Annotated in this window: 228 protein-coding genes, 1 tRNA gene, 1 other RNA gene, 1 riboswitch and 7 other annotated features (1 of these 238 only partly in view); of the genes, 204 read left to right on the forward strand and 26 right to left on the reverse strand. The window is 38.9% G+C overall.

The genetic code is table 11. The features are described 5' to 3' along the window. Nucleotides 1–7 precede the first annotated feature (7 nt). The 7 genes from ACNHOZ_RS00660 to ACNHOZ_RS00690 all read left to right on the forward strand — a co-directional run bounded on the left by ACNHOZ_RS00660 (nucleotide 8) and on the right by ACNHOZ_RS00690 (nucleotide 6,863). Nucleotides 8–1,216 (forward strand): argininosuccinate synthase, encoded by a 1,209-nt coding sequence (locus ACNHOZ_RS00660; RefSeq protein ID WP_033579611.1) that lies wholly within the window; start codon nucleotides 8–10, stop codon nucleotides 1,214–1,216. Continuing rightward, complete coding sequence (gene argH, locus ACNHOZ_RS00665) at nucleotides 1,213–2,601, forward strand: argininosuccinate lyase (RefSeq protein WP_014458026.1); 1,389 nt, start codon at nucleotides 1,213–1,215, stop codon at nucleotides 2,599–2,601. The genes ACNHOZ_RS00660 and argH overlap by 4 nt, the downstream gene beginning before the upstream one ends. Before the next feature lie 164 nt (nucleotides 2,602–2,765). Next, a complete protein-coding gene (locus tag ACNHOZ_RS00670; protein WP_013059463.1) occupies nucleotides 2,766–2,933 on the forward strand; it encodes a hypothetical protein in 168 nt (55 codons plus the stop codon). 150 nt (nucleotides 2,934–3,083) lie between these two features. Continuing rightward, nucleotides 3,084–4,205 carry an alanine dehydrogenase gene (ald, locus tag ACNHOZ_RS00675; protein WP_048019689.1) on the forward strand — a complete coding sequence of 374 codons (1,122 nt, stop codon included), beginning with the start codon at nucleotides 3,084–3,086 and terminating at the stop codon, nucleotides 4,203–4,205. A 113-nt stretch (nucleotides 4,206–4,318) separates the two neighbouring features. After that, nucleotides 4,319–4,996: a metal-dependent hydrolase gene (locus ACNHOZ_RS00680; RefSeq protein ID WP_033579823.1), complete on the forward strand. Its 678-nt coding sequence runs from the start codon at nucleotides 4,319–4,321 to the stop codon at nucleotides 4,994–4,996. Between the two features lie 232 nt (nucleotides 4,997–5,228). Further along, nucleotides 5,229–5,465, forward strand: coding sequence for a hypothetical protein (locus tag ACNHOZ_RS00685; RefSeq protein ID WP_033579613.1), 237 nt, complete (start codon nucleotides 5,229–5,231; stop codon nucleotides 5,463–5,465). An 81-nt stretch (nucleotides 5,466–5,546) separates the two neighbouring features. Then, entirely contained in the window at nucleotides 5,547–6,863 is a 1,317-nt protein-coding gene (locus ACNHOZ_RS00690; RefSeq protein WP_028411790.1) for a CBS domain-containing protein, read from the forward strand. Nucleotides 6,864–7,133: 270 nt separating this feature from the next. Here ACNHOZ_RS00690 and ACNHOZ_RS00695 read toward each other — a convergent pair whose 3' ends face one another. After that, the gene (locus tag ACNHOZ_RS00695; protein WP_028411789.1) at nucleotides 7,134–7,430 is read right to left on the reverse strand and encodes a YtpI family protein; all 297 of its coding nucleotides are present in this window, start codon (nucleotides 7,428–7,430) and stop codon (nucleotides 7,134–7,136) included. Between the two features lie 251 nt (nucleotides 7,431–7,681). Here ACNHOZ_RS00695 and ACNHOZ_RS00700 point away from each other — a divergent pair, with 251 nt between their 5' ends. Further along, nucleotides 7,682–8,620: a DHH family phosphoesterase gene (locus ACNHOZ_RS00700; RefSeq protein ID WP_048019690.1), complete on the forward strand. Its 939-nt coding sequence runs from the start codon at nucleotides 7,682–7,684 to the stop codon at nucleotides 8,618–8,620. Nucleotides 8,621–8,658: 38 nt separating this feature from the next. Here the strand turns inward: ACNHOZ_RS00700 and ytrI are convergent, their stop codons facing one another. After that, nucleotides 8,659–9,177 carry a sporulation membrane protein YtrI gene (gene ytrI / locus ACNHOZ_RS00705; RefSeq protein WP_014458035.1) on the reverse strand — a complete coding sequence of 173 codons (519 nt, stop codon included), beginning with the start codon at nucleotides 9,175–9,177 and terminating at the stop codon, nucleotides 8,659–8,661. Further along, complete coding sequence (locus tag ACNHOZ_RS00710; protein ID WP_013059455.1) at nucleotides 9,174–9,509, reverse strand: YtrH family sporulation protein; 336 nt, start codon at nucleotides 9,507–9,509, stop codon at nucleotides 9,174–9,176. Before ACNHOZ_RS00710 ends, ytrI begins: the two co-directional genes overlap by 4 nt. A 141-nt stretch (nucleotides 9,510–9,650) precedes the next feature. Here ACNHOZ_RS00710 and dnaE point away from each other — a divergent pair, with 141 nt between their 5' ends. The 7 genes from dnaE to ACNHOZ_RS00745 all read left to right on the forward strand — a co-directional run bounded on the left by dnaE (nucleotide 9,651) and on the right by ACNHOZ_RS00745 (nucleotide 19,908). Further along, a complete protein-coding gene (dnaE, locus tag ACNHOZ_RS00715; RefSeq protein ID WP_048019691.1) occupies nucleotides 9,651–13,001 on the forward strand; it encodes a DNA polymerase III subunit alpha in 3,351 nt (1,116 codons plus the stop codon). Nucleotides 13,002–13,202: 201 nt separating this feature from the next. Continuing rightward, the gene (locus ACNHOZ_RS00720; protein WP_028411786.1) at nucleotides 13,203–14,432 is read left to right on the forward strand and encodes an NAD(P)-dependent malic enzyme; all 1,230 of its coding nucleotides are present in this window, start codon (nucleotides 13,203–13,205) and stop codon (nucleotides 14,430–14,432) included. Between the two features lie 79 nt (nucleotides 14,433–14,511). Beyond that, nucleotides 14,512–15,114, forward strand: coding sequence for a FadR/GntR family transcriptional regulator (locus ACNHOZ_RS00725; RefSeq protein WP_047749768.1), 603 nt, complete (start codon nucleotides 14,512–14,514; stop codon nucleotides 15,112–15,114). 226 nt (nucleotides 15,115–15,340) lie between these two features. Beyond that, nucleotides 15,341–16,222 (forward strand): acetyl-CoA carboxylase, carboxyltransferase subunit beta, encoded by an 882-nt coding sequence (accD, locus tag ACNHOZ_RS00730; protein ID WP_028411784.1) that lies wholly within the window; start codon nucleotides 15,341–15,343, stop codon nucleotides 16,220–16,222. Then, a complete protein-coding gene (accA, locus tag ACNHOZ_RS00735; protein ID WP_047749772.1) occupies nucleotides 16,216–17,193 on the forward strand; it encodes an acetyl-CoA carboxylase carboxyl transferase subunit alpha in 978 nt (325 codons plus the stop codon). The genes accD and accA overlap by 7 nt, the downstream gene beginning before the upstream one ends. 479 nt (nucleotides 17,194–17,672) lie before the next feature. Then, nucleotides 17,673–19,433 (forward strand): pyruvate kinase, encoded by a 1,761-nt coding sequence (pyk, locus tag ACNHOZ_RS00740; protein WP_045291184.1) that lies wholly within the window; start codon nucleotides 17,673–17,675, stop codon nucleotides 19,431–19,433. Nucleotides 19,434–19,515: 82 nt separating this feature from the next. Further along, entirely contained in the window at nucleotides 19,516–19,908 is a 393-nt protein-coding gene (locus tag ACNHOZ_RS00745; protein WP_033579618.1) for an FxsA family protein, read from the forward strand. 39 nt (nucleotides 19,909–19,947) lie between these two features. On the opposite strand, the gene ytvI is transcribed toward ACNHOZ_RS00745, so the two are convergent. Then, on the reverse strand, nucleotides 19,948–21,057 hold the full coding sequence (ytvI, locus tag ACNHOZ_RS00750; protein WP_048019692.1) for a sporulation integral membrane protein YtvI: 1,110 nt from the start codon (nucleotides 21,055–21,057) through the stop codon (nucleotides 19,948–19,950). Between the two features lie 113 nt (nucleotides 21,058–21,170). Here ytvI and ACNHOZ_RS00755 point away from each other — a divergent pair, with 113 nt between their 5' ends. From ACNHOZ_RS00755 to ACNHOZ_RS00865, 23 genes are all read left to right on the forward strand, one after another. Further along, a complete protein-coding gene (locus ACNHOZ_RS00755; RefSeq protein WP_033579620.1) occupies nucleotides 21,171–21,632 on the forward strand; it encodes a DUF441 domain-containing protein in 462 nt (153 codons plus the stop codon). A 360-nt stretch (nucleotides 21,633–21,992) separates the two neighbouring features. Then, on the forward strand, nucleotides 21,993–23,111 hold the full coding sequence (gene citZ, locus ACNHOZ_RS00760; protein ID WP_033579621.1) for a citrate synthase: 1,119 nt from the start codon (nucleotides 21,993–21,995) through the stop codon (nucleotides 23,109–23,111). A gap of 74 nt (nucleotides 23,112–23,185) precedes the next feature. Next, nucleotides 23,186–24,478: an NADP-dependent isocitrate dehydrogenase gene (gene icd / locus ACNHOZ_RS00765; protein WP_255906663.1), complete on the forward strand. Its 1,293-nt coding sequence runs from the start codon at nucleotides 23,186–23,188 to the stop codon at nucleotides 24,476–24,478. Between the two features lie 28 nt (nucleotides 24,479–24,506). Continuing rightward, the gene (mdh, locus tag ACNHOZ_RS00770) at nucleotides 24,507–25,445 is read left to right on the forward strand and encodes a malate dehydrogenase (protein WP_013059443.1); all 939 of its coding nucleotides are present in this window, start codon (nucleotides 24,507–24,509) and stop codon (nucleotides 25,443–25,445) included. A gap of 133 nt (nucleotides 25,446–25,578) precedes the next feature. Then, nucleotides 25,579–26,055: a MaoC family dehydratase gene (locus ACNHOZ_RS00775; RefSeq protein WP_048019694.1), complete on the forward strand. Its 477-nt coding sequence runs from the start codon at nucleotides 25,579–25,581 to the stop codon at nucleotides 26,053–26,055. Between the two features lie 178 nt (nucleotides 26,056–26,233). Further along, complete coding sequence (locus ACNHOZ_RS00780) at nucleotides 26,234–26,950, forward strand: response regulator transcription factor (protein WP_013085192.1); 717 nt, start codon at nucleotides 26,234–26,236, stop codon at nucleotides 26,948–26,950. Then, nucleotides 26,943–28,715, forward strand: a complete 1,773-nt coding sequence (gene pnpS, locus ACNHOZ_RS00785; RefSeq protein WP_028411777.1) for a two-component system histidine kinase PnpS — start codon at nucleotides 26,943–26,945, stop codon at nucleotides 28,713–28,715. The genes ACNHOZ_RS00780 and pnpS overlap by 8 nt, the downstream gene beginning before the upstream one ends. A 329-nt stretch (nucleotides 28,716–29,044) precedes the next feature. After that, entirely contained in the window at nucleotides 29,045–31,672 is a 2,628-nt protein-coding gene (gene polA, locus ACNHOZ_RS00790; RefSeq protein ID WP_034265607.1) for a DNA polymerase I, read from the forward strand. A gap of 21 nt (nucleotides 31,673–31,693) precedes the next feature. Continuing rightward, nucleotides 31,694–32,527 carry a DNA-formamidopyrimidine glycosylase gene (gene mutM / locus ACNHOZ_RS00795; protein WP_028411775.1) on the forward strand — a complete coding sequence of 278 codons (834 nt, stop codon included), beginning with the start codon at nucleotides 31,694–31,696 and terminating at the stop codon, nucleotides 32,525–32,527. Nucleotides 32,528–32,587: 60 nt separating this feature from the next. Next, nucleotides 32,588–33,217: a sporulation membrane protein YtaF gene (ytaF, locus tag ACNHOZ_RS00800; RefSeq protein ID WP_033579623.1), complete on the forward strand. Its 630-nt coding sequence runs from the start codon at nucleotides 32,588–32,590 to the stop codon at nucleotides 33,215–33,217. A gap of 23 nt (nucleotides 33,218–33,240) precedes the next feature. Beyond that, nucleotides 33,241–33,837 carry a dephospho-CoA kinase gene (gene coaE, locus ACNHOZ_RS00805; RefSeq protein ID WP_033579624.1) on the forward strand — a complete coding sequence of 199 codons (597 nt, stop codon included), beginning with the start codon at nucleotides 33,241–33,243 and terminating at the stop codon, nucleotides 33,835–33,837. 275 nt (nucleotides 33,838–34,112) lie between these two features. After that, complete coding sequence (locus ACNHOZ_RS00810; RefSeq protein ID WP_013059435.1) at nucleotides 34,113–35,144, forward strand: glyceraldehyde-3-phosphate dehydrogenase; 1,032 nt, start codon at nucleotides 34,113–34,115, stop codon at nucleotides 35,142–35,144. Between the two features lie 424 nt (nucleotides 35,145–35,568). Continuing rightward, complete coding sequence (gene speD, locus ACNHOZ_RS00815) at nucleotides 35,569–35,949, forward strand: adenosylmethionine decarboxylase (protein ID WP_013059434.1); 381 nt, start codon at nucleotides 35,569–35,571, stop codon at nucleotides 35,947–35,949. Between the two features lie 93 nt (nucleotides 35,950–36,042). Continuing rightward, complete coding sequence (locus ACNHOZ_RS00820; protein WP_048019695.1) at nucleotides 36,043–36,429, forward strand: hypothetical protein; 387 nt, start codon at nucleotides 36,043–36,045, stop codon at nucleotides 36,427–36,429. A gap of 243 nt (nucleotides 36,430–36,672) precedes the next feature. After that, nucleotides 36,673–37,134 (forward strand): transcriptional regulator NrdR, encoded by a 462-nt coding sequence (nrdR, locus tag ACNHOZ_RS00825; protein ID WP_013059432.1) that lies wholly within the window; start codon nucleotides 36,673–36,675, stop codon nucleotides 37,132–37,134. A gap of 72 nt (nucleotides 37,135–37,206) precedes the next feature. Further along, the gene (locus ACNHOZ_RS00830) at nucleotides 37,207–38,634 is read left to right on the forward strand and encodes a replication initiation and membrane attachment family protein (RefSeq protein ID WP_048019696.1); all 1,428 of its coding nucleotides are present in this window, start codon (nucleotides 37,207–37,209) and stop codon (nucleotides 38,632–38,634) included. Between the two features lie 32 nt (nucleotides 38,635–38,666). Then, nucleotides 38,667–39,599, forward strand: a complete 933-nt coding sequence (gene dnaI, locus ACNHOZ_RS00835; protein ID WP_013059430.1) for a primosomal protein DnaI — start codon at nucleotides 38,667–38,669, stop codon at nucleotides 39,597–39,599. A gap of 96 nt (nucleotides 39,600–39,695) precedes the next feature. Next, on the forward strand, nucleotides 39,696–40,556 hold the full coding sequence (gene ytxC / locus ACNHOZ_RS00840) for a sporulation protein YtxC (RefSeq protein WP_048019697.1): 861 nt from the start codon (nucleotides 39,696–39,698) through the stop codon (nucleotides 40,554–40,556). Between the two features lie 60 nt (nucleotides 40,557–40,616). Next, nucleotides 40,617–40,865, forward strand: a binding site (T-box leader). Between the two features lie 43 nt (nucleotides 40,866–40,908). Next, the gene (gene thrS, locus ACNHOZ_RS00845) at nucleotides 40,909–42,867 is read left to right on the forward strand and encodes a threonine--tRNA ligase (protein WP_260508405.1); all 1,959 of its coding nucleotides are present in this window, start codon (nucleotides 40,909–40,911) and stop codon (nucleotides 42,865–42,867) included. A gap of 171 nt (nucleotides 42,868–43,038) precedes the next feature. Then, nucleotides 43,039–43,161, forward strand: a sequence feature (ribosomal protein L20 leader region). Nucleotides 43,162–43,230: 69 nt separating this feature from the next. After that, complete coding sequence (gene infC / locus ACNHOZ_RS00850) at nucleotides 43,231–43,734, forward strand: translation initiation factor IF-3 (RefSeq protein ID WP_013059427.1); 504 nt, start codon at nucleotides 43,231–43,233, stop codon at nucleotides 43,732–43,734. Nucleotides 43,735–43,755: 21 nt separating this feature from the next. Beyond that, entirely contained in the window at nucleotides 43,756–43,956 is a 201-nt protein-coding gene (gene rpmI / locus ACNHOZ_RS00855; protein WP_013059426.1) for a 50S ribosomal protein L35, read from the forward strand. 39 nt (nucleotides 43,957–43,995) lie between these two features. Continuing rightward, on the forward strand, nucleotides 43,996–44,355 hold the full coding sequence (gene rplT / locus ACNHOZ_RS00860; RefSeq protein ID WP_013059425.1) for a 50S ribosomal protein L20: 360 nt from the start codon (nucleotides 43,996–43,998) through the stop codon (nucleotides 44,353–44,355). Nucleotides 44,356–44,415: 60 nt separating this feature from the next. Further along, nucleotides 44,416–44,676: a DUF1294 domain-containing protein gene (locus ACNHOZ_RS00865; RefSeq protein WP_028411770.1), complete on the forward strand. Its 261-nt coding sequence runs from the start codon at nucleotides 44,416–44,418 to the stop codon at nucleotides 44,674–44,676. 18 nt (nucleotides 44,677–44,694) lie between these two features. On the opposite strand, the gene ACNHOZ_RS00870 is transcribed toward ACNHOZ_RS00865, so the two are convergent. After that, nucleotides 44,695–45,072, reverse strand: coding sequence for a hypothetical protein (locus ACNHOZ_RS00870; RefSeq protein ID WP_028411769.1), 378 nt, complete (start codon nucleotides 45,070–45,072; stop codon nucleotides 44,695–44,697). Nucleotides 45,073–45,204: 132 nt separating this feature from the next. Here ACNHOZ_RS00870 and ACNHOZ_RS00875 point away from each other — a divergent pair, with 132 nt between their 5' ends. After that, nucleotides 45,205–45,693, forward strand: a complete 489-nt coding sequence (locus ACNHOZ_RS00875) for a dUTP diphosphatase (protein WP_048019699.1) — start codon at nucleotides 45,205–45,207, stop codon at nucleotides 45,691–45,693. A 77-nt stretch (nucleotides 45,694–45,770) separates the two neighbouring features. Then, entirely contained in the window at nucleotides 45,771–46,856 is a 1,086-nt protein-coding gene (locus ACNHOZ_RS00880; RefSeq protein ID WP_028411767.1) for a M42 family metallopeptidase, read from the forward strand. A 56-nt stretch (nucleotides 46,857–46,912) separates the two neighbouring features. Here ACNHOZ_RS00880 and sspI read toward each other — a convergent pair whose 3' ends face one another. Then, nucleotides 46,913–47,119 carry a small acid-soluble spore protein SspI gene (gene sspI / locus ACNHOZ_RS00885; protein WP_013059420.1) on the reverse strand — a complete coding sequence of 69 codons (207 nt, stop codon included), beginning with the start codon at nucleotides 47,117–47,119 and terminating at the stop codon, nucleotides 46,913–46,915. Between the two features lie 140 nt (nucleotides 47,120–47,259). On the opposite strand from sspI, the gene ACNHOZ_RS00890 reads away from it, so the two are divergent. From ACNHOZ_RS00890 to pheT, 3 genes are all read left to right on the forward strand, one after another. Then, a complete protein-coding gene (locus ACNHOZ_RS00890; RefSeq protein ID WP_176343388.1) occupies nucleotides 47,260–48,024 on the forward strand; it encodes a TrmH family RNA methyltransferase in 765 nt (254 codons plus the stop codon). A gap of 48 nt (nucleotides 48,025–48,072) precedes the next feature. After that, nucleotides 48,073–48,308: a binding site (T-box leader), on the forward strand. A 54-nt stretch (nucleotides 48,309–48,362) separates the two neighbouring features. Next, nucleotides 48,363–49,397 (forward strand): phenylalanine--tRNA ligase subunit alpha, encoded by a 1,035-nt coding sequence (gene pheS, locus ACNHOZ_RS00895; protein ID WP_014458064.1) that lies wholly within the window; start codon nucleotides 48,363–48,365, stop codon nucleotides 49,395–49,397. A 13-nt stretch (nucleotides 49,398–49,410) separates the two neighbouring features. Continuing rightward, on the forward strand, nucleotides 49,411–51,825 hold the full coding sequence (pheT, locus tag ACNHOZ_RS00900) for a phenylalanine--tRNA ligase subunit beta (protein ID WP_028411765.1): 2,415 nt from the start codon (nucleotides 49,411–49,413) through the stop codon (nucleotides 51,823–51,825). Between the two features lie 33 nt (nucleotides 51,826–51,858). Here the strand turns inward: pheT and rnhC are convergent, their stop codons facing one another. Continuing rightward, entirely contained in the window at nucleotides 51,859–52,773 is a 915-nt protein-coding gene (gene rnhC / locus ACNHOZ_RS00905) for a ribonuclease HIII (RefSeq protein WP_033579627.1), read from the reverse strand. 143 nt (nucleotides 52,774–52,916) lie between these two features. Between rnhC and zapA the strand changes: the two genes are divergently transcribed. From zapA to ACNHOZ_RS00930, 5 genes are all read left to right on the forward strand, one after another. After that, nucleotides 52,917–53,177, forward strand: coding sequence for a cell division protein ZapA (gene zapA / locus ACNHOZ_RS00910; protein ID WP_013059415.1), 261 nt, complete (start codon nucleotides 52,917–52,919; stop codon nucleotides 53,175–53,177). Continuing rightward, on the forward strand, nucleotides 53,174–53,731 hold the full coding sequence (locus ACNHOZ_RS00915) for a CvpA family protein (protein WP_014458067.1): 558 nt from the start codon (nucleotides 53,174–53,176) through the stop codon (nucleotides 53,729–53,731). The genes zapA and ACNHOZ_RS00915 overlap by 4 nt, the downstream gene beginning before the upstream one ends. 197 nt (nucleotides 53,732–53,928) lie before the next feature. After that, nucleotides 53,929–55,641 carry a DNA polymerase/3'-5' exonuclease PolX gene (polX, locus tag ACNHOZ_RS00920; protein ID WP_028411763.1) on the forward strand — a complete coding sequence of 571 codons (1,713 nt, stop codon included), beginning with the start codon at nucleotides 53,929–53,931 and terminating at the stop codon, nucleotides 55,639–55,641. Between the two features lie 19 nt (nucleotides 55,642–55,660). Continuing rightward, nucleotides 55,661–58,024, forward strand: a complete 2,364-nt coding sequence (locus tag ACNHOZ_RS00925) for an endonuclease MutS2 (RefSeq protein WP_033579629.1) — start codon at nucleotides 55,661–55,663, stop codon at nucleotides 58,022–58,024. A gap of 181 nt (nucleotides 58,025–58,205) precedes the next feature. Continuing rightward, the gene (locus ACNHOZ_RS00930) at nucleotides 58,206–58,613 is read left to right on the forward strand and encodes a DUF350 domain-containing protein (protein ID WP_013059411.1); all 408 of its coding nucleotides are present in this window, start codon (nucleotides 58,206–58,208) and stop codon (nucleotides 58,611–58,613) included. Nucleotides 58,614–58,769: 156 nt separating this feature from the next. Here the strand turns inward: ACNHOZ_RS00930 and ACNHOZ_RS00935 are convergent, their stop codons facing one another. Then, on the reverse strand, nucleotides 58,770–59,876 hold the full coding sequence (locus ACNHOZ_RS00935; protein WP_028411761.1) for a 5-methyltetrahydropteroyltriglutamate--homocysteine S-methyltransferase: 1,107 nt from the start codon (nucleotides 59,874–59,876) through the stop codon (nucleotides 58,770–58,772). A gap of 218 nt (nucleotides 59,877–60,094) precedes the next feature. On the opposite strand from ACNHOZ_RS00935, the gene ACNHOZ_RS00940 reads away from it, so the two are divergent. The 8 genes from ACNHOZ_RS00940 to ACNHOZ_RS00975 all read left to right on the forward strand — a co-directional run bounded on the left by ACNHOZ_RS00940 (nucleotide 60,095) and on the right by ACNHOZ_RS00975 (nucleotide 69,472). Then, entirely contained in the window at nucleotides 60,095–61,786 is a 1,692-nt protein-coding gene (locus ACNHOZ_RS00940; RefSeq protein WP_048019700.1) for an AMP-binding protein, read from the forward strand. A gap of 112 nt (nucleotides 61,787–61,898) precedes the next feature. Continuing rightward, nucleotides 61,899–62,483, forward strand: a complete 585-nt coding sequence (locus tag ACNHOZ_RS00945; RefSeq protein ID WP_013059408.1) for a TetR/AcrR family transcriptional regulator — start codon at nucleotides 61,899–61,901, stop codon at nucleotides 62,481–62,483. Nucleotides 62,484–62,562: 79 nt separating this feature from the next. Then, nucleotides 62,563–63,336: an enoyl-CoA hydratase gene (locus tag ACNHOZ_RS00950; RefSeq protein ID WP_028411759.1), complete on the forward strand. Its 774-nt coding sequence runs from the start codon at nucleotides 62,563–62,565 to the stop codon at nucleotides 63,334–63,336. An 18-nt stretch (nucleotides 63,337–63,354) separates the two neighbouring features. After that, entirely contained in the window at nucleotides 63,355–64,128 is a 774-nt protein-coding gene (locus tag ACNHOZ_RS00955; protein ID WP_016765685.1) for an electron transfer flavoprotein subunit beta/FixA family protein, read from the forward strand. Between the two features lie 33 nt (nucleotides 64,129–64,161). Then, on the forward strand, nucleotides 64,162–65,142 hold the full coding sequence (locus ACNHOZ_RS00960; RefSeq protein WP_033579632.1) for an electron transfer flavoprotein subunit alpha/FixB family protein: 981 nt from the start codon (nucleotides 64,162–64,164) through the stop codon (nucleotides 65,140–65,142). Nucleotides 65,143–65,550: 408 nt separating this feature from the next. Beyond that, the gene (trxA, locus tag ACNHOZ_RS00965; RefSeq protein WP_013059404.1) at nucleotides 65,551–65,865 is read left to right on the forward strand and encodes a thioredoxin; all 315 of its coding nucleotides are present in this window, start codon (nucleotides 65,551–65,553) and stop codon (nucleotides 65,863–65,865) included. 223 nt (nucleotides 65,866–66,088) lie between these two features. Further along, nucleotides 66,089–67,855: an excinuclease ABC subunit UvrC gene (gene uvrC / locus ACNHOZ_RS00970; RefSeq protein WP_048019701.1), complete on the forward strand. Its 1,767-nt coding sequence runs from the start codon at nucleotides 66,089–66,091 to the stop codon at nucleotides 67,853–67,855. A gap of 65 nt (nucleotides 67,856–67,920) precedes the next feature. Then, a riboswitch (Lysine riboswitch) is annotated at nucleotides 67,921–68,098 on the forward strand. A 141-nt stretch (nucleotides 68,099–68,239) separates the two neighbouring features. After that, on the forward strand, nucleotides 68,240–69,472 hold the full coding sequence (locus tag ACNHOZ_RS00975; RefSeq protein WP_048019702.1) for an aspartate kinase: 1,233 nt from the start codon (nucleotides 68,240–68,242) through the stop codon (nucleotides 69,470–69,472). A gap of 51 nt (nucleotides 69,473–69,523) precedes the next feature. On the opposite strand, the gene ACNHOZ_RS00980 is transcribed toward ACNHOZ_RS00975, so the two are convergent. Further along, a complete protein-coding gene (locus tag ACNHOZ_RS00980) occupies nucleotides 69,524–70,051 on the reverse strand; it encodes a YslB family protein (RefSeq protein WP_028411755.1) in 528 nt (175 codons plus the stop codon). A gap of 489 nt (nucleotides 70,052–70,540) precedes the next feature. Here ACNHOZ_RS00980 and ACNHOZ_RS00985 point away from each other — a divergent pair, with 489 nt between their 5' ends. From ACNHOZ_RS00985 to ssuD, 13 genes are all read left to right on the forward strand, one after another. After that, nucleotides 70,541–71,149, forward strand: a complete 609-nt coding sequence (locus ACNHOZ_RS00985; protein ID WP_028411754.1) for a succinate dehydrogenase cytochrome b558 subunit — start codon at nucleotides 70,541–70,543, stop codon at nucleotides 71,147–71,149. Between the two features lie 29 nt (nucleotides 71,150–71,178). Beyond that, entirely contained in the window at nucleotides 71,179–72,966 is a 1,788-nt protein-coding gene (sdhA, locus tag ACNHOZ_RS00990) for a succinate dehydrogenase flavoprotein subunit (RefSeq protein WP_013059399.1), read from the forward strand. 3 nt (nucleotides 72,967–72,969) lie between these two features. Then, nucleotides 72,970–73,743, forward strand: a complete 774-nt coding sequence (sdhB, locus tag ACNHOZ_RS00995) for a succinate dehydrogenase iron-sulfur subunit (RefSeq protein ID WP_048019703.1) — start codon at nucleotides 72,970–72,972, stop codon at nucleotides 73,741–73,743. Nucleotides 73,744–73,806: 63 nt separating this feature from the next. Then, nucleotides 73,807–74,256: an acyl-CoA thioesterase gene (locus ACNHOZ_RS01000; protein WP_028411753.1), complete on the forward strand. Its 450-nt coding sequence runs from the start codon at nucleotides 73,807–73,809 to the stop codon at nucleotides 74,254–74,256. Between the two features lie 174 nt (nucleotides 74,257–74,430). Further along, complete coding sequence (gene gerE, locus ACNHOZ_RS01005; RefSeq protein ID WP_013059396.1) at nucleotides 74,431–74,655, forward strand: spore germination transcription factor GerE; 225 nt, start codon at nucleotides 74,431–74,433, stop codon at nucleotides 74,653–74,655. 203 nt (nucleotides 74,656–74,858) lie between these two features. Continuing rightward, nucleotides 74,859–75,185, forward strand: coding sequence for a hypothetical protein (locus ACNHOZ_RS01010; RefSeq protein ID WP_028411752.1), 327 nt, complete (start codon nucleotides 74,859–74,861; stop codon nucleotides 75,183–75,185). A gap of 148 nt (nucleotides 75,186–75,333) precedes the next feature. Next, the gene (locus ACNHOZ_RS01015; protein ID WP_013085158.1) at nucleotides 75,334–75,834 is read left to right on the forward strand and encodes a cation:proton antiporter regulatory subunit; all 501 of its coding nucleotides are present in this window, start codon (nucleotides 75,334–75,336) and stop codon (nucleotides 75,832–75,834) included. Continuing rightward, nucleotides 75,835–77,049, forward strand: a complete 1,215-nt coding sequence (locus ACNHOZ_RS01020; RefSeq protein ID WP_028411751.1) for a cation:proton antiporter — start codon at nucleotides 75,835–75,837, stop codon at nucleotides 77,047–77,049. A 133-nt stretch (nucleotides 77,050–77,182) separates the two neighbouring features. Continuing rightward, nucleotides 77,183–77,980: an ABC transporter ATP-binding protein gene (locus ACNHOZ_RS01025; RefSeq protein ID WP_080754460.1), complete on the forward strand. Its 798-nt coding sequence runs from the start codon at nucleotides 77,183–77,185 to the stop codon at nucleotides 77,978–77,980. A gap of 33 nt (nucleotides 77,981–78,013) precedes the next feature. Next, nucleotides 78,014–79,000: an aliphatic sulfonate ABC transporter substrate-binding protein gene (locus ACNHOZ_RS01030; protein WP_028411749.1), complete on the forward strand. Its 987-nt coding sequence runs from the start codon at nucleotides 78,014–78,016 to the stop codon at nucleotides 78,998–79,000. Nucleotides 79,001–79,010: 10 nt separating this feature from the next. Further along, nucleotides 79,011–79,865: an ABC transporter permease gene (locus tag ACNHOZ_RS01035; protein ID WP_033579636.1), complete on the forward strand. Its 855-nt coding sequence runs from the start codon at nucleotides 79,011–79,013 to the stop codon at nucleotides 79,863–79,865. Nucleotides 79,866–79,934: 69 nt separating this feature from the next. Beyond that, nucleotides 79,935–80,489, forward strand: a complete 555-nt coding sequence (ssuE, locus tag ACNHOZ_RS01040; protein ID WP_447697037.1) for an NADPH-dependent FMN reductase — start codon at nucleotides 79,935–79,937, stop codon at nucleotides 80,487–80,489. Further along, nucleotides 80,486–81,610, forward strand: a complete 1,125-nt coding sequence (ssuD, locus tag ACNHOZ_RS01045) for an FMNH2-dependent alkanesulfonate monooxygenase (RefSeq protein ID WP_033579638.1) — start codon at nucleotides 80,486–80,488, stop codon at nucleotides 81,608–81,610. The genes ssuE and ssuD overlap by 4 nt, the downstream gene beginning before the upstream one ends. A 66-nt stretch (nucleotides 81,611–81,676) precedes the next feature. On the opposite strand, the gene ACNHOZ_RS01050 is transcribed toward ssuD, so the two are convergent. Next, on the reverse strand, nucleotides 81,677–81,883 hold the full coding sequence (locus tag ACNHOZ_RS01050) for a hypothetical protein (protein WP_013059387.1): 207 nt from the start codon (nucleotides 81,881–81,883) through the stop codon (nucleotides 81,677–81,679). A 238-nt stretch (nucleotides 81,884–82,121) separates the two neighbouring features. Here ACNHOZ_RS01050 and ACNHOZ_RS01055 point away from each other — a divergent pair, with 238 nt between their 5' ends. The 24 genes from ACNHOZ_RS01055 to yihA all read left to right on the forward strand — a co-directional run bounded on the left by ACNHOZ_RS01055 (nucleotide 82,122) and on the right by yihA (nucleotide 109,759). Beyond that, complete coding sequence (locus tag ACNHOZ_RS01055; protein WP_255905715.1) at nucleotides 82,122–84,140, forward strand: penicillin-binding transpeptidase domain-containing protein; 2,019 nt, start codon at nucleotides 82,122–82,124, stop codon at nucleotides 84,138–84,140. Between the two features lie 442 nt (nucleotides 84,141–84,582). Further along, nucleotides 84,583–85,215, forward strand: a complete 633-nt coding sequence (locus ACNHOZ_RS01060; protein WP_029711160.1) for a DUF47 domain-containing protein — start codon at nucleotides 84,583–84,585, stop codon at nucleotides 85,213–85,215. A 15-nt stretch (nucleotides 85,216–85,230) separates the two neighbouring features. Then, complete coding sequence (locus ACNHOZ_RS01065) at nucleotides 85,231–86,229, forward strand: inorganic phosphate transporter (protein ID WP_028411744.1); 999 nt, start codon at nucleotides 85,231–85,233, stop codon at nucleotides 86,227–86,229. Nucleotides 86,230–86,342: 113 nt separating this feature from the next. Further along, nucleotides 86,343–86,957 carry a PH domain-containing protein gene (locus ACNHOZ_RS01070; RefSeq protein ID WP_255905714.1) on the forward strand — a complete coding sequence of 205 codons (615 nt, stop codon included), beginning with the start codon at nucleotides 86,343–86,345 and terminating at the stop codon, nucleotides 86,955–86,957. Between the two features lie 186 nt (nucleotides 86,958–87,143). Next, nucleotides 87,144–87,587, forward strand: a complete 444-nt coding sequence (locus ACNHOZ_RS01075) for a MarR family winged helix-turn-helix transcriptional regulator (RefSeq protein ID WP_013059382.1) — start codon at nucleotides 87,144–87,146, stop codon at nucleotides 87,585–87,587. A gap of 10 nt (nucleotides 87,588–87,597) precedes the next feature. Beyond that, complete coding sequence (gene racE / locus ACNHOZ_RS01080; protein WP_028411743.1) at nucleotides 87,598–88,392, forward strand: glutamate racemase; 795 nt, start codon at nucleotides 87,598–87,600, stop codon at nucleotides 88,390–88,392. A 112-nt stretch (nucleotides 88,393–88,504) separates the two neighbouring features. Next, nucleotides 88,505–89,590 carry a GerMN domain-containing protein gene (locus ACNHOZ_RS01085; protein WP_048019705.1) on the forward strand — a complete coding sequence of 362 codons (1,086 nt, stop codon included), beginning with the start codon at nucleotides 88,505–88,507 and terminating at the stop codon, nucleotides 89,588–89,590. Between the two features lie 134 nt (nucleotides 89,591–89,724). Then, nucleotides 89,725–90,471 (forward strand): ribonuclease PH, encoded by a 747-nt coding sequence (gene rph / locus ACNHOZ_RS01090; RefSeq protein ID WP_033579641.1) that lies wholly within the window; start codon nucleotides 89,725–89,727, stop codon nucleotides 90,469–90,471. 9 nt (nucleotides 90,472–90,480) lie between these two features. Beyond that, the gene (locus ACNHOZ_RS01095) at nucleotides 90,481–91,074 is read left to right on the forward strand and encodes an XTP/dITP diphosphatase (protein WP_048019706.1); all 594 of its coding nucleotides are present in this window, start codon (nucleotides 90,481–90,483) and stop codon (nucleotides 91,072–91,074) included. 15 nt (nucleotides 91,075–91,089) lie between these two features. Then, nucleotides 91,090–91,602: a metallophosphoesterase gene (locus tag ACNHOZ_RS01100; RefSeq protein WP_028411739.1), complete on the forward strand. Its 513-nt coding sequence runs from the start codon at nucleotides 91,090–91,092 to the stop codon at nucleotides 91,600–91,602. Between the two features lie 125 nt (nucleotides 91,603–91,727). After that, nucleotides 91,728–91,801 (forward strand) — tRNA-Arg (locus ACNHOZ_RS01105). A 329-nt stretch (nucleotides 91,802–92,130) separates the two neighbouring features. Beyond that, nucleotides 92,131–92,384, forward strand: a binding site (T-box leader). 68 nt (nucleotides 92,385–92,452) lie between these two features. Next, nucleotides 92,453–94,180 (forward strand): acetolactate synthase large subunit, encoded by a 1,728-nt coding sequence (gene ilvB / locus ACNHOZ_RS01110; protein WP_230683453.1) that lies wholly within the window; start codon nucleotides 92,453–92,455, stop codon nucleotides 94,178–94,180. Then, entirely contained in the window at nucleotides 94,177–94,689 is a 513-nt protein-coding gene (gene ilvN, locus ACNHOZ_RS01115; RefSeq protein WP_013059375.1) for an acetolactate synthase small subunit, read from the forward strand. The genes ilvB and ilvN overlap by 4 nt, the downstream gene beginning before the upstream one ends. Nucleotides 94,690–94,753: 64 nt before the next feature. Beyond that, on the forward strand, nucleotides 94,754–95,779 hold the full coding sequence (gene ilvC, locus ACNHOZ_RS01120) for a ketol-acid reductoisomerase (RefSeq protein ID WP_255905713.1): 1,026 nt from the start codon (nucleotides 94,754–94,756) through the stop codon (nucleotides 95,777–95,779). Continuing rightward, nucleotides 95,766–97,301, forward strand: coding sequence for a 2-isopropylmalate synthase (locus tag ACNHOZ_RS01125; protein ID WP_025750618.1), 1,536 nt, complete (start codon nucleotides 95,766–95,768; stop codon nucleotides 97,299–97,301). The genes ilvC and ACNHOZ_RS01125 overlap by 14 nt, the downstream gene beginning before the upstream one ends. 19 nt (nucleotides 97,302–97,320) lie before the next feature. Then, nucleotides 97,321–98,430: a 3-isopropylmalate dehydrogenase gene (leuB, locus tag ACNHOZ_RS01130; RefSeq protein ID WP_028411736.1), complete on the forward strand. Its 1,110-nt coding sequence runs from the start codon at nucleotides 97,321–97,323 to the stop codon at nucleotides 98,428–98,430. A gap of 58 nt (nucleotides 98,431–98,488) precedes the next feature. Continuing rightward, entirely contained in the window at nucleotides 98,489–99,904 is a 1,416-nt protein-coding gene (gene leuC, locus ACNHOZ_RS01135) for a 3-isopropylmalate dehydratase large subunit (RefSeq protein WP_255905712.1), read from the forward strand. Nucleotides 99,905–99,918: 14 nt separating this feature from the next. Continuing rightward, nucleotides 99,919–100,509 carry a 3-isopropylmalate dehydratase small subunit gene (leuD, locus tag ACNHOZ_RS01140; protein WP_048019708.1) on the forward strand — a complete coding sequence of 197 codons (591 nt, stop codon included), beginning with the start codon at nucleotides 99,919–99,921 and terminating at the stop codon, nucleotides 100,507–100,509. Between the two features lie 101 nt (nucleotides 100,510–100,610). Then, nucleotides 100,611–101,612 carry a tetratricopeptide repeat protein gene (locus tag ACNHOZ_RS01145; RefSeq protein WP_033579642.1) on the forward strand — a complete coding sequence of 334 codons (1,002 nt, stop codon included), beginning with the start codon at nucleotides 100,611–100,613 and terminating at the stop codon, nucleotides 101,610–101,612. Between the two features lie 221 nt (nucleotides 101,613–101,833). Further along, a complete protein-coding gene (gene tig / locus ACNHOZ_RS01150) occupies nucleotides 101,834–103,120 on the forward strand; it encodes a trigger factor (RefSeq protein ID WP_028411732.1) in 1,287 nt (428 codons plus the stop codon). 384 nt (nucleotides 103,121–103,504) lie between these two features. Further along, on the forward strand, nucleotides 103,505–104,770 hold the full coding sequence (gene clpX / locus ACNHOZ_RS01155; RefSeq protein WP_013059367.1) for an ATP-dependent protease ATP-binding subunit ClpX: 1,266 nt from the start codon (nucleotides 103,505–103,507) through the stop codon (nucleotides 104,768–104,770). Between the two features lie 152 nt (nucleotides 104,771–104,922). Continuing rightward, nucleotides 104,923–106,590, forward strand: coding sequence for an ATP-dependent protease LonB (lonB, locus tag ACNHOZ_RS01160; protein ID WP_028411731.1), 1,668 nt, complete (start codon nucleotides 104,923–104,925; stop codon nucleotides 106,588–106,590). A 260-nt stretch (nucleotides 106,591–106,850) separates the two neighbouring features. Beyond that, nucleotides 106,851–109,175 (forward strand): endopeptidase La, encoded by a 2,325-nt coding sequence (lon, locus tag ACNHOZ_RS01165; RefSeq protein WP_255905711.1) that lies wholly within the window; start codon nucleotides 106,851–106,853, stop codon nucleotides 109,173–109,175. Further along, nucleotides 109,172–109,759 (forward strand): ribosome biogenesis GTP-binding protein YihA/YsxC, encoded by a 588-nt coding sequence (yihA, locus tag ACNHOZ_RS01170; RefSeq protein ID WP_013059364.1) that lies wholly within the window; start codon nucleotides 109,172–109,174, stop codon nucleotides 109,757–109,759. The genes lon and yihA overlap by 4 nt, the downstream gene beginning before the upstream one ends. A gap of 93 nt (nucleotides 109,760–109,852) precedes the next feature. Here the strand turns inward: yihA and ACNHOZ_RS01175 are convergent, their stop codons facing one another. Then, a complete protein-coding gene (locus ACNHOZ_RS01175; RefSeq protein ID WP_013059363.1) occupies nucleotides 109,853–110,338 on the reverse strand; it encodes a LiaF transmembrane domain-containing protein in 486 nt (161 codons plus the stop codon). 329 nt (nucleotides 110,339–110,667) lie between these two features. Between ACNHOZ_RS01175 and hemA the strand changes: the two genes are divergently transcribed. The 8 genes from hemA to ysxE all read left to right on the forward strand — a co-directional run bounded on the left by hemA (nucleotide 110,668) and on the right by ysxE (nucleotide 119,293). Continuing rightward, nucleotides 110,668–112,008 (forward strand): glutamyl-tRNA reductase, encoded by a 1,341-nt coding sequence (hemA, locus tag ACNHOZ_RS01180; RefSeq protein ID WP_048019710.1) that lies wholly within the window; start codon nucleotides 110,668–110,670, stop codon nucleotides 112,006–112,008. Nucleotides 112,009–112,022: 14 nt separating this feature from the next. Further along, a complete protein-coding gene (locus ACNHOZ_RS01185) occupies nucleotides 112,023–112,856 on the forward strand; it encodes a cytochrome C assembly family protein (RefSeq protein WP_045291104.1) in 834 nt (277 codons plus the stop codon). Between the two features lie 13 nt (nucleotides 112,857–112,869). Further along, on the forward strand, nucleotides 112,870–113,802 hold the full coding sequence (gene hemC / locus ACNHOZ_RS01190; protein ID WP_063248652.1) for a hydroxymethylbilane synthase: 933 nt from the start codon (nucleotides 112,870–112,872) through the stop codon (nucleotides 113,800–113,802). Next, complete coding sequence (locus ACNHOZ_RS01195) at nucleotides 113,802–114,575, forward strand: uroporphyrinogen-III synthase (RefSeq protein ID WP_255905710.1); 774 nt, start codon at nucleotides 113,802–113,804, stop codon at nucleotides 114,573–114,575. Before hemC ends, ACNHOZ_RS01195 begins: the two co-directional genes overlap by 1 nt. Before the next feature lie 17 nt (nucleotides 114,576–114,592). Then, on the forward strand, nucleotides 114,593–115,573 hold the full coding sequence (gene hemB / locus ACNHOZ_RS01200) for a porphobilinogen synthase (RefSeq protein ID WP_045291099.1): 981 nt from the start codon (nucleotides 114,593–114,595) through the stop codon (nucleotides 115,571–115,573). A gap of 16 nt (nucleotides 115,574–115,589) precedes the next feature. Next, a complete protein-coding gene (hemL, locus tag ACNHOZ_RS01205; RefSeq protein ID WP_013059357.1) occupies nucleotides 115,590–116,879 on the forward strand; it encodes a glutamate-1-semialdehyde 2,1-aminomutase in 1,290 nt (429 codons plus the stop codon). A 147-nt stretch (nucleotides 116,880–117,026) separates the two neighbouring features. Continuing rightward, nucleotides 117,027–118,166 carry a stage VI sporulation protein D gene (gene spoVID / locus ACNHOZ_RS01210; RefSeq protein WP_255905709.1) on the forward strand — a complete coding sequence of 380 codons (1,140 nt, stop codon included), beginning with the start codon at nucleotides 117,027–117,029 and terminating at the stop codon, nucleotides 118,164–118,166. A 77-nt stretch (nucleotides 118,167–118,243) separates the two neighbouring features. Continuing rightward, nucleotides 118,244–119,293, forward strand: a complete 1,050-nt coding sequence (gene ysxE / locus ACNHOZ_RS01215) for a spore coat protein YsxE (protein ID WP_013085128.1) — start codon at nucleotides 118,244–118,246, stop codon at nucleotides 119,291–119,293. A gap of 11 nt (nucleotides 119,294–119,304) precedes the next feature. Here the strand turns inward: ysxE and ACNHOZ_RS01220 are convergent, their stop codons facing one another. Beyond that, a complete protein-coding gene (locus ACNHOZ_RS01220; protein ID WP_013059354.1) occupies nucleotides 119,305–119,502 on the reverse strand; it encodes a hypothetical protein in 198 nt (65 codons plus the stop codon). A 230-nt stretch (nucleotides 119,503–119,732) separates the two neighbouring features. Further along, nucleotides 119,733–119,977, forward strand: a binding site (T-box leader). An 82-nt stretch (nucleotides 119,978–120,059) separates the two neighbouring features. On the opposite strand from ACNHOZ_RS01220, the gene ACNHOZ_RS01225 reads away from it, so the two are divergent. The 23 genes from ACNHOZ_RS01225 (at nucleotide 120,060) to pheA (ending at nucleotide 140,674) form a co-directional block, all read left to right on the forward strand. Further along, on the forward strand, nucleotides 120,060–122,702 hold the full coding sequence (locus ACNHOZ_RS01225) for a valine--tRNA ligase (protein WP_255905708.1): 2,643 nt from the start codon (nucleotides 120,060–120,062) through the stop codon (nucleotides 122,700–122,702). Between the two features lie 96 nt (nucleotides 122,703–122,798). Then, the gene (locus ACNHOZ_RS01230; protein WP_048019714.1) at nucleotides 122,799–124,097 is read left to right on the forward strand and encodes a bifunctional folylpolyglutamate synthase/dihydrofolate synthase; all 1,299 of its coding nucleotides are present in this window, start codon (nucleotides 122,799–122,801) and stop codon (nucleotides 124,095–124,097) included. A gap of 156 nt (nucleotides 124,098–124,253) precedes the next feature. Then, complete coding sequence (locus tag ACNHOZ_RS01235) at nucleotides 124,254–124,811, forward strand: DUF420 domain-containing protein (RefSeq protein WP_028411723.1); 558 nt, start codon at nucleotides 124,254–124,256, stop codon at nucleotides 124,809–124,811. Between the two features lie 185 nt (nucleotides 124,812–124,996). After that, nucleotides 124,997–125,191 carry a hypothetical protein gene (locus ACNHOZ_RS01240; RefSeq protein WP_048019715.1) on the forward strand — a complete coding sequence of 65 codons (195 nt, stop codon included), beginning with the start codon at nucleotides 124,997–124,999 and terminating at the stop codon, nucleotides 125,189–125,191. Beyond that, on the forward strand, nucleotides 125,188–125,943 hold the full coding sequence (locus ACNHOZ_RS01245) for a prepilin peptidase (protein ID WP_048019716.1): 756 nt from the start codon (nucleotides 125,188–125,190) through the stop codon (nucleotides 125,941–125,943). Before ACNHOZ_RS01240 ends, ACNHOZ_RS01245 begins: the two co-directional genes overlap by 4 nt. A 118-nt stretch (nucleotides 125,944–126,061) precedes the next feature. Continuing rightward, nucleotides 126,062–127,144 (forward strand): SPOR domain-containing protein, encoded by a 1,083-nt coding sequence (locus ACNHOZ_RS01250; protein WP_048019717.1) that lies wholly within the window; start codon nucleotides 126,062–126,064, stop codon nucleotides 127,142–127,144. A gap of 111 nt (nucleotides 127,145–127,255) precedes the next feature. Next, nucleotides 127,256–127,825: a Maf family protein gene (locus ACNHOZ_RS01255; RefSeq protein ID WP_033579650.1), complete on the forward strand. Its 570-nt coding sequence runs from the start codon at nucleotides 127,256–127,258 to the stop codon at nucleotides 127,823–127,825. 15 nt (nucleotides 127,826–127,840) lie between these two features. Further along, complete coding sequence (gene radC / locus ACNHOZ_RS01260) at nucleotides 127,841–128,527, forward strand: RadC family protein (RefSeq protein WP_028411718.1); 687 nt, start codon at nucleotides 127,841–127,843, stop codon at nucleotides 128,525–128,527. Between the two features lie 229 nt (nucleotides 128,528–128,756). After that, entirely contained in the window at nucleotides 128,757–129,782 is a 1,026-nt protein-coding gene (locus ACNHOZ_RS01265; RefSeq protein ID WP_013059345.1) for a rod shape-determining protein, read from the forward strand. Between the two features lie 19 nt (nucleotides 129,783–129,801). Then, the gene (mreC, locus tag ACNHOZ_RS01270; RefSeq protein ID WP_013059344.1) at nucleotides 129,802–130,683 is read left to right on the forward strand and encodes a rod shape-determining protein MreC; all 882 of its coding nucleotides are present in this window, start codon (nucleotides 129,802–129,804) and stop codon (nucleotides 130,681–130,683) included. Beyond that, the gene (mreD, locus tag ACNHOZ_RS01275; protein WP_048019718.1) at nucleotides 130,683–131,201 is read left to right on the forward strand and encodes a rod shape-determining protein MreD; all 519 of its coding nucleotides are present in this window, start codon (nucleotides 130,683–130,685) and stop codon (nucleotides 131,199–131,201) included. Before mreC ends, mreD begins: the two co-directional genes overlap by 1 nt. Nucleotides 131,202–131,317: 116 nt before the next feature. Next, the gene (minC, locus tag ACNHOZ_RS01280; protein ID WP_028411717.1) at nucleotides 131,318–132,001 is read left to right on the forward strand and encodes a septum site-determining protein MinC; all 684 of its coding nucleotides are present in this window, start codon (nucleotides 131,318–131,320) and stop codon (nucleotides 131,999–132,001) included. Nucleotides 132,002–132,003: 2 nt separating this feature from the next. Further along, complete coding sequence (minD, locus tag ACNHOZ_RS01285) at nucleotides 132,004–132,804, forward strand: septum site-determining protein MinD (RefSeq protein ID WP_013059341.1); 801 nt, start codon at nucleotides 132,004–132,006, stop codon at nucleotides 132,802–132,804. Between the two features lie 120 nt (nucleotides 132,805–132,924). After that, nucleotides 132,925–133,707 (forward strand): M23 family metallopeptidase, encoded by a 783-nt coding sequence (locus ACNHOZ_RS01290; protein WP_028411716.1) that lies wholly within the window; start codon nucleotides 132,925–132,927, stop codon nucleotides 133,705–133,707. Further along, a complete protein-coding gene (locus ACNHOZ_RS01295; protein ID WP_033579652.1) occupies nucleotides 133,700–134,566 on the forward strand; it encodes a M50 family metallopeptidase in 867 nt (288 codons plus the stop codon). The genes ACNHOZ_RS01290 and ACNHOZ_RS01295 overlap by 8 nt, the downstream gene beginning before the upstream one ends. A gap of 83 nt (nucleotides 134,567–134,649) precedes the next feature. Beyond that, nucleotides 134,650–136,119, forward strand: a complete 1,470-nt coding sequence (locus ACNHOZ_RS01300; RefSeq protein WP_048019719.1) for an Rne/Rng family ribonuclease — start codon at nucleotides 134,650–134,652, stop codon at nucleotides 136,117–136,119. A 78-nt stretch (nucleotides 136,120–136,197) separates the two neighbouring features. Further along, nucleotides 136,198–136,269 (forward strand) — a sequence feature (ribosomal protein L21 leader region). 14 nt (nucleotides 136,270–136,283) lie between these two features. Further along, entirely contained in the window at nucleotides 136,284–136,592 is a 309-nt protein-coding gene (rplU, locus tag ACNHOZ_RS01305) for a 50S ribosomal protein L21 (protein ID WP_013059337.1), read from the forward strand. 9 nt (nucleotides 136,593–136,601) lie between these two features. Then, nucleotides 136,602–136,934: a ribosomal-processing cysteine protease Prp gene (locus tag ACNHOZ_RS01310; protein ID WP_013059336.1), complete on the forward strand. Its 333-nt coding sequence runs from the start codon at nucleotides 136,602–136,604 to the stop codon at nucleotides 136,932–136,934. A 16-nt stretch (nucleotides 136,935–136,950) separates the two neighbouring features. After that, nucleotides 136,951–137,244 carry a 50S ribosomal protein L27 gene (gene rpmA / locus ACNHOZ_RS01315; protein WP_013059335.1) on the forward strand — a complete coding sequence of 98 codons (294 nt, stop codon included), beginning with the start codon at nucleotides 136,951–136,953 and terminating at the stop codon, nucleotides 137,242–137,244. A gap of 171 nt (nucleotides 137,245–137,415) precedes the next feature. Further along, nucleotides 137,416–137,952: a Spo0B C-terminal domain-containing protein gene (locus tag ACNHOZ_RS01320; RefSeq protein WP_048019720.1), complete on the forward strand. Its 537-nt coding sequence runs from the start codon at nucleotides 137,416–137,418 to the stop codon at nucleotides 137,950–137,952. Nucleotides 137,953–138,003: 51 nt separating this feature from the next. Continuing rightward, nucleotides 138,004–139,290 carry a GTPase ObgE gene (gene obgE, locus ACNHOZ_RS01325; protein WP_028411712.1) on the forward strand — a complete coding sequence of 429 codons (1,287 nt, stop codon included), beginning with the start codon at nucleotides 138,004–138,006 and terminating at the stop codon, nucleotides 139,288–139,290. Nucleotides 139,291–139,323: 33 nt separating this feature from the next. Continuing rightward, nucleotides 139,324–139,773, forward strand: a complete 450-nt coding sequence (locus ACNHOZ_RS01330) for an ACT domain-containing protein (protein WP_028411711.1) — start codon at nucleotides 139,324–139,326, stop codon at nucleotides 139,771–139,773. Between the two features lie 28 nt (nucleotides 139,774–139,801). Beyond that, nucleotides 139,802–140,674 (forward strand): prephenate dehydratase, encoded by an 873-nt coding sequence (pheA, locus tag ACNHOZ_RS01335; RefSeq protein ID WP_028411710.1) that lies wholly within the window; start codon nucleotides 139,802–139,804, stop codon nucleotides 140,672–140,674. A 29-nt stretch (nucleotides 140,675–140,703) separates the two neighbouring features. Here pheA and ACNHOZ_RS01340 read toward each other — a convergent pair whose 3' ends face one another. Together ACNHOZ_RS01340 and ACNHOZ_RS01345 are read right to left on the reverse strand one after the other, a co-directional pair. Next, nucleotides 140,704–141,249, reverse strand: a complete 546-nt coding sequence (locus ACNHOZ_RS01340; RefSeq protein ID WP_048019721.1) for a transcription repressor NadR — start codon at nucleotides 141,247–141,249, stop codon at nucleotides 140,704–140,706. A 15-nt stretch (nucleotides 141,250–141,264) separates the two neighbouring features. After that, nucleotides 141,265–142,401, reverse strand: coding sequence for an IscS subfamily cysteine desulfurase (locus ACNHOZ_RS01345; protein ID WP_028411708.1), 1,137 nt, complete (start codon nucleotides 142,399–142,401; stop codon nucleotides 141,265–141,267). A gap of 89 nt (nucleotides 142,402–142,490) precedes the next feature. On the opposite strand from ACNHOZ_RS01345, the gene nadB reads away from it, so the two are divergent. The 6 genes from nadB (at nucleotide 142,491) to ACNHOZ_RS01375 (ending at nucleotide 149,225) form a co-directional block, all read left to right on the forward strand. Then, the gene (gene nadB, locus ACNHOZ_RS01350; protein ID WP_028411707.1) at nucleotides 142,491–144,035 is read left to right on the forward strand and encodes an L-aspartate oxidase; all 1,545 of its coding nucleotides are present in this window, start codon (nucleotides 142,491–142,493) and stop codon (nucleotides 144,033–144,035) included. A gap of 35 nt (nucleotides 144,036–144,070) precedes the next feature. After that, complete coding sequence (nadC, locus tag ACNHOZ_RS01355; protein ID WP_255905704.1) at nucleotides 144,071–144,964, forward strand: carboxylating nicotinate-nucleotide diphosphorylase; 894 nt, start codon at nucleotides 144,071–144,073, stop codon at nucleotides 144,962–144,964. Continuing rightward, nucleotides 144,921–146,021, forward strand: coding sequence for a quinolinate synthase NadA (gene nadA / locus ACNHOZ_RS01360; RefSeq protein WP_048019978.1), 1,101 nt, complete (start codon nucleotides 144,921–144,923; stop codon nucleotides 146,019–146,021). Before nadC ends, nadA begins: the two co-directional genes overlap by 44 nt. A 214-nt stretch (nucleotides 146,022–146,235) precedes the next feature. After that, entirely contained in the window at nucleotides 146,236–147,516 is a 1,281-nt protein-coding gene (gene safA, locus ACNHOZ_RS01365) for a SafA/ExsA family spore coat assembly protein (RefSeq protein ID WP_033579657.1), read from the forward strand. Between the two features lie 82 nt (nucleotides 147,517–147,598). Further along, a complete protein-coding gene (locus ACNHOZ_RS01370; protein ID WP_048019979.1) occupies nucleotides 147,599–148,471 on the forward strand; it encodes a phosphotransferase in 873 nt (290 codons plus the stop codon). Nucleotides 148,472–148,565: 94 nt separating this feature from the next. Next, nucleotides 148,566–149,225, forward strand: a complete 660-nt coding sequence (locus ACNHOZ_RS01375) for a YhcN/YlaJ family sporulation lipoprotein (RefSeq protein ID WP_033579658.1) — start codon at nucleotides 148,566–148,568, stop codon at nucleotides 149,223–149,225. A gap of 103 nt (nucleotides 149,226–149,328) precedes the next feature. On the opposite strand, the gene ACNHOZ_RS01380 is transcribed toward ACNHOZ_RS01375, so the two are convergent. Then, nucleotides 149,329–150,408 carry a YsnF/AvaK domain-containing protein gene (locus ACNHOZ_RS01380; protein ID WP_028411701.1) on the reverse strand — a complete coding sequence of 360 codons (1,080 nt, stop codon included), beginning with the start codon at nucleotides 150,406–150,408 and terminating at the stop codon, nucleotides 149,329–149,331. A gap of 291 nt (nucleotides 150,409–150,699) precedes the next feature. Here ACNHOZ_RS01380 and ACNHOZ_RS01385 point away from each other — a divergent pair, with 291 nt between their 5' ends. The 7 genes from ACNHOZ_RS01385 to yajC all read left to right on the forward strand — a co-directional run bounded on the left by ACNHOZ_RS01385 (nucleotide 150,700) and on the right by yajC (nucleotide 155,910). After that, entirely contained in the window at nucleotides 150,700–151,236 is a 537-nt protein-coding gene (locus ACNHOZ_RS01385) for a BofC C-terminal domain-containing protein (protein ID WP_053074053.1), read from the forward strand. A 296-nt stretch (nucleotides 151,237–151,532) separates the two neighbouring features. Then, entirely contained in the window at nucleotides 151,533–152,144 is a 612-nt protein-coding gene (gene ruvA / locus ACNHOZ_RS01390) for a Holliday junction branch migration protein RuvA (protein ID WP_028411699.1), read from the forward strand. A 16-nt stretch (nucleotides 152,145–152,160) separates the two neighbouring features. Beyond that, nucleotides 152,161–153,162, forward strand: a complete 1,002-nt coding sequence (gene ruvB, locus ACNHOZ_RS01395) for a Holliday junction branch migration DNA helicase RuvB (RefSeq protein ID WP_028411698.1) — start codon at nucleotides 152,161–152,163, stop codon at nucleotides 153,160–153,162. Next, on the forward strand, nucleotides 153,159–153,359 hold the full coding sequence (locus tag ACNHOZ_RS01400; protein WP_028411697.1) for a DUF2905 domain-containing protein: 201 nt from the start codon (nucleotides 153,159–153,161) through the stop codon (nucleotides 153,357–153,359). The genes ruvB and ACNHOZ_RS01400 overlap by 4 nt, the downstream gene beginning before the upstream one ends. A gap of 23 nt (nucleotides 153,360–153,382) precedes the next feature. Next, entirely contained in the window at nucleotides 153,383–154,411 is a 1,029-nt protein-coding gene (queA, locus tag ACNHOZ_RS01405) for a tRNA preQ1(34) S-adenosylmethionine ribosyltransferase-isomerase QueA (RefSeq protein ID WP_048019724.1), read from the forward strand. A 23-nt stretch (nucleotides 154,412–154,434) separates the two neighbouring features. Further along, on the forward strand, nucleotides 154,435–155,574 hold the full coding sequence (tgt, locus tag ACNHOZ_RS01410; RefSeq protein ID WP_013059317.1) for a tRNA guanosine(34) transglycosylase Tgt: 1,140 nt from the start codon (nucleotides 154,435–154,437) through the stop codon (nucleotides 155,572–155,574). Nucleotides 155,575–155,646: 72 nt separating this feature from the next. Next, nucleotides 155,647–155,910 (forward strand): preprotein translocase subunit YajC, encoded by a 264-nt coding sequence (gene yajC, locus ACNHOZ_RS01415; protein ID WP_028411695.1) that lies wholly within the window; start codon nucleotides 155,647–155,649, stop codon nucleotides 155,908–155,910. A 35-nt stretch (nucleotides 155,911–155,945) separates the two neighbouring features. Here the strand turns inward: yajC and ACNHOZ_RS01420 are convergent, their stop codons facing one another. Continuing rightward, nucleotides 155,946–156,329 (reverse strand): TIGR04086 family membrane protein, encoded by a 384-nt coding sequence (locus ACNHOZ_RS01420; protein WP_034265495.1) that lies wholly within the window; start codon nucleotides 156,327–156,329, stop codon nucleotides 155,946–155,948. Between the two features lie 146 nt (nucleotides 156,330–156,475). Here ACNHOZ_RS01420 and ACNHOZ_RS01425 point away from each other — a divergent pair, with 146 nt between their 5' ends. Continuing rightward, the gene (locus ACNHOZ_RS01425; RefSeq protein ID WP_028411694.1) at nucleotides 156,476–157,129 is read left to right on the forward strand and encodes a DUF421 domain-containing protein; all 654 of its coding nucleotides are present in this window, start codon (nucleotides 156,476–156,478) and stop codon (nucleotides 157,127–157,129) included. A 20-nt stretch (nucleotides 157,130–157,149) separates the two neighbouring features. On the opposite strand, the gene spoVB is transcribed toward ACNHOZ_RS01425, so the two are convergent. Beyond that, nucleotides 157,150–158,760, reverse strand: coding sequence for a stage V sporulation protein B (spoVB, locus tag ACNHOZ_RS01430; RefSeq protein WP_028411693.1), 1,611 nt, complete (start codon nucleotides 158,758–158,760; stop codon nucleotides 157,150–157,152). Nucleotides 158,761–158,824: 64 nt separating this feature from the next. Between spoVB and ACNHOZ_RS01435 the strand changes: the two genes are divergently transcribed. From ACNHOZ_RS01435 to dtd, 6 genes are all read left to right on the forward strand, one after another. Next, a complete protein-coding gene (locus ACNHOZ_RS01435) occupies nucleotides 158,825–159,118 on the forward strand; it encodes a post-transcriptional regulator (RefSeq protein WP_028411692.1) in 294 nt (97 codons plus the stop codon). A gap of 137 nt (nucleotides 159,119–159,255) precedes the next feature. Then, nucleotides 159,256–161,493: a protein translocase subunit SecDF gene (gene secDF, locus ACNHOZ_RS01440; RefSeq protein ID WP_047749810.1), complete on the forward strand. Its 2,238-nt coding sequence runs from the start codon at nucleotides 159,256–159,258 to the stop codon at nucleotides 161,491–161,493. A gap of 140 nt (nucleotides 161,494–161,633) precedes the next feature. Continuing rightward, nucleotides 161,634–163,976 carry a single-stranded-DNA-specific exonuclease RecJ gene (recJ, locus tag ACNHOZ_RS01445; RefSeq protein ID WP_255905702.1) on the forward strand — a complete coding sequence of 781 codons (2,343 nt, stop codon included), beginning with the start codon at nucleotides 161,634–161,636 and terminating at the stop codon, nucleotides 163,974–163,976. 15 nt (nucleotides 163,977–163,991) lie between these two features. Then, complete coding sequence (locus ACNHOZ_RS01450; protein WP_013059309.1) at nucleotides 163,992–164,504, forward strand: adenine phosphoribosyltransferase; 513 nt, start codon at nucleotides 163,992–163,994, stop codon at nucleotides 164,502–164,504. Between the two features lie 185 nt (nucleotides 164,505–164,689). Beyond that, the gene (locus tag ACNHOZ_RS01455; RefSeq protein ID WP_013059308.1) at nucleotides 164,690–166,888 is read left to right on the forward strand and encodes a RelA/SpoT family protein; all 2,199 of its coding nucleotides are present in this window, start codon (nucleotides 164,690–164,692) and stop codon (nucleotides 166,886–166,888) included. A gap of 15 nt (nucleotides 166,889–166,903) precedes the next feature. Continuing rightward, the gene (dtd, locus tag ACNHOZ_RS01460; RefSeq protein WP_028411689.1) at nucleotides 166,904–167,365 is read left to right on the forward strand and encodes a D-aminoacyl-tRNA deacylase; all 462 of its coding nucleotides are present in this window, start codon (nucleotides 166,904–166,906) and stop codon (nucleotides 167,363–167,365) included. On the opposite strand, the gene ACNHOZ_RS01465 is transcribed toward dtd, so the two are convergent. Beyond that, nucleotides 167,356–168,246 carry an N-acetylmuramoyl-L-alanine amidase gene (locus tag ACNHOZ_RS01465; protein WP_255905701.1) on the reverse strand — a complete coding sequence of 297 codons (891 nt, stop codon included), beginning with the start codon at nucleotides 168,244–168,246 and terminating at the stop codon, nucleotides 167,356–167,358. The two genes, dtd and ACNHOZ_RS01465, sit on opposite strands and share 10 nt — an antisense overlap. Nucleotides 168,247–168,412: 166 nt before the next feature. Between ACNHOZ_RS01465 and ACNHOZ_RS01470 the strand changes: the two genes are divergently transcribed. The 8 genes from ACNHOZ_RS01470 to pstA all read left to right on the forward strand — a co-directional run bounded on the left by ACNHOZ_RS01470 (nucleotide 168,413) and on the right by pstA (nucleotide 176,510). Beyond that, entirely contained in the window at nucleotides 168,413–168,589 is a 177-nt protein-coding gene (locus tag ACNHOZ_RS01470; RefSeq protein ID WP_013059305.1) for a hypothetical protein, read from the forward strand. An 87-nt stretch (nucleotides 168,590–168,676) separates the two neighbouring features. Further along, nucleotides 168,677–168,909 (forward strand) — a binding site (T-box leader). A gap of 68 nt (nucleotides 168,910–168,977) precedes the next feature. Then, a complete protein-coding gene (gene hisS / locus ACNHOZ_RS01475) occupies nucleotides 168,978–170,246 on the forward strand; it encodes a histidine--tRNA ligase (RefSeq protein ID WP_028410586.1) in 1,269 nt (422 codons plus the stop codon). Nucleotides 170,247–170,258: 12 nt separating this feature from the next. Next, nucleotides 170,259–172,037 carry an aspartate--tRNA ligase gene (gene aspS / locus ACNHOZ_RS01480; protein WP_013059303.1) on the forward strand — a complete coding sequence of 593 codons (1,779 nt, stop codon included), beginning with the start codon at nucleotides 170,259–170,261 and terminating at the stop codon, nucleotides 172,035–172,037. A 119-nt stretch (nucleotides 172,038–172,156) separates the two neighbouring features. Next, a non-coding RNA gene (ssrS, locus tag ACNHOZ_RS01485) (6S RNA) lies at nucleotides 172,157–172,338 on the forward strand. Nucleotides 172,339–172,500: 162 nt separating this feature from the next. Then, a complete protein-coding gene (locus ACNHOZ_RS01490) occupies nucleotides 172,501–173,265 on the forward strand; it encodes a tRNA threonylcarbamoyladenosine dehydratase (protein WP_447697038.1) in 765 nt (254 codons plus the stop codon). 422 nt (nucleotides 173,266–173,687) lie between these two features. Then, a complete protein-coding gene (locus ACNHOZ_RS01495) occupies nucleotides 173,688–174,572 on the forward strand; it encodes a phosphate ABC transporter substrate-binding protein PstS family protein (RefSeq protein WP_033579664.1) in 885 nt (294 codons plus the stop codon). Nucleotides 174,573–174,696: 124 nt separating this feature from the next. Beyond that, nucleotides 174,697–175,584, forward strand: a complete 888-nt coding sequence (pstC, locus tag ACNHOZ_RS01500) for a phosphate ABC transporter permease subunit PstC (RefSeq protein ID WP_013059300.1) — start codon at nucleotides 174,697–174,699, stop codon at nucleotides 175,582–175,584. Beyond that, on the forward strand, nucleotides 175,581–176,510 hold the full coding sequence (pstA, locus tag ACNHOZ_RS01505; protein WP_025750576.1) for a phosphate ABC transporter permease PstA: 930 nt from the start codon (nucleotides 175,581–175,583) through the stop codon (nucleotides 176,508–176,510). Before pstC ends, pstA begins: the two co-directional genes overlap by 4 nt. Nucleotides 176,511–176,556: 46 nt before the next feature. Here the strand turns inward: pstA and ACNHOZ_RS01510 are convergent, their stop codons facing one another. Beyond that, nucleotides 176,557–177,834, reverse strand: coding sequence for a replication-associated recombination protein A (locus tag ACNHOZ_RS01510; protein ID WP_048019726.1), 1,278 nt, complete (start codon nucleotides 177,832–177,834; stop codon nucleotides 176,557–176,559). 226 nt (nucleotides 177,835–178,060) lie between these two features. Here ACNHOZ_RS01510 and cymR point away from each other — a divergent pair, with 226 nt between their 5' ends. From cymR to ACNHOZ_RS01620, 22 genes are all read left to right on the forward strand, one after another. Then, nucleotides 178,061–178,477 carry a cysteine metabolism transcriptional regulator CymR gene (gene cymR / locus ACNHOZ_RS01515; RefSeq protein WP_013059297.1) on the forward strand — a complete coding sequence of 139 codons (417 nt, stop codon included), beginning with the start codon at nucleotides 178,061–178,063 and terminating at the stop codon, nucleotides 178,475–178,477. 23 nt (nucleotides 178,478–178,500) lie between these two features. Next, complete coding sequence (locus ACNHOZ_RS01520; protein ID WP_255905699.1) at nucleotides 178,501–179,643, forward strand: cysteine desulfurase family protein; 1,143 nt, start codon at nucleotides 178,501–178,503, stop codon at nucleotides 179,641–179,643. A gap of 106 nt (nucleotides 179,644–179,749) precedes the next feature. Then, on the forward strand, nucleotides 179,750–180,862 hold the full coding sequence (gene mnmA / locus ACNHOZ_RS01525; protein WP_028411683.1) for a tRNA 2-thiouridine(34) synthase MnmA: 1,113 nt from the start codon (nucleotides 179,750–179,752) through the stop codon (nucleotides 180,860–180,862). Between the two features lie 157 nt (nucleotides 180,863–181,019). Continuing rightward, the gene (locus ACNHOZ_RS01530; RefSeq protein WP_447697039.1) at nucleotides 181,020–181,679 is read left to right on the forward strand and encodes a tetratricopeptide repeat protein; all 660 of its coding nucleotides are present in this window, start codon (nucleotides 181,020–181,022) and stop codon (nucleotides 181,677–181,679) included. Between the two features lie 24 nt (nucleotides 181,680–181,703). Beyond that, nucleotides 181,704–184,061, forward strand: coding sequence for an SF1B family DNA helicase RecD2 (recD2, locus tag ACNHOZ_RS01535; RefSeq protein WP_048019727.1), 2,358 nt, complete (start codon nucleotides 181,704–181,706; stop codon nucleotides 184,059–184,061). A 141-nt stretch (nucleotides 184,062–184,202) separates the two neighbouring features. Beyond that, nucleotides 184,203–184,394 (forward strand): hypothetical protein, encoded by a 192-nt coding sequence (locus tag ACNHOZ_RS01540; RefSeq protein WP_013059292.1) that lies wholly within the window; start codon nucleotides 184,203–184,205, stop codon nucleotides 184,392–184,394. A gap of 25 nt (nucleotides 184,395–184,419) precedes the next feature. Beyond that, nucleotides 184,420–184,554, forward strand: coding sequence for a YrzQ family protein (locus tag ACNHOZ_RS01545; protein WP_013059291.1), 135 nt, complete (start codon nucleotides 184,420–184,422; stop codon nucleotides 184,552–184,554). Nucleotides 184,555–184,667: 113 nt separating this feature from the next. Continuing rightward, a complete protein-coding gene (locus tag ACNHOZ_RS01550) occupies nucleotides 184,668–185,729 on the forward strand; it encodes an AI-2E family transporter (protein WP_048019728.1) in 1,062 nt (353 codons plus the stop codon). A 63-nt stretch (nucleotides 185,730–185,792) separates the two neighbouring features. Continuing rightward, nucleotides 185,793–185,927, forward strand: coding sequence for a hypothetical protein (locus ACNHOZ_RS01555; RefSeq protein WP_255219740.1), 135 nt, complete (start codon nucleotides 185,793–185,795; stop codon nucleotides 185,925–185,927). 190 nt (nucleotides 185,928–186,117) lie between these two features. After that, entirely contained in the window at nucleotides 186,118–188,751 is a 2,634-nt protein-coding gene (alaS, locus tag ACNHOZ_RS01560) for an alanine--tRNA ligase (RefSeq protein ID WP_048019729.1), read from the forward strand. Nucleotides 188,752–188,835: 84 nt separating this feature from the next. Further along, nucleotides 188,836–189,105, forward strand: a complete 270-nt coding sequence (locus ACNHOZ_RS01565) for an IreB family regulatory phosphoprotein (RefSeq protein ID WP_013059287.1) — start codon at nucleotides 188,836–188,838, stop codon at nucleotides 189,103–189,105. After that, nucleotides 189,106–189,522, forward strand: coding sequence for a Holliday junction resolvase RuvX (ruvX, locus tag ACNHOZ_RS01570; protein WP_013059286.1), 417 nt, complete (start codon nucleotides 189,106–189,108; stop codon nucleotides 189,520–189,522). Nucleotides 189,523–189,676: 154 nt separating this feature from the next. Further along, nucleotides 189,677–189,961 (forward strand): DUF1292 domain-containing protein, encoded by a 285-nt coding sequence (locus ACNHOZ_RS01575; RefSeq protein WP_013059285.1) that lies wholly within the window; start codon nucleotides 189,677–189,679, stop codon nucleotides 189,959–189,961. Between the two features lie 412 nt (nucleotides 189,962–190,373). Further along, complete coding sequence (gene mltG, locus ACNHOZ_RS01580; RefSeq protein ID WP_028411679.1) at nucleotides 190,374–191,477, forward strand: endolytic transglycosylase MltG; 1,104 nt, start codon at nucleotides 190,374–190,376, stop codon at nucleotides 191,475–191,477. A gap of 181 nt (nucleotides 191,478–191,658) precedes the next feature. Beyond that, the gene (locus ACNHOZ_RS01585; RefSeq protein WP_048019730.1) at nucleotides 191,659–192,315 is read left to right on the forward strand and encodes an O-methyltransferase; all 657 of its coding nucleotides are present in this window, start codon (nucleotides 191,659–191,661) and stop codon (nucleotides 192,313–192,315) included. Then, the gene (locus ACNHOZ_RS01590; protein WP_028411677.1) at nucleotides 192,312–193,241 is read left to right on the forward strand and encodes a peptidase U32 family protein; all 930 of its coding nucleotides are present in this window, start codon (nucleotides 192,312–192,314) and stop codon (nucleotides 193,239–193,241) included. Before ACNHOZ_RS01585 ends, ACNHOZ_RS01590 begins: the two co-directional genes overlap by 4 nt. A 39-nt stretch (nucleotides 193,242–193,280) precedes the next feature. Next, nucleotides 193,281–194,543: a peptidase U32 family protein gene (locus ACNHOZ_RS01595; protein ID WP_028411676.1), complete on the forward strand. Its 1,263-nt coding sequence runs from the start codon at nucleotides 193,281–193,283 to the stop codon at nucleotides 194,541–194,543. A gap of 7 nt (nucleotides 194,544–194,550) precedes the next feature. After that, complete coding sequence (udk, locus tag ACNHOZ_RS01600; RefSeq protein ID WP_028411675.1) at nucleotides 194,551–195,186, forward strand: uridine kinase; 636 nt, start codon at nucleotides 194,551–194,553, stop codon at nucleotides 195,184–195,186. 218 nt (nucleotides 195,187–195,404) lie between these two features. After that, on the forward strand, nucleotides 195,405–195,881 hold the full coding sequence (gene greA / locus ACNHOZ_RS01605) for a transcription elongation factor GreA (protein ID WP_013059279.1): 477 nt from the start codon (nucleotides 195,405–195,407) through the stop codon (nucleotides 195,879–195,881). Nucleotides 195,882–196,000: 119 nt separating this feature from the next. Further along, nucleotides 196,001–196,561: an isochorismatase family protein gene (locus ACNHOZ_RS01610; protein WP_372497466.1), complete on the forward strand. Its 561-nt coding sequence runs from the start codon at nucleotides 196,001–196,003 to the stop codon at nucleotides 196,559–196,561. Between the two features lie 119 nt (nucleotides 196,562–196,680). Continuing rightward, entirely contained in the window at nucleotides 196,681–198,447 is a 1,767-nt protein-coding gene (locus ACNHOZ_RS01615; RefSeq protein WP_028411673.1) for a peptidoglycan D,D-transpeptidase FtsI family protein, read from the forward strand. A 117-nt stretch (nucleotides 198,448–198,564) separates the two neighbouring features. Beyond that, nucleotides 198,565–199,230, forward strand: a complete 666-nt coding sequence (locus ACNHOZ_RS01620) for a YrrS family protein (RefSeq protein WP_048019732.1) — start codon at nucleotides 198,565–198,567, stop codon at nucleotides 199,228–199,230. A gap of 13 nt (nucleotides 199,231–199,243) precedes the next feature. Here the strand turns inward: ACNHOZ_RS01620 and ACNHOZ_RS01625 are convergent, their stop codons facing one another. Next, the gene (locus tag ACNHOZ_RS01625; RefSeq protein ID WP_013085082.1) at nucleotides 199,244–199,459 is read right to left on the reverse strand and encodes a DUF2536 family protein; all 216 of its coding nucleotides are present in this window, start codon (nucleotides 199,457–199,459) and stop codon (nucleotides 199,244–199,246) included. A 138-nt stretch (nucleotides 199,460–199,597) separates the two neighbouring features. Between ACNHOZ_RS01625 and ACNHOZ_RS01630 the strand changes: the two genes are divergently transcribed. From ACNHOZ_RS01630 to ACNHOZ_RS01655, 6 genes are all read left to right on the forward strand, one after another. Beyond that, on the forward strand, nucleotides 199,598–200,239 hold the full coding sequence (locus tag ACNHOZ_RS01630) for a class I SAM-dependent methyltransferase (protein ID WP_028411672.1): 642 nt from the start codon (nucleotides 199,598–199,600) through the stop codon (nucleotides 200,237–200,239). A 17-nt stretch (nucleotides 200,240–200,256) separates the two neighbouring features. Continuing rightward, on the forward strand, nucleotides 200,257–200,952 hold the full coding sequence (gene mtnN, locus ACNHOZ_RS01635) for a 5'-methylthioadenosine/S-adenosylhomocysteine nucleosidase (protein WP_028411671.1): 696 nt from the start codon (nucleotides 200,257–200,259) through the stop codon (nucleotides 200,950–200,952). 143 nt (nucleotides 200,953–201,095) lie between these two features. Next, nucleotides 201,096–202,019, forward strand: a complete 924-nt coding sequence (locus ACNHOZ_RS01640; protein WP_028411670.1) for a PLP-dependent cysteine synthase family protein — start codon at nucleotides 201,096–201,098, stop codon at nucleotides 202,017–202,019. A 1-nt stretch (nucleotide 202,020) separates the two neighbouring features. Continuing rightward, nucleotides 202,021–203,154, forward strand: coding sequence for a bifunctional cystathionine gamma-lyase/homocysteine desulfhydrase (locus tag ACNHOZ_RS01645; protein WP_028411669.1), 1,134 nt, complete (start codon nucleotides 202,021–202,023; stop codon nucleotides 203,152–203,154). An 81-nt stretch (nucleotides 203,155–203,235) separates the two neighbouring features. Next, nucleotides 203,236–203,466, forward strand: coding sequence for a YrhC family protein (locus ACNHOZ_RS01650; RefSeq protein WP_028411668.1), 231 nt, complete (start codon nucleotides 203,236–203,238; stop codon nucleotides 203,464–203,466). Nucleotides 203,467–203,855: 389 nt separating this feature from the next. Further along, on the forward strand, nucleotides 203,856–203,996 hold the full coding sequence (locus tag ACNHOZ_RS01655) for a YrzI family small protein (RefSeq protein WP_014458165.1): 141 nt from the start codon (nucleotides 203,856–203,858) through the stop codon (nucleotides 203,994–203,996). Nucleotides 203,997–204,166: 170 nt separating this feature from the next. Here the strand turns inward: ACNHOZ_RS01655 and sigK are convergent, their stop codons facing one another. Then, nucleotides 204,167–204,895 carry an RNA polymerase sporulation sigma factor SigK gene (sigK, locus tag ACNHOZ_RS01660; protein ID WP_013059268.1) on the reverse strand — a complete coding sequence of 243 codons (729 nt, stop codon included), beginning with the start codon at nucleotides 204,893–204,895 and terminating at the stop codon, nucleotides 204,167–204,169. 216 nt (nucleotides 204,896–205,111) lie between these two features. Between sigK and ACNHOZ_RS01665 the strand changes: the two genes are divergently transcribed. Continuing rightward, a complete protein-coding gene (locus ACNHOZ_RS01665) occupies nucleotides 205,112–205,261 on the forward strand; it encodes a hypothetical protein (RefSeq protein ID WP_014458166.1) in 150 nt (49 codons plus the stop codon). 175 nt (nucleotides 205,262–205,436) lie between these two features. Here the strand turns inward: ACNHOZ_RS01665 and pssA are convergent, their stop codons facing one another. Beyond that, nucleotides 205,437–205,976, reverse strand: coding sequence for a CDP-diacylglycerol--serine O-phosphatidyltransferase (gene pssA / locus ACNHOZ_RS01670; protein WP_013059266.1), 540 nt, complete (start codon nucleotides 205,974–205,976; stop codon nucleotides 205,437–205,439). Nucleotides 205,977–206,090: 114 nt separating this feature from the next. Here pssA and ACNHOZ_RS01675 point away from each other — a divergent pair, with 114 nt between their 5' ends. After that, complete coding sequence (locus tag ACNHOZ_RS01675) at nucleotides 206,091–206,873, forward strand: phosphatidylserine decarboxylase (RefSeq protein ID WP_028411667.1); 783 nt, start codon at nucleotides 206,091–206,093, stop codon at nucleotides 206,871–206,873. A gap of 73 nt (nucleotides 206,874–206,946) precedes the next feature. On the opposite strand, the gene ACNHOZ_RS01680 is transcribed toward ACNHOZ_RS01675, so the two are convergent. Then, nucleotides 206,947–207,087, reverse strand: a complete 141-nt coding sequence (locus ACNHOZ_RS01680) for a sporulation histidine kinase inhibitor Sda (RefSeq protein WP_013059264.1) — start codon at nucleotides 207,085–207,087, stop codon at nucleotides 206,947–206,949. A 549-nt stretch (nucleotides 207,088–207,636) separates the two neighbouring features. On the opposite strand from ACNHOZ_RS01680, the gene ACNHOZ_RS01685 reads away from it, so the two are divergent. The 8 genes from ACNHOZ_RS01685 to ACNHOZ_RS01720 are packed head-to-tail and all read left to right on the forward strand — an operon-like array spanning nucleotide 207,637 to nucleotide 212,729. Next, a complete protein-coding gene (locus ACNHOZ_RS01685) occupies nucleotides 207,637–208,149 on the forward strand; it encodes a YqeG family HAD IIIA-type phosphatase (RefSeq protein ID WP_013059263.1) in 513 nt (170 codons plus the stop codon). 3 nt (nucleotides 208,150–208,152) lie between these two features. Beyond that, nucleotides 208,153–209,259, forward strand: coding sequence for a ribosome biogenesis GTPase YqeH (gene yqeH / locus ACNHOZ_RS01690; RefSeq protein ID WP_028411666.1), 1,107 nt, complete (start codon nucleotides 208,153–208,155; stop codon nucleotides 209,257–209,259). A 19-nt stretch (nucleotides 209,260–209,278) separates the two neighbouring features. Then, the gene (gene aroE, locus ACNHOZ_RS01695; protein ID WP_080968622.1) at nucleotides 209,279–210,118 is read left to right on the forward strand and encodes a shikimate dehydrogenase; all 840 of its coding nucleotides are present in this window, start codon (nucleotides 209,279–209,281) and stop codon (nucleotides 210,116–210,118) included. 18 nt (nucleotides 210,119–210,136) lie between these two features. Continuing rightward, entirely contained in the window at nucleotides 210,137–210,436 is a 300-nt protein-coding gene (gene yhbY / locus ACNHOZ_RS01700; protein WP_013059260.1) for a ribosome assembly RNA-binding protein YhbY, read from the forward strand. Between the two features lie 60 nt (nucleotides 210,437–210,496). Then, the gene (locus ACNHOZ_RS01705) at nucleotides 210,497–211,069 is read left to right on the forward strand and encodes a nicotinate-nucleotide adenylyltransferase (RefSeq protein WP_025750563.1); all 573 of its coding nucleotides are present in this window, start codon (nucleotides 210,497–210,499) and stop codon (nucleotides 211,067–211,069) included. Then, nucleotides 211,056–211,628, forward strand: coding sequence for a bis(5'-nucleosyl)-tetraphosphatase (symmetrical) YqeK (gene yqeK, locus ACNHOZ_RS01710; RefSeq protein ID WP_028411664.1), 573 nt, complete (start codon nucleotides 211,056–211,058; stop codon nucleotides 211,626–211,628). Before ACNHOZ_RS01705 ends, yqeK begins: the two co-directional genes overlap by 14 nt. After that, nucleotides 211,621–211,974, forward strand: a complete 354-nt coding sequence (gene rsfS, locus ACNHOZ_RS01715; protein ID WP_013085071.1) for a ribosome silencing factor — start codon at nucleotides 211,621–211,623, stop codon at nucleotides 211,972–211,974. Before yqeK ends, rsfS begins: the two co-directional genes overlap by 8 nt. After that, nucleotides 211,971–212,729, forward strand: coding sequence for a class I SAM-dependent DNA methyltransferase (locus tag ACNHOZ_RS01720; protein ID WP_028411663.1), 759 nt, complete (start codon nucleotides 211,971–211,973; stop codon nucleotides 212,727–212,729). The genes rsfS and ACNHOZ_RS01720 overlap by 4 nt, the downstream gene beginning before the upstream one ends. Nucleotides 212,730–212,769: 40 nt before the next feature. Here the strand turns inward: ACNHOZ_RS01720 and comER are convergent, their stop codons facing one another. Next, nucleotides 212,770–213,600 carry a late competence protein ComER gene (comER, locus tag ACNHOZ_RS01725; RefSeq protein ID WP_025750559.1) on the reverse strand — a complete coding sequence of 277 codons (831 nt, stop codon included), beginning with the start codon at nucleotides 213,598–213,600 and terminating at the stop codon, nucleotides 212,770–212,772. Between the two features lie 96 nt (nucleotides 213,601–213,696). Between comER and ACNHOZ_RS01730 the strand changes: the two genes are divergently transcribed. The 3 genes from ACNHOZ_RS01730 (at nucleotide 213,697) to ACNHOZ_RS01740 (ending at nucleotide 217,350) form a co-directional block, all read left to right on the forward strand. Further along, nucleotides 213,697–214,332, forward strand: a complete 636-nt coding sequence (locus tag ACNHOZ_RS01730) for a helix-hairpin-helix domain-containing protein (protein WP_028411662.1) — start codon at nucleotides 213,697–213,699, stop codon at nucleotides 214,330–214,332. Nucleotides 214,333–214,422: 90 nt separating this feature from the next. Beyond that, nucleotides 214,423–214,989 carry a ComE operon protein 2 gene (locus ACNHOZ_RS01735; protein WP_028411661.1) on the forward strand — a complete coding sequence of 189 codons (567 nt, stop codon included), beginning with the start codon at nucleotides 214,423–214,425 and terminating at the stop codon, nucleotides 214,987–214,989. A 69-nt stretch (nucleotides 214,990–215,058) separates the two neighbouring features. Beyond that, the gene (locus ACNHOZ_RS01740; RefSeq protein ID WP_048019733.1) at nucleotides 215,059–217,350 is read left to right on the forward strand and encodes a DNA internalization-related competence protein ComEC/Rec2; all 2,292 of its coding nucleotides are present in this window, start codon (nucleotides 215,059–215,061) and stop codon (nucleotides 217,348–217,350) included. A gap of 57 nt (nucleotides 217,351–217,407) precedes the next feature. Here the strand turns inward: ACNHOZ_RS01740 and ACNHOZ_RS01745 are convergent, their stop codons facing one another. Then, nucleotides 217,408–217,542 (reverse strand): YqzM family protein, encoded by a 135-nt coding sequence (locus tag ACNHOZ_RS01745; RefSeq protein WP_013059251.1) that lies wholly within the window; start codon nucleotides 217,540–217,542, stop codon nucleotides 217,408–217,410. Between the two features lie 327 nt (nucleotides 217,543–217,869). On the opposite strand from ACNHOZ_RS01745, the gene holA reads away from it, so the two are divergent. Beyond that, nucleotides 217,870–218,886, forward strand: a complete 1,017-nt coding sequence (holA, locus tag ACNHOZ_RS01750; protein ID WP_048019734.1) for a DNA polymerase III subunit delta — start codon at nucleotides 217,870–217,872, stop codon at nucleotides 218,884–218,886. 34 nt (nucleotides 218,887–218,920) lie between these two features. Here the strand turns inward: holA and rpsT are convergent, their stop codons facing one another. Beyond that, nucleotides 218,921–219,187: a 30S ribosomal protein S20 gene (gene rpsT / locus ACNHOZ_RS01755; protein WP_013085065.1), complete on the reverse strand. Its 267-nt coding sequence runs from the start codon at nucleotides 219,185–219,187 to the stop codon at nucleotides 218,921–218,923. 256 nt (nucleotides 219,188–219,443) lie between these two features. Here rpsT and gpr point away from each other — a divergent pair, with 256 nt between their 5' ends. The 10 genes from gpr to ACNHOZ_RS01805 all read left to right on the forward strand — a co-directional run. Next, nucleotides 219,444–220,556, forward strand: a complete 1,113-nt coding sequence (gpr, locus tag ACNHOZ_RS01760) for a GPR endopeptidase (RefSeq protein ID WP_028411658.1) — start codon at nucleotides 219,444–219,446, stop codon at nucleotides 220,554–220,556. 84 nt (nucleotides 220,557–220,640) lie between these two features. After that, nucleotides 220,641–220,976, forward strand: coding sequence for a YqxA family protein (locus ACNHOZ_RS01765; RefSeq protein WP_028411657.1), 336 nt, complete (start codon nucleotides 220,641–220,643; stop codon nucleotides 220,974–220,976). 128 nt (nucleotides 220,977–221,104) lie between these two features. Continuing rightward, on the forward strand, nucleotides 221,105–222,928 hold the full coding sequence (gene lepA / locus ACNHOZ_RS01770; RefSeq protein ID WP_013059246.1) for a translation elongation factor 4: 1,824 nt from the start codon (nucleotides 221,105–221,107) through the stop codon (nucleotides 222,926–222,928). Nucleotides 222,929–223,103: 175 nt separating this feature from the next. Then, on the forward strand, nucleotides 223,104–224,243 hold the full coding sequence (gene hemW / locus ACNHOZ_RS01775) for a radical SAM family heme chaperone HemW (protein ID WP_047749825.1): 1,140 nt from the start codon (nucleotides 223,104–223,106) through the stop codon (nucleotides 224,241–224,243). A 91-nt stretch (nucleotides 224,244–224,334) separates the two neighbouring features. Next, nucleotides 224,335–225,363, forward strand: a complete 1,029-nt coding sequence (gene hrcA / locus ACNHOZ_RS01780) for a heat-inducible transcriptional repressor HrcA (RefSeq protein WP_013059244.1) — start codon at nucleotides 224,335–224,337, stop codon at nucleotides 225,361–225,363. A gap of 105 nt (nucleotides 225,364–225,468) precedes the next feature. Next, the gene (grpE, locus tag ACNHOZ_RS01785) at nucleotides 225,469–226,029 is read left to right on the forward strand and encodes a nucleotide exchange factor GrpE (protein WP_048019735.1); all 561 of its coding nucleotides are present in this window, start codon (nucleotides 225,469–225,471) and stop codon (nucleotides 226,027–226,029) included. A 30-nt stretch (nucleotides 226,030–226,059) separates the two neighbouring features. Next, a complete protein-coding gene (gene dnaK / locus ACNHOZ_RS01790; protein WP_014458181.1) occupies nucleotides 226,060–227,877 on the forward strand; it encodes a molecular chaperone DnaK in 1,818 nt (605 codons plus the stop codon). Between the two features lie 235 nt (nucleotides 227,878–228,112). Next, the gene (gene dnaJ / locus ACNHOZ_RS01795; protein WP_013059241.1) at nucleotides 228,113–229,243 is read left to right on the forward strand and encodes a molecular chaperone DnaJ; all 1,131 of its coding nucleotides are present in this window, start codon (nucleotides 228,113–228,115) and stop codon (nucleotides 229,241–229,243) included. Between the two features lie 117 nt (nucleotides 229,244–229,360). Further along, nucleotides 229,361–230,302 carry a 50S ribosomal protein L11 methyltransferase gene (prmA, locus tag ACNHOZ_RS01800; protein ID WP_028411654.1) on the forward strand — a complete coding sequence of 314 codons (942 nt, stop codon included), beginning with the start codon at nucleotides 229,361–229,363 and terminating at the stop codon, nucleotides 230,300–230,302. A 19-nt stretch (nucleotides 230,303–230,321) separates the two neighbouring features. Next, on the forward strand, nucleotides 230,322–230,686 hold the start of the coding sequence (locus tag ACNHOZ_RS01805; RefSeq protein WP_048019736.1) for a 16S rRNA (uracil(1498)-N(3))-methyltransferase. 388 nt of this gene lie beyond the right edge of the window; the window shows 365 of its 753 coding nt (coding positions 1–365); it begins with the start codon at nucleotides 230,322–230,324; the stop codon falls past the right edge of the window.

A 230,686-nucleotide genomic window follows, 5' to 3' on the forward strand; every position in this document is an offset into this window, starting at 1 on the left:
ATAGATGATGAGTAATCCAAAAGTTGTTTTAGCATATTCCGGAGGTTTAGATACATCAGTTGCAATTAAATGGTTACAAGAAAAAGGGTACGATGTGGTGGCTTGCTGTTTAGACGTAGGCGAAGGAAAAGATTTAAAATTCGTTAAAGAAAAAGCCTTAACAGTTGGAGCGGTATCGTCATATGTGATTGATGCAAAAGAAGAATATGCTAATACATTTGCATTAGCAGCACTTCAAGCACACACGTTATATGAAGGAAAATATCCATTAGTATCTGCACTATCTAGACCGCTAATCGCTAAAAAGCTTGTAGAAGTAGCAGAACAAGAAAATGCAGTAGCTGTCGCACATGGATGTACGGGAAAAGGAAATGACCAAGTGCGTTTCGAAGTATCAATTAAAGCATTAAATCCACACTTAGAAGTTTTAGCTCCTGTTCGTGACTGGAAATGGTCTCGTGAAGAAGAAATCGAGTATGCAAAAGAAAAGAATATTCCAATTCCAATTAACTTAGACAGCCCATTTTCAATTGACCAAAACTTATGGGGAAGAAGTAACGAGTGCGGCGTTCTTGAAGATCCTTGGGCAGCTCCACCTGAAGAAGCATATGACCTAACGGCTTCTCTTGAAAATACTCCGGACACAGCCGATGTAGTAGAAATTGAATTCGTTGAAGGTGTTCCAGTAGCATTAAATGGTCAATCTTATACGCTAGCTCAGTTAATTCTAGAATTGAATGAAATTGCAGGTAAGCACGGAGTGGGACGTATTGATCATGTAGAAAACCGTCTTGTGGGAATCAAATCACGTGAAGTATATGAGTGTCCAGCTGCTATGACATTAATCAAAGCACACAAAGAGCTTGAAGATTTAACATTAGTGAAAGAAGTCGCGCACTTCAAACCAGTGATTGAGAAAAAATTAACAGAAGTTATCTATGAGGGTTTATGGTTCTCTCCATTAACAAATTCCCTGCTTGCATTCTTAAAAGACACGCAGCAATATGTGAACGGAACAGTGAGAGTAAAATTATTTAAAGGGCATGCTATCGTAGAGGGACGTAAATCTCCTAATTCTTTATACAATGAAAAACTTGCAACATATACAAAAGAAGATGAATTTGATCACAATGCAGCAGTTGGTTTTATCTCATTATGGGGTCTTCCAACACAAGTGAGCAGCATGGTAAATCAAAAGAAGGTGACAACGGTATGACCAAACTTTGGGGAGGGCGTTTTACGAAACGCCCTGAACAATGGATTGACGAGTTCGGTGCGTCCATTTCATTTGATCAGCATCTTGTAGAAGAAGATATTGAAGGCAGTTTAGCACATGTAACAATGCTTGAGAAATGCAGCATTCTTTCTGGAGATGAAGCGTCACAAATTAAAAAAGGCCTTCAAACACTGCTTGAAAAAGCTAAGAAGAAAGAATTAACATTTTCTGCTCAATATGAAGATATTCATTTGAATTTAGAAAAGCTATTAATTGATGAAATTGGTCCGGTTGGAGGTAAGCTTCATACGGGTCGAAGCCGTAATGATCAAGTTGCTACAGATATGCACTTATATTTAAAAAAGCATGTTCAGCAAATTGTAGGACTGATCGAAAATCTAGAAGATGTGCTGCTTACAAAAGCAGATCAGCATGTCGAAACTATTTTTCCAGGCTACACACATTTACAGCGCGCGCAGCCGGTTTCTTTTGCTCATCATCTAATGGCTTATGTTTCAATGTTTAAGCGTGATGCTGAGCGTTATGCGGAATCACTAAAGCGTATTGATTTATCTCCTTTAGGAGCAGGAGCTTTAGCTGGTACGACATTTCCAATTGATCGTCATTACAGCGCGGAGCTTCTAGGCTTTAATGGAATTTATCAAAACAGTATGGATGCTGTCAGCGACCGTGACTTTATTTTAGAGTTTTTAAGCAACAGTTCTATTTTAATGATGCATTTATCTCGTTTTTGTGAAGAGTTAATTTTATGGTCTAGTCAAGAGTTTCAATTTATTGAAATGGATGATACGTATGCAACTGGCAGCAGTATTATGCCTCAAAAGAAAAATCCTGATATGGCAGAGTTAATTCGTGGTAAAACAGGACGAGTATATGGTCATTTATTTAGCTTGTTGACTGTGTTAAAAGGCACGCCTTTAACATACAACAAAGACTTGCAAGAAGATAAAGAAGGCATGTTCGATACGGTTACAACGATTGAAGGCTGCTTAACAATCTTTGCTGGCATGATTGAAACAATGACAGTAAAAACAAATGTTATGGAAAAAGCTACGAAACAAGATTTTTCAAATGCAACGGAGTTAGCTGACTATCTTGCTGCAAAAGGTATGCCGTTTCGTGAAGCACATGAAGTGGTTGGGAAACTAGTTCTCGTTTGTATTCAGAAAAATATCTACCTAATGGATTTGCCGCTCGAGCAATATAAAGAAGCGTCAGATTTATTTGAGGAAGACATCTACCATGTATTAAGTCCAAAAACAGCTGTTAATCGCCGCAATAGCGCGGGAGGAACAGGGTTTGAACAAGTGAAAAAAGCAATTCAGCTAGCTAAAGATGAATTGCATGAAAAAGCTTCAATATAAAACAGTTTTCAAAACGTCCGCAGAAAATTCTGCGGGCGTTTTTTGATGTGAGATAAATGGTATAACTAGAGCAATTAAGAAGAAAATAGAAAAGATCATGTAAGGGATTATGAAATAAAGTTCACATTTGTAAAGAAAATAGAGTGAAAAAGGAGAAGTGACATATGAAAGACAAAAAACATCCGCAGCATGTATATGAATATGATTTTGAAGGAGAAAAAGAGACATCAAGACAGCTAATGGATTCTTATTCAAGCGGCGTTATTGGCGATGCTATGGCTTCTGTAGTTGAAAATCCAGAAGCACAGAGTGATAACGAACTATATGAATAACTACATGCATATACTGTATATAGACTAAGAAAAGCAGGATTATGCTGAGCTCTATCGAAAGGTAACGTCATAGTAAATCCGGTTTTCTAAAGGATTTGGTGTGGCGTTCTTTTTTCAGTTAATCACTGATATAAGAAAAGAGGGATAAAGGTGAAAATTGGAGTGCCGAAAGAAGTAAAAAATAATGAAAATCGCGTGGCTATTACTCCAGCTGGTGTTACAGCTTTAGTTAACGGTGGGCATGATGTATATATTGAAACACAGGCAGGAGAAGGCTCTGGATTCCATGATGAAGATTACACAAATGCAGGAGCTTCTATTGTAAATACTGCAAAAGAAGCATGGGATGCTAAAATGGTTATGAAAGTAAAAGAACCGATTTCAGAAGAATACGGATATTTTCGTGAAGGACTTATTTTGTTTACGTATTTACATTTGGCAGCTGAAGAAGCGTTAACGAAAGCATTGATTGATAAAAAGGTAGTGGGTATCGCTTATGAAACGGTACAGCTTCCAAATAAAAGCTTGCCTCTGTTAACGCCGATGAGCGAAGTTGCAGGAAGAATGTCTTCTCAAATTGGAGCTCAATTTTTAGAAAAAACCAAAGGTGGCAAAGGGATTTTGTTAAGTGGAGTGCCAGGCGTGCAAAGAGGAAAAGTAACAATTATTGGAGGAGGAGTAGCGGGAACCAACGCTGCTAAAATTGCGGTCGGATTAGGGGCTGATGTCACAATAATTGATTTAAACGCTGATCGCCTTCGCCAGCTGGATGATTTGTTTGGTAAAGAAGTGACAACATTAATGTCAAATCACTACAATATCGCACAATCTGTAAAAGAGTCAGATTTAGTGATAGGAGCGGTTCTCATACCGGGAGCTAAAGCGCCAAAGCTTGTAACCGAGGAAATGGTTCAAACGATGTCAAAAGGGTCAGTTGTGGTTGATATTGCCATTGACCAAGGCGGAATTTTTGAAACAACTGATCGTATTACTACTCACGATAACCCGACTTACTCGAAGCATGAGGTCTTGCATTATGCTGTTGCTAATATGCCAGGGGCTGTTCCCCGCACGTCGACCTTAGCGCTGACCAACGTAACGGTTCCTTATGCTTTGCAAATAGCAAATCAGGGATATAAAAAAGCGTGCTTAAAAAACCCTTCCCTTCTTCAAGGCATCAACACCCTAAATGGGTTTGTCACTTACGCGGCTGTTGCAGATGCACACGGTCTAACTTACGCTGATGCAACAACTTTATTAGAGCAAGCATAATAAGGCATGTTTTTGCGCAGTTTGTGATATGATAGCCGCGTATTCACTTGTTTTGTAACCAAAACAGACGGGTAGAATATAGAAAAGGTTAGTGTAAAAGGAGAGAATATATGATGCACGTTTCTTATCATGGACATTCTGTTGTTAAAATTGAAACAAAAGGAAAAACAATTTTAATTGACCCGTTTATCACTGGAAATGAATTAACAGATTTACATGCTGAAGATGTAAAAGCAGATGTGATTTTACTGACTCATGGCCATAATGATCATGTAGGCGACACGGTGGAAATTGCTAAGCGCAGCGGTGCACTTGTTGTGGCAGTAGCAGAATTAGCTACATATCTTAGCTGGCAAGGCTTAAACGTACATCCAATGAGCATAGGCGGAGCCTATACATTTGATTTTGGTACGGTAAAATTGACACAAGCTTTCCACGGTTCAAGTTATACAGAAAATAATGAGAAAATTATTTATACAGGAATGCCGGCTGGTTTGCTTTTAACGATTGAAGGAAAGACAATTTATCATGCTGGAGATACGGCTTTATTTTCTGATTTAAAGTTAATTGGTCGCCATGAGCCTGACGTAGCATTTCTTCCAATTGGAGATAACTTTACAATGGGACCTGAAGATGCGGCTATCGCAGCGGAATGGGTGCAGGCAAAGCTTGTTGTGCCAATTCACTACAATACATTTCCTGTAATTAAGCAAGATCCTCATCAATTTGTTGAGTCTTTATCTGGTATTGAAGGAAAAGTATTGAAAGTTGGAGAAGGATTGGATCTTTAATCATAAATAAAGGCTGGGACAAAACGATTTCAGTTAAAGTTAAAAAAGAACGAGTGATTGATAATATCGATCACTCGTTCTTTTTTTATTGTTAAGGTGAACGTAGGTTTCACATTTGTTCATCTTTAGATTGAATCGATGCAGTTATGTCTTAATCTCTTTTTATTTGCAAAGAAACGTTCTGCTTTTTTTACTTTCCCGCATACGATAGTAATAATAAGGAGGGAGAGTTATGGAAAAAAATCGAGTTATTTTATCGCTTTTACTATGCGGAGTGATGCTTTACTATGCAATGCCGCACTTAGTGTTAACAACTGCGAGTTTGCAAGGGATTTTTAGTATAAGCTGGCTTACCTTTGCTCTTTTTGTAGCCGGAGGCAATTTGTCATCACTACTTTATGCACCGCGCCGTAAAAAGACAGGTATTCAAAAAAATAGTGCGAGAAAGCCTTTGCGTCAAAGAGGTTAGATTGAATCCATTTCACTTCCCCCGTATAATAAAAGAAAAGACATATGAAACGTAAAAACGTTTTAGAAGGGTGAAGTACACGTGGCGACAAAACATGAGCAAATTTTACAGTATATCGATTCGCTTCCAATTGGTGAAAAAATTTCAGTGCGCCAAATTGCCAAAGAACTGACTGTCAGTGAAGGCACGGCGTACCGAGCAATAAAAGATGCGGAAAATAAAGGATATGTTTCAACGATTGAACGAGTAGGGACTATTCGAATTGAACGAAAGAAGAAAGAAAACATTGAAAAGCTCACGTTTGCCGAAGTAGTAAACATTGTAGATGGACAAGTGCTGGGCGGACGTGAAGGTTTGCATAAAACGTTAAATAAGTTTGTTATTGGAGCGATGAAGCTTGATGCTATGATGAGGTATACCGAGGCCGGAAACCTTCTTATCGTAGGGAATCGAGTAAACGCTCATGAATTAGCCCTTGAAGCAGGCGCAGCCGTTTTAATTACGGGCGGCTTTGATACGGAAGAATGGGTTAAGAAGCTTGCGGATGATCTTAAGCTTCCTATTATTTCAACGAGCTATGATACATTTACAGTTGCAACGATGATTAATCGGGCTATCTATGATCAGTTGATAAAAAAAGAAATTGTGCTTGTCGAGGATATTTTAACACCCGTCTCTGAAGCGGTTAGCTTGCAGTTAACCGATACGATTGAAAAATGGCACGAATGTAACGATCAAACGCACCACAGTCGTTTTCCTGTAGTAGATCAGCATATGAAAGTTCATGGAATGGTTACCTCAAAAGATGTTATTGGATATGATCTTTCCACTTCGATTGAAAAAGTGATGACGAAAAATCCGATGACCGTTCACGGGAAAACATCGGTCGCTTCTTCCGCTCATATGATGGTATGGGAAGGGATTGAAGTGCTGCCTGTAGTGGACGATTACCACCGACTAGAAGGCATTATCAGCCGTCAAGATGTCTTAAAAGCGCTGCAAATGATTCAGCGTCAACCACAGGTAGGAGAAACCATTGATGACATTGTAACGAATCAATTTATGGACGTACAAGAGACAAAGGAAGCACCTGTCTATCGCTGTGAAGTAACGCCACAAATGACAAATTATATGGGAACTATTTCATACGGAGTTTTTACTACTATTGTGACGGAAGCTGCCAATCGTGTTCTGCGCTTATATAAAAAAGGTGATTTGGTTATTGAAAACATTACCGTTTATTTTATTAAACCGGTTCAAATTGAAAGTGTAATTGAAATTCGCCCTAAGCTATTAGAACTTGGTCGGAAGTTTGCTAAATTAGATGTAGAAGTCTACAACGCCGGAGTTGTAGTAGGAAAAGCGATGATGATGGCTCAGTTATTGGACAGAGTATAAAAAAAGAAGCTGGGACAAAAGTATGTTAGACGAAGTGAAAAACGAACCATTTATCAACCATGTTGATGAGTGGTTCGTTTTTTTTGTTAGGGTAAACGTAGGTTTCACCTGTTGAGATTCTTCTAGCCATTGATTGGAGGGCAAGACGAAGACTCCCGCGGAAAGCGAAGTCTTGCACGGAAATCAACGGCGGTGTCTCAAGCGGTTCAGCTCATGTCTCCCATTTGTTCGTCTTTAGATTGGATTCCTCTCGTTATGCCTCAGCCTTTTTTACATTTGATCTGCTTCTTTTATTGCATAAGGCTGATAGTACTTATAAGCTTTGACACCTGCTATTATGCTACCTGAACCGAATAATACAAATAATATGCCGATGATAAGCGAAAGGTTTGTTTCGTAAATAAACCATTGATTGATCCCAAAAAATAATACAAAAGAGCCAAGACAAATACTCGACTTAGCGGAAATCCACTTTCGTTCCATTGGGCGTTTTGAACGTACGTATTTTACTTTTAAATACATGTAGAAAACAAAGGACACAACGATTAAAATCATAAAAAATGGCACAGACGCCCCTCCAGTCCGGTGTATTTCTATCCGTAATGTTCCTAGATGCTAGTAATGCGTAGTGTTGAAAGTGTTTACAATAGTATCTATTATTTTACAGGTCAATAACAGAAAATTCTACTATTGATTGATTCTTCTTTTAAAAAGGAGAAGAGATATGATTTAATAAAGATTATGGATACAGCGCTGTGGAAATATAAGTGCATGTGGTACGTACATAAAACAAGAACAGTATTGACAGGAGAGAGAAAATGAAAGCACAAATATTAGAAGCTATTAAGCAGTTTGACACCATCATTATTCACAGGCACATTCGTCCAGATCCAGATGCATACGGATCTCAGTGCGGATTAGCGGAATTGTTAAAAACATCTTTTCCGGAGAAGAAGGTATACGTAACGGGAGAAGAAGCGGAGTCGTTAAAATTTTTATACCGTATGGATGATATCGCCGATGACACCTATGAAGATGCGCTTGTCATCGTTTGTGATACGGCGAATGAAGCGCGTGTATCAGATCAGCGCTACGCAAGTGGAAAAATGATCATTAAAATCGATCACCATCCGAATCAAACTCCTTACGGTGATTTACTTTGGATTGAGACGTCTGCTTCTTCAACAAGTGAAATGATTTATGAATTTTACTTGGAAGGAAAAGAAAAGGGGTTAGCTCTTAATGATGAAGGAGCAAAGTTAATTTTCACTGGTATTGTCGGTGATACGGGCCGATTTTTATTTCCAAATACAAAGCCGAAAACGTTTTGCTATGCAAGTGAATTGATTCAATATGGCTTCAATTTTAAGGATGTATATGATCAGCTATACAAAACAAAAGAAAACGTCGCTCACTTACATGGATATGTGCTGCAAAACTTCACGATGTCTCCAGCGGGAGTTGCTCACATGAAAATTCCGAATGAAATTCTTCGCAAATATGATGTGACACCTGCTGATGCCTCTCAGCTAGTCGGCTCGTTAGGACAAATTGATGGAGTGAAAACGTGGGTATTTTTTGTAGAAGAAGAAAATCAGATTCGGGTCCGCCTGCGTTCAAAAGAGCTTGTGATTAATACAATTGCTAGAAAATACAACGGAGGAGGCCATCCTCTTGCGTCCGGCGCTTCCATTGACTCATGGGAAGAAGTAGAGCCTTTACTACTTGATTTAGAAGAGCTCTGCAGTCAGGAGTAATCTGTAAAATAAGCCGTTGATTTTAAATCAGCGGCTTTTTATAGTACTTTTTCCATCTTTTTAATTCGAACTTCAATCGAAAGCGTTGTATAAAAATAAATTTGATGAACTTCAACTTCATAAATCGTTTTATCGAATTCGTATTTTTTGTTTTCAATTGCTTTTTTTAAGATATCCCTGCTTCGATACGCACTTTCAATATCTTGGGCAATTAAGTGCTGCGCTTCTTCGTCGACGCTTTTTTGAATATTGTATTCCACCACAGAGTTTACTTTATAACGATGGCCGTTCACTAATTTTACTTTCACATTTTGAATAATCAAATGCTGCTTCATTTCCTTGTTTAATGCTTTTACATCTTCTTGCCATGCGCTAATTTGCAAATTTGCTTTTTTTAGCTTATCATTAGCAATTCGAATCTCCTCTAGCTCTCTATCTCTTGAAACGCCGTAAATTGTTAAAAACACTCCCCAGCTGACAATTGCTCCAATGACAATACCGGCAAAAAAACGCTGCCAGTCGGAGCGCTTGAACATTCGCTCGCTGGGTACTCTCATACAAAGTGCTCCTGCGTTAACCACTTGATGATCAGAGCCCCGGTCTGAGCTCCTCCCATAGCGGATAGAATTAAAAGAATTTGTTTGAATACATCTTTTGTTGCTCCTTCAAAGAGTCCTCGCTCAAAGCTGTAAAACGTATCAAATGTTCCTCCGATGGCTCCGACAATTGCCCAGATTTTTAAGCTATTGCTGAGGGTATGCATAACGTACAGGGGAGATTTTCCAATTAAGAACCCCGCAAATGCTCCGATTAATGAACCGCCTAAAATAATACCTAATGAAGTAAAGTAACTCCAAATGAAAAGAGACATAAAAGGCTCTTTTGTCATGACGCGTCCTCCTTTACTATTTTATTGATAACTCATGCTTCCTACATATATATGGACAAACGTTCAGAGTTATGTAATTTGTCTACGCCCTCAACAAAATTTATAATGAGAATAAAGAATTAAAGAAAGGTGGGAAGTCCTGTGCCTTTTGTTCACTTACAGCTTCAAAGTTCTTATAGCTTACTAAGCAGTTCCGTTCGTATTCATGAACTTGTAGAAACAGCTAAAAAAATGAACTATGAAGCGATTGCTTTGACCGATGAAAATGTAATGTACGGAGTCATTCCTTTTTATAAAGCCTGCGTGAAAGCGGGGATTAAGCCGATTATTGGGCTTACACTATCAATTTTGGAACATGAAGAAAGCGAGCAAGCGTATCCTTTAGTTTTGCTAGCAGAAAATGATAAAGGCTATGAAAATCTATTAAAACTAAGCAGTTTAGTTCAAACAAAGGAAAAACACGGTGTAAAGAAAAAATGGCTCCAGCATTATAGCAGCGGGCTGATTGCTATTACACCTGGCGTAAGGGGAGAAGTAGAAACTCTGCTAGCAGAAAACAAACTTCAAGATGCAAAGCGAGTGCTTCAATTCTTTAAAAAAGTATATTCTCAGTCTTTGTATATATCTATACAGCGCCACGGACAGGATGAAGCTTTGATAAATCAGCAGTTAACGGAGCTTGCTGCTGAAGAAAATGTCCCGCTCGTAGCAACGAATCAAGTGAAATATTTAAAAAAAGAAGATCGGGACGCATATGATTGCTTAGCGGCTATTCGAGACGGAGAGAAATTACATAGCGGTGAACAGGTGCAAGAAGAAAGCAGCGAGTACTATTTCAAATCACCTCATGAAATGGAAGTTCTCTTTCATGATCAGCATTTTTTAATAGAAGAAAGTATAAAAATCGCAAGACGATGCGAGCTTAAAATTTCTCTAGGCGTCATGTCTATTCCAAAATACCCTGTTCCTCCGTCCGTTACATCATCAACCTACTTACGCACTCTTTGCGAGAAAGGACTGCAAGAAAGAGTTCAAGTGATCACGGAACAATACCAGAAACGCTTAGATTATGAGCTGAACATTATTGAAAGTATGCGCTTTAGCGATTACTTCCTTATCGTGTGGGATTTTATGAATTATGCTCATGAACATGGTATTTTAACAGGTCCAGGTCGTGGCTCAGCGGCGGGCTCACTAGTTTCATACGCCTTACGAATTACAAATGTTGATCCAATTCAGCATCAGCTTCTCTTTGAGCGCTTTTTAAATCCTGAACGTATTTCGATGCCTGATATTGATATCGATTTTCCTGATAATAAACGGGATCAAGTCATTCAGTATGTGGCTCAAAAATATGGAGCGCTGCATGTAGCTCAAATTATTACATTTGGAACATTAGCGGCTAAAGCAGCCGTACGTGATGTAGGAAGAGTGATGGGATTTGATCAAGAGGCGTTAAATAAAATGTCTAAAGCGATTCCAACTAAACCAGGTACAACGTTAAAAAGCGCTCTTCGTGATTCAAGAGTTCTTCAAACTTATTTAGCAGAAAATGAAGCCAGAAAGCAATGGTATAACATTGCCATGAAGATAGAAGGACTGCCAAGGCATACTTCCACACACGCAGCAGGCGTTGTGATCAGTGAGAAGCCGCTGACGCAATCTATAGCTGTACAAGAAGGACATGATGATGTATATCTGACTCAATATCCAATGGAAGCTCTGCAAGACGTTGGGCTTTTGAAAATGGACTTCTTAGGTTTGCGTAACTTAACCATTTTAGATCACATTTTAAAGAAAATTGAGCGGGACATGAACCAAAAGCTGTCACTGTCTCGTATTCCATTTAACGATCAGAAAACTTTTGAACTGCTGAGCAAAGGAGATACGACAGGGATTTTTCAGCTAGAGTCAGATGGAATGAGAAGGGTTCTTCAGCAATTAAAACCTACAGAGCTAGAAGATATTGTAGCAGTTAACGCGCTGTATAGACCCGGTCCGATGGAAAATATTCCAACTTATATTAAGCGCAAGCACGGAGTGGAGAGCGTCATATATGACCATCCCACGCTTCAAGGCATTTTACAATCCACCCATGGCGTTATCGTGTATCAGGAGCAAATTATGCAGATTGCTTCAAAGATGGCCGGTTTTTCTCTTGGAGAAGCAGATTTATTGAGAAGAGCAGTTAGTAAAAAAGAACGATCCGTGCTTGATCGTGAACGAGCACATTTTGTTCAAGGAAGCGAGAAGAAAGGATATAACCTATCCGTTGCTAATCGGGTCTATGACCTTATTGTGCGCTTTGCTGATTATGGCTTCAACCGGAGCCATGCCGTTGCTTACAGTATGGTGGCCTATCAGTTAGCTTATTTAAAAACACATTATCCGCTACAGTTCTTTTCAGCGTTGTTAACGAGCGTTATTGGAAACGAAGGGAAAATTGCTCAATATATTAATGAACTCAAAAGAAAAAAAATACAAGTTCTCCCACCTTCTATTAACAAGAGCATGTATTCGTTTAATGTAGAAGGTGAAAGAATAAGATATAGCCTTGCAGCGATTAAACATATTGGTGCGGCAGCTATGCAGGAAATAACAGAAGAGAGAAAGAAAAAAAGATTTGAAGACTTATTTGATTTTTGTGCACGTGTTTCACCAAAAGCCGTGAATAAAAAAGCGCTTGAAGCTTTGATTTTGTCCGGAGGCTTTGATGAATTTGGAGAAAATCGAGCAACTTTATTAGCAACCATTGATGTAGCATTTGAACATGCAAGCTTGGTGCTCCCTGATGATGACTTTGGATTTGGAGCTGAATTTTCGTTAAAGCCTAAATATATGGAAAAAGAGGAACTGAAAATAGAAGATCGGCTTCAGTATGAAAAAGATATGCTAGGTTTTTATTTATCAAGCCACCCTGCTTCTCAGTATGAAGCACTGAATTCCTTTTATTCTGTTGTTTCTCTTCACGATATGAAAGAACACGCTTCAGGAAAAGCGGTCTCTCTTTTAGTATTTGTGTTGGAAATTCGCGTCATTCGCACGAAAAAAGGAGAGCAAATGGCCTTTTTGCGCATTACGGATGAAAGTGGAGAAGGAGAAGTTGTTGCGTTTCCCCGCGTATTTGAGCAGAATCGTCTGCTGTTTGAACAAGGTAAGGTTTTACTGATACATGGAAAGATAGATGAAAGAAATGGGCAGCAGCAAATTGTTTGTCAACGTGCTGAAGCTGCTAGCGAAGCGGTTCAAAAATTACCGTCAGAAGAATTGTACTTACGTATAGAAACAAAGCAAGGTACGGAAAAGCTGCTTCATACTATTTATCAGCATTTTCAGTCTCATAGAGGGAAAATCCCCGTGAAAATTTATTATGAGGCAGAACGTCAATTGGTCAAGCTTCCTGTTCACTATTCTGTTGAACGAAGCGATGAGTTGATCAAAACGTTAAAAGCAATGCTTGGAGAGAAGCACGTTGTGTTCAAGAAGATATAGTCTTTACAGATTTCATGTGATGTTATATGGTAAAATAGTTAAAAAAGTGGTCTGACCACCGTTTTTTTATAAAATATACGAATTAGATGCGTTTTTCTTGAAATGAAATGCAATTGGATTTATAACATCATATGAGTGTGGGAAAGAACATGGTTCAGGCGCAGTATTTGTTATCATTTTGTTTATTGGGAGTGAAATTCATTGTCTTTACGTGAAGAAGCATTGCATATGCACCGCATTAACAAAGGTAAACTAGAATCAAAGTCCAAAATTCCTGTTCGAAACGCAGAGGATTTAAGCCTTGCTTATTCCCCTGGTGTAGCAGAACCTTGCAAAGAAATATATGATGATGTAAACAATGTATATGAATATACGATGAAAGGAAATATGGTAGCTGTTGTATCTGATGGCACTGCCGTATTGGGCTTGGGCAATATAGGCCCTGAAGCTGCTCTGCCAGTAATGGAAGGGAAAGCTGTCCTTTTTAAAAGTTTTGCCGGCGTAGATGCATTCCCAATTTGTTTAAACACGACAGATGTGGACAAAATTATAGAAACTGTTAAATTGCTAGAACCAACTTTTGGAGGCGTTAATTTAGAAGATATTGCGGCTCCTAACTGTTTTGAAATTGAAGAGCGGTTGAAAAAGGAAACAAATATCCCGGTTTTTCATGATGATCAGCATGGGACGGCTATTGTTACGGTAGCGGGTCTTCTTAATGCCCTGAAGCTGACAGGAAGAAAAATGTCACAAATCAAAGTAGTAGCGAATGGAGCAGGAGCTGCTGGCATTGCTATTATTAAATTATTATACAGCTATGGAGTGCGCGATATTATTATGTGTGATTCCAAAGGAACGATTTATGACAAGCGTCCTCACGGCATGAACCGTATAAAAGATGAAGTTGCAGCCTATACAAATCGAAGCAAAGTAGAAGGTACGTTAGCCGATGCGTTAGAAGAAGCTGATGTATTTATTGGAGTTTCGGTTGAAGGAGCACTCACATCGGAAATGATTGGAAAGATGAATCCAGACCCAATCATTTTTGCAATGGCAAATCCAGTGCCTGAAATTATGCCAGAAGAAGCTAAAAAAGCTGGCGCGAAAGTAATCGGCACCGGACGTTCAGATTTTCCTAATCAAGTGAACAATGTCTTAGCGTTTCCGGGGATATTCCGAGGTGCACTGGATGTGCGTGCTACTCATATTAATGAAAAAATGAAAATGGCTGCAGTTGAGGCCATTGCTAATTTAATTACGGAAGAGGACTTGAATACAGACTATGTGATTCCAGGGCCATTTGATGCACGAGTGGCTCCGGCAGTAGCCGCAGCTGTTGCAAAAGCAGCTATGGAAACAGGCGTTGCCCGAATAAAAGTAAAGCCAGAAGCCGTAGCTGAAAATACACGCCGTTTAGCGATTATTGAATAAGGTTACATCAACTGTTCTTTGACAGGCATGATGCTTCAAGCATGCCTGTTAAAGTAATGTAAAGTGAGTGGTAATAAACTTGAAGAATGAACGTTCAAAAGTATATGTAGAAATTCTAAAACAAATTCGCCAGCTAATGGAAGATGATCGTTTAACTACGGGTGATAAAATCCCGTCAGAACGAGAGCTTTCTGAACGGTTAGGCGCAGGACGTTCTTCCGTTCGAGAAGCGCTCAGAGCGTTAGAGCTAATTGGATTGATTGAAACTAGAAGAGGTGAAGGTACGTTTATTAAAGAAGTGGGAGATCATCAATTTATTGATTTATTAGCTACTTTTTTAATACAAGACGGCAAAACAAAGTCAGACTTAATTCAGACGAGATATATTCTGGAAAAAAGCTGTTTGTTTTCTGTTTTAGCGGAACAGAACAAAATCAATGTTTCAAAAGTAATTCAAAAGCAGAATGACGATCGCTTAAAGAACTTGTTTGACTATTTGTTTTCTTTGCAGGCTAATCGGCTATTGCACCGAATTTGGCTGATTATTTGCCGTTTTTCTCAAACCTTTCAACAAAACTCAGCGCCAAGCGACACTCTTATAAATGAATTAGTAGAGGCGCTCGTTAAAAAAGATGAAGCAGCTGTATTAAATCTTCACCATCAGTGCTACAAACAAGTGTGAAAGAAGGAATTTGTCGAAAGAGACATGCCATCTTTCTACACAAAATCAAACCGTCATCTAGTAAAGTAAATAGCAACTAATAAAGTGAAGCGAATAATTCATCCAATTTTTTCTTATATGTCGCTTGTTTTTGCGTTTGAGACGGGCTTTCATAACGTGTAAAGTAGAAGAAGAGGAAGAAGAAAGGTTCTTATGTTAAAGAAAAGAACCAAAAGGAGGTTACACCTTGTTACGAGATTTATTTACAAAAAACACAAAAACTCCAAAAAAACGAAAATATGCTACGATTCCTTCTGAGCATATGAGACAAGATGTACCTGAAGGGATTATGACCAAGTGTAAAAAGTGTAAGAAAATCATGTATACAAAAGAGTTAAATAAAAACTTAAAAGTATGCTTAAACTGTGGATATCACCATCAAATGACAGCACCAGAGCGTATTGAAAGCTTGATTGACAGCGGTACGTTTGTTGAATACGACAAAGATATGACGTCAGAAAATCCTCTTGGATTCCCGGACTATCTTGAAAAGCTCGAAAAAGATCGTGAGAAAACTAATTTAAGTGAAGCGATTGTTACGGGTGAAGGAGATATTGAAGGAATTAAAGTAGTGGTTGCTGTTATGGATTCACACTTCCGTATGGGAAGCATGGGTTCTGTAGTAGGTGAGAAAATTACTCGCGCCATTGAAAAAGCAAAGGAAATGCATGTCCCATTCCTTATTTTTACAGCTTCAGGCGGTGCACGTATGCAAGAAGGTGTTCTGAGCTTGATGCAAATGGCTAAAACTAGCGCAGCCCTTAAAATGTTCAGTGACGAAGGCGGCTTAATCATTTCGATCATGACACATCCTACTACAGGAGGAGTGTCAGCAAGCTTTGCTTCGCTAGGCGATTATAATTTAGCCGAGCCGGGCGCGTTAATTGGCTTTGCTGGAAGACGTATTATTGAACAAACAATTAGAGAAGAGCTTCCAGAAGATTTTCAGACGTCTGAATTTCTGTTGAAGCATGGTCAATTAGATGGAGTTATTGACCGTCACGATTTAAAAGACACGTTAACAACTATTTTAGATATACACGTAGCAGGAGGTGACATCGAGTGGTAAGTGAATTAGAGTTTGAACGTCCAATTGTTGAGTTACGCGACAAGATTGCAGAACTGAAAGAGTTTGCTAAAAATACAGAAGTGGATTTATCTAGCGAAATTGATAAGTTGGAAAAGCGCTTAGAAAAAGTAGAAAACGATATTTACAATCATCTAAGCCCGTGGAACCGTGTTCAAATTGCGCGTCATCCTGAGCGTCCTACAACACTCGATTATATTACTCGCTTGTTTACAAACTTTTTAGAGTGTCATGGAGATCGCTTTTATGGAGATGATGAAGCAATCGTAGGAGGAATTGCCAAGTTTAATGGCGTGCCTGTTACCGTGATTGGACATCAGAGAGGTAAAGATACGAAAGAAAATATTCGTCGTAATTTTGGTATGCCTCATCCTGAAGGCTACCGTAAAGCACTGCGTCTAATGAAGCAAGCGGAGAAATTTAACCGCCCAATTATTTGCTTTATTGATACAAAAGGAGCTTATCCAGGAAAAGCGGCAGAAGAACGCGGACAAAGCGAAGCTATTGCGAAAAATCTTTTCGAAATGGCTGGCTTAACTGTACCTGTTATTTGTATTGTCATTGGAGAAGGAGGAAGCGGAGGAGCCTTGGCATTAGGTTTAGGAAATCACCTTCATATGCTTGAGAACTCGACGTATTCAGTTATTTCTCCAGAAGGAGCGGCTGCCATTCTTTGGAAAGATTCTTCTCTTGCGAAAAAAGCTGCTGAAACGATGAAGATTACAGCACCAGATTTGAAAGAACTGGGTATTGTAGATGAAATGGTTTCAGAGGTAAAAGGCGGAGCTCATCGAGATATCGATGCACAAGCTGGATACATGGAAAGCATTATTAAGAAGTCATTAAAAGAACTGATGAATTTATCAAAAGAAGAGCTAGTGGAAGAGCGTTATTTAAAATACAAAAAAATCGGACAATTTGCAGCTGAAAACGATGCCATTACTATAAAATAAAGAAACGTGCACTCTTGAAAAATAAGGGTGCGCGTTTTTGTGCGGTTTGTATAGCCCTTCTCTATTGTGTTTACAAGTTCTTCGTGGTATTTTATAGACAGCAAAAACCTTTAAATAAAAGTAGAAAAAGAGTGTTTTTAAAAAAATTCCTATGGTTATTAGCAGCTGTGCGAGCGTTTGTCTTTTCTCTAAAACGTGAGATATATAAGACAAATCAGGCAGCAAGTATTGCTGTATGAATTGCAGGGAATAGTAAAACAAGAAGCAAACGATGAAGAAATTCATCGTTAAAGTGCTGTGTATTTGTTTGCTATTTGATTCAGCGCTATGTAGGTATTTCATAAGTTACACGTAAAGCAAGGTGAACAGGTTAAGGCAACAAAATATTTGTTCACAGCCTGCTTGTAAAAGGTTAGTAAAGGAAATAGCTGTTTGCTCTACCTAAAGAGTAAATAGTAAATATATAGGAGGAAATTTGAATGCGTAAAACTAAAATTGTATGTACTATTGGACCAGCGAGTGAAAGTGTAGAAAAATTAGTTGAACTAATTAACTCAGGCTTAAACGTTTGTCGCCTAAACTTCTCTCACGGTGACTTTGAAGAGCATGGTGCACGTATCGTTAACATTCGTGAAGCTGCGAAACAAACAGGTAAAACAGTAGGTATCTTACTTGATACAAAAGGACCTGAAATTCGTACAAACACAATGGAAAATGGTGCAATTGAGTTAGAAGAAGGCGCTGAAATCATTGTTTCTATGACAGAAGTAGTGGGAACAACTGAAAAATTCTCAATTACATATCCAGGTCTAATTGATGACGTACACGTAGGATCAAAAATCCTTTTAGATGACGGTTTAATCGGTCTTGAAGTACTAGATGTCAATAAAACTGATGGTGAAATCAAAACGAAAGTACTTAACCCTGGTACATTAAAAAATAAAAAAGGTGTAAACGTGCCAAACGTAAGTGTAAACCTTCCTGGTATCACTGAAAAAGATGCAAACGATATTGTATTTGGTATCGAACAAGGCATTGATTTTATCGCTGCTTCTTTTGTGCGTCGTGCATCTGATGTATTAGAAATTCGTGAACTACTAGAAAAACACAATGCAGCTCACATTCAAATCATCTCAAAAATCGAAAACCAAGAAGGCGTAGATAACATCAAAGAAATCCTTGAAGTTTCAGACGGCTTAATGGTTGCTCGTGGTGACTTAGGAGTAGAAATTCCTGCTGAAGAAGTACCATTAGTACAAAAAGATCTAATCAAACAATGTAATGCACTTGGCAAACCAGTTATTACAGCTACACAAATGCTTGATTCAATGCAACGCAACCCGCGCCCGACTCGTGCGGAAGCAAGTGACGTTGCCAATGCTATTTTTGATGGTACAGATGCAATTATGTTATCTGGTGAAACAGCTGCGGGTTCTTACCCAGTTGAAGCTGTACAAACAATGCATTCAATCGCTTCTCGTGCTGAGCAAGCTCTAAACTACTCTGAGATTTTACAACAGCGCAGCAAACAAGTTGGCCCATCTATTACAGATGCAATCGGACAATCTGTTGTACACACAGCGCTTAACTTAAACGCTAGTGCAATCGTAGCGCCAACAGAAAGTGGTTATACAGCGAAAATCGTTTCTAAATATCGTCCGCAATCTCCAATCGTAGCTGTTGCAGCAAACGATTCTGTTGCACGTCGTCTTTCTCTAGTATGGGGTGTTACACCAGTTGTTGGTGAGCGCGTAAGTACAATTGACGATATGTTAGATCACGCTGTAAATGACGCAGTAAAAACAGGCGTTGTAGCACACGGTGATTTAGTTGTTATTACTGCTGGTGTTCCAGTTGGAGAATCAGGTGCAACGAACTTAATGAAAGTTCAAGTTGTAGGTGACGTTCTGGCTAAAGGACAAGGAATTGGTCGTAAAGCAGCAGTTGGTAAAGTAGTTATTGCTAAAACTGCTGAAGAAGCAAATGCAAAAATGACTGAAGGTGCTATCCTTGTTACAAACAGCACAGATCGCGATATGATCAGTGCAATCGAAAAAGCAGGGGCTCTTATTACGGAAGAAGGCGGTCTAACAAGCCATGCAGCTGTAGTAGGATTAAACTTAAGCATTCCTGTCATTGTAGGTGTAGAAAACGCAACAAGCGTATTCTCAGAAGATCAAGATATTACAGTTGATGCTTCACGTGGTGTTGTATACAACGGACACGCAAGCGTACTGTAAGAAACACGTAGATGATTGAAAAAAAGAGAAGGGGAAATCCTTCTCTTTTTGTTTAGGCAATTCAATAAGCGAAGAGGTGATGATGGTGAGGAAGCTTCTTCCGCTCCTTCTTATTGTACCTGCTGTTGAGGTAATGATTTTGATTTATTCAAGTCATCTCATTGGTGTAATGTCAACATTTTTACTGATTATTGCTACCAGTTTTATTGGTGCGTTTCTAGCGAAAAAACAAGGAACATCTCTTTTTCAAAAAGCACAGCGTCAGATGAGCCAAGGACATGTTCCAAGCGGTGAAATCCTTGATGGTATGTGTGTACTATTTGGCGGTTTGTTTCTACTGTTTCCAGGCTTCTTGACAGATGTTGTAGGCTTTATCTTTTTGCTGCCGTTTACACGCAAAATCGTCAAGCCTTTTCTTTTAACGTGGCTAAGAAGATTTTTTCAAGGGCGTAATCGAATGACGATTATACGTTAACTAGAAAGTGTGTGAAAGAAGCTTCTTTCACACACTTTTTCATTTTCCTATAATAAACTGCCACGTTTCTTTAAAAACTCCCGTTGTATGAAGTGTTTTTAGAATAACAAGAATAACAGGGCCAACTATTAATCCAAAAAATCCAATCAATTGATATCCTACAAATAAAGCAATTAATGTAGCAAGAGGGTCAAGACCAATGCTCGATGACAGAATCTTGGGCTCCATAATTTGTCGCTGCACAAGTACTACAGCATATAGTACCGAAAGTCCTACAGCAAATGACACATTATCTGTTGCAAACGCATAAATCATCCAGGGAACAAAAACCAGTCCTGTTCCGAGGTAAGGAAGAATATCTACTAAGCCGATTAATAAAGCGACTGTAATAGCATAATCAACCTTAAGAACAAGTAAACCAAAAAGAACGATGATGGTGGTAATCGAAATAAGCGTAAGCTGAGCTTTAATAAAACCAAACAGTGCATTTTTAAGCTCCATAACAACTGTCTGTCCATTTTCTCTTACTTTTTTAGGAATAAACACGCTGCCTTTAGCCATCAGCTTGTACCAATCTTTACTAATAAAAAAAGTAGCCAGCAATGAAAAAATAATCACAGTAGCTGCATTAGGCAATACGGATAAAAATACTGGGATGCTTTGCAATACATTTTGCAGAAAATCGCCCACCGTTTGAGCGATATGGTTGCCTACCCCTTTAATGTTCGATAAAATAGTTGCTTGCTGACCGGTATTTAAGTTATTAAACATAGAAGTAATGCGTTCATAAAACGGAAGTATTTGTTCTGTAGCAATATTTTCAATAAATATGACCACTTCTTTGAAATTTGTGGGAACAACTTTCGCTAAATACGTACTTCCTGCAATAATTTCTGTGATAAGTAACGTAATAAGTCCAGCCAAAAGAGAGAAGATAAGAACCATTGACAGTAAAACAGCTAAGTAGCGTGGTAAGCGCAGCTTTAATTCAAATAGATTAACCATAGGATTTATAAAAAAAGCGATGCAGCAGGCGATAATAAATGGATAGAGGAGAGAAGAGACATAATAACTAAGAAATACAGCTGCTGCAATAATTACCAACACACAAGCTAAGCGAAATAGGCGATGTAAATGAAGCTTGTACACAATAAATAGAGGCCTCCTTGTAAACGATAGTCAACAAAAGAAAAAGCTACTCATAAAATAGTTACGTAATACGCTTTAGAATTATCACAATAAAAAAAGAAAGGATGAGTAAAATGTTTTCACAACCGATGCTTTTTTTAGCTGTTTTACTCGTAATTGGATTAGTGGCTAAAAATCAATCATTAATCATTGCAGTTGCATTTTTACTTATTTTAAAATTAATCGGGTTAGACAGTAAGGTTTTTCCTTTTCTACAATCAAAAGGAATTAATATTGGGGTAACGGTGATTACAATTGCCGTTCTTGTGCCAATTGCAACAGGAGACATAGGGTTTAAACAATTAGGAGAAGCTGTGAAATCTTCTTATGCCTGGATTGCTCTAGGAGCCGGCATTGCTGTAGCAATTATTGCCAAATATGGGCTTACGCTCTTGGAAGATGATCCGCATATTACGACCGCTTTAGTTTTTGGCACAATTCTTGCTGTGGCGCTGTTTCAAGGGGTAGCAGTAGGTCCGTTAATCGGTGCTGGAATTGCTTATTTATTTATGAAATTAACTGAACTTTTTTCGTAGAAATTTTTGTATAATAATAATTTTTTTAAAATTTCTTCTCTCTTTTGATTCACAAAAGTCAGATAATTGTTTATAATATATTTTGAGGCCGCATCTTTTTACATACAATTGTATGTTTTACCTATAGGGCTGTAACAAAGCAATGACACATGCAGATGTTTTAATTTTGTGTGTTATTGAAACAAATGGAAATGTAAGCATTTTCTTTACGTGGGGTGAAGGAATGTTCTTCCAAGATATATATTCAAAAGAGGCGCTTCGTATATCATTTAATGTCTAGTTGAGCAGAAGCTCAATTTTGTTTTTCACGTTTTACACAGAAAGGTATGGGGAATTTTTTCTGTAAAGGAGTGGAGATTTATGACAGCAACTCGAGGTCTAGAAGGGGTAGTCGCTACAACGTCAGCAGTAAGTTCAATTATTGATGACACTTTAACATATCAAGGCTACAATATTGATGATTTAGCGAATTATGCAACATTTGAAGAAGTGGTGTATTTACTATGGCACGGAAAATTACCTAATAAAGAAGAATTATCTGTGTTTTCTAGATTACTAGCAGAAAACGCTAAATTACCCCAAGAAGTCTTAAATCATTTCAAAACTTATCCAATTCAAGATGTTCATCCAATGGCAGCTTTAAGAACAGTCGTATCACTATTGGGGTTGTACGATCCTGAAGCTGATTTAATGGATGAAGAAGCAAATTATCGCAAAGCTGTTCGTTTGCAAGCACAATTACCAACAGTGGTGACGGCTTTTTCAAGAGTTCGCAACGGATTAGAGCCAATTGAGCCAAACGAAAATTATAGCATTGCCGCTAACTTTTTATATATGTTAACCGGCGAAGAGCCAACTGATATCCAAGTAGAAGCGTTTGATAAAGCACTTGTCTTACACGCTGACCATGAGCTAAATGCTTCAACTTTTACAGCGCGTGTCTGTGTGGCAACGTTATCCGATATTTATTCAGGGATTACAGCCGCTATTGGGGCGTTAAAGGGTCCTCTTCACGGGGGAGCGAATGAAGCTGTTATGAAAATGTTGTCTGACATTCAAACAGTTGAAAACGCAGAACCTTACATTCGCGAAAAGCTCGCGAAAAAAGAAAAGATTATGGGATTTGGACATCGTGTGTATCAGCAGGGTGATCCTCGTGCCAAGCACTTGAAAGAAATGTCTGAAAAACTTACAAAACAAGCAGGAGATACAACGCTATACGATATGTCAGTGAAAATTGAGGAAATCGTAACAGGCGAGAAAAAGCTTCCGCCAAACGTTGATTTCTATTCAGCTTCTGTATACCACAGCTTAGGTATTGATCACGATTTATTTACTCCGATTTTTGCCGTAAGCCGCGTATCAGGATGGATTGCTCACATTTTAGAGCAGTATTCAAACAATCGTTTGATTCGTCCAAGAGCTGATTATATCGGTCCTGGAAAACAAACGTACATTCCGCTTGAAGAGCGCAGCTAAACAATGTGACGAAGGTGCTCACGTTCGTTGAGCACTTTTCCATAAGTGAAAGTAGACAATTTTTTAAGGAGGTCATTCTCATGACAAAAGGTGAACAAATTTCTGTAGCAAACGGCGTTTTAAACGTACCAAATAACCCAATTATTCCATTTATCGAAGGTGACGGAATTGGTCCGGATATCTGGGCAGCAGCTTCCCGCGTATTAGAAGCAGCAGTTGCAAAAGCATACAGTGGTGAAAAAGAAATCGTTTGGAAAGAAGTATTAGCAGGTGAAAAAGCATTTAATCAAACTGGCGAATGGTTACCGGAAGAAACGTTAGATGCAATTCGCGAATACATAATTGCAATCAAAGGACCATTAACGACACCAGTAGGCGGTGGAATTCGTTCTCTAAACGTGGCATTGCGTCAAGAATTAGACTTATTCACATGCTTACGTCCTGTTCGCTACTTTGACGGCGTACCTTCTCCAATTAAGCGCCCAGAAGATACAGATATGGTTATCTTCCGTGAAAATACTGAAGATATTTATGCTGGTATTGAATATGCGAAGGGTTCTGAAGAAGTACAAAAACTTGTTTCATTCCTACAAACGGAATTAGGCGTAAATAAAATCCGTTTCCCTGAAACTTCTGGATTAGGTATTAAGCCTATTTCTTCTGAAGGAACAGAGCGTCTTGTGCGTGCAGCAATCAACTATGCGATTGAACAGGGCCGCAAGTCTGTTACGCTTGTACACAAAGGTAACATTATGAAATATACAGAAGGCGCATTTAAAAATTGGGGCTATGAGCTAGCTGAAAAAGAATTCGGCGATAAAGTATTTACTTGGGCTCAATATGACCGCATCGTTGAAAAAGAAGGTGCACAAGCTGCAAACAAAGCACAAGCAGAAGCGGAAGCAGCAGGAAAAATTATTGTAAAAGATTCTATTGCAGATATCTTCTTACAACAAATTTTAACTCGTCCACGTGAATTCGATGTAGTAGCAACAATGAACTTAAATGGAGATTACATTTCAGATGCATTAGCAGCACAAGTTGGCGGTATCGGAATTGCTCCAGGAGCAAACATCAACTATGAAACTGGACATGCTATCTTTGAAGCAACTCACGGTACAGCACCTAAATATGCTGGTTTAGATAAAGTAAACCCATCTTCTGTATTATTATCAGGTGTGTTAATGCTTGAACACCTTGGCTGGAATGAAGCAGCGGATTTAATCATGAAATCAATGGAAAAAACAATTGCTTCAAAAGTAGTAACATATGATTTCGCACGTTTAATGGACGGCGCAACAGAAGTGAAGTGTTCAGAGTTTGCTGATGAATTAATTAGCAATCTAGGAAAACAAGTAACAGTTTAATAGCTATTCATTTAGGGGAGGAATTATAATGGCAAATATGCGTAAAAAAGTATCTGTTATCGGAGCGGGCTTTACGGGAGCTACAACTGCTTTTTTAATTGGTCAAAAAGAATTAGCTGATGTTGTATTAGTTGATATTCCGCAATTAGAAAATCCAGCTAAAGGTAAAGCGCTGGATATGTTAGAAGCAAGTCCTGTACAAGGCTTTGACGCTAACATTACAGGAACAGCCAACTACGAAGACACAGCTGATTCTGACATTGTCATTATTACAGCTGGTATCGCGCGTAAGCCAGGTATGAGTCGCGATGATTTAGTCACAACGAACCAAAAAATTATGAAGTCTGTTACTCAAGAAGTTGTTAAATACTCGCCAAACTGTCACATTATCGTGTTAACAAACCCGGTAGATGCTATGACGTACACAGTATTTAAAGAATCTGGTTTTCCTAAAAACCGCGTAATCGGTCAATCAGGCGTATTAGATTCTGCACGTTTCCGTACGTTCGTAGCGCAGGAGTTAAACATTTCAGTGAAAGATATCACAGGTTTTGTACTTGGTGGACATGGCGACGATATGGTACCTCTTGTACGCTACTCATATGCTGGCGGTATTCCTCTTGAAACGCTTATTCCAAAAGCGCGTCTTGAAGCAATTGTTGAAAGAACACGCAAAGGCGGCGGCGAGATCGTTAACTTATTAGGCAACGGAAGTGCGTACTACGCTCCTGCTGCTTCTTTAGTGGAAATGACAGAAGCGATCTTAAAAGATCAGCGTCGTATTTTACCAGCGATTGCTTACCTAGAGGGTGAATATGGTTATAACGGCATCTACTTAGGTGTTCCGACCGTATTAGGAGCTGCAGGAATTGAGCAAGTAATTGAATTAGAACTTACTGATTCTGAAAAAGCTGCGTTAGATCAATCAGCAAAATCAGTCAAAACTGTCATGGGTGTATTAGCTTAATACAATAAAGTAGGTTTGAGTATAGGTTTTTATAGATATTCAAACAATAGTCACAAGGAAAATTCGAGGGAAACCTCGAATTTTTCTTGTATATAAAGAAAAACTATTACTTTATACAAAAGGTGGAATGATGATGGTATTAGGTAAAAAACAAAAAATAGGTCGAAGTATTGAAGATATAAAAGTTGGAGAAAAATTAACGCTAACTGAACGAATTGAAGATAAAGATATCTTATTGTACTTAGGGCTGACAAATGATTCTAACCCTTTATACATTCAGCATGATTATGCATCTCAGACACCTTTTAAGAAACCTATTGTGCCAAGCATTATGATTACCGGTATTATGACAGCAGCCATTTCAAAGTACTTGCCCGGACCTGGAAGCCATGTTGCAGAACATACGGTTGCCTTTCCCAAAAAAATTCATCATTATAGTACGATTGAATTTTTATTTGAAGTCACAGAGGTAGATGTTTCTTCTAAAACTGTTACGATTGAAGTAGAAGCGGTCAATGAACAAAAAGAGAGTGTAGTAACGGCTCGGTTTCTTGTGTATCCGCCGCTTAGACTTCCATCAGTAGAGACACATGACTTTGAAAATTTTTAAAACGCCCTAAATATTGATAAATATAGAAGAAGCTCTTTAGCCATATTTTCTGAAAATGTTGAAATGTATTGGAGAACGAGGCTAAAACATTGTATGATAAGAGAAGATAAATAGAAAATAATATCATTTGGGTGAAGCTGCGGTTTAATTTAACTAGATGGAGGCTTATATCGTTAATATGAGTAAGAAATTATTAGTCGTAGATGATGAACAATCAATTTCAACATTATTACAATATAATTTACAACAAGCTGGCTTTACAGTAGAAACAGCTGAAGACGGGGAAGAAGGATACAACAAGGCATTAGAAGGAAAACCTGATTTAATTGTGTTAGACTTGATGCTTCCTAAAATGGATGGAATTGAAGTTTGTAAAAAGCTTCGTCAGCAAAAAGTGATGACGCCTATTTTAATGTTAACTGCAAAAGACGATGAGTTTGACAAGGTATTAGGGCTAGAACTTGGCGCAGATGACTACATGACGAAACCATTTAGTCCTCGAGAAGTAGTAGCCCGTGTAAAAGCCATTTTACGCAGAACACAAATTATTGCTCAGGAAAATGAACAGGAGGAAGATGGCGAACGCATCATGATTGGTGATTTAAAAATTCTTCCAGATCATTATGAGGCCTACTTTAATCAAGAGCAGCTTGAGCTTACTCCGAAAGAATTCGAGTTATTATTATATTTGGCAAAATACAAAGGACGGGTATTAACTCGTGATCAGCTGCTGAGTGCAGTGTGGAATTATGATTTTGCCGGAGATACGCGAATTGTAGATGTGCACATCAGCCATCTGCGTGAGAAAATTGAACATAATACGCGAAAACCGGTTTATATAAAAACGATTAGAGGATTAGGATATAAGCTGGAGGAACCAAAGGTAGATGAATAAATTTCGTTCAAGGCTACTTTTGGCTCTATTAGTACTTATTATTATTGTATTAGTAGGTCTTGGCCTGCTGCTGGGGCAGTTGTTTAAAAACTTTTATTTTCAAACGTTTCAAGAGCGAATGGAAAAAGAAGCAAAGCTTGTGGAAATGTACATTAGTGAAGAAGGCATCACAAGTCCTGCTTTAAAATCTAAAGTTGATCAAATCAGTCATTCGCTAAGTGTACGAACGACTGTCGTTCAAAAAGATGGAAAAATATTAGTTGACTCAAATCCAGGTAGCAAGCAGCAAAGAATCGAAAAAAGTATTGTAATCCAACAAGTATTAAAAAAGCAGTTAAACAGCAAAAAAAGCTTTGATCAAATTAAAGAAGATTACGACTTATATTACTATGGTATCCCGCTTATTATAGAAGGTAAGCAAGAGGGATTTGTTGTTTTGAGTACATCGTTTGATTCATTAAAACAAGTAAATCAGCAAATCTGGGGGCTTCTTATTGGAAGCTTAGGTCTAGCTTTGATTGTGATTTTACTCTTAGGTGTAAAGATTATGGGGCGCTATACCCGTCCTATTGAATCGGCAACCAAGGTGGCTATGGAACTTGCAAAAGGGAATTATAAAGCTCGTACATATGAAGATTATGTAGATGAAACAGGGATGCTGAGTCAGTCTATTAACGCACTTGCTCGTAATCTGCAAGAGTCTATCACTAATCAAGAAATGCAGCAGGACAGGCTGCGCACCCTAATTGAAAATATGGGAAGCGGTATGCTTCTTATCGATAGTCGAGGCTATATAAACTTAGTGAACCGAGCTTATAAAGAGCAGTTTCATATACATCCGGACGACTTCCTTTATCACTTGTATTATGAGGTATTTGAGCACAAAGAAATCATTAAACTTGTGGAAAAAATATTTATGACCGAAGTAAAGGTTCGAAAACAAGTCGTTTTGCCTTTAAATATTGAACGAAGATATTTTGATGTTTATGGAGCGCCGATTATTGGCTTAAACGATGAATGGAAAGGCATTGTGCTTGTTTTCCATGATATTACCGAGCTGAAAAAACTAGAACAAGTGCGCCGTGACTTTGTAGCGAATGTGTCTCATGAACTAAAAACGCCTATTACGTCCATTAAAGGGTTTAGTGAGACATTGTTAGACGGTGCCATGGAAGATCCAAAGCTGCGAGAGCAGTTTCTATCTATTATTCTAACGGAAAGCCAGCGCATGGAGAGCTTGATTCAAGATCTTTTGGATTTATCTAAAGTTGAACAGCAAGGTTTTAAACTAAGCATTCATTCAGTAGATTTGAATACCCTTCTCTATGAGGTCATAACAGTGCTATCGAACCGAGCGAATGAAAAAGAAATCACTCTAACGTTAGATACGCTTCCTGAAGAAGCGTGGATTGATGGTGACAGTCAGCGCCTTATGCAAGTGTTCGTTAACTTAATTGGCAATGCACTCATGTATACAATGCCTGGAGGAACCGTTCACGTTTCGCTTGAAGAGGAAGAAGAAACGATTACGGTTCATGTTCAAGATACAGGTATCGGTATTGATTCTGATGAAATTTCACGTATTTTTGAGCGTTTTTACAGAGTAGATAAAGCAAGAAGCCGCAATTCCGGAGGAACAGGTCTTGGATTAGCAATTGTTAAACATCTTGTTGAAGCTCATAAAGGGGAAATTGAAGTGAAAAGTGAAGTCAATAAAGGGACAACTTTTTCGGTGAAGCTGCACAAGTATTTGCCGCAGATGTAAAATGTTTACGTTCCTTTTACAATTTATTTAATGTAGCTTAATAATTAATTGATACAATTTTTCATGGAAACCCCTTCATCCAAGGAGCCAATATGTAAGGCGAAAATAGCTTTAACCGTGCTATTTTCGCCGATTCTTTTTGACAATTTCTATCCATTCACATGCTACACCGCCTAAAATAACCAGGCGGTGTTTTTTATTTTATGATGTATAGATCTTATCACCATATGAAAATAAAACGTTGAATTCAAGAGTACTTTTTGTCCTTAAAGCTTATTGTTTGCTAAAATAAAGGTAAGATAAGAAGAGAGCGAAATGGAGGAACATGAATGACACAAAAACTAGTATTAATTGACGGGAATAGTATTGCCTACCGTGCATTTTTTGCTTTGCCGCTTTTAAACAATGATAAAGGAATACATACAAATGCCATATACGGCTTTACTACAATGCTGACACGTATTTTAGAGGAAGAGAAGCCAACGCATTTACTGGTGGCTTTTGATGCAGGGAAAACAACGTTTCGTCACAAAACATTTACAGAGTATAAAGGAGGCAGACAAAAGACGCCTCCTGAACTTTCAGAGCAGTTTCCCTTTATTCGTGAGTTATTAGATGCATATGGAATTAAGCGCTATGAACTGCCTGAGTACGAAGCAGATGATATTATCGGTACACTTTCAAAACAAGCAGAACAAAAAGGAATGGCCGTGAAAGTCATTTCCGGTGATAAAGATTTACTTCAGCTTGTGTCAGAGCATGTAACCGTAGATATTACGAGAAAAGGAATTACGGATGTGGATTCCTATACGCCTGCAGCCATTGATGAAAAATATGGAATCACGGCTGCGCAAATCATTGATATGAAGGGTCTTATGGGAGACAGCTCAGATAATATCCCAGGTGTGCCTGGAGTTGGAGAAAAAACAGCCTTAAAGCTATTAAAAGAGTTTGAAACCGTTGAAAATGTATTGCAATCTATCGATCAAGTCAGCGGTAAAAAATTAAAAGAAAAGCTGGAAGATAATCGTGAATCAGCCATCATGAGTAAAAAGCTTGCAACTATTTATTGCGAAGCGCCTCTTGAAGTATCTGTAGAAGATGCGAAATATGACGGGTTTGAATCTTCAAAGGTCATCTCTTTATTTAAAGAGCTTGGGTTTAATTCTCTGCTTGCTAAATTTGGTGAATCAGCAGAAGAGGAAGCAGATTTTGAAGAACTGACGTTTGAAATAGTGCAGGAAGTTCACGATGATATGTTAACAAGCGAAGCAGCTCTGATCGTAGAAGGTTATGAAGAAAACTATCATCACAATCAGCTGCTCGGTTTTGGAATCAGCAACAAAAACGGCCACTATTTTATTGATAAAGACACAGCTCTTTCATCTTCCAAGTTTACAGCATGGCTAGAAGATGAAGATGTAAAAAAGACGGTATTTAATGGAAAACGTACGATTGTATCGTTAAAATGGGCGGGGCATGAAATTAAAGGAATTGAACATGATGTAATGATTGCTTCTTACATCTTAAATCCCGCTGAAGCAAATGATGACCTAGCGACAATTGCAAAATTAAAAGGATATCATCAAGTGCAATCAGATGAAGCTGTGTATGGAAAAGGAGCTAAGCGAAGCATTGCGGAAGCTGCTCAGCTAGCTGAGCATGTTATAAGAAAAGCCGCCGCCGTAGCTTATTTAAAAGAAGTGTTGGAAAAAGAATTGGTTGAAAATGAACAGTTTGAGCTGTTTGAAAAGCTTGAAATGCCTCTTGCCATTGTCCTTGCCGATATGGAATATCAAGGGGTGAAAATTGATCGGGCGCGTTTGGATGAAATGGGCGAAGATCTTCGAGAACAGCTTGAAAAAATTGAAGCGAAAATCTACGAATACGCTGGACAAGAATTCAATATTAATTCACCAAAGCAGCTAGGAGTTGTTCTTTTTGAAAAAATGCAGCTTCCAGTCATAAAGAAAACAAAAACAGGCTATTCCACATCAGCTGATGTATTAGAGCAATTAGCTAGCGCCCATGATATTATCCCAGAGATTTTACAATACCGTCAGCTAGGAAAATTACAGTCTACGTATATCGAAGGGTTAAAAAAGGTTATTCATGAAAGCGATGGAAAAGTTCATACCCGCTTTAATCAAACGTTAACTCAAACGGGAAGGTTAAGCTCAGTAGATCCTAACTTGCAAAACATCCCGATTCGTCTTGAAGAAGGTAAAAAAATAAGAGGTGCGTTCGTGCCTTCACAGCCTGATTGGTTAATATTTGCGGCGGATTATTCACAAATTGAGCTGCGCGTACTGGCTCATATTGCAAATGATGAAAAGCTAATTGATGCGTTTAAGCATGACTTAGATATTCATACGAAAACAGCGATGGATGTGTTCCACGTCGAAAGAGAAGAAGTAACGTCGAATATGCGCCGTCAGGCTAAAGCAGTTAATTTTGGAATCGTCTATGGCATCAGTGATTACGGTTTATCGCAAAGTTTAGGAATTACAAGAAAAGCAGCGGCTACTTTTATTGAACGCTATTTAAAAAGCTTCCCGGGTGTACAGGAGTATATGGATACGATTGTGCGCGATGCAAAAGAAAAGGGATACGTAACAACGCTCTTGCACCGCCGCCGTTACTTGCCTGAAATCACGAGCCGAAACTTTAACCTCCGCAGCTTCGCTGAGCGTACAGCTATGAATACGCCTATTCAAGGGACAGCAGCTGACATTATTAAAAAAGCAATGATTGAAATGGATAAGCGCTTAAAAGATGAAAATCTTCAGGCTAAGCTGCTGCTTCAAGTACACGATGAGCTGATTTTTGAAGCCCCAGAAGAAGAAATTAAAATTTTAGAGAAAATCGTACCAGAAGTAATGGAGCATGCTTTAGAGCTAGAAGTTCCGTTGAAAGTAGATTATTCTTACGGAAAGACTTGGTACGAAGCAAAGTAGTGGAAAAAGGATGTGACAAACGTGCCAGAATTACCAGAAGTTGAGACCGTCAGACGTACGTTGATTGAATTAGCCAGTGGTAAGACCATTGAGCGTGTAACCGTTAAATGGCCTAATATTATCAAACGTCCTGAGCAAGTTGAGCAGTTTTGTGACGCGCTTGTTGGACAAACCATTCGAGATGTTGAACGCAGAGGTAAGTTTTTGAAAATTGTACTCGATGATTATACGATGGTTTCTCATCTGCGTATGGAAGGAAAATATGCTCTCCATGAAAATGCAGACGAACCAGATAAGCATGTACACGTCTTTTTTCACTTCACCGACGGAACAGAATTACGATACCGGGATGTAAGGAAATTTGGTACCATGCACTTATTTAAAAAGGGAGAGGAAGATCTGTTTCCTCCTCTTATTGGCCTTGGACCTGAACCGTTTGACGAAACATTTAATCCAAGTCAGTTAAAAATGCGAATCGGCAAAACCTCTCGAAAAATCAAGCCGGTTTTACTCGATCAAAATGTCGTGGTTGGGCTAGGGAATATTTATGTAGATGAAGCACTATTTCGCGCAGGGATTCACCCTGAACGAGTGGCCAGCCAATTAACAGACGAAGAGTATGAAAAATTGTACGAAGAAATTGTAGCGACCCTTCAAGAAGCGGTGAAACAAGGGGGAAGCACAATTCGCACGTATGTAAACACACAGGGGCAAATAGGCATGTTTCAGCAGCAGCTTTACGTGTACGGAAGAAAAGGCGAATCCTGTAAAATTTGCGGTACCCCAATTGAAAAATTTGTTGTAGGCGGTAGAGGAACACATATCTGCCCAAATTGTCAGCCGGCTAAAAAATAACAATGGATGGGCTCCTTTCATATACTACGTATAGACAGAAAGGAAAGGAGTCCTCTCATCATGATAACATTTTCTTTACTTATTCTTGCTTTTGCCGTAAGTCTTGACAGCTTTAGCGTTGGCCTGACATACGGACTTCGAAAGGTGAAAATCCCGCTGAAATCCATTTTTATTATTTCATGTTGCTCAGCATTTTCTTTAATGTTTTCTATGTTTTTAGGAAAGGTACTTACGCATCTATTTTCAGTGGATGTACTAAATAAAGTAGGCGGAGGTATTCTTGTTCTACTTGGAATGTGGATTTTATACCAGTTTTTTTGTCCGGCAGATTCATCTCGAGTGAAAGAAGAAAAAACATTAGTGAAAATTGAAATTAAGTCAATTGGCTTAGTCATTAACGTATTGAAAAAACCAACGGCAGCAGATTTAGATAATTCAGGTTCCATCACTGGGATTGAAGCATTTATACTTGGAATTGCATTATCTCTTGATGCATTTGGAGCAGGGTTTGGAGCAGCTTTATTAGGTTATTCGCCGTATGCTTTAGCAATTGCTGTAGCTCTTATGAGTTCACTTTTTTTAAGTGCGGGCATACAGTTTGGCAAAGTTTTTTCACGTTTATCATGGATGAAAATGTTTTCCTTTTTACCGGGAGTTCTGCTTATTATTTTAGGTATTTTTAGATTTTAAATAAAGCGATAAAGGAGAGGCCAATGTCAATTGTAATTGGATTAACGGGCGGAATTGCTAGTGGAAAAAGTACGGTAACCGGAATGCTGAGAGATATTAATATTCCAGTAATCGATGCTGACCACATTGCAAAAGAAGTCGTCGAACCAGGAAAAGAAGCATATAACCAAATCGTAGAGACGTTCGGTCGTGCCATTCTTCACGAAAATGCGGAGATCAATCGAGCTGCTTTAGGGGGAATTGTGTTTTCTCAAGAGGAAGAACGTAAAAAGTTGAATGCAATTGTACACCCTGCGGTAAGAAAAGAAATGCTTTCTCAAAAGGAAAGGTATATCGAGGAAGGATACGATGCTGTGGTATTAGATATTCCGCTGCTGTTTGAAAGTGATTTGACGCATTTAGTCGATAAAGTAGTGGTTGTATATGTCGATGAGCCTGTGCAGCTAGAAAGGTTAAAATCTCGTAATGATCTCTCGACGAAAGATGCCTATGCACGTATCCACGCACAGCTGCCTTTGATTCAAAAAGTAGCCTTAGCCGATGCGGTGATCAATAACAACGGACCTGTAGAGGAAACAAAACAACAGCTTTTAAGTATATTAGCCCTATGGCTAGATTAAAGAGGCTGAGATAAACGTATGTTAGCTGAAGGGAAATCCGAACGAGCTTGATTCTTGAGGTAGAATCAAGCTCGTTCGGATTTTTTTATTGAGAATATTTACGAGCTTCTAAAAAAGAATGTGTTAAATATCTGTTCTCGCTATATACATATAGTAAAACTTAATTAAAATAATTTATTAAAAAAAATTAATATTATTCACTTTTTAAATATTTATGTTATACTATTAAATATAAAAAGTTAAATAGTATAACACATATAGAGAGGGGTATAGCCATGAAAGCACGTATTGCCATTAATGGTTTTGGGAGAATAGGAAGAATGGTTTTTCGCACAGCGATTATAGAGGAGAATTTAGATATTATTGCTATAAATGCATCTTATCCAGCAGAAACATTAGCACATTTAATCAAATATGACTCTATACACGGACCATTTAATGGAGATGTTAAATGTGATGATGATGCGCTAATTGTTAACGGTAAAAGAATCCAGCTATTAAATTCACGCGATCCGCTGAATTTGCCTTGGAAAGAGCTTGGGATTGATTTAGTTGTTGAAGCAACAGGGAAATTTAATTCAAGAGAAAAAGCGCAGTTACATATTGAAGCAGGTGCTAAAAAAGTTGTCTTAACGGCACCGGGTAAACAAGAAGATATTACTATTGTGATGGGCGTAAACGAACGAGAGTTTGATGTGAATCAGCATAACATTATCTCTAATGCCTCTTGTACGACAAATTGTCTAGCTCCAGTTGTCAAGGTGTTAGACGAAGCGTTCACAATTGAAAACGGTTTAATGACGACCGTTCACGCATATACAAATGATCAAAAGAATATTGATAACCCGCATAAAGACTTGCGAAGAGCCCGTGCGTGTGCTCAATCAATTATTCCTACAACAACTGGAGCAGCCAAGGCGCTTTCATTAGTTCTTCCTCATTTAAAAGGAAAGCTTCATGGAATGGCGCTGCGCGTTCCTACGCCGAACGTATCGCTTGTCGATTTAGTTGTGGATGTAAGGAAACCTGTGACGATGGAAGATGTTAATCTAGCGTTCATTAAAGCTGCTGAAGGACCATTAAAGAATATTTTAAATTTAACAATGGAACCACTCGTATCAATTGACTTTAATACAAATCCTCATTCAGCGATTGTAGATGGACTATCGACTATCGTAATGGAAGATCATAAAATTAAAGTGTTAGCTTGGTACGATAACGAGTGGGGCTACTCTCAGCGCGTAGTCGATTTGGTAAGATATATTGCTGCAGAAATGCGTAATGGATCAAAGATAAGAGTAAGCTAAGAAAGCTATAGATTGCTTTTTAAAAAAACAGGGAGCTATCGCCCTGTTTTTTTTGTTTTTATTCAAAAGAATAGGGAAAAGCAATAAGATAATCATGCAAAGGAGTGTTTCTTTTCCTCAATTTTAATAAAAAAATGAATAGTCGTTTAGCAGCTTTTACACACTGTCTCACGAGAATACAGGGGTAATTTGTATAGGTCTATCTGCGGGAACAATCTTTAATAAAATCAAAACACGTATTGCAAAATAAATGTAAACAAAGTATACTATGTTTCGTGAACTTCTTGTGTACCTTTCGGTGATGTGGCTACTTAAAGGGTTAGGACCTCTTTGGACTAACTTTCCCCCGTGGTAGTTAACATGCTATATGGCGAAAGAACTTCATGTTTAACGATTAAAAATTGTTAAAGGGGGAAATATCATTATGGAAACAATGGGTCGTCATGTCATCTCAGAATTATGGGGATGCGATTTCGATAAGTTAAATGATATTGATTATATTGAAAAAACGTTTGTTGATGCAGCTTTAAAATCTGGTGCGGAAGTTCGCGAAGTAGCGTTCCATAAATTTGCACCTCAAGGTGTAAGTGGCGTTGTTATTATTTCAGAATCACATTTAACGATTCACAGCTTCCCAGAGCATGGTTATGCAAGTATCGATGTTTATACTTGTGGTCATTTAGATCCTACAATCGCAGCAGATTATATTGCAGATGCTCTAAGTGCACAGACACGTGAAACAATTGAATTACCACGTGGAATGGGTCCTGTTCAGGTAAAACAAACTAAAGCGAATGCACTTTAATAGTGTCGATTGATTACGTAAGTTAAGAGGTGTATTACACACCTCTTTTTAGTATATAAATTTTTAATATGCAAAAACAAAGGGGATAACAACATGGGGGTAGTACAAGTAGTTAAATCTTTATTTTCTAATCATGTAGAAACAAGCGATCGTCATTCAGATCCGACTCTAAAAACGCATTATTACAAAACAACGGCTGGGAATGCATTTAGGCAAGTTCATGAAATGTTGAAGCATATGCAAGGGATAGAGATACTTGCTGCGTATGAAGAGCGAGGAGAAATTAGCTTAAACGTTGTAAAAGGAAGAAAAGCTTTTGTTGTGATTACCATTATTAGCGTACGTCCTCTTGAAACCGCTATCGATTTTTCTGCTACAACAGAGTCAAAAGTGGTGCCAGTTGATTTTGGTTTTAGCAAAGAACTTGTACGTACGCTTTATAAGAGCTTTGATCAAAAACTTATTCCTCTTTCTTCGTAAGTTCCTTATCATTTTTGAATTTCAGGAAATAAAATGGGGAAATTCCTTTTCCTTTACTTGTATTCAAGCCTTGTTTTCTATAAGATGGAATAAAGTAAATCCTTTAATATAGCATCGTGTTTGATAAAGGAAATGATGATGACAATCATAATAAATGGCGAATAGCCGGCTAACATAGATGAAAATTAACTTATATGAGAGAAAATAAAAAGAAAAACAAGGTTTATTATTGGAGCTGAGAATATGAAGTGCCCATCCTGTCATTACAATGGAACGAGAGTGCTGGACTCGCGCCCTGTAGAAGAAGGCCGCTCTATTCGTAGAAGACGTGAATGCGAAGAGTGTCACTATCGTTTTACAACTTTTGAGAAAGTAGAAGAACTTCCGTTAATTGTTGTAAAAAAAGATGGAGCGAGAGAAGAGTTCAGCAAAGACAAAATCCTTCGAGGGTTAATTAAGGCGTGTGAAAAACGCCAAGTAAGCTTAAAACAACTGGAAGATACCGTACACGATATTGAAACAGAGCTGCGCAGTCAGGGTACATCAGAGGTGCAGTCAGATGTGGTAGGAGAAATGGTGATGGAGCGATTAGCTGCTATCGATGAAGTCTCTTATGTTCGATTTGCTTCGGTATACCGACAATTTAAAGACATCAATGTATTTATTGATGAATTAAAAGATTTAATTAAGAAGGAACGACTGTAAAAGAGCTATTGAAGTATTCTTTAGGCTCTTTTTTTGTCATTTCTATTACTTTAAAAGTAGGTAGGGAACGACATGAAAGAACAACATTGGAAAGAAATGATACCGGTCGATCGTTATGTTGTTCGTTCGAGCGGCATACTGCAGGAATACGACCGAAAGATTTTAACAATGCTCTATCAGCCGTTGGTGGGTACGACGTGTTTTGGTTTGTATATGACGCTATGGAGCGAGCTGGAACAAGATCGTTTATGGGGAAAAGAGTCTACGCATCATCACCTAATGTCAATGATGCAAATTAATTTGAAAGCTATTTACCATGAGCGGTTAAAATTAGAAGGTATTGGTTTGTTAAAAACATATATTAAGGAAGAAGATGATGTTCGTGTGTTCATTTATGAGCTCATTCCTCCTCTTACGCCCCATCAGTTCTTTAACGATGGCGTGTTAAATGTATATTTATATAACCGACTAGGAAAATCCATCTTTCAAAAAATAAAAAATTATTTTTCGGATTCACTCGTGGATGATCAATCGTTCAAAGATGTGACGCATTCATTTAACGATGTATTTAAATCAGTTAAAGCAACGGAGCTGGCTCCAAGTTTTCAGTCTGAAAGCAAGGATGTATTTTCTCCTGATGCTCAAACGGACTTTATAGATTCTTCAAACCGTGCTTCTATTGAGATGAGCCCGGATTCCTTCGATTTTGATTTATTTTTAGCAGGCCTAACAGATTCAATGATTTCGAAAAGGTCAATTACATCTAAAGTAAAACAAGCGATTGAAAAGTTAGCTTTTTTATACGGCATTGATCCTCTTCAAATGAAAAATGTAGTGCTCGATTCGCTAAATGAGAATGATCAAGTTGATATTGAATTGCTTAGAAAAGCAGCACAGTCCTTTTACCAATTTGAAAATGGAGAAGCACTTCCCAATCTAAGCGAACAAATTCAGCCTCCTATGCTTCGTACCATGCAGGAAAAGCAGCCTCAGACTAAGGAAGAGCAGCTCATTCAACAGCTAGAAGTCACCTCTCCTCGACAGCTATTGATCGAGTTTTCAGGGGGGGCAGAGCCATCAAAAGCAGATTTGCAAATGATTGAAGAAGTGATGTTTAATCAAAAGCTTTCACCAGGGGTAGTAAATGTTCTGATTTACTATGTTATGCTAAGATCCGATATGAAATTATCTAAGAGCTATGTAGAGAAAATTGCTGGACACTGGGCGCGCAAAAAGGTACAAACTGTTCAAGATGCCATGAATTTAGCTAAAAATGAACAGAAAGAATATCAGAACTGGACTGAGGCAAAGCAAAATAAAAAAACGGCCGGACGAAAAATTGTGCGTAAAGAAATGGTGCCAGAGTGGTTGAGCGATGAAGAAAAAGAAGAGAAAAAGCAGCCTTCAAAAGAAGCGGATGAATTTGAAGAAGAAAAACGAAAGCTACAAGAAGAGCTCAAGCAGTTAGATCAAGAGCTAAAACAAAAGCATAAAGAATAAAAAGCAGGTATGATAGAGATGAGGTGAAAAAGATGAAGCCTATCAATGATTCACTAAATCAGTTAGTGAACAAAAAGGATTTTAAAGCACGTTTAGAAGCATTAAGAAACAGTATTCTGTCTAATCCCGAAGTTAAAACGTTTCTGCAAGAGCATCGCCATGAGTTAGATGAGCAAATGGTCGACCGAGGCTTGATGAAGATGCATGAATTCATCGACCAGAGCAAATGCTGTGACAAATGCCCTTCTCTGCAAAGCTGTGTCAATATGGTGAAGGGGTATCACCCTCAGCTGGTTGTAAAAGGCCGTAATATTGATTTACAGTATGAACGCTGTCCTAGAAAAGTACAAGAAGATGAGCGAAAAGAACAAGAATCTTTTATTCAGTGTATGTACGTGCCCAAAGAAATTTTACAGGCAACGATGTCTGATATTGAAATTGAGCAGGGAAGATTTGAAGCCATTAAATTAGTAAGAGATTTTGTGCGAGAATATGAGCCAAATAAGAAAATGAAAGCTTTATATTTACACGGTTCGTTTGGTGTGGGGAAGACGTATTTTCTTGGAGCAATTGCCAATGCGTTAGCCGAAAAGAAAGTGAAATCTACGATTCTGTATGTCCCGGAGTTTTTGCGTGAGTTAAAAGGTTCGTTTCAAGATCAAAGCTTCAATGAGAAAATAGAGTATGTCAAAAAAGTACCGGTTCTTATGCTTGATGATCTCGGAGCAGAATCTGTAACGAGCTGGATGCGAGACGATGTGCTCGGAACCATTTTACAATTCCGCATGCTAGAAAATTTGCCGACATTTTTCAGCTCGAATTTAAATTTTAAAGAGCTTCAACATCATTTGACTTATACCCAACGAGGCGAGCAGGAAGAGCTCAAAGCCGCTCGTGTCATGGAACGAATTAAGTCTCTAGCCATTCCCGTTGAAATGAATGGAGAGAATAAACGAAATAGATGAGCAGGTCGTTTTACATTTCTTGTAACGACTTGCTCATTTTTTTGCATGTTGCCCCATATACATTAATAAAGCGTGTCCAAAGGGGGGCTATGAGGAATGAAAATATTCTTTAAATATGTAGAAGACGCAGTCATTGTATATGAGTCTTTATGCGCGAAGCGAAGCGCTTTATCATATGGTTCACAGTGCTTGAAGTTGGTGAATAATCAGCTTTTAGTTATTGATGAGACATACAATCGAGAGGCCATTTTACAAGACATGGTGATACCGGTATTAACGCACGTGATTTTAAAAAAGAAAGAAAAAAAGATGATGGTAAACATATTAAAAGAACAATTTTTCTATTCAGAAGAGGAAGAACAAGATTTGCTGCTTCAAATTATGAGGGGGATTATGGAAGGAGAGAGAGGCGAAATTCCGCAAAAAACATTTTCCCTTCCAAGAGAATTACTTATCCGCCAGGCTCTTCAAGACTTCTTCATTCATAATGTAACGTTCACCTTTGAGTCTTTTCTCCAATTCCGTTTAAAAGAATATCAAGAGCGGCTGCGCTATTATGCTGAGCTGGCGATTGATGAATATAAGCTTGAACAAGACTATCAAATTCTTATTCATCAGCTGCGTCAAGCAGCTAATGAAAGACAGTCATCTACAGGCGATGTGTATGTAATGCATTTGAATAAAAACAAGTTTGTATTGTACGACCAAAGCAGTAGATATGTTCCGGAGCGTGAATGTGCAGCCCTAGCAGAGGCCTTTCTATCTGAACAAGAATCAGTATACATAGACTCAACTATCATCGCGCCTTTGCTGAGTTTATCTCCAGCTGCTATTCATCTGTATAGCGACCAGCATGATCATGATTTTGTTTATACCATTCAAAATATTTTTCAAGAAAAAGTGATGTTATACGAAAAAAATGAATTTCCGTTTGATCAAAAGCAAAATATAACGTGAAAGGTTGATTTCTATTTTGAAAATGAATATAATAAATGCATATTGAAAAACAGCTATATGTCACAAGTTATGATGAGGACATGAGTGTATATTTACGGTTTATAGAGAGGGAGATCTAGGCTGAAAATCTCCTAACACGGAATATATTCTTACCACCTCTAAACTTCAGTAGTAAACGAGCAGCGTCTCTAGTAATTACTGACGGAATTTCCGTTATAAAACCTCGAGCCGCTTCGGGTTATTTGGGTTATCCAAGATACGAAGAGGAAACAAGGGTGGTACCGCGTGTATACACAACTCGTCCCTTTTTATAAGGGACGAGTTTTTTGTTTTTACAAAAAGTTTATTAGTTATGTTAAAGGAGTGGAAAGTTGTGTCAGAAGTAATCAAAATGACATTTCCTGATGGAGCTGTTAAAGAGTATCCAAAAGGATCATCAACAGAAGATATTGCGGCTTCTATTAGCCCGGGATTAAAGAAAAAAGCATTAGCAGGTAAAGTAAACGGCGAGCTGCTGGATTTACGTACGCTAATCGAACAAGATGGCAGTCTTGAAATCATTACGCAAGATGCTCCTGAAGCGCTTGAAATTATGCGCCATAGTACAGCGCATTTAATGGCTCAAGCAATCAAACGTTTATACAAAGATGTAAAAGTACAGCTAGGTGTAGGCCCGGTTATCGAAAATGGGTTTTACTATGACATCGATATGGAAGAATCAATTACTCCTGAAGATTTAGGTAGAATTGAAAAAGAAATGAAAAAAATCGTTAATTCAAATATTGAAATTGAACGAAAAGAAGTTTCTCGTGAAGAAGCCATTCAACTTTTTAAAGAAGTTGGCGATGAACTAAAGCTTGAATTGATTGATGCGATTCCAGCAGGTGAAAAGGTGACGATTTACCAACAAGGCGAATTCTTTGATCTTTGCCGAGGTGTGCACGTGCCGTCAACAGGCAAAATTAAAGAGTTTAAACTATTAAGCGTAGCAGGTGCTTATTGGCGCGGAGACAGCGACAATCAAATGCTGCAGCGTATTTACGGTACAGCATTCTTTACAAAAGCAGATTTAGACGAGCATCTTCGTCTTCTTGAAGAAGCAAAAGAACGTGACCACCGTAAACTTGGTAAAGAGTTAAACTTATTTACAAATTCTCAAAAAGTAGGACAAGGTCTTCCTTTATGGCTTCCAAAAGGTGCGACGATCCGCCGTATTATCGAGCGTTATATCGTAGATAAAGAAGTAAGCCTTGGTTATCAGCACGTTTACACGCCGGTGCTTGGAAGTGTAGAACTTTACAAAACGTCTGGTCACTGGGAGCACTATCAAGATGACATGTTCCCTGCAATGGAAATGGATAACGAAGACCTGGTTCTTCGTCCAATGAACTGTCCTCATCACATGATGGTGTACAAACAAGGTATTCACAGCTATCGTGAGCTTCCAATCCGTATTGCTGAACTTGGAACAATGCACCGCTACGAAATGTCAGGAGCATTATCAGGACTTCAGCGCGTTCGAGGCATGACGTTAAATGATGCACATATCTTTGTACGTCCGGATCAAATCAAAGAAGAATTTATTCGTGTGGTTCGCTTAGTTGAAGCGGTTTATAAAGATTTTGGATTTGAAAATTATTCATTCCGTCTATCTTATCGTGATCCTGAAGATACAGAAAAATACTTCGATGATGATGCAATGTGGGAAAAAGCACAAAGCATGTTAAAAGATGCAATGGATGAGCTTGACCTCGATTATTATGAAGCTGAAGGCGAAGCGGCATTCTACGGTCCAAAACTAGATGTTCAAGTTAAAACAGCTCTTGGTAAAGAAGAGACGCTATCTACGGTTCAATTGGATTTCTTACTTCCTGAACGCTTTGATTTAACGTATGTAGGGGAAGACGGAAAACAGCATCGACCTGTTGTTATTCACCGCGGCGTGGTGTCAACAATGGAACGTTTTGTAGCTTTCTTAATCGAAGAATACAAAGGAGCTTTCCCAACGTGGTTAGCACCTGTACAAGTTCAAGTGATTCCGGTATCACCTACGGTTCACCTTGAGTATGCAAAAGAAGTGCAAGAACAGCTTCAGCTTGCGGGTATTCGTGTGGAACTTGATTCTCGCGATGAGAAAATTGGCTATAAAATCCGTGAGGCTCAAATGCAAAAAATTCCTTACATGCTTGTTGTAGGGGATAAAGAAGTAGAAGATAAAGCAGTAAACGTACGTAAATATGGTGAGCAGAATTCAGAAACAGTGGATTTCCAAGCCTTTTTACAAAATGTAAAAGCAGAAGCATCTCGTTAATGAAAAAAGCAGAGAATTGAAATTCTCTGCTTTTTTATCTAACATTTATAAAAAACTGTTGCATAAATGGTTTTCCTTTGATACAATAACTTTTGTTGTGAAAAAAGAACGAAATCATTGACTTTTGTCTTTGTTGATACTATAATAGCTTAAGTAATTGAATACTTGTTTATACAGAAGAAGAAGCACCCGCTTCTCACCTGAGTGACGCATAAAGCAGTTAGCAGGTACATCGTATCTTAATTAAAACGATAGAAGTGTGGGTGCAGTATGTACTCACACTTTTTTGTGTGAGTTAATAATCGGTCTAAGCAAGCGTATTCGCTCATTAAACCTTGGAGGTGGCTACTTATTAGCAAGGACATGATGGTAAACGAGGGCATTCGAGCTCGCGAAGTTCGTCTAATTGATCAAAATGGTGAACAATTAGGAATTAAATCAAAAAATGAAGCATTAGAAATTGCTTCACGAGTAAATCTTGACTTAGTAATGGTTGCTGCAAATGCGAAACCGCCGGTATGTCGTATTATGGACTACGGTAAATTCCGCTATGAGCAACAACGTAAAGAAAGAGAAGCTCGTAAAAACCAAAAAGTTGTAAACTTAAAAGAAGTTCGTTTAAGTCCAACAATTGATGAACATGATTTTAACACTAAACTTCGTAACGCACGCAAGTTCCTTGAAAAAGGTGACAAAGTGAAAGCGTCTATTCGCTTTAAAGGTCGTGCCATTACTCATAAAGGGATTGGCCAAAAAGTACTTGAACGTTTTTCACAAGCTTGCGAAGATGTAAGTTCAGTTGAATCGGCTCCTAAAATGGAAGGCCGCAGCATGTTCTTAGTCTTGGCACCTAAAAACGAAAAGTAATAGAACGAGGAGGAACACCCCATGCCAAAAATGAAAACACATCGTGGCGCTGCAAAGCGTTTCAAAAAGACTGGAAGCGGTAAATTAAAACGTGCTCGTGCTTACACAAGCCATTTATTCGCTAACAAATCTACAAAACAAAAGCGTAAATTACGTAAAGGTTCTTTAGTAAGCAAAGGTGACTTCAAACGTATCCGTCACTTATTAGATAACATTAAGTAATTTGGGTTGAGATAGAAACAATACAGGAGGTAAACAATTATGCCACGCGTAAAAGGCGGTACAGTAACACGCAAACGTCGTAAAAAAGTTTTAAAATTAGCTAAAGGTTTCTTCGGTTCGAAGCATAGATTATATAAAGTTGCTAATCAGCAAGTTATGAAATCTCACATGTATGCTTATCGTGACCGTCGTCAGAAAAAACGTGACTTCCGTAAATTATGGATCACACGTATTAATGCAGCTGCTCGTATGAACGGTCTTTCTTACAGCCGTTTAATGCACGGTTTAAAATTAGCAGGTATTGAAGTTAACCGCAAAATGCTTGCTGACTTAGCTGTAGCTGATGAAAAAGCATTTGCTGAATTAGCAACTGCTGCTAAAAAAGGCTTAGATAAGTAATGAATATAAAGTCTCGTCATCTTTAGATGATGAGGCTTTTTTGCTATCGGAGGACATATCATGAATGAACTGCTGCTTACCTATTTTATTGTTATTAATATAATAGGGATAGGAATGATGTATAGAGATAAACAAAAAGCGAAAAGACATGAGTGGAGAATTGCCGAAAGCACACTGTGGACGGTAGCTGCTATCGGAGGAGCCATTGGAGGACTGATTGGTATGTATTGCTATCGTCATAAAACGAAGCACACATCGTTTACAGTAGGTTTTCCTATTCTTGCCGCTCTTGATTTACTTTTCTTTTTTGTTATCAGCTGAGCACAAATGATTTTGTGCTCAGTGTAAAAATTCTCGAACGGGGCTTTTCCAGCGAATAGGAGCATTTGGATACATGTTGTGTACGTGATTTTCCAGCAGCTTGAAATCTTGTTTTTGCAGTTCATGCAATCGAGATGGATCTGTTAACACCATTGTAATCGACAAAGACTCTGGTTCATTGGGATTGCTGTATTTTTCTCCTTCAAATAAAATACCTTTATACGTTAGTAGAAAATTTTTGCGGATATTCGTTTTTTCGTCAACGACAAAAAATTGCTGATGTTCCTGAGCTGCTACAAGCTTCCGCTTTGGACTGCGAAAATGCTGAACCAGCTTTAATAGTGTGTAAGCAACAAGCGCGAAAATGAACACGCGAACGATAACAATAACAAACATAACGCTCCCTCCTTTACAAGGCACAGTTTTCTTACTTTACGTTTCAGTCTCTAAAAAGTTTCACGATTTTTGATATAATTTCTTTATTGGTTTAAAAAGAAGAAGATATACATAATTACAGGAGTGATTACATTGAATTTACAACAGCTATTTACCATGCAGCGTCAGCTGGATCAGCATATAGAGGACAAGCATCAGCTTCATAAGGAAGACTTGGTTCCAAGAAAACTTTTAGCTCTGCTTGTTGAAATGGGAGAGCTGGCAAACGAAACGCGCTGCTTCAAATTTTGGAGCGTTAAACCTCCGGCTGAAGATGCTGTTATTTTAGAAGAATTTGTGGACGGCGTACATTTCATTCTTTCTTTAGGTATTGAAAAAGGATACGATGATTTAACTGAGCTGCCAAAATTAAAAGCAGCTGATTCAAAAACAACACAATTTTTACAGGTATTTGCACAAGTTTCTGCTTTCGAGCAGGACCTGTCAAAAGAAAACTATGTGAACATGTTTGCATCTTACATGAAGCTTGGCGATATGTTTGGTTTTTCTGCTGAACATATTGAAGAGGCGTACATGTCAAAAAATGAAGTGAATTTTAAACGCCAAGAACAAGGATACTAGAAATAAAGGGATGGGAAATTTTACTTCAACCTCTTTTTAGCTATAATAGAGGTATACATATGAAAGGGGTAATCCATATGACAAAGTTAGATGAAACATTGACGATGCTTAAAGCACTAACAGATGCAAAAGGAATTCCTGGAAATGAGCGTGAACCGCGTGAGGTTATGAAGAAATATATTGCACCTTATGCAGATGAAGTAACGACGGATGGGCTAGGCAGTTTGATTGCAAAAAAAGTAGGCAACGAACAAGGGCCTAAAATTATGGTAGCCGGTCACTTGGATGAAGTTGGTTTTATGGTGACTCAAATTGATGAACGCGGCTTTATTCGTTTTCAAACGGTAGGCGGATGGTGGTCTCAAGTTATGCTTGCTCAACGCGTAACCATCGTGACATCTAAAGGAGAGGTAACGGGGATTATTGGCTCAAAGCCACCTCATATCTTGCCTCCAGAAGTTCGCAAAAAGCCAGTTGACATTAAAGATATGTTCATCGATATTGGTGCTTCTAGCAGAGAAGAAGTAGCGGAGTGGGGAGTAAAACCTGGTGATCAGGTTGTACCTTATTTCGAATTTACGGTTATGAACAATGAAAAGATGCTGCTAGCGAAAGCCTGGGATAACCGTATTGGTTGTGCAATCGCTATCGATGTATTAAAAGCTTTAAAAAATGAAAAACATGAAAATGTTGTGTATGGTGTAGGAACGGTGCAAGAAGAAGTTGGACTCCGAGGTGCAAAAACATCTGCTAACTTTATTGAACCGGATATTGCATTTGCTGTTGATGTCGGTATCGCTGGAGATACACCTGGTGTTTCTGATAAAGAAGCCTCTTCTAAAATGGGGCAGGGTCCGCAAATCATTTTATATGATGCTTCCATGGTCTCTCATAAAGGACTTCGAGATACAGTGGTAGATGTGGCAGATGAATTAAATATTCCGTATCAATTTGATGCAATTGCTGGAGGCGGTACGGACTCGGGTTCTATCCATATTTCAGCTAACGGGGTGCCAGCACTTTCGATTACAATTGCAACTCGTTATATCCATTCTCATGCAGCAATGCTTCATCGTGATGATTATGAAAACGCAGTTAAATTAATTGCGGAAGTCATTAAGCGCTTAGACCGAGATACGGTTAACGCCATTACGTATAATTGAAAAAAGCTCATTCTCCTAGGAGAATGAGCTTTTTGTTGTACATAGGAAAAGGTTATTTATTTTAAACCGTTTTCAAGCGTTGTCAGAATTTCTTCTTTTTCTGATTCCGGAGACTTTTCCCAAAGCACTTCAAATAAAACACCAAGTCCAGGGAGCATTTTTTCTTCACCGCTTTGAATAGCGTCAGAAATTGTAGCCTCAAGCTCTTCTTTTGAGTTTCCTGAAACGTTTGCAATAACAGCATTTCGTAAATTAAGATCCATCATTTTCACCTCAGCTATCGTAAAGTTACCAATAGTTTTTGTTTTCTTTGCGATTTCTATGTACAATAAAGTGAAACTTATCTAATGATTATTGAACAAAATGTAATCGAACTATTTATTTTTGTATAGATAAAGGAGTTATGTTTGTGAAACAAATTGATTCAGTTAAAAATCCGCAGGTAAAAGCGTGGAAAAAACTGCATAATAAAAAAGACCGTGATAAGCAGGGCCTTTTTATGGTAGAAGGCTTTCATTTAGTCGAAGAGGCTATCAAAAATAAGGATTGCGTAAAGGAACTAATTATACGCGAATCGACCGAAGTGCCTGCACAGTGGGATATAGACGGTATCGAAATAATCGTTGTAAACGAAGCAATTAGTAAGTTATTATCTGACACAGAAACACCTCAAGGAATTATTGCCGTGTGTTTTCAAACAAAGCATGCGGAAATTATTCATACAGCACAGAAAGTATTGCTTTTAGATGCCGTGCAAGATCCAGGTAACCTAGGTACCATTATCCGAACCGCTGATGCTGCGGGAGTGGAGGCTATTATCATTGGAGAGGGCAGCGTGGATGTGTACAACCCAAAAGTCGTTCGTTCAACGCAAGGAGCTATTTTTCACCTTCCAATTGTAAAAGGCGATTTACTCGAAATAATTTCATTGTTAAAAGAAAGAGGAATAGCAGTTTACGGCACGTCGTTACAAAATGGAAAGGTCTACACACACGTAAAACCTTCAAACGAATTTGCGCTGATTGTGGGAAATGAAGGAAATGGCGTAAGCGAGAAAGTGTTGGAACAAACGGATCAGAATCTGTACATTCCCATCTATGGAAAGAGCGAGTCGTTAAATGTTGCCATCGCTTCTGGAATCTTACTTTATTATTTACGCGGAATGTAGTTGCATCGAGAACGTGTTTTCACTATAATAATACAATAGTTACATATGTAAAAAACGATGAAAGAGAGCAGTAGCTTATGTCCGTTTATGCAGGGAGAAAATGCCATGACTGAAAGCATTTTTATAAATGTAATAAGTGAATTCACCTCTTGAGTTGACACTTAGACCATCTTACATAGATGTAAAGGTGTTCCGGAGATTCCGTTAACTTGAATGAAGTGAACTGTATACGTCTGTGTATATAGTTAACAAGGGTGGTAACGCGACTAATCCTCGTCCCTTTTTTGGGAGGAGGTTTTTTTATTTGTCATTTTTTACGTTAAAAGGAGGAATAAGTGATGAAAGAACGTTTACAAGAACTTCAACAAGAAGCAATTGCAAAAGTCGAAGCAGCAAGTGCTTTAAAAGAATTAAACGACGTACGCGTAGCTTATTTAGGAAAGAAAGGCCCTATCACAGAAGTACTTCGCGGTATGGGAAAACTTTCAGCTGAAGAGCGTCCTGTAATGGGAGCACTTGCAAATGAAGTACGTGAAGCGATTGCATCTAAAATTGAAGAAAAACAAACGGCGTTAGAAGCAGCCGAGGTAGAGCGTAAACTTGCTTCAGAAACAATTGACGTAACGCTGCCGGGACGCCCGGTTAAAGCAGGTACGCATCACCCGCTCACAAGCGTGGTTGAAGAAGTAGAAGATTTATTCTTAGGAATGGGCTATGAAGTAGCAGAAGGACCAGAAGTAGAGCAGGACTACTATAATTTCGAAGCGCTGAACTTGCCAAAAGGTCACCCAGCACGTGATATGCAAGATACGTTCTATATTACGGAAGAAACGCTTCTTCGTACGCATACATCAACTGTTCAAGCTCGTGTTATGAACAAGAATGAAGGCAAAGGACCTGTTAAAATTATTTGCCCAGGTAAAGTGTACCGCCGCGATGACGATGATGCTACGCATTCACATCAATTTATGCAAATTGAAGGTCTTGTAGTAGACGAAAACATTCGTATGAGCGATTTAAAAGGCACGCTTGAAGTATTTGTGAAAAAGATGTTCGGTGCAGACCGTGAAATTCGTCTTCGTCCAAGTTTCTTCCCATTCACTGAGCCGTCTGTAGAAGTAGACGTATCGTGTGCAAAATGTGGAGGTAAAGGCTGTAATGTATGTAAACAAACAGGCTGGATTGAAATTTTAGGAGCCGGTATGGTTCATCCAAATGTTCTTGAAATGGCTGGATACGATTCAACTAAATATCGTGGTTTTGCTTTTGGAATCGGTGTAGAGCGTATTGCTATGTTAAAACACGGCGTGGATGATATTCGTCATTTCTATACAAATGATGTTCGTTTCTTAGATCAATTTAAACAAGTATAAAGGAGGGACTACGATGTTTGTATCTTATCGTTGGTTACAAGAGTATGTTGACTTATCAGGCGTAACGGCAGAAGAGTTAGCTGATAAAATCACAAAAAGTGGAATTGAAGTTGAAGGTGTAGAAAACTTAAATAAAGGCATCAGCGGAGTGGTAATTGGTCACGTTGTAGAACGTGAACAGCATCCAAATGCGGATAAATTAAGCCGCTGTCAAGTAGATCTTGGCGGAGGAGAAATCGTTCAAATCGTGTGCGGAGCACCTAACGTGGCACAAGGTCAAAAAGTAGCGGTTGCAAAAGTGGGAGCTGTACTTCCAGGTAACTTTAAAATCAAGCGTGCTAAGCTTCGCGGTGAAGAATCGAACGGTATGATTTGTTCTCTTCAAGAGCTTGGCATTGAAAGCAAGCTTGTGGCAAAAGATTATCAAGAAGGCATCTTCGTCTTCCCAAGTGATGCTGAAGTAGGAGCGGATGCCCTAGATGCATTAAACTTAAACGATGAAGTATTAGAACTAGGGCTAACACCAAATCGTTCAGACTGCTTAAGTATGTTAGGTGTAGCACATGAGGTGGCTGCTATTTTACGTCGTGAAGTGAAGTATCCGTCAGTAAACGTGCAAACGTCTGATGAGCAAGCAGCTGATTATATTTCCGTTAAAGTAGAGGCAAAAGAAGACAATCCCCTTTACGTAGCGCGCGTTGTGAAAAACGTAAAAATTGCTCCGTCACCATTATGGATGCAAACGCGTTTAATGGCAGCTGGTATTCGACCTCATAACAACGTTGTTGATATTACCAACTATATTTTGCTTGAATACGGCCAGCCGCTGCATGCTTTTGACTATGATCGTCTTGGTTCAAAAGAAATTGTTGTACGTCACGCGTCAGAAGGCGAGAAGTTTGTAACGCTTGACGATCAAGAGCGCGTATTAAAAGGCAATCAGCTTGTTATTACAAACGGCAGTGAACCGGTAGCCCTTGCAGGTGTAATGGGGGGAGCAAACTCTGAAGTAAAAGACGATACGGTAAACGTTCTTATTGAATCAGCTTACTTCAAAGGTTTAACAGTTCGTCAAGCTTCCAAAGACCACGGTCTTCGCAGTGAGGCAAGTGCTCGTTTTGAAAAAGGAATTGATCCTAACCGTACGCGTGTAGCTGCTGACCGCGCAGCAGAATTAATGGCTGAATACGCTTCAGGTGAAGTGGTAAGCGGTACTGTAGAAGTAGATACACTAACTGTGGAACCTGCTGTTGTAGCTGTGTCACTTGGACGTATTAACAATGTGCTTGGTACAGAACTATCGATGGAAGAAGTACAAGATATTATGAACCGTCTTCAATTTGAAAGCAAAGTCGAAGATGAAACAATCGTTGTAACGGTACCGACTCGTCGAGGCGATATTACAATTGAAGAAGATATCGTGGAGGAAGTAGCGCGCATGTATGGCTATGACAACCTTCCTACAACGCTTCCTGTAACAGTGGCAACTCCAGGAAAATTAACAGAGTATCAGCTTGGACGCCGTAAAGTTCGCCGTTTTTTAGAGGGAGCAGGGCTAGCGCAAACAACAACCTATTCGTTAACGAGCGCTGAAAAAGCTACTCAGTTTGCACTCAATGCAACAAGTACGATTGGTTTAGCAATGCCGATGAGTGAAGATCGCAGCATCCTTCGTCAAAGCTTAGTACCTCATTTACTTGAAGCAGTGAAGCACAATAATGCTCGTCAATCGGATTCTATTGCTCTATACGAAACAGGCTCAGTGTTCTTATCTAAAGGTGAAGGGGAATTACCGGATGAGCAGGAGCGCGTAGCTGGTGCAATCACGGGTCTATGGCATGCTCACGGCTGGCAAGGTGAAAAGAAAGTCGTTGATTTCTATGTGATTAAAGGTGTACTAGAAGGGTTATTTGCACAGCTTGGTTTAGAGAAACGAATCTCATATGCTCCCGTTAAAAAAGACGGTATGCACCCTGGACGTACAGCGGCTGTATGGTTAGATGAAAAAGAAATTGGATACGTGGGTCAAGTTCATCCTGTTGCTCAGAAACAGTATGGCCTTCGTGAAACATACGTGTTTGAATTACACCTTCAAGAGCTATTAGCTGCAGATGTCGAAGAAGTTCGTTATTCAGCTATTCCAAGATTCCCATCTATTACACGTGATATTGCACTTGTTGTAGATAAAAACGTTCTTGCAGGAGAAGTTCAGCGCGTCATCTATACGACGGGCGGAGAACTTTTAAAAGACGTGACAGTATTTGATCTATATGAAGGCGAGCGTATGGAAGAAGGCAAGAAATCTGTAGCTTTCTCTTTACGTTACTTAGATCCTGAACGTACATTAACAGATGAAGAAGTAGCAAAAGCACATGGTGCAGTGTTAGAAGCTGTTGAAAAAGAATTTGGTGCAACGCTTCGTTCATAAGAATAAAAAAAGAGATGTGGATTTCCACATCTCTTATTTTTTAGCTAATTTTAAAGCTTTTTCTGTATTAGCAAAATGGATTTTAGCTAAAGAGTTCAGCGCATTGACGCCATGTTTTTTAATAATTTTAGCAGCGGCGATATCAACTTGTGCTCCAGCTCCGCGAGGAATGACCATCCCCGTCTTTTCCGTTAGTAAATCCATTTGTTTTAAAAATGCGTATCTGGCAATAATGGAAGCAGCGGCTACAGATAAATGAACGCTTTCTCCTTTTGTACTGAAAAAGACATTTTCTTTGATAATCTCTTTTTCCTTTACGATGTGTTTATAATAGGTGTTTTTTTCAACAAACTGGTCAATTAAAATCGCATCAGGTTTTTCAGGATCCAATTTTTTTAACACGTTGGATAAAGCTTTGTTGTGCAACAGAGCTTTCATTTTACCTTGTGACATGCCTTTTTCTTGAAATGCATTATACTTTTCGTTATGTAAGACAAGCAAACTGTAAGGAATAAACGAAACAAGCTGCTTGGCAATTTCAATGATTTTAGCATCCGTTAACTCTTTTGAATCTCGTACTCCTAATTCTTTTAACAAAGGAAGCTGCTCTTTTTGAACATAGGCAGCAACTACGGTCATGGGACCAAAATAATCTCCCGTTCCTACTTCATCAGAACCAATGACCGATAGTGAACTGAAGTTTGATGGGAGGTGTGAGACAGGAGCCTTTTTAGCAGCATCTAAAGGACCTCCCCACTTAGCTGCTTCTGTTTCAGCTTCTTTTCCTTGAAAAAGTACTTTTCCAGAGCGGTATGCAGTGATAGAACAGCCGGGAGTTTTAGCCGAAAAAATACTTCCCTGCGGCAATTTAGGCTGCAAATAGGATGTGTAATGAAGCTTCATTTTAGCTATCTGATCAGCTGATACCTTAATAACAGCATGTGACATAATGCTTCACTCCTTTCGGGGTATTTTAGTTTACTTTATAAGCACTATCCCTTATGATAGCTTAAATATAGATATGTTTCCATTGAAGTCTTCTTCGTGGTATGATAGGGATTAGGATTTTTCGTGGAACGGAGGATTTTCTCGTGTCAAGACAAGATAAAACACGTGCGACAGTTGACATCTTTGGTCAGCAGTACAGCATCGTCGGTAGCGAAAGTACAAGCCATATTCGACTTGTCGCCTCTATAGTGGATGAAAAAATGCGTGAAATCAGTACTAAAAACCCTTCTTTAGATATCAATAAATTAGCAGTATTAACAGCTGTGAATGCTGTACACGAATATATAAAACTGAAAGAAGACTATGAGAGACTTGAACAAAAACTTTATGGAAAAGAGGAATGACTGAGTCAATGCTTAATATCATTTTAATTATATTGCTTCTTTTAGGCTTTGTAACAGGTCTTAAAAGAGGATTTATTTTGCAACTCATTCATATTGTCAGTTTTGCGGTTTCGTTTATCGTCGCTTATATGTTTAGTGGAGATTTGGCAAGCCGACTTCGCTTGTTGATTCCGTTTCCAGACAATATTCAGCAGCAAAGTGTCGCATCGTTTGTATTTGATTCTGGAACGATAGAAGACGCTTTTTATCGAATGATTGCATTTGCGATTTTATTTTTTGCTACTCACATTGTACTTCGCCTTGCAGGCTCTGTTTTAACGGCTTTAACCGAACTGCCAATTCTGCGCCAGTTAAATAAATGGGGCGGAGGTGCACTTGGATTCGTTGAAGTGTATATCATCGTTTTTATTTTGTTATACATTGGAGCCGTGATTCCTGTAAGTGAAATTCAAACGCCAATTCAACAGTCTTCAATTGCAATCAATATCGTACAAAATACTCCATACTTATCGTCTGCCATTCAAGATTTGTGGACTCAGTATGGTGTAATGTAATGAAATTACAATAGCTTGTTGAGAGGGTGTGTCGAAAGTGTCATAATACTTTTGAGATACCCTCTTTTTTTATCGCAGTCTGTTCTGCGGTTTTCACGGAGATAAAAGTATGTCTAGATAAAAATTTGAGAGAGTACATATGTCACTCATCATGTTTTGAAAGTTTCGTTATTATGATAATAGGCTGGTGAAAAGAGATGAATAAAAAGGATATTATTAAATTGTTAGAAACAATTGCTACATATATGGAATTAAAAGGAGATAACCCTTTTAAAATTTCTGCTTTTCGAAAAGCAGCTGCAGCGCTAGAAACGGACGAGAGAACGCTGACAGAGATTGAGGATTTTACCAAGCTCCAAGGGATTGGTAAAGGAACGGCTGCAGTTATTACAGAGTATATGGAAACAAATGAGTCAAGCGTACTAGAAGAACTAAAGCAAGAAGTTCCTGAAGGACTTATTCCTCTGCTTAAGCTGCCGGGGCTTGGAGGTAAAAAAATCGCTAAATTATATAAAGAGCTAGATATTAAAGACATGGAATCACTGCATCAGGCCTGTATGGAAAATCGAGTGCAGGGACTAAGCGGTTTTGGTAAAAAGACGGAAGAGAAAATTATCGCTGCTATTGAAGAGTTTGGGAAACGTCCTGATCGTTTGCCCCTTGCTTTTATGCTTCCAATAGCGGAAGAAATTTTAGAAGCCCTTAAACATATGCATAGCATTGAGCGTTTTTCTCAAGCAGGGAGCATTCGCCGCATGAGAGAAACTGTAAAAGATCTTGATTTTATTATTTCAACAGCTGAGCCTCATGCTGTCCGTGAACAGCTAGTATCGCTGCCAAATGTGAAGGATGTCATTGCAAATGGAGATACAAAAGTATCGGTAACGTTAGCCTATGAGTACGATGTGTCCGTGGATTTTCGTCTTGTAGAAGATAAAGCGTTTGCCACGACGCTTCATCATTTTACAGGATCAAAAGATCATAATGTGCGCATGCGTCAATTAGCAAAAGAACGCGGTGAAAAAATTAGCGAGTATGGCGTTGAAAATGCGGAGACAGGCGAAGTTATGACATTTGAGTCTGAACAAGCATTCTATGAACATTTTGGACTGTCTTTTATTCCGCCGGAACTTCGTGAAGATGGAACGGAAGTAGATGCATTTATAAAACCTCAAACGCTTGTGACCTACGGTGCGGTAAAAGGTGATTTGCATATGCACTCCACGTGGAGCGACGGAGCGTATTCAATTGAAGAAATGGCGGAAGCATGTCGCGCGCGAGGCTATGAATACATGGCGATTACAGACCACTCTCAGTATTTAAAAGTAGCTAACGGTCTAACGCCTGAACGCATTCGCAAACAGCGTGAAGAAATTAATCGTTTAAACGCACAGTTCGATGATTTTACAATACTAGCAGGAATTGAAATGGATATTTTGCCCGATGCAACACTTGATTATGATGATGAAATGCTAGCTGAGCTAGATTTTGTTATTGCGTCCATTCACTCTAGTTTTTCACAATCACGCGAAGAAATTATGAATCGTTTAAAGCAAGCGTTAAATAATGTTCATGTAGATTTAATCGCTCATCCGACCGGTCGTTTGATTGGTCGCCGCAACGGATATGATGTAGATATTGATATGCTAATTGAATTAGCTAAGGAAACAAAAACGGCTCTTGAACTAAACGCGAATCCAAACCGTTTAGATTTAGCCGCTGAGCACATAAAAAAAGCACAAGAGGCAGGAGTTAAAATTGCAATTAATACAGATGCTCACAATCTAGACATGCTAGAGCATATGGAAATTGGAATATCTACGGGAATTAAAGGCTGGCTTAAACCAGAAACGGTATTAAATACGTATAGCCTCAAAGAATTAACCGCCTTTTTAAATCGACATAAATAAGCAACAGGAGGAATCAGTTTTGCAATCACGTATTTTCCATGTACTAGAGTTTAATAAAGTTAAGGAACAGCTTCAGAAAAAAGTAGCTTCTTCTTTAGGCCGAGAAAAAGTAGCGAATTTGATTCCCTCGACTCAGTATGAAGAAGTAGTCAAATGGCAGGAAGCAACAGATGAAGCTACAACCGTGCTGCGATTGCGTGGCAACGTACCGCTAGGAGGCATCTTTGACGTTCGACCTAGCGTAAAGCGCGCTGAAATTGGAGGAACGCTAAGCTCTAATGAACTTCTTGATGTAGCAAGTACTATTTATGCTGCAAGACAAGTCAAGCAATTTATCGAGCAAGTAGTAGAAGACGAAGATTTACAGCTTCCAATTATAATTGAACATATCGAAAAACTAATGCCTCTTCCTGAGGTAGAACAAACAATTAAAATGAGCATTGATGAGAATGGCACAGTACTAGACGGTGCAAGCGACCAGCTAAGAGGCATTCGTCAAAAACTTCGCTCGACGGAGTCTCGTATTCGCGAAAAGCTAGAAAGTCTTATTCGCTCCTCGTCTGCTCAGAAAATGTTGTCAGATGCGATTGTTACCATTCGAAACGAACGTTTCGTTATTCCTGTTAAGCAAGAATATCGCAGTGCGTATGGAGGCATTGTGCACGATCAGTCTTCATCTGGAGCAACGTTATTTATTGAGCCACAGGCGATTGTGACGTTAAATAATGAGCTTCAAGAAGCAAAAGTAAAAGAAAAACAAGAAATTGAGCGTATTCTTATTGCTCTAACCGTTCAGGTAGCGGAAGTGGCAAATGAACTCCGTCAAAACGTTTATTTGTTAGGTGAGCTGGACTTCATGTTTGCTAAAGGGCGCTATAGCCATGAGCTAAAAGCTTCAAAACCTAAAATGAACGATCGAGGCTATATTAAGTTAGTGAAGGCAAAACATCCTCTTATTGCACAGGAAGATGTCGTTGCAAATGATATTGAGCTAGGTGATCAATATACGTCTATCGTTATTACAGGACCAAATACCGGCGGTAAAACCGTAACCTTAAAAACACTTGGGTTATTCACATTGATGGCTCAAGCAGGTTTGCAGATTCCTGCGCTGGATGGATCGGAAATGGCTGTGTTTAAACACGTATTTGCTGATATTGGAGATGAGCAGTCCATTGAACAAAGTCTGAGTACCTTTTCATCTCATATGGTCAACATTGTAGATATTTTACAAAAAGTAGATCATGAAAGTCTGGTCTTGTTCGATGAATTGGGAGCCGGAACAGATCCCCAAGAAGGTGCAGCGCTTGCGATTTCGATTTTAGATCAAGTATATGAAAGAGGCGCTCGCGTAGTTGCGACTACTCACTATCCTGAATTAAAAGCGTACGGCTATAACCGTGAAGGAGTGGTCAATGCTAGCGTAGAGTTCGATATTGAAACATTGAGCCCTACTTACAAGCTGCTGATTGGTGTACCGGGTCGAAGCAATGCTTTTGAAATTTCAAAACGTTTAGGTTTAAGTGCAGAAGTAATTGAACGTGCCAAAGGCTATATTGGCTCAGAAACAAATAAAGTAGAAAATATGATCGCTTCTCTTGAAGATAGCCGCCGTCAATCAGAACATGAGCTAGAAGAAGCTGAACAGCTAAGAAAAGAGGCTCAGAAGCTTCATAAAGAATTACAGAGTCAGATTATTGAGTTTAATGAAAAACGAGATAAGCTGTACGAAAAAGCTGAAGAAAAAGCTCAAGCCACAGTTCAAGCAGCATCTGAAGAAGCAGAGAAAATCATTAGCGATTTGCGTAAAATGAGTCAAAAAAATCATGCGCTTGTAAAAGAGCATGAATTGATTGAAGCACGTAAGCGTCTAGAAGATGCAGTTCCAACTCTTGAAAAAAGTAAAAAGAAACCGGCTGTGCCGAAAAAACAAGAGCGCACTCTTCAAGCTGGAGATGAAGTGAAAGTCTTAAGCTGGGGACAAAAAGGAACGCTTGTGGAACGAGTAAGTAATAATGAATGGCAAGTGCAAATGGGAATCATGAAAATGAAGGTGAAAGAAAAAGATCTCGAATATATTAGTTCCCCAAAACCTGTAGAAACAAAGCCGCTTGCTACGGTAAAAGGAAAAGATTATCATGTAAATCTAGAACTGGATTTAAGAGGAGAGCGCTATGAAAATGCGCTGATTCGAGTTGAAAAATATATTGATGATGCTTTGTTAGCCAACTATCCGCGCGTTTCGATTATCCACGGTAAAGGAACCGGAGCTCTTCGTAAAGGTGTACAGGAATATTTGAAAAATCATCGTTCTGTTAAAAATATTCGTTTCGGAGAAGCTTCTGAAGGAGGTTCTGGCGTTACGGTTGTGGAATTTAAGTAAAAGAATGCTGAGATAAAGGTGTCAGTCGATGCGCTGAACAAGCATATATGAAGATGGAAAATCCGACATGGCTCATGAACTATGTTGGGTTTTCTATCTCTTTTAAGAACGATGCAAGTAAAGGAAAGAGACCTGTCAGTTCATTACGTGGAGTGTAATATAAATTAGGAGTGATGCAAAAATGAGGGATTTTTGGAAAGACCCGTATATTGAATCCGCCGCTTATTACAGCGTGGTTGTCTTGAGCATTGTCGTCTTTCTTGTTGTGTTTGAGCTCGTTACTAAATATAAGAATTGGGAAGAGATTCAAAAAGGAAATATGGCTGTTGCGATGGCAACAGGTGGGAAAATATTTGGATTAGCTAATATTTTTCGCTATTCGATTGAGCACAACGACAATTTGTTAAGAATGCTTGGATGGGGAATATATGGGTTTGTTCTTTTACTAGTCAGCTATTTTATTTTCGAATTTTTGACGCCGAAATTTCGAATCGATGATGAAATTGAACAAGATAACAGAGCCGTTGGGTTTATTTCACTTGTTATTTCAATCGGTATGTCCTATGTAATAGGAGCAGGGATAGGATAGGATAGGAGAGAGTCATGGAGAAGTTAGCGAAAATTTTACTCATTTTATGCGGAGTGTTTATGCTTATTGGTCTTATCTATTTATCTATATAGCTTTTCCTAACATTGTGATGACAGCAAAAAAGCTGGCCTTAAAGCAGGTCAGCTTTTTTAATGATTACTTCCATACATCTTCAGCAATTGAAATCACGTGCTTTACTTTATCCCACTGCTGTTCTTCAGTTAGTAAATTTCCTTCTTCTGTAGAAGCAAATCCGCACTGGGGACTCAAACAAATTTGATCAAGAGAAACAAATTCTGCCGCTTCAGCAATTCGTTTTTTCACTGCTTCAGGATCTTCTAAATCTCCAAATTTTGATGTGATAAGACCAAGGACAATCTGAAGGTCATTTCGCTTTACATGTCGAAGAGGTTCAAATCCTCCTGAGCGTTCATCATCAAATTCTAAAAATAGTCCATCTACGTTTAACTGACTGAAAATAGCTTTTGACGCATTTTCATATCCGCCGCTTGCTGTATAAGTAGACTGGAAATTCCCTCTGCAAATATGCATTGTAATAACCATATCATCTGGCTTATGCGCAATGGATTCATTGATCGCATCCGTAAAACGTTTCAGTAATTCTTGGGGCGTAAATCCTTTTGACGCGATTTGTTCTTGTCCTTTTTCTGAGAAAAAGACCGCCCACGCAGTATCATCTAACTGTAAATAGCGGCATCCAGCATCATAAAATGCTTGAATGGCTTTTTGATATGTTTTAACTAAATCAGCAAAAAATACATCCGTATCCGAGTAAGCAGACTCTTCAATATGACCTCTGAAAAACAGCATATTGGGACTTGGAATGGTGAACTTAGCCACGTGTTCTTTTCCGGCCGCTTGATGAAGAAATTTATAATCTTCAATCATAGGGTGGTGATTAAAATCTAGTTTTCCAGTAACTTTTATACCGTGAGCTTTTGTTTGGACCCCGTGAAACTGAATTCCCGACTCTGCTTCGTAAAGTTCTACGCCCACAAGTTCTGATAGAAAATCAAAGTGCCACCACGCACGGCGAAACTCACCGTCTGTTATGGCTTTTAATCCAATTTGTTTTTGCTTTTCTACGAGCTTACTAATTTCTTCATCTTCAATTGCTCGAAGCTGTTTCTTTGTCATTTCCCCGTTTTCTACCTGTAATCGTGCTTGCTTGATACGCTCAGGACGCAAAAAGCTTCCAACGTGATCTGCTTTGAACGGTCCTTTAGTCAATGTTGTTATCAATTCATACAGCTCCTTAAAAAAAATCTAATTTTTATTATATACAAAAAATTCGGATAATGTATAGGGGTAAATCCAATTTTTATTTATTACGCTGCAGGATGAAAGAGTGATTAGACAGGAAAGAGAACATTCAATAACGATTGCATCTAAAAAAAGAATGAACTATAATTTTAATTAGAAAATTCTAATTTTTTATTTTTTTGAGGGAGAGGATACGTGTGGAATCCACCGAAAAGATATGGCTTTCTCAATACCCAGAGGAAATATCTGCTACGCTTCATTATGAGCAAAAAAATTTAGCACAGCTTTTTGAAGAAGCAGTTCAAAAAGCCCCTAAAAAAAACGCAATCTATTTTCTAGGGAAAAAAATGACGTTTTCCCAACTGCATCAAGATTCTTTGAAACTGTCATCTTACCTTATTGAACTGGGATTAAAAAAAGGGGATAGAGTAGCCATTATGCTTCCAAATTGCCCTCAAGCTGTCATTTCCTTTTATGCTGTTCTTCTTGCCGGAGGAGTAGTCGTTCAAACAAACCCTTTGTATACGGAAAGGGAGTTAGAGTATCAGCTGAATGATTCAGAAGCGACCATGATTATTGCACTCGATTTGCTATATCCGCGTGTAGTAAAAATGAAAGCGTTAACAAGTATAAAACACGTAGTCATCACCTCTATTCAAGACTATCTCCCATTTCCCAAAAACATAATCTATCCATTTATTCAGCGCAAACAGCAGAAGATAAGCGTGGATGTGAGTCATACGGAGACTACTCATTTATTTAAACGCATTATAAGTGAATCCTCTCCAGCAGTATGTAATGCTGAGGGAATTTCAGACGAAGATATCGCGATTTTACAATACACCGGGGGAACAACAGGTTTTCCAAAAGGAGTCATGCTTACTCATAAAAACTTGGTAGCCAATGCAAAGATGTGTTCACATTGGTTATACCGCTGCAAGCATGGAGAAGAAAAAGTGCTTGGAATTATCCCGTTTTTTCATGTGTATGGTTTAACAACGGTTCTTGTTCTATCGGTTTTGCAAAACTACGAGATGGTGCTTCTGCCTAAATTTGATGCAAAAACGACGCTCAAAACCATTCATAAGCAGCAGCCTACTTTATTTCCAGGTGCTCCGACAATTTACATCGCATTATTAAACCACCCTGATTTAGCAAAATACAACCTATCTTCTATTGATTCATGTATGAGCGGTTCGGCTCCTCTTCCTGTGGAAGTGCAGGAGCAGTTTGAAAAGCTCACTGGAGGTAAACTAGTGGAAGGATATGGATTGACGGAAACCTCTCCTGTTACTCATGCTAATTTTCTTTGGAAAGAGAGAATACCAGGAAGCATTGGAGTGCCTTGGCCAGACACAGATGCCAAAATTCTCTCGTTTGAAACAGGTAAAGAAGCTGCTGTAAGCGAAGTAGGAGAAATTGCGGTTAAAGGTCCTCAGGTCATGAAAGGATATTGGAAGCAGCCTGAAGAAACGGAGGCTGTTATGCGAGACGGGTGGTTGCTAACAGGTGATGTTGGCTATATGGATGATAAAGGTTATTTTTATGTAGTAGATCGAAAGAAAGATATTATTATTGCCGGGGGATATAATATCTATCCTCGAGAAGTTGAAGAAGTATTATATGAGCATGAAAAAATTCAAGAAGCTGTAGTGGTAGGTGTTCCTGACCCATATAGAGGAGAAACAGTGAAGGCTTACATTGTATTAAAAAATGGTGTAAGATGTACTGAAGAAGAGTTAAATGAGTTTTCTAGAAAGTATTTAGCTGCTTATAAAGTTCCGCGCCTTTATGAATTTCGAAATGAGCTTCCAAAAACAGCGGTCGGGAAGATTCTGCGACGAGCGCTGATTGAAGAAGAAAATGAAAAGCATAAAAAGGCGACGTAATCGATCGTCGCCTTTGATTTTTTTGCTGAAACATAATTGACAGATACTTGCGGTTTCTTTATTATAAAGATATGAATGAATAATCATTCATATTTTAAAGGAGCGTATAAGATTGAGAAGAAATAAGCCAAAGTATAAGCAGATTATCGATGCAGCTGTAGTAGTAATAGCAGAAAACGGATACCACAATGCTCAGGTTTCTAAAATTGCTAAGCAGGCTGGAGTTGCAGACGGTACGATATATTTATATTTTAAAAACAAAGAAGATGTCTTGATTTCCTTATTTCAAGAGAAGATGGGACAGTTTGTAGAAAAAATTTATGAAGAACTGGCGGGAATTGAAACTGCGGCAGAAAAACTTCACGTATTAATTGACAAGCATTTTTCGTTTCTAGCGGAGGATCATCATTTAGCTACAGTGACACAGCTTGAACTGCGTCAATCGAACAAAGATTTAAGATTGAAAATTAACGATGTATTAAAAGATTATCTGACTCTCATTGATTCTATTTTACAGACAGGAATCGAAACGGGTGAGTTTTCTGAAAATATAGATATTCGTCTTGCGCGACAGATGATTTTTGGAACGATTGATGAAACTGTCACAACATGGGTAATGAACGATCATCGATATGGTCTAATAGAATCGGTAGATAAAGTCCATTCCCTGCTGTTAAACGGCTGCAGCGGCTCATAATCGTAAGTGAGCCTGCTGCTCCCTTGCGAGGGGAGAAGCGCAAGGTAATGAAAATAGAAAGAAAGGGTGGGGGAAACAAATGGAGATTATCCAGGTTGAAACTGTTGATGCAATAAGCTTCATTACGTTGAATAGACAACCTGCTAACGCTTTGTCTCAAGATTTATTAAAAGATCTTTCAAGTGTTTTAAAACATTTAGAAGATAGCAAAGAGACAAGGGTTATCGTCATTAAAGGCGAAGGGAAATTCTTTTGTGCTGGAGCTGATATAAAAGAGTTTACATCACTGCAGCAGGAAAAAGATTACGAGAAACTTGCTGTTAACGGCCAAGAGCTCTTTGAGTATATTGAAAATTACCCAAAACCAGTTATTGCAGCTATTCATGGAGCTGCTTTAGGCGGAGGATTAGAGCTTGCTATGAGCTGCCATATCCGTTTGGTAACAGAAAATGCTAAGCTGGGCTTGCCTGAACTTCAGTTAGGAATTATACCAGGGTTTGGAGGAACTCAGCGATTGCCTCGTTATGTAGGGGTTCATAAGGCTTGTGAGATGATGCTGACAAGTGATCCAATATCGGGCAGCGAGGCAGTGGAGTTAGGATTGGCAAACGCAGCTTTTGAAGAAAGTCAGCTTATCAATGAAACATTTTTACTTGCTAGAAAAATTGCCAAAAAAAGCCCAATCTCTGTTAAAGCTACCTTGCAGCTGCTTCAACATGTAAAAACAGATGCTTATTACAGCGGCATCAAAAAAGAAGCACAGTTTTTTGGAAGCGTATTCAAAAGCCGTGATGCTCAAGAAGGCGTAGCCGCTTTTATTGAAAAGCGCCAGCCTAAATTTTTAGGAAAATAAGCTTAGGAGGGGAATTGAATGAATATTTATGTGTTAGTAAAAAGAACGTTCGATACAGAGGAGAAACTTTCACTAAAAAATGGTCAAATTGTTGAAGATGGAGCTGAATTTATTATTAACCCTTACGATGAGTATGCAGTTGAAGAGGCTATTCAGCTAAAGGAAAAGCATGGCGGAGAGATTACGGTCGTGAGTGTAGGAGGGGAAGAATCAGAAAAAGAACTCCGAACAGCTTTGGCTATGGGAGCAGATAAAGCGGTTTTAATCAATACGGAAGATGACATAGAAGATGGCGATCAGTACACGACTTCTAGGCTGCTGGCACAGTACTTAAAAGAGCAATCTCCTGATTTAATCTTAGCAGGAAACGTAGCGATTGACGGAGGTTCAGGCCAGGTGGGACCGCGCGTAGCAGAACAGTTAGAAATCCCATATATTACAACGATTACAAAGCTGGATATTGAAGGTGAAAAAGTGACGGTTGTACGCGATGTGGAAGGAGATTCGGAAGTTATTGAAACGTCGCTTCCTCTTTTAGTAACAGCTCAGCAGGGACTTAATGAGCCTCGCTATCCATCTCTTCCAGGGATTATGAAAGCGAAGAAGAAACCGTTGGTTGAAGTGGAATTAGACGATTTAGATTTAGATGAAGATGATGTAGAAGCAAAAACAAAGACAATTGAAATTTATTTACCTCCGAAAAAAGACGCGGGGCGCGTATTACAAGGAGATATAAAAGATCAAGTAACAGAGCTGGTCAATTTACTGCATAAGGAAGCAAAAGTCATTTAATAAGTCAAAAGTCAAAACAATGGGGGTATTGTAATGGGACGCAAAGTGTTAGTTCTTGGAGAAGCACGTGATGGGGGATTACGAAACGTATCGTTTGAAGCGATTTCCGCAGCGTCTACTGTAGCTGACGGGGGAGAAATTATTGCAGCGTTAGTAGGAAAGGACGTAAAATCTTTAAGTGAAGAACTTATTGCATACGGAGCAGATAAAGTTGTTGTGACGGAGCATGAAGATTTAGCTGCTTACACATCGGATGGTTACGCTCAGGCATTATTAGCCATCATTGAAAGTGAACAGCCTGAAGCTATCGTATTTGGGCATACGGCTCTTGGCAAAGATCTAGCGCCAAAACTGGCAGCTCGCTTAGATAAAGGACTTATCTCGGATGTGACGGATGTAGAAGTGGGAGGGGATCAAGTAGTCTTCACTCGCCCAATTTATTCTGGTAAAGCATTTGAGAAGAAAATCATGACCGATGCTTTTACGTTTGTCACGATTCGTCCAAATAATATTTCACCGCTTGCAAAAGATGAGGGGCGTACAGGTGATGTAGAGGATTTAAATGTTGAAATCAAAAACCTGCGTACTGTTGTAAAAGAAGTCGTACGCAAAGCAACGCAAGGGGTTGATTTGTCCGAAGCAAAAGTCGTGATTGCAGGTGGTCGAGGTGTAAAAAGCACGGAAGGTTTTGGACCTCTCCAAGAACTAGCGGACGTGTTAAATGGAGCTGTTGGAGCGTCTCGCGGAGCGTGCGATGCAGATTACTGCGACTATTCTCTTCAAATCGGTCAGACGGGCAAAGTAGTCACACCAGATTTATACATTGCCTGCGGAATTTCAGGTGCTATTCAGCATTTGGCAGGTATGTCAAATTCAAAAATTATTGTTGCAATCAATAAAGATCCTGAAGCGAATATTTTTAAAGTAGCTGACTACGGAATCGTTGGAGATTTATTTGAAGTAGTGCCTCTGCTAACGGAAGAATTTAAAAAGCTGAAAGTACAGTCTGCGTAAGATTCTCGGACAAAAGTATTTGAGACGAAGTGAAGAACGAACCGTTGATCAAGATTTTTGATTAGTGGTTCGTTTTTTTGTTAGGGTAAAAGCAGGGTAGGTCTTTCTAGCAGGTGATTGGAGGGCAAGGTGAAGACTCCTGCTAGAAAAGCGAAGTCTTGCATGGAAATCAACTGCGGTGTCGCAAGCGGTTCAACCCATGTATACTATTTGTTCGTCTTTGGATTCATTTAGTCAGGTCTCAGCCTCATGGGAAACGAAATTTTCTACGCATATTTTTAGGCAAATTGTACAAACTAGAGCGGAGAATAAACAGTATAAATGTAAGCAAAAAGTTAGCAAACCTTATTTGAAGGTGATATACTGTGAGTAGAATTTGGATATTGCATATATTTAGGAGGAATTAAAATGGCTATTGCACATGCTACAGATAAAAACTTTACAGATGAAATTAAATCAGGCCTAGTGCTTGTTGACTTTTGGGCACCATGGTGTGGCCCTTGTAAAATGATTGCTCCAGTTCTTGAAGAAATTGATGGCGAACTTAACGATAAAGTTAAAATCGTAAAAGTAGACGTTGATGAAAATCAAGAAACAGCTGGAAAATTTGGTGTTATGAGTATCCCAACTTTAGTATTATTCAAAGATGGAGAGAAAGTTGATCAAGTAGTTGGTTTCCAACCAAAAGAAGCATTAACAGAATTAATTAATAAACACGCGTAAGTCAAAACCTAGCTCAGGCTAGGTTTTTTTCTTTTTCTCCACTTTTTCTCTTTTGGGAATACTTTTATTTAGCGAATATGCGTTCGTTTGTTTTATACTAGATGTAAGGAACATCGCCATAAATCCAGCTTATGTACATGTATTAAGACAGGAAAGAATGTAGGTTACGCTTCATAAGCGATTGTATAGATGGACAGAGTAAGAGAAGAGGAAGGAGAAAAGTATGAACGATTACTTAAAAGAAAAGCTGGCTATTTTACCGGATCAGCCCGGCTGTTACTTGATGAAAGATAAATATGGAACGGTCATTTACGTAGGAAAAGCAAAAGTATTAAAAAATCGAGTACGTTCCTACTTTACCGGATCTCATGACGGAAAGACGCTTCGACTTGTAAACGACATTGTTGACTTTGAATATATCGTCACATCTTCTAATTTAGAAGCGCTTATTTTAGAAATGAATTTAATTAAAAAGCATGACCCAAAATACAATATTATGCTTAAAGATGATAAGGGCTATCCGTTTATTAAGATTACAGCTGAAAAACAGCCCCGACTTGTTATTACAAGAAAAATAAAAAAAGATAAAGGGAAATACTTCGGTCCTTATCCTAATGTTCAAGCAGCAAATGAAACAAAGCGGCTTCTTGATCGCATTTATCCGTTAAGAAAGTGCTCCACTATGCCAGATAGGCCTTGTTTGTATTACCATATCGGGCAATGTCTAGCTCCTTGCGTAAAAGAGGTAAAAGAAGAGCAAAACAAACAAATTATTGAAAATATCACGCGGTTTTTAAATGGTGGATATGAGCATGTCAAAACAGAGTTAACTGAAAAAATGTTAAAAGCTTCAGAACAACTTGACTTTGAACGGGCTAAAGAATACCGAGATCAAATTGCTCATATCGAAGCGACAATGGAAAAGCAAAAAGTAACGTTTAATGATTTTGTTAATCGAGATGTGTTTGGCTATTCTTACGATAAAGGCTGGATGTGTGTTCAAGTTTTCTTTATTCGCCAAGGGAAATTAATTGAGCGAGAAGTTTCTATGTTTCCTTTTTATAAAGAGCCAGAAGAAGATTTCTTAACTTTTATCGGTCAGTTTTATGCCAAAAATATTAAGCCAAAAGAAGTGATGGTTCCAGCAACGATTGATGCAGAGTTAGCTGAGAAGTTAGTAGAAGTAGAGGTTCAGCATCCAAAGCGAGGCAAAAAGAAAGAATTAGTAGAACTTGCGTGTAAAAATGCAAAGATTGCGCTCGGTGAAAAATTCTATTTAATTGAACGAGATGAAGAGCGTACAGTTGGCGCAGTTGAACGGTTAGGAGAGGAGCTTGGAATTGCCGCTCCTTATCGGATTGAAGCATTTGATAACTCAAATATTCAAGGAACAGACCCAGTTTCTGCGATGATTGTTTTTGTTGATGGGAAACCGGAAAAGAAAGAATATCGCAAATATAAAATTAAGACGGTAAAGGGACCAGATGATTACAGTTCCATGAGGGAAGTCGTTCGCAGACGGTATTCCAGAGCGTTAAAAGAAGGTCTTCCGCTTCCGGATTTAATTGTTGTAGATGGAGGCAAAGGACATTTAGCTGCAGTACAGGACGTTCTCGAAAATGAATTGGGACTTTTAGTGCCTACAGCAGGTCTTGTCAAAGATGATAAGCACAGAACCTCCAATCTGATGATTGGTGAGCCTCCTCAAATCATACCGCTTGAACGCAATAGTCAAGAATTTTATTTGCTTCAGCGAATTCAAGATGAAGTTCACCGCTTTGCGATTACCTTCCACCGTCAAGTGCGCTCTAAGTCCGCTTTTCAGTCAGTTCTGGACGACATTCCGGGAGTGGGAGAAAAGCGTAAAAAAGCTTTGTTAAAGCATTTTGGTTCGGTGAAAAAATTGAAAGAAGCAACGATTGAAGATATTCGAAATTCAGGTGTTCCTCAGAACATTGCTGAAAAAATTTATGAAACATTACAAAAATAGTCTTGAAATAATAGAAAATATTTGATAAGCTATTAACTAATTTCATACGACACTTCATCAAATGAAGTGAAGATAGAGGTGCAAATTTAATCAGTACGCATCAGGAAGGGTATGAGCCCTTATGAACGATGCGGAAAGGGAAATTTGCCGAAGTGAACATTACCTCATAGTAATGATTGCTGGTTCTGCGTTGAATAAACGTAGGATTGTCAAGATGTAGATTCTTGGAGAGCTATCTCACGGCAGTGGACGGTTATGTTTTATAATTTTCGTTCGTTAAGCAATGAGAGCTCATCTCATTGCTTTTTTTATTGTCTGAGTAAAAAAATTTAGCTTCTCATCATCCTGCATATGCAAATTTATTGAAAAGGAATGAACAAAATTATGGCATTAATCGTTCAAAAATTTGGTGGAACATCTGTTGGTTCTGTTGAACGTATTCAACATGTAGCAAACCGTGTTATTCAAGAAGCAGAGCGCGGTAACCAAGTAGTAGTTGTTGTATCGGCAATGGGCAAAACCACAGATGCACTGGTGAAATTAGCAAGTGATATTACGGACAGTCCAAGTAAACGCGAAATGGATATGCTTCTTACAACTGGAGAACAAGTAACGATTTCCCTGTTAACAATGGCTCTTCAATTCAAAGGTCATGAAGCCACTTCGCTAACAGGTTGGCAAGCTGGTATCCAGACGGAAGCAGTTCACAGCAATGCACGAATCCAGCACATTGACACGACTCGTATTCAAAGCCAATTAGATAGAGGTCGAATCGTAGTAGTAGCTGGATTCCAAGGCTGTTCAGAAGATGGAAGCATTACAACATTAGGTCGAGGCGGCTCTGACACGACGGCAGTAGCTCTTGCCGCGGCACTAAAAGCTGCAAAATGTGATATTTATACAGACGTAACAGGAGTGTTTACGACGGATCCGCGCTACGTAGAAGATGCTCGTAAACTTCATTCTATTTCATATGACGAAATGTTAGAATTAGCCAATTTAGGAGCAGGGGTGCTGCATCCGCGCGCTGTTGAGTTTGCAAAAAATTATCAGGTACCGCTAGAAGTGCGTTCAAGCTTAGAAAACGAGAATGGAACGATTGTTGAGGAGGAAGTTTCAATGGAACAAAACTTAGTCGTAAGAGGAATTGCGTTTGAAGATAATATTTCACGGGTGACAATTGAAGGGTTAAACAACGAGTTACAAACTCTTTCTACTATTTTTACAGCATTAGCAAAAGAACAGTTAAATGTGGATATTATTATTCAAAACGTAACGGCTAATAATCGCCTCTCTATCTCATTTTCTATTAAAACTGTAGATGTAGAAGCTGCTCTTGCCGTCTTAAAAGAGTATAAATCTACCTTGGGGTATACGCGTATTGAACATGAAAGCAGTCTGGCTAAAGTATCGATTGTGGGATCTGGCATGATATCTAATCCAGGTGTTGCAGCCGAAATGTTTGAAGTGCTGGCAGGAGAGAAAATTGAAGTGAAGATGGTCAGCACGTCTGAAATTAAAGTATCTACAGTTGTACCGCATGCTGATATGGTAAAAGCTGTTGAGACGCTTCACGTAGCATTTGAATTAGAAGAGCAGCAGGCAGTGCAAGTATAAAGAAAAGAAAAAAGACGTGGTATCTCCACGTCTTTTATATATACGTATTTCTTACTTTTTATAACGCTCCGCACGGGTTTCGGTAGGTAAGATATCTTTTCGGTCCCACTGCACGGAAATCAGCACTTTTCCGTTCTTTTCTTTAGGTGTTAAGTAGGCTTCTGTTAGGCAGTTGTTTTGACGCTGAATCTGTTCAGCCACAAACCCTGACTCAAGATGAAATGAACAAGTTTCCTGCTGAAATCTTTTGCTGACCACATCACCTGATAACTCAAGCTCTAGTGAATATTTATCTTTTTTGGCAAGCGTCAGTGTTCCCCAGGAAGCTGCTTTAAAAAATGCGACGATTTCATCCATTGTATTTAATGGATATTTACGCGCAAGGTGTTTTCCTGCCCAGTATGAGATGGTATTCGTTTCGTCTCCAAGAAGCTCTGGAATTAACACGTCACGCAAAAGGCTGTATCCGAAATATGGAACGTGATCAAGAGCTCTCTCTGTTTCAGCTGCGGCATTAGGTTCTAATGTTTCCATCGTCTCTTCAAGTTCTTGCTGTGATTCTGTTTGTAAATTGCTCATGCTTTCCCCTCTTTCTTTACTACTATTATATACAAATCTAAAAAACCTCTCACGCATTTTTTTAATAAAATGTAAGAGGATCTTTATTATGGTAAAAAGAGTTAGATGTAAAGATGAAAAATCCATAAAATTACTTTTAAAAGGGTACTTTTACCTGTGTAAATGTTTTGTGAACTTGTTTACAATAAAAGTATAAAGTAAACGCTTACTTAACTGTGGCAAGCGATATTATAATAGAAAGAAAAAATCTTTAACACCAATGCAGTAAGCGTTAACAAATATAAAATTTTATAAATTTATATTTTATAGAAGATTTAAACATCTTGCCTTGACGCTCTTAATCGATGGGAGTAAAATTAACCTGTCACATACTTTATTAGGAAATGCAAAGGTTTTCATTTCCTGTATTCACGATTAATCTATTTGTCTAGTGGGAGTAAGAAAGTTCTTCACAAACTATGTTCATTTAACTAAGGGGGGTCTACGCAGATGGCGGCAAACAGAGAGTTTCAATATCGGAGAATCCATTCACTACTTGGAGTAATACCAATCGGGATTTTCTTAACACAGCATTTAGTTGTGAATCATTTCGCGACAAAGGGAGAAGAATCATTTAATCAAGCAGCTCACTTCATGGAGAGCTTACCTTTCCGCTATGCTCTAGAAATTTTCATTATTTTCTTACCAATCGTTTTTCACGCAATATACGGTCTTTACATCGCATTTACTGCTAAAACAAACGTTAACAACTATGGATTTTTTCGTAACTGGATGTTTATCCTTCAGCGTGTTTCAGGTGTAATCACACTTATCTTCATCACATGGCACGTATGGGAAACCAGAATACAAGCTGCGCTTGGAAAAGAAGTAGATTTTCAAATGATGGAACGAATTTTAAGCAACCCAGCAATGTTTGCATTCTACATAGTTGGTGTTGTATCTACGATCTTCCACTTTGCAAACGGTCTATGGTCATTTGGAGTTAGCTGGGGGTTAACTGTAACACCACGTTCTCAAAGAATTTCAACTTATGTGACATTAGCAATCTTCTTAGCACTTACATTTGTAGGTGTTCGTACATTATTCGCATTTGCATAAAATTAAGGTTTTGAAGGAGTGGGGTTCCGATGAGTAACGGAAAAATCATCGTAGTCGGTGGCGGTTTAGCTGGCTTGATGGCAACAATAAAAATTGCTGAGTCTGGCAAGCAAGTAGATTTATTTTCACTAGTTCCGGTAAAAAGATCTCACTCAGTTTGCGCGCAAGGTGGAATCAACGGAGCCGTAAATACGAAAGGTGAAGGAGATTCACCATGGGAACACTTTGATGACACAGTGTATGGCGGAGACTTTTTAGCCAACCAGCCACCTGTAAAAGCAATGTGTGAAGCAGCTCCTGGTATTATTCACTTACTTGACCGTATGGGTGTTATGTTTAACCGTACTCCTGAGGGTTTGTTAGACTTCAGACGATTTGGCGGAACGCAGCATCACCGTACGGCTTTTGCTGGAGCAACAACGGGTCAACAGTTATTGTACGCATTAGATGAGCAGGTTCGTCGCTATGAAGTTGCCGGACTTGTGACAAAGTACGAAGGATGGGAATTCTTAGGTGCTGTTCTTGATGATGAGCGCAGCTGTCGCGGAATTTCTGCACAGAATTTAAAATCAATGGAAATTAAAACGTTCCCAGCTGATGCGGTTATTATGGCTACAGGTGGACCTGGTATTGTCTTTGGAAAATCGACGAACTCAGTTATTAATACAGGTTCAGCGGCATCTATCGTGTATCAGCAAGGTGCATACTATTCAAACGGAGAGTTTATTCAAATTCATCCAACTGCTATCCCGGGAGATGATAAGCTTCGTCTTATGAGTGAATCTGCTCGTGGAGAAGGCGGGCGCGTTTGGACATATAAAGACGGTAAACCTTGGTATTTCTTAGAGGAAAAATATCCGGCATACGGTAACTTAGTACCTCGTGATATTGCAACTCGTGAAATTTTTGACGTCTGCGTAGCGCAGAAGTTAGGAATTAACGGAGAGAACATGGTTTATCTGGACCTTTCACATAAAGATCCAAAAGAGCTAGACATTAAACTTGGAGGTATCATCGAAATCTATGAAAAATTCATGGGCGATGATCCGCGCAAAGTACCAATGAAGATTTTCCCAGCCGTACACTATTCAATGGGCGGTTTATGGGTGGATTACGATCAAATGACAAATATCCCTGGCTTGTTCGCAGCTGGTGAGTGTGATTATTCGCAGCACGGAGCGAACCGTTTAGGAGCAAACTCATTATTGTCAGCTATTTATGGCGGTATGGTTGCTGGTCCTAAAGCCGTTGAATACATCAATGGTTTAGAAAAGAGCGCAGATGCTATTTCTTCAAGCGTATATGATCGTCATGTGAAAGAAGAAGAAGAGAAATGGAACAATATCATGAATCTTCAAGGTACAGAAAATGCATACGTTCTTCATAAAGAGCTAGGGGAATGGATGACTGACAACGTGACAGTCGTACGATACAATGACAAACTGTTAAAAACAGATGAAAAGATTCAAGAATTAATTGAACGCTATGATCGTATTAACATTAATGACACGGCTAAATGGAGTAATCAAGCGGCAACATTTACTCGTCAGCTTCAAAACATGCTCCAGCTTTCACGTGTTGTAACGCTTGGAGCTTACAACCGTAACGAAAGTCGCGGTGCTCATTATAAGCCGGATTTCCCAGATCGTAACGATGAAGAATTCTTAAAAACAACAATGGCATCTTTCGTTGATAAGAAAACGGCTCCTTCTTTCCATTATGAAGAGGTAGACGTATCGTTAATCAAACCGCGTAAGCGCGACTACACAAAGAAAAAAGATGAAAAACCAAAAAAACAACAAGAGGGGGTTCGTTAATCAATGAGTGAACAACAAACAGTCCAAAAGACAGTGCGCTTCATTATTACACGTCAAGATTCAGCTGAATCTGCTCCTTACAATCAGGAGTTTGAAATTCCGTATCGTCCGAATATGAACGTTATTTCAGCACTGATGGAAATCAGACGTAACCCTGTTGATGCTTTAGGTAAAGAGGTTGCTCCGATAAACTGGGAAATGAACTGTTTAGAGGAAGTATGCGGAGCCTGTTCAATGGTTATCAACGGTAAACCTCGTCAGTCATGTACAGCTCTTGTTGATAAACTAGAACAGCCGATTCGCTTGCAGCCAATGAAAACATTCCCTGTTGTTCGTGACTTGCAGGTAGACCGCAGCCGTATGTTTGATTCACTGAAAAAAGTAAAAGCCTGGGTTCCGATCGATGGCACATACGATTTAGGACCAGGACCGCGTATGCCTGAAAAGAAACGTCAGTGGGCGTATGAGTTATCCAAGTGTATGACATGCGGCGTTTGCTTAGAAGCTTGTCCAAACGTAAACGACAAGTCAAACTTCATCGGTCCAGCACCGCTTTCTCAAGTTCGCTTGTTTAATGCCCATCCAACCGGTGCGTTAAATAAAGGAGAACGTTTAGAGACGATTATGGGTGATGGAGGGCTAGCGAACTGCGGGAACTCTCAAAACTGCGTTCAATCATGTCCAAAAGGAATTCCATTGACTACTTCAATCGCAGCTTTGAACCGCGACACAACAATTCAAGCATTCAGAAGTTTCTTTGGTAGCGATCAAGTATAACCACTCAAAACCTCTCCACGTGGAGAGGTTTTATTTTGTCTATGACGAATGGAGGAAATACAGATGAATAATATTTCGTATATTGAAGACATGGATCACTGGAAAGAGTCATTTTCGTTTAAGCAGAAAATCAAGGTAAGATTTTCGGAAACAGATATGTTTGGGCACTTAAATAATACGGTTCCTTTTGTTTATTTTGAACAAATACGTACGGAATTCTTTCACCATATTGGCTTTATGCAAAAGTGGACGAGTGAGTATGAGGGAACGATACCGGTGGTGGCTGATTTGCAGTGCGACTATGTCAAACAAGTGTATTTTGGCAACGTGCTAGCTGTTTTTGTAAAGGCCCATAAAATCGGACGTTCTTCGGTTGATTTACACTATATGATTCAAAATGAGCAAGGAGAGGTTGTACTCACGGGGAGAGGAACAATGGTGCAAATTTCTAAAGAAACAGGAAAAAGCGTGCCTTGGAATGAAGAGATGAAAAGGTGTTTATCGACTATATAAAAATGGCTTGAAGGCTCTTTCTTCAGGCTTTTTTTCTTTTTCAAAGGTAAAAAAGAGTTTTTTGCATATTTTTTCTAAAACTAGTAACCGCGTAGGCATACCGCACATAAGATATGTTGACTAAATTTACACCCATCCGATAGTTCAACTCAGGATCAGGCAAGGAGGGTTACATTGAAAGAAAAAGAGTTTCAACCTAAACCGCTACTTACAAAGCGTGAACGAGAAGTATTCGAGCTTTTAGTACAGGACAAAACAACAAAAGAAATCGCGAGTGAACTATTCATTAGCGAAAAAACAGTTCGAAATCATATTTCTAATGCGATGCAAAAGCTTGGAGTCAAGGGGCGTTCTCAAGCAGTCGTAGAACTCCTTCGAATGGGAGAACTTGAACTATAACATGAGCTGGCTTTCTTTTTAGAAAGCCAGCTTTTTGTATATTTTTTTAAGTATCGCATATGTATCTAAAAAGAATATCATTAAGAAAATATTATAAAAAAGGTAAATCTTTATAAAAGAAACTTATTGCTTGAAATTGAATTTCAGAGTACGTATACTTTTAAGTAAGGAGATACTACTTCAAAAGAAAGAGAGGTGAGATGATGAAAAATGTATGGTTAGGGGTATTATTATGCATGATATTCTGCTTGCCTTTTGCGAGTTTGCCAGATAAATTTATTGATAATGACTTTGAAAAAGTAAAGGTCACAAAAAGTTCGGTACAGCATTACACGGATATCGTGCACATGTCTCCAGGAGCTAAGCACAGCGTCAAACAAATAGGATCTCTAATACAAAGTGTGATAGTAACTTTTGCTTTAGTATGGGTGAGTACCAAGCTCATCATTCCGACGCATCAAATTGCGTATTTTTTCCTCAAGAAAACACTTTTTTATCCAAAAATCTTTCAATCAAGTTACCTCAATTAAATAAAAAAGGTTGAAATTTCAGCAGCCTTTTCTTCAAACCTAAAATTACCTACTATTCTTAGGCTTATTTGTCATGGGGATTTTCTATACAAATAATGCAATGAAAATTTAATATTCTTCTTAAAAACTTTATAGGAGTGATCATTCAATGATGATTAAAGAAACGGAATTACCAGGAATCGGCCGTAAATTTGAAATTGAGACAAGCGGAGGAAACCGTGTGGTCGTTATTATTCATGATGATGGACGACGTGAAATCTACCACTTCGATCAAAAAGATTTAGAAGAAAGCATTTTTGACATTACGTTAACAGATACGGAATCAAGACAGCTAGCTGCAATTTTAGGCGGCATGATTTACAAGCCAAAAGCAATGGAAACCATTGAAGTGGCATTCAATGACTTAGTGATTGAATGGTACAAAGTTGAAAAACAGGCGAAAGCTCACAGTAAAACAATTGGCGAAATTGACGTTCGCAGCAACTATGATGTCACAATCATCGCTGTCATTAAAAACACGCAAAAAAAATTATCCACCCCAGGACCAGATACGTTAATTGAAGAAGGAGATACGCTTGTCATCTCTGGTGAAAGAGGAAATTTAAAAACGCTCATTAAAGAATTGCTTTCACAAGGAGGTAGTTCATAATTGGATCATTTAGTATTTGAAGTTGGGACAGCTTTGTTACTAGTCGCTTTAGCGGCTATACTAGCACATAAATTTAAATTTACGATTATTCCATTCCTCATTCTGCTGGGCATGGCGGTTGGTCCCCATGCTCCTGAGTTTGGCTCATTCAGTTTAAAGTTTATTGAAAGCCAAGAGATTATTGAATTTATGGGGAGAATTGGAGTTCTCTTTTTACTCTTTTATTTAGGGTTAGAATTTTCAGTTGGAAAGTTAATTAAATCAGGTAAGTCCATCGCGGTGGGAGGGTCTATTTATATTTTAATTAACTTTACCTTAGGATTATTGTATGGATACCTGACAGGAAATCCTCTTCTTGAAGTGCTGATTATCGCTGGAATTATTACGATTTCGTCCAGCGCAATTGTCGCAAAAGTATTGGTTGATTTAAAACGAACGGCAAATCCAGAAACGGAATTGATATTAGGGATCATCATGTTTGAAGATATTTTCTTAGCGGTTTATCTTTCTGTCGTTTCAGGGTTGGTGCTTGGAGACCACGGATCGCTTGCTGGATCTTTAACATCTATTTTAATTGCGTTTGGCTATATGATGCTGTTCTTTATCATTGCTCGAAAAGCTACGCCTCTACTAAATAAACTTTTAAATATTTCATCGAATGAAATCTTTATAATCGTCGTTTTTGCGGTATTGTTTTTTGTGGCAGGCTTCTCAGAAACAATTCACGTGGCAGAAGCAATTGGAGCATTATTGCTTGGGCTTGTATTTTCTGAAACAGAACATCGCGATCGGATTGAACATCTTGTCGTACCGTTTCGTGATTTCTTTGGAGCCATCTTTTTCTTCAGCTTCGGATTAAGTATTGATCCTCTCACGCTCTGGGATGCAGGCTGGCTTGCCCTTGGAGCAGTTGCGCTTACGATTATTGGTAACTTTACAGCCGGTATGATTTCAGGAAGAAAAAGCGGGCTGTCACACAAGGCTTCGACCAATATTGGATTAACAATCATGTCACGAGGTGAGTTTTCAATCATTATGGCTAACATCGGAATTGAAGGAGGATTATCGGCCATCCTTCAGCCATTCGCTGCGCTTTATGTATTGATTTTAGCTATTATTGGTCCTTTGTTAACGAAGGAGTCTAAGCATATATACGGATTTTTAAACTCAATATTTAAATGGAAAAAACCAAATCCTCAAGAATCTAATGGATAAAATATATAAAACACAGTTGACAAATCGGATTAATATGATAAAATTCAAAATAATCCAATAACAAATCAGTTAACTATAGCAACGGGCTGATCGGTCAACCGAAAGCTCCTACCTTTTTTAGGTAGGAGCTTTTATGTTTTTAGGTGAAATAGCTTTTGATTTAAAAATTCAAGGAGGAGGAATTGCTGTGAGTGTCGTGATTCAATCGGTTAACCGCTCATTTCAAAAAGGAGAACAAGTAACTCAAGCATTGCGAAATGTAAATCTTACGATTAATAAAGGTGAATTTATTACCATTATTGGTCCGAGCGGATGCGGAAAAAGTACGCTGCTTAAAATGATCGCTGGACTTGATATAGATTATGAAGGGCGCATTGAAATCAACGGGAAGCACATAGCCGGACCTAGCATTAAACAAGGAATGATCTTTCAAGAACACCGCTTGTTCCCGTGGCTTAATGTGGAGCAAAATATAGCGGCTGACTTATCGCTGAAAGATTCGAACGTTCGGCGCCGCGTAGATGAGCTAATTGATATTGTCAGGCTGAAAGGATTTGAAAAAGCTTATCCTCGAGAACTATCCGGGGGGATGTCTCAACGAGTTGCGATTGCGCGTGCTCTTTTAAGAAATCCCGAGGTTTTATTGTTAGATGAACCGTTTGGTGCGTTGGATGCTTTTACTCGCACTCATCTGCAAGATGTGCTGTTAGACATATGGAAAAAAGAAAAAACAACCATGATTTTTGTTACCCACGATTTAGATGAATCCATTTACTTAGGAACTAAAATTGTGATTATGAGTGCCAGACCAGGAGAAATTAGTCGGGTTGTTCCAGTAGAAATTAGTCATCCGCGAAAAAAGACAGAACTACCTTTTCAGCAGCTAAGGCAGCAAGTGCTGAAAGAATTTGAAGAAGCAGGAGAACATTAAAGATTCAATCAGACAGAGAAGGAGACAGAACAGATGAAAAAGCTACTTTTAACTGCAGCTATTGTACTTGTTCTCGCATTGGCTGGGTGCGGGACGAAAGAAAAAGCGAGCGGCGAAGATTCGAAAAACGTTACGATCAATATTGGCATTCAACAAAGCCTAGGACCTTTAATGCTGGCACAAAACCAAAAATGGTTTGAAAAAGAATTTAAAAAAATAGGTGTAAACGTTAAATGGACAGAGTTTCAAAGCGGTCCTCCGCAATTTGAAGGGTTAGCATCTGGACACTTGGATTTCGGCCAAGTTGGAAACTCACCGGTTATTTCTGGTCAAGGGGCAGATATTCCATTTTTAGAAATTGCTAATTCGAGCGACGGATTAAAAGGAAATGCTATTTTAGTAGGAAAAAACAGCAAGATTAAAAGCGTAAAAGATTTAAAAGGTAAAAAGATTGCGGTTGCCAAAGGCAGCAGCGGTTTTAACTTATTGTACAGAGCTCTTGATCAAAATGGGTTAAAGCCAAGTGACGTAAAGATTATTCAGCTTCAGCCAGACGAAGCTCAGCCAGCATTTGAAAATGGGTCAGTGGATGCATGGTCAATTTGGGAACCGTTTATCTCCCTGCAAAACTTAAAAAATGAAGCTCGTATTTTAGCAGACGGCGATTCGTTAAAGGTTGCTTCACCAGGCTTTACTATTGTAAGAGAAGGCTTTGCAAAAGATCATCCAGAGTTAGTCGTTAAGTTTTTACAAGTTTATCAAAAAGCACTTGAATGGCAAAACGAACATTTTGAAGAATCTGTGGATATTCTAGCAAAACAAAAAAATCTAGATAAAGATGTAGTAAGACAAGTGTTAAAAAATAATCCTGCCTATAATCGCCCAACCTCTAAAGAAATTATTGCAGAACAACAGCGAACAGCTGATTTTCAACAATCTTTAGGCGTTATTAAAAAGAAAATTGATACGGGAGATGTCGTTGATAATTCATTTATTGAAAAAGCATTAAAAGAAAAATGAGGTGATGAAAATGAGTAAAACATCCGTGGTTTCAGGACATGTCCAGTCTTCAGCAGCTCACTTGCAACAAGTGAAAAAAAGAAAGGAAGAAGCGAAAAATAAGCAGGGAATTTTCCTTCGTTCTCTCGTCGTGCCAATTTTGCTTATCGTCGTGTGGCAAATCATTGGTTCTGCAGGCTATGTATCTAAAACCGTTCTTCCTACACCTGTTGATATTGTACTTTCTTTCAAACAGCTCATCGTATCGGGAGAACTCGGAGCTAATCTTCAAATCAGTATTTTACGTGCTGCCATAGGTTTTGCCGTTGGAGCTGGTCTAGGTTTACTATTTGGTATTATTGTCGGTTTCTCAAAGAAAACGGAGCACTATATGGATCCATCCATTCAAATGCTTAGAACTGTTCCTCACCTTGCCTTGGCTCCTTTATTTATCTTATGGTTTGGCTTTGGGGAAATTTCAAAGATATTGCTAATTGCAAACGGTGCGTTTTTCCCAATCTATGTTAATACGTATTTAGGCATTCGCGGCGTTGATTCGAAATTATTTGATGTTGCGCGTGTTCTGCAATTTAGTAAATGGAAACAAATCACGAAACTCATTTTACCAGCCGCTCTTCCTAATATTTTACTTGGTGTCCGATTGTCTTTAGGTATTGCATGGCTCGGACTGGTAGTAGCTGAATTGATGGGAGCAAGTGAAGGTGTAGGATATATGATTATGGATGCTAGGCAGTTTTCTCAAACAGATGTAGTTTTTGTCGGAATTATCATTTTTGCTGTTGTAGGCAAATTAACTGATTCATTTGTCCGAGTATTAGAAAAGCGTCTTCTTAAATGGAGAGACAGCTACGCAGGTGAAAAATAAAAGAAGGATTTATATATTTATTAATCCTTGTAAATCTATCAGTTTTATAAGTTAAAAGGAGAGATGATAATGAGTCAGTTTACAATTATTACGGGAAGCCCTTCAAAACAATCAAGGTCAGCTGCTTTAAGTGAGTATATTGCAGCATATCTGCAAAATGAAAAACATGAAGTAAAAACCGTGCATGTCCGCGATCTACCAGCTGAAGACTTACTATATGCTAACTTTTCTAGCCCTGCGATTCAAGAAGCTCAAAAGAAAGTGGCAGATGCTGATGCCGTTATTATTGTCAGCCCAATCTATAAAGCTAGCTACACAGGAATCTTAAAAACATTTTTAGATTTAATACCTGAAAAAGGTTTGCACAATAAAACCGTGCTGCCGATAGCTACAGGGGGAACCATTGCTCATCTACTGGCTCTTGTTTATGTATTTAAGCCGACATTATCCGTTTTAGGAGCTACTGCTCTTATTCATGGAGTTTATATTGTTGATTCTGAGGTGGCCTATACGAAAGAAAATGAAATTGAGTTTATTGCGGAAGAAGCAGAAGCGAGAATTAAACGTTCATTAAAAGAGCTTGAATATCATCTAGAACAAACGAAAAGGAGTGTTGAATCATGAAAATGTTATGGTTTATTCCTTCCCATGGAGATGGAAGATATCTAGGGACAAATCGAGGAGGTCGTTCAGCAGACTATTCATATTTTCGGCAAGTTGCTCAAGCAGCTGACCGGTTAGGATTTGAAGGAGTTCTGATTCCAACGGGGAAATCATGCGAAGACCCGTGGCTATTGGCTGCTTCACTTATACCTGAAACAGAGCGTTTGAAATTTTTAGTAGCTGTACGTCCGGGCATTATGGCTCCTTCCGTGGCAGCGCGCATGACTTCGACTCTTGATCGAATTTCAAACGGTCGTTTACTAGTTAACGTAGTAGCAGGAGGAGATCCAGCAGAATTAGCCGGAGACGGCCTTTTCTTATCACATGATGAACGTTATGAAGCTGCGGATGAATTTTTAGATGTGTGGAAAGGGTTATTGGCTGGAGATACGGTTAATTATGAAGGAAAACATATTCATGTAGAGAACAGTGAGCTGTTGTATCCACCTGTTCAAAAACCTTCTCCACCTATTTATTTTGGCGGATCTTCACCCGCAGGACAAAAAGTTGCAGCAAAACATTCTGACGTGTATTTAACGTGGGGAGAGCCTCCTGAACAAGTAAGAGAAAAAATAACGGCTGTGAGAAAGCAAGCAGAAGCAGAAGGCAGAACCGTTAAGTTTGGGATTCGTTTGCATATTATTGTACGGGAAACGGAAGAAGAAGCTTGGGAAGCAGCCGATCGATTAATTCAGCATTTGGACGACGACACAATTCAAGCTGCACAGCGTACTTTTGCAAGGTATGACTCAGTTGGGCAGCAGCGAATGGCGAGCCTTCATAGAGGAACCCGAGAGGAACTTACGATTAGCCCTAACTTATGGGCAGGTGTGGGGCTCGTCCGGGGAGGTGCAGGAACTGCCCTGGTAGGCAGTGCTGAAAATATAGCGAAACGAATAAAAGAATATGAAGCTTTAGGAATTGAATCTTTTATTTTATCAGGCTATCCGCATTTAGAAGAAGCTTATCACGTAGGAGAGTTATTGTTCCCGCTTTTAAATATTGATGAGGGTGAAGGAAAGAGTGAAAGCATCGGTGAGATTATTGCAAACGATAGGTTTCCAAAAGCTTCAACCTCGTAAAAGAAGAACCGGTGAAAAATTCACCGGTTCTTCTTTTACATTCATCTCAGCCGAGAGACGAGTCCGTTAAATTGTTGGTTTTGGTTTTTCAGGTGCAGCTTGTTTATCTTTTCGACTTTCTTGAATATATACTTTAAAGAGAAAAATATTTAAACAGCCCAGTGTGAGGAATAACGGTGCAAAATAATATTCTTGAGACATAAGTAGGACGAAAACGCTTCCAAAACAGAACAGAGAACTAAACATAAAGTAAAACTGTAAGAATCTTCTCATTTTAGTCGCCTCCTATTCTTTTTCTTCTTACACTTATTATATCAAATACTTTCCAAAAAAGACACAAAATATTCACAAAATGTTCAATTTTTTTCTTATTTACCTATTGATTTTTTTGTCGATATGTAAATTAAGTGGGTTGTAATACCAATTAATTCCTGGATGTAACTTTCTGATGGAAAGTTTATGTAAAATTTTATATGATAGAAATGGTATTGAAAAAAGGGGGAAAATCATCATGAGACGAATTGGGTGGCTATTTTTTACTATGGCAATTCTCTTACTCATAACTGCCGGTTGCTCAAATGATCAACAGAAAGCACAGGATCGATTTGATAAATATGTAGCCATGTGGAATAAAGAAGATTTTGAAGGTATGTATGGATACTTGTCTAAAGATGCTAAAAAGACGATTTCAGAAAAAGACTTTGTAAATCGATATAAAAATATCTATGATGCAATTGAAGCGGACAAGCTTAAAGTGAAGGCAAGTAAAATAGAAGACTTAGAAATAAAAGACCATAAAGCTGTTTTACCTTTTGAAGTAAACATGAACTCTGTAGCCGGTGAAATCTCATTTAAAGAAAATGCTGCTGTGGTTCAAGAAAAACAAGGGGATACAGAGAATTGGTATATTAATTGGAAGCCTAATATGATTTTTAAAGGACTTGAGCAAGGAGAGCAAGTAAGAGTAGCTACTCAGTCAGCTGTGCGTGGAGAAATTATGGATCGTTCAGGGAAATATTTAGCTCAAAACGGAGAAGCGATTCAAGTTGGAGTTGTTCCCCAGCAGTTTTCTAAAGGCGGCGAGCAAGCGATACGACAATTAAGCAAGACTCTTGCTCTTTCAGAAAAAAGTATTAATCAAGCACTGAGCGCTTCTTGGGTGAAAGAGAATCAATTTGTTCCTATTAAAACAGTTAGTCAAAAAGACGCCTCTAATTTAGAGAATTCTTTGAAAAAAGTAGAAGGCATTCAACAAAAAAAGGTGAATGCGCGCGTATATCCTTGTGAAGAAGCGTGTGCTCATTTAGTTGGATACGTTGCGCCTGTCACAGCTGAATATTTAAAAGAGCATAAAGATGAAGGTTATAATGCTCAGTCTAAAGCTGGAATGATTGGCTTAGAATCTTTGTATGAAGATAAGCTTCGTGCTCGAGACGGCGTCACGATTTATACTGTAGATAAAGATGGTAATAAAAAGAATGAAATTGCAAAAGTGAATCCAAAAGACGGGGAAAGCATTCAGGTTACGGTAGACACGAATGTTCAAAAATCCCTTTATGAACAGTTAAAAGATGAAAAAGGAGTAGCTACTGCTCTTCAACCTAAAACGGGAGAAATATTAGGTCTTGTAAGCACGCCAGCTTTTGATCCAAATTCTTTTTCTTTTGGAATCGATGCTAATACGTATCAATCCCTTTCAACGAATCCTAATAAGCCGTTAATGAATCGTTTTACCAAAACGTATTCTCCGGGATCTACATTTAAGTTAGTCACCGGAGCTTTAGCGGTTGATGAAGACGTGCTAAATCCAAATGAAAGTATATCAATCAGCGGGAAGAAATGGCAGAAAGATAAAAGCTGGGGAAATTTCTACGTAACACGAGTGGGCAGCAAACCGAATGTTAATTTACGTGATGCTTATGTTACATCTGATAATATTTATTTTGCGCAGACTGCTTTGAAGCTAGGTTTAGACAAATTTAACAGTGGTTTAAAACAGTTTGGGTTTAATCAAAAATTGTCTGTTAATTATCCTTTTGAAACGTCTAAAATTGCAGGTGATCAAGATATTAAAGATGAGGGAGTATTAGCAAACTCTGGCTATGGCCAGGGGAAACTGCAAGTGAATCCTCTCCACTTGGCATTGATGTATACATCGATTGTAAACGATGGAAACATAGTAAAGCCTATTCTTATGAACGGTGATGAGAGTGGAATATGGAAAAAACAAGTAATGTCTAAAGAAACGGCGCAATTAATTCAAAATGATTTAGTTGATGTCATTGAAGATAAAAACGGTACGGGTCATGCAGCAAAGATAGATGGGTTAACCCTGGCTGGAAAAACGGGAACAGCAGAGCTAAAGAAAACTCAAGGTGAAAAAGGGCAGGAAAACGGATGGTTTGTAGCTGTGGACACAAAACAGAAAAACTTACTCGTTTCAATGATGGTTGAAGGGGTAGAGGATAAAGGCGGAAGTCATTACGTCGTGCCGAAAGTAAAAAATGTATTTCAGCAATATAATAAGTAAATAATAAAAGCCAGTTCTAAAAGAGCTGGCTTTTATTATTTACACAAGGGGAGTAATGTTAAGTTTTTGTAAATCCCAATTTTATACAAACTCTGAAAACCCTTATTTTAAAAGGAATCAACGTATTATTGTTAATGTATTGTAAAGAAGCCTAAAAAAATGTGTTTGAAAAGTTATTGACAATTAACAATAATAGGAGTAATTTTTGACTTGGCGTAAAAAAATGAATCGCATAACCTATAGGTGAAAGAACCACATTTTGGGACTTTTGCTCTGGTAAACGTTTGTTTTTTTAGAATTTTTTGATACACAAGAGAGGTGGTTTCTCTCGTTATAGTAATGAACAGCTAGGTTTTATCCATTACTTTAAATGAAAAAAGAAACTAGAACACATATAAAAAGATAGAGAGAAAAAACGAGTGGTAAAGTTTCGATAAATTGGATGGAGGATTGCAACGTGATCAAAAGAAAAAAAGACAAGTTTTCTGAAATGTTAATGGACATTGCCCAAAATATTAAGGACTCAGCGGAGTTTTTAGGCAGCTTTGAACTTCAAAATGTATCTGACCTAAAGGAATTTGCCAACGTTTTAAAAGCGTATGAATCAAAAGGTGATAAATACGTGCATACAGTGATTACTGAGTTGAACAAAGCATTTATTACTCCAATTGAGCGTGAAGATATTTTACAGCTAGCGATGAGCATGGATGATGTACTTGATGGCATCGACAGCTTTGCTGCTTTAATGGAAATTCATTCAATTACGACATTTGATGAATATGTAGCTGAATTTGTTAAAAATATTCAAGGCTGTGCTGAAGAAATTTTAATTACTATTAATTTGTTGTCTGAGAAAAAGCTTCTTCAAATTAGTGAGCATGCAATTAAAATTAAAGAGTATGAGTCACATTGTGATACATTATATCGTCGTGCACTAAAACAATTATTTGCAACATGTAAAGATCCAATTAAAGTTATTCAATATAAAGAAATTTATGAAACGCTAGAAGAAATCGCGGATTATTGTCAAACGGTTGCGAACAACTTAGAATCAGTTATTATGAAGAATGCGTAACGGGGCTATAGTATAATGGATTCAATGCTAATATTAACCATTCTAATTGTAGTTGGTGCACTTGGTTTTGACTTTATCAACGGATTTCACGATACAGCTAATGCCATTGCGACTTCTGTTTCAACCAAAGCTTTAAAACCGCGACATGCAATTCTTTTAGCCGCAACCATGAACTTTGTCGGGGCTATGACGTTTACGGGCGTAGCCAAAACGATTACAAAGGATATCGTTGATCCTTATACGCTTCAAAATGGTTCTGTCGTTATTTTAGCAGCATTAATTTCTGCTATCGCGTGGAACCTAATCACATGGTATTTCGGTATCCCGAGTAGTTCTTCTCATGCAATTATTGGATCGATTGCAGGAGCAGCTATTGCAGCTGCTGGATTTGGTGCTTTAAATTACAAAGGTTTCATCAAAATCATTGAAGCCCTTCTAATTTCACCAGTTCTAGCCTTTGTAGTAGGTTATATTGTCTATACGATTATCAAGCTAACGTTTAAAAACCATAACTTGACGAAAACGAATAAGCGTTTTCGCCGCGTTCAAATCCTGACTGCAGCTCTACAATCTTACACACACGGTACGAATGATGCGCAAAAAGCAATGGGTATCATTACGCTAGCGCTTATTGCTAACAATATGCAAAGCGGTACTGAGATTCAGTGGTGGGTACAGCTGGCTTGTGCAGTCGCAATGGGGCTTGGAACGTCAATTGGTGGATGGAAAATCATTAAAACCGTTGGCGGTAAAATTATGAAAATTCGTCCTGTTAATGGAGTAGCTGCGGACTTAACGGGTGCTGCCATTATCTTTGGAGCAACATTTATTCATCTACCTGTCAGTACTACTCATGTTATTTCATCTTCTATCTTAGGTGTAGGTTCTGCTCACCGAGTGAAAGGTGTAAAATGGGGAACTGCACAGCGCATGGTGATTACATGGGTTATCACATTGCCAATTTCAGCTTCATTAGCTGCACTTATCTATATGATTTTAAATTTGTTCTTTTAATAAATGGGGAGCTTCTTTTAAAGAAGCTCCTTTTTTTATTTACATCCCCTCATTTGCACAGTACACTTAAAACATGAAAATAACACAATCGTTTTTAAAAGGGAGATGGGGAAATGTTTGGAAAAGTAGCTGCTGATGTATTGGGGCTAAGTGATATTTGTTCTGTTATTAAGCCAGTTGATTATGACAAGGTAGATGCAGACGATTACGTTATGCATGAAGAACAAGAAAAAATTTATTTTCTAATCAAATCAAAGTCAGATGAATATTGCTTTACCAATAAAGCGCTCATTCACCTTGATGGAACAAGTGCTACAAGTAAAAAGCGAATGCTTCGCCGCTATAACTACAGCACAAATCACATTTCAAACGTAATGCTAGAAACGGCTGGAACTGTCGATTTAGATGTGGAAATTAAATTTAAAATTGGCTCGGAAACTTTTTCTATCGATGTACACAAAAAGCATATAGAAGAGGTAAAAGATTTATATAAAGCGCTGTTTAAAATGTCTGAAATAACGCGTGAAAATGAAATTGCGCTCGATTTTGCTAAACAAAGCATTCAGCTAGCTTCTTCTACGCTAAGCAGTACAAGAAATACAAGTGGAAGTGTTGCTGGTGAATTTAAAGAAATTAACGAAGCCGCGTTTTCTTGGTTATTAGATAAAAAAACAGCCTACACAACAAAAGATTTCAGCTCAGTTTTCGAGCTGTATATCAATAATTAATAGAAACAGCTGCTCCTTTTATGGAGCAGCTGTTTTTTAATGCTGAACGTTGTAGAATCCTCATGTTAACCTTGAAAAATCACCGAAAAAAGAGCACAATATAAAATAGAAAAGAGAAACAATAGAGACGGGTTTAACTGAAAGAAATAATAGAAAATAAGACTTATAGGTGGAAAGGATTACGGTATGACAGCAAAAAATAATGAGGATACAGTGGCAGAATTAGAAAAGTCACTTCGACATATTGCAGCTATTGTGAAGCAAAAAGGAAGAGAAATTTTAGAAGACTATACGATTACGCCACCTCAGTTTATTGCTTTGCAGTGGCTGTTTGAACGTGGAGATATGACGATTGGCGATTTATCAAATCGGATTTTTCTCGCTTGTAGTACAACGACAGATTTAGTAGATCGTATGGAAAAAAATAAGTTGGTGGTTCGGGTCAAAGATCCGAAAGACCGCCGCGTAGTGCGTATTCATTTGCTTCCTGAAGGAGCACGTGTTATCGAAGAAGTAATTGAAAAGCGACAAACGTATTTAAATGGCGTACTGGCAAACTTCTCTCCTAGTGAAACAGAAGTTTTACGAGTAACGTTACGAAAATTACATGATGAAATGAAAGAAAAATGAGGCGATTGTTTTGAGTAGACCAATTGGTGTTATAGATTCAGGTGTGGGCGGATTAACGGTAGCAAAGGAAATTATGAGACAGCTTCCGAAAGAACAAATTATGTACATTGGAGATACAGCACGCTGCCCATACGGTCCTCGTCCCAGTGAAGAAGTACGAGCTTTCACATGGGAGATGACTAATTATTTAGTAGATAAAGATATTAAAATGCTTGTTATTGCGTGCAACACGGCTACGGCAGTTGTACTAGATGAAATTCAAGAACAGCTCGATATTCCGGTTATAGGCGTCATTGAACCAGGATCACGAGCTGCGCTTAAAGTAACTAAAAATCATAAAATAGGCGTAATCGGCACAAACGGAACCGTTAAAAGCCAAGCCTATACACATGCACTCCGCGCTCTTCATACGAGAGTGGAAGTGGAAAATTTAGCATGCCCTTTGTTTGTACCTCTTGTAGAGAGCGGTAATTATGAAGGACCGGAAGCGCAGCGAATTGTAAAAGAAACATTAAAACCTTTTTATCATACAGATATGGATACCCTTATTTTAGGATGTACGCATTATCCGTTATTAAAGCCAGTTATTCAAGAAGCAATTGGGCCTCGAGTTCAGTTAATCAGTTCTGGTGAAGAAACGGCAATAGAGGTAAGTGCCATTCTTTCTTATAGCAATTTACTAGCTCCTAGAAGCATGGAGCCCGAACACTACTTCTATACAACAGGCTCAACAGAACTGTTTCAATCTATTGCATCTAAATGGTTTGAGCACCCTGTATATAATGTTGAGCATATCAAGCTTTAAAACCGAGCATATTAAGCTCGGTTTTTTTGTGGCCAAAAACTTGTTTGAGCTGGTCTAAAATGCAAATAAGCTCGTATACATAGTAGTACAAACAGTCTGAGGAGGGAAAGGAATGTCCAAAAAGACCAAATTTGTTCTCATATCCGCCGTGGTGACCACATCTGTGTTGTTATCCGGCTGTGGACTTTTCGGAGGGGATAACGCAGCAAAGGAAATTGATCCGCCAAAGGATGTCACCTATGTGAAAGATGAAAAATCATTAGCGACTGAAGCGAAAGTAACGGAAGCTAATAAAAAACAAAGTAAAGCAGCAGAAACATCTGCGCCTACCAAAAGAGAAATTTACTTAATTGATAAAAACGGGTACGTTGTTCCCCAGACGCTTGAAATTCCTAAATCAAAAGGTGTCGCTAAACAGTCTCTTGAATATTTAGTAGAGGGTGGACCAGTCACAAACTTATTGCCAAATAATTTCCGAGCGGTTCTTCCTGCTGATACAAGAGTTTTAGGGACAAAGCTGGAAAGTGACGGCACGATGGTAGCAGATTTTTCACCTGAATTTGCTGAATATAAAAAAGAAGATGAACTCCGTATCCTACAGGCCGTAACGTGGACGCTGACGCAGTTTGAAGGCGTAAATAAAGTTAAAATTCGCATTAACGGCTATGATAAAGATGAGATGCCTGTAAATCATACACCAATCAGTAAAGGGTTGAGCAGAGCAGATGGCATTAACTTTGATAATACTGGAGTAGTTGACGTAACCCAAACGAAGCCAGTTACGATCTATTACTTAGCTCAAGAGGGCAAACAAACTTACTATGTTCCTGTTACAAAACGAATTGCTTCTGATGACAAAGATATGTACACTGCAATTGTGAACGAGCTTGTAGAAGGACCTGCGCCTGCATCAGGTTTAGTGACAGATTTTAATCCTGATGCAAAGCTCGTAGCAGCTCCAAAGTATGCGGACGGTCAGTTAACGCTGAACTTTAATAAAAACATCTTTGGAAATTTAAAAGGAACGGAAATTTCTCAGTATGTTCTCGACTCCTTGGTGTTATCGCTGACGGAACAAAAAGCCGTAGACAGCGTTGCCATTAAGGTGAATGGCAAAAAAACGCTAAAAGATGAAAAAGGGAACAAGCTAACGGAGCCAGTTTCAAGACCTAAAAATGTGAACACAGGTAGTTTTTAAAAACAAATTTTTGTTATACTAGTAAAGGACTAAGTAGAAAGAGGTCTGCTGAAATAGCGACCTCTTTCCGCTGTTTTATAGTTAAAATGGAAGAAGCTATTACATATAAATGAATTAATAGGAGGACATGCTTAATGCGTTTGGACGGTAGGGAATTTAATGAATTGAGACCTGTATCTCTTCATACTTCATACTTAAAGCATCCAGAAGGATCTGTATTAATCTCGGTGGGAGACACAAAGGTTATTTGTACAGCAAGCATAGACGACAGAGTGCCTCCTTTTATGCGTGGACAAGGAAAAGGATGGATTACAGCTGAATATTCTATGCTGCCTCGAGCTACGGCACAAAGAAATATACGCGAATCAACAAAAGGTAAAGTCACAGGACGAACAATGGAAATTCAGCGTCTGATCGGACGAGCTCTTCGTTCTGTAGTCGACCTGGAAAAGGTCGGAGAAAAGACCATTTGGATTGATTGTGATGTTATTCAAGCAGATGGAGGAACAAGAACAGCATCCATTACAGGTGCCTTTGTGGCTATGGTTTTAGCGTTTGGAAAGCTGGTTGAAGAGAACAAGCTGACAGAAATTCCTATTCGTGACTATTTAGCTGCGACTTCAGTAGGTATCCATGGAGAAAATTCGATTTTAGATTTAAATTATGAAGAAGATTCGACAGCGGAAGTTGACATGAATATTGTGATGACAGGAAGCGGACAGTTTGTAGAATTACAGGGAACGGGAGAGGAATCGACGTTCTCGAGAGAACAGTTAAACCATCTTCTGGATTTAGGGGAAAAGGGTGTTTATCAATTGATTGAACAGCAAAAGGAAGTTCTTGATCATCTGGCTGCTTACATTCCGGTTAAAGAAAGGTAAGGGATTAACGTGCATGAAATCATTATTGCAACTAAAAATGCAGGCAAAGTAAAGGATTTTGAAACACTATTCTCACCGAAGGGATTTAAAGTAACATCGCTTCTTGATTTTCCTGAAATTGAGGACGTGGAAGAAACGGGCGTTACATTTGCAGAGAACGCCACGCTAAAGGCAGAAACCATTTCATCAGCATTAAATAAGCCGGTTATTGCCGACGATTCTGGGCTTGCTATTGATGCCTTAAACGGAGAGCCAGGCGTTTATTCCGCGCGTTATGCTGGTGAAAATAAAGATGATAATGCTAATATAGAGAAGGTACTTCAAAAATTACATGACGTGCCGTTTGAAAAACGCACGGCACGTTTTCATTGTACGCTTGCTATTGCAGTGCCTGGAAAGAGAACAGAGCTTGTAGAAGGCACGTGTGAAGGGCGCATCTTGGAAGAAAAAAGAGGCGAGAACGGCTTTGGATACGATCCTATTTTCTTTGTAGAAAAATGGAACTGCTCCATGGCAGAATTGTCTAAAGAACAAAAAAATCAAATTAGTCACCGAGCAAATGCGTTAGAAAAACTAGCACCGCTAATTGATGCGCAATTTTAGAAGGAGTGATGACGTGTGAAACTATTAATTGTAAGCGATAGCCACGGGTTACAAGAAGAACTGCTCACTATCAGAGAAAGACATGCTGATGTAGATAAGATGATTCATTGTGGTGACTCTGAGCTGCCACAAGACAGCAAAGAAATGTCTTCGTTTTTAGGCGTTCGAGGAAATTGTGATTATGATGCATCTTACGTCAATGATCGAGTAGAGTCACTTGGAGAAGCCACGTGTCTGGTTACACACGGTCACTTATATAATGTTAAAATGTCTATGATGAATCTGCATTACAAAGCGAGAGAAGTGGGGGCAAACGTTGTTTGTTTTGGGCATTCTCACATAGCGGGAGCTGAGCTCATGGACGGAGTTTTATTTATCAATCCAGGAAGTATGTTACTTCCTCGTATGAGAAAAGAACGTACGTATGCTATACTAGTAATGGATGGTACAGAAGCTACCGTGCAGTTTTACGATATAAGCGGTAAACATATTCCTAGCATGCAGTTAACCTGTACACTTTCAGCATAATATAGCCAAATATAGGGAGAAGAGAAGGTTTTTTACCTCTCTTCTCATAAAATTTCAAAAAAACGTTGACTTTTAAATTATATTTGAATATAATAAGTATTGTCTTTGATACAGTTTAACATTATGTCCCAGTAGCTCAGCAGGATAGAGCAACGGCCTTCTAAGCCGTCGGTCGGGAGTTCGAATCTCTCCTGGGACGTCTAGAAAAAAATCCCGGCTTTTACTTTTTAGTAAAAGCCGGGATTTTTTTATTTATCTTAAAAGTGAATGTTTGTTCATTCAGTGTGTACAAATGAACGTTTCAGAAAAACTTTTTGAGTGGCTATAAACCCTTATTGCATCAATAATGAAAACGCATTCAAATATTCTGTTTAGTCTAAATTGTCTAAAAAAATCTTGAAAAGTGGTTGACTATGCATAGAAATGGGCGTAAGATAGTCCTCAAATATAAGTTTTCTAAAAATTTTAATTAATTGTAATTAAATTAAAATATGATGTGTAAAGCATTGTTCAAAAAGCATATAGCGTTTTAAAACGTTGAAGAGGATAAGTAGTTTTGATGTTTAGGTATCAACAGAGAGTCGGGTTGCTGGAAGCCGGCGTTACCAACTCAAAATGAACTCACCTCAGAGTGTCACCCTGAAATTCAGTAAGGGCGACCGAGTGTACTTCCAAAGCACTCGTTATCAAAAAGAATGTACAGTATACATTCATAAGGTAATCATTTCGATTACAAACGAGGGTGGTACCGCGTAAAGTACAAAAGACTTTTCGCCCCTTGACCTATATCATTTGATAGGGTCTATTTAGGGGTGAGAAGTCTTTTTTCTTTTATCTAGAAAACGAAAGGATGAGAAAAGTGGGAGCCAATATGCAAACGAAAGAACCTGTAAGCACTGGGGCACAAATGAATGGAGCTGACATGTTGATTGAATCTCTAAGAAGAGAAAACGTTGACGTCATCTTCGGTTACCCAGGGGGAGCCGTTTTACCGATTTACGATAAGCTATACGGTTCAGGAATGTTTCACGTACTTGCTCGTCACGAACAAGGTGGAATTCACGCAGCAGAAGGGTACGCAAGAATTTCAGGTAAACCCGGTGTAGTTATCGCAACAAGTGGTCCTGGTGCAACAAATATCGTAACAGGTTTGGCAGATGCGATGATTGACTCACTTCCTTTAGTTGTTTTTACTGGTCAAGTAGCTTCAAGTGTAATTGGTTCTGACGCGTTCCAAGAAGCAGATGTATTAGGAATCACAATGCCAATTACAAAACATAGCTATCAAGTACGCAATATCAGCGACATGCCGAGAATCATCAAAGAGGCATTTCATATTGCGACAACAGGAAGACCTGGTCCAGTCTTAATCGACATTCCAAAAGATATGGCACAGGGTGATGGAACATTTAATTACGAAGGAGAAATTGATTTACCTGGCTATCAGCCAACTTATTTTCCAAATCAGCTGCAGGTTAAAAAGTTAACAGACACAGTAGCAGCTGCAAAGAAACCTGTTATTCTAGCAGGTGCGGGAGTATTATTGAGTAAAGGTTCAGAAGAATTAAAAAATTATGCTGAGCGTCAAAATATTCCGGTTATTAATACGCTTTTAGGGTTAGGCTGTTTTCCTGCAGATCATCCGCTTCATTTAGGAATGGCTGGCATGCACGGAACGTACACAGCAAACATGGCAATTTATGAGAGTGATCTTCTCATTAGTATCGGGGCGCGCTTTGATGACCGAGTAACAGGTAACTTAAAGCATTTTGCACCAAATGCAAAAATTGCTCACATTGACATCGACCCAGCGGAAATTGGAAAGAATGTTCCAACCAAGATTCCAATTGTTGGAGATGCAAAAGAAGTATTAAAGCAATTGCTTCTGCAAGAAGGAGAAGTTGGAGATTATACGAAATGGCATGAGAAATTAGCGGCGTGGAAACAAGAATATCCATTATGGTATCAGAACTCAGCGGACGTGTTGAAACCACAAAAAGTAGTTGAGTTGCTTCACAAATATACAAATGGAGATGCCGTTGTTACAACGGACGTTGGGCAACATCAGATGTGGGTAGCTCAATACTACACATTTAATAATCCAGATCGATGGGTAACTTCAGGTGGCCTTGGCACCATGGGCTTTGGATTACCTTCTGCAATCGGCGCTCAGCTGGCAAATAAAGATAAAACAGTTGTAGCAGTCGTTGGTGACGGTGGATTTCAAATGACGCTTCAAGAATTAGGGGTTATTAGAGAATTAAACTTACCTGTTAAAGTGGTTGTGCTTAACAATCAGTCGCTTGGAATGGTTCGTCAGTGGCAGGAAATCTTCTATGAAGAACGCTACTCGCACTCTTTAATTCCGAATCAGCCTAATTTAATGAAGCTTGCAGAAGCCTATGATATCAAAGGTTTACAAGCTTCTACTGAAGAAGAAGCGCATGCGGCTCTGAAAGAAGCAATGGAAACAGATGGACCTGTTTTACTAAACTTCTTTGTCGCACCTAAAGAAAACGTATATCCAATGGTTGCACCTGGAAAAGGATTACATGAAATGGTAGGGGTGAAACCATGAAGCGAATCATTACAGCAACTGTATTAAACCGTGCGGGCGTTTTAAATCGCGTAACGGGGTTATTTACAAAAAGAAATTTCAATATTGAGAGTATTTCGGTAGGACACACTGAATCTGAAGATGTATCACGCATGACGTTTGTCGTAAACGTAGAGCATGACAATGCTGCTGAACAAGTGATTAAGCAGTTAAACAAGCAGATTGACGTGTTGAAAGTTCAAGATATTACGGATCAAGCCGTGGTGTCAAGAGAGCTTGCTTTAATGAAAGTAGCATCTACACCTGCGAGCCGTAACGAACTTTATGCAGTAATTGAGCCTTTCCGTGCAACCATCATTGATGTAAGCCGCGACAGCTTAATTATTCAAGTAACAGGTGAATCCAGCAAGATTGAAGCGATGATTGATTTACTTCAGCCTTATGGATTAAAAGAAGTAACGCGCACAGGGACAGTTGCTGTTCCGCGCGGTACGCAAAAAGCAGCAGCCAAACTTTCATCAATCATTTAATTCTAGCTAGTTACTAAAAAAGTAAACTATATAAAACTATATAAACTAAGAGGAGAGATTTATTATGACAAAGGTATATTACAACGGAGATGCAAAGGATCAATTATTACAAGGTAAAACAGTAGCAATCGTAGGTTATGGTTCACAAGGTCACGCTCACGCACAAAACTTACGCGACAGCGGAGTAAACGTGGTAGTAGGATTACGTAAAGGTAAATCATGGGATCAAGCAGAACAAGACGACTTCACTGTATTATCTGTAAAAGAAGCAGTTCAACAAGCAGAAGTAGTAATGGTATTACTTCCAGATGAGCATCAGCCAAAAGTTTATAACGAAGAAATTCTTCCAGGATTAAAACCAGGGAAATCTTTAGTATTTGCTCACGGTTTTAACATTCACTTTAATCAAATCGTAGCACCTGAATTCGTTGACGTATTCTTAGTAGCTCCAAAAGGTCCTGGTCACCTTGTAAGAAGAACGTATGAAGAAGGAGCTGGCGTACCGGCGTTATTCGCAGTATTCCAAGACGTAACTGGCGAAGCAAAAGACGTAGCATTAGCTTATGCTAAAGCAATTGGCTCAGCTCGTGCGGGTGTATTAGAAACAACGTTTAAAGAAGAAACAGAAACAGATCTTTTCGGTGAGCAAGCAGTACTTTGCGGCGGTTTAACTTCATTAGTTAAAGCTGGTTTTGAAACGCTTGTAGAAGCTGGCTACCAACCGGAAGTTGCATATTTTGAGTGTTTACACGAATTAAAATTAATTGTTGACCTTATGTATGAAGGCGGAATGGAAGGCATGCGTTATTCAATCTCTGATACAGCTCAATGGGGTGACTTCGTTTCAGGACCACGCGTTGTAGATGAGCGTTCAAAAGAACAAATGAAAAAAGTGCTTGAAGATATCCAAACAGGTAAATTTGCAAAAGGCTGGATCCTAGAAAACCAAGCAAATCGTCCAGAATTTACAGCTATCAATAACCGTGAAAACGAACATTTAATTGAAAAAGTTGGCGCTCAATTACGTGAAATGATGCCATTTGTTAAAAAACAAAAGAAAGAAGCGGTGATCGCTAGTGCAAAAAATTAAACTATTTGACACGACGCTACGCGATGGTGAACAGTCACCTGGAGTCAATTTGAACCTACAAGAAAAGCTTGAAATTGCTAAGCAGTTAGAGCGATTAGGTATCGACATTATTGAAGCCGGATTTCCAGCTTCTTCAAAAGGTGATTTTCAATCCGTAAAAGAAATTGCGTCTATTGTCAAAAATTCTTCTGTAACAGGCCTTGCAAGGTCTGTTACAAAAGATATTGACATTGCATGGGAAGCGTTAAAAGAAAGTGCAGAACCAAGACTGCATGTTTTTATCGCTACTTCCGAAATTCATATGCAGCATAAATTGAAAAAAACACCTGATGAAGTACTTGAAACAGCAGTGGAAATGGTGAAATACGCAAGTAAAAAATTCCCGGTTGTTCAATGGTCTGCTGAAGATGCATGTCGCACAGATTTACCGTTTTTAGCTAGAATTGTAGAAGCTGTTATTGATGCTGGTGCAAAAGTCGTTAATATTCCAGATACGGTAGGATTTATCACGCCTGGTGACTATCAATCCGTATTTAATTACTTAAAAGAACATGTATCAAATATTCATAAGGTCGATTTGTCAGCTCACTGCCACGATGACTTAGGGCTAGCTGTTGCTAATTCAATGGCTGCTATTGAAGCAGGAGCTACTCAAATTGAAGGAACGATTAACGGAATCGGAGAACGTGCCGGTAACGCTGCTCTTGAAGAAGTAGCACTTGCGCTTCATGTCCGTCAAGACTTCTATCAAGCGAGCACAGGTTTGATCTTGCCCGAAATCAAGCGTACGAGTGACATTATCAGTAAGCTTACCGGAATGAATATTGCGCCAAATAAAGCAATTGTCGGAAAAAATGCTTTTGCTCATGAATCAGGTATTCACCAAGATGGCGTCTTAAAAAATCCGTTAACATATGAGATTATTTCCCCAGAACTTGTGGGTGTTAAACAAAATCCGATTGTGCTTGGCAAGCATTCTGGTCGTCATGCGTTCCGTACACGCTTAGTAGAGCTTGGGTTCACATTGGAAGATACAGAAGCAAACGTGCTTTTTGAGAAGTTTAAAGACTTAGCAGATAAGAAAAAAGACATTACCGACGATGATTTATTGGCATTAGTCATTCAAAAGCAAGTTAGCAAAGACAGTGAATATAAGCTTGAAAGTCTGCAAGTTCAGTATGGTACGAACAATATTCCTACGGCTACGATTACGCTTCGCAAAGAAAACGGCGAAGAGATTCAAGAAGCAGCTACGGGATCTGGAAGCGTGGAAGCTATCTATAATACGCTGCAGCGCTGTGTTGAGCAAGATGTCAAACTATTAGACTATCGTATTCAGTCTATTAACGGCGGTCCGGATGCACTGGCTGAAGTATTTGTGAAGGTTGAAAGCGAAGGAACTGAAGCAAGCGGACGCGGAGTAGCATTTGACGTATTAGAATCGTCAGCGAAAGCCTATTTAAATGCCATTAATCGATTAATCGCTATTCAGCAGCATCGTACAAAGCAAGAAGTAATGTGAACTGAAGGGAGAGACCACCATGACAAAAAAAGTCGCTGTATTACCAGGTGACGGCGTAGGAACAGAAGTAACCAAAGGCGCTGTTGCCGTTTTAAAAGCAATTGGAGAGCGCTTTGATCATCAATTCGAGTTTACGTATGGATTAATTGGCGGAGCTGCAATTGATGAGGCTGGCACACCTCTTCCAGAAAGTACAATTGAGATTTGTAAGCAGGCGGATGCCGTCTTACTTGGATCCGTTGGAGGGCCAAAATGGGATCGTAACCCTTCACATTTGCGACCAGAAAAAGGTTTGCTAGCTATTCGAAAAGAATTGGATTTATATGCTAACCTTCGTCCAGTGACGTTTTATGATAGCTTAGCAGATGCCTCTCCTTTGAAAAAAGAATACATTGAAGGTGTTGACTTCATTATCGTTCGTGAGCTAACAGGGGGCTTATATTTTGGTCAGCCTAGCGAGCGTCGAACAGAAGGAAATGAAGAGACGGTTGTCGACACGTTATTTTATAAGCGTACAGAAATAGAAAGGATTATTCGCCAAGCGTTTGAAACGGCTGTAAATCGACGTAAAAAGGTAACGTCGGTTGATAAAGCGAATGTGCTTGAGTCTAGTCGAGTGTGGCGTGAAGTAGCTGAAGAAGTAGCAAAAGACTACCCGGATGTAGAGCTTGAGCATATGCTTGTAGATTCAGCTGCTATGCAGTTAATTCGTAATCCGAAATATTTTGATGTAGTGGTAACTGAAAATATGTTTGGTGATATTTTGAGTGATGAGGCTTCTATGCTGACAGGATCGTTAGGGATGCTTCCATCTGCGAGTTTAACGGTTGATGGTCCATCTTTATACGAACCGGTTCACGGTTCTGCACCAGACATTGCTGGACAAAACAAAGCTAATCCGATTGCTGCTATTTTATCTGCAGCAATGTTGCTTAGACATTCATTTGGATTAGAAACAGAAGCAGCGGTGATTGAACAAGCGGTTGAAAGTGTATTACATGCAGGTCATCGAACAGCTGACTTAGCAGACGGTAATCATTATTTAGGTACCGATAAAATGGTGGATGCAATAACTGCGGTTATTGCCAACGATTCTGCCATTTCAAGCATTATGACAGCTTACAGTTAATCATGCGTTTCTCACGTTTTGTGAGAAACGTTTTTCATAATCAGAAAGGAGGAGCAGTATGAAACCAAAAACAATTATTGATAAGCTTTGGGAACAACATGTTGTACGTCGAGAAGAGGGGAAGCCGGACTTATTATATATCGATCTTCATCTTATTCATGAAGTAACGTCTCCTCAAGCATTCGAAGGTCTTCGCGTGGCAAATCGTCAAGTGAAGCGTCCGGACTTAACGTTTGCTACAATGGATCACAATATTCCAACGGTTGACCGTTTTAATATTAAAGATCCGATTGCAAAGAAACAAGTAGACAAACTATCTGAAAACTGTCATGAGTTTGGTGTGAAGCTTTTAGATTTAACAAGCGAAGAGCAAGGAATTGTGCATATCATTGGACCGGAATTAGGATTGACGCAGCCTGGAAAAACCATTGTGTGCGGAGATAGCCATACATCTACTCACGGTGCATTTGGAGCGCTTGCTTTTGGTATAGGAACGAGTGAGGTAGAACATGTTTTAGCAACGCAAACGCTATGGCAAGCGAAACCAAAAACGCTACAAGTGAGAGTAAATGGCAAAAAACAGCCTGGTGTTTATGCTAAGGACATTGTGTTAGCAATTATTCAAAAATTCGGCGTGAATTTTGGAACGGGTTCAATCGTAGAATTTACGGGCGAATGTATTCGCGACCTTTCAATGGAAGAGCGCATGACTATTTGTAATATGTCTATTGAAGCCGGTGCAAAAGCTGGTTTAATCAGTCCAGATGATGTTACTTTCTCTTATATTAAAGGGCGTCAGTATGCTCCTAAAGGAGAACAGTTTGAAAAAGCAGTGGAAGCTTGGGCAGCTTTAGCAACAGATGAAGGTGCAACATACGATGAAACGCTAGAAATTGATGCAGATACAATTGAGCCTGTTGTAACATGGGGAACAAACCCGGCGATGAGTTCTTATGTTAGCAAGCAAGTTCCTACATTAGAAGAGTGTACAACAGAAGCTGAGAAAAAGTCTTTGTCACGAGCACTTGAGTATATGGGCTTACAGCCCGGCATGGCAATAGAAGAGATCCCAGTTCAGCATGTATTTATCGGTTCATGTACAAATGCTCGTTTGTCTGATCTTCGTGACGTGGCAGCCTTTATTAAAGGAAAGAAAGTGTCACCAGATGTGCGAGCGATGATTGTACCAGGTTCTCAAAAAGTAAAGCGAGTGGCTGAAGAAGAAGGGTTATCTGCTATTTTTATTGAAGCAGGCTTTGAATGGAGAGACTCGGGCTGCAGCATGTGTCTAGGCATGAACTCTGACTTAGTTCCACAAGGCGAACACTGTGCGTCCACTTCTAATCGAAACTTTGAAGGACGTCAAGGAAAAGGTGCCAGAACGCATTTAGTAAGCCCGGTAATGGCAGCAGCGGCAGCGGTATATGGACATTTTGTTGATGTACGCAAACTACAAGAACAAGCGGTGCGATAAGGAGGAGAACACAGATGAATGCTTTTACAATCCATACAGGAAAAGTAGCAGGTCTCGACCGAGCAAACGTAGATACTGATCAAATTATCCCAAAGCAATTTTTGAAAAGAATTGAGCGTACTGGCTTTGGCCAATTTCTCTTTTTTGATTGGCGATATAATGAAGATGAAACGTTAAATGAAACGTTTGAACTAAATCAGCCTCAAAATCAAGGAGCAACAATTCTTGTAGCTGACGAGAACTTCGGGTGTGGTTCGTCACGTGAACACGCTCCATGGGCGCTTTTAGACTATGGGTTCCGTGCCATTATCGCACCGTCATTTGCGGATATTTTTAAACAAAACTGTCTAAAAAATGGTATTTTACCTATTATTTTACCAAAAGAAGATGTTTCCTATTTAATGAAAGAGTCTCAAAGTGCTTCTTACGCCTGTACAATCGATCTTCATCAGCAAAAAATTACCGATGAAGCAGGTTTTGAACGTACGTTTGAGATTAATGGCCATTGGAAATATATGCTTGTTAACGGATATGATGAAATTGGCTATACGCTTTCTTTTGAAGACGACATTTCTGCTTATGAAGCAAAAACGGTAAGATATTAACCAAAAATCGAGCAAAATGATGATTTTGCTCGATTTTTTTGCGTTCCGTTAATTCAATTGCTAAACTGTAAAGCAAATGGACCGCGAAGTGGGGAGAAAACATGTCGAATGAACAACAAAACAAAATTGTAGCTTTTCCTCTATTAAAAGAACGGTTGGTTGAAAAAGCTACAGAACATATGCAGCACAAGCAATTTCAAGAAGCACTTCCTTTATTTGAGCAGGCCTACGAACTTGATAATAAGCATCATGAAATTTTGCTTGGCCTTGTTATTTGTCACGTGGAGCTCGGTGATGCAGGCATAGCTAAGGAATTATGTGAGCAAATGCTGAAAGAAGATATTGGCGATTATTATCATAATTTGCAAATGTACCTCATGGTGTTAATTCAGCTTGGTCATTATCATGAAGGATATGTCACTCTACAAGCAGTTATTCAAGAACACAAACTCCCTTCTGAACATGCTGAACAGCTTTATCAGCTATTGGAGTTCTGCAAAAATAGAATGAATCAAGAACAAGTCATAGAAGAACAAACAGAAGAAGAACAGATAGAGCAGTTTAAATCATTCACAGCTCTAGACAATATTCAAGATCAGCTTGAATGGGTTCATTCATTAAAAACAAAGAGAATTGAAAAGCAGCGCTTCTTTCTGGAACAGCTATTTTCATCTGAAGCTATTCACCCTATCGTAAAAACAGTCGCTTTAAAAACAGTCATGGAAGAAGAAGTAGACATTGATTTTATGATTAGTAAGTTTGGAGAGACGAAAAAAGTAAATGCGCTTCAGCTTCAACGAACAACACCGTATTTGTTTGCCGAGCAAGTAGAAGCGCAGCTGACGGAAAAGCTGGAGCATGAAAATCCTACATTGCTGCAGGTTGCCGTTGAAATATGGCAGCGTCATTTATTTATAACATTTCCGTTTTTACCGGGTGATAATGTAAAACTTTGGACAGAAGCGGTGTATGCTGTTAGTCTGATGATGCAAGGAGAAGAGTCAGATGCAGCTGTAGCAGAGGAAGACGGAAGTTTCTCTGCAGCTGAATTACGAAAGGCAATTAAAGAGCTAAAAGAAATTGAAGAAATTTCTTTTATATAAAATGTGGTGTTTAGTTGAAACGTCATTGTTGTATGTTATAATATAATGGTTGTAAAATGCACTTAAATACGTATAGTAGAATTTCATCTTTACATTACATTCCTACTTACTTTAAAGTAGTAGGGAGTTAAATAGATAATGATTGAGGTTTGAACTGATAGGCTATCTGCATTATCTAATTTAGAAATCACTACTTAAAATGATTTTGGAGGGAAACATTCATGTCTGCAAAATGGGAAAAACAAGAAGGAAATCAAGGCGTTTTAACAGTAGAAGTTGAAGCTGCTGAGTTTGATAAAGCCTTAGATAAAGCATTCACAAAAGTTGTAAAACAAGTAAACGTACCAGGGTTCCGTAAAGGTAAAATGCCTCGTCCACTTTTCGAAAAACGTTTTGGCGTAGAGTCTTTATACCAAGATGCACTAGACATCTTATTACCTGAAGCTTACAGCAATGCAATTGTTGAAGCTGGTATCGAGCCGGTTGATCGTCCAGAAATCGATGTTGAAACAATTGAAAAAGGACAACCTCTAGTTTTCACTGCTAAAGTAACTGTTAAGCCTGAAGTTAAATTAGGCGAATACAAAAACTTAGAAGTAGAAAAAGTAGATACAACTGTAACAGACGAAGACGTTGAAGCTGAATTAAAAACACTTCAAGAGCGTCACGCTGAACTAGTTGTTAAAGAAGAAGGAACAGTAGCTGAAGGCGATACAGCTGTAATCGACTTTGAAGGTTTCGTTGATGGCGAAGCATTTGAAGGCGGAAAAGGCGAAAACTATTCTTTAGAAATCGGTTCTAACACATTCATCCCTGGCTTTGAAGAGCAACTAGTTGGTCTTGAAGTAGGCGCTGAAAAAGAAGTGGAAGTAACATTCCCTGAAGAGTATCACGCTGAAGAGCTAGCTGGTAAAGCTGCTAAATTCCAAGTGAAATTACATGAAATCAAATCTAAAGAGCTTCCAGCTTTAGACGATGAGTTTGCAAAAGACGTAGATGAAGAAGTAGAAACTTTAGAAGCGTTAAAAGCAAAAACAAAAGAAAAATTACAAAGCGATAAAGAAAACCAAGCAGAATCAGCTCTTCGCGACACTTTAGTAGAAAAAGCTGCTGAAAATGCTGAAGTAGAAATTCCAGAAGCAATGTTCAACACTGAAATGGATCGTATGATGCAAGAGTTTGAACAACGTTTACAAATGCAAGGTCTTAACCTTGAACTTTACTTCCAATTCTCAGGTCAAGATGAAAAAGCTCTTCGCGACCAAATGCGTCCGGATGCTGAAAAGCGTGTGAAAATCAACTTAACGCTAGAAGCTATTTCAAAAGCTGAAAATCTTGAAGTAAGCGAAGAAGAAGTAGAAAAAGAATTAGAAAACATGGCAGGAATGTACAACATGCCTGTCGAAGAAATTAAGAAAGTGCTTGGCAGTCTTGATAGCATTAAAGAAGACATGAAAGTACGTAAAGCAGTTGAATTTCTTGTAGAAAACAGCAAAGCTGTTGCATAATAGTAAGTAAGAAACAAGGCGCGACTTGATCGTGCCTTGTTTTATAAACTTCAATAGTTTTTTTATATCATAACCAACACCGTAGAAGCAGCTTTAACCCATTGTTTGAAATCCGTGGTTATGAAATAGGCCCAATAAGAGGACACTATATAATAGCAGATCTTCATTCTGTTATGCTCATCAACAACATATACATAAAACGTTTTAGTATCTATTCAAGAAAATGTATGGTAAAATGCAATACAAATCTTTTCATAGCGCTTTTACTATGTGATAAAGAGGGGCATTTACCTACAAATAGATGAGTTGTTCATGTTGTTGGGCTATAGCGCGGATAGAAATCAGCTTCGAGCACTTTAGTAAATACTACAAGGGGTGAAAATTATGTTTAAATTTAACGATGAAAAAGGGCAGTTAAAATGCTCATTTTGTGGTAAAACACAAGAACAAGTACGCAAGTTAGTTGCGGGTCCAGGTGTTTACATATGCGATGAATGTATTGAACTTTGCACGGAAATCGTAGAAGAAGAGTTAGGTACAGAAGAAGAAGTAGAATTTAAAGATGTACCAAAACCAAAAGAAATTCGTGACATTTTAGATGAGTATGTAATTGGTCAAGAGGATGCGAAAAAATCGTTATCTGTTGCAGTATACAACCATTACAAACGAATCAATTCAAACAGTAAAATTGATGACGTTGAGTTATCAAAAAGTAATATTGCATTAATTGGACCTACAGGAAGCGGTAAAACTTTACTAGCTCAAACATTGGCTCGTATTTTAAACGTACCGTTTGCGATTGCAGATGCAACATCTCTAACAGAAGCGGGTTATGTAGGAGAAGATGTTGAAAACATCTTATTAAAATTAATTCAATCAGCTGATTACGATGTGGAGAAAGCTGAAAAAGGTATCATCTACATCGATGAAATTGATAAAGTAGCGCGTAAGTCTGAAAACCCATCTATTACACGTGATGTATCAGGTGAAGGTGTGCAGCAGGCTCTTCTTAAAATCTTAGAAGGTACTGTAGCAAGTGTTCCTCCTCAAGGTGGACGCAAACACCCTCATCAAGAATTTATTCAAATTGATACAACAAATATCTTATTTATTTGCGGTGGTGCGTTTGACGGAATCGAACCTATTATTAAGCGCCGTCTAGGTAAAAAAGTAATTGGTTTCGGTTCAGAAACAAAACAACAAGACTTTACAGAAAAAGAGTTACTAGCAAAAGTATTACCGGAAGATTTATTAAAATTTGGTTTAATTCCAGAGTTTATTGGTCGTTTACCGGTTACTGCTAGCTTAGTGCCTCTTGATGAAGAAGCGCTAGTTGAGATTTTAACAAAACCGAAAAATGCACTAGTGAAACAATATCAAAAAATGCTTGAACTTGATGACGTTGAACTTGAGTTCGAAGACGAGGCTTTAGTAGAAATTTCTAAAAAAGCAATCGAGCGTAAAACAGGTGCTCGTGGTCTACGTTCAATCATTGAAGGTATTATGTTAGATGTAATGTTTGATCTTCCTTCACGTGATGATATTACAAAATGTATTATCACAGGTGAAACAGTTCGTGATCAAGCGGCTCCTAAGTTCGTATTAGAAGACGGATCTACTATTCAAGAAGGCAGCAAAACATCAGCATAAAAAAAGCCGGGTACTCAATTTGAGTACCCGGCTTTTTTCTGTTGATGAAGGACAACTAAATTTTACTTTTTACTAGAATCTTGTTTATTCCTACTGCTGCAGGGAGATAATAACTGATAATTATCTTACTAAACTGCGCAGGAGGTTTATCCATGAACTGGACGAATATTGCCTTAATGGTCCAACTCTTTTTTGGTATCATCATTGGCTTATATTTTTGGAATTTATTACGCAATCAGCGTACGCAAAAAGTCTCAATTGACCGGGATTCAAAGAAAGAAATGGAGCAACTGCAGAAGATGAGAGCCATCTCTTTAACTGAGCCGCTTGCCGAACGTGTGAGGCCGTCTAGCTTCTCCGATATTGTCGGACAAGAAGATGGAATTCGGTCACTAAAGGCTGCCCTTTGCGGTCCTAATCCACAGCACGTTATTGTATACGGGCCGCCTGGAGTAGGAAAAACAGCAGCAGCACGTTTAGTGTTAGAAGAAGCAAAGAAAAATAAAAAATCACCTTTTAAACAAGCAGCTGTATTTGTAGAGTTAGATGCAACTACGGCGCGTTTTGATGAGCGAGGCATTGCAGATCCTTTAATTGGATCAGTGCATGACCCCATTTACCAAGGCGCAGGCGCTATGGGCCAAGCTGGAATTCCGCAGCCAAAACAAGGAGCAGTTACAGATGCACACGGGGGAATTTTATTTATTGATGAAATTGGAGAACTCCATCCTATTCAGATGAATAAGCTGTTAAAGGTTCTAGAAGATCGAAAAGTGTTTATGGAAAGCGCCTATTACAGCGAAGAAAATACACAAATTCCAACACATATTCACGATATTTTTCAAAATGGTTTACCAGCCGACTTTCGCTTGATTGGTGCGACGACTAGAACGCCTAATGAAATTCCGCCTGCCATTCGTTCCAGATGCGTAGAGGTATTTTTCCGTGAGCTTGATCGCGACGAAATTATTACAGTTGCAAAAAAAGCAGCAAATAAAGTCAGAATGGATATATCAGAAGAAGGTTTATCTCTGTTTTCTACATATGCACGCAATGGACGTGAAACGGTTAATATGATGCAAATTGCGGCTGGACTAGCGATATCAGAGGAACGAACGGACATTAAAAATGAAGATATTGAATGGATTGTTCATTCTAGTCAACTATCTCCAAGACACGATCCGAAAATTGCAGATGAGGAAAAAGTGGGGCTTATTAATGGATTAGCCGTGTACGGGCCCAACTCTGGAGCACTTTTAGAAATTGAGGTCAAAGCGATTCCTGCAAAAGAGAAAGGGAACATTATTATTACGGGTATCGTTGAAGAGGAAAGTATAGGGACTCAAGGGAAGTCTATTCGTCGTAAAAGTATGGCTAAAAGCTCAATTGAAAATGTCATAACGGTTCTTCGCTCAATGGATGTGCCAGCCGATGAGTATGATATCCACGTGAATTTTCCGGGAGGTGTGCCAATCGATGGACCTTCTGCTGGTATTGCTATGGCAACAGGGATCTACTCAGCAATTTATGAAGTCCCAATCAAACACACGGTAGCAATGACAGGAGAAATTGGTCTGCACGGCAACGTAAAGCCAATTGGCGGCGTAATTCCAAAAATCAAGGCAGCAAAACAAGCAGGCGTTCAGACGGTGATTGTGCCAAAAGAAAATATGAATGCAATGGTAGAAAAGGTAAAAGGTATCGATATTATTCCTGTCCATCATTTAACAGAGGTGTTTGAACAAGCACTATTGTCTGTACATGAGCATGTTGCACATTTGTCGGTAGATCCAGCTATTCCAAATAGAGAATCTAGCTAATTCTATCATGATAATTAAAAATTAATGGTCAGATGAATATTCATCGCCTTTTTCGCGTATAAAACCTTTATACACAGCCAACGAAAAAGGCGTTTTTTTATGAAAAGAGCTTAAAAAGATATATTTTGCCTTTTAATTCTTTCTCATGATACAATTAGTAATTACTATTGTTAGACAATGTGTATACAAATGAGATAAAATTGTTAAAAGAATTCACACTTTACATACTTTAATTGACGAGCATTGGAGGTGTTCATTGCATGGCAGAAAAAGAAAAATTGACAATGCCGCTACTGCCTTTACGAGGTTTGATCGTCTATCCGACAATGGTGCTTCATTTAGATGTTGGGCGAGACAAATCTGTGCAAGCATTAGAAAAAGCAATGATGGATGATCACTTAGTTTGTTTAGTATCACAAAAAGATATGGGTATCGATGAACCAACAAAAGAGGATTTATATAGAACCGGTACGTTGGCAAAAATTAAACAAATGCTAAAGCTGCCGAATGGAACGATGCGCGTCTTAGTAGAAGGACTAAATCGCGTAACCGTTACAGAATTTGAAGACAGCGAAGAATATTTTGTTGTACACGTGGAAAAGCAAAATGAAGAACATCAGGTTGATGTAGAAGATAAAGCGCTGATGCGCACGCTTTTAGACTATTTCGAACAATACATAAAACTTTCCAAAAAGGTGTCCGTTGAAACTCTTTCAACCGTAAGTGACATTGAAGAACCAGGAAGATTAGCAGATATTGTAGCCTCTCATTTACCAATAAAAATTCAGCTTAAACAAGAAATTTTAGAAACAACTGATGTGAAAGAAAGATTAAATACGATCATTTCTCATATTCAAGACGAGCAAGAAGTTTTGCAGCTGGAGAAAAAAATTGGACAGCGTGTAAAGAAATCAATGGAACGCACTCAGAAAGAGTATTATCTTCGTGAGCAAATGAAGGCGATTCAAAAAGAGCTTGGAGACAAAGAAGGAAAGACAGGAGAAGTAGCAACGCTTCGCGAAAAAATTGAAGCAAGTGGGATGACGGACCATGTCAAACAAGTGGCGTTTAAAGAATTGGATCGCTATGAAAAAATTCCTGCTACCTCCGCTGAAAGCTCAGTCATTCGAAATTATATCGAGTGGTTGATTGCGCTACCTTGGACAAACGAAACGGAAGACACGCTCAATATTCATAATGCTGAACAAGTGCTGAACGATGAGCACTATGGCCTTGAAAAAGTGAAGGAACGCGTATTAGAATATCTAGCCGTGCAGCAGTTGACAAAATCTCTTAAAGGCCCTATTTTATGTTTAGCAGGACCTCCTGGCGTAGGGAAAACATCCCTAGCCCGCTCAATTGCTACGTCTCTAGATCGTCATTTTGTACGAGTATCTCTAGGCGGTGTGAGAGATGAGTCAGAAATCCGCGGTCATCGTCGCACGTACGTGGGAGCTATGCCTGGACGCATTATTCAAGGAATGAAAAAAGCAGGAACGATTAACCCTGTATTTCTGCTTGATGAAATCGATAAAATGTCAAATGATTTCCGAGGAGACCCGTCTTCTGCTTTGTTAGAAGTATTGGATCCTGAACAAAATCATAATTTCAGCGATCACTATATAGAAGAAACGTATGATTTATCAAAAGTGATGTTCGTGGCTACAGCTAATAACTTAGCTACGATTCCGGGGCCGCTGCGCGATCGAATGGAAATTATTCAAATTGCTGGTTACACGGAGCTGGAAAAGCTTGAAATCGCGAAGCGTCACCTATTGCTGCGCCAGCTAGAAAATCACGGATTGCAAAAGGGCAATTTGCAGATTCGCGATGACGCCTTAACAGCAATCATACGTTTATATACGAGAGAAGCTGGTGTTCGTAACCTTGAACGCGAAATTGCTTCCATTTGTCGAAAAGCAGCTCGTATCGTAGTCTCTGGTGAGAAAAAGCGCGTGGTGGTGACGGCCAAAACGCTTGAAGAATTCCTTGGTAAGCCTAGGTTCCGCTACGGACAGGCTGAGACGGAAGATCAAGTTGGCGTTGCTACAGGTCTTGCTTACACAACTGTAGGAGGAGACACGCTGGCCATTGAAGTAAGCTTATCCCCTGGTAAAGGAAGACTAGTGCTAACCGGAAAGCTTGGAGACGTGATGAAAGAATCAGCTCAGGCGGCATTTAGCTACGTGCGTTCAAATGCAGAGAAACTAGGAATTGATGAGAAGTTTTATGAAAAAAATGATATTCATATCCATGTTCCAGAAGGAGCTGTACCAAAGGATGGACCTTCTGCAGGAATTACCATTGCCACTGCTCTAGTATCAGCACTAACGGGTAAACCAGTGCGTAGAGAAGTAGGAATGACAGGAGAAATTACACTAAGAGGTCGCGTATTACCAATAGGTGGTTTAAAAGAAAAGTCACTTAGTGCACACCGTGCCGGATTAACTAAAATATTAATCCCTCACGATAATGAACGTGATATTGAAGATATCCCTGACAGTGTACAAGAGGAATTAGACATCGTTCTTGTGTCACATGTGGACCAAGTATTGGAACATGCGCTAATAGGAGAGGTAAAATGAAAGTAACTCAAGCCGATATTGTTATCAGTGCCGTACGCCCTGAACAATATCCTAAAGAAAACCTGCCAGAATTTGCGTTAGCAGGCCGTTCAAATGTAGGAAAATCATCTTTTATTAATAAGATGCTCAATCGCAAAAGCTTAGCGCGTACGTCGTCTAAGCCTGGAAAAACTCAAACGCTTAACTTCTTTTTAATTAATGAAATCCTTCACTTTGTAGACGTACCTGGCTACGGATTTGCAAAAGTGTCTAAAAAAGAGCGTGAAGCATGGGGGAAAATGATTGAAACGTATTTAACAAATCGTGAGCAGCTTAAAGCTGTGTTAATGATTGTTGATCTACGCCATGCTCCTTCAAAGGATGACGTTATGATGTATGAGTTTTTGAAGCACCATGACCTTCCCGTTATGGTTATTGCGACGAAAGCCGATAAAATTCCTAAAGGAAAATGGCAGAAGCACTTAAAAGTAGTGAGAGAAACGCTGGATTTAGATCCAAATGATGAATTAATTCATTTCTCATCTGAAACAGGTGAAGGAAAAGATAAAGCGTGGAAATCTTTGCAGTATCGCATGACTCACTAAACAAAGGAATAGAAGCTAAAACAATGGAACGTTTATCATCACTCTACCAGGAAGTGAGTCAAACGTTCCATTTTTTTAACTTGTTTACATAGATTACTTTCGTTTGAAAAATAATAAATATAGCCCAACTAGTAACAATAAAATAGGCCAGAAGGTTGTTAAATAATTTACGCCGTCTTCAACTTTTGGCAAAAATAGTTTAAGACGGTCTGAAAACATCATTAAAATGGCAATAATTAAAAGGGTGCCGCCTTGGAAAAAGCCCGATTTGGCTTTTCTAGCACTGAGTAAAAAGCTAATGGCCACCATAAAAACGACCATGCTAATATTCGTAGGCCAAAAGGGAATTTGTTCACTTACATAGAAATGAATACCTAAAGTGATTAATATGTAACTTGCAAGCAAGTTTGAATGATCTTGAGATAAAGCAGACTCAGTTAACAGTGCCGCTCCTATTAAAATTAACAGTACAGGCCACGTGTATACCTTTGCTGCAATGCTCATATGTAGTTCATTCAGTAAGAAAAAGATTCCAAATCCAACTAGTAAGACACCAAAAAACATTGATTGCTTTTTCATAGTAACCTCCAGGTGTTTCAAAACAGAAAACGTGATAAAACGCTGCTTTTTTGATACAATTTATTACGGAATAACAGTTAATATCTTAACACATGTTTTCAAAGACTGTTCACATTTTTTTTTCGAATGACTTATAGAACATGTTATAATAGTTAGAGATAAGGCGAAGATTACATCTGTGTAATGTCCGCCGGTTTTTACGAATAGTAGAATGAAGAACGCCGGATTTTACGGGCAGTTATCTCACTGTAGCTCTTTGGAAATTTAGGGGTTACTGCCCGTCAAATTCGGATAAATAAGCACATTTCAATTATAGGGGGTATGTACAAATGCATATTATAGCAGTCGGCTTAAACTTTCGAACAGCCCCTGTTGAAATAAGAGAAAAGCTTAGTTTTAATGAGCAAGAACTAGCATCTGCCATGAAAACGTTAAGCGGCCAAAAAAGCATTTTGGAGAACATCATTGTTTCAACATGCAATCGTACGGAAATTTATGCTGTTGTTGATCAATTACACACGGGCCGTTATTATGTAAAAGCATTTTTAGCTGAATGGTTCGGAATAGATAAAGAAGAGTTTTCGCCTTATTTAACGATCTATGAAAATGATGGAGCCATCGAACACTTATACCGAGTAGCATGTGGATTAGATTCAATGGTGATTGGCGAAACACAAATTCTTGGACAAGTGCGTTCAAGCTTTTTGCTTGCTCAAGAAGAAGAAACAATTGGAACGGTTTTTAATCAGCTGTTTAAACAAGCAGTGACATTAGCTAAAAAAGCTCATCATGAAACAGAAATTGGTGCGAATGCAGTTTCTGTCAGCTATGCAGCCGTAGAGCTTGCTAAAAAGATTTTTGGAGACTTATCATCCAAACATGTGTTGATTCTTGGTGCGGGAAAAATGGGTCAGCTTGCCGTACAGAATTTATATGGCAGCGGGGCTAAAAAAGTAACGGTAGTGAATCGAACATTTGAAAAGGCACAGGAGCTAGCAAACCGTTTTGCTGGAGAAGCCAAACCATTTGCTGATCTTCAACATGCTTTAAGCGAAGCAGATATCTTAATTAGTTCAACAGGAGCTAATGACTATGTAGTAACGAAACAAATGATGAGTGAAGCCGAGCGTACGCGTAAAGGCCGCCCATTGTTTATGGTAGACATCGCCGTTCCGCGTGACTTAGATCCAGAACTAGATGAGCTAGAGACGGTCTTTTTATACGATATCGACGATTTAAACGGGATTGTAGAATCCAATTTGCAAGAGCGTCAAAAAGCTGCGGATGAAATTGAAATTATGCTTGAAGCTGAAATTGTTGCTTTCAAGTCTTGGCTTGGTACATTAGGCGTTGTGCCTGTTATTTCTGCACTTCGTCAAAAAGCACTTACCATTCAAGCTGAAACGATGAAAAGCATTGATCGTAAGCTCCCAGATTTATCTGAGCGTGAGCGCAAAGTGTTAAATAAACATACAAAAAGTATAATTAATCAACTTCTTCGCGATCCAATTTTACACGCGAAAGAATTGGCTGGAGAGAAACATGCTGAAGAGTCTTTAGAGCTGTTCATGAAGATTTTTAATATTGAACAGGAAGTTGCTTTGCAAAAAGAAAAAGAAGAGCAGCTTCATACATCGATTATGTCTCATTCAGTAGCTTATCAGTCTTAAGTGAGGATTGAATAATGGTTGATATGGAATTAACCAGAATCTATGAATTGATTGTGATTTTATACGCGGTGAGCGTTTTATTATATTTTATTGATTTTGTACAAAATAACCGGAAGGCAAACTCGATAGCCTTCTGGTTACTTTCTATTGTGTGGGTTTTGCAAACAGCCTTTTTAATTTTACGAATGTTTGATACGGGGAGATTTCCAATTCTCACCGTTTCTGAAGGGCTGTATTTTTACGCGTGGGTGTTAATTACTCTTTCACTTGTGATTAATCGTTTATTCCGCGTTGATTTTATGGTATTTTTTACAAATGTGATTGGTTTCTTAATTATGGCTATTCATACGTTTGCTCCACTTGAAACATATACGGCTGTCCAGTCGGAGCGCCTTGTGTCAGAATTATTAATCATCCATATTACCATGGCTATTTTATCTTACGGCGCTTTTTCAGTCTCGTTTGTTTTTTCTGCTCTGTATCTCGTTCAGTATAATTTATTGAAAAAGAAGAAATGGGGCAAGCGCTTGCTAAGAATTGAAGATTTAACAAAGCTAGACTACATGTCCTATGTATTAATTTTAATTGGTGTACCGCTGTTATTGCTTTCGTTAATCTTAGGAATCATATGGGCTTATATTAAATACGTAGATTTTCATTGGTACGATACAAAAGTGTTAGGTTCATTTTTAATGTTTGTTGCATACAGCGCTTACTTGTATGCTAGACTGCGCAGAGGTATTCAAGGTAAGGCAATCGCGATGTGGAATATTGGGTTGTTCTTAGTCTTACTTATTAATTTCTTTTTATTTGGCAGTTTATCGAATTTTCACTTTTGGGGTTCGTAATTAGGAGGACAACATGCGAAAAATTATTGTCGGCTCTCGTCGAAGCAAACTTGCGTTAACACAGACCAAGTGGGTCATTGAACAGTTAAAAAAACAAGGTCTTCCTTTTGAGTTTGAAATTAAAGAAATGGTTACAAAAGGGGATCAAATTTTAAATGTAACGCTGTCCAAAGTAGGCGGTAAAGGTCTTTTTGTAAAAGAAATTGAACAGGCCATGTTAGATGAAGAAATTGATATGGCCGTTCATAGTATGAAAGATATGCCGGCTGTTTTGCCAGAAGGATTAACGATTGGATGTATTCCTTTACGAGAAGATCATCGTGATGCGCTTATTTCAAAAAATGGTGAGCGATTTGAGGACTTACCAAGCGGTGCTGTGATTGGGACAAGCAGCTTGCGTCGAGGGGCACAGCTTCTATCTATGCGTTCAGATATCGAAATTAAATGGATTCGAGGAAATATCGACACACGCCTAGAGAAATTAAAAAATGAAGATTACGATGCGATTATCTTGGCAGCTGCAGGACTATCTCGTATGGGCTGGTCAAAAGATACGGTCACTCAGTACCTAGAGCCGGAAATAAGCGTTCCCGCTGTAGGACAAGGAGCTTTAGCTATTGAATGCCGAGAAAATGACGGTGAATTATTATCGCTTCTTCAAGCTCTAAATCATGATGAAACGGCTCGTGCTGTTAGCGCTGAACGAGTATTTTTAAAAGAGATGGAAGGCGGATGTCAAGTGCCGATTGCGGGATACGGACGTATAGTAGACGGTGGAAACATTGAGCTAACGTCGCTAGTTGCGTCTCCTGATGGCAAAACGATTTATAAAGAGCACATTACGGGAAAAGACCCCGTTGCTATCGGTTCAGAGGCTGCTGAGCGTTTAACCTCTCAAGGAGCTAAGCTTTTAATTGATCGTGTAAAAGAGGAGCTGGACAAGTAATGAGTCATGAGGCTCCTCTTTTTTTGAAAAAAGTTTTGATTACAAGAGAAGCGAAGCAGGCTCATTCATTTGCAGCACAGATTAAAAAGCTTGGAGGCACACCTTTAAGTTTACCAGTCCTTACGTTCGCACGTTCGAACAATGAACAAGAAGTGGAAGACGTCCTGCTGTCGATTAATTCATTTGACTGGGTTGTTTTTACAAGTCAAAACGGCATTTCTTTTTTCTTTGAATGGCTAAAAGAGTTAAATATCAGTCGGAGTGCTTTAAAAAGATTAAAAGTGGCTGCGGTTGGAGAAAAAACCGCAAAATTGCTGGAAAAATACGATGTTAACGTGCAACTTGTTCCAAAAGAATACGTTGCCGAATCACTTCTTGAGTCGTTAAAAGCAAATGTGTTACATCACGAGCGAGTTCTCCTTGTACGAGGACAATTAGCCCGCTCTGTTTTAAAAGATGGGTTAAAAGAGTGTGAGGTAACGGATTTAGTTGTATATCAGACCATTCGAAATCAAGGCTCTGAACGCTTGGTTAAGCAACATTTAGAAACAGGAATTGATGCCATTACTTTTACAAGTTCTTCTACAGTGAGATTTTTTGTCGAGTCAGTTAAAGATATTCCGAATTGGCTTGAGCTTATAAATGAAACCAAAGTTGTTTGCATCGGTCCTATTACGAGTCAGACAGCGAGCGAATATGGAATTAAGCATCTTGTTCCTAACACATACACAATAAATGGTATGATAGATATGTTGGTTAGTTGTTTTGAATAATAAAGGAGGATTTTAACATGAAAGATTTACAATTTACACGTCATCGTCGTCTTCGTAATTCTGTAAATATGCGTGCGCTTGTACGTGAAACACATTTACACCCTGAAGACTTTATATATCCTATTTTTATTGTAGAAGGTGAACAAAAAAGAAATGCTGTAAAATCAATGCCAGGTGTGGATCAAATTTCTTTAGACTACTTGAATGGTGAAATCCAAGAGCTAGTCGATTTAGGAATTAAGTCAGCTATGGTATTTGGTGTTCCCGCTGAAAAAGATGCTGTTGGCTCACAGGCATACCATGACCACGGAATTGTCCAAAAAGGTATTCGTCAAATTAAAGAAAATTTTCCGGATTTTGTTGTTATCGCAGATACATGCTTGTGTCAATACACAGATCATGGCCACTGTGGTGTAATTGAAGACGGAAAAATCTTAAACGATCCTAGCCTTGACTTATTAGCGCGTACAGCGGTTAGTCAAGCTAAAGCAGGAGCGGATATTATTGCGCCTTCAAACATGATGGACGGTTTCGTGGCAGCTATTCGCCACGGTCTAGACGAAGCTGGATTTGAAGATGTGCCGGTGATGTCTTATGCTGTTAAATATGCATCTGCTTTTTACGGACCATTCCGTGATGCAGCGCATTCTTCTCCTCAATTTGGAGACCGTAAAACATATCAAATGGACCCAGCTAATCGCTTAGAGGCACTTCGAGAAGCGGAATCTGATGTCGAAGAAGGAGCAGATTTCTTAATTGTAAAACCAGCTCTATCATATTTAGATATTATGCGCGATGTGAAAAATACGTTTAATTTACCTGTAGTGGCTTATAATGTGAGCGGTGAATATTCAATGATTAAAGCGGCAGCTCAAAACGGCTGGGTAAATGAAAAAGAGATTGTTCTTGAAAAATTAATTAGCATGAAGCGTGCAGGAGCGGATTTAATTGTAACGTATCATGCTAAAGACGCAGCACGCTGGTTATCTGACAAGTAATTAAGGAGGCTTACACATGAGAAGTTATGAAAAGTCAAAAGCAGCTTTTTTAGAAGCGCAGCAACTAATGCCGGGTGGAGTAAACAGTCCTGTTCGTGCATTTAAATCAGTAGATATGGATCCTATTTTTATGGAACGAGGAAAAGGCGCTACGATTTACGATATTGACGGCAACAAATATATTGACTACGTCTTATCATGGGGACCTTTAATTCACGGACATTCCAACGATCAAGTAGTTGAAGCAGTAAAAAAAGTAACGGAATCTGGTACAAGCTTTGGTGCACCAACATTAATTGAAAATGAGCTCGCTAAAGTTGTGATTGAGCGCGTTCCTTCAATCGAAATCGTCCGTATGGTGAGTTCAGGTACGGAAGCAACGATGAGCGCACTGCGTTTAGCGCGTGGCTATACGGGCCGCAACAAAATTTTAAAATTTGAAGGCTGTTACCATGGACACGGTGACTCTCTTCTCATTAAAGCTGGCTCAGGCGTTGCAACGTTAGGCCTACCAGATAGCCCGGGAGTGCCTGAAGGAATCGCTAAAAACACGATTACAGTGCCGTACAATGATTTAGAAAGCGTACAATATGCTTTTAAAGAATTCGGAGATGACATTGCCGGAGTAATCGTTGAACCGGTAGCAGGAAATATGGGTGTGGTACCGCCTCAGCCCGGTTTCTTACAAGGGCTTCGTGATATCACATCAGAATATGGCTCACTGCTCATTTTTGATGAAGTAATGACAGGGTTCCGCGTAGCGTACAACTGTGCACAGGGCTACTACAACATTACGCCTGACTTAACTTGCTTAGGAAAAGTAATCGGTGGTGGTTTACCAGTAGGTGCTTACGGTGGTAAAGCTGAAATTATGGAGCGAGTTGCACCAAGCGGCCCGATTTATCAAGCAGGTACATTATCAGGTAATCCGCTTGCGATGACAGCTGGATACGAGACATTAACACAGCTGACACCTCAATCCTACGATGAGTTCATTCGTAAAGCAGATCGCTTAGAAGAAGGATTGATGGCAGCAGCTGAAAAATATGATGTGCCGTTTACCGTAAACCGAGCTGGTTCAATGATCGGTTTCTTCTTCACAAACGAACAGGTCATAAATTACGAAACAGCGAAAACATCGAATTTAGATTATTTTGCAGCTTACTATCGTGAAATGGCTAATGAAGGCGTGTTTTTACCTCCTTCTCAATTCGAAGGAATGTTTTTATCAACTTCTCATACAGATGCAGACATTGAACATACAATTGCAGCAGCTGAAAAAGCTTTTTCAAAGTTGCGTGGATAAACAGCTAAATAGAAATAACTTTTATAAAGAAGCTTACGGAGGATTCCGTAAGCTTTTTTAGTTTTCAAGACATATTTTAATTTATTTGTTCATACATCTTTAATGACCGCGCTATTACTTGGCGGGTGTTGGAAGGGGGAGAACAATTTGTCGCAGGATAATTTATCATGTCTGCGTTTTTCCGTAGAAGAATCAGTATGGTTTCAAAAAGGACAGGAAGTCTCACAACTTTTGTCTATCTCCTTAGAGCCTCAAGTATCTATTCAAGAATATGACCAATATGTGTCTATTCGAGGAGCATTGCAATTAACAGGTGAATACGAAACGTACGAGGGAGAGCACTCGTTACGCGAATATACAAATGAGAATCAAGTGCAATCTATCTCTGTCCGTGAAGACGGAACGGCTGAATTATCACATCAATTTCCTGTTGATATTACCATTCCTAAAAATCGTATTCAAAGTATTGAAGATGTATATGTATCTATTGATTTATTTGATTATGAATTACCAGGCACAAATCAGCTGCAGCTAATGGCTGACTTGTCCATCACAGGATTGTACGGGGAACAGCATCAAGAACAAGAACGAGAAGAAGAGGAAGAGTTTGCGGAAGAACAGCACATCGTCTCCTATGAAGAAGTGGACGATGCTGAAGAGGTATATACTGAAAACGTTGCTCAAGAAGAAGAGGAACAAGAGGAGCAAGAGTTTGACGTAAGCTATCGTGAAGCTCCCGCACTTTTAGAGGCAGAGGCTATTGAAGAAGATCATTCAGAAGAGCCTCCTAGTTATTTTTCATCTGTATTTAAAAAAGAATCTCGTGCTGAGCCGGTCGTGGAATATGAAGAGGAAGCATATGAACCATTTGAAGTCGAAGTGAAAAAAGAGGCACCAATCGAGGAAGAAAGAGAAGACAACGTGATTGAGCTCTTTCAGCTTCGTCAAGAGCAAGAAAGCTTCGAAGAATCGCAAGTTAGTGAATTAAATACGTATGCTGACATTCAACAAGAGGTTGAGCAAGAAAAGGAAAAGATTATTGTTGAATTTCGGAAAGAAGAAAATGAAAGCGGCCGAAATGAAAATGCCCTTTATTTAACAAAGCTCTTTTCTCGGGAAGAAGAAGCTTTTTCAACGTGGAAGCTTTGTATTGTTCAAGACGGAGATTCGCTTGATATGATAGCAAACCGCTATAATACGAATGTACAAAACATTTTACGAGTGAATAATTTAGGAGATGAATATGAGTTGGAAGAAGGAAGCATCTTAAATATTCCCGTTCGTTAAAGTCGGAAAGAAAACAGTTTTGACGCATATAATGTCTTAACTGTTTTCTTTATTTTTTACGAGGAAGGAGAATATAGATGCAGCGGACAGTAGCAGACTACAAAGTATTGTTAAAAGAATATGACTTAGATGTTGACTTTATCGAAGACTACGGAAAAGTAAAAAAAGTCTATACAAAAACTGGCGTATTTGCGCTTAAAGAAATGGCGAATCATCAAGAGCGAAATCAGAACTTCATTCAAAAGCTGCAGAACGTGTATCAAAAAGGGTGGATGGGCTTTGTCCCTATTTATCAAACGAAGCGTTCTCAGCCTATTGTTTCAGATGAAAGCGGCTCGTATTACTTAATGCCGTGGCTCCCAAATAACCCAACCGAAGAGCGTGATATTCGATATCATAAATTATTTCAAGAGCTTGCTAAGCTTCACGGCGCTTCGGCGCAGGAAGTAGAAGTGAAAAAAGAAGATATAGAAAATCATTATACATCGATGAAAGAAACGTGGGAAAAACGTCAGGAAGAGCTGAAGCAGTACGTAGTAGAATGCGAGAAGAAAGTGTATATGTCCCCGTTTGAATTGCATTACTGTACATTTTATTATGAAATGACAAGAGCGCTTGAGTTTGGTTTTGGAAAGCTCGATCAGTGGAACGATGAAATGGAAGAAAAGGAAAAGATCCGGCTGGTTACGTCTCATGGAAAGCTATCGGCTAAACATTTTATCTATGACGAACGGGGAAATGGTTTTTTTATTAACTTTGAACATGCAAAAGATGCTTCGCCGATTTATGATTTGGTCTCATTTTATTTCCGTACTCTTCGCACGTACCCAGTAACTACCTATGACAGCTATGAGTGGTTTAGTACGTATGAAAAACATTTTGCTCTCAGAGAAGAGGAAAGACTGCTTTTGCACAGTTATTTAGCGTTTCCAGAACCCTTGTATCAGTGTATCGTTCAATATAGGCAGCATAAAGAAAGTAAAACGGAGCTTGAACATATGCAGTCATTTATTCGAGCATACTGGCTGACGAAAAACATTGAACAGCTCAATATTAAAATATTTGAAGTAGATCAGCAAAAAAAAATGGCAGCGGAAGCAGCTGCACAAGCCCAAGCGAATGAATAGCGCTTGGGTTTTTAAATCCAGTCCGAATATAAAGCAACCGCTAGTATGGCAAGCAGTGCCAACAACAGTACATCAAAGGTTGTGGGGAAGAATAGTGTACGTATACCTTGAAAAATTGTTAAAGGAACAATAAACTGTCCGCAAGCCGCTCCTGCTGTTTTGAGCCACCGCTGCAGCTGATACGAATTTACATTTATTCGTTTCTTCATTTGTACATGCCCCTTTCAATCCACTTGCCCAGGTTAAAGTAAGTATATGAAAAAAGAAAGAAATGGTGCCATTTTTTTGAGCGGATTTTTCATTTTATTTCCAAAATTAGCGAGTGAATGAAAAAATAAAGAGCAGAACAAAAAAATTATGAATATAATCATAAAAAAATGGAGAAGATTATTGACGATTCAACATTTTTTCATATAGTATAATTAAGAGAAATTCATACATAAATACAGTGAATAGGAAGAGTACGGGATGTTCGTCTTTCAGAGAGAGAAATCAGCTGCTGTGAGATTTCTTAAGAATGTGCACTCGGAATGTCGCCTATGAGTAGCTTTTTTGAACAGCTGCATAGCTCAGTAGAAAAAGCCGGTTAATCAACCGTTATGAAATGAAGTGTATAGGCTTATCAAACGGGATACGTCTATAAAAAAAGGTGGTACCGCGAAATCAACTCCTTTCGTCCTTTTATTAGGAAAGGAGTTTTTTTATGTTTATAAAAGCTTTACACAGTTTCTAAAGACTGAAACTTTATATTATGGAGGTATACATTATGTCTGAAAAAGAAGTGACTCTTCCAACGAAGTATGATCCAAAAGCCGTTGAAGAAAATCGTTATCAGTATTGGTTAGACGGGAAGTTTTTTGAAGCAACAAATGACCCTGAAAAAGAGCCATATACAATTGTAATTCCACCCCCAAACGTAACGGGCAAGCTGCATTTAGGGCACGCTTGGGATACAACGTTACAAGACATCTTAACGCGTATGAAGCGCATGCAAGGCTATGACGTTTTATGGCTTCCCGGCATGGACCATGCGGGGATTGCAACGCAGGCAAAAGTAGAAGAAAAGCTTCGCAGCGAAGGGAAAAGCCGCTACGATCTAGGCCGCGAAAATTTTGTAGCCGAAACGTGGAAATGGAAAGAAGAATATGCAAGCTTTATTCGCCAGCAGTGGTCGAAGCTAGGACTTGGCTTAGACTATTCACGCGAGCGCTTCACGCTTGATGAAGGCCTTTCTAAAGCAGTGCGCGAAGTATTCGTAACGCTTTACAAAAAAGGGTTAATCTATCGCGGAGAATATATTATTAACTGGGATCCAGCTACAAAAACAGCTCTTTCAGACATCGAGGTTATTTACAAAGATGTACAAGGTGCGTTTTATCATATGCGCTATCCGTTGGCAGATGGTTCTGGACATATTGAAATCGCAACAACTCGTCCTGAAACAATGCTAGGAGATACGGCTGTAGCTGTTCACCCTGAAGATGATCGCTATAAGCACTTAATCGGCAAAAAGGTTATCCTTCCGATTGTAGGTCGTGAAATTCCAATCGTAGGCGATGATTATGTAGATATGGAATTCGGTTCTGGTGCGGTAAAAATTACGCCTGCTCATGACCCGAACGATTTTGAAATTGGAAACCGTCATAATTTAGAGCGTATTTTAGTGATGAATCAAGACGGCACGATGAATGACAAAGCAGGTAAATATGAAGGAATGGATCGTTTTGCTTGCCGTAAGCAAATTGTTAAAGACCTTCAAGAAGACGGCGTATTGTTCAACATTGAAGACCACATGCATTCAGTAGGTCACAGTGAACGAAGCGGTGCCGTTGTTGAACCTTATTTATCAACTCAGTGGTTTGTAAAAATGCAGCCGTTAGCAGATAAAGCAGTAGATCTTCAAAAACAAGAAGAAAAAGTAAACTTTGTGCCTGATCGTTTTGAAAAGACATACTTACACTGGATGGAAAATATTCGCGACTGGTGTATTTCGCGTCAGCTTTGGTGGGGACATCGCATTCCAGCTTGGTATCATAAAGAAACTGGAGAAGTATACGTAGATCATGAGGCTCCAGCAGATATCGAAAACTGGGAACAGGATTCAGATGTATTAGACACATGGTTCAGTTCAGCGCTATGGCCGTTCTCAACAATGGGCTGGCCGGATGTGGATGCAGCTGATTTCAAACGCTACTACCCAACAAATGTGCTTGTAACGGGCTACGACATTATTTTCTTCTGGGTATCTCGTATGATTTTCCAAGGTCTTGAATTTACGGGTAAACGTCCGTTTGACGATGTACTTATTCACGGTCTTGTACGAGATGCTGAAGGTCGTAAGATGAGTAAATCACTTGGTAACGGCGTAGATCCAATGGAAGTAATCGAGAAATACGGTGCAGATTCTCTTCGCTATTTCTTATCTACAGGAAGCTCACCGGGACAAGATTTACGCTTCAGCTTTGAAAAAGTCGAAGCGACGTGGAACTTTGCAAATAAAATTTGGAATGCTTCTCGTTTTGCATTAATGAACATGGACGGCATCACATTTGAAGAGCTTGATTTATCAGGCGAAAAGTCAGTTGCGGATAAATGGATTTTAACGCGCTTAAATGAAACGATTGAGCACGTAACAAAATTAGCTGACAAATATGAATTTGGTGAAGTTGGACGCATTCTTTATAACTTTATTTGGGATGACTTCTGCGATTGGTATATTGAAATGGCTAAACTTCCTCTTTACGGAGAAGATGAAGCAGCTAAAAAGACCACTCGCTCAATTTTAGCTTATGTACTTGATAACACAATGCGACTTTTACATCCATTCATGCCGTTTATTACTGAAGAAATTTGGCAAAGCTTGCCGCATGAAGGTGAATCAATTACAGTAGCTAAATGGCCGGAAGTACGCGCTGAGCTTTCGGATAAAGAAGCTGCTAACGATATGCGTTTACTTGTAGATATTATCCGTGCTGTTCGTAACATTCGTGCTGAAGTGAACACGCCGATGAGCAAACAAGTAAAATTATTTATTAAAGCTAAAGATGAAAATATTCAAAGTCAGCTTGAAAAGAATCGTGCGTATGTAGAACGTTTCTGTAATCCAAGTGAGCTTGTGATTTCAACCGATGTTTCATTAGATGAAAAAGCGATGACTGCTGTTGTAACAGGCGCAGAATTAATTTTACCTCTTGAAGGTTTAATTAATATCGAAGAAGAAATCGCCCGTTTAGAAAAAGAATACGATAAGTTAAACAAAGAAGTAGAACGTGTACAAAAGAAATTAAACAACCAAGGCTTTATTGCAAAAGCGCCTGCTAAAGTAGTAGAAGAAGAGCGTGCAAAAGAGCAAGATTACGTTGAAAAACGTGAAGCTGTTCAGTCTCGTATTGCTGAATTACGCGGATAATCAATGGGTTAATAAACCAACAGAAAAAGCGTGGCTTGTATAGCGACGCTTTTTCTTTACATAATAATAGCGATGGAAAAGAAAGGTGAATAAAAGATGATAACGACATATGAAGAAGCGCTTGATTGGATTCATAACAGACTTCGCTTTGGAATCAAGCCGGGGTTAGAACGAATGGAATGGATGCTAGAGCAGCTTGATTTTCCGCAGCAAAATATAAATGTTATTCACGTTGCTGGGACGAATGGTAAAGGTTCTACTGTTTCGTATTTGCGAAATATGTTAGAAGAAGCAGGGTATAAAGTTGGAACGTTTACTTCCCCTTATATCGAAACATTTAATGAGCGGATTAGCGTGAATGGACAGCCTATTTCAAATGAAGCAATGACCGCTCTTGTTCAGGAAGTAAAGCCTGTAGTGGAGCGACTAGAACATACGGACTTAGGGTCAGCAACGGAATTTGAAGTGATTACAATCATGGCTTTTCTTTATTTCGGCTATCATGATTCAGTTGACTATGTTGTGTTTGAAACAGGTCTTGGGGGACGATATGATTCAACAAACGTTGTGAATCCTATGGTGAGTATTATTACAAACATTGGATTTGATCACATGGCGATACTAGGTGATACGGTAGAAGAAATTGCAGCAGAAAAAGCGGGGATTATTAAAAAAGAAGTCCCTATTATTACTGGTGCAGAGCAAGTAAAGGCGCTTGACGTCATTGCAGAAGAGGCAAATTTGAAGCAGGCTTCGTTATTTGTGTTAGGAAAAGAATTTAAAATTGAAAACTATGAGCCCTTAGCAAATGGAGAAGGCTTTACGTTAAAAACGCCGTATGGTACATTTGAACACTTGCAATTAAATATGCTTGGCTATCATCAAGTTAAAAATGCAGCTTTGGCTGTGATGGCCGTTTGTTATTTAAAAGAAAAGAAAAAGCTTTCTATCTCCAATGAGCAAATGATAAAAGGGATTCAGCATACAAAGTGGAACGGCCGCTTTGAGATAGTAAATGAGCATCCTTTAACGATTATTGACGGGGCTCATAATGCAGAAGGCATTGATAGCTTGTTATCTACTTTACGCCTTCATTATGAAGATCGAAACATTCATTTAATCTTCAGCTGCTTAAATGATAAAAGCGCTGATCGAATGGTCCAAGAACTTGAAACAATCGCTGCAAGTATTACATTTACGTCGTTTGACTTTCCTCGTGCTCGCGCAGCTGGGGAACTTTATGAGATGAGTACTCATCGTAATAAGCATATGGACGAGGAGTGGAAAAAAGCAATTGCTTACGTAAAGGAAAAGGCGACAGGTGAACAAGACATGGTCGTGATTACAGGGTCTCTGTATTTTATATCAGAAGTGCGGGCCTTTCTTCTCAAATGAGCAGAAGCAGCAAGTGAAATCTTGCTGCTTTTAACATAATGTAAGAAAGGGATACAAATAATAAGGAAGCACTAAGTTCAAAGTATTGTCACTTTCACCCCCTAGGTAAGTGATATATAATAAACATGTACATCACTAAATAAGGAGATTGTTAACATGAGTAAGAATAATGAAAAAATTGTACCGAAAAGTAATAAAAACTTTACCGGTATTATTCTTACCTTTTCAGTGATAGCGAATGTTATTATCTTACTGCTGTTCTTTTCGAATATTGGCTATCAAGGAAAAGTAAGTTTTGATTTGACTATCTTTCCACGGTTAAATGCTATTTTGAATAGTTTTACGTTTATTTTTTTAGTTGCAGCGTTGATTTCAATCTTTAGAAAAAACATCAATGCTCATAGAGGGTTTATCTTAGCGGCATTCACTTCTACACTGCTCTTTTTAGTTTCATATTTAACGTTCCACTATATCTCAACGGAAACAGCTACGTTTGGTGGAGAAGGAATTGTTCGTCCCATTTACTTCTTTATTTTGATCACACACAGTTTCTTAGCAGCGATTATCGTTCCGCTGGCACTGTTTGCACTTGTGTGGGGCTGGACAATGCAAGTTGAAAAACATAAAAAAATTGTGCGATGGACAATGCCAATCTGGCTTTATGTAAGCCTTACAGGTGTAATTGTCTACTTATTTATGGCTCCTTACTATTAAAAAACGTCTGCTTTTGCAGATGTTTTTTTATGCTGTTTTTGTTTTTTAGTGGTATAATCCTTATTACCTATAAAAGGTGTGTTTTAAGGAAGGAGGCATACAGAATATGACTTTTATGGGTATTAAGATTCAGTTTATTAATGAAGGAGCTGTTTGATACTAATCAATAAAAGAGAGGTGTGGAAATGAATAAACTGTCAAAAGAGAATAAAGGACTTTCTCTCACGCAAGTGATTATACTGGTTATCGTAATAGGTCTTCTAGCAGCTTTTCTCATACCGTTTATTGGCAGCTATTTAAAAGGAAAAGATACATTGCCCCATTCAAAAGAAAATCTACAGTTAGTATTCTATACCCCTGAAATGGAAGGAGTCGTATGAGTATAATTTACCTTTATCTATTCGTTTCAGGTATCACTCTAGGTTCATTTTACAACGTAGCAGGCCTTAGAATTCCTCAGGGAAAATCTATTTTATCTGCAAGATCTCATTGTCCACACTGTTTATACGTTCTTTCTCCACAACAGTTAATCCCCGTAGTCTCCTACATTAAAAATGCAGGAAAATGTAGTATGTGTCGCAAAAAAATCTCCTTCATCTACCCGTTCGTAGAATTTTCGACAGGAAGTTTATTTGTATATGCTTTTTTTAAATTGAATATGACGTTAGAACTGATTGTCATATTAACTTTTGTTTCTTTTTTAACAATTATCGTTGTCTCAGATATAGCCTATATGATTGTCCCAAATAAGGTGCTGCTTTTCTTTTTGCCTATCTTTCTTCTTGAGCGTCTTTTCATTCCATTAACTTCGTGGAGTGATTCTTTAATGGGAGGAGGAATCGCATTTTTTCTCCTCTTTCTAATCGCATTTCTCAGCAGAGGAGGCCTTGGAGAAGGAGATATTAAATTGTATGGTTTGATTGGTATTGTGCTTGGAGTAAAGCTTGTTTTGCTATCACTTTTTTTAGCTATATTAATAGGCGGAACCGTTAGTATAGGAGCATTGTTAATGAAAAAGGCAAAGGTAGGTGTACCAATTCCTTTCGTTCCTTTTATTTTTATAGGGACAATCGCTGCTTATTTTCATGGAAACGAATTGATAGATTGGTATGTTAGCAACTATTTTTATTGAGCTTCAAGTCTTCGACAAAGTTAAAATTTCTGTAACTAAATAGCGAAAACCTTTTGTAACAAGACGACAAATGTCTTGTTATTTTTTTTTTCTTCTATGATAGCATGGAAAAAAGTGTATGTTTTATGTCGGTTTACCTCAGCTTACAACCGGTACTAAGACTACGTTAACTAAAGGCGGTGGGGCAGTGGACAAGCAGGAACGAAAAATTTCAATTAAAATCAATGGTCAATCTAAGGATGAGAAGGAAGAACAAGCGCCGGAAAAAGACGAATTTACGTGGGTTCTTCCGGAACCGGCATCCAAAGATTCTCATGTGGAAGAAAATAAAGTGGTGTTTATTGAAGATGTAAGAAATGAAAAGAAGAAAAAGCCGCGATTACACCCTAAAAATGTTTCGATTAAAACAGTAAACGGCGGTGTGATCAAACGAACGGCTGTGATTGTATTACTAGCAGTCGGAATAGGCAGCGGCATCGGTATGGTTGGTGTGAAAATGATGACAGGAAGCGAACAGCCTGTAAGCAAAGCACAAACAAGTGAGCGAGCGAAAGAAGAAAAAGCTGCTCAAACAGCGTCTGCCACTGAAAGTGTTGGTAAAGCTGAAAAGAAAAGCGAACAGGAATCGAAGGATACGTCAGCTGCTGCTTCTACTTTAGACCCTTTTTCCTTTTACATTGTGCAAGCAGGTGCTTTTTCATCAAAAGCTGCTGCAAATAAAGCAATGGATAAATGGAAAGAAGAGAACGAAGCAGGCGAGATTTTTTCACCTAAAACCTATTCTCTTGTCGTTGGTGCTGCCACTGGAGAAGAAAAAGCAAAGGCACTTAGTAAAACGTATAAACAACAAGGTAAAGATGTATATGTAAAGTCTTATGAAATTAAGCCCACTAGCGAATTAGGGAAAAAAGATCAAACGGTTATAACAACAGCGCAGCCGTTTATCGCTAATCTCTTAGATCAATCTGTTAAAGCGATTAAGGGAGAGCGGGTAGCCGATATCAAATCTTTGAAAAAAGAGCTGACAAAAGTTCAGAAAGAAGCGTCAAATGAAGACATTAAAACCATGGTGAGCACCCTTCAAAAGGCTGCGGCTTCTCTATCTTCATATGAAGACAATAAAAGCAGTAAAGACGCTTGGCTTGCTCAGCGATACGTGTTAAAAGCTCTTCAGCAGTATGAAAGCCTTGTAACGTCTTAACAGGTGAGGTAGTGTAATGCTGCCTCACTTGTTTATTGTCATTTAGAGATGAAATTGCTAAAATAACGGTGTGTCCTTCTTTTTTAAAATCAAAATGCAAAGGTGAGATGTATGAAACAAACATTAATTTTAGCCTCAGGCTCTCCTCGTCGAAAAGAATTACTTCAGCAGCTTCACATTCCCTTTACCGTTCACGTTAGTACAATTGAAGAAATCGTCAATCCATCATACACTCCGTCCGAGGTAGTAATGGATTTAGCTAGGCAAAAAGCAGTGGACGTCGCTTCGCATTATAAAGAGGATATGGTCCTAGGCGCCGATACAGTTGTCGTATATGGCAATCGTATTTTAGGAAAGCCAAAAACGAAACAAGAAGCGATTGAAACACTTACGATGCTGTCAGGTCAAAAACATCAGGTGTTAACTGGAGTAGCGTTCGTATCAAATGCAAAAGTTCATACGTTTTATGAACAAACTGATGTAGAGTTTTGGCCGATTGAACAAGATGAAATCGTACAGTACGTAGAGTCAGGAGAGCCTATGGACAAGGCTGGTTCTTATGGAATTCAAGGTCTCGGTGCTGCGCTAGTTAAAAAAATTGAAGGAGACTATTTCTCCGTGGTGGGCTTGCCGCTCTCCCGAACAATACGTGAGCTAAAACAATACGGTTTCGTCTACTAAAAAGGAGTGACGAAATTGGATCAATCATTGCTAATTAAAGATTTTCCTCAAGATGAAAGACCTCGAGAGCGCCTTGTGGCAATGGGTGCTTCTAGTCTTTCTAACCACGAGCTTATTGCTATTTTGCTGCGCACCGGAACCAAAGATGAATCTGTTCTTCAGCTGTCCAATCGCATATTAACGCATTTTGAAGGTCTTCAACTTTTACAGCATGCATCGCTTGATGAAATGATGAATATTAAAGGTATCGGACCTGCAAAAGCGATTCAAATTATAGCGGCTATTGAAATAGGTAAGAGGATTGTACAGCGGAAATCTAGTGAGCGATATACCATTCATGGCCCTGAAGACGGAGCTAATTATGTGATGGAAGAAATGCGCGTGCTGTCCCAAGAGCATTTCGTCTGTTTATACCTCAACACGAAAAATCAAGTTCTCCACAAGCAAACCATTTTTATCGGAAGCCTCAATTCATCTATTGTCCATCCAAGAGAAGTATTTAAAGAAGCCTTTCGTCGTTCAGCTGCATCTCTTATTTGTATTCATAATCATCCCTCCGGCGACCCTACTCCCAGCAGAGAAGATATAGAGGTAACGAAGCGCTTAAAAGAGTGCGGATTTATCATAGGAATTGAATTGTTAGATCATTTAATTATCGGAGATCGAAAATATATTAGTTTAAAAGAAAAAGGATACATGTAAGGCTATGCTTTTTAAAATCCTTGGGTTATAATAGTAGTCATGATTTTAAATGACAAGTTCTTTACAATCATTCGTTATTAATAGACAAAGTATGACTTTTTATCATACAATATTTGGCGTTGACATCTATGAAAAAAGTATAGAAAATAAAAAATGTTACTTATGAAATGAAGAAATTGAATTATGGAATTTTTACCTTTGCATTTTGGTAAGAGAAAGGAAGAGACACATGTTTGGAATCGGTACTAGAGACCTTGGAATAGATTTGGGTACTGCAAATACGCTCGTTTATGTAAAAGGAAAAGGAATTGTTGTGCGTGAGCCGTCTGTTGTGGCTTTGCAAACTGATACAAAACAAATCGTTGCGGTAGGTAACGATGCAAAAAATATGATTGGTCGTACACCTGGGAACGTAGTAGCCCTTCGTCCAATGAAAGATGGAGTTATTGCAGATTACGAAACAACTGCGACGATGATGAAATATTACATCAATCAAGCTCAAAAAACAAAAAGTTTGTTTGCGGGTAAGCCGTATGTAATGGTTTGTGTACCTTCTGGCATTACAGCTGTTGAGAAGCGTGCCGTTATTGATGCGACTCGTCAGGCTGGCGCGCGTGATGCGTATACAATTGAAGAACCATTTGCTGCAGCAATCGGCGCCAATCTACCGGTTTGGGAGCCAACGGGAAGTATGGTAGTAGATATTGGTGGAGGAACAACAGAAGTTGCGATTATTTCTTTAGGCGGAATCGTAACATGTCAGTCAATCCGTATCGCTGGGGACGAGATGGATGAAGCGATTATTCAATATATTCGCAAGAATTACAATTTAATGATCGGTGAGCGTACGTCAGAAGCATTAAAAGTAGAAGTCGGTTCTGCCGGAATTCCAGAAGGTATTGAAAACATGGAAATTCGCGGACGTGACTTACTAACAGGTCTACCGAAAACAATCGAAATTTCAGCAGAAGAAATTGCAGAAGCGCTAAAAGATACAGTGGCTTCTATTGTCGATTCAGTAAAAAGTACATTAGAAAAAACACCACCTGAACTTGCGGCAGATATTATGGATCGCGGTATTGTATTAACAGGCGGTGGCGCATTGCTACGTAATTTAGATAAAGTTATTAGTGAAGAAACAAATATGCCGGTTGTCATCGCAGAAGATCCGCTTGACTGTGTTGCAATTGGAACTGGTAAAGCGTTAGAACACATTGATTTATTTAAAAATCGTACAAGCGATTCATATCGCTAAATATTAAGAGGTGTAGATCGTGCCACAATTTTTCTTAAATAAACGTTTAGTTATTTTATTGGTCAGTATTATTGTATTAGTGGCATTGATTGGTTTTTCGTTAAATGGTCGTAAAAATGTAACGTGGCCTGAACAGTTTGTCAAAGATACGGTTGGTCTTGTTCAGGCTACCTTTAATGAACCCGCACAATTTGTAGCGGGTTTCTTTCAGAATGTAGGTGACTTAAAGCGTACATACGAAGAAAACGAGGTATTAAAAGCCCGTTTAGACGAACGCATGCAATTAGAAACGAAAGCCAACGCTTTGCAGCAAGAAAATAAAAAATTAAGAGCACAGCTCGACAAAAAAACGGATTTAAGTCAATACAATCCAATCGAAGCAACAGTTATTGCTCGTAATCCAGACCGTTGGCATGAGGTAATTGCCATTGATAAAGGGACGGTTCATAATGTACAGGAAAATATGGCTGTTATGACTCCTGAAGGGCTGATTGGTAAAGTGAAGCATGCATCTAAGTTCACATCTACTGTGCAGTTAATTAGTTCATCAGATCGTACAAACCGTGTATCTGCTAAAATTCAGGCTAAAAAAGAAGTGTTTGGTTTAATTGAAGGCTATGATGATAAAGAACAGGCGCTTGTTATGCGTCGTATTCCTTTTGATGCTGATATTAAAGAAAAGCAAAAAGTAGTAACGTCCGGTCTAGGACAAGAAGACGGCATTTTTCCTAGCAATCTTCCAATTGGCGTTATCACAAAAATTGAGCCTGATGAATATGGATTAACGAAAAAAGCTTATATCAAACCTGCTGCTGACTTGTATGACTTAGATAACGTAGTTGTAGCTAAAAGAAGTGCGCCCGCTGCTGAAGACGATTTAGGGGCGGAGGAGGCTAACTGATGAAGCGGTTTGTCCTTCCTATTCTCGTGCTTGTCGTTTTTATGTTTGAAAGTATCTTTGTTAATTTTGTCGCCATGGCATCACCATGGCGAGACTGGGTTCTATCGCCTCACTTTGTTGTAGTGGTACTGGCTTTTATGGCAGTGTATTATCACCCAAAGCAAGCGATGCTATATGGGGTAATCCTTGGATTCATGTACGATATTGCCTTTACGGATGTCTTAGGAGTATACGCGCTTGGATTGCCGGCCGTATGCTATATCGTATCAAAACTAATGAAGATTTTTCAGCAAAATACGCTTATCGTAATCTGCATGTCGCTATTAGCTGTAGCCATTATTGAGTTTTATGTATATGGAATTAATAGCATTATTAATATATCCGATATGACCATTGGTCGCTTCTTGCAAGAGCGATTTTACGCAACCATCATTTTAAATGCCATATTTGCACTCATTTTTGCATTTCCGCTTCAAAGATGTTTTCAATATTTCGCTAAATTTATCGATGAACGCTGATCCGAAAATATATTACGCTTCTCGTTCGTGATGTGATAAAAATGCTGATTGAAGAAACGAAAAAAAGGAATTGAGTAAGTCTCTGTCGAAATTATATATTCGTTGAGGTGAGCGTCTTGAATAAACAAAAGCAACAAAATGTGACAATTAAAGGAACAAAAGATGGATTAACGTTGCATCTCAATGATACATGTTCATTTGCAGAGCTTTTGACGGAACTTAAGACGAAGCTTTTGACAAATAAGCATGGCGATGCCGATCAAATCGTCACAGTGTATGTCAAAATCGGAAATCGTTATTTAACTACAGAGCAGGAAACCGAATTGAAGGCGCTCATAGAAGAAAATCAGTATTTAGTAGTTAAACAAATTGATAGTAACGTTATTTTAAAGCAAGATGCAGTCCGAGTAAGAGAAGAAAGTGAATTAGTATCTGTTACAAAGGTAGTTCGTTCAGGACAGGTTCTCCATGTAGAAGGCGATTTGCTTCTAGTCGGAGACGTAAATCCCGGAGGAACCGTTGTAGCTGGAGGAAATTTATTTGTATTAGGTGCTTTAAAAGGGATTGCTCATGCAGGATATCGCGGCAATAAAAACGCCGTTATTGCTGCATCGTTAATGAAACCTTCACAGCTGCGCATTGCTGATATCATTACCCGATCAGAAGAAGAGCGCAGTGAGAAGGAAGAGAATATAATGGAATGTGCATACTTAGATGATAATGATCAAATGGTGATAGATCGCGTGCAAGCTTTACCGCATCTAAGACCGAATTTGACCAGGGTAGAAAGGAGAATTTGACAGTGGGAGAGGCTATTGTTGTTACGTCTGGTAAAGGTGGAGTTGGAAAAACAACGACATCAGCCAATTTAGGTACTGCTCTAGCATTAGCTGGAAAGCGCGTGTGTCTAGTAGACACTGATATCGGCTTACGCAACTTGGATGTTGTAATGGGGCTTGAAAATCGTATTATTTATGATCTTGTAGACGTGGTAGAAGGTCGATGCCAACCGCAAAAAGCCTTGATTAAGGACAAGCGTTTTGAATGTTTGTACTTACTTCCTGCTGCTCAAACGAGTGACAAAACAGCTGTTCAACCAGAACAAATGCGAGAGTTAGTTCTTCAGTTAAAGCAAGACTATGACTATGTGGTTATTGATTGCCCAGCTGGTATTGAACAAGGCTATAAGAATGCCGTAGCTGGCGCTGATAAGGCACTCGTTGTGACAACACCGGAAGTTTCAGCTGTTCGTGATGCTGACCGTATTATTGGATTATTGGAGCAAGAGGATATCGAATCTCCAAAACTGGTTATTAACCGAATCCGTAGTCATATGATGAAAAATGGAGACATGCTGGACGTGGAAGAAATTTCTCAGCTTCTGGCTGTTGATTTAATTGGAATCGTTGCTGACGATGAAAATGTTATTCGTGCTTCTAACAACGGTGAACCAATTGTCATGGATCCATCAAGCAAAGCATCAATTGCATATCGTAATATTGCAAGACGTATTCTAGGTGAAACGGTTCCTCTTCAATCGTTAGATGAAGAAGATAAGGGAATGTTTGCACGTATTAAACGATTCTTTGGTGTTCGTTCTTAAAAAGCTTCCGATAGAGGAAGCTTTTTTTATTTGTGTGATTTTGTAGAGTCAAGCTGTCATAAGCTCCACGGACAAGTCATATAGTTGATTATACGATAAGAACAAGGAGAATGATGAATCATGAATCGACGTGCTGATGAAATCCGTAAACGAATTGCTGAGCGCAAGCGAAAACAATTAAATACAACGAAGCGTCTTCCTCAAGAACCTCTTCATACGTCCTTAATGAGTGAAGAAGAAAAATATGGATCGATGGATTATTCTGCGGTTGAATACACACCATCAGCAAAGGAATATCATCCGTTATTTCGAAAAGAACGCTTTTTATTTAAAATTTTAGCTTCGGCCTGCTTAGTGTTAATTGTAGGGATTATGTTCAAGAACGCTTCTCCTGCTTTTGAACAGGCCAGAGTGGTGGTTCAACAAACAATGGATAAAGAATTTCAGTTTGCGGCTGTTTCCTCTTGGTATGAAGATAAGTTTGGGAAGCCGTTAACGCTACTGCCGAATAAGGAGTCTAGCAAAACGGAGCAAAGTGTAAGCGGAGAATACGCTACTCCAGCTTCAGGGAAAGTAACGGAAACATTTGCTCAAAGTAAGCAAGGCGTGACGGTTCAAACAGGAGTGGATTCTGTTGTAGAAGCAATGAGTGAAGGTATTGTAAGGTATGTAGGAAAACGTGATGATACTGGGAATACCGTTATTATTCAACATGCCGATGGAACTGAAACTTGGTATGGACAGCTCAAAAAAATCAATGTTAGCATGTATGATTTTGTGAATAAAGGCAAAGAAGTAGGAATTGTGGAAAACAGTAAAAAAGGCGATGCTGGAACGTTCTATTTTGCTATTAAAAAAGGCGATAAGTTTGTGGATCCTAGTCAGGTGATTCAATTTGAATAGTGCTTTTTCGTTATTAATGAAAATTCACATTCATCCATTGTTTTGGGGGATTTTCGTAATTGGTATCTTAACGGCTACGGTAAAGCAGCTTTTTTTGTTATTTATTATTGTAATTATTCATGAACTGGGCCACGCCGTAGCGGCTCAGTGTTTTTCTTGGCGAATTCGTAGAATTATGCTCTTACCTTTTGGAGGAGTAGCAGAAGTAGATGAACATGGTAATCGTCCATTTCGAGAAGAGTTTATTGTGACAATAAGTGGACCTCTTCAGCATCTTTGGATGTTTGGAGCTGCTTTCTTATTAATGAAAATAAATGTGTTGTCTTTGGAAACGTATGAGCAATTTATGTTTCAATGCACAGTAATTTTACTGTTTAACCTTTTGCCCATTTGGCCATTGGACGGAGGGAAGCTGCTTTTTTTAATGTGCAGTCGTTCTTTACCATTTTTAGAAGCGCATAAGCTTGCACTCCGGTTATCAACGTTTTTTTTAGCTATCGGTATTATCTACGCCGTCATTATGCATCCTTTTCAGCTGCACTTATGGATTGTTATTTCATTTTTAATTATATCCGGATATTTGGAATGGAAGAGCAGGCAATTTGTCTACATGCGCTTTTTGTTGGAGAGGTATCATGGAAAAGAGCATCCAATTGGAGCTTTAAAAACGCTAAGTGTATCAACCAGTGAGACGCTCCATCAAGTCCTGCAAAAATTCCAAAGAGGTTGTAAGCATATGATTATTGCTACATCTCAAACAGGCGAGCATGTACAAATTGATGAAAATGAACTTTTACACGCTTACTTTGTAGAAAAAAGAACAAATAGCCCACTAGATGAACTTGTAACAGTTTACTGATTTCTAGTAACATAGAATAGAATGAAAAAAGTTCGGTTGCACTGACCGAACTTTTTCCTATGAATTTAGATTAAAGTGAGGCAATGTATGTGAAGGCATGTATCATTAACGCGGCTACTTCTTCCAAACGTATAGCCGTGATAAACGATAAAACACTAGAAAAAATATATTTAGAAGAACAAAGCGAGAATCAAATTATTGGTGATATATATTGGGGTAAAGTCGTAAAAGTCCTGCCGCATATGCAAGCAGCCTTTATCGATATTGGTTTATCAATGAACGGATTTATTCATCGAAATGAACTTGTATCCTATCAGCAGTCAGATAATCCTCACAAGGATCAGCAGCCGATGTCTGCTTTTATTCGTGAAGGAGAAAAAGTATTGGTTCAAGTTGTAAAAGAAGGCATTGGAACAAAAGGGCCGAAGCTGACGGGTATTATTGAATTTTCTTCTGATGAGCTTGTATATTTACCGCACGGAAACTATGTCGCTGTATCCAAAAAAATAGATGAGCCAAAACGCCAACAGTGGAAACAGCTTGGCGAGCGGTTAAAACAGGGGATGGAAGGCTTTTTATTTCGAACAGCGATTGAGGAAAAATCAGAAGCTGCGGTCCAACACAAAATAAAAGAGCTACAGAAGAAATATGAGCGCCTTGAACGACAGACACAGGGAATGAAAGCTCCTGCCCTAGTCAGCAAAGGACAAGATTTTCTCGAAACAAGAGTGCAAGCTGCACTTCAACAAGGAATTGACGGGATAGTAGTAGATGACTTTGACTTATATCAACATCTTCAAGCTGCCTACCCTAACTCGTCAATAGAGTACTATAAAGGAAATGAAAATATTTTCTCCTTTTATGATGTGGAACGGCAAATAGAGAAGCTTTTAAAGCGAATCGTGTGGCTCAAAAGTGGAGGTTATATCGTTATTGACGAAACGGAAGCGATGACGGTCGTAGACGTGAACACGGGGAAGTTTTCAGGAAAAGATAATATTCGAAAGACGATGCTTCAAACAAATATGGAAGCTGCGTATGAACTGTCCAAACAGATGCAATTACGTCACTTAGGCGGCATGATCTTAATTGATTTTATAAATATGTCTCATAAAGAAGATCGGACAGAAGTAGAAAGGTACATGAAAAAGCTATGTGAACAAGATGAAGTGCGGACGAATGTAGTTGGCTTTACAGAGCTCGGCATATTGCAATTAACGCGGAAGAAAGTGCGCAATAGCATTGGGTCAACATTAACTATGCCTTGTGAAGTATGTGAAGGAACCGGTAAAATGATTGATTCCAAAACGGTTGCTTTTCAAATTGAACGTGTAATTTGGGAACATCGCGGCGCGGAAGAAGAGGCTATTTGGATTGAGACGCGAAGTGATGTTATAAATGAAATGAAAGCTCAAGGGTTTCTCAAAGCTCTAGAGAAAATGGTTAAAAAAACCGTATATCTTACGCCAAGCGATGATTATACAAACGCATTTGTTTTGCGTCAATTGGGGTCGAAAGAGCAGATTCAAAAAAGGGTCTCTGCTTCTATATAAATTTTTAGAAGAAAACATGAATTCCAATTGACACTAACCTTTGATTTGTAGTAAGATTTAATATGTTGGTTTGTAGCACCCGTGCTACAACCGCTCAGAACAGGTTTTAAGTTCACTTGAACACCTGTGATGGCGAGTCTTAGTTTTTAGAGGAGGTGCAGAGAATGTACGCAATTATTGAAACTGGTGGTAAGCAAATTAAAGTAGAGGCTGGTCAAGCAATCTACGTTGAAAAACTTGCTGGTGAACAAGGCGAAACAGTTACTTTTGACAAAGTATTATTTGTAGGTGGCGACAGCGTGAAAGTTGGTGTTCCTTTCGTAGAAGGTGCAACAGTTACGGCTAAAGTTGAAAAACAAGGTCGCGCTAAAAAGATCACTGTATTTAAATACAAAGCAAAGAAAAACTATCGTCGTAAGCAAGGTCACCGTCAACCTTACACAAAAGTTGTAATCGACGCTATCAACGCGTAATTATAACAAATGATTAAGGTGACGATTTCTCGTGATGCAAATAAGAAAGTTGACGGGTTCACGATGAGTGGACATGCTGACTTTTCCGAACACGGAAAAGATCTTGTTTGTGCGGGAGCATCTGCAGTTTCATTTGGAACAATTAATGCTATCTTTTCAATAAGTGGGGTTGAACCGCACTTAGAGCAAGGTGGAGATGGTGGCTATCTCCGTTGTGAGATTCCGAAAGATGTGGATTCGTTCACATTGGAACAGATTCAATTGCTATTAGAAGGTATGGTTGTTTCACTGAAAACGATCGAATTAGATTACAGTAATTATATAAAAATTAACGACAACTAAACAGGAGGTGGATGTCATGTTAGTAAGATTAGACCTTCAATTCTTCGCTTCTAAAAAAGGAGTAGGTAGTACTAAAAACGGTCGTGATTCAATCTCGAAACGTCTTGGTGCTAAACGTGCTGATGGCCAATTCGTATCTGGTGGTTCAATTTTATACCGTCAACGCGGTACTAAAATTTACCCAGGTGCAAACGTAGGTCGTGGTGGAGATGATACTTTATTCGCTCAAATCGACGGTATCGTTAAATTTGAACGTTTCGGTCGTGACCGTAAAAAAGTATCTGTATACCCTGTTGCTCAAGAAGCATAAGATACAAAAAGAAAACTCTAACCCAAGTAGGTTAGAGTTTTCTTTTTGTAGAATATTTCACCTATTACCCATTGGAATTTGTTATAATCGAACATATCTAAGAAGATTGATACGAGATGTTTGTCAGCGTTGTGAAATACTTATGCTCGAGTCAAAGTTAGGAGTGCTAAGATGGAAAAAGAATGGGATGTCGTAGAGGTATTAAGATACGCGCGGCATGATTGGTTAAATAAGCTGCAATTAATCAAAGGCAATCTAGCGTTGAATCGGCTTGATCGAGCGAATGAAATCATTGAAGAAATTGTAAATGAATCCAAACATGAATCCAAGTTAACAAACATCAATATGCGACTGTTTGCGGGCTTTGTTATGACCTATCATTGGAATAACCATGCTGTTCGCTTAGATGTGGAAGTGCTTGGAGAATTGAAGGATTTATCACAATACGATGAGTTCGTATACAACTGGTGTTGCTATTTGACAGAAGCACTCGAAAAGTATGTTGATTATCGTGCAGAAAACTATTTGAGTATTTCAGTATGCATTGAAGAACAGGGAATTCGTTTCTTTTTTGACTTTAGTGGAATACTAACAGATATACAGAAGCTACAAAACAAGCTACAATGTTATGAGTGCGCTCAAGGAGTTGCATTGGTTGAACAGCATATGTCTGAAGATGAATTTAGCCTTATGCTCACAATAAGTTAAAAGCGCTTTTGCTATGGCAAGAGCTAAGATATAGAACGGAGTGAAAAAGAAATGTTTGTAGATCAGGTCAAGGTATATGTAAAAGGTGGCGACGGAGGAAATGGAATGGTTGCCTTCCGTCGCGAAAAGTACGTACCAAAAGGAGGTCCTGCAGGTGGTGACGGTGGTCACGGTGCAGATGTCATTTTTGAAGTAGAAGAAGGATTACGTACGCTGATGGATTTCCGTTATAAGCGTCACTTTAAAGCAAGCCGTGGTGAACATGGAATGTCAAAAGGACAGCACGGACGTAACGCTGAGCCGATGATTGTAAAAGTTCCACCAGGTACCGTTGTGTTGGATGAAGATACGAACGAAACGATTGCTGATTTAGTTGAGCACGGCCAGCGTGCAGTGATTGCTAAAGGTGGACGCGGAGGGCGTGGGAATACGCGTTTTGCTACACCTGCAAATCCAGCACCGGAGCTTTCAGAAAATGGAGAGCCAGGTAAAGAGAGAAATGTCATTCTTGAATTAAAAGTATTAGCCGATGTAGGATTAGTTGGTTTCCCAAGTGTTGGAAAGTCAACGTTATTATCCGTAACGTCTGCTGCAAAGCCAAAAATTGCTGAATATCATTTTACAACAATTAATCCGAATTTGGGAGTAGTTGAGACAGAAGATAATCGCAGTTTTGTGATGGCAGATTTACCAGGGCTAATCGAAGGTGCACATGAAGGTGTAGGATTAGGTCATCAGTTTTTACGTCACATTGAACGTACCCGCGTGATTGTCCATGTAATCGATATGTCAGGTTTAGAAGGCCGTGATCCATATGAAGATTACTTAACTATTAATGAAGAGCTGCGTCAGTATAATATGCGTTTAACGGAACGTCCGCAAGTAGTGGTAGCAAATAAAATGGATATCCCGCAAGCCGAAGAGAATTTAGCTGCATTCAAAGAAAAAGTAGGGGACGAAGTGAAAATATTTCCAATTTCTGCGGCAACGCGTGATGGAATCCGCGAACTGTTATTTACAGTAGCTGATCTTGTAGAAACGACGCCGGAATTCCCAATGCAAGAAGAGGAAGATCTATCTATGCACCGCGTACTGTACAAGCATGAAAAGAAAGAAGTGGAATTTGTTATTACGCGTGATAGCGATGGCTCATACGTATTAAGCGGTGAAAAAATCGAAAAATTATTCAAGATGACTGACTTCTCACGTGAAGAATCAGTTCGTCGATTCGCGCGCCAGCTTCGAGGCATGGGCGTCGATGAAGCCCTTCGTGAACGAGGAGCAAAAGATGGCGACATTGTAAAGCTGTTTGAATATGAATTTGAATTTATCGACTAATTGTTGTTCATAGGATAAGGGGAGGGGCTTTACTTGCATAAGAGCGATAAGCAGTTTTATTTAGTTCGCGAAGATGTATTACCGGAAGCGATGAAAAAAACATTGGATGCGAAGCTGTTAATTGAACGGGGAAAAGCTGAGTCGGTAGCAGATGCTGTACAAGCCGTAGACTTGAGTCGCAGTGCTTTTTATAAGTACCGCGACACGGTCTTTCCGTTTCAGACGGTTGTCAAACAGCGCATTATTTCACTATTTTTTCATATTGAAGATCGATCAGGAACTTTATCACATTTATTGAGCACCGTTGCATCATCAGGATGCAATGTGTTAACAATTCACCAAACCATCCCTTTACAAGGGCGTGCCAACGTAACTCTTTCATTAGATACAGCAAGTATGAGTGTTGAGTTAAATGAAATGCTGCGAAGACTGAAAAGCTTAGAGTTTGTAGATAAAGTGGACGTGCTTGGTTCAGGGGCATAATGGTAAACAGATATAGATAAGGAGAGGCATGATTGTGGGGAAAGTAGGATATTTAGGACCAAAGGCAACATTTACACATGTGGCCGTCCAAGGCGTATTTAAACAGCACGACCATATTCCATACAAAACAATTCCAGCATGCATTGATGCAGTGGATAAAGGAGAAATTGAGTATGGAATTGTACCGTTAGAAAATGCACTTGAAGGATCTGTAAATTTAACACTTGATTATCTCATTCACGAACGTCGTCTGCCGATTGTTGGAGAAATTGTGCTTCCAATTCGTCAGCATTTAATGGTTCATCCATCTCATGCAGAACAGTGGAAAAACATTGAAACGATTTATTCTCATCCTCATGCAATTGCGCAGTGTCATAAATTTTTACACGGAGAATGTACGTCAACTGCAGTAGAAGAGATGACATCAACGGCGTTTGCTGCTAAATATGTAAGCGAACACCCTGAGCTTAATATTGGAGCTATTGCGAATGGATTAGCAGCCCGTGAATATGGATTACATATTGCTTGCCCGAACATTCATGATTATGATCATAATACAACAAGATTTGTTATTTTGCATAAAGATGGAGGGCAAGAGGTGCCATTTTTAGCTGGAAACGGGTGCAAGACAACGTTAATGATTACACTTCCATCTGATCAGGCAGGAGCGCTTCATCAAGTGCTTTCAGCTTTCTCTTGGCGTAAGCTAAATCTGTCTAAAATTGAATCCCGTCCCATGAAAACAGGGCTTGGAAACTATTTCTTTATCGTTGATATTGAACAAAAAATGGATGAAGTATTAATTCCTGGGGCTATGGCTGAACTTGAGGCACTAGGCTGTAGCGTAGAGCTGTTAGGAAGCTATCCTCATACACTACTTGAAACAGAAATCCCGCTTTAAAGCGGGATTTTTTTTGTTATAACACCTTTTTACTCATTCGAAACTAAATAACCTTCCGCTTCAAGAGCTAAGCAGGCAGCATTCAGTTTTTCAATTGTATCTGCTTCAATCGTATGAAGGTGAATCCCATCTGTTAGCTGAGATAAATAAGTTGCGTTTGTTTCTTGAATTTTTTCTATAAACGTTTCTACTTCTTTTCGGGTTTGAATCATAACGGAAGCCGTTAATTCACCATACACAGGGTGTTCAACTGTTACATCTTTTACGAGAACGCCGTGGTCAACAAGCAGGAGAAGCTCCTTTTCAGCATCTTCTGGCGTATGCTGACAAGCAATAATTCGCTGATGTACGGTAGTTTGAGATGGATTTTGAATGTAAATATATCCTTGGCTCGTTGCGATAATGGGCTCATTTTTAGCTTTAAGCAGCGAAATATCTTGTACAATGATTTGGCGGCTAACGTTCGTTCGTTTCGAAAGCTCACTGCCTGTCATTGGTTTATTCTCTGTTTGTAACCATTGTAGAATAAGTTCTCTTCTTTCTTCTCCAAGAATTTTCTTTTGAGTTCCTGGCACCTTTAATCCCTCCTTTTACACTGTCATAAATTCTTGCTGTAATAAATGAAAAACGGATATGAGTCGATCAATATGCTTAAACGTTGAATGTTGACTAAATGAAAGACGTACAAAGTTCTTAGCATTCGCAGTCGATTTGCCAATCGCAAGTAAAGAAGCTAATGGTTCCTGCTGATTTACATGGCAGGCACTTCCCGTAGATATAGCAATTCCGTGACGATTACATTGTAACATAACATATTGACCCTGTATGTTTGAAAATGTCAGTCCAATAATTCCAGGAAAATGAGAGTTCCCAAGGCCTTCTACCTCTATAAAAGGAGCAAGAGATTCTAGTTTTTCCAGTAAGTACGATTTTAAGCGCTCATAATGGCTTCTGGCGGTCTTCATTTCTGCATATGCGCATTCAGCTGCTGCAGTAAAGGCAGCAATGCCTGTGGTATTTACAGTCCCAGGGCGAAAGCCTTTTTCATGAGTTGCTTTATGATAAATAGGCTTCCAAGAAGAACTTGAATTCATGTATACCATTCCTACACCTTTTGGTCCGTAAATTTTATGACTAGAAACTGAGATGCTATCAGCTTTCAGCTTTTTAACATCAATAGGAAGCTTACCGAAAGATTGAACACAATCACAGTGAAAGAGAATTTCTTTTTTAGATAAAAAATGGCCAATATCCTCAACTGGCTGAATTGTACCGAGCTCATGATTGATATGCTGAATGGCTACTAGCACAGTGTCAGGTCGAATCGTCTTCTTTAAGTCGTCTACAGACACAACGCCGTTTTGATCTACAGGTACGTAAGATAAGGAAAAGCCTTCTTTTTCAAGCTGCTGCAACGTATGAAGAACTGAAGAATGTTCAAGCTTCGTTGTAACCAAATGTTTTCGTTTGCTAGTGTTTCCTTTTAAAAGAGAGTGAATAGCTAAGTAATTAGCTTCTGTTCCCCCGCTTGTAAAAAAAAGATCATCCTCTCGACAATTTACTAACAGACTTAATTTTTTTCTGCATAGTGTAAGCAGATTCTCTGCTTGTGTTCCAAGTGTGTGAAGACTGCTGGAATTTCCATAATAGCTCGTTGCCGCTTCAGTATATACCTCAATTGCTTCTTGTCTCATTGGCGTTGTTGCTGCATAGTCCAGATAAATCATTTTCTCCCCCCGATAAAAAAACTTCTTGTCTTTCATTTAATAATATGTAAATATAGGTGTCAAGACACATGTAAATAAAGAGGTGTAAAATGTTAGAGACGGATGTTTTAATTATTGGAAGCGGATTAGCAGCGTTTTCTGCAGCTTATGAACTGTGTCGTCATAACAGAGTTGTAATGGTAACGAAAGGGAAAATTGACCGCAATAACTCAGTTCTTGCTCAAGGCGGAGTAGCAGCTGCTATTGGAAGCAGCGATCACTGGAGTGAACATCTCTATGATACGTTGATTGCGGGCAATAAGCATTGCAATGAACAAGCGGTACGCACTTTAGTGGAAGAAGGTGCGGCTGTAGTAAATGAATTGATTCATAAAGGAATGAAGTTTGATAAAAATCCAGATGGTACGCTGCATTTTGGAAAAGAAGGAGCCCATCGTGTCAATCGTATTCTGCATGCAGGTGGGGATGCAACAGGACAAGCGCTGTTCGCTTTTTTGAAAAAAGAAGTACTGCCATATATTACAGTGATTGAAAACGAAATGATTCAGCATTTAGTAACTGTAGATGGAACGTGTAGAGGTGCTATCGGACAAGGTGAAAACAACAAAATTACTATATATTATGCTCGCCAAACCATTATTGCTACCGGAGGAATCGGCGCTTTGTACAAGCATACATCTAACCAGCCGCTTGCGACAGGAGATGGGCTAGCGCTTGCGTACAGGGCTGGAGCAAAATTAGCGGACTTAGAATTTGTTCAGTTTCATCCGACCCTTTTGTATCAAAAGGAAGCGAAAGGTCTAGTATCCGAAGCGGTTCGAGGTGAAGGTGGTGTACTGGTAAATGAATGGAATGAACGCATAATGGAAGGCGTTCATCTCTTTAAGGATTTAGCACCGCGAGATGTTGTAGCAAGGACGATTTTTAATGAAATGAAAAAAGGAAGATCCGTATTTTTAGACATTGAAAAAGTGGCTCATTTTGAACAAAAATTTCCTACGATTACGGCACTGTGTCGAAAGTATAAAATTCAATTGGACAAAAAACGAATACCTGTTACTCCGGGCGCACATTTTTTAATGGGTGGAATTGAAGTAGATGCTTACGGACAAACAAGTGTTGAAGGATTGTATGCCGTGGGGGAAGTTTCTTCTACAGGGGTTCATGGAGCAAATCGTTTAGCAAGCAATTCATTGTTAGAGTGTCTTGTATTCGGAAAACGGGCAGGGCGTCATATTTTACATAAAGCGAGAACGGTATCTCGTTATACTCCCGTTCGTTACGTCTATAAAGGCATGCCTAAAATACTGCCTGCCACAAGACAAATTCAGCATAAAATGATGGACTGTGTAGGAATCATTCGTCATGAAAACGAATTGGCTACCATTGTGCATGAATTCACAAATTATTTGGATGGAATACCTCTTGATCAAGAAGTTATATATTCGAGGGAAGCTGCAACCATCTGCAATATGCTAACTGCAGGTCTGCTTATTGCCGAGTCCTCTCTTGCAAGAAAAGAAAGTAGAGGAGGTCATTACCGAAGTGACTTTCCACATGAAAAGCAAGAGTGGGAGCATAAGCGAATTATTAAGCAGTCTGCTGCTTCAACAAAACAATCATTGATTTTATAAGCAAGGAAATCTAAAAAGAAAGGTGAGGTAGCACAATGAACACGTTGAAATTACAAACGCTGTTGCAGTCTTTTTTTATAGAAGACATTGGAGATGGAGATCTAACTTGTGAAGCTATTTTTTCTCCGTCTGACCAAGGGAAGGCTGTGTTTACGGCAAAGCAATCAGGTATTATTGCAGGAGTAGAATTGATTAAAGAAGGATTTCATTTAATAGACCCTAATGTGAAAGTGGATTTCGAAAAAAAAGATGGAGATGTTCTTAAGCCTGGAGATAAAATAGCTGCCGTTTCAGGATCCGTGCGATCTATTTTGACCGGTGAACGGGTAATTTTAAACTTACTTCAAAGAATGAGCGGAATTGCCACGATGACGCACAAAGCCGTAGCGATGCTTGGCAGCTCACATACCCGCATATGTGACACGCGAAAAACAACCCCTGGTCTGCGAATGTTAGAGAAGTATGCCGTTCGTGCTGGAGGAGGTTATAATCATCGTTTTGGCTTGTACGATGGCGTCATGTTAAAAGATAACCATATTGCACATGCAGGATCTATTCTAGACGCTGTTGTGAGAGTAAGAGAGCAGCTTGGACATATGGTTAAGGTGGAAGTAGAAATTGAAAATAAAAGTCAATTGCTAGAAGCAATAGAGGCAGGAGCAGATGTCATTATGTTCGATAACTGTTCTCCAGAAGTCATTAAAGATTGGCTACCGCTGGTTCCCGCTCATATTGTCACAGAAGCATCCGGTGGAATTACGCTTGGCACGCTCCATTCTTATAGAGACAGCGGAGTGGACTATATTTCACTTGGAGCTTTAACGCATTCAGCAGGGTCTATCGATATCAGCTTGGACTTATTAACAGAAAGGGGAACAGAAAATGATGAGTTTATTACAAACGCTTCAGCAGCAAACGCTGCCCGCTAAATATACGGAGCTCACAGAAAATGAAATGAAAAGAAGAGTATTAGAAATCAAGAAAAAACTGGGAAGCAAATTGTTTCTGCTCGGCCACCATTATCAAAAAGACGAAGTGTACGAGTTTGCAGATGCGGTAGGAGACTCCTTACAGCTGGCTCAAATAGCGGCTGAAAATAGAGAAGCTGAGCATATTGTGTTTTGCGGCGTTCACTTCATGGCAGAAACAGCTGATATTTTAACAGATGAAAACCAAAAAGTCATTTTACCCGATATGCGAGCTGGCTGTTCAATGGCTGATATGGCTACTATTCAGCAAACAGAAAAGGCATGGCCTGTCTTGCAGGATCTTTTCGGAGATACGATTATTCCGCTTACGTATGTAAATTCTACAGCTGCAATTAAATCTTTTGTAGGCGAACATGATGGTGCAACAGTAACATCTTCAAATGCAAAAAATATGGTGGAGTGGGCATTTTCTAAAAAAGAGCGCATTCTCTTTTTACCAGATCAGCATTTGGGCAGAAACACAGCTTATGATTTAGGTGTTGGACTAGATGAAATGGCCATTTGGAATCCTATTGAAGAAATACTTGAATATGAAGGCGATATAAACAACATCAAGGTGATTCTATGGAAAGGTCACTGTTCTGTGCACGAAAATTTCACGGTTAAAAATATTGATTATTTACGCGAGAAGCAGCCTAGGATGAATATTATTGTTCATCCAGAGTGTTCCCATGAAGTGGTGCAAAAATCAGATTATGCAGGTTCTACAAAATATATTATTGATACAATTGAACAAGCTCCTTCAGGCTCTAAATGGGCCATTGGCACGGAAATGAACTTAGTGAAACGGATTATCAACAGTCATCCGGATAAAGAAATTGTTTCACTTAATCCCTATATGTGTCCTTGTTTGACGATGAACCGAATTGATTTGCCTCACTTGCTGTGGGCTTTAGAAAGCATCGAAGAAGGAAAAGAAGTAAATCAAATCAAGGTGGATAAACATACAGCAGAAGGTGCTATCAAAGCCCTAACGAATATGTTAGAACGAGCATAAAGATTTTTAAGACAATTAAACAAAGAAGGTCTAAAAGAAGACTTATTGACATATTGTTTGTGTTGATAAGTCTTTTTTTCTTTATCATAAAAACTTGAACCAAACTGTGGGCAAAATGAATAAAAAAATGGTTCAAGGCATATCTTGTGATGAACAAACAGAACTTACTTTGATTTTGCACATATAGATGGCAGAGACTCTACTCGGGAGGGGAATGACGTTGAAAATCCATATCGTTCAAAAAGGGGATACCCTTTGGAAAATCGCTGAAAAGTATGGGGTTAATTTTGAAGAGTTAAAAAAAGCGAATTCTCAATTAAGCAATCCAGATATGATCATGCCTGGAATGAAAATTAAAGTGCCGACAAGCGGAGTGCCTGTTCAAAAAGAAGGAGCTCCTTCACCTGGGATAAAAGAAATGCCTAAAGTTCAACACCCTTATAGTGACCAATCCACAAAAGCTTATCCAGTAACGGAAATTGATGAAAGTCCAGATGAGAAAAAGTCAGCTAATCAGCCTGCTCAGACACCGTTTATGCAACCGATAAAAGAAGCACCAATTGCCCAGCCTAAAAAAGAAGCACCGATTGCTCAGCCGAAAAAGGAAGCGCCGATTGCGCAGCCAAAGAAAGAAGCGCCGGTCGCCCAGCCTAAAAAAGAAGCACCAATTGTTCAGCCTAAAAAAGAAATGCCAGTTGCGCCAAAGCTTCCTAAATTAAAGCCAATTGCACCTGAGATTGATATTAACAATTATTACACAGTTAATATGGCGATGCAGGCTCCAAAAAAAGAAGCACCAAAAGAACTACCCAAGCATGAATCGCCAGAAAGTCCTGAGATGGAGAGTATAGAAATGCCTCCTCAAATGCCATGTTACCCAATCATGCCAATATCGCCTGTGATGCCAGGCTGCGGATTTAATTATATGCCGTGTCATCCGCCAATGTATGCACCGCAGCCATATCCAATGCCAATGTATCAACAGGCTCCAATGTATCATCACGGTTATGAAAACGAATCATTTGAAGAACATGCAATGGGCGCTCACATGGCACCGATGCCAATGTATCCAATGATGCCACACAGCTGCTATGGACCGGTACAATGTTCTCCTTGTCCGCCTCCATGGGGATATCAGCAGCCCGTTTATCCGGCCTATCATCAAGCACCGATGTATCCACAAGTGCAAGGAGCTATGACAGGTGGCCATTATGAAAGTTCTTCCGAAGGTTTTGGAAACGCGCCTTACCATTATGGGCAGCACTATGCGCCACAGCAGCAAGGAGACTGCGGCTGCGGTGAACCACGACCTGACGACTATGCACCACAGCAGCCTTATCCACAGTACCAGCAGCAGGTACCTTATGGCTTTCAGGACCCAAGGGCACCCTATCCAGCCCCATATGGCATGATTGGTGTACCTCCGTATCCTGCGTTTGACCCAAATGCATTTAGTATTCCAGAATATGATGAGTACGACGAAGATGAGGATTGATTATTATACACGAGACGATTTTAATTTAAATCGTCTCTTTCTCTATTTGAAAAAAAGAGATATTCAAGTTGAGGCCTACCGTATGAAAAAGCCTCATGTCATCATAGCGGATACGAATAAAGGAAAAAAAGTAATAAAAGCTTACAGAGATAAAGGTAAAATTGAACATGTTTATCATTTTTTATCTCAGATTCAACAAGGGTACGCTGTTAATTTCGAAGCTTACCCACAAGGTGGACTTTATATAAAGGACCGTCATTTGTATTGGGCGATGATGCCCTTTGTTAAGCAAGTAAAAGAGGTAACGTATGAAAGTTTTCAGGATCGAGAAGAAGTATTACAAGCATTGAGCCGCTATCATGGAGAAGTTCATAAAAAGAAAATAGCCGCGTATACAAGGCTTTCTGAGTATGATCTTATTTTAAAATGGAAAAAGCGGCTTTCTTCTTTTCGAGAAGCATCACACATATTTAGAGAATTTAATCAATTTCATGTATATAAAGATATTGTGACTTGGGGAGAAAAAGCTTTAGTCTTAATGGAGCGCTTCAAAGATAGAGGGTTGAACTATTCCATTATTCATGGTGATGTTGCTTCACATAATTTCTTGAAAACAAACCACTTGGGTATTGTTATGATTGATTTTGACTTAGCGGCTAAAGCTCCTGCTCTTTATGACTATGTTCAGCTGGCCCAGCGCTTTTTGCCTTACGTCCAGTGGTCGATGAAAGAACTACTTCAACACTCGAAAATAAAAGAATTAAGCAAGCAGCGTTTTTTTCTTGCTTCTTTGCTATTTCCATCGATGCTGATGAGAAACTGGAATATAAACCCCTCTGCTTTATCATGGGCAAACCGTCAAAGGTTAATGCAGCAATCAGTTGAAGAATGGTCACAGCGTACACGGTTTTATCGAGTGATTTACCAGCACTTACAAAACCTACATGACATGTAAAGAGTTTATAAACACTTCATCGAATAAGAAACGGCTTGTCTTTTAATCCTAATAGTAAGCTCAGAGTAAATAGAGCTTAAATTAGGGGGCGATTATGTTGAATAGGTATGTAGCAACTTCTTTAGCTTTTGCATGTATGATGGGACTTGGCGCTTGCAATAACAAAGACCAAGGTATGGAACAACGCTATACAGATACGACACAGCCTGTTGGGTATCATACAAATGAAAAAGCGAATGAACATCGCGTAGATAATCCGAAAGGTCCAATGACTGAAGTTTTAGATGGGAATGGAACACCTAATTATCCGTTAAACGTAAGTGATGGACGTTTTGACAATCCGACAAACCCTTATGGAAACATCAATAATACAAATGATCGTACAAATGGCGTGGCTAATATGTATTACGGTGAAGATTATCCAAGAGACTTTACGGAAAAAGTGGCTGATCGAGCTGCAAGCGTTAAAGGTGTAGAAAATAGTCGCGCCGTTGTCCGTGGAGATCAGCTATTAGTTGCTGTGGATCCTGCCAAAGACATAAATAACGGCCGTTTAAGACAAAATGTGCTCGATAAAGTAAAGCCTATTGCGAAGGACTACAATGTTCAAGTAAAAGTAGATCACGATGTATTTATGAATGCTCGTTCTCTTGATGACGATATTCGAAATGGAAAAGACCGAAATACGATTCAAACTAATTTCAATGGTCTATTTGAATCAGTCGATGAGAATGTCAATCATAAACATCGTTAAATGAAGAAGCAGCTGTCTGTGAAGGGCGGCTGTTTTTTTGATGAGAATACATATAAAAAAGCTGCCATTGAAGCCAGGCAGCTATTCCTCGAACATGTAACTATTAATTTTTCTTGTTAGAAGCAGATTTGTTTGTTGTTTTAGATTCCGCTTCTTCATTTTGAGCGTTAGTTTCGTTTTGTTTGAGGCGACCTTCTCTTTTTTTCGTATCTGCTGGTGCCGTAGCGACACTCTTTGTATTTTTAACATTTTTTGCAGAAGAGCTTGTCTTATTAGCTTGTGTGTTTGGCTTCTCGTTGTTAGTTGTCTGACTATTTTCGTATTCAGCTTCCACGTCGCTTGCTAGAGCTGCAGAAACTTGAGCGTAAGTATGGTCTGTATAGTTCATCATATTTTCGTATACTTCAGGGCTCGCGAGTCCATCAGGTTCTACGCTTGCTTCTTCTTTCTTAATCGTTTCAGTCCATTCTTTTGTTTCTTGAATAAGTTTTTTTCCTATAATTACTTCTTCAACAATAACTGGTCTTTTGGTTATTTCTACTCGTTCTTCCATGATTGGAACACGAATAATTTCATCTTCTGTAAGTGGGCCAGCGTTATAGTCTCCGTCAATTACAGGGCGGCGTTCAATATAAAACTCTTCTCTTGTAACAGGAACGTGTACAGTTCTTTCTTCCTCTATTACTTTTTTGTGGAGTTTTACTTCACCTACTTGAACGCGTTCTTTTAAGACATCTAATTTTTCTTCACGCAGTTGGACAGCTCTATGCTCGTTGTGTTCCGTATAGGTTCCGTACGCTGGAGTTTGTTCAGAGCTTACGGCATCTATCAAAATTAGAATTTTACCAGCAGCTACATCTGTCTCGCACTGCACGGCTGAGATGTCTGGGATGCCCATGCGGATTAATTTTGATTTCAAGCCGCTTCCTTGTTTGAGCCCCATGCCGCCTGTCATCATGGTAAAAAAGTTATCCATCATGACGCCAGCTAATGAACTTACGGCAGGCGAACCAGCTTCAATAATTACATTTGTATCATGACCTATTTGAAATGTATTGCTTTTACTATTAGAAATGACCATGATGTCTGTTTCTCGATAACCTTGACGTTTTAAATTATGGATAACATCTAAAGCTTCTTTTTCTGAAAAAAAAGTTCCGACTACACGTTTATTCATTCTCATTACTTCAGCTCCCTTTTTTATGAAAATAGATAATAGAAGTCCTTACAATTACTTCCACTATGTACATACCCTGCGAAAATTTAATTAAAACGTTTAAGAGAAAATTTTACAAATAGTGTGCAAATGTAACAAATACTCCATGTTTTCTTAACATAATATCGTGAAAAGGATTCGCTTCATAAAATAAGAGGATAAAAGAAAATAAGTAGGTCAAACTATTAGTGTAGATTTTCACAAAACCTTTTTAGATAATACTAAAAAGAGTATGATTAACGTGTGAGGTGAAGGTGAGTGAAGAAAGTCATTCATCAAGCAGCTTTTTTAATGCTAGTAAGTATTGTGCTTTGTATAATGCCATACCGTGCAGATGCGAATGAAAAGGAGCCGATGACATTATTTCTTGAGCGCGTGTATGTGGATGGAGTCGTAAGTCAAGAGATGATCAAAAGCCCTTCTATGACAAAAAAACAATTAATGAAAAAATATAAAAATTGGCGACTGCTTAAAGAAACCGATCGAGAGCTAGTTTTTAGAACAGGCATAGACGATATTTCACCTATTTTAAAAGACAACGGCTACGTAGGGCTTTCTGTTAACGGTATTCTCTCAGCATTTGAAGGCAAGCCAGCTTCGTCGCAGCACATTATACAGTCGTTTTTTCAAATTGACATCAAAAGGCTTGAAAGCTATCAGCATGAACAATTAAAGAAAGGTATTCGCGTTCAATCAAAAGATGAATATCTTTCCCTCATTAATTTCTATAAAATCTATCAGCTCCAGCAGCGGCCGCTTTCGATCAAGCAGCCGTTTTTTAGTATGGTAAAATAATTATTGAATTCAACATTCTAAATTGCTTCTATTTGCTTTTGGCGATATGTTAAAATGGTATTCAGCAGTCTAGTATTGTATATAACTTAAAAGGTCATTCATCAATAAAAGTGGGCGGTTCTATTTTTTACAGCTATTGTAAAAGTGGGTTGAGAAAGATGAAAAGAGGCGAACGTTCTCTTGAACGTCTTTTTAAAAGGAACTGTAAAGGAAAATAGAGAACGATGCGGGCAGGACTCTTCATAGGTAAGATGGAAGGTCACTGCCCGCGCGTACGTGAGTAAGGAGAGAGCTTATTGTTTGATTATATCAAAGGCACGGTTACATATATAAATCCTGAGTATATAGTAATTGAAAACAACGGAATAGGCTATCAGGTCTTTACGCCGAATCCATACGTGTTTTCAATTGATGAACAACCAAAAACGGTTTACACCTATCAATATGTAAGAGAAGACGTAATTGCACTTTACGGGTTTGCTTCGCGAGAACAAAAGGATTTATTTATGAAGTTAATTAGCGTGTCAGGAATCGGCCCAAAAGGCGGTTTAGCTATTTTAGCGTCAGGTAATCCAGCGCAGGTTGTCCAAGCTGTGGAGGAGGAAGACGAGAAGTTTTTAGTTAAGTTTCCAGGAGTAGGTAAAAAAACAGCTCGACAGATGATTCTAGATTTAAAAGGAAAGCTGCATGATATTGTACCAGATGCCGTTCCTTCTTTATTTGCAGATTTGGACGCACAAGAAGTCAAATCTCAAAGTTCAGAAGCACTCGATGAAGCGATTGAAGCACTTAAAGTATTAGGTTACGCAGAAAGAGAAATCAAAAAAATTGTTCCAGCTTTAATGAAGGAAACGATGACAACAGATCAGTATATTAAAGAAGCGCTAAAACGATTATTGAAACAATAAGTAAGGGAGGAGTAAAATGGACGATCGTATTGTAACGGGAGATGTTCTTGGTGAAGAAGAAATCATCGAGCAAAGTTTGCGGCCGCAAACCTTACAGCAGTATATTGGTCAGCATAAAGTAAAATCCCATCTTGACATTTTTATTAAAGCTGCCAAAATGCGAAGCGAAACGTTAGATCACGTGCTCTTATATGGTCCTCCAGGATTAGGTAAAACAACCCTTGCCACTATTATCGCTAATGAAATGGGCGTGCAAATCCGAACGACCTCAGGGCCAGCCATTGAGCGTCCAGGCGACTTAGCCGCGGTTTTAACCAGCTTAGAGCCTGGAGATGTGCTTTTTATTGATGAAATTCATCGATTAAATCGTTCTGTTGAAGAAGTACTGTACCCAGCAATGGAAGACTTCTGTTTGGACATTGTGATTGGAAAAGGGCCGAGTGCACGTTCTGTCCGTCTTGATTTGCCTCCGTTTACGCTAGTAGGTGCAACAACAAGAGCAGGGCTTTTATCTTCTCCTTTACGTGATCGCTTCGGCGTTTTAAGCCGTTTGGAATACTATCAAGAAGAAGATCTTGCTTCGATAGTAGAAAGAACAGCAGCTATTTTAGATGTAGAGATTGATCAGAAAGCGACGTTTGAGATGGCTAGGCGTGCTAGGGGAACTCCACGTATTGCGAATCGCTTGCTTCGAAGAGTCAGAGATTTTGCCCAGGTAAAAGGAGACGGAGCTATAACTGAAACCCTTGCTACTGAAGCATTAGAAATGTTACAGGTGGACCGTTTAGGTCTTGATCATATTGACCATAAATTATTAAGAGGGATTATTGAAAAATTTAGAGGCGGGCCTGTAGGCTTAGATACAATATCAGCTACTATTGGTGAAGAATCTCACACGATTGAAGATGTATACGAGCCTTATTTACTACAAATTGGCTTTTTGCAGCGAACGCCTCGAGGACGAATTGTGACTCCTTTGGTTTATGATCATTTTCAGCTGGAGGTGCCTGATCAGTGAATGATATGCCTAAGATGCTGATCACATTAGGAGGCATTTTAGTAGTCATTGGGCTGTTATGGCAGTTCGTTGGCAAGCTTCCTGGCGATATTTTTATTAAAAAAGGAAATACAACCTTTTATTTCCCGATTGTGACATGTATCCTAGTAAGCGTTGTGTTATCACTTATTTTTTATGTAATTGGCAGGTTTAAATAATTAAGTAGAAACAGGTGAACATTTTGAAAGTAGATTTATTTGATTTTCATTTACCAGAAGAATTGATTGCGCAAACGCCACTTGAGCAGCGAGATGCATCAAGACTCATGGTATTAAACAAAGAAACAGGAAATGTGAAACATCATATGTTTCATGACCTTCTTGATTATGTGCAAGAAGGAGATTGTTTAGTCTTAAACGATACGCGTGTTCTTCCTGCACGTTTATTTGGCACAAAAGAAGATACAGGTGCTAATATTGAAGTATTGCTTTTAAAGCAAACACAAGGCGATACGTGGGAGACGCTTGTAAAACCGGCTAAGAGAGTAAAAGAAGGAACGGTTATTTCGTTTGGTGACGGACGTCTGACTGCTGTATGCAAAGAAACGAGCGATCAAGGCGGACGTTTGCTAGAATTCAACTATGAAGGCATCTTTTATGAGGTGCTTGAACAGTTAGGAGAAATGCCGCTGCCGCCTTATATTAAAGAACGTTTGGATGATCAAGAGCGCTATCAAACGGTTTTTGCCCGTGAGCAAGGTTCTGCAGCAGCGCCAACAGCAGGTCTTCACTTTACAGAAGAGATGCTTGAACAGTTAAAAACAAAAGGTGTGCATATTGCATTTTTAACGCTTCATGTCGGATTAGGTACGTTCCGTCCAGTCAGCGTTGACGACTTAGAAGAGCACGATATGCACGCAGAGTTTTATCAAGTGAGTGAAGGAACCGCGGCTTTACTAAACAGCGTACGCGAAAAAGGCGGACGCATTATTTCAGTAGGTACAACTTCTACCCGTACTCTTGAAACAATTGCAACTGAGCATAACGGAAAATTTGTTGCTTCTTCAGGCTGGACCAATATTTTTATTTTCCCAGGGTATGAATTTAAAGCAATTGATGGAATGATTACAAACTTCCATCTTCCAAAATCTACGCTCATTATGCTTGTAAGTGCCTTAGCAGGAAGAGAAAACGTCATTTCTGCCTATGAACAAGCTGTAGCAGAGAAGTATCGCTTTTTCAGCTTCGGCGACGCGATGCTAATTTTGTAATTTAACATGAAAGGAATACATCAATGACAGCAATTCGTTACGAACATATAAAAACTTGTAAACAAACAGGAGCGCGTTTAGGTATTGTCCACACGCCTCATGGTTCATTTGAAACGCCTATTTTTATGCCAGTAGGCACATTAGCTACAGTAAAAACAATGTCTCCGGAAGATTTAAAAGCAATGGGGGCAGGCATTATTTTAAGTAATACGTACCATTTATGGCTTCGTCCAGGTCATGAAATTGTTAAAAAAGCAGGTGGTCTGCATAAATTTATGAACTGGGATCGTCCTATCTTAACAGATTCAGGCGGCTTCCAAGTTTTTAGTTTAAGCGATTTGCGCCGTATTGAAGAAGAAGGCGTTCATTTCCGCAACCATTTGAATGGAGACAAGCTTTTCCTATCTCCAGAAAAAGCGATGGACATTCAAAATGCGCTTGGGTCTGATATTATGATGGCATTTGATGAATGCCCTCCTTATCCAGCAGAGTATGACTACTTAAAACGTTCAGTAGAGCGTACTAGCCGATGGGCAGAGCGATGTCTTGAGGCTCACAGCCGCCCTCAAGACCAAGGTCTTTTTGGAATTGTTCAAGGCGGAGAGTTTGAAGATTTACGCCGTCAAAGTGCAGCTGATTTAGTATCAATGGACTTCCCAGGTTATGCTGTGGGAGGCCTGTCAGTTGGAGAACCAAAAGATGTGATGAATCGTGTGCTAGAGTTTACGACGCCATACTTGCCAACTGACAAACCTCGTTATTTAATGGGAGTAGGATCACCTGACTCGTTAATTGATGGGGCAATTCGCGGGATTGACATGTTTGACTGCGTATTACCAACGCGTATTGCACGTAACGGAACGCTTATGACAAGTGAAGGTCGTCTTGTTGTTAAAAATGCCAAATATGCAGAAGACTTCGGTCCGATTGATCCAAACTGTGACTGCTACACATGTCAAAATTATTCAAGAGCGTATATTCGCCACTTAATTCGCTGTAATGAAACGTTTGGAATTCGTTTAACATCTTACCATAACTTATATTTTCTGCTAAACTTAATGGAGCAAGTCCGTGAAGCCATTCGCGAAGACCGACTTGGCGATTTCCGCGATGAGTTCTTTGAAAAATATGGGTTTAACGGCCCAGACGCAAAGAATTTCTAGGTCACTACAGGAATTTTCATCAAATTTATGAATGAGTACCTGTTGATAATATAAATAAAAGGAGGAGTTTTCATGGGTGTTTTACAAAATATTTGGCCATTACTTTTAATGTTTGTCATTTTCTATTTCTTGTTAATCCGTCCACAGCAAAAACGTCAAAAAAACGTACAGCAAATGCAATCAGCACTTAAAAAAGGTGATAAGATTGTTACAATTGGCGGTATGCACGGTTTGGTAGAAGCAATCGATGAGTCACAAGTTGTGGTTCGCAGCACTGACGGTTCAAAATTAACATTTGACCGCAATGCTATTCGTGAAGTAAGAAGCGTAGATTAATAAAAAAACGTCACGTACATGTACGTGACGTTTTTTTATGCTTCTCGTGAACCGGAAATGTTTACGCCAACAATTCCCCCGAGAATAGCGACTCCAATAAACCCAGCGTGAAATAAAAGCTGCTGTGCAGAAAACAGGTGACTATAGCCGAGGAATTGCAGCAAAAACATTAAAAAAGAATAAGAAATACCAGTGGCTCCTCCAACAAGCAGTCCCTTTGAACCGTTTCGTCCTCCCGCTATAAATCCTCCGATAAACAGTGTAATAAATGAGAGAATAAGTAAAAATAAACGTACGGACTGTTCTTCAAGCGATGTGAATTTTAAAATAAGCGAAAAGATAATGCTAATCGCTAAAGCCATCACTAAGATTGTTGCTACCCCTGCAAATACAGCGTTGCTCATTCGTTTTGCACCCAACTTGTTTCCCCCTCATGAAATAAAAAGATAGGTGAACCCTTAGTACGAGCATATTCGGGATGACTTCAAAATAGACGCATAAAAGTAAGGCTATTTTAAAATAAATGGTACAAACTACAAGGGAATACATAAAGGAGGTCTTTGCAGTGGAACTATTAATCATGGTTGCGCGAACCGTGCTTTTGTATGTAGTAGTTTTAATTATTTTTCGCGTTATGGGCAAAAGGGAAATAGGAGAGCTGAGCATTTTGGATTTAGTTGTCTTTATTATGATTGCTGAAATGGCAGTAATGGCTATTGAAAACCCAAAAGATCCTTTGCTGTATTCAATTCTTCCGATGTTAACGCTTCTTATTATTCAAATTGGTTTAGCTATATGGTCTCTTAAAAGCAATCGAATGCGAAATTTTATTGATGGTAAACCTAGTATTATCATTGAAAATGGAAAAATAAATGAACATGAAATGAAAAGGCAGCGATATAACTTCAATGATTTGCTTGTGCAGCTGCGAGATAAAAATATAAAAAATGTAGCTGATGTTGAATTTGCTATTTTAGAATCTTCAGGAAGGCTATCCGTGTTTGAAAAAGATCAGCAATCAGGTAAAAAAGGCAATTTGAATTTGCCTTTTATCATTGACGGCGTTATTCAAGAAGAGCATCTGTTGCATGAACATAAAACAACGGAATGGTTAAGGCAGGAGTTAGAGAAACTGGGGCATTCAAACTTAGACAAGATTTCATATTGCAGCTACGACAACGGAAAATTTTTTATAGATTTAATAGATGTGAAACAATAAAACGCGGAGTGCTCCGCGTTTTATTTTCGTTTAAAATAACGTAAAACAGAAAAGCGATTTAATTCTTCTTTTGTTATCAGTCTAAAAAGCAGCAAAAACAGTACATATACAAAGCTTGTCAGTGCAATTGATAAAATGGTTCGTAAGCTTAACGGGATGGAAGTGAAAAGGTTCATATAAGCAAAGTGTCCAATAAAGCCTGATATGCCCATTACAGCAAAGCTGCGAAGATACTCAAACACATGAAGCTTATACGTGATTTTTTTCATGACCGTAGACAGATGTAAAAGAGTGACAAGCATCATTCCCACAACAATTGCAAGGCCAGCTCCCATAATGCCTAGATTGGGCTGAGTTGCGAGTAAGAAGATAAGAGACGTTTTGACCGCTGCTCCTATAAAACTGTTAATCATGGCGGCTTTTGCAAGGTCTAGCGCCTGCAGAACAGCTTGAAGCGGCCCTTGAAAGTAATAAAAGATAAAAAAAGGCGCCATGACTTTGACAAAAATAGCAGCTTTGTCAGAACCATACATCAATTCCATTACCGGATTAGCAAATACATAAAGAACAACAACGGCCAGTCCGCCTGTTACAAACGACAAGCGGAGAGCTTGATGAAGCCGATATTCGATTTGTTTCATTTGATTCTGTGCAAGAGATTCACTGATTGCGGGAACCAAAGAAGTGGATAGAGACACCGTTACAAAAGAAGGCAGCATCAGGAGAGGGAGTGCAAAGCCTGTTAATTCTCCGTACTGCTTCGTTGCTACCGCTGTCGCTACTCCTGCAATTGCTAAACTTTGAGCTACTACAATAGGTTCTAAAAACCAAGAAATTGACCCAATCATGCGGCTTCCTGTCGTGGGAAGAGCGATTCGCATTAAGTCAAGGAACGTATCTTTGCCCGCATGTAAAGAAGCAAAAAATTTTCGTCTTACCGTTATTTTCTTCTTTCGCTTGAACATAAACACCATGTAAAACAGGGAAGCGAGCTCTCCAAATACCGAAGAGAGCATAGCGCCAGCCGCGGCGTACTCAATTCCATAAGGTAAAAATGCTTTTGTACAGACAGCAATTAACGTAATTCGCACCACTTGTTCAATAATTTGAGAATAAGCAGCGGGCTTCATTTGCTGCTTTCCTTGAAAATATCCGCGAATGACAGACGACACGGCGATGATCGGAATAACAGGAATAATCGCAAGCAGCGGATAGATCGTACGTGAATCTGTAAAGAAGGTTTTTGCTACAACGGGAGCGAATAATATTAGTCCGAGCGTAAATAAAACGCTCAGCGTACACGTAATACTTAAAGAGACGACAAGTATTTTTTTTATTTTATGCCTGTCACCTAAAGCTTCTGCTTCTGCCACTAACTTTGAAATGGCAACCGGTAGCCCAAGCTGTGTTAAGGTGATTACTAATACCAGCGTGGGGACCGCCATCATATAAAGTCCCACACCTTCGTCTCCAATCATTCGAGCCACCACAATTCGATTGACAAACCCGAGTACACGTGTAATTAAGCCAGCAATTATTAAAATAATAGTTCCCTGTAAAAATTTAGACATATACTCACTGCTTTCTTGAGGTTTATACAGTGAATATATGCGCCGTCGGTGTCCAAGCATGACAAGTATTCCTCATACGAGAAAGAAATTTTACGCAAAATGTCAAACGGAAAGGAGGATCAATATGACACATCCATTTATTTCAGCTTCGAAAGAACTTATACAGCCTGTCGTATCCAGCAAAATGGAAGAATTTCATATGCTTGGATATGAAGAAGTAACGGAGAACGATTTATTGAGTTATTTGGAAATGAAAAAATGGAAAAAAGAAAAGGAGCTATCTCTCCATCAAGTTGTAAATGATATTTTATCTGTTAAGATCACGCAGGTGATGAGCTATGTAACCATTGAATCTTATAAATCTGATATGTTCTCAAGTGTTAATAATGGAGAAGACTGGAAAGAATTATTAAAGTAGAGTTTGTAAAATACATGTATTAAAATTTGATAAGGTCTTTATTTGACAGACATTAGGTTATGAATGATAATTAGATTGGTCATTTATCTATTGTTATCATTTCATGTTTTTTACATAAGAAGGAGGATTTTCTGTCGATGGTTAAAAGAGGACGTATCGTTGCCTTTTTCCTCTTAGTACTGCTTGTGTTTAGTACAATCGGAACAACGATGACTGGAATTACAAAAGATATTAAACTTGGCCTCGACCTTCAAGGTGGATTTGAAATTTTATATAAAGTCAGTCCAGCTAAAAAAGGCGATGTCATTGACAAAAAGGCACTTAACAGCACGGTTGAAGCGCTGCGTCAACGTGTCGATGTACTGGGAGTTAGTGAGCCCAGCATTCAAATTGAAGGAAACGACCGCATCCGTGTTCAGCTAGCTGGTGTCACGAATCAAAAGCAAGCTAGGGATCTGTTATCAACTCAAGCAAACTTAACGTTCCGTGACGTGAACGATAAGGTGCTGATGGATGGTACAGACTTAGCGCAAGGCGGGGCAAAGCAATCGTTTGACCAAAGCAATCAGCCTAGCGTCTCACTAAAGTTAAAAAATGCGAAAAAATTTGAAAAGATTACGCGAGAGCTTTCTCAAAAACCAGCACCTAACAATTTAATTGTCATTTGGCTGGATTATGAAGAAGGAAAAGACTCGTACCAAAAAGAATCAGCAAAACAAAATCCGAAGTACCTGTCTGCAGCTTCTGTTAGCAGCGTGTTAACACAGCCAGATGTTGAAATTTCAGGTGGAAACTTCACAGTGAAAAGTGCAACGCAGCTGGCGGAATTACTAAACGCCGGGTCGCTGCCGGTTAAATTGGATGAGCTATACTCTACATCCGTTGGAGCACAGTTTGGAGAAGAAGCTCTTCACACAACTATATTAGCGGGTATTATCGGTATCGGAATTATTTTCCTTTACATGCTGTTTTTCTACCGTTTACCGGGGCTTATTGCCATTATTACACTCAGTTTTTATATCTACTTAAACTTAGTTGTATTTGACTGGATGCACGTGGTTATGACGCTTCCAGGTATTGCGGCTCTTATTCTCGGCGTAGGTATGGCAGTAGATGCGAATATTATTACCTACGAGCGGATTAAAGATGAACTGAAAACAGGAAGGTCTGTTATATCGGCTTACCGGGCAGGAAATCGTCGTTCACTTGCGACCATTTTTGATGCCAATATTACAACAATGTTAGCGGCTCTTGTACTGTTCTTTTACGGTACAAGCTCAGTAAAAGGATTCGCTACAACTTTGATGATCGGGATTGTGCTAAGCTTTGTAACTGCTGTTTATGGTACTCGTTTACTAATGAGCCTTTTAGTAAACAGCCGCTGGTTTGATAAAAAACCAGGCTACTTTGGCGTAAAGAAAGAGCAAATTCACGATTTAAGCAAAGATGACGGCACAACCGTTTTACCTACGCGTTGGGATAAAATCGACTTTGTTAAATACCGTAAAGCGTTCTTCACATTCTCAAGCGTGCTCGTGATTATCGGTATTATCTCGGTTGCTGTGTTTAGGCTGAACCTCGGTATTGACTTTACGAGCGGAACTCGTATAGAGATTCCGGCAAATCATACCGTTACGCAGGCTGAGATACAGCGTGAAATGAAGTCTCTTGATATCGAAACGGATGACGTAGTTATTACAGGAAAAAGTAATGATACGGGTGTCGTACGTGTAGTTGGGGTCTTGAATAAAAAAGAAATTGCCAATTTAAAAGATCACTTTAAAGACAAATACGGTTCTGAACCAAACGTAAGCACCGTTTCGCCGACGGTTGGAAAAGAACTGGCGAAAAATGCGATGCTTGCGATTTTAATTGCTTCAATCGGAATTATCATTTATGTAACGATTCGATTCGAGTTTTACATGGCGCTTGCAGCCGTGCTTGCTCTGTTGCATGATGCGTTCTTTATCGTTACGGTCTTCAGCTTAACGAGATTAGAAGTTGATTTAACGTTTATCGCCGCTGTCTTGACGATTGTTGGTTACTCAATTAACGATACGATCGTTACGTTTGACCGCATTCGTGAAAATATGCAGAAATTTAAATCCAAAACGTTTGACGACTTGGCGTTTATCGTAAACCTAAGTTTGCGTGAAACGTTTACTCGTTCGATGAATACCGTGTTAACAGTTGTGATTGCAGTTGTAGCACTTCTTCTATTCGGAAGTGAGTCCATTCAAAACTTCTCAATTGCCCTGTTAGTAGGTTTAATTCTTGGTGCATATTCATCTGTGTTTATTGCTGCGCAGCTATGGCTTGTGTGGAAAGGAAAACAGTTGAAGCGTGAGGAACAAAAAGAAGTAGAAAGCAAGTAATTCAAAAACGTGCGAAGTGTTCGCACGTTTTTTTGTACGTGAAAATTTAAGGCGCACTGTCAGAAAAATATGCTTATTTTCTTTCGTTGCTCCATTTCATCCACTCTAGTATAATAATGTGGGTTAAGGGGTGAAGAGACATGTTACAGTCAAAAAAACGTTGGAATGTTCAAGAATGTGATGAACAACTTGTTAATGAATTTGTAGAAAACCTCAATATTACACCTCTAGTAGCTTCGTTATTACTTAATAGAGGCATGACAACAGTAGAAGCGGCACGTGAGTTTTTACACGTTGATGCACAAACGTTCCACGATCCTTTTTTATTGCACGATATGGACAAAGCAGTAGCTCGTATTCAGCAAGCAATTGATCATAATGAAAAAATTATGATCTATGGAGATTACGATGCGGACGGCGTCAGCAGTACTTCAGTTATGTTATCTGCTTTACAGCAGCTCGGCGCTGATACTGATTTTTATATTCCTAATCGCTTTACAGAAGGTTATGGGCCGAATAAGGTAGCATTTGATAAAATAAACGCAGGCGGCTATCAGCTGGTGATTACGGTAGACACAGGTATTTCGGCAGTCGAAGAAACGGCGTATGCACGTGAATTAGATTTTGATTTAATTATTACTGATCACCACGAGCCGGGTCCGGTTTTACCCGATGCGTATGCAATTATTCATCCAAAGCTTCCGGGAAGTACATATCCATTTAAAGAACTGGCAGGTGTAGGAGTGGCTTTTAAACTCGCTCATGCGCTGTTAGGGGAGCTTCCGGAACATTTGTTAGAACTAGCAGTGATTGGGACGATTGCTGACTTAGTTCCTTTAGTCGACGAAAACCGCTTAATTGCTCGCAAAGGTCTTGACTATCTCAAGCTCACGAAGCGTACTGGAATTGAAGCGCTGCTGAGCGTATGTGGAGTAAAACGCGAAGAAATTACTGAAGATACAATTGGATTTGCCATGGCTCCTCGCATTAATGCAGTAGGACGTCTTCAAGATGCTGATCCAGCTGTTCATTTGCTTATGACAACAAATGCTGAAGAAGCAAAAGGTTTAGCTAAAGAAATTGATGCGTTAAACAAGGAAAGGCAGCAAATCGTAAATGATATTACGGAAGAAGCCGTTGAATTTGTTGAAAGTTTGTATCCTCCGGATGAAAATAGCGTTCTTATTGTAGAGGGAGAAGGATGGAATGCAGGCGTTGTTGGAATTGTTGCTTCTAGGCTCGTAGAAAAGTTCTACAGACCGACAATTGTATTAAGTGTTGACTCTGAAAACCATATTGCTAAAGGTTCAGCAAGAAGTATCCAAGGCTTTGACTTATTCGCGAACTTATCTAAATGCCGTGACATTTTGCCGCATTTTGGAGGGCATCCAATGGCAGCCGGCATGACGTTAAACAGCGAGGATGTAGAAGAACTGCGCAGACGCCTTAATGAACAAGCAAGCAACGTGTTAACTCAACAGGACTTTATTCCAATTACATCAGTTGATACAGTATGCAAAACAGAGGAAATTACGCTGGAAAACATTGAACAAATGAGTGCGCTTGCTCCATTTGGTATGCATAATCCGAAGCCAAAAGTTCTCATTAAAGATGTTCATACAACATCTATGCGGAAAATTGGCGCGAATAAAAATCATTTAAAACTCGTATTTGAAGACAGCGGTGTATCGGTTGATGCAGTAGGATTTGGGTTAGGCTATATATTAGATGAAGTATCTCCTATAGCTAAGGTATCATTAGTAGGTGAACTATCTATTAATGAGTGGAACAATATGCGCAAACCGCAGCTGATGGTAGAAGATATCTCTGTAGATGAGTGGCAGATGTTTGATTATCGCAGCGCGGTTGATGTCAAACGTTTCTTTGAACAGGTATTCACAGATCAAATGAAAGTTGTTGCTTTTCACGATTCAACAATTGATAAATACAAGTCGATGCTGCCGATGGAACATGTTGTTCTTATTCAAAATGAAGAACAGGCAAAAGCATGCATGTTTGCAGGAGAACAGATCGTTTTATTAGATTTGCCTCCGTCACAGAAGTGGCTTGAAGCTTTGTTTGTCCAAGGTATTCCTTCTAGGATATACGCTATTTTCTTAACGGAAGAAGACCATTATTTTGATACAATCCCAACTCGCGATCACTTTAAATGGTTCTACGGCTTTTTAGCGAAAAAGGGTCCTTTTGATTTAAAACGCTACAAAGAAGATTTAGCAATTCATAAGGGCTGGTCGAAAGAAACGATTGATTTTATGGCAAAGGTGTTTTTTGAGTTAGAATTTGTTACAATAAACAATGGCTTAATTTCGTTAGTGAAAAATTCTACGAAACGTGATTTAATAGAATCTGCGACTTATCGCCAAAAGCAGCAGCAGATTGAAATAGAAAAAAACTTTATTTATACGTCATATGTACAGCTTAAAAATCAATTTCAAGATATTTTTAAGCGTTCGATTGAATGAGGAGGCAACATTAGAATGAATTTTAAAGATTATATTACAATTGTACCTGACTGGCCAAAACCAGGTATTACATTTAAAGATATCTCAACATTAATGGATAACGGTGACGCATACCGTGCCGCAACGGATGAGATTGTAAAATATGCCAATGATAAACAAGTTGATATTATCGTAGGACCGGAAGCTCGCGGATTTATCGTTGGTTGTCCAGTAGCATATGCGTTAGGTATCGGCTTTGCACCTGTTCGTAAAGAAGGAAAATTACCGCGTGAAGTAATTAAAGTAGATTACGGTTTAGAATACGGTAAAGACGTATTAACGATTCACAAAGATGCAATTAAGCCAGGTCAGCGCGTGTTGATTACAGATGATTTATTAGCAACAGGCGGTACAATTGAAGCGACAATTAAGCTTGTTGAAGAATTAGGCGGAATTGTTGTTGGAGCTGCGTTCTTAATTGAACTTTCTTACCTTGACGGCCGTGACAAACTAGACGGTTACGATGTATTCACATTAATGACGTATTAAGAAGAACGATCACATAAAAAAGAGTACCTGATACAGGTGCTCTTTTTTCGTTAAAAAACGTGAATACGTAAAATGGAAATGATGTAAATTTCATAAATTAGACGCAAAGGCTTTACATCCTTGGATTTTTTCAAGATAATAGTTACAATATGAATTAAAAATGCTAGTTGATAAAAGGTGATTTCATGGCAAATGAGCAAGTCCTAACAGCGGAACAGGTCATTGACAATACGAAGCGATATTTAAATGAAGAAGACGTGGCTTTTGTACAAAAAGCATATGATTTTGCAAAAGAAGCTCACAAAGAACAATATCGCAAGTCGGGTGAACCATATATTATCCACCCGATTCAAGTCGCAGGAATTTTAGTTGATCTAGATATGGATCCAGCAACAATTGCAGCTGGATTTCTACATGATGTGGTCGAAGATACAGAGATAACACTAAAGGATTTAGAAAAAGCTTTTAACGAAGAAGTAGCAATGCTAGTAGACGGCGTAACGAAACTTGGGAAAATTAAATATAAGTCTAAAGAAGAGCAGCAGGCTGAAAATCACCGCAAGATGTTTGTGGCAATGGCTCAAGATATTCGAGTCATACTGATTAAACTTGCGGATCGTCTTCATAACATGCGTACGCTGAAGCATTTACCGCAGGAAAAGCAGCGACGCATTTCAAATGAAACGCTTGAAATTTTTGCTCCTCTTGCTCATCGTCTTGGTATTTCAAAAATTAAGTGGGAGCTTGAAGATACAGCTTTACGTTACTTAAATCCTCAGCAATATTATCGCATTGTCAATTTGATGAAGAAAAAGCGTGCGGAACGCGAGCAATATTTGGCTGAAGTTATTGATGAAGTTCGTGAGCAAGTAGATGAAGTGTCGATTAAAGTTGAAATTTCAGGACGTCCAAAACATATTTATTCCATTTATCGTAAAATGGCACTGCAAAACAAGCAGTTTAATGAAATTTACGATTTACTAGCTGTGCGCATTATTGTAAATAGCATTAAAGACTGCTATGCGGTGTTAGGGATTATTCACACGTGCTGGAAACCAATGCCAGGACGTTTCAAAGATTATATTGCGATGCCAAAACAAAATATGTACCAGTCTCTTCATACGACGGTTATCGGACCAAAAGGTGATCCGTTAGAAGTTCAAATTCGAACATTTGACATGCACCAAATTGCTGAGTATGGAATTGCTGCTCACTGGGCTTACAAAGAGGGAAAAACAGCTGAGCATGCTTCATTTGAAGAAAAGTTAACGTGGTTTAGAGAAATTTTAGAATTTCAAAATGATGCAAACGATGCAGAAGAGTTTATGGAATCTCTAAAAGTTGATTTGTTTTCTGACATGGTTTATATTTTTACGCCAAAAGGCGACGTCATTGAGCTTCCTTCGGGTTCTGTTCCAATTGATTTTTCCTATCGTATTCATTCTGAAATCGGAAATAAAACCATTGGAGCAAAAGTCAACGGCAAGATGGTTACGCTTGATTACCGTTTGAAAACGGGGGACATTATCGAAATTTTGACGTCTAAGCATTCATATGGTCCAAGCAAGGACTGGTTAAAGCTTGCTCAAACGTCTCAAGCCAAAAATAAAATTCGCCAATTCTTTAAAAAGCAAAGCCGCGATGAAAATATTGAAAAAGGCAAAGAGCTGGTTGAAAAAGAAATTCGTCAAATGGAGTTTGACTTAAAAGAAGTATTAACAGCTGATAATATCAAACGAGTAGCGGAGAAGTTTAATTTCTCAAATGAAGATGATATGTATGCAGCTATTGGATATAACGGATTAACTGCGGCTCAAGTAGCTAATCGTTTAACCGAGAAGTGGAGAAAGCAGCGCGATCAAGAACAAGAGATCCAAATTGATGACATTGCACGCGACACTGCGGCTAAACGTGTTCGCCAGCATAAACGAAAAGATTCCGGTGTTATCGTACCGGGTGTAGAGAACATGCTGATTCGCTTGTCTAAATGCTGTAATCCAGTTCCCGGAGATGAGATTGTTGGTTTTATTACAAAGGGGCGGGGAGTATCTGTTCATAGAGCAGATTGTTTAAACGTTCACACAGATGATGCTGAAAGCCGTCTTATTCCTGTAGAGTGGGAAACACATATTAAAGAAGGCAAAGAGTTTAATGTGGAAATTGAAATTTCGGGCTACGACCGTCGAGGCTTACTAAATGAAGTTCTGCAGGTTGTAAACGAGACTAAAACGAATATTTCAGCCGTTTCAGGAAAATCGGACCGAAACAAAATGGCTACGATTCATATGTCAATTTCTATTCATAACATCAGTCATCTTCATAAAGTGGTCGAGCGCATTAAGCAGCTTCGAGACATTTATTCAGTTCGCCGAATTATGCATTAAGAAAGGTCGTTATACATGAGAGTAGTCGTACAAAGAGCAAAGAATGCAAAAGTAACTGTTGCAGGCGAGACGGTCGGTGAGATAGAGCACGGATATATGCTTTTAGTCGGTATTACCCACGAGGATACTGAAGCCGATGCAGAGTATGTAGCAGACAAAATTGTAAATTTGCGAGTGTTTGAAGATGAGTCTGGCAAAATGAATTTGTCGCTTCTAGATGTAGAAGGAGAAATTTTATCGGTATCTCAATTTACGCTTTACGGAGATTGCCGAAAAGGCAGAAGACCAAACTTTATGGAAGCTGCTAGGCCAGATCATGCTGTAACGATTTACAACTATTTTAATAAAGTATTATCAGGAAAAAATATTCGAGTAGAAACCGGCGCATTTGGCGAAATGATGGACGTATCATTTACGAATGACGGACCGGTCACACTTATTGTAGAAAGCAAAGAAAAAACGCAGGCTCACAGATGAGTCTGCGTTTTTTCTTTGTTTTGAAAGTAGTGATTTAATCCTTCAGCGATAGCGGATGTAATCATTTGCTGATAACTGATGGAATTAATATACGTTTCTTCCCGTTCGTTGCTTAAAAAGCCCAGTTCAATTAATGTACTCGGACGTGTATTTTCGCGAAGAACATAATAGTTTCCAAATCGTTCTCCTTTGTCTTTCAATTTTGCATGTTCAATGAGTGACTGATGAATAGAATGTGTGAGTGGACTGTCCTGATGCTGATGATAATGATAATAATACGTCATAAGGCCAGTTAGCTGTGAGCTGTTCGTACTGTTGTAGTGAACGCTTATAAAAGCATCTGCTTTAGTCGATTGCAGCGTGCGCTGTGAAAGCAGAACGTACTCATCACGGGTGCGGGTTAAAATGACGTGTGCGCCTTCTTTTTGAAGTTTGTTTTGTAAAATCAGCGCTGTTCGGAGAGTGAGATCTTTTTCATATGTGCCCTGTGTGCCGATGGCTCCTTTGTCTTTTCCTCCATGGCCTGCATCAATAATAATGGTTTTGCCCTTTAGGTGCTGCAAGCTTTTACTCAGCGTATAAACAGGCTGGCGCTGCGCTACTTGCATGCTAGGCTGAACGCTGCGGAGCGCTACGGTTTTCGTGAATTTTTTAAACACCCAGCCTTGAATACCCGAGCTTTCTACATAATACCAATCTCCTTGACGGTCTGAAACGGATAGTCTTGTATTCTTCGTCAATTTATTTGTAATTGAAAATGAACGTCCTGGACCGCTGCGTACATGAAGAGAGTCAGCTGTTACAACAATGGGTTGATGCACCGGTACATTTGGGCGCTCAAATGAGGAAGAGCACAGTAACAAAAGGATACTTGCAGCCAAAACAGATACAGACTTCATGTTAAGATGGCGAATAGATAGACCTCCTTTTTATAACAAAATAGAGTATTCGATGAAAAGAAAAAAAATCCTTTCTCTTATGTAAAAACATCTTTTTTGGGCAATGCTAATAAAAGGATAAGTAAGTGTAGGCAGGGAGGAAGAAACGATGAAGTTTAGTGAAAAAGGTGAACAATCATTTCAGCAGGTAAATCCGGTATTTGGCATTCATTTTCATGATTTTATTGATAGAGAAAGTGAAGCCTCATCCCTTGAATTGGCTTCTGAATTTGGTTTAACGCTTCGAGATATTCAGAAACTAAGAAAACAATTAGACCGCTCTTAACATGAAAGGTGCTTGACAACTGCTCATTTCATTCGTAATATAGAAAGCAATTGCTAAATTAAAATGAATGTATAACATTTTTATATTGATAAGCCAAAGATCGAGAAAAGTAGTAAAGATGACACATGGCTAGAGAGGAAATGTCTTAGGCTGAAAGCATTTCTACATGATGACTTTATGAAAGAACACTCAGGAGGCTTCACTCTGAAAAGGGAAACTTAGTAGGAGATGAACGTGTTCGTGCGTTAACGAAATGAGTGGAAACATGTCATATGTTTCAATTAGGGTGGTACCACGTGAGATTAACTCTCGTCCCTACTATGGAAAAATAGTAGAGGCGAGAGTTTTTTTGTATTGTAAATTTTAAATATAGGAGGCATATCACGTTATGTCAGTTCAAATACCTAGAGGCACACAAGATATTTTACCGGGCAAAGTAGAATATTGGCAGTTTGTTGAACAGCGAGCAAGAGAAATCTGCCGTGCGTTCAACTACCAAGAAATTCGTACACCAATGTTTGAACACACTGAATTATTTTTGCGCGGAGTGGGAGAAACAACGGATATCGTGCAAAAAGAAATGTACACATTTAAGGATCGAGGCGACCGCAGCTTAACACTTCGTCCAGAAGGAACAGCTGCAGTTGGACGATCATTTGTTTCAAATAAAATGTTTGGAAATCCAACGCAGCCAACAAAGCTGTTTTATATCGGTCCTATGTTTCGTTATGAACGACCTCAAGCGGGACGTTTCCGTCAATTCGTTCAGTTTGGCGTAGAAGCATTAGGGGTAAATGATCCAGCTATCGACGCTGAAGTTCTTGCCTTGTTAATGAGCTTTTACCAATCGCTTGGATTAAAAAAATTAAAGCTGGTTGTTAACAGTCTAGGAGATACAGAAAGTCGTCAAGCTCACCGTCAAGCACTTATCGATCACTTTGCACCTCGCATCGGAGAGTTTTGCAGCGACTGTCAAAGCCGATTGGAGAAAAATCCTCTTCGTATTTTAGATTGTAAAAAAGATCGTGACCATGAACTGATGGCTACAGCGCCGTCTATTCTTGATTATTTAAACGACTATTCAAAAGAATATTTTGAAAAAGTACAGCAGTACTTAACCGATTTAGACATTGACTATGTTGTAGATCCGACGCTAGTACGCGGGTTAGATTATTATAATCACACAGCATTTGAACTAATGAGTGAAGCAGAAGGATTTGGCGCCATTACAACTCTTTGCGGCGGAGGCCGTTATAATGGGCTGATTCAAGAAATCGGCGGACCTGAAACACCAGGTATTGGATTCGCTTTAAGCATTGAACGCTTATTATCTGCATTGGAAGCAGAAGGAATTGAGCTTCCGGTAGAAACTGGCGTAGATTGCTATGTAGTGACAATGGGCGATGAGGCGAAAGAAAAATCTGTTTCAATTGTAAATACGCTTCGACGTGCAGGTTTTGTAGCAGATAAAGATTATCAAGATAAAAAAATGAAAGCTCAGTTCAAAGCAGCCGATCGTGTACAAGCAAAATTTGTTGTTGTTCTAGGTGAAGATGAGCTAGCAAAACAAGTTGTAAACGTAAAGAATATGGAATCTGGCGAACAGCAAGAAGTATCAATTGATCAATTGGTTAGCTATTTGCAGGAACAAGTATAAGGGGGAACCATGATGACAAAACGTTCATACTACTGTGGAGATGTAACAGAACAAGCAACTGGCGAAACAGTTCTATTAAAAGGATGGGTTCAAAAGCGCCGTGATTTAGGCGGATTAATTTTTATTGATTTACGCGACCGCGGCGGAGTTGTGCAAGTTGTATTTAATCCTGAAAAATCTGCTGAAGCGCTAAAAATTGCTGAAGATGTACGTAATGAATTCGTACTGGAAGTGCAGGGAACTGTTGTAGCTCGTGAAGAGGGAACCGTTAACCCGAACTTAAAAACAGGTAAAATTGAAGTTCACGCTGAGCAAATTACAGTGTTGAATAAAGCCAAAACACCTCCTTTTGCCATTGCGGATCAAACGGAAGTATCAGAAGATGTTCGATTAAAATATCGTTATTTAGATCTTCGACGTTCTGAAATGTTTAACACGCTTAAAATGCGCAATGACATTACAAAAACAATTCGCGACTTCTTAGATCAAAATGACTTTTTAGATGTTGAAACACCTATTTTAACAAAAAGCACGCCAGAAGGTGCACGTGATTATCTTGTGCCGAGCCGCGTACACGAAGGTGAGTTTTATGCTCTTCCTCAATCACCGCAAATCTTTAAGCAACTGTTAATGGTAAGCGGAGTTGAGCGTTATTATCAAATTGCTCGCTGTTTCCGCGATGAGGACTTGCGTGCAGATCGTCAGCCTGAATTTACTCAAATCGATATTGAAACATCATTTTTATCTCAAGAGGACATCATGACAATGACGGAAGAAATGATGTCTAAAGTAATGAAGCGCGTAAAAGATTTAGATGTAACGACGCCTTTCCCGCGCATGTCGTATGATGAAGCGATGAGCCGCTATGGTTCAGATAAGCCGGATACACGTTTTGAAATGGAGCTAGTCAACTTATCAGAGCTTGTGAAAGACTGCGGGTTTAAAGTATTTAGCGCAGCAGTTGAAAACGGCGGAGAAGTAAAAGCGATTAACGTAAAAGGTGCCGCTTCTAGCTATTCACGTAAAGATATCGATGCTTTAACAGAGTTCGTGAAAATTTACGGTGCTAAAGGGTTAGCATGGCTGAAAGTTGAAGCAGACGGCTTAAAAGGACCTATTGCAAAATTCTTCAACGAAGATGAGCAAAAGCAATTTGCTGAAGCTCTTCAAACGGAAGAAGGAGATTTACTTTTATTTGTAGCTGATAAAAAGTCAGTTGTAGCAGATGCACTTGGCGCTCTTCGTCTAAAGCTTGCAAAAGAACAAGGGATTATTGATGAAACGAAATTTAACTTCCTATGGGTAACAGATTGGCCTCTTCTTGAGCATGACGAAGAAGACAACCGTTACTACGCGGCTCATCATCCATTCACAATGCCAGTTCGTGAAGATTTACCAATGTTAGAAAGCGATCCTGGACAAGTCCGTGCACAAGCATATGACTTAGTGTTGAATGGTTACGAACTTGGCGGAGGATCTTTACGTATTTATGAGCGTGATATTCAAGAAAAAATGTTTAAAACGCTTGGATTTACATTAGAAGAAGCATATGAGCAGTTCGGTTTCTTACTTGAAGCATTTGAATACGGTACTCCTCCTCACGGCGGAATTGCGTTAGGTCTTGACCGTTTGGTTATGCTTTTAGCAGGACGCACAAACTTGCGCGATACAATTGCCTTCCCTAAAACAGCAAGTGCAAGCTGTCTATTAACAAACGCACCTGGTGAAGTAAGTGAAGCGCAATTAGACGAGCTGCATTTGCAGGTAAAAAAGCAAAAAACAGAAGCGTAATCGATTAAACCATCTGTTAAATCGAGCCTGTCACGGGAGCACGACAGGCTCGATTTTTTTTGTTTTACTTATTAATTGCAAAGTGATTTTTTCTGTGATAAGATACTTTCAAGAACTAAATAGTCCTGATGTGTTCGTCCTTAATCCAGTTTTGACCGAACAATTTTTTGCTTGGGAGCTCGGAGTTTTTAACGAGCGTACATGCCTCATCTCGAGGACTTACAATGGTTAAAGCAGAGCACCCACCTGCCGAGAGCGGGTTCAAAACGAAGGCACTCGAGACGGCACGATCGGGACTAGCATACATATAAGAAATCCTCTATGTAATGATTTGCATAGAGTTTTTTTATGGAGAAATAACGAATGCTCATGTTCGTTTTGCTAAAAATATGGTATAGTCAATTTCGTTGTTTATTTGAATTAATCATACACGTTGGTGTATTTAATAGAGGAGTGTTTTAACATGTTGCATCAGTTTTCGCGTAATGAACTGGCGATAGGAAAAGAAGGGTTAGCTACTTTAAAAGGCAGCACGGTTGCTATTTTAGGGATAGGAGGAGTAGGGTCGTTTTCTGCTGAGGCTTTGGCTCGGTCAGGAGTAGGTCGTTTAATTCTTGTAGATAAAGACGATGTTGATATTACAAACGTAAATCGTCAAATTCATGCGCTGCTTTCGACGGTAGGTCAGCCCAAGACAGAATTAATGAAACAGCGTATTTTGGATATTAACCCAGACTGTGACGTCGTTTCTCTTCAAATGTTTTATACGGAAGAAACGTATGAAGAGTTCTTTAGTTACAAACCGGACTTTGTAGTGGATGCATCCGATACGATTTCGTATAAAATTCATTTAATGAAAGAATGTTTAAAACATGATATTCCGATTATTTCAAGTATGGGTGCTGCGAATAAAATGGATCCAACACGTTTTAAAATTGCAGACATTTCAAAGACGCATACAGATCCGATTGCAAAAGTGGTTCGTACTCGTCTGCGTAAAGAAGGAATTCGCAAAGGAATTAACGTCGTTTTTTCTGATGAACGTCCAATCGTTATTCGCGAAGAAGTTCGCAAAGAAGTAGGAAACGATCAAGCGCAAATTCGAAAAGCGAAAATGCCCCCATCTTCTAATGCTTTTGTTCCATCTGTAGCGGGATTAATTATGGGCGGTCATGTTATCAATGAATTATTAAGTAATATTAAGATTCGCCGCGTAGGTGATCAATAAAAAGAAGGCTATCGCAGCCTTCTTTTTTTTATGGAAATATCTATTCTATTTATGCTTTGGATGGAATCTTCTGTTTGATATGTATAAAAAGTACTAATAAATTGAAAAATATGGCTTGATGGTGAATTTACACTGTAGTAAAAAAAGAGATTTATGTAAATTTATTTAACGCTTTATTTACATAAAATTTACGTTTTGGCTTTCTTTCTGTTGTATCTTCTACAGTAATATTCAGAAAGTCTTATATATCAAGGGTTTTGATAGAAATAAGAAAAAATAAACCCCAAATAAGTAAGTTTACAGTAACTTAAAATTCACTTCATATAAAGACAACAATCTACTCGTATAATGTGTCTTGTACCTGTTGTTCGAGTACAAAGGACTAGTACTAATTACACATATATTTATTGGAGGGTAATGTAATGAAAACAAAGGGTTTTAAAGTAACATTAGCAGCTTTTTTAATGGTAGGAGCACTAGCAGCATGTGGTAAAGACGGAGCAAGCAACGACAGTGGTTCGGGCAGCAAAGAAGAAGTGTCAGGTACGTTAACAGCGGCGGGATCTACAGCTTTACAACCACTTGCAGAAGAAGCAGCGAATGGAATTACGGAAAAATATCCAAACCTTTCAGTAACGGTACAAGGTGGAGGTAGTGGAACTGGTGTTAACCAAGTAGCATCAGGAGCAGTTGACATTGGAAACTCTGACGTTCCAGCAGCCGATAAAATCGAAGATAAATCAAAAGCAGATAAACTTGTCGATACGAAAGTAGCGGGCATTGGGTTCGCACTTGTTGTAAATAAAGATGTAAAAGTAGAATCGTTAACAAAAGAGCAAATTCAAAAGATTTTCTCTGGTGAAATTAAAAACTGGAAAGAAGTTGGCGGAAACGACGAAAAAATTAACGTAATCAACCGTCCAGCATCATCTGGTACACGTGCTACATTTGAGAAAACATTAATGGGTGACGCAAAAGTAAATGACAGCGTTGGTACAGCTCAAGATTCAAACGGAGCGGTTGAGCAATCAGTAAACTCAACTCCAGGAGCAGTAAGTTACCTTGCTATGTCGTATTTAATTGGCGATAAAAAAGAAAGTTTAAAAATGCTTAATATTGATGGTGTGGAGCCAACAACAGAAAATATTGTTTCTAAAAAATATCCGTTCTGGTCTTATGAGTACATGATTACAAACGGTGAGCCAAAAGATGGTGCAAAAGAGTACATTGATTATGTATCTGGTAAAGACTTTGCTAAGCAAGTAGAAGATATGGGCTATATCCCAATGACTGAATTCAAAAAATAAAAGTGTTTTTAAAAAGAATAGGGCTGACTAACACAGTCAGTCTTATTCTATTTGAATGTTAATAAAGTATATAGCAAATAAAAAGAAAAGCGAATATATACTGAATATGTAAGGAGACAGAGCGATGAAGGGGAAAAAATCCATTAATTATGTAAAAAGCGAATACATTGGCCGTACGCTTTCTACATTTTGCGGTATTTTAATTGTACTTGTTACGTTAGCTATTATCGTATTTATTTGTGAAAAAGGCATACAGTCATTTTTACAAAGCAATATATCAATCGGTGAAATGTTGACTTCAACAAAATGGAGCCCAAACAATAAAGAATACGGGGCACTTGTGTTTATTCTGGGTTCAATGCTTGTATCAATCGGAGCCGTTATTATAAGTGCTCCAATTGGAATTGCTATTGCCATTTTTAACAACTATATTTCGCCTAAATTTGGGTCAACGGTTTTACGACCGGTTTTAGAGCTTTTAGTCGGAGTTCCTTCAGTGGTATACGGCCTTTTAGGGGTTACCATTTTAGTGCCGCTTCTTCGCGATAACTTCGGCGGAGTGGGCTTTAGTTTGATTGCCGGAATTATTGTCTTAAGCGTCATGATTCTTCCGACAATTGCAAGTATTGCTGACGATGCAATTCGAAGCGTAGCACCTGAATATTTAGAAGCTTCTTATGGACTAGGTTCAACAAGATGGCAGGCAATTAGCCGAGTTATTATTCCATCTGCTAAAACAGGTATTTTAACAGGTATCGTGTTAGGGCTTGCCCGTGCATTCGGAGAAGCGCTAGCTGTGCAAATGGTTATCGGAAATACGGTTAAGCTTCCTGAAAGCTTATACAGCCCAACGGCAACATTAACAGGTATTTTAACAATGGATATGTCTAATACGTTAAACGGAACGGCATGGAATAACGCATTGTGGACGTTAGCCATGATTTTACTGCTTATTTCTTTCGTGTTCATTTTAATTATCCGAGCAATTGGGAAACGAGGTGCTCATCAATGAGAAACAAAAATGCACGCACAGTAAATAATATATGGACAGGTATTTTTTATGGCATTGCCGCTCTAGTTGTGGCGCTATTAGTGTATTTAGTTGTTGAAATTATCGCCAAGGGCTGGGGATTTTGGGATCCGAACTTTTTATTTGGAAAGCCAAGCAATACGATGGCAGGTGGTGGTATTGGACCGCAGCTGTTTAACTCGTTTTACATGCTTGTTTTAACGCTGATCATTTCTATTCCTCTTGGTTTAGGAGCCGGAATTTACTTAGCGGAGTACGCGAAGCAAGGTCGTTTCCTAAATTTCGTCCGCTTATGTATTGAGACAATGGCGTCATTACCGTCCATTGTAGTTGGTTTATTTGGATTATTAATTTTCGTCACATTTTCAGGCTGGGGCTATACGCTTATCGGCGGAGCACTTGTGATTACAATTTTAAATTTACCGGGTTTAACGCGCGTATGTGAAAGTGCGATTGCATCTGTTCCTGCGAGTGTAAAAGAAGCGAGTTTAGGCTTGGGTGCGACTAAATGGCAAACAATTGTCAAAGTAGTGATTCCATCAGCGATTCAACAAATTATCACGGGCGTTATTTTAACAGCGGGACGAATCTTTGGAGAGGCAGCTGCGCTGATTTATACAGCTGGCTTAACGACGCCGATGTTAAATTCAAATGCCGACTTAACGAGTCCTGTAAACCCGTTTAATATTTTTCGACCAGCGGAGACGCTTGCCGTCCACATTTGGAAATTAAACTCTGAAGGAATTGTACCTGATGCGAGATTGATTGCAACAAAGTCAGCTGCTATTCTAATCATTATGGTTCTGTTGTTTAATATCATCGCTCGTTTAGTAGCAAAACTTTTAGACAGCTACTTTAAAGGTTCAACAAAAACGAAAAAACGAAAAGACGTTAAAAGTGCAGCTTAATAGATAAAGACAAAAAAGAAAATGGCTTTGAAACTGAGCAACAGTTTCAGCCATTTTCTTTTTTTAATGTCTCTAAACGATTGAAAACTTTTGAAAAGTATTTTTCTTGTCCATTTTGTTTAGGATGAAAATATTGTTTGTTTTTGATGCGATCCGGTAAATACTGTTGAAGGACCCATCCGTTATCAAAATCATGCGGGTATTGATATTCAACGCCTCGTCCAAGGTTCTCTGCTCCTTTGTAATGAGCATCCTTCAAATGAATGGGAACGTCGCCGGACAACCCTTTTTTAATATCACTTATCGCTTCATCTAATGCTTTGTAAGCAGCGTTGGACTTCGGTGATAGGCAAAGCTCAATAACGGCGTTTGCAAGCGGGATGCGTGCTTCTGGAAGTCCTAATCGCTCAGTTGCTTGAATAGCTGCTAGTGTCCTCATGCCGGCATCCGGATCAGCTAGTCCAATGTCTTCATAGGCAATGACTAAAAGGCGACGATTGATGCTGATCAAGTCTCCTGCTTCAATTAGCCGTCCCAAATAATGAAGAGCGGCATTTACGTCGCTCCCGCGAATCGATTTTTGAAAAGCCGATAATACATCATAGTGAGCGTCACCATTTTTATCATGTGAAAAATACTTTTGCTGCAGACATTCTTCTGCCGTTTGTAAGGTAATAACGATTTTACCATCGCTTTCACTTGTTGATAAAACAGCTAGTTCCAGAGCATTCAAAGCCGAGCGCACGTCACCGTTACAGCTGTTGGCAAAGTGGTTCATGGCGTCATCTTCTACGACAATTTTTCTATTCCCAAATCCATTGGATGAGTCGTTGAGTGCTCTTGTTAGCGCCATTTTGATATCATCTGGCGTAAGAGATTTTAATTCGAAGATTTGGCATCTGCTTCGAATAGCAGGATTAATCGCGTGATAAGGATTGCTTGTTGTCGCTCCGATTAGAATGATCATGCCGTTTTCTAAATAAGGAAGCAAAAAGTCTTGCTTGGCTTTGTCAAGGCGATGAACTTCATCTAGCAGAAGAATTACTTTGCCTGACATTTTGGCCTCTTCGGCGACAATTTCCATATCTTTTTTATTGTTTACAACGGCATTTAACTGACGAAACGCCGTGTTGGTTGTTTTTGCAATAGCTGTCGCAATTGTTGTTTTCCCGACGCCTGGAGGCCCATATAAAATCATCGAGCTTAAGTGATTTGCTTTTACCATTCGATAAATCATTTTATCTTTGCCAACTAAATGCTGCTGCCCGATAACGTCATCTAAATGAGTCGGACGCATTCGAAATGCGAGAGGTTTTGTAGACATGTTTTTCTCCTTTCTTTTCTTTCACTGTATCACAAGAGGTGAATAGGTGGTGGAAATTTATCTTATAGGCATAGTATGTTATAATATCAACAGTTACATTTGCAAGAAACGCGTATAGAGAAGTTCATATAGCTTAGTAAAAAACGACTCATCACAGCATTCAGTGACAACGTGAGGGTCTTATTTTTTTCATAAATAAAAAAAGTGTATTGAAGGAGTGTATCGTATGAAAATTTCAACAAAAGGACGCTACGGTTTAACGATTATGATTGAGCTTGCGAAGCGCTTTGGAGAAGGTCCTATCTCGCTTAAAACTATTGCTCAAACGCATGATTTATCTGAACATTATTTAGAGCAGCTTATTTCACCGCTGCGTAACGCTGGGCTTGTAAAAAGCGTGCGCGGAGCTTATGGAGGTTACATCTTGGCACATGAACCTGCTAACATTACTTCTGGCGATATTATTTCCGTTTTAGAAGGTCCTATTAGTCCTGTAGAAGGAATTGAAGATGAAGAGCCTGCAAAACGCGAGCTGTGGATTCGTATTCGAGATGCAGTTAAAGAAGTGCTAGATAGTACAACGCTTGAAGATTTAGCAAATCATTCTGATGATGATCAAGCGTCTTATATGTTTTATATTTAATAATGAGCTAGGAGGCGTTTATTTTGGAACGTATTTATGTTGATCATGCAGCAACGTCTCCAATACATCCAGCAGTCGTTGAGAAAATGACGACTTTTATGCATGAGTACTTTGGAAATCCGTCTAGTATTCATCACTACGGGCGGGAAAGTCGACGCTATTTAGACGAAGCTCGCCAAACGATTGCAGCAAGTATTGGAGCACACGAAAATGAACTGATTTTTACAAGTGGTGGGACAGAAGCAGATAATATGGCACTGATCGGAGTCGCTCTTGCAAACCGCCATAAAGGAAATCATATTATTACCACGCAAATTGAACACCACGCTGTGCTTCATACGTGTGAATATTTAAAAACACAGGGCTTTGAAGTGACTTACCTACCAGTTAATGAGTACGGACAAGTATCTGTGGATGAAATAAAATCAGCCCTAACGGATCAAACAATTCTTGTGTCGGTGATGTTTGGAAATAATGAAGTAGGTGCTATTCAGCCAATTGGAGAAATTGGAGTTCTATTAAAAGAGCATGGAGCATATTTCCACACGGATGCAGTGCAAGCTTATGGATTAATTCCGTTAAATGTGCAACAATTAGGTGTCGATCTTTTATCCGTTTCGGCTCATAAAATTAACGGACCAAAAGGGATGGGCTTTTTATATGCAGCTGCTCACGTTTCACTGTCTCCTTTGCTATTTGGAGGAGAACAAGAGCGCAAACGACGAGCTGGAACTGAGAACATGACAAGTATCGTCGGGTTTGAAGAAGCTGTGAAAATTTCGCAACAAACGCTGCAAACACGTGCAGATGAATATAGAAGATACAAAGAAATAATGGTAGCTGTGTTGAAAGAAGAAGGTATTTCATTTGAAATTAACGGACATCTTGAAAATGCTCTGCCACATGTGTTAAATTTATCATTTCCAAAAACAAATGTTGAATCGATGCTCGTAAATTTAGACTTAGCAGGAATTGCGGCATCGAGCGGTTCAGCTTGCACAGCGGGAGCAATCGATCCTTCTCATGTGCTTGTTGCTATGTTTGGAAAAGGGTCTGAGCGTTTAACAACTTCTATTCGATTTAGCTTTGGCCTAGGAAACTCTGCTGAGCAAATTGAAAAAACCGCACGTCAAACAGCAAACATCGTTAAGCGACTAACGATGTAAATAGCAGCCATCAGTAGGGTCTTCATCCCTCACTGATGGTTTGTGTCGTTTCTTTCGCTTTTTAGCGAACAATTTAATTAAAATGAAGAAAACGGAGGTGGCGAAGTTGACAAAATCACCTAAAGATACACGTGTAGTAGTCGGAATGAGCGGAGGCGTTGATTCATCTGTAGCAGCTCTTTTATTAAAACAACAAGGATACGATGTGATCGGAATCTTTATGAAAAACTGGGACGATACGGATGAAAACGGCGTTTGTACTGCGACTGAAGATTATAACGATGTTATTCGCGTATGTAATCAAATTGGTATTCCCTACTATGCAGTCAACTTTGAGAAACAATATTGGGATAAAGTATTTACCTACTTTTTAGATGAATATAAAGCAGGTCGTACACCGAATCCTGATGTAATGTGTAATAAAGAAATTAAATTCAAAGCCTTTTTGGAGCATGCAATGACGCTAGGAGCAGACTATCTAGCGACAGGACATTATGCACGCGTTGCGTATCGTGACGGGGAGTATAAAATGCTTCGAGGCGTAGATGGAAATAAAGATCAAACGTATTTCTTAAATCAATTAGGACAAGATCAGCTTTCAAAAGTAATGTTCCCAATTGGAGAAATTGAGAAATCAAAAGTGCGTGAAATTGCAAAAGAAGCAGGCCTTGCTACAGCAACGAAAAAAGACAGCACAGGTATTTGCTTTATTGGCGAACGCAACTTCAAGGAATTTTTAAGTCAGTATCTTCCTGCTCAGCCAGGTGTGATGCAAACGCTTGACGGCGAAGTGAAAGGCAAGCATGACGGCCTTATGTACTACACGATTGGTCAACGCCATGGTTTGGGTATCGGAGGCAGCGGCGAACCTTGGTTTGTAGTTGGAAAAGATTTAGAAAAAAACGTTTTATACGTCGATCAAGGCTTTCACAATGAGCTGCTTTATTCTACATCTCTTACAGCAACAAATGTCAGCTGGGTAAGCGACCGTGACTGGTCGTCACCAATGACGTGCACAGCAAAATTCCGCTATCGTCAAACCGATTCAGCAGTAACCGTTGAGAAAGTCGATGATGATACAATTAAAGTTATTTTTGCTGAACCTGTTCGCGCAATTACGCCGGGTCAAGCAGTTGTGTTTTACAAAGATGATGAATGTCTTGGCGGAGCAACAATTGACAAAGTATTTCAAGAAGAAGAGCAAATCTGGTACGTATAATTCATATAAGCAAGAACGAAAAACCTCGGCTGTATATAGCTGAGGTTTTTCTATGATATACTTTACTTATTGGGTAAACTAATAACTTACATATTCTAGATTTTCATGATGTGAAAGTCTTTTAAATCATAACTAAAACAGTGGAGTGAACGAAAAAATGACAGATAAAAATCAGCTAGGAATTCAGTATATGCAGGAAGGGAAATTTGAAGAGGCTGCTAAAACATTTTCAGAAGCAATTGAAGATAATCCAAAAGATCCAATCGTGTATGTGAATTTTGGCAATTTGTTAGCGGCTGTTAGTGAGATGGATCGTGCTTTGAAATTTTATGAACGTGCGATTGAATTAGATGAAGAAACGGCAACAGCGTATTACGGAGCAGGGAATATTTATTTTAATGCAGAGCAGCTTGAGCAGGCAAAGCACTACTTTGATTTAGCAATCAAAAAAGGCTTAGATTCATCCGATGCGTACTTTATGCTTGGTTTAACGCTGTTTCATATGGAAGAAATTCGTTTTGCGATGCATTATCTTCAGCGAGCGGTAGAACTAAACGAACATGACGTAGAAGCAAAATTTCAGTACGGTCTTTGTTTAGCACAGCTCGAAATGGTGGATGAAGCGATTGCTGAGTTCCTTAAGGTAGTCAATCAAGAACCAGAACATGCCGATGCTTTTTATAATTTGGGCGTAGCGTATGCCATGAAAGATGATAAGGACAAAGCAATTGAGATGTTAGATGAAGCTTTAAACGTGCAGCCAGATCACGTAATGGCAGCAAATGCTAAACAAGTTCTGTCTACATTAGAACATTAAGAAAGCGGGTAAAGGAAGGATAACATGAACGAAGAACTAGTGAACCCTTCACAGCCAGAACGTCATTATATAAGCGGCACGTCAATTGTAACGGTATTTCATAACGAAGAAAACTTATATAACGTTACGCGGATACGGATCAAAAAAACAAATTTAGAGATTGAAGATAAAGAAACGGTCGTTACAGGCTATTTTCCTAAGCTGAATGAAGATGAAGTATACACGTTTTACGGAGACTTCAAAGAGCATCCAAAGTTTGGTCTGCAGTTTCATGTTGAACAGTTTAAAAAAGAACTTCCGCAATCAAGGCAAGGGGTTGTTCAGTACCTATCAAGCGATTTATTTCACGGAATCGGTAAAAAAACCGCTGAAAACATTGTAGACGCCCTAGGAGAACGCGCTATTTTTCGTATTTTGCAAAATGAGTCTGTGCTAAAAGAGGTTCCGAGGCTTTCAGCCGACAAGGCAGAAGCTTTAGTCACGCAGCTTCGTGAACATCAAGGGTTAGAAGAAGTAATGGTAAAGCTGACAGACCTCGGGTTTGGACCGCAGCTTTCGATGAAGATTTTCCAAGCGTACAAACAAGAAGCGCTTGAAATTGTTCAAAATAATCCTTATCAGCTCGTAGAAGATATTCAAGGTATTGGCTTTAGCAGGGCTGATGAACTTGGAAAGAGGCTTGGTATGGCAACCAATCATCCTGATCGTTTGCGTGCAGGTATTTTATACGTCATTGAGCAAGAATGCAATCAAATGGGACATGTATACGTCACGGCAGATCAGCTGTATGGAAAAACAGCAGAGCTTCTTCGAAAAAGCAGGCATGAAAATCTGTCTGAAATGGATCTTACAAGAGAAGTGGACGCATTAAAAGCAGACAAAAAGCTTATCATTCAAGACGAAAAAATTTATTTTCCTCCCCTTTTCTATGCTGAAAAAGGGGTAGTTAAAGCTATTCAAAAAATTATGGCTCAAACGCAGTACGAAGAGCAGTTTCCAGAATCAGAATTTTTACTAGCTCTGGGTGAACTAGAAGAGCGATTAGACGTTCAATATGCACCGTCTCAGCGCAAGGGCATACAAACCGCTTTAATGTCTCCAATGCTTCTTTTAACAGGTGGACCAGGTACTGGGAAAACAACGGTTATTAAAGGGATAGTCGAACTTTATGCAGAACTTCACGGATGTTCGTTAAATCCAGGGGACTATAAAAAAGATGAAGCTTTTCCTGTTTTACTTGTGGCACCTACTGGACGCGCTGCTAAACGAATGAGCGAAGCGACCGGACTTCCGGCAGTTACGATTCACAGATTATTAAAATGGAACGGACAAGAAGGATTTGACCATAATGAGGAGAATCCAATTGACGGAAAGTTATTGATTGTGGATGAAGTATCGATGGTAGATTTGTGGCTTGCTCATCAGCTGTTTAAGTCTCTTCCTGCTAATTTACAGGTTATTTTAGTTGGAGACGAAGACCAGCTTCCTTCAGTAGGTCCGGGACAGGTGTTAAAAGATTTACTGAGTTCAGAAGTAGTTCCTACCGTCCGTCTGACAGATGTATACCGGCAAGCGGAAGGGTCGTCGATTATTGATTTGGCTCATGAAATAAAAAAAGGAAAGCTTCCGGAAGACTTATCGAGGCAGCAAGGAGATCGTTCCTTTATTCGCTGTCAAGGACAGCACATCACGAATGTCGTGCAACAAGTTTGCGGGAATGCGTTAAAAAAAGGCTATACGGCTAAAGATATTCAAGTTCTAGCTCCTATGTATAAAGGTCCTGCAGGGATTGATAAACTGAATGAAGTTCTTCAGGAATTATTTAACCCGGCTTCTGAGCAAAGAAGAGAGCTTAAGCACGGAGATATTACGTACCGAGTCGGAGATAAAGTGCTGCAGCTTGTAAATCAGCCGGATAGCAACGTATTTAACGGAGATATGGGAGAAATCGTCTCAGTTTTCTTTGCCAAAGAAAATACGGAAAAACAGGATATGCTGGTTATTTCATATGAAGGAAACGAAGTAACTTATACAAAGCAAGACTTTAATCAAATAACTCATGCATACTGCTGTTCCATTCATAAATCGCAGGGAAGTGAATTTCCCATTGTTGTGCTTCCAATTGTCAAAAGCTATTACCGGATGCTGCGACGCAATTTACTTTATACCGCCGTTACGCGAAGTAAACAGTTTTTAATTTTATGCGGCGAAGACGAAGCGTTTCAGCTTGGAGTCAGCCGGAATGAAGACAGCATTCGACAAACGAATTTACAGCCCCTGCTTCGAGAAAGCTTGGATAACGATATAGAAGATCCCGAAATTCCATTTATGAAAGATGCAAATATTGGGATGGAAAACGTTACGCCGTATGATTTCATGTAACCTTTCGCATGCTAACAAAGAGTTAAATAAACTCCTTTGTTACCATCCTTCTTTGCTAATTGTCAGAAAATAAAGTATGGGCGTGAAAAAAAGTGGACATAATGCGTTTATATAAGTAGAACGTATAAAGAGGTGTCGACTTTGTTTAAATGTCCAAACTGTAAAAGTATTGACGTTGGCAAAATTGGTGTAAATCAGTATTACTGCTGGAATTGTTTTATTGAAATGACTATTTCAAAAGGACAAATTAATACTCACCAAGTAGAAGAAGATGGAACATTGAGCTCGCTTGATGATTTGTTCTCAGATGACGAGCGCACAATCAATTTCTAATTCTTTTTTACCGGGAGGAAGAGCAATGGGCAGAATCATTCCGTCAGTAGTCGCTTTCGGTCTTGGAGCTTATGCATTTAAAATGGCAGATGATCGAGAGATGTTTACAAAAAGAAATATGAAAAAAATGCGTAAACGTATGATGAAAGCTATTCACTAATAAAAAAGCACTATTGCACTAAGCTGCAATAGTGCTTTTTTGCAGGCAGAAGATACAACTGCATGTATAAACTCCTTTCTTTATCAAAAAATAGAAGAGAGGAGGAGTTTACGTTGAAAGATAGTTCATTCAAATGGTTCTATAGATTCGGACTGCTGTTATTAGCACTGCTGTGCATATTAGTATTTTTTAAAGTCCAGTTTTTATGGCTGCCTGTTATTTACATGTTTTTAAAAGCACTGCTGCCTTTTTTTATTGCAGCATTCATTACATATTTACTTCATCCGCTTATTGAAAAAACGCATGATAAAGGCGTGCCTCGTCCTCTAGCTATTTTACTGATCTACATTATCTTTTTTGGAGGAATCGGGTTCGGAGCCTATAAGTCGTATCCTATTTTTGTGGAACAAGTAAAAGATTTAAATGAACAGCTGCCTCATTTTACGAATACATATAGACATTGGGTAGAATCGATTCATGATCGTACAACTTCACTTCCAAACGGTGTACATGAGAAAATTGAAGGCAGCATTGATGATGTAGAGGCTACGCTCAACGTGTGGCTTACAAAAGTGGCGGAAGGATTAAAATCATTGATTACCTCTTTTTTGATTTTAATCATTATTCCATTTATTGTTTTTTATATGCTGAAGGATTTTTCCTCTATTAAGAAAGCAACAGCTTATGTCACACCTAAAAAGTGGCACAAACCAGGCGAACGTTTTTTATCGGATGTGAATGAATCGCTTGGCAATTATATTAGAGGACAATTTTTTGTTTGTCTCATTATTGGTGTGATTGCCACAGCAGCACTTTGGTTCTTTCATGTACCTTATGCACTTCTTTTAGGCTTTATTATTGGCGTAACGAATATCATTCCGTATTTTGGCCCGATTATTGGTGCGGTTCCAGCAGCTATTATTGCAGCAACTATCTCGATAAAGTTGGTTATTACCATTGTCATTATTATCTTTGTGCTGCAGTTTCTAGAAGGAAATGTGCTGTCTCCGCTTATCGTAGGAAAGAGCCTTCATATTCATCCTTTGTTTATCATGCTTGCGCTCCTTTTAGGAGGAGAGTTTGGAGGAGTATTGGGTCTCATTTTGGCTGTGCCAATTTTAGCAGTCGTTAAAATATCTATTTTGCATATTCGCTCTTATACGCTCAAACATTGACAAAGAGCGGTTAATTTGTCATAATATCGCCATAAGAAAACGCTACATATTTTGAACACAATGATGGATCGAGTACGTTGCACACTGGTTTTTAGAGAAGGGCTTCCTTGGCTGAAAGAAGCGCTAAACAAAGAGCAGCTGAACGCTAGTCCAGAGTGCAGGCTAAAACCTGCCGTGTCAGCAACGTTAACGCTATGAAGGTGATAAATGCTTTTGGCATTTATAATCAGGGTGGTACCGCGAGTTCAACTCTCGTCCCTGCTACAGGGATGAGAGTTTTTTTGTGTGCAAATAACTAGCAATTACCTTTGGACACAGGGAAAATAGATGCTTTTATGTCATCATTTTTTTGTCTATAAATAAGAAGAGTATTAAAGGAGGACCAATCATGAAAAAACTGACGTCAGCACAAGTTCGTCAAATGTATTTAGATTTCTTTAAAGAAAAAGGCCATGATGTAGAACCAAGCGCATCTTTAGTTCCGCATGAAGATCCATCTTTATTATGGATTAACAGTGGAGTAGCTACATTAAAAAAATATTTTGATGGTCGTGTTATTCCTCAAAATCCGCGTATTTGTAACGCACAAAAATCTATTCGTACAAACGATATCGAAAACGTAGGTAAAACGGCTCGCCATCATACGTTTTTTGAAATGCTTGGTAACTTCTCTATCGGTGATTATTTCAAAGAAGAAGCAATCCAATGGGCATGGGAATTCTTAACGAGCGATAAATGGATTGGATTCGACGCAGATAAGCTATCTGTAACAGTTCACCCTGAAGATGAAGAAGCATTTAAGATCTGGAATGAAAAAATGGGCGTGCCTAAAGAGCGTATCATTCGTTTAGAAGGTAACTTCTGGGATATTGGAGAAGGTCCGAGTGGTCCAAATACAGAGATCTTTTATGATCGCGGAGAAGCATATGGAAATGACCTAACTGATCCCGAATTATATCCAGGTGGAGAAAATGAGCGTTATTTAGAAATTTGGAACCTTGTATTTTCTCAGTTTAATCATAATCCTGATAATACGTACACGCCGCTTCCAAAGAAAAATATTGATACAGGAATGGGCTTAGAGCGTATGGTTTCTGTTATTCAAGATGTGCAAACAAACTTTGATACAGATTTGTTTATGCCAATTATTGAAGCAACAGAAAATATTTCAGGCGCTAAATATCGTACAAATGATGAGCAAGATACGGCATTTAAAGTCATTGCTGACCACATTCGTACGGTAACATTTGCTGTAGGTGATGGTGCTCTTCCTTCAAATGAAGGCCGCGGGTATGTGCTGCGTCGTTTGTTACGCCGAGCAGTTCGCTATGCTAAAAAGTTAAACATTAATCGTCCGTTCATGTACGACCTAGTGCCGGTAGTAGGTGAAATCATGGTTGATTTCTATCCGGAAGTAAAGGAAAAAACGGATTTTATCCAGCGCGTAGTCAAAAATGAAGAAGAGCGTTTTCACGAAACGTTAAATGACGGACTAGCTATCTTGGCAACTGTTATTAAAAAAGAAAAAGCGCAAAACAGTGATACGGTACAAGGCGAAGATGTTTTCCGTCTATATGATACGTATGGCTTCCCTGTTGAATTAACGGAAGAATACGCAGAAGATGAGAACATGAAAATCGATCATGCAGGTTTTGAACGTGAAATGGAAGCACAGCGTGAGCGTGCGCGTGCTGCTCGTCAAGATTCTAGTTCTATGCAAGTTCAAGGCGGCGTACTTGGTGAAGTAACGGTTGCAAGTGAGTTTGTGGGCTATGATAAAAATGAAGTAGAAACAGTTGTTGAAGCAATTATTGTAGACGGTGAACTTGTTGACCGTGCTGAAGCTGGAACAGAAGCGCAAGTCATCTTAAGCCACACGCCATTCTACGCAGAAAGCGGCGGTCAAATTGCGGACCAAGGTACGATCCAAAGTGCTTCAGGAAAAGCGGAAGTAAAAGACGTTCAAAAAGCGCCAAATGGTCAAAATGTCCAAACGGTATCTGTAACAAGCGGCGAGCTTGTAAAAGGTGAAACATACATGGCAACGCTTGATGAAGAAAACCGCAGTGCAATTGTGAAAAACCATACGGCAACGCATTTATTGCATCAAGCATTAAAAGATACGTTAGGAACGCATGTTAATCAAGCGGGTTCTTTAGTAACAGCGGATCGCTTGCGCTTTGACTTCTCTCACTTTGGTCAAGTGACACAAGAAGAGATTGAGAAAATTGAACAAATCGTTAATGAAAAGATTTGGGACAGCATCTCTGTACAAATTGAAAACAAAGCAATTGACGAAGCAAAAGCGATGGGTGCAATGGCGCTATTTGGTGAGAAATACGGAGATATCGTGCGCGTAGTACAAGTAGGCGACTACAGCTTAGAATTATGTGGTGGATGTCACGTACCAAATACATCTGTTATCGGTTTATTTAAAATTGTATCAGAATCTGGAATCGGTGCAGGTACTCGACGTATTGAAGCTGTAACTGGAAAAGCTGCCTATCAGTTAATGAATGATCAAGTAGGTTTACTAAAAGAAGCTGCGGCAAAAGTAAAATCCAACCCGCGCGATTTAGTAGGGCGCGTTGAAGGATTACTAGAAGAGATTCGTAATCTTCAGCGTGAAAATGATTCACTATCTACAAAGCTTGGCAATATTGAAGCTGGCAATCTTGTTGACCGCGTAAAAAACATTAATGGTGTAAATGTCCTAGCAGCAAAAGTGAATGCAACGGATATGAATAACCTTCGTGCAATGGTTGATGATTTAAAACAAAAATTAGAATCTGCTGTGATCGTATTAGCTTCTCCACAAGGTGAAAAGGTAAATATTATTGCAGGTGTAACAAAAGATTTAATTGCTAAAGGCCATCATGCTGGCAAACTTGTTAAAGAAGTAGCAACGATTTGCGGCGGAGGCGGAGGCGGACGCCCTGACATGGCGCAAGCTGGAGGAAAAGACGCTAGCCAAATTGAAAAAGCACTTGGCACTGTAGAAGAATGGGTTAAATCCGTTTAATTCTCCTCTTTCTTGGTGTACAATATAAATAAGACTTAGCATAGTGCACAATGTGTTCACAAATTAAGAGAGTGAGGTGGGACCGTGAGTTCATTTGATAAAACCATGCAATTTAATTTTCAAGATGAGCCAGCTGAAACAAACGTACATGAAGTATTGTTTACGGTTTATGACGCACTGCAAGAAAAAGGCTACAACCCGATTAACCAAATCGTTGGGTATTTGTTATCAGGAGACCCTGCTTACATTCCTCGTCATAACGATGCGAGAAACACAATTCGCCAGTTAGAGCGAGACGAGCTCATTGAAGAACTTGTTAAATCTTATTTACAACAGCATCGAAAGGATTCATAAATGCGCGTATTAGGATTAGATGTAGGAACCAAAACAATTGGTGTGGCAGTTAGTGATGAAATGGGATGGACAGCGCAAGGAATTGAAACAATTAAAATTGCAGATGAGCAGATGGAGCAATCATATCCTCGTTTACAGCAGTTAATTGACGAATATTCCGTAGAGAAAATCGTAGTGGGTCTTCCTAAAAATATGAATGGTACGATTGGCCCTCGAGGCGAAGCGTGCATCGAGTTTGCTGACAACGTCAAAGAAAAACTTAACATTGAAACGATGATGTGGGACGAGCGCTTGTCAACGATGGCAGCAGAGCGAGTACTGCTGTCTGCCGACGTAAGCCGCAAGAAACGCAAAAAAGTAATCGATAAAATGGCAGCTGTTATGATTCTTCAAGGATACTTAGACAGCAAGCAATAAGAAAAGCAGCAGGCTTTGCTTAAGCTGACAAGTTATGACTTTCCCTTTTACATATTCTTTTGTACGTAAAAGGGAAGTGAAATAACTGAACAGCTTGCTTTTCGCTGAAGAAAAAGTTAAGCTAAGAGCTTACAATATAAAATGAGGTGCAAACATGAGCGTAGAAGAAAATAAAATTACAATCGTCGATGAGAATGGAAATGAGCAGCTATGCGAAATTTTATTCACATTTGATTCTGATCAATATAACAAATCATATGTAATTTACTATCCAATCGGAGCAGACCAAGATGATGAAGAAGAAATTGAAATTCATGCATCTGCTTTCACACCAAGTGAAGACGGTCAAGACGGCGAGCTTCAACCGATTGAAACAGAAGAAGAGTGGGACATGGTTGAGGAAATGGTTAACACATTCCTTGACGAAGAAGGCGAATAATTATAGTGAAAAAGCTGATGACAATCGTTATCAGCTTTTTTTTACATAGCGGCCGTTCTTTTTAGATATAAAAAGGTTTTTCCTTGCATTCTTAGGGGAGATTGTATGATAATGACGAAAAATGAGATAAATTGTAGTATAATAATTCCTGCGTGTGAGAGTGCATTTTAATAAAAGAATTCATTGTTTGAACGGATGAAACTAGACTTTGGGCAGACAATAACATAAATCATGGAAAAAATTTAGGAGAGGCGATAGTTTAAGGAAGCGATACCATCTCACACCTATAGGAGATACGAATGAATCGCAATCTCATGTATCCTCTCTGTTCATACTTACAAAAAATCAAGAAGAAAAGAGGTGAAACTGGTTGTATCTTCTTTTACAGAAGTAGATTTAACCAGGAAGCTGCTTGTCGCAACAAACATTTTTACCACCTAATCGTTCAAGGAAAAAACGAGTTATTTTTATTACAATTATCGTACTTCTTTTACTTGTTGGCGGTGCATTTTTCTATGCTCAATCCCGCTTAACACCCGTGGATCGAAACAGCAATAAAAAAGTAAATGTGACCATTCCACAAGGTTCTTCCGTTCAATCGATTGGTACGGTATTGAAAAAAGAAGATTTAATTAAAAGTAAAAGTGCCTTTCGCTATTACGTAAAATTAACCCATGTATCTGGATTTCAAGCTGGAACGTATTTATTTTCTCCTTCCATGAGCTTAGGGGAAATGGTTGAAAAAATGGAAAAAGGCGAGGTTTCAAAACAACCTGATATTCGTGTCACCATTCCAGAAGGACGCCAGCTTGTCGAAATTGCTGATATCATTGCCAAAAATACAAAGTTTACAAAAGACGAAGTCATGAAAAAGCTAGACGATAAGGCATTCATCAATAAAATGAAAGAAAAGTATCCAGATTTAGTAACGGATGAAGTGATGCAAAAAGATATTAAACATCCGCTAGAAGGTTATTTATATCCCGTTACGTATGATTTTTATGATAAAAATGTGTCGTTAGATGAAATATTGGATAAAATGGTAGGGAAAACAAATAATGTATTAGGTCAGTACAGTGGGCAAATGGAAAAGAAAAAATTTAGTGCACATAAATTGTTAACCATGTCTTCTCTAATTGAAGAGGAAGCGACTGCGAAAGTCGATCGAGAAAAAATTGCCAGTGTCTTTTATAATCGCCTTGAAAAAAACATGCCTCTTCAAACGGATCCAACCGTATTATATGCCTTAGGAGAGCATAAAGACCGGGTGTTCTATAAGCATTTAGAAGTGGACTCTCCTTACAATACGTATAAAGTAAAGGGGTTGCCTCCAGGACCAATTGCCAGCTCTGGATTGATGTCAATCAAAGCTGCGTTACATCCAGCCAATACAGATTATTTATACTTCTTGGCTACACCTGAAGGAAAAGTTATTTTTACCAAAACGTTAGAAGAACATAACAAAGAAAAAGCCAAGCATATTACAGGTAAAGAAAAGCAAAATACCGAAAAATAATTGGAAATTTAAAATTGGGGAATCGCGATACTTCGCATTCCCCATCTTTTATGTTAAAATATATCGGGTTTACGTAAAAACGAAAAAAACTTATAATAGACTAGTTGTCTTACTATTTTGCAGTAATGAAACGTTATGAAAACATAATGTAAAATGTACTTCTGAGAACGGAGGAAGTGTTTTGCTTTTACAAAACGTAGAGCAGTATGTGGAAAAGCTTATTCCTAAGCGCCAGGAGCTTATTGAAGAAATGGAAGCTTATGCAGAAGAACATCACGTTCCGATTATGGAATTGATTGGTGTTGAAACGCTATTGCAAATTCTTCGTCTTCATCAGCCAAAACATATATTAGAAATTGGAACAGCGATTGCATATTCGTCTATTCGAATCACCCATACGCTTCCAGAGGCACGAGTGGTTACGGTAGAACGAAATGAAGAGCGTTACCAAAAAGCGCAAGAGTTTATTGAACGGGCGGGAAAACAAGATAAAATTGTGTCGTTGTTTGGAGATGCACTTGAGCTTAGAGATGAAATTGAACGTCATGGTCCTTATGATGCAGTCTTTATCGATGCAGCTAAAGGTCAGTATCAGCGTTTTTTCGAACATTATGAGCCGATGCTATCTTCTAAAGGAATGATTATTTCGGATAACGTACTATTTAAAGGTCACGTAGCGACCGATTTGGCGGAAGTAGAAACACGTCGACGCCGTAGCTTAATTAAAAAAATTCAGGCATACAATACGTGGCTGATGAATCATCCCGATTATTATACAACTATTCTCCCTATTGGAGACGGAATCGCGATTAGTATTAAAAGAGGTGACCAAGAATGAAAAAACCAGAACTATTAGTGACACCAACTGCAGTTTCGGAAATCGAATCATTACTACAAGCTGGAGCAACAGCTATTATGGTTGGTGAACAGCGCTACGGTTTGCGTTTAGCAGGTGAATTCAAACGTGAAGATATCGTAGAAGCTGTAAATATTGCTCATCAGCATGATGCAAAAGTCTACGTAGCGATGAACGGATTATTTCACAATGATAAAATCGCCGAATTAAATGAATATATTTTATTCTTAAAAGAAGCAAGCGTGGATGCGATTGTATTTGGAGATCCGGCTGTATTAATGGCAGTGCGTGAAACAGCTCCAGAAATGAAGATGCACTGGAGTACTGAAACAACGGGAACAAACTGGTATTCATGTAACTACTGGGGCCGCAAAGGAGCTAAGCGTGCAGTTCTTGCTCGTGAGCTAAGCATGGATAGCATCATTGATATCAAAGAAAAAGCCGAAGTAGAAATTGAAGTTCAGGTGCATGGCATGACGTGTATGTTCCAATCGAAACGTTCACTTCTTGGCAACTACTTTGAGTATCAAGGAAAAGTCATGGAAATTGAAAATCGTAAAGTAGAAAAAGATATGTTTTTACTTGATAATGAGCGAAACAATAAGTATCCAATTTTCGAAGATGAAAATGGAACGCACATTATGAGTCCAAATGATATGTGCATTATCGATGAGCTTTCCGAAATGATTGACGCTGAAGTAGATGTATTTAAAATTGACGGCGTATTAAAGTCACCGCAATATATTTTAGAAGTAACAAAAAAATATCGTCAAGCGATTGATTTATGTGTAGATGACCGTGAAGAATACGAAAACGTTAAAGACGATTTGTTAGAAGAAATTGAAAGCTTGCAGCCAATTAACCGCCCGTTAGACACAGGGTTTTTCTTTAAAGAAACGGTATATTAAAAAGCATGCAAAGAAAGATAAACAAAGGAGGTACAAACGATGGCTGTTCAAATCGATACTGTAGTAGAAGGTAAACGAGTTATTACTAAAAAGCCTGAGTTGTTAGCTCCAGCCGGTAACCTTGAAAAATTAAAAGTTGCCGTACACTATGGAGCAGATGCTGTGTTTATCGGAGGAAAAGAGTTTGGCCTTCGTTCAAATGCAGATAACTTTACATTTGAAGAAATGGCAGAAGGTGTTCAGTTTGCAAACAAATACGGCGCACGTATTTATGTTACAACAAACATTTTTGCTCACAATGAAAATATGGACGGACTTGAAGATTATTTAATGGGATTAGAGCGCGCTGGCGTTTCTGGAATCATCGTAGCTGATCCGTTAATTATCGAAACCTGTCGACGCGTTGCACCTAAGCTTGAAGTACACTTAAGTACCCAGCAATCACTTTCAAACTGGAAAGCCGTTCAATTCTGGAAAGAAGAAGGATTAGAACGTGTTGTACTTGCTCGTGAAACGGGTGCTGAAGAAATGCGCGAAATGAAAGAAAAAGTGGATATTGAAATTGAAGCTTTTATTCACGGAGCGATGTGTATTGCTTATTCAGGCCGCTGCGTGCTAAGTAACCACATGACAGCGCGTGATTCAAACCGTGGAGGCTGCTGTCAATCATGCCGTTGGGACTATGATTTATTTAAAGTAGAAGACGGTAAAACGGAAACGCCTTTATTTGATGAGCAAGACGATCCGTTTGCAATGAGTCCAAAAGATTTAAATTTAATTCAATCTATCCCTCAAATGATTGAGCTGGGTATTGATAGCTTGAAAATTGAAGGACGTATGAAGTCGATCCACTATATTGCAACAGTGGTGAGCGTATATCGCAAAGTGATTGACGCATACTGTGCAGATCCTGAGAATTTTGTGATTCAAAAAGAATGGCTTGATGAGCTAGACAAATGTGCGAACCGCGATACGGCTCCCGCCTTTTTTGAAGGGGTTCCTGGAGTGGATGAACAAATGTTTGGCGTACACGGCAAGAAAACAAAATTTGATTTTGCTGGTTTAGTATTGAATTATGATGAAGAAACAAGCATCGTGACATTGCAACAGCGTAACTATTTTAAACCGGGAGAAGAAGTGGAATTTTTTGGTCCGGAAATTAAAAACTTTACGCAAAAAATAGATAAAATTTGGGACGAAGATGGCAATGAACTAGATGCTGCGCGTCATCCGCTGCAAATTGTGAAATTTAAAGTGGACCAACCTCTATTTTCATATAACATGATGCGAAAGGGGATTTAAATATAAAATGGGGAAAAAGCCCGTTGTAATCGGTATCGCTGGTGGATCCGGTTCTGGTAAAACAACTGTAACCAAAGCTATTTATGAGTATTTTAAAGGGCATTCTATTATGCTTCTTGAGCAAGACTATTATTATAAAGATCAAAGCGATGTACCGTTTGAACAGCGTTTGCAAACAAATTACGATCATCCTCTAGCATTTGATAATGATTTGCTGATTGAACACTTGCAAAACTTATTAAATTATGAGAGCATTGACAAACCGGTATATGATTACGCAATTCATACGCGCTCTGAGAAGGTAATTAAAGAAGAACCAAAAGATGTTATTATCTTAGAAGGTATTCTTGTACTAGAAGATCAGCGCTTGCGTAATTTAATGGATATCAAGCTATACGTAGATACAGATGCGGATCTTCGTATCATTCGTCGTATGCTTCGTGATATTAAAGAACGAGAGCGTACGCTTGAGTCAGTTGTTGATCAATACGTATCTGTCGTTCGCCCGATGCATAATCAGTTTGTTGAACCAACAAAACGCTATGCAGATATTATCATTCCTGAAGGCGGTCAAAACCACGTAGCGATTGACTTGATGGTCACTAAAATTCAAACAATTCTTGAACAAAATGCCATTTTATAATAACATAGCATAGATGCAGGAATTTTTTTGAAGACAATGCAGACATATTCTGCTAACTAAACACAAACATTATAAAGAATAGAGAAACGAGCAGCTTCTATTTTGAAGCTGTCATTTCTCTATTAACTGATTTTTCCACAGAGTGGAAAATTTTTTGTACATACAGAAATCGACTGTATACACTAGAGATTTTGAGTTCAAGAAGGAGTGAAGGGATTATGGCACAAGAAAAAGTATTTCCAATGACAGAAGAAGGAAAGCTAAAGCTAGAGCAAGAGCTAGAATATTTAAAAACAGTAAAACGTAAAGAAGTTGTAGAGCGTATCAAGATCGCCCGCAGTTTTGGAGATTTATCGGAGAACTCTGAGTACGATTCTGCAAAAGACGAGCAGGCTTTCGTGGAAGGACGTATTACAACGCTTGAGAATATGATTCGCAATGCGAAAATTATTGAAGAAGATGTAGAAAATTCTTCTATCGTATCATTAGGTAAATCTGTAACATTTGTAGAGTTGCCAGATGGTGACGAAGAAACGTATACAATTGTAGGTAGTGCAGAAGCAGATCCATTTGAAGGGAAAATTTCAAATGATTCACCAATTGCTAAAAGTCTAATGGGCAAACAAATTGGAGATCAAGTAACTGTTCAAACTCCTGGTGGAGATATGTCAGTGAAAATTGTATCTGTTAAGTAAAACATATGGTTGGAAGCGTTCTACTGAATGCTCGTAAGTAAAAAAGCTGACACGCGTCAGCTTTTTTTATATGATTTAAAAAAACGGAGAGAATAGAAAAGATATGTAGGAAAGGAAAGATGAAGATGAAAGATGTCGATTTTACTAAAACAGCGCTTGTTTTAATTGATTTACAAAAAGGGATTGTTCCAATTGGAGGAGACGAAATCGTAGAAAAATCTGTTCAGCTTGTGAATCGTTTCCGCGAACAAAATGGATTTATTAGCTTTGTACGAGTAGATTTTCAAGATGGAAAAGATGCGTTGACGCCAGAAACGGATCAAAAGCCATCTGCTCCTCAAGAAAGACCTGCAGACTGGGCAGAATTCGATCCAAGACTTAATGTTCAAGAGACTGATTACATTGTGACAAAACGTCAGTGGGGAGCCTTTTTTGGGACAGATTTAGACCTTCAGCTTCGCCGAAGAGGAATTGATACAATTGTCCTTTGCGGAATTGCAACAAATATTGGTGTGGAAAGCACAGCTCGTGAAGCATTTCAGTATGGATATAACCAAATTTTTATCACGGATGCCATGGCGACATTTACAAAAGAAGAGCATGAAGCCACTCTTTCTTACATCTTTCCGAAAATAGGAAAGCTACGAACAACTCAACAATTTTTAACGGAAAATGAATAATAAAAACTTGCTGAATTAGCAAGTTTTTTTATGGAATGAAAAAAAGAATGAATATTTCTTAAGATAATGGTTTTAAAAGTAATGGCAACGTCGACACTTGTAAAGAGTGAGGTGTAGTCATGAAAATAATTCACAAGCGAATTTATATTACTCTTATTTTTATTTTATTATTAATTAGTGGACTGGGAGCACGGCTTGTTCAACTCCAGCTTGTCAGCACAGAATCTTTTACTGATAAAAATATTAACTTAATTGAAGGAAGCGTAAAACAGCGTACGCAGGAAATGGTGGTAGACGACGGACGAGGGAAATTCGAAGATAAAAATGGACAGTCTTTAACATCTATCACGCATAATCGCTTAGTCCTGTTTCCATTTTTAGAAAAAATGAAGTGGCCCGTTCAGCAAGTAAGCGAAATTGTGGGAATGCAACCACAGGAATTAACGAACAGACTAGCGAATGCTAAAACACCGGTTGTTATTACAAAAGAATTATCCCATGCACAAGTCGAAAAAATAAATGCATTAAAGGTACCTGGCGTGTTTGGAATTCCTCTAAAAGATGAGCGTCCAGTTCCGCTTGCTGAACATTTAATCGGACTAGAAGCACAAAGCAAACAAATAATTGAAGAGAAGTACAGTGATAAATTGAAAAATGGAGCTATTAAATCAACTACGCCTGTAGGTATCTCAGGGATGCAGAGGGCTTTTGACGAGTTTTTGCTGCCTGAACAAGAGTCTAAGCTCCTTTATCATGTTGATCGACTAGGTGGGCCTATGTTTGGCATCGATGTAAAATATACGGGCACAGCTAACCCTTATTATCCAGTCAGTGTGCGTACGACGCTTGATTTGTCTGCTCAGGAGCTAGTGGAGAATACATTGAATCATTATAAGTTAAAAGACGGAGGAGCCGTCTTAATTGATATAAAAAACAATAAAGTAATTGCGATGGCCAGCAGGCCTTCAATTAATAAGAAAGATCCATTTAAAAAGCAAAACGGTTCAGACAGCGTAGAAAATCGTTTGCTGACGCCGCAAACTCCTGGATCTATATTTAAAACCGTAACAGCAGCTGCAGCGCTTGAACAAAATAAAATTCAGCCTTCTTTTACCTATAACTGCGATAAAAGTATTTATGGCAATAATGTAGAAGAAGATCATCAAAAAGGGCAGCTGACGTTTGAAGAAAGCTTTGCGCAAAGTTGTAATGCAACGTTTGCCCAGCTAGCAAAAGAAATGATAATATCTAATCCGGATATCATTGAACAATATGCTGATAAGTTAGGGCTTCTTCAGCCTGTAGGATGGACGGGTGATGTGTTTCACTTTGAACATTTTAAGCAGTTTTTAGGAGAAAAATCGGGAAGAGTTTGGACAAATGATAGAGAAAAAAAAGTACCAAATGCTGTAGCGCAAACAGCAATTGGACAGCTTGACGTAAAAGTGACTCCGCTTGCAGTAGCAAATATGATGGCGACAATTGCACGGGGAGGAGAAAAGAAGCAGGTAAAAGCGGTAGATGCGCTGGACTATAAAAACAATACGTCACTGTATACGTTTAAAGAGCATGAGCTAAAAGGAGATACGATTAATGAAGCCACAGCTGCTTCTATGCAGCAGCTTTTAAAAGGCGTCGTACAGAGCGAAAAAGGAACAGGAAGAAGATTTCAAACGCTTCCTTATGAAGTGGCAGGAAAGTCAGGAACTGCTGAAATCAATGTGAAGGCCGATATCGTCAATAAATGGTTTGCGGGTTACTTTCCGGCAGATGATCCAAAATACGCAATGGTAGTAGTGGATTTAAATACAAAAAGTGCGATATCTCCCACAAACAGCGTATTTTATGATATTGTTAAAGGGATGTATGACTTAAATACACGTTAAAACAAGAAGAATTTGTAAAAAATATTACAAATATACTTCAAATAAATTTTGATGCTTCATGTATAAGAAAACACATGTTAGAATAAAGCATTATAAAAGTTGGAGGAAATTGTAGCAATGAATAACAATCGTTCTTCAAGACACGAAAACAAAGAAAAAAAAGTAAACCGATTATATAATCTGTTAATTGCTGTCGTAGCGGTTTTAATTGTATTTGTCGGTGGTACGATGATTCTTGGAAACAAGGATAAATCGGATAACCAAGCGGAAACAACTCAAAACAATCCGCAAACAAATGACCAAAAAACGGACAAGACGGCTAAAAAAGACGATGATTCTTCGAAAGATGATCAAGTAACAGAGGATCAAGCAACGGACGATCAAAGCTCTGAAGATGACCAAAGCTCTGAAGATGATCAAGCAACAGATGAAGAATCAAACGACTCAGATTCACAGGCTGAAGTAGAGAAAAATCCAGAGCCTGGCGTGGCAGAACGCAAGGTAGATCCTTCATGGGATTCAGTAGGTACATCACAAGATGCTCCTGCAGCAACATATAAAAAAGGATCAACGGATTGGAACGAAATGCTAAAAGCTGTAGGCGAAGGGTCAGGCATTAGCCCAAGCAATATGACCGTATGGCGTTTAGGGAATAACGGTGGCGTAGGTAAAGCCGTAGCTACGGTTAGTCCTAAAGGCAACTCATCAACAAAATACCGCGTTCAAATTGAATGGGTAGATGGAGAAGGCTGGAAGCCCGCAGTAGTGGATAAGCTTCAATAAGAAAAGCAGCGCGCTAGCGCTGCTTTTTTAATTTGAAATGAACAACTGCAGAGTACAGTTTTTTACCTTGTTCATAGTCCACAGACATTTGATGAGATACGCTGTGCACCTCAAGCAAAATCGCTTTATTTTGATCAATTTTTTCCGCAATTTGTTTCTCAAGCATTTTAACATCAGGCGCTTCAAAAAATTCTATTTTATCTTCAATCATTTCAAATTCAAAATTCATCTTACGACCTCCTTACCTCATTACTATAGTATAGCAAATAGAAAGTTAAAAGCTTAAAATATTTGTAAATGAAGAACAAACGATGACTAAAAACATACTATATCCATAAGAATTATTAGTTATAAGGAGGCGTTTTTTATGGGTCTAGAGTTTTTAGATATCTTTGAAAAGTGGGCGAATGAGTATGATGCATCGGTAAGCGGGAAAGATGAACAGTATAAAGAAGTGTTTCGCAATTATAATGAAATCTTAGAGTATGTAGCAAATCGTTCAATAGGGCATGTGATCGAATTTGGAACAGGGACTGGAAACTTAACAAAAAAACTGTTAGAAAAGGAACTAACCGTAGTAGGAATTGAACCGTCAGTGCCAATGAGACAATTGGCACACCAGAAATTAGGAGCAGATGTTTTAGTCACACCGGGAGACTTTTTACAGTTTGATACATCGTTGTTTCCAGCAGAGAGCTTAGTTAGTACGTATGCATTTCATCATTTAACAGATAAAGAAAAAGAAGAAGCTGTGATAAACTATGGAAAGTTACTTCAAACCGGTGGTAAAATAGTGTTTGCCGATACAATGTTTGAAACAGCGGATTCATTTGCTGATACCATTGTTCAGGCAAAACAAAAAGGGTATACGCAACTAGCAGAAGATCTAGAGAGGGAATACTATACAACGATCCCTGTCTTAAAGCAAATCTTTGAAAGCAATGGTTTTCACATAACCTTTACACAATTTAATCACTTTGTGTGGGTATTGGAGGCAACGAAACAATAGTAGAAAGAGGTTTTAAAATGAAAGTAGCAATCATTGGAGCAATGGAAGAAGAAGTGACGATTTTACGCGATAAAATTGAGAATCGTCAAGAAACAGTAATCGCAGGATGTGAATACTCAACAGGAACAATCAGCGGCGTGGAGGTTGTATTATTAAAATCAGGTATTGGAAAAGTAAATGCGGCGTTATCTACAGCCATCTTACTAGAGAAGTTCAAACCTGATTACGTTATTAACACAGGATCAGCAGGCGGTTTCCATCCAGAGTTAAACGTAGGGGATGCGGTTATTTCAACAGAAGTTCGTCATCATGATGTAGATGTAACGGTATTCAACTATGAATACGGTCAAGTGCCAAACTTGCCTGCAGCTTTTAAAGCAGATGAAAAACTAGTTCGTCTTGCTGAAGAAAGCGCTCTTGAAGTAACGGATATGAAAATTGTAAAAGGATTAATTGCTACAGGAGATTCGTTCATGAACGATCCTGTGCGCGTAGAGTTTGTTCGCTCTAAGTTTCCAGACCTTTATGCAGCTGAAATGGAAGCAGCGGCTGTTGCTCAAGTATGCTATCAATTTGGCGTACCGTTTGTTATTCTTCGTGCTCTTTCTGACATCGCCGGCAAAGAATCAAATGTTTCTTTTGAGCAATTTTTAGAAAAAGCAGCTGTTAATTCAACAAAATTAGTATTGAATTTTATTACAAAATTAAAATAAGCTGTTCATAAAATATAGAGTTTGTTTTCGTCTACACTCTGCATCGTTTGTCATAACATGGGGTGTAGACTATATTTTCATCTTAATTCCTACTTTATTTATAGGTTAAGTTATATTATTTCGATAGCGAGGTGTTCAAGATTATGAAGGTAGTCAAAAACGTTCATGAATTGATTGGAAACACACCTATGATTGAGATTACACAATTTGATTTACCTAGGGAAATCAGGATATTTGCCAAGCTGGAATATGTTAATCCAGGAGGAAGTGTAAAAGATCGTTTAGGAAAAGAACTGCTGCAAGAAGCTCTTGGCTCTGGAAGACTGAAGCGAGGCGGAACGCTGGTTGAGCCTACTGCTGGGAATACGGGGATCGGGCTGGCTTTAGCTGCTCTTCAGTACGAAATAAACGTCATACTATGTGTTCCAGAAAAATTCAGTATTGAAAAACAGCAGCTTATGAAGGCTTTGGGGGCAACGGTGGTTCAAACGCCTACTGAAGCTGGTATGAAAGGTGCTATAAACAAAGCTCAAGAGCTGCTGCGTGAAATCCCTGGTTCTTATTGTCCTCAACAGTTTGCTAATCCGGCCAACCCTATGACTTATTATAAAACCTTAGGGCCAGAAATATATGAACAGCTTGATGGAAAAGTTGACGTGTTTGTAGCTGGAGCAGGTACAGGGGGGACATTTATGGGTACAGCGAAATTTTTGAAAGAAAAAAATCCTTCTCTAAAAACAGTCATCGTGGAGCCAGAAGGTTCAATTTTAAACGGGGGGAAATCCGGTCCTCACTTAACTGAAGGAATTGGAATGGAGTTCATCCCTGATTATATGGAGCGATCTTATTTTAATGCTATTCATACTGTTGAAGATGTTTATGCTTTTCAAAGAGTGAAAGAGCTGGCTTTAAAAGAGGGGTTACTAGTAGGTAGCTCTTCAGGAGCAGCCTTTGAAGCAGCCCTGATCGAAGCAAAAAATGCAGAAAAAGGGGCTCATATCGTCACGATTTTTCCGGATAGCAGTGAACGGTACTTAAGTAAAAATATTTACAGTGGAGGAAGATAAGATGAAACGTAAAACACAGTTGATTCATGGTGGAATTGTTGGCGATGAACAGACGGGTGCTGTCTCTGTTCCTATTTATCAAGTGAGTACTTATAAACAAGAGGGAGCGGGAAAACATACGGGATATGAGTATTCGAGAACCGGTAACCCTACACGTCATGCCCTAGAAGAACTTATCAAAGAAATTGAAGGAGGATATGCTGGGTTTGCGTTTGGATCTGGTATGGCCGCTACTACTGCCGTGTTCATGCTGTTTAACAGCGGAGATCATGTGTTAATTACAGATGACGTATACGGAGGAACGTATCGAGTGATCACAAAGGTACTAAGCCGTATCGGCATTGAGGCTACTTTTATTGATACAAGCGATATCCAAAATATCGAGAAAGAAATTCGCCCTAACACAAAAGCCATTTTTATTGAAACTCCAACGAATCCTCTTCTAAAAATTACTGACTTGCAGCATGCTTCTTCAGTAGCTAAACAACACCATTTACTTACCATCGTTGACAACACATTCAGTACGCCGTATTGGCAAAATCCTATCGAAAAAGGCGCAGATATTGTTCTGCACAGTGCAACTAAGTATTTAGGGGGACACAGTGACGTTGTAGCAGGGCTAGCAGTGGTGAATTCCCCTAAATTAGCTGAAGACCTTCATTTTATCCAAAATGCGACTGGAGGCATCTTAGGACCTCAGGATTCTTGGCTTTTAATGAGAGGGATTAAAACATTAGGAATACGAATGGAAGAACACGAATTCAACACGGGGAAAATAGTAGAATTTTTACTTGCCCATCCTGCTGTGGCAAAAGTATATTATCCAGGATTAAAAACCCACCCAAACCACCTCATTGCTAAAAAGCAAGCAAGAGGTTTTGGGGGAATGGTTTCGTTTGATGTGGGAAGCGAAGAGAAAGCGGAAGAAGTACTGAGCAAAGTGAAGTATTTTACATTAGCAGAAAGTTTAGGAGCCATCGAAAGCCTCATTTCCATTCCTTCTAAAATGACTCATGCTTCTATACCGAGCGACCGACGTAAAGAGCTAGGAATTACAGATGGATTAATTCGTATTTCTGTAGGTCTTGAAGATGTAGAAGATTTAATTGAAGACTTAGAAAGAGCATTGGAATAAAGGTGGTAAAAATAGGATTTTTATAGACCTATAGATCTATGATAGAGTAGAGTTATAACATTCTACTGAGAAGGTGATTGTATGAAAGCTCAACACATCAAAGCAAAAATTGAAGATTACAGCCGCTTTATTTACGTCCTTCTAGCCGTAAGTACATTCTTGTATATTGGTGTTATGATTGGCCAAGGTGAAAAAAGTGATATGCAGCTTGGAATAATGGAAGCGATCGTTATTCTTTTTACCGCCCTTGCTTTTTATTTTAGTTATCAAACTAAAAAACTAAAAAAAGAATTAATGAAAGAAAAAGAATAATAGATACAAAAAGGCGATGATCCATCGTCTTTTTTTTATGAGGGTTAAAAAAATAAAAAAATTCCCTATTTTTTAAAAAAACAGTTTACTTTTTATAAGTTCGTGGATATAATTACCATTGTAAGGAAAATACTTTATTAAAAGGAGGTCGAGTCATATGTTAAGACGTTTATCAGGTATGGATCATTCAGTTTGGGCTATGTTCAAAAATCGTCTATATATGTATACTATTCGGCCGTGTTCCTGTATCAAGTAACTTTCTTACCTTGATCGTTAAAACACGTTAATTCACCACAGGTGCGAATAGTAGCCCTGTGGTTTTTATTGTCTTTCAGCCACAGGATGCTTATGCATAACTGTGGTTTTTTTTGTATAAGGAGGTGATTGGAATGACACTGAATATATTCTTTTTAACTATTACCATAAAGTCCCGTCAATACTCGGAGGAAGAAATTAAGCATGAACAGTATGTAAGACAATTAGAAGAAGAAATAAAAGACCGCAAGTATGAATTTTATCGTCATTTCTAATTTGAATAGTGGAAAGGAGTGGATGAATGATGATTAATCAAAAAGGATATATCGTTGTATGGCTGCTTGTGGAGAAAGATTCCACCTAAATGACTAGTAGGGGGAGTAATGATGTGTTTGCTGCGGATTATCATTTGGAAATTATTTAAAAAAAAGAGCGGAAAGAAGGATTAATTCTCCTTCTTTCCGCTCTTTTTTTTCTCTTTTTCGGCTCTGTAAAATTCGTGAAACATTTTCATCAGCGCTCGCTTTTCAATTCGCGAAACATAACTTCTTGAAATATTTAATTCCTTTGCAATTTCTCGCTGGGTTTTTTCATCCTGCAAATCCAAACCGAAGCGGCCAACAATTACTTCTTTTTCTCGATCATCGAGGATATCGATGTATTCTTTTATTTTTTCTAATTCCATATTTAGTTGAATCATATCAATTACATCGTCTGATTCTGATTTTAATACATCAATCAAACTGATTTCATTTCCTTCTTTATCCTGGCCAATTGGATCATGCAGCGACACATCTTTTTTTGTTTTTTTGAGCGCTCGCAAGTGCATCAATATTTCATTTTCAATACAGCGTGCGGCATAAGTAGCTAATTTTGTTCCTTTTCCTTGCGAATAACTTTCGATTGCTTTAATTAAACCGATTGTCCCAATTGAAATTAAATCTTCCGCATCCTCTCCCGTGTTTTCAAACTTTTTAACAATATGCGCAACGAGTCGGAGATTATGTTCAATAAGAAGGTTTCGCGCTTCTTGATCTCCTTGTTCCATTAAAGATAAATATCTCTTTTCTTCAGCAGCAGACAAGGGTTGAGGAAACGCATTGTTTTTTACGTAGGAAACAAGGAAAACCAATTCTTTAAAGAAATAGCCTAGTGCGGTAAATAATGCAGACATCTCTACACCTCCATAAGGGGATATCAACCTGTGAGAGACTAACATTACACTATATGTAAAAAGAAGGATGTCTTTGCCTGTACGTTTAAAATTCCCCCCAGGGACAAGAGAGTTTGAAAAAGTCCATAGATTTTTCTTTAGAGATAGTTACCAGCCTATACAGAGAAAAAGTATGTACATACGCTAGTAGTAGTTTACAGTGTAAGGAGGGAGAGTATGTACGGTTACGGAGGCTGCTGTTATCCTAATTATCCAGCTTACCCATGCGGAGGAGGGTTCGGCTGGGGACTTGGATTGTTGATTGTTCTATTTGTTCTGTTATTAATTTTCGGAAGCTTCTATTGGTTTTTTAGCTGCTGGTGTTAAAAAAAACTCATGCATGTGCATGAGTTTTTTTAGATGACATATCCTACCGAATAGAACCATTCATTTTTAAGAATTCTTAAGGGATTTTCGCTTTGTTTCTTAAAGAAGATGATTTATTCTATAATTAAGAAAAGAAGCAAGATGATAATATTCCTTTGTAAAAGTAAATGGAGCTCTATACTTTTTTTAGCTTGAACGTACTAATCATCAAGCAAGCAAGTACGATAATTAAAAACATATAAAAGTGTGAAGGCAAATAAGGGACGCCCAAGTAGCTAAGAGTTAATAAACAACCTGCTGCGGTAATAGGGAGCCCTGTAAAATACCCGGTATTTTCTGTGATGTTAAAGCGGGCAAGACGAAGTGCTCCGCAAGCAATGTAACAGATGGTAACAATTGAACCTGCAGCACCAAAGTGAGATAAAATACTTTGATAAAGTAGTAGAGCTGGAGCGATGCCAAATGATATAATATCGCACATGGAGTCCAGTTGTTTTCCAAGTTCAGATTCAATTTGCAGCTTTCTGGCTACCATGCCGTCGAATCGGTCTGCTAACGCTGCTAAAAAAATTAGTAATAAACTTAAGTTCAATTCATTTTTCATGACAAATAAAATAGCAAAGCTTCCTAAACTTAAATTAACAATCGTTAAGGAGTTTGCCGCTTGGGATCTCAGCTTTTTAATTGTATGATCTAGATAGTCTAATAAAAACAATTTCCTCACTCCTTTAAAGGATGGAATGAACTAAAGGTAAAAATAATGGTAATTTCATTGTAGACGCAAACCTTATTCTAGTAAAGAACTATTCAGTATGTGGAGGTAAAATTATTGTTGCAGCACCTGTATCGAACGTTTATTGAGCTTACGAATCACCAGGGATCATCGAAGCTCATTCGAAAATTCACTTTCTCTAAATGGAGTCGGTTTATTATACCCTCCTATACAAAAGTTTTTAAAGTAAATAAAGAAGAAATGGACAAGCCTCTGCATCATTATCAAAACTTACACGAGCTATTTATTCGTCGTTTGAAGCCTTCTGCCCGTCCGGTCGATCAGCAGAAAGACAGCGTTGTCAGTCCTGTAGATGCAAAGATAGAAGCATATGGAGTCATTACGCCTCAAAAAGAAATGATTGTAAAAAACAAACCTTATTCTATACAGGAAATGGTTTCAAATGATCTCATTCTTGAAAAATATATAGAAGGACAGTTTATCATCCTCTATCTTAGTCCAAAAGACTATCATCGCATTCACAGTCCTCTTAAAGCACAAGTAGGGAATACGTGGACCGTTGGACAAAAGTCTTATCCAGTAAATTCATTAGGAATCAAGTATGGGAAAGAACCGCTTGTGAAAAATTTCCGGAAGCTCACGGAGTTAACATTTGAAAATGGTCACATGCTGATGGTAAAAGTAGGAGCCATGTTTATAAACAGCATTGAAGCGGTTTCTAAAAAAGAAGTAGTCGAAAAAGGGGAAGAAATGGCTTACTTCACATTTGGCTCGACTGTCATTTTATTATTTGAGAAGAACTCAATCACTTTTGATTCTAACGTCCACTCAGGTTCTTACGTAAAATGTGGAGAACCAATTGCTCATTTGAAAAAATAGAGCCTATATAATAAAAGAGTAGATAGATAAATGAAGATGCAGCTTTCTTTTATTAAGAAGGCTCTTTTATTCGTTAAGAAGGGATTTGTATGCTAATCTTTAATGATCTTCTTTCAATTTCCTCTTCAATTAATTTTATAAAATCAGGGCTTAATTGCAGTTCGGTTGCTTTGCTGTATGACTCAATAAGCAGCTCATCTGATAATTTTCTCATAAGATTGCCGCCACCTCCTACTAAAATAAATATCCTAAAAAGTTATATTTAAATGCTAATAAATTCCTTATTTATAATCTAACATGAATCAAATAAAGGAACAATCGTTCTGTTATCCACAGCTTTCGGTGGATAAAATGTGGGTATGTTGTTTATAATTACCATTAATTGCTGAACTATAACAGAGGATAATGTGTATAACCTTATCCACATAGTTGGGGTTATCATTTTTTGTCGAAAACTTTTAACAGAATTTGTTTACCACTTACCCTATTTGATAAGTAATAAACGTTTTCTGCACTATTTTTTATTTTAAGTTTGCAGTGGGTAAATATATCGTAAGCTCACGAACAAATGGAGGTTTACTGCCTTTTGTCAATAACTTTCTGTATAAAGTTAAAGCATTCACAAGGCATATCCCTTATACTAAGAAAAGACCTGTTTTTGAAGAGAATAAAATTTTAGGTTGGAAAATAACAAGAAGTCGTTATAATGATAGACGGCGTTAATTTTAGTATGTAACTATATATTCGAGGTGCATGATACGTGTTGAAACTTTTTTTACCAAATGAACATGTGAAAAACGTGTTTCAAATTAAGCCAGACGATTTGAAAGAGCGCGGGATAAAAGGAATTATTACCGACTTAGATAACACGTTGGTGGAATGGGATCGCCCTGATGCCACTCCGGAATTAATTGAGTGGTTTCAGTTAATGAAAGATAGTGGAATTAAAATTACGATTGTATCGAATAATGTGGAGAAACGAGTCAAGCTGTTTTCAGATCCAGTTGGACTTCCATTTGTATATAAAGCACGCAAACCGATGCGTAAAGCATTTAGAAGAGCTCTTCGTGATATGGAGCTGCAAAAAGATGAGGTTGTGGTCATTGGCGACCAGCTTTTAACGGATGTATTAGGAGGAAATCGCCTAGGCGTATATACGGTTTTGGTTGTACCAGTTGCGCAAACAGATGGATTTGTAACGAAATTTAACCGTAAAATGGAACGAAGAATTTTAGGTTGGATGAAACGAAAAGGTATGATTAACTGGGAGGATTAAAACGTGAGTGAAGAAAAAATACAGTGCGTAGGATGCGGAGTGGAGATTCAAACAGAACGACCGAATGAACTTGGCTACGCTCCAAAATCAGCATTAGAAAAAGAAGCTATTATTTGCCAGCGATGCTTTCGCTTGAAGCATTATAATGAAGTACAAGATGTTTCCTTAACAGACGATGATTTTTTAAAAATCTTAAATGGAATTGGTCAAACGGACGGTTTGGTTGTAAAAGTTGTAGATATCTTTGACTTTAACGGCAGCTGGTTACCTGGTTTGCATCGATTTGTTGGAAATAATAAGGTTCTTTTAGTGGGAAATAAAGCAGATTTACTGCCGAAGTCTATAAAGAAAAATAAACTAATTCATTGGATGAAGCGAGAAGCGAAAGAGCTTGGCCTAAAATCAGTGGATGTGTTCCTCATGAGCGCGCAAAAAGGACAAGGAATTCGAGAAATTGCCGAAGCCATTGAACATTATCGCGAAGGTAAAGATGTATATGTTGTTGGATGTACAAACGTTGGTAAATCGACATTTATTAATGCCATTATTAAAGAAGTAACGGGAGAAAAAGATATTATTACTACGTCTCAATATCCGGGCACAACGCTTGATATGATTGATATCCCGCTTGATAACGGCGCGTCTTTATATGATACGCCTGGCATTATTAATCATCATCAAATGGCTCACTATGTAGATAAACGAGACTTAAAGTTAATTTCTCCTAAAAAAGAAATAAAGCCGAAGGTTTATCAGCTAAACGAAGGGCAAACGTTATACTTTGGAGGACTGGCGCGCTTAGATTATGTACAGGGAGGCCGCAAGTCGTTAACATGTTATGTATCGAATGATTTGCATATCCATCGTACAAAGCTTGAAAAAGCAGATGAGTTGTATGAAAAGCAAGCAGGTGAACTGCTTCAGCCGCCGCGCCCAGAGCAAATGAGTGAGTTTCCTGAACTTGTTGCACATGAATTTACAATCAAAAATGAAAAGACGGATATTGTTTTTTCAGGGCTTGGCTGGGTGACGGTTAATGAGTCAGGTTCAAAAGTTGTGGCGCATGCACCAAAAGGAGTCGGCGTATTTGTGCGCGATTCTTTAATTTAAACAAAAAGGGGAAAAAATCTTGAGTACATTATATGGGCTAGTTGGTTATCCGCTTGGGCATTCACTATCGCCATTGATGCAAAATGATGCCTTTAAACGTCTGAACATGGATGCGCATTATGAGGCTTTTCCAATTGAACCTGTTCATTTTGAGTCAGCTATTGGAGAGCTAAAAGATAAAAACATTCAAGGATTTAATGTCACGATTCCGTATAAAGTTGATATTATGAATCATTTGGATGAAGTCGATTCATTAGCAAAGGCAATTGGCGCTGTAAATACAGTTGTTAATCAAGATGGGCGTTATATTGGATACAATACCGACGGAGAGGGGTATGTGACTTCTTTACTCAAAGCAGTAGAAGGCGGCTTATCCCAAAAAAGCATTTTAATTATTGGAGCTGGAGGAGCTGCAAAAGCTATTTTTTATACAATTGCAGCTCAGCACGCTCCCGATGTAATTGCGATATGCAATCGTACCGTCGAAAAAGCAGCTTTACTAGCTAACGAGCTGCCTTTTTCGACGAAAACGGCGGCGATGTCTATTTCTGATGCGGAAAAACAACTAGATACATTCGATATTATTATTAATACCACTTCGGTGGGGATGTATCCTAACGTTGATGAGCTGCCTTTAGCACTTACTTTATTGCAAAAAGAAGCGGTAGTCAGCGATATTATTTACAACCCTTTAAAAACAAAGCTTTTGAAAGAGGCTGAAGCAAAAGGGGCAGGCACTCATAACGGTGTCGGTATGTTTGTACTGCAAGGTGCACTTGCATTTGAAAAATGGACGAAGGTCCGTCCTGACGAAGAGGCAATGGAACACATTGTTCTTTCAACACTAACTAAGAGATAAGATACAACGGAGGTTTTTATGTTAACAGGTAAACAAAAACGTTTTTTACGTTCAAAAGCACATCATTTAAATCCAATTTTCCAAGTAGGAAAAGGTGGAGTCAATGAAAATATGATTGGTCAAATTGCTGATGCATTAGAAGCAAGAGAATTATTAAAAGTAAGCATTCTGCAAAACTGTGACGAAGATCGTGACACGGTTGCTGCTCGATTAACAAAAGGAACAAAAGCAGAGCTTGTACAAGTGATTGGAAATACAATTGTGTTATATAAAGAATCACGTGAAAATAAGCAGTTAATGCTTCCAAAAGTGAAATGAAATAGAGCGGGGAAACCCGCTCTATTTAAAAATGAAGTAAATTAAAGGAGTCGGGGATTGTTGAAGAGTATTGGAATTTTAGGTGGAACGTTCAATCCGCCTCATTTGGGGCATTTAATGATGGCAAATGAGGTTTTGCATGCCTTGAAATTAGATGAGATATGGTTCATGCCGTCATATATTCCACCTCATAAAACAATCAAAGAGCCTATTGAGCCATATCATCGTTTACAAATGCTAAAGCTAGCTATTGAAGAACATGATCAATTCACCCTGCAGCCGATTGAATTTGAGCGCAAAGAACCTTCATATACATATGATACGATGAGAATACTAACAGAGAAATATCCAACGTATCAGTTTCATTTCATCATTGGTGCTGATATGGTAGAATATTTGCCGAAGTGGTATGAAATTGATGAATTAGTCAATTTGGTTACATTTGTAGGTGTAAAGCGCCCGGGGTATACCATTACGTCCCCTTACCCGATAAAAGAAGTAGAAGTTCCGCAGTTTGATGTCTCCTCTTCCTTTATTCGCGAACGAGTAGTAAAGAAAGAAACCATTCGTTATTTTATACCTGCTGGTGTTAAACAATATATCGAGGAGAATCAATTATATGAATCGAACTGAGGCATTAGAAATCGTAAAGAAACAGTTAACAGAACGTCGTTATATTCATACTGTCGGGGTAATGGAAACAGCAATTGAATTAGCTAAACGTTTTGAAGCAGACGAAAAAAAAGCAGAACTGGCTGCTATTTTTCATGACTATGCCAAGTTTCGTCCAAAGGAAGAGATGAAGCAAATTATTATTGATCAAAACATGAACCCTTCTTTATTGGAATACAATACCGAATTATGGCATGCTCCAGTAGGCGCGTTTTTAGTGAGAAATGAAGTAGGGATTACGGATAAGGAAGTATTGGATGCAATTGCTTACCATACATCCGGAAGACCTGGCATGACGTTACTTGAAAAAATTGTGTACGTTGCTGATTATATTGAACCTGGAAGGAGATTTCCAGGTGTTGATGAAGTGCGGGAGTTAGCTAAAACCGACTTAAATGCAGCACTTATTCAATCATTAAAGAATACTATTTCTTTTTTAATGACCAAACATCAGGCCGTTTATCCCGATACGATGATGACATATAATGATTTAATCTTAGGAGGTCAAACACATGACTGAACGTGAATTGCTATCTCTTGTTGTAGAAGCAGCCGATGATAAAAAAGCAATCGATATCGTAGCGTTAAATATGGAAGGAATCTCACTTGTGGCAGATTATTTTGTTATTTGTCACGGTAACTCAGATAAACAAGTGCAGGCAATTGCTCGTGAAATTAAAGAAAAAGCACACGAACAAGGCATTTCTGTGAAGCGTTTAGAAGGGTTTGAGCAGGCTAAGTGGGTGCTTGTTGATCTTGGAGATGTTGTGGTTCACATTTTCCATAAAGATGAGCGCGGATATTATAACTTAGAACGCTTATGGGGAGATGCACCATTTGTAAGTTCAGAAGAGCTACAGCTATGAGCAGGTACGGAGAATTTGCCTACGTATATGATCAGCTAATGGCAGACGTTCCGTATGACGATTGGGCTGAATTTTTTAATCAGCAGGTGGCAAAAGCAAAAACAAAGCCTAACAGTATATTAGACCTTGCCTGCGGCACGGGAGAACTCTCCGTTCGATTTGCAAAAGAAGGTTTCTCCGTAGTCGGCGTTGATTTGTCTGATGATATGCTTATGGTAGCTCAAGAGAAGGCAGCAGAAGCAGGGGTAACGCTATCTCTTTTTCAGCAAAACATGGCGGAACTTGAGTTATTGAAAGAGTTTGATTGTGTAGTAATCTTTTGTGATTCTTTGAACTATTTGCAAAGTGATAAAGAAGTTCAAGAAACCATTCAACGTGTATATAAACACTTAAAACCAGGTGGGCTCTTTATATTTGATGTTCATTCAGTGCACAAGATGAAGGACGTATTTGGAAATCAATCTTTTTCTTATGTAGATGAAGACGTGTCATATATTTGGAACTGCACCTATGACGATACAGACATGCGTGTAGAGCATGATATTACGTTTTTTGCTTATGATGAAGAAATCGATGCATATCATCGCTTTGATGAGGTGCATGCTCAGCGCACTTGGTCGATTGACCATTATCAATCATGGTTGAGCCAAGCTGGTTTTATAAATATAGAAGTAAGTGCAGATTTCAAAATGAGTAAGCCTACTTCAAACAGTGAGCGCATCTTTTTCTCTGCGCAAAAAAAAGAAGCCGAGTAGAGGCTTCTTTTTTTGTTTCAAAGCAGGATTTCTACAGAAATTATGGAATAAGACTATCAAACTGATTGTGAACAAGCTCAATGTCTTCGTCAAATTTTTCGTGTGTTTTTTGAAATACGTGCACAAACATCTCTCCGAGTTCAGCTTCTAAAACTTTAATACCTTCTCCGGTTACACCGCCTTTTACGCATACTTTATCCTGCAAGGTAGGAAGCGTAAATATTTCTTTTTCCAACAGTTTTCCCATTCCAATAATCATATCGCTGGCCATGACGGTAGCTTCTTCTTCAGAAATATTTGTTTCTTGAACTGCTGCATCAATAAAGCGTTGAAGCAAAAAGCTGAAGAATGCAGGACCGCAGCTTACGATATCGGATGATACGCGGGTAATCGTTTGATCAATAGCCACAGGCTTTGACATAGATGAAAATAATTCATGTAAATAATTTTGGTAAAAAGGCGTACATCTTTCTCCAAACGTGAAAAGAGAAACACCTGCTAATGCCCTATTCGTAATGCTAGGGATAATTCTAGCTGCTTGACTCGGAATGAGGCGTTCGATTTGTTCTACGCTAATTGGACTGGTAATGGATACAATGCAGTGATCTTTCGTCAGCAGTGGTTCTAATTTTATTAAAAGGGGGTGAATATCCAATGGCTTAACACAAATAAAAATGACTTTGGATGCGTGAACAACTTCTTCAGCTGTATCAGCAACATGAATTTTTTTATGCTGCTGTTGAATCTCTTTGGCCCTTTTTTTTGTACGATTCATAATAGTAATTTTAGAAGGACGTACGGCTTTTGATTCAATAAACGCATCAATTAATATTTTCCCCATGTTTCCTGTTCCGATAAACCCTATGTTCACTGATTCATTCCCTCCTTCAAAAGCCTTTTCTTCTAAACACTATGAAGACGTAATGGAATTTATGACGTTACTTCAAAATTCAAAGGAGTGTACAAGTTGACTTTTTCAAAAAAACAATGGCTAATTGGGTGTATTTGCTTAGCAGTTGGGTTGGCTTTTTATATCTATCGAACAGGAGGAGAGAAACCGGAAAGTTCTCTTCAAACCTCAGATATAATCAAGGCAGAATCTTCTGGTACAAAAAAAGAAGGAGAGTCGTCTAATCAAGTAATTTCAAGCCAAGATTCCCCGTTTGTGATGGTGGATATTAAAGGAGCTGTTCAGAAGCCTGGTGTATACCAGCTTCCGAAAGATGCAAGGGTAAAAGATGCTCTAGCACAAGCCGGAGGCGCTACGAAAGAAGCGGACTTAAGACAGCTCAATTTAGCTAGCAAGCTACAAGATGAAATGGCTGTGTATATTCCAGCTGCTGGAGAAGAAATCCCCCCTTCATCTCCAGTTTCTTCAATTTCTTCCTCAGGAACTTCAAATGATCAGCCCCTTGTTAATATCAATACAGCGAACACTGATGAACTGCAAACGTTAAATGGCATTGGACCTTCAAAAGCCAGTGCCATCGTTTCATATCGAGAGGAAAATGGCTTGTTTCAAACAGTAGAGGATTTGGGAAAAGTATCAGGTATTGGCGAGAAGTCGCTAGAAAAAATCAAAGCTCAAATTACGGTACAGTAGAGACTTATTGACGAAAAAGGAAAAAAAACGCTACACTATGAAAGAGAAAAGTATCATTATTCAGTTTTAAATAAAAAGGCAGGGAATGAGATGAACCGGATTTCATGGGATCAATATTTTATGGCACAAAGCCATTTGCTAGCTTTAAGAAGCACTTGTGAACGTCTGGCTGTTGGAGCTACAGTGGTGCGTGATAAACGTATTATAGCTGGAGGATACAACGGTTCGATCAGCGGAGGCGTGCATTGTGCTGACGAAGGCTGCTATGTAATTGATGGCCACTGCGTAAGAACTGTCCATGCAGAAGTGAATGCACTCTTGCAGTGTGCTAAGTTTGGTGTGAAGACAGAAGATGCGGAAGTATACGTCACGCATTTTCCTTGTTTAAACTGCTGTAAAGCTCTTATTCAAGCGGGAATTAAAACAGTATATTATGCTAATGATTACAAAAATCATCCGTATGCTGTTGAGTTATTTGAACAGGCGGGAGTGAAAACAGCAAAAGTTGAACTTGATGAAGCAATCATTGACTTAAAAAGTAAAGAGAAGCTTCAATTTGTAACGGATGTTCTCGCTCGTTTAGAAAAAAGCGGAGCTGACGAAGCAGAAGTGATGAATTTACAGCGTGAAGCTCTCGCTTTGTTTACGGCAAATTAAAGGTAAAAGAGGTTTTTTACTTGGTAACAGTAAGAAGCCTCTTTCTTTTAAGGAAGAAAGGAGCTAAAAGTGAAAGGATATTATATTTACTGTGCTTTTAGCATGATGCTAGCCTTATATGTATATGATAATTATTCCGCTGTAAGCCTGTTTTTGCTAATCGTGCTTTTCATTTTTCAATGGCTACAATGTCCGAAGAAAGTGGTTATTGCTTCTGCACTGTTGAGCGTTTTGTGCGTCTACCTATTAGCTGAGGCAAATAACCATAACAAAACGGTTCTTTTAGCTGAATCTTCTACTTTTACAGGCGAAATTTCATCTGTTCCTCATAGTGACGGCGACAAGCTTACTTTTAAGTTTACGGTTCAAAATGAAGAAGTCATGGCTTTTTATAAACTAAAAACGCTGGAAGAGAAACAGCAGCTCGAAAAGCTAACGATTCATCAAGTTTGTCAACTAGCAGGTCAATTAACTTCTCCTTCATCTGCTCGCAACCTTCATGCATTTGATTATCAGCAATATTTATACCATCAGTCTATTCATTGGCAGCTTAACGTCAAGAGACTTGATTTGGCAAAATGCCAGCTCCCCACCTTAACTCCACTTACGTACCTTACCTTTATTCGTCAAAAAGGAATTAATTATATTCAACAAAACATGTCGGATCCAGGCGCTGGATTTATGCAGGCACTAATTTACGGCGAGCGTACTGGGATCGAAGAAGAGAGTATCAAGCGCTATCAGCAATTTGGTTTAATACACTTGCTTGCCATATCAGGTCTTCATGTTGGACTGCTGACAGCGATGTGTTTTTATTTGCTCATTCGGATTGGAATAACGCGCGAGCGAGCCATTACGCTTTTACTTTTGCTTCTTCCTGTATACATGGTTTTGGCCGGTGGCAGCGCTTCAGTTGTCCGAGCTGTTTTTATGAGTATGCTGATGCTTATATCGATAAAAATACAAAGAAAAATTCTTTTGGTTGATAGCATCAGCCTTGCTTTTATGAGCATGCTGCTTTTCAAACCGTACTATTTATTTGATGTAGGATTTCAGCTTTCTTTTGCCGTTAGTTTTGCCTTGATTTTATCGAGTCAGACAATTTTACCTCGTTTTCATTCTTCTTTCAGCCAGCTCATGGCTGTTTCAGCGATTGCACAAGTCAGTTCACTTCCTTTATTGTTGTACTATTTTTATGGAGTATCTCTCCTCAGTTTGCCATTAAATATGGTTTTTGTACCGTTGTTTTCTCTTGTTGTATTACCTCTTTGTTTGCTCATTCTTTTTGTTCGTATCATCTTGCCGGGAGTGAGTGAATTGCTGGAGCAAATTCTTCATGTTCTTTTACTTGCTTGTGAAAAATTGCTTGATTTTTTTGAGTGGATTCCCGCTGATTTCGTAACGGGAAAACCCCACATTTTGCTGTTTTTGGGCATGTACCTATGCATTTATGCTTTATTTGTGGCGGTCGAAGAAGGGGAATTTTTCGTTCGCTATATGTTTCTTCTCGCGGCATTGTTAGCCGCACAATGTATGTATCCTTATTTGAATCCAAAAGGAACGGTCACAATGGTCGATGTAGGACAAGGAGACTGCTTTATCATTGAGCTTCCTTATCGAAAAGGCGTGTATATGATCGATACCGGAGGAACCGTTTCATTTCCAAAAGAACCATGGCAAAAACGCCGTTCTTCTTTTGACGTGGGAGAAGACGTACTTGTTCCCTTTTTGCATTCAAAAGGAATGACAAAGGTAGATAAAATGATTATTACACACGGGGATTATGATCACGCAGGGGCGGCACAGCATTTATTTTCACAAGTGGCTGTCGGAGAGCTGGTGCTTGGGAAAAAAGCCGAATTAAATGACGTAGAGACTGGCTTGGTGATCGCTGCTCAAAAACAAAGCGTGCCTGTTCAAATTGTTCAACAAGGAGATAGCTGGCAAGAAGGAGGTGTCTTATTTCAGGTTATTTCTCCGACAGGTTTCGAAGAAACGAGCAACAACGGCTCAATTGTAATAGACGCTAAGTTAGGAAATTTAAGATGGCTATTCACCGGAGATTTAGAAAAGGAAGGAGAACAAAGAATATTGAAAGACTTTCCCAACCTTAAAGCAGATGTATTAAAAGTGGGTCATCATGGCAGTAAAACCTCAACTTCAGAAGGGTTTGTTCAACATTTAAACCCTAAAGTAGCGCTTGTTTCAGCGGGGCAAAAAAATCGTTATGGTCATCCTCATCAAGAAATATTAGAGCTTCTGAAAAGCTACGGGGTGTATATTTACCGAACGGATGAAGATGGTGGGGTAATGTATGAATTTACAAAAAAGTCAGGAACGTTTTCGCAGCAACTTCCATAGTCTATAGTAAGAAAAACGAACTGAAAAAGACTGCTAAGAAGCAGCCTTGAAGCAATTTTACGAACCCAAGTAGTGAATCACAGTTGCAATAACAAATAAGGCAGTGAAAAAGCCAAATGAAACACCAAATCCTACGGCAGAATCGACAGCGTCGTTGCGTTTACTTTGGACACTTTCTTCAAATTGGTTCATTAACACCCCTCCTGTTTACAGTATAATCTAACTTTTTTTAAAAATCTAGACAATTTAAAAGCGTTTTCACAAACTGACAACAGTTAACAACTATACTTTATGAGCATGAGGAGAAAATAGAGATAAGGGTTTAATCATTAACAAATAAGTAACCTAGGGCTTATATTGTTGATGTTTATCATAAACTGAGGAATTGTCGTTTTAAGACAATTCCTTTTGTATTGTTGCCAAAAACTCATAACACCTTTACGATAGAAATTGTATTTTGTTTATCAGTAACTATACATAATCAATATAGATGAATAAAAAAAGAGGAGCGTATATACGTTGGCAGTTGATAGCTTAAAAAGTATTACCAAAAATAATATCGCCCCCGTTTATTTAATACACGGGGTTAATGCATTTATGAGTAAAAAGATTAGAGATAAAATCGTCGACTATACGTTGAATGAAGAAGATAAAGAATTTAACTTGTCCCTATACGATTTAGAAGAGACATCGATTGATCAAGTTCTAGAAGATGCTGAAACGCTTCCTTTTTTAGGAGACAAGCGTGTAGTGGTTGCGAAAAATGCAGCATTTTTAACGGCTGAAAAATCAAAAGATAAAGTTGAGCATAATCTGGCAAAACTTCAGCAATATGTCGAACAGCCCCCGTCTTTTTCAACGTTAATTCTTCTAGCCCCTTATGAAAAGCTGGATGAAAGAAAAAAAATAACAAAATTATTAAAAAAACAAGCAGCTTACATCGAAGCGAACGAATTTGGTGAAAAAGAAATGAAGCAGTGGATTCATAATTTGCTTTCAAAAGATGGAGTGAATATGGATGAAGATGCTGAAACGCTGCTTATTCAGCTTGTGGGGCTTAATGTAACGCTCGTGACAAATGAAATTGAAAAAATGGTGTTATACGTTGGACAAGGAGGAGTCATTACAAAAGAAGTGGTGCTTAAGCTTGTGACAAAAACGCTTGAACAAAACGTATTTACGCTTATTGATGCTGTTATTCAGCGAAAGGTTTCTATCGCTTTAAATATGTATCAGGATTTGCTGCGTAACAACGAAGAGCCTATTAAAATTTTATCTTTGTTAGCGACGCAGTTTCGTTTAATTTATCATACGAAGCAGCTGTCTAGTCAAGGGTACGGTCAGCAGCAAATTGCTCAAACGATTAAGGTTCATCCGTTTCGTGTGAAAATCGCTTTGCAGCAGAGCAGAAGTTTTGAGGAACAGCAGCTTAAAGGAATTTTAAAGGATTTAGCAGAGGCAGATTATGAAATGAAGACGGGGAAAATGGATAAAGCGCTTATTTTACAGCTGTTTTTATTAAAAAGAGCGCAATAAAAAAACGATCCTAATGGGATCGTTTTTGTCTCAATTATGCAGATAAACCGTTAAGTTTTACTGCTAAGCGAGATTTTTGACGAGCTGCAGCATTTTTGTGGATAAGACCAGATTGTGCGGCTTTGTCTAATTTTTTAGAAGCAACAGCAAATGCTGCTTTTGCGTTATCTACATCGTTGTTTTCAACTAAAGCTTCAAAGTTTTTGATTGCAGTACGCATAGCTGATTTAGCTTGAATGTTATGAGCACGGCGAGCTTCAGTAGTTTTTACACGTTTGATAGCTGATTTAATGTTTGGCATCCGTTTCACCTCCCGAAATGATAACAATCGAGATTATATAGAACTCGACATTCTTCACAATAAGAACAAAAGATATTTTATCAAACACAAGGACAGAATGCAATAGCCTTGACAAGGAATTTTATCTGACAGACCTCTCTTTAAAAGCTTGTAGCTGATATTGCGCCCTTCCTTCTACTTTTCGTTTCTTAAATGCATGAATCTGCCAGTCCTCGGTGACAATAATTTCAACAAAGATTGTCTAGGAGGTTAAGAAATGGAAAAAGAACTTGATTTAAGTCAATATAGCGTGCGCACGGATCTAGCTGTCGAAGCAAAAGACATAGCGTTAGAAAATCAGCCTAAACCGAATAACCAGTCAGAAATCAACGGCGTAATTGTAAAAGAAAAAGAAGAACAAGGTGTCAAAATTTCAATGGTAGAAATTACGGAAGAGGGCGCAGAAGCAATCGGTAAGAAAAAAGGCCGATATGTAACCCTTGAATCGGTAGGCATTCGCGAGCAGGATACTGAAAAGCAAGAGGCTATGGAAGAAGTATTTGCTAAGGAGCTGAATTTTTTTATTAAAAGCCTCAACATTCCAGATGATGCTAGCTGTCTTGTAGTGGGTCTTGGAAACTTAAGTGTGACACCAGATGCGCTTGGACCAAAGGCAGTAGATAATTTGTTGATTACAAGACATTTGTTTGAGTTACAGCCTGAAAGCGTGCAAGATGGCTTTAGACCCGTTAGCGCCATTGTTCCGGGAGTAATGGGAATGACGGGTATTGAGACAAGTGATATTATCTTTGGCGTTGTAAAGAAAGTGAATCCGGATTTTATTATTGCAATCGATGCGCTGGCCGCTCGTTCGATTGAACGGGTAAATGCTACCATTCAAATTTCAGATTCAGGTATTCATCCTGGGTCTGGGGTTGGAAACAAGCGCAAAGAAATCAGTTATGAAACACTTGGCATTCCAGTTATTGCAATAGGTATTCCAACGGTGGTGGATGCTGTGTCCATTACAAGCGATACAATTGACTTTATCTTAAAACATTTCGGCCGAGAAATGAAAGAGCAGGGAAAGCCGTCTAAGTCGCTGCTTCCGTCCGGTATGACGTTTGGAGAAAAAAAGAAGCTCACGGAGGATGATTTACCCAATGAAGAGCAGCGTCAAACGTACCTCGGTATGATTGGCACTCTTCCCGATGAAGAAAAAAGACGTCTTATTCATGAAGTGCTTGCACCTTTAGGTCATAATTTGATGGTTACACCAAAAGAAGTGGATATGTTTATTGAAGATATGGCTAATGTAGTTGCAGGAGGACTTAACGCTGCTTTGCATCATGAAGTGGACCAAGAGAACTTTGGGGCATATACTCATTAATACGCTTTTAGATGAATGAGTTCTTCAGAATATAGTCATAATGGTTAGTACTACAGAAGATAAAGAAGTAAGGGGCCTAATAATATGATTAAATTTACTTTAAAATCAGTAGTGCTAACTATTTTTTTACTGTTCGTCGTATTTTTAGGAATGCAGACGGCTCAGCAAGGGCTGATTAAAATGAAGGGATATAATGATCCTTCGATTGAACATGTTATTAATGTGTCTAAAACGTCAGATGGTCAGGTGGAAGCTGCTGTTTTAGGTTCAAAAAAAGTTGTGAACATTGATGAAAAACAGCAGCTTTTAGAAAAACGAAAGGCTTTTAACTTTTTCTCCTCGCTAGGTCAAAGTCTAGCGGAAGGCGTGAAAAGTACAATAGGGAAAGCTTTTAAGGCTATCCATCATCTTCTTAATTAAAAGCAGAATCTCTTTCTGCTTTTTTGTATGGAAAAATCCCCAATGGAATGCTTATTGAATGTTGACGAATGTGTTGTTATAATTTAGTTTAGTGTATTTTGCCGATTTTCAGTAGGAGTGAAAAAAATATGGATAGAGAAGCAAGATTGAAACGACAATCGAAAATCAGAAACTTTTCGATTATTGCTCATATAGACCACGGTAAGTCAACATTAGCAGACCGTATTTTAGAAAAAACAAATGCGTTAACACAGCGAGAAATGAAAGCTCAGCTTTTAGATTCGATGGATTTAGAACGTGAACGTGGAATTACCATTAAATTAAATGCTGTGCAGCTTCAATACAAAGCAAAAGATGGAGAAGAGTATACTTTTCATCTAATTGACACACCGGGACACGTCGATTTTACATATGAAGTGTCGCGAAGTTTAGCCGCGTGTGAAGGTGCTATTCTAGTAGTAGATGCAGCTCAAGGTATTGAAGCTCAAACACTAGCAAACGTATATTTAGCGCTTGATAACAACCTTGAAATTTTACCTGTCATTAATAAGATTGACCTGCCGAGCGCAGAGCCAGAGCGAGTGCGCCAAGAGGTTGAAGACGTAATTGGATTAGATGCGTCGGAAGCTGTATTAGCTTCAGCTAAAGCAGGAATTGGAATCGAAGAAATTTTAGAACAAATTGTTGAAAAAGTTCCTGCTCCTGAAGGGGATCCAGATGCACCGCTTCAAGCGCTAATCTTTGATTCATTTTATGATGCATACCGAGGTGTAGTTGCATCTATTCGTATCGTACAGGGACGAGTAAAAGTAGGCGACAAAATTAAAATGATGGCAACAGGAAAAGAGTTTGAGGTAACGGAGCTAGGTGTGTTAACGCCAAAAGCCGTTGCTAAAGATGAACTTTCTGTTGGCGACGTAGGGTTTTTAACAGCAGCTATTAAAAATGTTGGAGATACGCGAGTAGGGGACACGATTACTCTTGCCAAAAACGGAGCAAGTGAACCTCTTCCTGGCTATCGTCGTCTGAATCCAATGGTATACTGCGGACTGTATCCGATTGATACAGCGAAGTATAACGATCTTCGTGAAGCACTAGAAAAGTTAGAGCTAAATGACTCTGCACTTCAGTTTGAGCCAGAGACGTCTCAGGCCTTAGGGTTTGGTTTCCGATGTGGATTCTTAGGACTGCTTCACATGGAGATTATCCAAGAGCGTATTGAGCGTGAATTTAAAATTGATTTAATTACAACAGCTCCAAGCGTTATTTATGACGTATATTTAACAGACGAGACTCATCTGTCTGTAGATAACCCTTCTAATATGCCGGACCCACAAAAGATTGAACGCGTGGAAGAACCGTATGTGAAGGCCACAATGATGGTACCAAACGATTATGTTGGTGCTGTGATGGAGCTTTGTCAGAAGAAGCGAGGCAACTTTATTGATATGCAGTACTTGGATGCTAATCGCGTGAGTATTGTATACGAAATTCCGCTGGCTGAAATTGTATATGATTTCTTTGATCAACTAAAATCAAATACAAAAGGCTACGCGTCGTTTGACTACGAGCTTATCGGATATCAGCCTTCGAAGCTTGTGAAGATGGATATTCTCTTAAACGGTGAAACGGTCGATGCGCTGTCCTTTATCGTTCACAGAGATTCAGCTTATGATCGTGGTAAAGTCATTGTAGAAAAGCTTAAAGAGCTTATTCCACGTCAACAGTTCGAAGTGCCGATTCAAGCGGCAATCGGTCAAAAAATTGTGGCGCGTTCAACAATTAAAGCCATTCGCAAAAACGTTTTAGCAAAATGTTACGGAGGAGATATCTCTCGTAAACGTAAACTTCTTGAAAAACAAAAAGAAGGTAAAAAACGTATGAAGCAGGTCGGTTCTGTTGAAGTACCGCAGGAAGCATTCATGGCTGTGCTTCGCATGGACGAAGATTAATAGCTGAAATTCTATTATTTAACATGTCAAATTAGTTTTGAAAATGAAGCGAATCTGATACGATAGTAAAGAGTTTTGAGCGCTGTAAATAAGTGTGAACGAACATAGATAAAAATACCGCAGAGAGACTCTGCGGTATTTTTATCATTTATAAATGTGATTGAGGTGAAAGTCCATGGTGAAGGCAGCATATCTGCATATCCCGTTTTGTCATCATATTTGTCACTATTGTGACTTTAATAAAGTGTTTTTCAAAAATCAGCCCGTTATGCCGTATTTGGAAAGCATGCGAGAAGAAATGAAACAAACAGTCGAACGTTATCCAACGACCAATTTGAACACGATATTCGTTGGGGGTGGAACGCCCACAGCCTTAGATGAACAGCAGCTGGAGTATTTTTTAGAATCCATTCGTATGTATCTTCCTTATGATGAGAAAGGTGAGTTTACATTTGAAGCGAATCCGAATGAATTGACAAAAGAAAAGCTTCAGCTTCTCCATGACTATGGCGTGAATCGTTTAAGTATTGGTGTACAAACGTTTAATGAAAGGTTATTGGAGAAAATTGGACGTGTGCATTCAAATAGGCAGGTATTTGATTGTATTGAGCAAGCGAGAAAGATTGGAATGTCGAATATAAGCTTAGACTTAATTTATAGCTTGCCGGAACAAACGGTAGCTGATTTTTCTTCTACGCTTCAAACCGCTTTTTCATTAGAGGTAGAGCATATGTCTGCCTATTCGTTAATTATTGAACCTAAAACGGTATTTTATAATTTAATGAATAAAGGGAAGCTGCCGCTGCCTGCTCAAGAAGAAGAAGCAGCTATGTATGAGCTGCTTATGAAAGAAATGGACAAACAAGGTTTTCATCAATATGAAATCAGTAATTTCGCAAAGTCAGGCTACGAGAGTATTCATAATCTAACATATTGGAACAACGACGATTATTACGGAATTGGTGCAGGCGCACATAGCTATATTGACGGAATAAGACGAGCAAATATTGGACCATTAAAAAAGTACATTGATTCAGTCGAGCAAAAAGGAAATGCATATCTTAATGAAGTGAGCGTGACCGAGGCTGAAAAAATGGAAGAAGAAATGTTTTTGGGCCTTCGTAAAACGAAAGGAGTCTCAAAAGAGGAGTTTAAGCAAAAATTCAATCGAGAATTAAAAGATGTATTTGGAGAACCTATTCAAGAATACAAAGAGAAAGGACTTTTGGGTGAAGACAATAGCTCCGTCTTTTTAACACACAATGGTCGATTTTTGGGGAATGAAGTTTTTCAAGCCTTTATTGGGATAATCTAATACCAAATCGTTGACATCGCTATAGTGATTTGGTAATTTATTATTAGATTTAGCACTCAGAGTTTTAGAGTGCTAACAGAGGTGATGAAGCGTGCTTACTGATCGACAGTTATTAATTTTACAAGTCATTATTGATGATTTCATTCGATCTGCGCAGCCGGTAGGCTCTCGAACATTATCTAAGAAAGAAGAGTTTAATTTTAGTTCGGCTACGATTCGTAATGAGATGTCAGACCTAGAAGAACTTGGATTTATTGAAAAAACTCATACTTCTTCAGGGCGCGTTCCGTCTGAGAAAGGCTATCGTTATTATGTTGATCACCTAGTGTCCCCGCAGCACTTGAAAGCAAGCGATGTTTCTACAGTACGTTCGGTATTTGCTGAGCGCATTGTAGAACTGGAGCAGCTCGTTCAAAAATCAGCGCAAATTTTATCTGATTTAACGAGTTTAACGTCCATTGTGCTAGGGCCAAAAGCGGTCAGCCATAAGTTAAAACAGCTGCAGATTTTACCTTTAACGGCTCAGTCAGCTGTTGCCATTATTGTGACTGATACAGGACACGTTGAAAGTCGGACGATTACGTTACCGAGCAGTATTCAACCTTCCGATATTGAAAAGATGGTTAACATTTTGAACGAAAAGCTCATCGGCGTTCGCATTACTGATTTACATGATAAAATGTACAAAGAAGTAGCGACGCTCTTAAAAAGCCACATTCAAGGGTATGAGCAGACGATGGATATACTCAATGATGCATTAAAGCTCAACATGAATGGCAAATTAGTAGTTGGCGGCAAAACGAATATGTTTGCTCAGCCGGAATTTCATGATCTTAATAAAATTCGCGGGCTGTTCAACATTATTGAACATGAACAGCAGTTTTATAAGCTGCTAAGCCCAAATGAGGCTGGCATACACGTGAAAATTGGTCATGAAAATAAGTTGAATGAAATGGTAGGCTGCAGCTTAATTACAGCTAGTTATTCTTTTGGTCACGAACAGCTCGGCACAATTGCTATACTGGGACCGACCCGCATGGAATATGCGCGTGTGATTAGTTTGCTTACACTGCTATCATCAGATATGTCTCAAGTGTTAACAAACTTGTATAAAGAATAAAGGAATCGGGTGGAATATATTACTTCCATCCTTTCCCTGTGATAAAATAAAAATCGTTGTTTAAAATGTGAAAATGTGTGTAAACATTTAAGGGAGGTGAATGAATTGTCAAACGAAAAGCAAGTAGAAGAACAAAACGAAGAAGTGGTTGAAGAAGTTCAAACAGAAGCTGCTGAAGCAAATGAAGCTGAAGCGTCTGAGGAAGTAAACCCTCTTCAACAAGAAAATGATCAATTAAAGCAACAGCTTGAAGAAGAAGAGAATCGCTACTTACGTCTACAAGCTGATTTCGATAATTTCCGTCGTCGTTCACGTCTCGATGCAGAAGCTGCTCAAAAATACCGTGCTCAATCATTGGTTGCGGATATTTTACCAGCACTTGATAACTTTGAACGTGCATTACAAGTTAACACAGCGGACGAACAAACCAAATCTGTGCTACAAGGTGTAGAAATGGTATACCGTCAATTGGTAGAGGCACTTCAAAAAGAAGGTGTTGAAGCAATTGAGTCAGTTGGGAAAACATTTGATCCATACGAGCATCAAGCAGTGATGCAAGTAGAAGACGATGAATACGAACCGAACACGGTAGTAGAAGAGCTTCAAAAAGGTTACAAATTAAAAGATAAAATCATCCGCCCTGCGATGGTTAAAGTGAATCAATAACACTACATATTATGAAGGAGGTCATTGTCAATGAGTAAGATCATTGGTATCGATTTAGGTACAACTAACTCTTGTGTCGCTGTATTAGAAGGCGGCGAACCAAAAGTAATTCCAAATCCAGAAGGAAACCGTACAACGCCATCAGTTGTGGCATTCAAAAACGGTGAGCGTCAAGTTGGGGAAGTAGCGAAACGTCAAGCTATTACAAACCCTAACACAATTATTTCAGTTAAACGTCATATGGGTACAGACCATAAGGTGGAAGCTGAAGGCAAGCAATACACGCCTCAAGAAATGTCAGCTATCATTCTTCAACATTTAAAAGGTTATGCTGAAGAGTATTTAGGTGAGCCTGTAACAAAAGCTGTTATCACAGTTCCTGCTTACTTTAATGATGCTGAGCGTCAAGCAACAAAAGATGCTGGTAAAATTGCTGGTTTAGAAGTAGAGCGTATTATTAACGAGCCTACTGCAGCGGCGCTTGCATACGGATTAGAAAAAACAGATGAAGATCAAACAGTTTTAGTTTATGACCTTGGTGGCGGTACGTTTGACGTATCTATTCTAGAACTTGGCGACGGCGTGTTTGAAGTTCGCGCAACTGCAGGTGACAATCGCCTTGGTGGTGACGACTTTGACCAAGTAATCATCGACTATTTAGTAGCTGAATTCAAAAAAGAAAACGGCGTTGATTTAAGCAAAGATAAAATGGCGCTTCAACGTTTAAAAGATGCGGCTGAAAAAGCGAAAAAAGATTTATCAGGCGTAACATCTACACAAATTTCTTTACCATTTATCACTGCTGGAGAAGCTGGTCCTCTTCACTTAGAAGTATCTTTATCACGTGCTAAATTTGACGAGTTATCAGCAGGTCTTGTTGAACGTACAATGGCCCCTGTGCGTCAAGCTTTAAAAGATGCAGGTCTTTCTGCAAGCGAACTTGATAAAGTAATCTTAGTTGGTGGTTCAACTCGTATCCCAGCGGTACAAGATGCAATCAAAAAAGAAACTGGTCAAGATCCTCATAAAGGTGTAAACCCTGATGAAGTAGTTGCACTTGGTGCAGCAATTCAAGGTGGCGTATTAACTGGTGATGTAAAAGACGTTGTATTACTAGACGTAACGCCTTTATCACTAGGTATCGAAACAATGGGTGGCGTATTTACAAAGCTAATTGAGCGTAATACGACAATTCCAACAAGTAAATCACAAGTATTCTCAACGGCTGCAGATAGCCAAACGGCTGTAGATATTCACGTTCTTCAAGGTGAGCGTCCAATGTCTGCAGACAATAAAACGCTAGGACGTTTCCAATTAACAGACATTCCTCCTGCACCACGCGGAGTACCTCAAATCGAAGTATCATTCGATATTGATAAGAACGGTATCGTAAACGTTCGTGCAAAAGATTTAGGTACAAACAAAGAGCAGGCGATTACAATTAAATCTTCAACTGGTTTATCAGATGACGAAATCGAACGCATGGTAAAAGAGGCGGAAGAAAACGCAGATGCTGATAAGCAACGTAAAGAAGAAGTGGAACTACGCAACGAAGCAGATCAACTAGTGTTTACAACTGAAAAAACATTAAAAGATCTTGAAGGAAAAGTAGAAGAAGCTGAAGTAACAAAAGCTAACGAAGCAAAAGATGCTTTAAAAGCTGCGATTGAAAAGAATGACCTTGAAGAAATCAAAGCGAAAAAAGATGAACTTCAAGAAATCGTTCAAGCGTTAACTGTAAAATTGTATGAGCAAGCTCAACAAGCTCAGCAAGCAGGTGAACAAGGCGCTCAAAATGATGATGTTGTAGATGCAGAGTTTGAAGAAGTAAACGACGACAAAAAATAATGCATCTTGACGACTAACGTGAATGACGCCATGGTGCGATTCACATCTTTTTAAAAAGTCAAAGTCAAGCTTATTTCTTGGCTTTGACTTTTTTAACGTGGAAAAGCGAAAGGGGAAGTTTTTCTCTTGGCTCTCTGCGTGCACGTGAGCAATAGAAAGTAACTTTTATGTTGCTATGGAATTATTAATAATGATACAATTACGTTTATGTGAAACGATTCGGGAGTGAGTATTGATGAGTAAGCGAGATTACTATGAAGTACTCGGTATCAGTAAGAGCGCTACAAAAGATGAAATAAAAAAAGCATACCGCAAGCTTTCTAAACAATATCATCCAGATATTAATAAAGCGGAAGATGCTGCTGACAAATTTAAAGAAGTAAAAGAAGCATATGAAGTATTGAGTGATGACCAAAAAAAAGCACAATACGATCAATTTGGTCATACTGATCCAAATCAAGGCTTTGGCGGCTTTGGTGGAGGCGGCTCAGACTTTGGCGGCTTCGGCTTTGAAGATATTTTCAGCTCGATCTTTGGTGGTGGTGGTCGCAGACGTGACCCTAATGCTCCGAGACAAGGTGCCGATTTACAATACACGATGACACTTTCTTTTGAAGAAGCTGTTTTCGGAAAAGAAACAACAATTGAAATTCCACGTGAAGAAACGTGTGAAACATGTCACGGTTCAGGTGCAAAACCTGGAACAAAAGTTGATACATGTTCGCACTGTAATGGTTCAGGTCAGTTAAACGTTGAACAAAACACGCCGTTTGGTCGCGTGGTAAATCGACGTGCGTGTCATCATTGTAATGGTACGGGAAAAATCATTAAAGACAAATGTGCAACGTGCCACGGTGACGGTAAAGTAACAAAACGACGTAAAATTAATGTTAAAATTCCAGCTGGTGTAGATGATGGTCAACAGCTGCGCGTTAGTGCTCAAGGAGAACCAGGGGTAAATGGTGGTCCTCCGGGAGATTTATACGTAGTGTTCCACGTGCGCACTCATGAATTCTTTGAACGTGATGGAGACGATATCTACTGCGAAATGCCTTTAACGTTTGCTCAGGCAGCACTAGGTGATGAAGTAGAAGTACCAACTCTACACGGCAAGGTGAAGCTGAAGATTCCTGCTGGTACACAAACGGGGACGAAATTCCGTTTAAAAGGAAAAGGTGTGGCAAACGTACGAGGGTATGGTCAAGGAGATCAGCATATTCACGTTCGCGTTGTAACGCCAACAAAAATATCAGAAAAACAAAAACAATTATTGCGTGAGTTCGCTGAACTGAGCGGTCAAGAAGCCGTTGATGAGCAGCATGATTCCTTTTTTGCAAAAGTAAAACGAGCAATTAAAGGAGAATAATTGTCTTTCATAATAAACAGAGACAGGTTGGTAAAGGTACTTTGCCAACCTGTCATCTGTCATGTTCATATTTAAAATCCTATATTACTGAAGGCAGAAAGGATGAAGTTGGTAGCAATGAAATGGTCTGAAATTTGTATTCATACAGCGCAAGAAGCAATTGAACCCATCTCTCATATTTTACATGAATCAGGAGCTAGCGGGGTAGTCATTGAAGATCCTGCTGATTTAGTGAAGGACAGAGATACAACTTTTGGTGAAATCTATGATTTAAACGTAGAAGACTACCCAGAGGAAGGTGTAGTGATTAAAGCATACCTTCCAGTTAACAGCTTTTTAGCAGAAACTGTGGATGGTATCAAAAAAGAAATTAATGGACTGCTTGTTTACGACTTTGATTTAGGAGCTAACAAAGTTACGATCAGTGAAGTGAACGAGGAAGAGTGGGCCACTGCTTGGAAAAAATATTACCACCCTGTGAAAATTTCAGAGCGTTTTACGATTGTACCAACTTGGGAAAACTATGAAAAAGTAAGCACAGATGAATTGATTATCGAGCTTGATCCCGGAATGGCTTTTGGTACAGGTACGCATCCAACGACGGTTATGTCTCTTCAAGCATTGGAAAGAACAGTGAAAGCAGGAGATACCGTTATTGACGTGGGTACAGGCTCAGGAGTGCTAAGTATTGGCGCAGCCCTGTTAGGAGCAAGTAATGTACAAGCTCTAGATCTTGATGAAGTAGCCGTACGTTCTGCCCGCGAAAATATTGAACTGAATCAAGTTGGAAATATCGTAACAGTAGGTCAAAACAACTTATTGCAAGGTATAGAAGGACCGGTGGACATTGTTGTGGCGAATATTCTTGCTGAGGTAATCGTTCGTTTTGTAGACGATGCTGCAAAGGTATTAAAGCCAGGAGGCATGTTCATTACATCAGGTATTATTAGTGCGAAAAAAGAAGATGTCAAAAAAGCGTTAACGGGAGCGGGCTTTGTTATTCAAGAAGTAACGCTTATGGAAGACTGGGTAGCAATTATTGCGCAAAAACAAGCTTAACAAGTGAGAAGGTGTCAAGATGCAACGTTATTTTCTGCCAAATGATCAATTTCAAGAGCAAAGTGTCATAGTGACACATGATGATGCCCATCATATCTCACGCGTCATGAGAATGAATGAAGGATCACAGTTTATTGCCTGTAATCAACAGGGGCAAGCTGCATTGTGTGAAATTGAAAATATTTCCGCTAACGAAGTGAAAGCATCTATTATAGAATGGATAAGCGAAGAAAAAGAGCTTCCAGTCCATGTTACAATTGTGAACGGTCTGCCTAAAGGGGATAAGCTCGAGCTTATTATCCAAAAAGGGACAGAACTTGGAGCGTATAGGTTTATCCCTTTTATTGCGGCTCGTTCAGTTGTTAAATGGGATGATAAAAAGAG

It is taken from the genome of Priestia sp. D51 (assembly GCF_053345675.1).

Bases quoted from the DNA above. Each gene is read 5' to 3' on its own strand.
- ACNHOZ_RS00660 (WP_033579611.1), top strand. From the start codon at position 8: ATGAGTAATCCAAAAGTTGTTTTAGCATATTCCGGAGGTTTAGATACA.
- argH (WP_014458026.1), top strand. From the start codon at position 1,213: ATGACCAAACTTTGGGGAGGGCGTTTTACGAAACGCCCTGAACAATGG.
- ACNHOZ_RS00670 (WP_013059463.1), top strand. From the start codon at position 2,766: ATGAAAGACAAAAAACATCCGCAGCATGTATATGAATATGATTTTGAA.
- ACNHOZ_RS00680 (WP_033579823.1), top strand. From the start codon at position 4,319: ATGCACGTTTCTTATCATGGACATTCTGTTGTTAAAATTGAAACAAAA.
- ACNHOZ_RS00685 (WP_033579613.1), top strand. From the start codon at position 5,229: ATGGAAAAAAATCGAGTTATTTTATCGCTTTTACTATGCGGAGTGATG.
- ACNHOZ_RS00700 (WP_048019690.1), top strand. From the start codon at position 7,682: ATGAAAGCACAAATATTAGAAGCTATTAAGCAGTTTGACACCATCATT.
- ytrI (WP_014458035.1), bottom strand. From the start codon at position 9,177: ATGAGAGTACCCAGCGAGCGAATGTTCAAGCGCTCCGACTGGCAGCGT.
- ACNHOZ_RS00710 (WP_013059455.1), bottom strand. From the start codon at position 9,509: ATGACAAAAGAGCCTTTTATGTCTCTTTTCATTTGGAGTTACTTTACT.
- pyk (WP_045291184.1), top strand. From the start codon at position 17,673: ATGCGTAAAACTAAAATTGTATGTACTATTGGACCAGCGAGTGAAAGT.
- ACNHOZ_RS00745 (WP_033579618.1), top strand. From the start codon at position 19,516: ATGGTGAGGAAGCTTCTTCCGCTCCTTCTTATTGTACCTGCTGTTGAG.
- ACNHOZ_RS00755 (WP_033579620.1), top strand. From the start codon at position 21,171: ATGTTTTCACAACCGATGCTTTTTTTAGCTGTTTTACTCGTAATTGGA.
- citZ (WP_033579621.1), top strand. From the start codon at position 21,993: ATGACAGCAACTCGAGGTCTAGAAGGGGTAGTCGCTACAACGTCAGCA.
- mdh (WP_013059443.1), top strand. From the start codon at position 24,507: ATGGCAAATATGCGTAAAAAAGTATCTGTTATCGGAGCGGGCTTTACG.
- ACNHOZ_RS00775 (WP_048019694.1), top strand. From the start codon at position 25,579: ATGGTATTAGGTAAAAAACAAAAAATAGGTCGAAGTATTGAAGATATA.
- ACNHOZ_RS00780 (WP_013085192.1), top strand. From the start codon at position 26,234: ATGAGTAAGAAATTATTAGTCGTAGATGATGAACAATCAATTTCAACA.
- pnpS (WP_028411777.1), top strand. From the start codon at position 26,943: ATGAATAAATTTCGTTCAAGGCTACTTTTGGCTCTATTAGTACTTATT.
- polA (WP_034265607.1), top strand. From the start codon at position 29,045: ATGACACAAAAACTAGTATTAATTGACGGGAATAGTATTGCCTACCGT.
- ytaF (WP_033579623.1), top strand. From the start codon at position 32,588: ATGATAACATTTTCTTTACTTATTCTTGCTTTTGCCGTAAGTCTTGAC.
- coaE (WP_033579624.1), top strand. From the start codon at position 33,241: ATGTCAATTGTAATTGGATTAACGGGCGGAATTGCTAGTGGAAAAAGT.
- ACNHOZ_RS00810 (WP_013059435.1), top strand. From the start codon at position 34,113: ATGAAAGCACGTATTGCCATTAATGGTTTTGGGAGAATAGGAAGAATG.
- speD (WP_013059434.1), top strand. From the start codon at position 35,569: ATGGAAACAATGGGTCGTCATGTCATCTCAGAATTATGGGGATGCGAT.
- ACNHOZ_RS00820 (WP_048019695.1), top strand. From the start codon at position 36,043: ATGGGGGTAGTACAAGTAGTTAAATCTTTATTTTCTAATCATGTAGAA.
- nrdR (WP_013059432.1), top strand. From the start codon at position 36,673: ATGAAGTGCCCATCCTGTCATTACAATGGAACGAGAGTGCTGGACTCG.
- ACNHOZ_RS00830 (WP_048019696.1), top strand. From the start codon at position 37,207: ATGAAAGAACAACATTGGAAAGAAATGATACCGGTCGATCGTTATGTT.
- dnaI (WP_013059430.1), top strand. From the start codon at position 38,667: ATGAAGCCTATCAATGATTCACTAAATCAGTTAGTGAACAAAAAGGAT.
- ytxC (WP_048019697.1), top strand. From the start codon at position 39,696: ATGAAAATATTCTTTAAATATGTAGAAGACGCAGTCATTGTATATGAG.
- thrS (WP_260508405.1), top strand. From the start codon at position 40,909: ATGTTAAAGGAGTGGAAAGTTGTGTCAGAAGTAATCAAAATGACATTT.
- infC (WP_013059427.1), top strand. From the start codon at position 43,231: ATGATGGTAAACGAGGGCATTCGAGCTCGCGAAGTTCGTCTAATTGAT.
- rpmI (WP_013059426.1), top strand. From the start codon at position 43,756: ATGCCAAAAATGAAAACACATCGTGGCGCTGCAAAGCGTTTCAAAAAG.
- rplT (WP_013059425.1), top strand. From the start codon at position 43,996: ATGCCACGCGTAAAAGGCGGTACAGTAACACGCAAACGTCGTAAAAAA.
- ACNHOZ_RS00865 (WP_028411770.1), top strand. From the start codon at position 44,416: ATGAATGAACTGCTGCTTACCTATTTTATTGTTATTAATATAATAGGG.
- ACNHOZ_RS00870 (WP_028411769.1), bottom strand. From the start codon at position 45,072: ATGTTTGTTATTGTTATCGTTCGCGTGTTCATTTTCGCGCTTGTTGCT.
- ACNHOZ_RS00880 (WP_028411767.1), top strand. From the start codon at position 45,771: ATGACAAAGTTAGATGAAACATTGACGATGCTTAAAGCACTAACAGAT.
- sspI (WP_013059420.1), bottom strand. From the start codon at position 47,119: ATGGATCTTAATTTACGAAATGCTGTTATTGCAAACGTTTCAGGAAAC.
- ACNHOZ_RS00890 (WP_176343388.1), top strand. From the start codon at position 47,260: ATGTTTGTGAAACAAATTGATTCAGTTAAAAATCCGCAGGTAAAAGCG.
- pheS (WP_014458064.1), top strand. From the start codon at position 48,363: ATGAAAGAACGTTTACAAGAACTTCAACAAGAAGCAATTGCAAAAGTC.
- pheT (WP_028411765.1), top strand. From the start codon at position 49,411: ATGTTTGTATCTTATCGTTGGTTACAAGAGTATGTTGACTTATCAGGC.
- rnhC (WP_033579627.1), bottom strand. From the start codon at position 52,773: ATGTCACATGCTGTTATTAAGGTATCAGCTGATCAGATAGCTAAAATG.
- ACNHOZ_RS00915 (WP_014458067.1), top strand. From the start codon at position 53,174: ATGACTGAGTCAATGCTTAATATCATTTTAATTATATTGCTTCTTTTA.
- polX (WP_028411763.1), top strand. From the start codon at position 53,929: ATGAATAAAAAGGATATTATTAAATTGTTAGAAACAATTGCTACATAT.
- ACNHOZ_RS00930 (WP_013059411.1), top strand. From the start codon at position 58,206: ATGAGGGATTTTTGGAAAGACCCGTATATTGAATCCGCCGCTTATTAC.
- ACNHOZ_RS00950 (WP_028411759.1), top strand. From the start codon at position 62,563: ATGGAGATTATCCAGGTTGAAACTGTTGATGCAATAAGCTTCATTACG.
- ACNHOZ_RS00955 (WP_016765685.1), top strand. From the start codon at position 63,355: ATGAATATTTATGTGTTAGTAAAAAGAACGTTCGATACAGAGGAGAAA.
- ACNHOZ_RS00960 (WP_033579632.1), top strand. From the start codon at position 64,162: ATGGGACGCAAAGTGTTAGTTCTTGGAGAAGCACGTGATGGGGGATTA.
- trxA (WP_013059404.1), top strand. From the start codon at position 65,551: ATGGCTATTGCACATGCTACAGATAAAAACTTTACAGATGAAATTAAA.
- uvrC (WP_048019701.1), top strand. From the start codon at position 66,089: ATGAACGATTACTTAAAAGAAAAGCTGGCTATTTTACCGGATCAGCCC.
- ACNHOZ_RS00975 (WP_048019702.1), top strand. From the start codon at position 68,240: ATGGCATTAATCGTTCAAAAATTTGGTGGAACATCTGTTGGTTCTGTT.
- ACNHOZ_RS00980 (WP_028411755.1), bottom strand. From the start codon at position 70,051: ATGAGCAATTTACAAACAGAATCACAGCAAGAACTTGAAGAGACGATG.
- ACNHOZ_RS00985 (WP_028411754.1), top strand. From the start codon at position 70,541: ATGGCGGCAAACAGAGAGTTTCAATATCGGAGAATCCATTCACTACTT.
- sdhA (WP_013059399.1), top strand. From the start codon at position 71,179: ATGAGTAACGGAAAAATCATCGTAGTCGGTGGCGGTTTAGCTGGCTTG.
- sdhB (WP_048019703.1), top strand. From the start codon at position 72,970: ATGAGTGAACAACAAACAGTCCAAAAGACAGTGCGCTTCATTATTACA.
- ACNHOZ_RS01000 (WP_028411753.1), top strand. From the start codon at position 73,807: ATGAATAATATTTCGTATATTGAAGACATGGATCACTGGAAAGAGTCA.
- ACNHOZ_RS01010 (WP_028411752.1), top strand. From the start codon at position 74,859: ATGAAAAATGTATGGTTAGGGGTATTATTATGCATGATATTCTGCTTG.
- ACNHOZ_RS01015 (WP_013085158.1), top strand. From the start codon at position 75,334: ATGATGATTAAAGAAACGGAATTACCAGGAATCGGCCGTAAATTTGAA.
- ACNHOZ_RS01025 (WP_080754460.1), top strand. From the start codon at position 77,183: ATGTTTTTAGGTGAAATAGCTTTTGATTTAAAAATTCAAGGAGGAGGA.
- ACNHOZ_RS01030 (WP_028411749.1), top strand. From the start codon at position 78,014: ATGAAAAAGCTACTTTTAACTGCAGCTATTGTACTTGTTCTCGCATTG.
- ACNHOZ_RS01035 (WP_033579636.1), top strand. From the start codon at position 79,011: ATGAGTAAAACATCCGTGGTTTCAGGACATGTCCAGTCTTCAGCAGCT.
- ssuE (WP_447697037.1), top strand. From the start codon at position 79,935: ATGAGTCAGTTTACAATTATTACGGGAAGCCCTTCAAAACAATCAAGG.
- ssuD (WP_033579638.1), top strand. From the start codon at position 80,486: ATGAAAATGTTATGGTTTATTCCTTCCCATGGAGATGGAAGATATCTA.
- ACNHOZ_RS01050 (WP_013059387.1), bottom strand. From the start codon at position 81,883: ATGAGAAGATTCTTACAGTTTTACTTTATGTTTAGTTCTCTGTTCTGT.
- ACNHOZ_RS01055 (WP_255905715.1), top strand. From the start codon at position 82,122: ATGAGACGAATTGGGTGGCTATTTTTTACTATGGCAATTCTCTTACTC.
- ACNHOZ_RS01060 (WP_029711160.1), top strand. From the start codon at position 84,583: ATGGAGGATTGCAACGTGATCAAAAGAAAAAAAGACAAGTTTTCTGAA.
- ACNHOZ_RS01065 (WP_028411744.1), top strand. From the start codon at position 85,231: ATGGATTCAATGCTAATATTAACCATTCTAATTGTAGTTGGTGCACTT.
- ACNHOZ_RS01070 (WP_255905714.1), top strand. From the start codon at position 86,343: ATGTTTGGAAAAGTAGCTGCTGATGTATTGGGGCTAAGTGATATTTGT.
- ACNHOZ_RS01075 (WP_013059382.1), top strand. From the start codon at position 87,144: ATGACAGCAAAAAATAATGAGGATACAGTGGCAGAATTAGAAAAGTCA.
- ACNHOZ_RS01085 (WP_048019705.1), top strand. From the start codon at position 88,505: ATGTCCAAAAAGACCAAATTTGTTCTCATATCCGCCGTGGTGACCACA.
- rph (WP_033579641.1), top strand. From the start codon at position 89,725: ATGCGTTTGGACGGTAGGGAATTTAATGAATTGAGACCTGTATCTCTT.
- ilvB (WP_230683453.1), top strand. From the start codon at position 92,453: ATGAGAAAAGTGGGAGCCAATATGCAAACGAAAGAACCTGTAAGCACT.
- ilvN (WP_013059375.1), top strand. From the start codon at position 94,177: ATGAAGCGAATCATTACAGCAACTGTATTAAACCGTGCGGGCGTTTTA.
- ilvC (WP_255905713.1), top strand. From the start codon at position 94,754: ATGACAAAGGTATATTACAACGGAGATGCAAAGGATCAATTATTACAA.
- leuB (WP_028411736.1), top strand. From the start codon at position 97,321: ATGACAAAAAAAGTCGCTGTATTACCAGGTGACGGCGTAGGAACAGAA.
- leuC (WP_255905712.1), top strand. From the start codon at position 98,489: ATGAAACCAAAAACAATTATTGATAAGCTTTGGGAACAACATGTTGTA.
- leuD (WP_048019708.1), top strand. From the start codon at position 99,919: ATGAATGCTTTTACAATCCATACAGGAAAAGTAGCAGGTCTCGACCGA.
- ACNHOZ_RS01145 (WP_033579642.1), top strand. From the start codon at position 100,611: ATGTCGAATGAACAACAAAACAAAATTGTAGCTTTTCCTCTATTAAAA.
- tig (WP_028411732.1), top strand. From the start codon at position 101,834: ATGTCTGCAAAATGGGAAAAACAAGAAGGAAATCAAGGCGTTTTAACA.
- clpX (WP_013059367.1), top strand. From the start codon at position 103,505: ATGTTTAAATTTAACGATGAAAAAGGGCAGTTAAAATGCTCATTTTGT.
- lonB (WP_028411731.1), top strand. From the start codon at position 104,923: ATGAACTGGACGAATATTGCCTTAATGGTCCAACTCTTTTTTGGTATC.
- lon (WP_255905711.1), top strand. From the start codon at position 106,851: ATGGCAGAAAAAGAAAAATTGACAATGCCGCTACTGCCTTTACGAGGT.
- yihA (WP_013059364.1), top strand. From the start codon at position 109,172: ATGAAAGTAACTCAAGCCGATATTGTTATCAGTGCCGTACGCCCTGAA.
- ACNHOZ_RS01175 (WP_013059363.1), bottom strand. From the start codon at position 110,338: ATGAAAAAGCAATCAATGTTTTTTGGTGTCTTACTAGTTGGATTTGGA.
- hemA (WP_048019710.1), top strand. From the start codon at position 110,668: ATGCATATTATAGCAGTCGGCTTAAACTTTCGAACAGCCCCTGTTGAA.
- ACNHOZ_RS01185 (WP_045291104.1), top strand. From the start codon at position 112,023: ATGGTTGATATGGAATTAACCAGAATCTATGAATTGATTGTGATTTTA.
- hemC (WP_063248652.1), top strand. From the start codon at position 112,870: ATGCGAAAAATTATTGTCGGCTCTCGTCGAAGCAAACTTGCGTTAACA.
- ACNHOZ_RS01195 (WP_255905710.1), top strand. From the start codon at position 113,802: ATGAGTCATGAGGCTCCTCTTTTTTTGAAAAAAGTTTTGATTACAAGA.
- hemB (WP_045291099.1), top strand. From the start codon at position 114,593: ATGAAAGATTTACAATTTACACGTCATCGTCGTCTTCGTAATTCTGTA.
- hemL (WP_013059357.1), top strand. From the start codon at position 115,590: ATGAGAAGTTATGAAAAGTCAAAAGCAGCTTTTTTAGAAGCGCAGCAA.
- ysxE (WP_013085128.1), top strand. From the start codon at position 118,244: ATGCAGCGGACAGTAGCAGACTACAAAGTATTGTTAAAAGAATATGAC.
- ACNHOZ_RS01220 (WP_013059354.1), bottom strand. From the start codon at position 119,502: ATGAAGAAACGAATAAATGTAAATTCGTATCAGCTGCAGCGGTGGCTC.
- ACNHOZ_RS01225 (WP_255905708.1), top strand. From the start codon at position 120,060: ATGTCTGAAAAAGAAGTGACTCTTCCAACGAAGTATGATCCAAAAGCC.
- ACNHOZ_RS01230 (WP_048019714.1), top strand. From the start codon at position 122,799: ATGATAACGACATATGAAGAAGCGCTTGATTGGATTCATAACAGACTT.
- ACNHOZ_RS01235 (WP_028411723.1), top strand. From the start codon at position 124,254: ATGAGTAAGAATAATGAAAAAATTGTACCGAAAAGTAATAAAAACTTT.
- ACNHOZ_RS01240 (WP_048019715.1), top strand. From the start codon at position 124,997: ATGAATAAACTGTCAAAAGAGAATAAAGGACTTTCTCTCACGCAAGTG.
- ACNHOZ_RS01245 (WP_048019716.1), top strand. From the start codon at position 125,188: ATGAGTATAATTTACCTTTATCTATTCGTTTCAGGTATCACTCTAGGT.
- ACNHOZ_RS01250 (WP_048019717.1), top strand. From the start codon at position 126,062: ATGTTTTATGTCGGTTTACCTCAGCTTACAACCGGTACTAAGACTACG.
- ACNHOZ_RS01255 (WP_033579650.1), top strand. From the start codon at position 127,256: ATGAAACAAACATTAATTTTAGCCTCAGGCTCTCCTCGTCGAAAAGAA.
- ACNHOZ_RS01265 (WP_013059345.1), top strand. From the start codon at position 128,757: ATGTTTGGAATCGGTACTAGAGACCTTGGAATAGATTTGGGTACTGCA.
- mreD (WP_048019718.1), top strand. From the start codon at position 130,683: ATGAAGCGGTTTGTCCTTCCTATTCTCGTGCTTGTCGTTTTTATGTTT.
- ACNHOZ_RS01290 (WP_028411716.1), top strand. From the start codon at position 132,925: ATGAATCGACGTGCTGATGAAATCCGTAAACGAATTGCTGAGCGCAAG.
- ACNHOZ_RS01300 (WP_048019719.1), top strand. From the start codon at position 134,650: ATGTATGTGAAGGCATGTATCATTAACGCGGCTACTTCTTCCAAACGT.
- rplU (WP_013059337.1), top strand. From the start codon at position 136,284: ATGTACGCAATTATTGAAACTGGTGGTAAGCAAATTAAAGTAGAGGCT.
- ACNHOZ_RS01310 (WP_013059336.1), top strand. From the start codon at position 136,602: ATGATTAAGGTGACGATTTCTCGTGATGCAAATAAGAAAGTTGACGGG.
- rpmA (WP_013059335.1), top strand. From the start codon at position 136,951: ATGTTAGTAAGATTAGACCTTCAATTCTTCGCTTCTAAAAAAGGAGTA.
- ACNHOZ_RS01320 (WP_048019720.1), top strand. From the start codon at position 137,416: ATGGAAAAAGAATGGGATGTCGTAGAGGTATTAAGATACGCGCGGCAT.
- obgE (WP_028411712.1), top strand. From the start codon at position 138,004: ATGTTTGTAGATCAGGTCAAGGTATATGTAAAAGGTGGCGACGGAGGA.
- pheA (WP_028411710.1), top strand. From the start codon at position 139,802: ATGATTGTGGGGAAAGTAGGATATTTAGGACCAAAGGCAACATTTACA.
- ACNHOZ_RS01345 (WP_028411708.1), bottom strand. From the start codon at position 142,401: ATGATTTATCTGGACTATGCAGCAACAACGCCAATGAGACAAGAAGCA.
- nadB (WP_028411707.1), top strand. From the start codon at position 142,491: ATGTTAGAGACGGATGTTTTAATTATTGGAAGCGGATTAGCAGCGTTT.
- nadC (WP_255905704.1), top strand. From the start codon at position 144,071: ATGAACACGTTGAAATTACAAACGCTGTTGCAGTCTTTTTTTATAGAA.
- nadA (WP_048019978.1), top strand. From the start codon at position 144,921: ATGAGTTTATTACAAACGCTTCAGCAGCAAACGCTGCCCGCTAAATAT.
- safA (WP_033579657.1), top strand. From the start codon at position 146,236: ATGACGTTGAAAATCCATATCGTTCAAAAAGGGGATACCCTTTGGAAA.
- ACNHOZ_RS01370 (WP_048019979.1), top strand. From the start codon at position 147,599: ATGAAAAAGCCTCATGTCATCATAGCGGATACGAATAAAGGAAAAAAA.
- ACNHOZ_RS01375 (WP_033579658.1), top strand. From the start codon at position 148,566: ATGTTGAATAGGTATGTAGCAACTTCTTTAGCTTTTGCATGTATGATG.
- ACNHOZ_RS01380 (WP_028411701.1), bottom strand. From the start codon at position 150,408: ATGAGAATGAATAAACGTGTAGTCGGAACTTTTTTTTCAGAAAAAGAA.
- ruvB (WP_028411698.1), top strand. From the start codon at position 152,161: ATGGACGATCGTATTGTAACGGGAGATGTTCTTGGTGAAGAAGAAATC.
- tgt (WP_013059317.1), top strand. From the start codon at position 154,435: ATGACAGCAATTCGTTACGAACATATAAAAACTTGTAAACAAACAGGA.
- yajC (WP_028411695.1), top strand. From the start codon at position 155,647: ATGGGTGTTTTACAAAATATTTGGCCATTACTTTTAATGTTTGTCATT.
- spoVB (WP_028411693.1), bottom strand. From the start codon at position 158,760: ATGCTTGGACACCGACGGCGCATATATTCACTGTATAAACCTCAAGAA.
- ACNHOZ_RS01435 (WP_028411692.1), top strand. From the start codon at position 158,825: ATGACACATCCATTTATTTCAGCTTCGAAAGAACTTATACAGCCTGTC.
- secDF (WP_047749810.1), top strand. From the start codon at position 159,256: ATGGTTAAAAGAGGACGTATCGTTGCCTTTTTCCTCTTAGTACTGCTT.
- recJ (WP_255905702.1), top strand. From the start codon at position 161,634: ATGTTACAGTCAAAAAAACGTTGGAATGTTCAAGAATGTGATGAACAA.
- ACNHOZ_RS01450 (WP_013059309.1), top strand. From the start codon at position 163,992: ATGAATTTTAAAGATTATATTACAATTGTACCTGACTGGCCAAAACCA.
- ACNHOZ_RS01455 (WP_013059308.1), top strand. From the start codon at position 164,690: ATGGCAAATGAGCAAGTCCTAACAGCGGAACAGGTCATTGACAATACG.
- dtd (WP_028411689.1), top strand. From the start codon at position 166,904: ATGAGAGTAGTCGTACAAAGAGCAAAGAATGCAAAAGTAACTGTTGCA.
- ACNHOZ_RS01470 (WP_013059305.1), top strand. From the start codon at position 168,413: ATGAAGTTTAGTGAAAAAGGTGAACAATCATTTCAGCAGGTAAATCCG.
- hisS (WP_028410586.1), top strand. From the start codon at position 168,978: ATGTCAGTTCAAATACCTAGAGGCACACAAGATATTTTACCGGGCAAA.
- aspS (WP_013059303.1), top strand. From the start codon at position 170,259: ATGACAAAACGTTCATACTACTGTGGAGATGTAACAGAACAAGCAACT.
- ACNHOZ_RS01490 (WP_447697038.1), top strand. From the start codon at position 172,501: ATGTTGCATCAGTTTTCGCGTAATGAACTGGCGATAGGAAAAGAAGGG.
- ACNHOZ_RS01495 (WP_033579664.1), top strand. From the start codon at position 173,688: ATGAAAACAAAGGGTTTTAAAGTAACATTAGCAGCTTTTTTAATGGTA.
- pstC (WP_013059300.1), top strand. From the start codon at position 174,697: ATGAAGGGGAAAAAATCCATTAATTATGTAAAAAGCGAATACATTGGC.
- pstA (WP_025750576.1), top strand. From the start codon at position 175,581: ATGAGAAACAAAAATGCACGCACAGTAAATAATATATGGACAGGTATT.
- ACNHOZ_RS01510 (WP_048019726.1), bottom strand. From the start codon at position 177,834: ATGTCTACAAAACCTCTCGCATTTCGAATGCGTCCGACTCATTTAGAT.
- cymR (WP_013059297.1), top strand. From the start codon at position 178,061: ATGAAAATTTCAACAAAAGGACGCTACGGTTTAACGATTATGATTGAG.
- ACNHOZ_RS01530 (WP_447697039.1), top strand. From the start codon at position 181,020: ATGACAGATAAAAATCAGCTAGGAATTCAGTATATGCAGGAAGGGAAA.
- recD2 (WP_048019727.1), top strand. From the start codon at position 181,704: ATGAACGAAGAACTAGTGAACCCTTCACAGCCAGAACGTCATTATATA.
- ACNHOZ_RS01545 (WP_013059291.1), top strand. From the start codon at position 184,420: ATGGGCAGAATCATTCCGTCAGTAGTCGCTTTCGGTCTTGGAGCTTAT.
- ACNHOZ_RS01555 (WP_255219740.1), top strand. From the start codon at position 185,793: ATGGATCGAGTACGTTGCACACTGGTTTTTAGAGAAGGGCTTCCTTGG.
- alaS (WP_048019729.1), top strand. From the start codon at position 186,118: ATGAAAAAACTGACGTCAGCACAAGTTCGTCAAATGTATTTAGATTTC.
- ruvX (WP_013059286.1), top strand. From the start codon at position 189,106: ATGCGCGTATTAGGATTAGATGTAGGAACCAAAACAATTGGTGTGGCA.
- ACNHOZ_RS01575 (WP_013059285.1), top strand. From the start codon at position 189,677: ATGAGCGTAGAAGAAAATAAAATTACAATCGTCGATGAGAATGGAAAT.
- ACNHOZ_RS01590 (WP_028411677.1), top strand. From the start codon at position 192,312: ATGAAAAAACCAGAACTATTAGTGACACCAACTGCAGTTTCGGAAATC.
- ACNHOZ_RS01595 (WP_028411676.1), top strand. From the start codon at position 193,281: ATGGCTGTTCAAATCGATACTGTAGTAGAAGGTAAACGAGTTATTACT.
- udk (WP_028411675.1), top strand. From the start codon at position 194,551: ATGGGGAAAAAGCCCGTTGTAATCGGTATCGCTGGTGGATCCGGTTCT.
- greA (WP_013059279.1), top strand. From the start codon at position 195,405: ATGGCACAAGAAAAAGTATTTCCAATGACAGAAGAAGGAAAGCTAAAG.
- ACNHOZ_RS01610 (WP_372497466.1), top strand. From the start codon at position 196,001: ATGAAGATGAAAGATGTCGATTTTACTAAAACAGCGCTTGTTTTAATT.
- ACNHOZ_RS01615 (WP_028411673.1), top strand. From the start codon at position 196,681: ATGAAAATAATTCACAAGCGAATTTATATTACTCTTATTTTTATTTTA.
- ACNHOZ_RS01620 (WP_048019732.1), top strand. From the start codon at position 198,565: ATGAATAACAATCGTTCTTCAAGACACGAAAACAAAGAAAAAAAAGTA.
- ACNHOZ_RS01625 (WP_013085082.1), bottom strand. From the start codon at position 199,459: ATGAATTTTGAATTTGAAATGATTGAAGATAAAATAGAATTTTTTGAA.
- ACNHOZ_RS01630 (WP_028411672.1), top strand. From the start codon at position 199,598: ATGGGTCTAGAGTTTTTAGATATCTTTGAAAAGTGGGCGAATGAGTAT.
- mtnN (WP_028411671.1), top strand. From the start codon at position 200,257: ATGAAAGTAGCAATCATTGGAGCAATGGAAGAAGAAGTGACGATTTTA.
- ACNHOZ_RS01640 (WP_028411670.1), top strand. From the start codon at position 201,096: ATGAAGGTAGTCAAAAACGTTCATGAATTGATTGGAAACACACCTATG.
- ACNHOZ_RS01645 (WP_028411669.1), top strand. From the start codon at position 202,021: ATGAAACGTAAAACACAGTTGATTCATGGTGGAATTGTTGGCGATGAA.
- ACNHOZ_RS01650 (WP_028411668.1), top strand. From the start codon at position 203,236: ATGAAAGCTCAACACATCAAAGCAAAAATTGAAGATTACAGCCGCTTT.
- ACNHOZ_RS01655 (WP_014458165.1), top strand. From the start codon at position 203,856: ATGACACTGAATATATTCTTTTTAACTATTACCATAAAGTCCCGTCAA.
- sigK (WP_013059268.1), bottom strand. From the start codon at position 204,895: ATGTCTGCATTATTTACCGCACTAGGCTATTTCTTTAAAGAATTGGTT.
- ACNHOZ_RS01665 (WP_014458166.1), top strand. From the start codon at position 205,112: ATGTACGGTTACGGAGGCTGCTGTTATCCTAATTATCCAGCTTACCCA.
- ACNHOZ_RS01680 (WP_013059264.1), bottom strand. From the start codon at position 207,087: ATGAGAAAATTATCAGATGAGCTGCTTATTGAGTCATACAGCAAAGCA.
- yhbY (WP_013059260.1), top strand. From the start codon at position 210,137: ATGTTAACAGGTAAACAAAAACGTTTTTTACGTTCAAAAGCACATCAT.
- yqeK (WP_028411664.1), top strand. From the start codon at position 211,056: ATGAATCGAACTGAGGCATTAGAAATCGTAAAGAAACAGTTAACAGAA.
- rsfS (WP_013085071.1), top strand. From the start codon at position 211,621: ATGACTGAACGTGAATTGCTATCTCTTGTTGTAGAAGCAGCCGATGAT.
- ACNHOZ_RS01720 (WP_028411663.1), top strand. From the start codon at position 211,971: ATGAGCAGGTACGGAGAATTTGCCTACGTATATGATCAGCTAATGGCA.
- ACNHOZ_RS01735 (WP_028411661.1), top strand. From the start codon at position 214,423: ATGAACCGGATTTCATGGGATCAATATTTTATGGCACAAAGCCATTTG.
- ACNHOZ_RS01745 (WP_013059251.1), bottom strand. From the start codon at position 217,542: ATGAACCAATTTGAAGAAAGTGTCCAAAGTAAACGCAACGACGCTGTC.
- rpsT (WP_013085065.1), bottom strand. From the start codon at position 219,187: ATGCCAAACATTAAATCAGCTATCAAACGTGTAAAAACTACTGAAGCT.
- gpr (WP_028411658.1), top strand. From the start codon at position 219,444: ATGGAAAAAGAACTTGATTTAAGTCAATATAGCGTGCGCACGGATCTA.
- ACNHOZ_RS01765 (WP_028411657.1), top strand. From the start codon at position 220,641: ATGATTAAATTTACTTTAAAATCAGTAGTGCTAACTATTTTTTTACTG.
- lepA (WP_013059246.1), top strand. From the start codon at position 221,105: ATGGATAGAGAAGCAAGATTGAAACGACAATCGAAAATCAGAAACTTT.
- hemW (WP_047749825.1), top strand. From the start codon at position 223,104: ATGGTGAAGGCAGCATATCTGCATATCCCGTTTTGTCATCATATTTGT.
- dnaK (WP_014458181.1), top strand. From the start codon at position 226,060: ATGAGTAAGATCATTGGTATCGATTTAGGTACAACTAACTCTTGTGTC.
- dnaJ (WP_013059241.1), top strand. From the start codon at position 228,113: ATGAGTAAGCGAGATTACTATGAAGTACTCGGTATCAGTAAGAGCGCT.
- prmA (WP_028411654.1), top strand. From the start codon at position 229,361: ATGAAATGGTCTGAAATTTGTATTCATACAGCGCAAGAAGCAATTGAA.